Origin of the sequence: Corynebacterium tardum, from assembly GCF_046717785.1 — a bacterium.
Classification (GTDB): Bacteria; Actinomycetota; Actinomycetes; order Mycobacteriales; family Mycobacteriaceae; genus Corynebacterium.
Genome location: NZ_CP177104.1, coordinates 55,355 through 282,648 on the forward strand (window position 1 = coordinate 55,355; position 227,294 = coordinate 282,648).

A 227,294-nucleotide genomic window follows, 5' to 3' on the forward strand; every position below is an offset into this window, starting at 1 on the left:
CTTTATGACAGCTCCTGCGCACTAGCGCGCGAAGCGCTCGCCTCCGGGGACCACGATGCCTACCGCCACGTGGTCTACCCCAAGATCACCGTGCAGGTCCGCCGGTGGACTCCCATCGACCGCTCTGAGCCCTTCGGCTACGTGGACCAAGAGGGACGCTATTCCGCGGTGATCTCCAAACCCTGGCTCATCCGCAGCTACCTCACCGAGCAGCTGACCAGGCTGACCAGCAACTATCCGTGCGATATGTACGTGGGCCAGTCGGACGAGCGCATTCCCCCGGAATACATCCGGGACGCCGGGCCACTGCCGCAAGATCGGGGAGAGATCCCGCGGCCCACCCTGGACGCGGTGAACGACGGCATCGTGGACGGCGCCTGGAAGGTCTTCCACGGCAAGGAGAAGCCGCTGTTCCACTTCGGCCCGCAGCGCTTCGACATCGCCTGCGCGCGCATCGAGCACTACACCGGCATCGAGGTGGACACGGTGCAGAAATACATCCTGTTCACCAACTACGCCATGCACACCACGGAGTTCGTCAAGTTCGGCCTGCGGGAGCTGGCGCGGGAGGATTCGCGCTACACGGCGCTGGTGCTGCCCACCGGGGAGACTATTCATTCCAATGACGCGGTGCTTCTCGACGTCGACGGGCTCACCCTCACCTCCCGCTACCAAATGCCGCGCTTCGACCTCATCACCGCCGGCGGCGATGGCATCACAATGATCAACATCGGCGTCGGCCCCTCGAACGCGAAGACCATCACGGACTGTTTGGCGGTGCTGCGCCCGGAGGCGTGGATCATGATCGGGCACTGCGCGGGGCTGGACGGGCGCATGCGCATCGGGGACCTCATCCTGGGCAACGCCTACCAGCGCGGCGACCACATCCTGGACAACACGGTGGCCACCGGCAACCCGATTCCCGCCATCCCGGAGATCCAGCGCATGCTTGAGGCCGCGGTGGATGAGGTCTACGGCGAGGACAACTCCCTCATGCGCACCGGCACGGTGCTCTCCACCGATGACCGCAACTGGGAGTGGCGGACTTCCCGCGACCTGTGGGAGTGGCTGCGCCACTCCACCGCCGTGGCCGTGGACATGGAGTCCTGCACACTAGCGGCCAACGGCTACCGCTACCGCATTCCCTACGGCACGCTGCTCTCCGTCTCCGACCTGCCGCTGCATGCGGTGCCCAAGCTGCCGGCGCAGGCCCAGGCCTTCTACTCCAACTCGAAGGAGGCGCACGTCATGTGCGCGGTCCGCGCGGTCGAGGCTCTGGCGGAAAAACCGGAGCGCCTGCGCACCCGCAAGCTGCGCCGCACCGTGGCGGAGGTCCCCTTCCGCTGACGCCTGCACCCCGCCGGGGTTTGCGGCGTGCGACGTGGTGGATAGACTAGGGGAAATGACAATTCTGGCGAAGGAGACCTAGACCATGAGCACACCGGAGTGGTGGAACCCGGAACGCGAAAACCTAACGTGGGAGGTCTTCGGCGAGGCCAGCCGCTACCTGTCCCAGCAGATCGTTGAGTCCGGCTGGTTCCCGGACCTCATCGTGGGCGTGGCCCGCGGCGGCCTCATCCCCGCCGGCGCCATCGGCTACGCCATCGGCGTCAAGGAGATGGGGGCGATCAACGTGGAGTTCTACACTGACATCGGCCAGACCCTCCCAGAGCCCATCCTGCTCAACCCGCAGCTGGATACCGACTCGCTGCAGGACAAGAAGGTCCTCGTTGTCGACGATGTGGCCGATTCCGGCAAGACGCTCGACCTCGTGGTCAACCTCCTCGAGCAGACCGCCTCCGAGGTGAAGTCCGCCGTCATCTACACCAAGCCCACCACCATCTTCGAGCCGGACTTTTCCTGGAAGAAGACCGACCAGTGGATCAATTTCGCCTGGTCCGTCCTGCCGGTCATTACCCGCGATGGTTCCCATAAGGAAGGTCATTAATGCCAGAAGCCTCCGCCGGATCTTTCCGCGCGGCCTTCACCTCGCCCGCCCGCTTCCGTAAGGAAGTGTTTGGCGGGCTTGCTGTGTCCTTGGCCCTTATCCCGGAGGTCCTCAGCTTTTCCATCCTCGCCGGCCTCGACCCGAAGGTGGGCTTGTTCGCCTCCGTCATCATGGCGATGTCCATCGCGCTGACCGGCGGGCGCCCGGCGATGATCTCCGCCGCCGCCGGCTCGGTGGCCGTGGTCATCGCGCCGCTGGCGCACGAGCACGGCCTGCAGTACGTGCTGCTCACCATCTGGATGGCGGGGATTATGCAGGTGGTGATGGGCGCGGTGGGCGTCGCTAAGCTCATGCGTTTTATCCCCCGCAGCGTCATGACCGGATTCGTCAACGCCTTGGGCATCCTCATGTTTACCGCGCAGCTGCCGCACCTGCGCGACGTGCCCTGGCTGGTGTACGCGCTGGTGGCGCTGGGCCTGGCCATCATGGTGCTGTGGCCGCGGCTGACCACCGTTGTGCCCGCGCCGCTGGTGACCATCCTCGTGGTCAGCGCCCTGGTGGTGGTGTGCGGCTGGGACGTGCCGGACGTGGCGGACCAGGGCGAGCTGCCCACGTCGCTGCCCGGCTTGGTCATCCCGGACGTGCCGTGGACCATGGACACGCTCATGCTGTGTCTGCCCTACGCGCTGGGCGTGGCGCTGGTGGGCCTCATGGAGTCGCTGCTGACCGCCAAGCTTGTCGACGACATCACGGACACCCACTCCGACAAGACCCGCGAGTCAATCGGCCAGGGCATTGGCAACATCCTCGCCGCCGCGATTGGCGGCATGGGCGTGTGCGCCATGATTGGCCAGACCATGATCAACGTCAAGGATTCGCGGGCGCGCACGCGCCTGTCCACGTTCCTCGCCGGCGTCTTCCTCCTCATTCTCATCCTGGTGCTGGGGGAGACGGTGGGGCGCATCCCCATGGCCGCGCTGGTGGCGGTGATGCTCATGGTGTCCTTCCACACGGTGGACTGGCATTCGGTGCGCACGCTGCACCGCATGCCGTGGAGCGAGACCGCCGTCATGCTCGTCACCGTGGCGGGCACGCTGCTGACGAAGAACCTGGCGGTCGGCGTGGTGCTGGGCGTCGTGGTGGCGTCGGTGGCGTTCGCGCGGCGCGTGGCGCACCTGGTGTCGGTGGAGCTGGACGGCAACGTTTATACCGTCCGCGGCCAGCTCTTCTTCGCCTCTTCCAACGACTTGGTCTACGCCTTCGACTACACGCTGCCGGTGGACCAAGTCATCGTGGACTTCTCGCAGGCGGAGGTGTGGGATGCCTCGACGGTAGCGGTGCTGGACTCGGTGTCGAGCAAGTACGCCGCGCGCGGGGTGGAGGTCGAATTCCGAGGCCTGGACGGGGCGAGCTTGGAGCGCTACCGCCGGCTCAGCGGAGACCTGGGCTAAATTTCGGTATCCTGGGTGCTCTCCCGACGAGAAAGGATTCACCACCATGGACGAGAAGCTGCAAACCCTCCTCAACGCACAGGTCAACAACGAGCACGCCGCCGCGCTGGTCTACACCCAGCTGGCTTATGAGATGGAGAACCTCTCCTTCCCGGGCATGAGCGCGTGGTTCTACAAGCAGGCGGAGGAGGAGCGCGAGCACGCTAAGAAGTTCGCCGATCACCTGCTGGATCGCGGCTACCGCGTGGAGCTGGAGGACATCCAGGTGGGCGCGGTCAAGGCGGCCACCCCGCTCGATGCCTTCGAGGCTTCCCTGGCGCATGAGCAGAAGGTGTCGGAGCAGATTCGTGAGATCGTCCGCACGGCGGATGAGGTGGGGGACTTGGACTCCCGCCAGCTGCTCAACTGGTTCCTGGATGAGCAGGTGGAGGAGGAGGCGACGGTCTCCGGTGTTATCGAGCAGCTCAAGCTGGCCGGGGACAATGGCTCGGGCCTGCTGCTTGTCGACGCTTCCCTGGCCGAGCGCTAAGTCACCCGCCCATAACGCTGGGTAACGAAGCCATATAAATTGCGTTATTTCTCCCACGGCCCGAGTGGTTGGTGGGAGAATTAGTTTTATGACTAGAACACGGCTGATGCTCATTATCGGTGCCCTGGCTGGGCTGGCGATTGCACTGGTGGGCGGCATTTGGCTGGCCTCGACGAATGTGGCGTTGGGGACGTTTTTCTTTGCCCTCGCCCTGATGCTGGGCCCGTTTGCGGGCGTGGCGCTGTTGGTGTGCGCCGGGGCGGCGTCGACGGCGCTGAGCCGCTCGCTGTTTAGCGTGGGCGGCTTGCTGCTGGTGGGGGCGCTGTCCACCCTGGGCGCGCTGCCGTGGGGGCAGGCGGCGGTGGCGCTGCCGATGTTCGTCGGCGGGACGCTGACCGGGGCGGTGGCCGTGTGGCTACACTGGGCCCATGTCCACACTGCTCTTCGATCTGTACGGCGTGCTTCTGCGCTCGGCCACGCCGGCCGACCACGCTGAACTCGAACGCTATGTGTGCCCGGAGGACCCGGAGCACTTTTGGTCCGTCTATGAGGAGCTGCGGCCTGCCTACGATGCAGGCCAAGTGAGCGATTCGCAGTATTGGGGCCGCATCCGCGCTATGACGCACGTGGGGCCCTTTGAGGTCTCGCGCGCCGTGGATCTCGATACCGACCATCTTCTCTCCGCGGACCTCGTGATGGTGGACGTGGTGCTGCGCCTCATTGGGGAGGGCCACAGCGTGGGCGTGCTCTCCAACGTTCCCGCCTCCTTGGCCGCGAAGGTCCGGGCGACCCAGCCGTGGTTGGGAGAGTGCGCGGCGGTGACGCTGAGCTGCGATATCGGCGTGGCCAAGCCCGAGGAGGAGGCCTACCGGGTGGCGGTGGAGGCGCTCGGCGCCAGCGTGAAGGAGACCCATTTTTTCGACGACCGGCCCGACTTCGTGGCCGGCGCCGAGCGCGCGGGGCTGAATGCGCACCTGTTTACGGGCATTGACTCGGTGCGCTTCTAGGAAGGATCGCCGAATGGCCCGCTGACCGGGGTGTGGTTGGCGGGTTTCGTTGTTTGTAATGGGTACAGGCTGTCTAGCCTGTACCCGGTGGTTTCTCGGCGGTGAGTCTGGCGAGGGCTTGTTGGTATTCGGGTGTGGCGGTAATCGGTAGCCCCCAGGGTGGTACGTATCCGATGCCGCCTTTCAACCGGAATACGTAGCCGCGGCCTGTGGGTTTCGACGGGTCATCATCGTTGATGCCGTTGTGGTAGGCGCACAGGAAGGTCAGGTTCTTGATGTTGGTGAAACCGCCTGCCTGCCAGGGGATGATGTGGTGGACCTGGCAGTAATCCGCCGGCTTGTTACAGCCTGGTCTGGAGCAGGTTTGGGTTTCGGCGCACAGGGTGAGGCGTTGTTTCCAGTTTGCGTGGCGCTCTATCCGGTAGGAGTTGATGGGGCCTTCTACCGGGTGGGTAATGGTGGCGTAGCCTATTTCGGCGAATTTGTGGGTGAGGAATTCCGCCCCTGTCATGCGCGCACCGTTGGTGAGTTGGAGTTCGATTTCTTCGCCGTCTCCGTTGATGATGCGGTCGAATTCGTCCAGGGTGACAACGACCTGGGCGTGCACGGCAGGCTTGGCCCCGATTTCTCCGGTGAGGATGACGGTTTTGGCGGCGTCGAGCAGGTTGGTGGGGTTGACGGATTCGAGGGTGCCGCGGATATCAGCAATGACTGTTGGGGTGTCGGTGATGGTGACGGAGTTGGGGCCTTGTGTGCGGTAGGTAAACCGCACACCTGGCTTGTGTTCGCGTTTCTCCTTAAGTTCTTTAAGTCTTTTTACGGCGACGTCGCGGATTTTGTGGGCGGGTGTGGCAGCCAGGCGGGCGCGGAGGTTCCAGGCGTCGAGTTCTTTCTTTACCCGGGTGGCGTAGGACTCAATCAGGGTGAGGATGCTCAGCCCGTGGGCGTGGTCTTGGGCGGCGGTGCGGGCTTTGCGTTGTTTTCCGGTGAAGCGGGTGGGCCCGAAGTAGATGCGGTGCAGGCGGGCGAGTTCTGCGGCGTCGGCTGGGTCGGCGCCGAGCGCGCGAAGCTTGTCGGGTGAGCTGGATGCGTGTTCCACTAGCGCGATCGAGAGTGTCTGATGGTTTGTGTGTGGGTTCCCAACCTGCATGAGGAGATGGACCAGAATGACTACCGTGGCACGACGAGATCCGGCTGATAAGGCCAAGATTGATGCGATTGAAAAGAAGCTGCTTGCTAACCCTGAGATCGCGAAGCTGATTGATGACCTAGGCACGTCTACAACGGATGCCAATGACCTGGTTCGCGGCATGTTGCAGGCCTCGATTACCAGGGGGCTCAATGCTGAAATGGATGCCCATTTGGGCTACGAGTCTGGCGACAGGAGCGCTAAAGCTGCTGCCGGGACAGACAATTACCGCAACGGGTCGTATCCAAAGACCGTGGATTCTAACTACGGGCCAGTAACCGTTGATGTCCCGAGGGATCGGGCTGGAACATTCTTGCCGACTATGGTTCCTAAAGGTTCTAGGCGCTTGACTGATGTCGATGACATGATCGTCAGCTTGTACGCCGGTGGGATGACAATTAGGGACATCCAGCACCATATGGCAACGGCGATGAGGGTTGATATTTCCCATGAAACAATTTCCGCAGTCACCGATGCTGTCCTCGATGAGGTCATGGTCTGGCAAAACCGCCAGCTAGATGAGTTCTACCCGGTCATTTTCCTGGATGCGTTGCGCATTAAAGTCCGTGATGGTGGCCGAGTGGTCAACAAGTCCGCGTACATGGCAATCGGTGTGGATCTTGACGGTATCAAGCACATTTTGGGATTGTGGATTGCCAAAGAAGAAGGCGCTTCATTTTGGGCGCAGGTATGCGCCAATCTTTCTAACCGTGGGGTCAAAGACGTCTTTATCGTCTGCTGTGACGGGCTTAAAGGCCTGCCTGAAGCAGTCGAGGCAACGTGGCCGAACTCTATGGTGCAAACCTGTATCGTGCACCTGATTCGTGCCGCTAACCGGTGGGTAGCCTACGGGGATCGCCGGGGCGTATCGGCTGCGTTGAAAAAGATTTACACCGCCGCGGATGAGTCCACAGCTAAGGCTGCCTTAGACGATTTTGAAGCCTCTGAATTGGGAGAAAAGTATCCACGCTCAGTCAAGGTCTGGCGAGATGCTTGGCAGCGTTTCGTACCGTTTCTACAGTTCCCACCAGCGGCCAGAAAGGTTATCTATACGACGAACTCGATTGAATCATTCAACAATGAACTGCGTAAAGCTACCCGCAACAGGGTGCAGTTCACCAACGATGAATCAGCGCTGAAGACGCTGTGGCTGATGATCTGCAATATCGAAGACAAACGCGCTGCAAAGAGAGCGAAGCAAGGCAAACGAGTCTCAGCGACAGCCGGCAGACTCATGGAAGGAGCCCGAGTTTCCGGCTGGAAACAAGCTATAAACCAAATGGCCGTGGCCTACCCCGACCGCTTCGACAAATACCTATAAACCTAGCCCCACACACAAACAACTTGACACGCTCGCGCGATCCCCGAGTTGCGGTAGTGGAAGTAGGTTTCTAATACCCCCATGGCCACAAAGACTAAGCCAAGGGCAAAAGCCCCGCAACCGGAGAGCTAGGCCGCGTTGAGCTCGCGGCTTAGATCCAGCGGCACGCGCAGCAGCGGGTCGAGCGCCACGGCGCGGGTGCAGGCGCGGACGATCTCCGTGTGCGCAGGGATCATGCGCAGCTCCGTCGGGTGGGGGCAGGCCTGACGCACGGCGGAGGCGAAGAGCTTCGGCGCGGCGGGGTCGTCCACAAAGGCGCCGCCCGCCACGACGAGGGTGTCCGGCTGGTGCTCCGCCAGCAGCTCGGCGGCGATGGTGCCGAGGGTGCGCGCGCGATCGTCGAGAAGCGCCCGGGCGTTGGGATCCTGCACGGCATCGGCGAAGGTGGGGGCCGAGGTGGCGTCGAGAAGCGCCTGCGTGGCCAGGGACTCCGGGGCGTCGAGCGGCAGCTGCGTGATCTCATCGGTGGTAGTCAGAGCCGCGCCCACCGAATCGTCCGCGTACAGCACCATGACCGGCTTCTCGCTGCCCAGCTGCGTGGACTGCGTCTCGGAGCCGAGGATGGCGGGGACGACGGAGGAGACAACCACGGGCACGCCGAACTGGTACTGCAGGCGGCTGGTGATGTCCATGCGGTTCCAGCCCAGGTTGGGGGCGGTGACCAGGCCGGAGTCGTCGACGCTGCCGGAGGTGGTCACGCCTACCGAGACCAGGCGGCGGTCCAGGCCCGTCATCAGGCGGTTCATGTCGGCGATGATGTGCTCAATGACATCGCCCTCACTCAGCCGCGAGATGGGGGTTGCCACGTCCTCCTCACACAGGGTGCGGCCCTTGGTGTCGTAGAAGGCGATGCGGGTGAACGCGGTGCCCACCGCCACTCCGGCGAGCATCCAGTTGTTGTCCGCCACCTCCAGGGGCACGGTGGGGCGCCCGCGGCCGCGGGACTGGGTGAGGTCGGTGCGCTCCCGGATGAGACCCGCGCCGAGGAGTGCGGAGGTCGCGCGCGTGATGGTGGGTTGGGATAGCCCTGTGGCTTCGACCAGTTCGCTGCGGGTGACGATGGGGGTCAGTCGAATCAGGTGGAGGCACTTCGCCGCCGGAGTGCGGGGTCGGGTGAACACGGGGCCGGGTTTGATCATGGGTCAAGTATAAATTCAGCAGACCGCATTGTCTAATAGAAATTGTCTGTCAGTAGACATCATGGTCTAGGCGAGCGGTTGGGATACAGTTGAACGCATGGATTCTGTTGCTGTGTATTGCGGCTCCGCCGCGGGAAACTCACCGGCCTACGCGGAGGCGGCGCGCCAGTTGGGAGAAGAACTCGCGCGCCGCGGCCTGACCTTGGTATATGGCGGCGGCAACGTGGGGCTCATGGGCATCGTCGCGGATGCGTGTCTGGACGCCGGGGGAACCGTCGTCGGCGTCATCCCGGAGCAGCTGGTGGACTTAGAGCTCTCCCACCCGCGCCTAAGCACCCTCGAAGTGGTGAAGACCATGGCGCAGCGCAAGACGCGCATGGAGCAGCTCGCCGGCGCCTACGTGTGCCTGCCCGGCGGCGTGGGCACGCTGGAGGAGCTCAGTGAGGTCCTTACCCTTCAGCAGCTGGGCAATCTGGACGGACCGGTGGGCCTGGTGGACGTCGACGGCTTCTGGCAGCCCTTCGCCGGGCTGTATCACTCGATGGCGCAGGCGGGATTCCTCCAACAGCGCTTCGTGGACGCGCTGGTCATGGACCCCTCCCCGGCCGCGGTGCTCGACGCCTTCGCCGCGTGGCAGCATCCGGGCACCAAGTGGGACAACAATTAGCTAACAACCTGGTAAAAAGGCGCTGCCGGGTTGGCCCTTAAGGCGGGTCATCGTTAGACTTCGCCCTTATGAGTTTTGACCAGACCATGGAGTCGCGCCAACCTTCCTTGTTGGACGCGTCGTGTGACAACTTCGTCCACGACCTCGCGCAGCTCACGCCTACCGACGCCACCGCGTGGGGCATCCCCGGTTTCGATGGGGAGCTCGAGGACTTTTCACCGTCCTACTACGAGTCCGTGGCCGACCGCACCCGCGAGATGCTGGCGGATCTCGACGCGTTGGATGACACCACCGACGAATCCGACGACGAGGACGACTTCGACGAGGTGGACTACGTCACCGCCGCGGTGCTGCGAGACCGCCTCTGCTTGGACCTCGACCTGCACCACGCCGGCGAGGACATCCGCTGCCTCAACAACATCGCCTCCCCGGTGCAGACCATCCGCGATACGCTCATGCTTATGCCGCGGGACACCCCGGAGCAGCTCGACGTCCTGCGCTCGCGTCTGTCGAAGGTCCCGGCGTCGCTGAGCGGCTACAAGGACTCCCTGAAGGAGGCGGCGTCGCGCGGCATGGTGGCCCCGCAGCGCCAGATTTCGGAGGTCTTCGTCCAGTCGGAGCGCCTGGCCGATGCCGGATCGATGCTCGAGGACCTCGACGTGGAGGGCCCCGAGGTGGACGCGGCCAAGGAGGCCTTCGGCGAGTTCGCTGAGTGGCTGTCCAACGAGTTGCAGCCGCAGGCCCCCTCCAAGGATGCGGTGGGCCGCGACCGCTACGAGCGCTTCTCCCGGCTCTTCGTGGGCGACACCGTGGATCTGGATGAGGCCTACGAGTGGGGCCTGGACCAGGTGCGCGCCATCAAGGCGGAGCAGGAGAAGATTGCCCACAGCTTGTACGGCACGGATACCTCCGTGCGCGCGGCGATGCGCAAGCTCAACGAAGAGGAGCGCTACCAGCTCCACGGCACCGACGCGCTGGTGGAGTGGGTGCAGTCCACGGCGGACCGCGTTATCAAGGAACTCAACGGCACGGCCTTCGACATCCCGGACGAGGTCCGCGAGATCGAGTGCTGCATCGACCCGGCGGGCACTGGCGGGATCTTCTACACCGCGCCCTCGGATGACTTCTCTCGCCCGGGCCGCATGTGGTGGTCCGTGCCCGCGGGCCAGGAGCTGTTCCACACGTGGCAGGAGCTGACCACGGTGCACCACGAGGGCGCTCCGGGCCACCACCTGCAGCTGGGTTCCGCGCTGACGCAGCCGGATCTGAACTTGTGGCGCCGCGCGGTGACGTGGAACTCCGGCCACGGCGAGGGCTGGGCGTTATACGCGGAGGCGCTCATGGCGGAGCTGGGCTACATGGATGACCCGGGATTCCGCATGGGGCTTCTCGACGCGCAACGGTTCCGCGCCGCGCGCGTTGTCGTGGACATCGGACTCCACCTGGGCAAGACGCTGCCGGACTGCACGACGTCCGGCGCGTGGGACAAGTCCCACGTCAAGACGTTCATGCGGGAGAACACCGCCATGGATGACGCTAACCTCAACTTCGAGGTCACCCGCTACCTGGGCTGGCCGGGCCAGGCGCCGTCCTACGCGCTGGGCCAGCGCCTGTGGCAGGACACCCGCCGGGCCGCCACGGAGCAGGGCATGGACGTGCGCGACTTCCACTCCCAGGCCCTGGCCTTGGGCTCGGTGCCGATGTCCATCCTGCGCCACGCCATCCTGGACTAAATCCCCAGGTCAACAGCCAGACTCTTGGATTTATCCACTAGTGACTCTGTGATTTATCCATTTCTCGGGCTAAGGTACTTTGTATGTACCTGCCCCGAATCGTTGATGCAGAAGTCGAGAGAGGGCTTCGCGTTGCCGGAGCGCTCTTCCTCAAAGGCCCACGCGCGAGCGGGAAAACCTCAACGGCGCGCCAGTTTGCCAAATCTGCCATACAACTTGACCGTGATTCTCCAGAGGCAAATCTTGCACGCATGCAACCGGCATTGGGGCTTGAAGGCGCACGGCCGCGGCTTATTGATGAGTGGCAGGTTGTCCCTGCCATCTGGAATGAGGTGCGCCATGCAGTGGATGACTCCCCGGAGAAAGGGCAGTTTCTTCTTACGGGTTCCTCCACGCCCGATGATGATGCCATCCGGCATTCGGGCGCAGGGCGAATTCGTTCCATTCAACTGCGCACGTTGAGCTTGGCGGAGCGAGGAATTGCTGCTGACCGGGTATCACTGGGGTCCATCATTGCTGGCAATCAGGCCCCGACCTCTGGAACAGATGCTAGCGTGGCAGATTATGCTCGGTGGATCGTTGCAGGTGGTTTTCCGGAATTCTTTGACCTTGATCCTCTCGATGCGCAGGAAGGCATGGAATCCTATCTGACGGAAATGAGCGAGCACGATTACCCCGAACTCGGCGGACCGAGACGCGATCCGCGCCGGTTCCAATCTTTCCTTCGTGCCTATGCCGGACTAGTTGCCCAACCGGCTACCGCTGCTGCGATTCGCAAACGCATTGGTGAACTCAGCAGCGCTACCTCGACACCGGCCGCGGAGACTGTCAATGTCATTCACTATTTCGCTACGCGCCTGTTCCTCGTTGAGGACCAACCGGCTTGGTCACCACGTACTCGTTCGAAGACTTCGATGGTTCAAATGCCTAAACGCCAGCTGGCTGATCCAGGTTTGGCTGCTGCTTTGTTGGGAGCAGGGCCAGACAAACTGCTTGAGGATCTAGAGACTTTAGGCATCCTCTTCGAGGCGCAGCTTGTGCACGATTTGCGTGTTTATGCGCAAGCTCTGCGAGCGCGAGGGGCATTCCACTTGAGGGATATGAAGGGGCGCGAAGAAATTGATGCAGTAGTGGAGCTTCGAGATGGTTCGTGGGTGGGGTTTGAAGCGAAGCTTTCTCACAATGAGGTCGAAAATGCGGCGGCACACCTTAAGCACGTAGCCGCGAAACTTTCCACGCCACCTGCAGCGCTGATAGTTGTGATTCCGAGTGGTCCCGCTTTCCAGCGCCCGGATGGGGTATGGGTAGTTCCACTAGCGGCGCTTGCGGAATAGCCCCAGGATCTGGGGCAGGTAGCCGGCGATGACGAGCACGATGATGAGCCGGATGATCTGCACCGCCACCACGGCGGGCCCAGCGCCGCCTTCCGCGGAGAGCGCCAGGACGGTCTCCAGCGCGCCGGGCGAGGTGGCCAGGTAGGCCTCGAAATAGGTGATGTCTAGCCACGCGGTCAGCGGCAGCGCGGTGAGCGCGCAGACCCCGATGACCACCACGATGAACAGGATCGTGGCGGGTAGCTGCTTAGCAAAGGACTTCAGCGCCGGCACCGACAGACCGCCGCCGCAGACCCAGCCGATGGACATAAACGCCAGGATCTTGAAGACGTACAGCGGCTCCAGCGTGTGGCCGGCGGGTAGGAACTGCGCCACGACGACGGTGAGGATGAGCGGGCCCAGCACGGCGGAGGCGGGCAGGTGGGCGAGCTTGCCCAGGCGCTCGCCCAGGATGGCGATGGCGACGGTGAGCAGCACGATCCACCAGGTGACCTCGCCGTCGACGCTCATGTCGACGCCGTGGCCCGCGGGGGCGTTAAGAAACGAGACCACCAGCGGTAGCGAGACCGACACCGCCAGCAGGCGCAGGTACTGGGTCAGCGCCACGTAGCGGTAGTCCGCGCCCAGCTCGCTGGCCAAAGCCGGCATGAGGGAGGCCCCGCCGGGCAGCATGGAGAGGATGCCCGTCTCCCAGGAGATGTCCTTGGGCTGCGCGCGGTGGAGAAGCACGCCGCCGGTGACGCCGACGAGCACGGTGATAAGGGAAATCGTCACCGCCGCCGGCACGAAGCCGAGGAGCGTGGAGGCGGGTACCAGCGTGAGCGGGATACCCGCCATCATGCCGATGAAGCCGCGGGCCACGGCGTAGAAGTGGCGGTTGACGGACAGCTCCGTGCCCGTGCTGAGCGCCATCGCGCCGGCGACGACAATGGCGCCGAGGATCCACGCGGCCGGCACGTGCAGGTAGCTCAACAGCGCCCCGAGGGCCAAGGAACCTGGGGCAACGATGGCCCACCGCGCGCGTGTAGACATGCGGACGAGTTTAATGGTCCTTATGGACTTTGGATTGAGCGGCTGGGCCATTCTTACCGTGGGGGCCAGCATGGCCGGCTGGGTCGATGCAGTCATCGGCGGCGGTGGCTTGGTGCTCATCCCGCTCATCCTGGCCGTCGCGCCGCAGCTGGCACCGGCCACAGCATTGGCGACGAATAAGGTGGCGGCGGTGTCGGGCACGGCGTCGGCGGCTTATACCTTGGTCAAGAAGGTGCGTCCGCCGCAGGGCGAGCTCATCCGCATGGGGCTTACCTCGCTGGTGTGCTCCGGGCTGGGCGCGGCGGCGGCAGCGCTCATGGACAAGGACGTCATGCGGCCGGTCATCATCGTGCTCATGGTGGCCGTGGGCGTCTTCGTGGCCTTCCGCCCGGACTTCGGCAGCGCTGACGGGGAGGGTCTGCACGGCGGCTGGCGCACCTGGGCAGCGCTCGGCGCGGTGGCAGCCATCGCGTTCTACGACGGCATCTTCGGCCCCGGCACCGGCATGTTCCTCATCATGGCGTTTACCGCCATCTTCTCCCAGAACTTCCTCACCTCCGCGGCGATGGCGAAGGTGGTCAACACGTGCACCAACGTCGGCGCCCTCGTCGTGTTCATCGCCGGCGGGCACGTGGAGTGGGCGCTGGCGCTGGTGCTCGCGGTGGCCAACATCGTGGGCGCGCAGCTGGGCGCGCGGACGGTGCTGGGCGGGGGAGCGAAGTTCATCCGCTACGCGCTGCTCACCCTCGTCGTGGTGATGAGCGTGTACCTGGCCTGGCAGCAGTGGGGCTAGGCTACATCCGGTTCTTTGTCTTCGCCGTGGCCACGGCGTTCCACGGGTCTTCGGGCCACGGGTGCTTGGGGTAGCGCCCGCGCATGTCGGCGCGCACGCCAGCGTAGGGCCCGGACCAGAAGCTGGCCAGGTCATCGGTGACCGCGAGGGGCCGGCCGCAGGGGAGAGTAGGTGGAACTGCACGCGGTGCCCGCAGTAGACGGGGGATTCGGCCAGTCCGAAGCACTCCTGCAGCTTGATCGACACCACGGGGCGCTCGCCGGACCAGTCGATGCGCGCGTCGCGGCCGGAGGGCACGGGGAGGCGCTCCGGGGCGAGCTCGTTGAGGCGGCTGGCCTCCGGCCACGGCAGCAGGCGCTGGAGGGCGGGATAAATGTCGGGCTTTAGGCCAGAGGCCAACTGGTGCAGCTCCGGTTCGAGCCACTCCAGGCTGGCACTATTACTATCGACGTCTGGCCAGGGATCCCCATAGGCCGCACGCAGGTGCCGGAGCCGGTCCCGCAGGTTCTGGGCCTTCTCGCTGAAGTGGAACAAACCCAGGCCTTGGCCGGAGTTGCGCAGGGCCGCAACGGTCTCGTCGCCAGAGACCTTCACCGGGGTTTCGGAGAGCACGATGGCACCGGCCGCGCGCACCCGCACCCCGCGGACCTTGGAGCCCTCAAGAAAGGCGCGGGTCTCCTCGGTGACGCCGACGATGTCGAGGGCGGCTGATTCCTCGATGCGCACCGCGGAGCGGATGATGGGGTTGCCCGCGTTAGACAGCGACACCTCCGCGATGGCCAGCCACGGCACGCCCGCCAGCCCGGAGTTGTCGATGAGCCGCGCGCGGGTGCCGCTGGCCAGCAGGTAGTCCTCGCCCATGCGTTTGGCCACCTGCTCGGGGAAGGCGGTGGCCACGACCTCGCCCGGGTCGACGGGGCCGCGGTCTTGGACCAGACGCGCGAGGCGCGAGACCTCCTTCTGTGGCGCGCGGTGGCGGGTGAGGTCGGTGACCGTGGGGGTGTCGCCAAGCGCGGCGATTATGGGCGCGGCCTGGCTGCCGTGACGCAGCAGCGCGGCCCCGAGGCGCGGATCCGTAGGCAGCAGGGCGAGCTCCTGGGTGGCGCCGATGCGCTTGAGGGTGGCCTGCGCGGCGGCGAGGGCCGGGCCGGGCGGCGGATCCAGCAGCGGGAAGTCCGCGCCCGCGCCCCAGCAGTCCAGAAAGAGTGCTGCCTGGGTCAGATCCGCGGAGAGGATTTCCGGGGTGGTGTGCGGTGAAAAGTGCTGGTAATCGTCCTGCGAATAGCAGCGGATGACGGTGCCGGGCGCCTCACGGCCGGCGCGGCCGGCGCGCTGATCGGCGCTGCTTTTCGACGTCGACACGGTCACCAACCCACTCATCCCGCGCTGCGCATCGCGCTTGGGCACGCGCGCGAGTCCCGCGTCGATGACGGTGCGCACGCCCGGCACGGTCAGCGAGGATTCCGCGATGGAGGTCGCCACGACGATGCGCTGCGCAGTGGTATACAGCGCCGCGTCCTGCTCGTGGGTGGTCTGACGGCCGTGCAGGGGATAAGCGTTGTGGCCGGCGAGCGCCTCGCAGACGAGGTTGACCTCGCGTACGCCGGGAACAAACACGAGCGTGGACTCGTGCTGCTGGGCCGCAAGACGTGCCACACCCCGCCAAAACTCGCGGTCTCCGGACGCGCGGCCAGGCACGGGTTCATAGGAGATGTCGAGCGGGTAGGTCACAGCCTCCGTGGTGTGAATGGGTGCGCCTCCCATGAGCTGGGAGAACCGGGTGGCGTCGACAGTAGCGGACATGGCGATGACGCGAAAATCCTCGCGAAGCTGGGCCAGCTCCAGGCACATGCCGAGGACGAGGTCGGTGTCGAGCTGGCGCTCGTGGACTTCGTCGATAGCCACGGCAGCAACGCCCTCAAGCTCCGGATCGCGCAAGAGCCGCCGCAGCAGCACGCCCGGGGTGACGAACTCCACCTCGTGGCCTGTGCGGGAATCCCCGCGCACCGCGTAACCGATGCGCTGGCCAGAGAGCTCCTGGAGGCGGTTGGCTGCTGCGCGCACCGCCACGCGGCGCGGCGCGGTGACGATGACCTTGCCGCGACCCGCAGCCTGATTAGCCAGTGCCGGCGGCACCAGCGTGGTCTTACCCGTGCCGGGCGGGGCCTGGATGACGACGTGGCCCTCGGACGGAAGCGACCCGATGGTCTCCAGGACGGGCAGGCCGCGGCCGATGGCGGCGAGATCAAACATCGAGATCCTGTCGCTCCCAGGCCTCCTCGTTGTTTACGAGCGTGCGCACCACGCGCCCCGGCGAGCCGAGCACCAGTGAGTTATCCGGGACGTCCCGAGTCACCAGCGTGCCCGCGCCCACGACACAGTTCTTGCCCACGGTGATTCCGGGCAGCACCGTGACGTTGGCGCCGAACCACGTGTTCTCCCCGATGGTGATGGGTTTGGCTATCTCCCAGCCCTCTGCCCGCATTTCATGATCATTAACGGGGTGGCCTACCGTGATGAGCGAGCAGTTCGGCCCCAGCATGACGCGATCTCCCAGCGTGACCGGTGCCTGGGCCAAGATGGTGGCCCCGAAGTTGATGAACACGCCTTTACCTACGGTGACGTTGCAGCCGTACTCCAGATTCAGCGGCACATGCAGGCCGGGGACCTGGGAGTCAGGGGAGAGCAGCGCTGTGAGGATCTCTCCCGCGCGTTCATGGTCGGTGTTCTGCAACTCGTTGAGCTCCTTGACCAAGCGAAAGCCTCGCTGGTGCTCGGCGCTGACCTCCGCATTGACGCCGGGCATGTACCACTGCCCGTTGGTCATGCGCTCAAAGGAACCAGTATCAGGGTGATTCATGCTCACCATCCTATTGTTTTGCCCTACTCACGGGTGAGAACTTCAAGGGCGGCGCGGTGAATGAACACTTTCCCGCGGCCCTGTTGAATCTCTTCCACAATTCCCAGGTCGACCAAGTGGGCTAACCATGCGCTGGCGGTTTGGCGCTTGACGACGCCCATCTCCACCACGTCCGAGATACGGACGTAAGGCTTGATGAGGATTAGTTCAGCCATCTCATGTGGCTGGCTAATGACACCTGCAGCGCGTATTTCGTGCGCGGTGTTCTCCTGGATGGCACGGAGTTGGGTAATCATCGAGGAAGCGTCGTCTGCCGCAGCGTACACGCCGCGGATCATGAAAAGGAGCCAGTCCTCCCACGCTCCGTGAGCAGTCACGGCATTGAGGTAGCGATAGTACTCAGCCTTATTACCAACGATATAACCGGACAAATACAAGACTGGGAGCTCGAGGAGCTTCTCCTGGATGAGATGGAGGACATTGAGGATTCGGCCGGTGCGTCCGTTGCCATCGTAGAAGGGATGGATTGCCTCGAATTGATAGTGAAGGAGCGCCATTTTCACTAGCGAATCCACGTTATGGCTGGAATAGATATAGTCCTCCCATGCCGCGAGGTGACCTTCGATAATCTCCTTGCCTTCGGGAGGCGTGTAAAGCCGCTGCTGCGTGATGGGGTTGCCGATGAAAGTTCCCGGCAGGGAACGCACCTCGGCCTGTGTGTCCAGAAGTGTGCTGCATACGATTTTTGCCGTCTTTTCTGATAGCGGACGCTGCGATAACGAGGACAAGCCTGCATGTAACGCGGAGTTATAGCGGAGAGCCTCCTTCGTGGCAGGGGAGGGCTCGGTATCGACCTGCCACGCTGCACGAAAGAGCTCGTCGTTAGTGGTGACGATGTTTTCGATTTCGGAGGAAGCGCGCGCCTCACGCAACGGGATCGTGGAGGTGATGATCTCCGGATTCGGGATGAGCTGGCACGCGGTACGCAGTTCAGCGAGCTTTTCTTTGGCGTCGATGATGGCCTTGAGCACAGGGACAGTTTCCACGACGTCTGCAGGCGGGAGGGGCGGAAGCTCGTTGTAGGGAATTTCTGGACTGTAAGTTGCCATGGCAAAAGAATAGACATGTTTGGCGGATATGTCGATTTTTTCCGAAATTTTAAACATATCCCGGCGACGTGTCGATTGCGTCGACATATCCGCGTACCCTCGTCGCTAATAAACGTTGACGTGACCACGAGATTGTGGACACTCCCTCAAGGGCAGAAAGGCTCATCGACATGGCAAAAATCGGCATCATTCTTGGCTCTACCCGCGACGACCGCGCCGGACAGGCTATTGCCCAGTGGGTCGCTGACCTGGCCCAAGGTCGTAACGTCCGCGACGTGGAGTATGAGCTCATCGATCTCAAGGCCTTCGATGTCCCTGTTCTCACCACGTCGGTCATTCCGATGGCGGCCAACAAAAACTATGACGATGAGAAGGTCCAGGCCTGGTCTGATGCGATTGATGCCTGTGACGCATATATCTTCGTCACCCCAGAGTACAACCGTTCCGTGCCGGGCGCGTTCAAGAACGCCGTTGATTCCCTGGGCGCAGAGTGGGTGGCCAAGCCCATCGCCTACGTGGGCTACAGCTTCAGCGGCGGCATCCGCGCGGTGGAGGCTTGGCGGCTCGTCATGGCGAACTTCTCCATGACGCAGCTGCGCAGCCAGCTCGACATTTCCCTGGTCACCGACATGCAGGACGGGGTGTTTAGCCCGGCCGACTTCAAGGCGGGGATGGTGAACGACATCTGCGCGGAGCTGGAACAGGTCCTTGCCTAGGGTCCTAGCCTAAGGCGCCACATGTCTGCTTCCACACTGCTGGCGCTCATGGGGGTCTGGCTCGCGGGCTAGGTGGAGCTACTGTGCTTACCTGTTTCGCTGCAGGTGAGACGGCCCTTATAGTGGCCTGCGTTAGTGAAAACGCATACGAGTATGGGGGTGTTAGGTGGCAGTCAGTGCCCTTGCGGCCTTGATGGGAGTGTGGTTCGCGGCGATGGCCTCGCCGGGGCCCGACGTGGTGCAGATTATCCGGCTGGGCGCGCGCTCGACCCGTGCGGCGGTGTGGGCCGCCATCGGCAGCACCACCGGCCTGGTGGTGTGGACGGTGGCCTCTCTAGCGGGCTTGTCCGCGCTGATTTCGGCCACGCCGCAGATCCTTGTCGCGCTGCAGGTCTTAGGTGGTGCCTATCTGCTGTGGATGGCGTATACGTCGATAAGCTCCGGCGTGGCCGAGTGCCGCGCACCCGCCACCGTCGTGGGCACCGAGCACCGCGCGCCGCAGCCCCGCGGCTTTAGCCCGGACGGCATCATCAAGGCCGGCACCGCGTACCGCATGGGCCTGGTGTGCGACCTGTCCAACCCCAAGGTGGTCATCTTCTTCGGCGCCATCTTTGCCAACTTCATCGACCCCGGCATGGGCCTCGGCGCCAACGCTCTGGTCGGCTCGGTGCTCATCCTGGAAAGCCTCCTGATTTTCGTGGGCGTGGCGCTGAGCACCCGCGCGGTATCGAAGTGGATGGCCCGGCATTCCTCCATGGTGGACATCGTCGGTGGCGGGATCTTCCTGCTGCTCGGTGTGGTTATTCTCATCGAGGGCTTCCGCGGGGTCCTGGCGCTCTAAAGGCTGTGGCGGCTCGGTATGCTAGTCGGCATGCTAGACGTCTCAATTAGGGGAGAATCCATCAAGCTCGGCCAGTTCCTCAAGCTGGCCTCCTTGGTCGCCACCGGCGGCGAGGCGAAGGAGCTCATCGAGCAAGGCCAGGTCACGGTCAACGGTGACGTCGTCGAGCACCGCGGCGCGGCGCTGGCCGTGGGGGACGTCGTGTGTGTCGCCTCCACGTGCGCTCGTGTCGCCGATGCCGACGATGACGACGACTACTTTGACGAAGCCACAACAGACGATGACTTCGATCCGGAGAAGTGGAGGAACCTCTAGTGCCCGCATTCGAAGCCGAAGTAGGCATGCCCTACTGGATCACGCTGGCGAGCTCGGACCCCGCGGCCTCGGAGAAGTTCTACTCGGCCGTACTGGGCTGGGAGTTCGAGGACGGCATCGCCCGCCTGCAAGGCCTGCCCATCGCTGAAATCGTCCCCGGCCAAGACACCTGGGCCACCTACTTCCTCTCCCGCGACCTGGAGGCGGATTGCGCCCGCGTGGAGAAGCTGGGCGGCACGATCTTGGCGTTGGGCGCGCCCCTGGCCCTGGTGCTGGATAACGCCGGTGCCATGTTTGGGCTGGTGCAGCCGGAGCTGGACCGCTTCGTGGCTGGCGGCGAGCCGGGCACCCCGGTGTGGCACGAGCTGGCCGTCTCGGAGAACTTCCGCTCCACGCTGGACTTTTATGGCGAGCTCTTTGATTGGGAGATTCGCGGCGATGAGGAGTACGCGCTAGCGGAGGAAGAGGGCGCGGCGTTCGCCGGCTTCTGGAACGCCTCCGGACTGCCCAGCTTCTGGCAGACCTACCTGGGCGTGCGGGACGTGGACCAGGCCGCGAAGGCCACGGTGGCGGCCGGCGGTGAGGTCATCCGCGAACCCTACGAGTCACCGTTTGGCCGCCTGTGCCTCATCGCCGACTCGACGGGCGCCACGCTGACCCTGTGCGAGGTCGAGGACGCTCCCGACGAACCCATCGAACTCTAAAGAGCATGGCCACGACGGAACGCGCAGAGGCTGTCCGGGCGGTAGTGCGCAGTATTCCGCTCGGTAATGTCTCCACGTACGGCGAGATTGCGCACGTCGTCGGCGTCGGCGCGCGCTACGTGGGCTGGGTGATGTCCAAGAGTTCGGATTTAGCCTGGTGGCGGGTTGTCAACAGCACCGGCCGCGCCCACACCGCCGCGGCCCAGGCGCACTGGGACGCCGAAGGCATTCCCTACCGCGAGGACCGTGTCGTTCTCTCCGAGTGTGGGCTGGATGCGGCAGATCTGACGGCAGCTACTCGCCCGTCCCGCACGTGAAAGGACACCCGATGCGCGCCTGGACTTTTCTGGCCATCGCTATCCTCAGTGAGGTCATCGCCACCCTGTGCCTCAAGGCCGCACTGGCGCACCCGGCTGCCTACGTCGTAGTAATTGTCGGATACGTGGCGGCTTTTACCTCGCTGCATCAGGTATTGCGCAGTGGCATGCATGTGGGTGCGGCCTACGGAATATGGGGTGCGACCGGCGTGATACTCACTGCGGGTTTGTCTGCGCTCTTCTTCGGGGAGGAGCTCACGCCGCTCATGCTCGTGGGCATGGCCTGCATCATCGCGGGCGTGGGCTGCGTGGAGATGGGGGCTCGCGAGCCACACGCGGAGCTTCAGGAGGTGGATCCGTGATCTGGTTAGCACTGGCCATCCTCATCGAAGTAGCCGGCACGCTGGGCCTGCGCATGCTCGCCGTGCACGGCCAGAAGTGGTGGATTGCGTGGGTCGTGGTGGCCTATGTGTCCTCCTATGCTTTCTTGTCGCTTGCGCTGCGCGCGGGCATGCCGCTGGGCGTGGCCTACGGCATCTGGACTGCCTGTGGTGTCGCGCTCACCGCGCTGGCCTCCTTCGCGCTGTTCCGGGAGCCCTTCACGTGGCTCAAAGGGCTCGGCGTGGCGCTCATTATCGGGGGAGTACTCCTCGTGGACATGGGCTAAGACGCTGGACATAGAGTACGCTCAAAATGTGTTGACAAAAGCAGGCGCCCTAGCGCTTACCCTTACCGCCACGCTCGGTGTGGCCCCGGCCGCCCAGGCCCTGACCTTCGACCCCGGGAAGGTCCCGCCGCGCACGCAAATGACCGTGCGCTATGCCGACGGCCACGTGGTATCCACCGGCAATAGCCACGAATCCCGCCCTGCGCTCTCCCTGGTGAAGCTGTATCTGGGCATGTGGGTGCTCAAATACGGCGCGCCGGAGGACAAGGCCCGCGTGGAGAATATGGTGCGCTTCTCCGAAGACGCTACCGCGGGCGACCTGGAGCGCAGGTACCCGCAGGCAATCCCGGGGATCATCGGGGAGTACCAGCTGGGGGAGACCCACCACAACGGTTATTGGGGAAACACCACCACCTCCACGGAGGATCTCTCTCGGTTCCTCGGTGCCATTTCAACCGACCCGGTTGCTGCCCCCATCATGAAGGGCATGGCCACAGCTGCGCCGGTGGCTGCGGATGGCTACCGCCAAGACTTCGGCACGGCGAGGATCCCGGGTGTTATGGGCACGAAATTCGGGTGGTCGGACAACCACCAGGTGCACGCCAGCGCGTCCTTCGGGCCCGGCTACACCGCTGCGGCGAACACGTATGGCTCCCCGGCGGACCTCACCGCGGACGTCCTGGGCGCGGTCGAGGTAGCTACACCGCCCGCCCCGGGCGTGCCGCCGCTGCCGCAGGCCCCCGGCTTCCCACCGAACGCCCAGGACCTGCGCGATCAAGCCTGCGCGGAACTCAAGCGGATGGTGCCAAGCTCCTCCCAGGCGTGCTAGCCAGCGCGCCGGAGAAGCTTAATCCAGCCTTTGCTAATCATAAGAATCTAATATATGCTCGCCCGGGTACATCACTCCCCGGGGTGCTAGGCCCGTGTGCGGCCCGTGCCGGGGGAGAGTTTCCGCACCGACCCAGAAAGGCACCCCGGCTTTTCCCATGCGTTTCACCGTGAAGAACTCCGCTGCCACCATCACCGCCGCCACCGTGCTGTGCGGTGCTGTTGCCGCCCCGGCCGCTACCGCGGCGAGCGACCCCGTACGCTCCCTGATCTCCCCGGGCACGTGCACCAGCATCACCAACCTGGCGAACGACGGCAAGCCCGTTCCGGATCCCTCCATCCTCCACGACGGCGACTCCGTGCCCTCGTACTTCCAGGATGGCGTGCTTGACTACAAGGTGGCGGACAACTTCCCGTACCGCGAGCAGCTCGACGCCGCCGTGGCCGAGTGGAACGAGGCGTTGGACGGCAAGGCCTCACTGAAGGAAGTGCAGCCCTCCGAGGCAGACGAGGACACCGTCGCCATCCTCTACAAGCCGGAGCCGAACGGCTACGTTCAGGGAGCTGCCTACCCGGACCACAAGATGCTCTTCATCAAGACCCCGAATGCCCAGTACCCGGAGGCGCTGCAGGGCACCATCGCCCACGAGCTCGGCCACATGATGGGTGCTGGCCACTCCTGCGCCCACGCGCTCATGGCCGGCGCGAACCAGAACCCTATTTCCTACCACGTCACCCCGCTGGATGCGGTGGCTATTGTCCAGGGGCAGTTCGACTAAGACTGCCCCTAGACCAGGCTGGGCGCGCCGGGGGAGTGCGAGTAGCTGTCATCCTGCTTGGCCAGGCGGTTGCCGCGGATGATAAGCGTGATCACCAGCGGGTACATGATGGCCGCGACGAGGATGTATTGGGTAACAAGCTGCCACGTCTCGTCCCACATGTAGTTCCACGCAAAGTGCAGGCAGAAGGAGCAGAATAGCGCGCCCACGCCGACGCCTAGGCGCCACCACCAGGGGCGGTGCGCCGCGTAGATGGCCCAGCCGATGCCAAAGCCGGCGATGGCCGTAAAGGACATGTGCAGGCCAGGGCCCGCCACGAGGCGCAGGCCCCACATCTGCAGCATGCCAATCCAGTCTGAGGTGGGGTGCATGATGGCGCCCATGGAGGCGTAGAGGCTGTTTTCAAAAACCTCGAAGCCCCAGCCCACCAGTGCGCCCACGATGAGGCCGTGCCAGGGGCGGTTGAGCTGCCGGAAGCTAAGCAGCACGAAGATCACGCCCAGCGCCTTAGAGAACTCCTCCGGGTAGGCGCCGGACCAGGACATCATGGATTGCTCCCAGCCCAAGCCCACAGTGAGGCTGCTCAGCGGCATCGACGAGGCAAGCGCCAGGGTGACCGCCGCGGCAGCACCCCACAGGACGCTGGCCGCCACCCAGCCCTTAGCCGGCCGCGCCCACATGGGGCTAAACCGCCAGAGATAGATACCGAGGGCCAGCAGGACCAGGCCCAAAAGGAAACTCACCAACCCGGGCAGCGGGGCGAGGATGAAAGTCGCGGCCAGGTTGACCAGGGCCACCGGCAGGGACAGGCCGATGATGACCCACAGGGCGATGCGGAAAAGCTTGCTCACTCGAAGGCCTCCATGAAGTGTTGTGCGACCGCCTCGGTGTCGCCACCCGACAAGACGATCTGATAGTTGAGATTGTCCTTAGCCACGCTGAAGGCCGTGACCGGCCCCTGGCTCTCTTCCACCCGCAGCACGAGCAGGTTGCCGTCGTGCTCGATGGGCTCGGTGGGCAGCGAGCTATACGCCGTGGCCCGCACGACGCGGCGCAGGGCCAATTCGTCATCGTCCACCCCGTCCGTCACGTAGGCTTCCGCCAGCGTGTCCCCGCAGTCCCAGGCCTGGTTGGCCATGGACTCGTAGTTCCGGGAGCAGGAAAGGCCCTCAACGGGCTGGCGCCACTCTGGGTCATCGAGCACCACGGCCTCGGTGTCCGGTTCCTGCATCGGCAGCACCACGCTGAGGACGGCGGGCATGCCCAGCACGAGGAGCGTTGCCCCAAGCACAGCAAAGAACGGTCCCGTCATCTTCGCCGGCGGGAAACGATAAGAAGTCATGACCACCACACTAACGTGTGCTTCTGACATACAGTGGCGAGCATGAAGGATCTGTACCAATTTGTTAACGGCCCGTGGGTTGCCTCCCACGTAATCCCCGATGACCGCGGCGTGGACGGCACGTTCCACGCGCTGCGCGACGAAGCCGAGGAGCTCGTCCATGACATCGTCAAGGAGGATTCCGGCCGCCCCGGCACCCTCTACGCCGCCCACATGGATACCGAAGGCGTGAACGCCGCCGGCACGGCGCCACTCGACGCCGACTTGGATAAGCTCACCGCCGCCACGCCCGAGGAACTGGCCCACAATCTGGGCGTGCTCGAGCGCACCGGCGTCGGCGCGCCGGCTACCTTCTGGGTGGAGAAGGACTCGGGCTCTGAGGAGGCCGTGGCCTACATTATCCAGTCTGGCCTGGGCCTTCCGGATGAGGCCTACTACCGCGAGGAGGCGCATGCGGACACGCTAGCCGCCTACGAGAAGCACGTCGCCGCCATGCTCGGCTTCTTCGACCCGGCCCGCCTCTTCGGCCTCGGCGCGGAGGCCGCGGCCACCCGCATCGTGGCCCTGGAAAAGGAGATCGCGGCCGGCCACTGGGACGTGGTCTCCGCGCGCGATGCGGTGAAGACGTACAACCCGGTAGACGTCGCTAAGCTGCCCAGCATCACCCGCGCCATGCTGGCCGGCGGTGGCCTGCCGGAGCACCGCGTGGTGTCCATGATGCCGAGCTACTTTGAGCACCTGGAGGGCCTGTTCACCAGCGAGCGCATGGCGGACTGGCAGCTGTGGGCCACCTGGCACATCCTGCTCTCCCGCGCGCCGTACCTCACCGAGGAGATCGGCCGGAAGAACTTCGAGTTCTACGGCACCACGCTCTCTGGCGCGACCGAGCAGCGCGATCGCTGGAAGCGCGCCGTGGGCCTGGCGGAGACCATGGTGGGCCAGGAGATTGGCAAGGTCTTCGTGGACAAGCACTTCCCGCCGTCCTCGAAGTCCGAGATGGATGAGCTGGTGGGCTACCTCACCGCCGCCTACCGCGAGCGCATCTCCCAGCTGGAGTGGATGACCCCGGCCACGCGCGAGCGCGCGCTAGAGAAGCTCTCCCAGTTCAAGGCCAAGATTGGCTACCCGGACACCTGGCGCGACTACTCCGACCTGGAGTTCTCCCCCCAGGGCGCGGACCTGGTGGCCAACGTGCGCGCGGGCAGCGCCTGGAACCACGACTTTGAGCTGGCCAAGATTGGCAAGCCGGCGGACCGCGACGAGTGGTTCTCCACCCCGCAGACCGTCAACGCCTTCTACAACCCGGTGGTCAATGACATCACCTTCCCGGCCGCCATCCTGCGCCCGCCGTTCTACAACCCGGAGGCGGATGCGGCGGAGAACTTCGGCGCCATCGGCGCTGTCATCGGCCACGAGATCGGCCACGGCTTCGACGATCAGGGCTCGCAGTACGACGGCCAGGGCAACCTCAACTCCTGGTGGACCGAGGAGGACCGCGCGGCCTTTGAGAAGCTCACCGCCAAGCTGGTGGACCAGTACCAGGGCAAGGTGCCGAAGGTGCTGGAAGGCACCGACTCCGCCGGCGTGAACGGCAGCTTCACCTTGGGCGAAAACATTGGTGACCTGGGCGGCTTGGGTATTGCCGTGGTGGCCTACAAGAAGTACTGCGCCGATAAGGGCCTGGACATTAACGGCCAGGTAGCGCCCTTTGAGGCCGAGGGAGCCGAGCCGGAGCTGGCGCAGCACGAATACACCGGCCTGCAGCGCTTCTTCCTGGCGTGGGCGCGCGTGTGGCGCACCGCCATCCGCCCGGAGATGGCCACCCAGTACCTGGCCATCGATCCGCACTCCCCGGCGGAGTTCCGCTGCAACATCATCGCGGACAATATCGACGAGTTCTACGAGGCCTTCGACGTCGAGGGCGGCTTTGCGCCGGAGGAGCGCGTCACCATCTGGTAGTACCCTGGGGTTCCATGAGTGAGTGGAACATTGGCGGCACTGACCGCCAGCTAACGCCGGAACAACAACTGGACCAGCTCTCCTCCTACCTGGAGGTGCACTACCCGCTGCCGGACTTCCGCCCGCCCTGGGCCGGCGGCGGCTCCCCGGAGGCAGACCGCTACTGCGCGCTGCTACCGGACCGCATCGTGCAGGCCTCCATGCTGGTGCTGGGCTCCGCGGTGGACCATTCGCTGCCGGGCACGGCCTTTACCGACGGCGTGACGGAGACCGAGTCCGAGGTGGGGGCGATCTTTAGACCGTCGGAGGCGGATAACCGCCGCTGGGCGGTCTCCCTGCACTCGGGCGGCTGGTGGCGCGGCGACGGCAAGGCGCTGCAGATGCAGTGGCGCCCCGAGGTGGCCGCGGCCGCGCAGCTGTCCGGCACCACCATCATTGACGTGGACTACCCGCTCGCGCCCGAGCACACCGTGGCGGAGATGGTTCAGTCCGTCCAGGCGGCCGTGGACTATGCCCGCGCCCACGGCGCGGAGCACGTGACGGTGTGGGGCTATTCCTCCGGCGGGGCGCTGGCGGCGCTCGTGCCTGCCGAAGCTCTCCTGCTCACCTTCCCTGACTTTGGCGCGCTGGACAAGCTGCCTGAGGAGATTCGCGGGGACTACGCGCTCGACGGAGAGGCGCTGGCCGCACAGTATTCCCGCATCCTGGTCCAGACCGCCCGGCAGGACGAGATTGCGGAGAAGGTGGAGATCCCCGGGGCGGAGAACGGCGAGTACGTCGCCATGCACCGCATCTCCACCCCGGCCGTAGCGCGCCAGCGCATCCGTGACGCGGCCGAGTTCTTGAAGAACGCTGCCTAAGAGCGGCTTACTGCTCGCCCTCGCGCTTAATCTTCATCTCCGAGTCCTTCCACAGTCCGGAGCGCTGGATCACCTCGTGGTCGATCTGCGCCTCGGCCGGGGCGTTGCCCTCCGAGTCGGTGCGCAGCTCGTACTTCTCAATGGAACCCCAGTCGCGCGCCCAGTCATTGTTGAGGTAGCTGGGGATCTCGTAGGAGTAGTTGACCGCCTCCGCGGTGGCCATGGCGCCGCCGCCGGAGAAGGACTGGAAGTCCGTCAGCGAGTTTTGCGCCGCTGCGTCCGGCAGGATGCGGTACTGCGGGATTTCGGTCACGCCGGCGTAGTGGTCGAAGGTGCGCTGGCAGGGGAACTGCAGCGCCACCGACCAGTCCAGCAGCGCCGGGGTCTCGGAATCGAACTGGGAGTTGATAGAAGCCAGCTCCGGTACGCGCGGCGGAGTAAATGCCAACCAATCATTCTCATCGGTGGAATCATCCACGGCTACCAGGCGCACGACGTTGGCCTCCTCCGGCAGCTTATCGAGCGCGATGCGCAGGTTGCGCCACTTGGGGGTCGCGCCGACGTCGGAAAGCTCGGCCTCACCCTGATCGGTGACCTTGCCGTCCTTGAGCGTGCCGTACTCCAGAGTGAGCTCCGTGCCCTCCTGCTCCACGCCGTTGACGTCGTGGTGGTGGATCTTGCCCGCGGCAGACACCGAGAGGACCGGGGTGTTGTCGCCCTCCTCCGGCAGGGTGTACCACTGCGTGGTGATGGTGGCGGTGGAGCGCTGCGCATCGGAGTAGGAGCCCATGACCGGGACCTTGGTGTAATCCAGGTTGAAGGGCAGGTGCATCTCGGAGCCGTTGATGCCCAGGGTGCCGCGCACGCCGCCGGCGGAGGAATCCGTCACCTCGCTGGCCTTGGAGCTGTCCTGCGAGGAGCCCTCGGCGGCAGAGTCGGAGCCGGAGTCAGCATCCGACACAGAATCGATGGTGGCGTCGGTAGCGGTGGCGTCCTTCTGTTCGTTCGAGGACGAGGAGTCACCGCTGGAGCTGTTCGCAATCGCGCCTACCGACGCCGAGTTGAGGTTCTCCGGCTCGATGTCCTCCTTGATCATGTTGGGGCCGAAGCCATAGTGATCCTCCGAGGAATCCACCAGGGAGTCCTTGAACTCGCCCTTAACGGGGCGCAGGAAGGAATCGTTCGTGTTGGTCTCCACCATCGTGGCATCCGCCAGCGAGCAGGACTCGCCGCGCAGGGAGGCCAGGTTGCCCTTGCCCACGGAATAGGAATCCGCCTGCGCCACGTAGCCCTTGGCAAAGGACGCGCAGGAGAATCCCACGATGGCGATGCACGCCACGGCCAGCGGCGCGGACATCACACCCGCCCAGCGCGAGACCTTGGCAGCGGACTCTTCCTCAAACTGCGCGAGGGTGCCGGCCTCCTCGGCCTTCTTCTTGCGGAAGCTGTGGATGAGGGACTGGTAGATGCCGATGGCCACGACGATGAGGCCAAGTGCCAGGACCACCGTGTTGGCCTCGATGGCCTTGAACTGCACCGTGCGGTCCCACCACGGGATGCCGAAGGAGGACACGTACCACCAGGCGTTCCAGCCGGCCAGGGAGATGGCCAGGAGGAAGATGACGGAGGCGATGGAGAAGGTGCGTGCCCGCGGCGAGCGCATGGCGATCTGGGAGAGCACCACCGAGCCCAAGGCCGCGATGACACCGGCTAGGCCGGCGTAGATGCCGAAGTGGTGGGTCCACTTCGTCGGCGTGAACATGAGGAAGAACGCCGAGAGCGCCATGATGGCCAGCAGGCGTTGGGTGGGGCCGACCTCCGCGCCCACGACGCGGTGGTTCTTGATGAAGGCGTAGATGATGAGCGCCAGGCAGAAGAGCATGGTGAACATGGCGAAGCGGCGCGTGAGCGAGCCGTCCACGGAGGGCTCGAAGAGCGTGGCGTAGCGCACGAACTCCGAGTACCACGGCAGCGACGGGCCTACCGCCGAGCGCACGCGGGTGGACTCCAGGACCGTGGCCAGCGTCTGATCGCCGAACGCGGCGACCATGACCGCGGTGCCGCAGGCCAAAAATGGTGCGACGAGAGCTAGCCAGCCCACCTGCTTGGCGCGCTCACCCATGATGCGGAACAGGGTGGGCAGGCTGACCAGGAAGATGCCCACGGCGGTAAGGCCCGTCGGGCCCGCGGCCAGGGTAACGGCGGCCACAATGGTGCCCACCGCCGCCGGCAGCAGGCGACGGGTGGCGATGGAGCGCTCGAAGGACGCCCAGGTCACCATGACGCCGAGTGCCACGATGGGCTCCGGGCGGATGCCGTTGTTGTACGGCAGCCAGAAGGCCAGGAACATAAACGCGGCCGTCCAGTGCGCCAGGCGGCGGTCGTTGACCCGCGCGCCAAAGCGGGGGAGCATCTCGCGCGAAAGGATAAACCAGATGATGAGTGCCGAGATCAACGACGGCAGGCGCACGACAATGGAGGCGCTGGAGAACTGCGCCAGCCATGCCACCAAGTCGTAATAGGGCGCGCCGAAGGGGGCCTCCGGAACGCCGTACCAGCGGTAGTAGTTAGCCATGTACGTCGCGTGGTCAGAGACGCGGCCCATGGTGAGGATGAAGCCGTCATCCGACGTGTTGGAGCCAAAGATGTACCACCAGCCCAGTACGACGGCGACGACACCGTCGAGCGGGCGGATCTGCTTCCACGTGGCGGGCATAAAGCCGTAGCGCTTGCCGTCGAGGCGGTCGATGCGCCACAGGCACAACAGGCTCAGCACCACCATGGCCAGGCCCAGCCACATGGCCACGAGCTTGAGCACCGTGGGGGAAGAGGTAAACCGCGAGTTGATGTCGACGTGGATTTTCAGGTCGCTGCCCAGCGCCTGCACGTTCTCCGGGGTGTTGTCGATCTCCGTGTAGACGCCGGTGACCTGCGGGCGCATATCCTCGTCCGTGGTCTCGGAGTACTTTCCGGCGGTGACCGTGGTGCCGTCGCCCGTAGCGTCGATGGTCAGGACGGCGTCGTCCGGCAGCTTCTTCACCTCATCCGGCGTGAGGGAGAAGATCACCTCGTCCAGGCTGGTGACGGACAACCCCTGCTCGTCGGCACGGACGAACATGCCGCGGTTGGTGGCCTTCTTCGACTCCGGCGGGAGGGTGCCGTAGAGCAGGTCCTGACCCTCGCGCAGCTTATCGACGGCCGCCAGCGGGATCTCCGCCTCAATATCCTCCGGCGCCACCGCGATGAGCGGGGCGTTGACGGACTGCAAGGAGCCCTGTTGAGGCCAGTCGAAGGAGGACTGGGTTTGGTTGACCGGCAGCAATGGCGTGGCCACGAAGCACAAGAAGCCAATGAGCCCGGCGACGATAGCCGTGAGGCGAAGCGAACGCGGCGCATCCTGGCCCTTCTGGCTCGCGGACTGCTGGGCTTTGAGCGGCGTGGCGGTGGTTTTCCTATCTGACACGGCGATCAGTGTACGTCACGGCCACGCCGTAGTAAGAATGAAATCAGGCCCGCGCCGCCACCACAAAGGGACCGATCTGGGCGGTCTCCCAGCCCTTGTCAAAGACGTCCGGGTTGAAGAAAACCGCACGGTAGCGCACGTTGGGCTGGTTGGGATAGATGTCTTCGGCCAGGTGCGTCTTGTAGCCGTCCTTGGGGTGCTCCAGATCACCGCGGAAGATGAAGACGTCCGGCCCGCGCCACGTGGCGGAGTCCAGGGCCTTGGCGAACTCCCCCGGGGTCTGATCCCAGGAGCGCTCGGCCCAGGACTCGATCTGCAGGTTGCGCGTGCTGAACTCTCCCAGCGGGTTGGCGTAGTTGCTGGTGAAGGCGTTGAAGCCGAAGTACGGGTTGTAGGCCATGAACAGCTTCTCATCGGTGAGGACCACCGTCTCGTCCGCCGGATGCCCCTGGGCATCGATGAACTCGCGGATCTTCAGGTAGTTCTCAGCGGAATCGCTGGTGTAGCGGTCCGCGCGCTCGCCGTAGCCGTCGGTGTCGGTGTAGGCGTGGTCCAGGGCGGACTCGTTGGCCTCCGGGATCTGCTGGGCGTAGTAGACGCCGCCGATGCCCAGGATGAGGGCGAAGACCACGGTGACGCGCTTGCTGGTGGACTCACTAAAGCGTGCGGGGTACAGCGTGGGCAGACCCATGAGGCGAATCTCCGCGAGTGCCAGCACGCCGGCGGTGGCGAAGAGGACCACCACGACCACCTCGAGGCGGAAGCCCAGCAGCGTGGTGCCGGCCAGGGTCGTCACCATCGACGCCACCGTCCACAGGTAGGCGCCGACCAGCGCGGTGCTCATGGCGCGGATATCCGGCTCATCGACGCGGATGACCAGGTACACCAAGCCGATGATGCTGATGAGGCCGATGACGGAGAGGGAGAGGAAGGGCGCGGGGATCTGCGTGCCCTCCTCCGGGAGGTAGTGCTGGGCCGTGGACTCCAGCGGGGCGGTGGCGCGCAGCACCCCGAGGACGTAGGGGGTCCAGGCGATGGCCGCGATGGCCAGGGAGCCCACGGCGATGACGGCCAGGCGCACGGCGGGCAGCCAGGTGCGCTCGGCCACGCACGTGGTCAGTGCGATGAGGCTGACAATGGTCAGGGCTACCGCGCCGGTAAACAGCGTGTAGAAGCAGGCGGAGATGCCCAGGTAGATGGCAATTCCCGCGGTAGACAGCCAGGAGCCGCTAAACGCCCGGGAACACAAAACCGCCACGGCCGGCACGCCCATGGCGATGACCGCGGAGTACGGCTCCTCGGCGCCGATGGTGAGCGTTACGGCGGTGGTGACCAGGGCGATGGCGGTGGCCACCGGCAGCGAGCCGGACAGGCGCTGCCACACCGGAACCAGGATGCAGCCGGCCACAGCCAAGGAAATCAACGACCACGGCTGGAAGACCTCCCAGCCGGGCATGCCCAGCAGGTTGGCCAGGCGCCCGCCCAGCCAGAACCAGCCCAGCGGGTAGAAGGTGGGCAGCCCCTCGTAGTTCATGTCCGCGTAGGAGCTCATGTCGGCTGCGCGGGTGAGGAACTGGGAGCGGAAGACTTGATCCACCTGCACGCCGTCCAGCCACAGCCGCGAGGCGGAGAGCGGAAGGCCGATGGCGGTAAGGGTAAGGAGCGCGGGGGAGACGTAGCACAGGGCGGTGGTCAGCCACGCGCGCCAGCGCGGTCGGGAGCCTTTGTGCTCATCATTGATCCACCACACGCACAAGGCGCCGACGACGGCGACGGTGAGCACGGTTCCGGCCGTGCTCAAGGCGCGGGTCACCATGGAGGTGCTAAATGCCGGCAGGGACACCGTCTTGAAGGCGAAGAAGCCAAGAAGCGTGACGAGGCCGCCGCCGAGAGCGGCGGCGGCGATGCCCGCGAGGCTAGCGCGACGCGACACGCGGTCTGCGTCGTATTCCATAGCGAGAGACTCAGTCATGGTGACAGTCTCCCACATGCTGAGGAGATTGCAGGAATTAAAACAGCGAAGCTTAGAAAGGAAGCTTGCGGAAAATTGCCTGCGGAATGAACTTGAAACCCAAGGAGACGTACTCGAAGAGCGGGTGGACGAAGATGGACTGCTTGCCGTCCAGAACCGCCTTGACGGTGGCCTTGGCCACGTCGGAGACGTTGACGGTCAGCGGAGCCTCGCCGGCCTCGGCCGACATCTTGGTACGCACCTGGCCCGGGCGGACCACGAGCACCTTGGCGCCGGAGTCACGCAGGGCCTCACCGAGGTTGATGAAGAAGCCGTCCACGCCGGCCTTGGAGGCGCCGTAGACAAAGTTCGAGCGGCGCACGCGCATGCCGGCGACGGAGGACAGCGCCACGATGGTGCCGTGGCCCTGCTCCTTGAACTTCTGTCCCAGCAGCACGCCGAGGGACACCGGGGCAGTGTAGTTCGTCTCAGCGGAGGCCACGGCCTGGGCCTGGTCCTGCCACAGGACCTCCTGGTCACCGAGGGTGCCGAAGGCGACGATGGCCACGTCGACGTCGCCGCGCTCGAATGCACGGTTAACCACGTCCGGGTGGCCCTCGAAGTGGGTGGCGTCAAAGTCGAGGACCTCGACGTCAGCGCCGCGGGATTCGAGCGTGGCGCGGGCCTCCGCAATGCGCGGGGATTCCGGGCGGGCTGCCAGGGTGACCTTGGCCGGGCCGCGCTCGAGGAACTCCTCGACGATGCCCAGGCCGATCTCGGAGGTGCCGCCGAGAAGGAAGATGTGTTGTGCTTGGCCTACTGCATTGAGCATGGTGGTGGTCCTTTCTAGTGCAGCTCGAGTCGACGGGACATATCGGAGGCAAAGACGCCGGTCGGGTCAATCTCGTTGCGAGTCTTGAGCCAGCCTTCCATGCCGGGGTACATCTTGTGGAAGTTCTCCGCAGAGGTGCGGGACTCCTTGGCCAGGTAGAGGCGGCCGCCAAACTCCATGACGCGCTTGTCCAGATCGTCGAGGAAGGCGCCCAAGCCCGGCTTGATGGGGAAGTCCACGCAGACGTTCCAGCCCGGCATCGGGTAGGACAGCGGGGCCTTGTTGCCCGGGCCGAAGAGCTTGAACACGTTCAGTGCGGAGTAGTGGCCGGACTTTTGCATGTCACGGATGATGTCCTTGAAGGGCTCGACGGCGTCGGTCGGCACCACGAACTGGTACTGCAGGAAGCCGTTGGAGCCGTAGCCGCGGTTCCACTCGCCGATGAGATCCAGCGGCTGGTAGAACTGCGTGAGGTTCTTGACCTGGTTACGGGCCGGGGAGCCCATGAGGTAGTACGCCTCACCGATGGCCATGAGGGACAGCTTGTTCATGGTGAAGTTGGGGAAAATGTCCGGCACGGTCATCAGCTGCGGGGCGTTGAACTTCAGCGGATCCTTCGCCAGCTTCGGGGCGAGCTCTTCCAGCTGCTCCAGGGTGGCCAGGGAGCCGCGGGAAATGGTGGAGCGGCCCAGCTTCGGCTCCGGGGAGATGACGTCGAACCATGCGGAGGAGTAGGTGTAGTTGTGCTCCGAGCCGTCGGAGTGGAACGCGACGGTCTCCTCCAGGTTGCTCGTGCGGTCCGTATCCGCGATGAAGTAGGCGGTCTCCGTCTTGGTCATCTTGATCTGCGCGCGCAGAATGATGCCGGTCAGGCCCATGCCGCCGACGGTGGCCCAGAAGAGCTCACCTTCCGGGTCATCGGAGGAGCCTTCAGGTTCCAGGTGGAGGACGCGGCCATCGGCCACGAGCAGCTCCATGGAGACAACGTGGTTGCCAAAGGAACCTGCGGAGTGGTGGTTCTTGCCGTGGATGTCCGGGCCGATGGCACCGCCGATGGTGACCTGGCGGGTGCCCGGCAGGACTGGTACCCACAGGCCGTACGGCAGTGCGGCCTTCATCAGCTGGTCCAAGGTGACGCCGCCGTCGACGTCAACAATGGCGGACTCCGGGTCGATGGAGTGGATCTTGTTCAGGGCTTGCATGTCGATGACTAGGCCGCCGGCGTTCTGGGCCGGGTCGCCGTAGGAACGGCCCATGCCGCGGGCGATGACGCCGCGGCGCAGGTGAGCGGGCTTGTCGGAGTTGTCCTCCGCAACCTGGGCAACGGCAGATTTGATGACGTCAACGTCCGGGGTGGACAGTACGTGGGCAGTGGTCCGTGCGGTGCGGCCCCAACCGTAGAGGGACTTTTCAGTGGTATGTAGTTCCATCTCTTACTCTTTGACTCGACGTGATGTGTCGATGTCTAAGCCTACCTAGCCTGGGGCACCAGTGGCGCGAGGTAAAAACGTGAGTTTCAGAACAATGCAGAAATAACCGGGCAGGTGTACGTGACTGGTTGTGCGGGATTAGTAGAGATCCATGATGTCCCGGATCTCCTCCGGCAGCTGCTCCTGCGAGGTGATCTCGGGCCCCTCATAGGCGCGCAGGATCTCATACACCCGGGTCCGGGATGCGGAATCGAGGATGGGAAGCTCCTCCGCAATGAGCCTGGTCATGAAACCGTCGAGAGGCAGCGCGGTGTGCTCGGTGGCCAGGAAGTGGCCGTGGCGCTTATCGTCCTCAGCGCGGTCATCGTGCGCCGCGCGCTGCGCCGGGGTGAGGTGCTCTTTCTTGGAGGAGTACATGCACGGTAGCCTACCGCCCGCCTAGAGTGGGGCGGTATGACTTCTCCCAAGACTGATAATTACGCGTTGGATGACACTCTGGCTGGCCGCATCACTCAAGCTGCGGCAGTGGGAATCATGACCGCGTTTCCGGACTGGATTAAGAACAAGACCGCGCTTGTGTGCGCCTACATCTTGTCTTTCCTCGGATTCGGCGCGCTGGTGGCTATTACTAATGCAGAAAGCCACGAGGACCGACCAGAGCCGGAGCTTCCCGACGTCCCTGCGTGGTCCATCCCGGTGGCCGCCGGAATCCTGGTACTCGGTGGCTGGTTGAACATCAAGGTCCAACAGGGCATCGTGAGCTTCACCCGCCGCCGCGGCGTGTCCAAGCCGTGGACCCTGTGGGGCGCCATCGGTGCTGCTCTAACCTTCCTTTTCAGTGAGCTGGAGGCCCGCGAGAACGCCGCCCGCAGCTAAAAATGCGTATGGTGGGGCCTATGAGCTCAAAGGTCACAAATCTGGCGCAGGTACGCGCCGCACGTGACCGTGCTTCCCAGCCCCCAGCCCGCACGCTGCTGTGCCAGGTATCTAACGTCCGCGCCGAGGCGGAGGTGCACCGCCAGATCGGATTCAGCGACGCGTTGACGTTTAGTCAGCTCCACCATGTTCTCGAAGTGTGCTTCGGGCTGCCGGAGGAGTCCTCACCGTGGCACTTTTTTGAGCATCACGATGCCCGCGGTCAGCGCATCGATCCCGCCCACCCAGTGCGGGAGTTCCTTCGCCGCGAAGGCGCGCAGATTGATTATGCCTGGGGGCTGTGGGACTTCGAGGTCATCGTCGTAGAGACCTATCCGCGCGATAGCGGCACGCCCGAGGCCCTGTGTGTGGGCGGCTCTGGGTCCTTCCAGACTCCGTTCGATCTCACCGCCGTCAACGCGGAGCTCACCGGCCAAGAGACCATCGATGAGGTCCTTGACCTCATCGTTCCGCCCGTGCGCGCGCTGATTGAGCGCACGAAGCTGTATGACTTCGTCCCCCTGCTGCAGGCCCTTGACCTGCACCGCGAGGTCGCCGTAGGCGCCGATACTCTCGGCGCCCTGCGCACCCTCCCGCGGGAGGTCACCACCGAGGGGCAGGACGCCTTTTGGTCCATGGCGCTGGCCTTGTCCTGCATGGGCGGCGAAGAGCTCACGGACTCCGTGGCGGAAGCCGCCATGGCCGCGCTGGGCTGGGTGGATGATGCCGGGTCAGATAGGACCGGCGCGGACATTCGTGAGCTGTGCGGGGCGTCCCTCAGCGTGCTGGCGTCCATAGGGGCCTACGGGGCTGACGCCGCCGCGCCGGTGGACCGCTTGGACATTTACCGCGCCCTTGTGCGCAGGTAAAGTATTTCGGCGTGACTGAATCTTCCCCTGCCTCGTCCACCTTGCGGACGCAGCTCGTGCGTTTCGTGTCAGTAGGCGTATTCACCGCGGCCATTGATTATGGCCTGACCCTATTGCTCACCTACTTAGGCCTGCACCGCTCCCTGGCCAAGGCTATCGGCTGGGTCTTTGGCACCATCGCCGCGTACGTCGCCAACGCGCGCTGGACCTTCGGCGCGCAGATGTCCGGACGCACTGCTGGGGCCGTGGGCATGCTGTACCTGTCCACCTTCGCCGTCCAAAACTTCCTGTACTGGGTGCTTAACGCCCCGCTCATCCACATGGGCTTTGAGGGCGCTGTCAAGGACACCATCGCCTTTGTCATCGCGCAGGGTGTGGCCACGGTGACAAACTTTGCCATTCAGCGCGTCTTCATTTTCAAGGGAAAGTAGACTCCCCTCATGCCCAGCCGCGCTGAACGCTTGTCCCAGTCGAACTCCCTGCATGCGCAGGGGGCCAAGTTCGCGATCACGGGTGCGATCTCCGCGGTAGTGGATGTCAGCGTCACGTGGCTGTTCCAGATCGGCCTGGATCTCTTCGGCGACGTAACCTCTCGGACCATAGGTTTCGTTGCGGGTACCCTCCTGGCTTACCTGCTCAACCGCAGGTGGACCTTTAACGCGAATGCCTCGAAGCGCCGCCTAGCCGCCGTCATCGCTACCTATGCCATGACGTACGTGATCAACATCGTGCTGTACCGCTGGGCGTTCCCCTTCTTTGATCACGACCTTGACTGGCCTTCGTCGTGGGCCCTGGCGGTCGCTTTCATTATTGCGCAGGGCACGGCGGCCGTTATCAATTTCTTTGTGCAGCGCTGGGTCATCTTCCGCAGCACCCGCAAATCTTTTGAGGTGAACTAGCTTCTAGGGGCGGCGGAAGTCTTCCTTGCGCCCGCGGTTGTGCAGGCGCAGCCACTCTAGGAAGCCCTGCACGTCGTGCTGCTGGACCAGGAAGAACCAGCCGAAGCGCGCGAATTCCTGCGGCAAAAGCTTGCGCATGCCGCGCTGCCACAGCAGGTAGCCGCGATTGCGGTAGGTAAAGAAGCGCTTGAACTCGCCTTCTGGGTATTGCGTGTGCATCTTGCCGCCCAGGATCGGCTTGAATTCGTCGGAGCCGTCCGGGTGCAAGTAGCTTGTGGTCAGCGCAGTGCCGAAATTGAGCCCTGAGTTGACCAGGCGGCGGTGGTATTCCACCTCATCCCCGCGGATGAACAGGCGATAGTCCGGCACGCCGATGATCTCCATGGCCTCAGCAGAGATAAGCGCGCCGTTAAACAGGCTGGCGATTCCCGGTAGGAAGTCGCCCTCCAGCTCATCCATGCGCCTACGCCACACCAGGCCCTGGCGCAGCGGGAAGGCCAGGCGACCGGGCTCATCAATGTTGCACACGGCGGGGGAGACCTCATGCAGGCCATTGCTTTCCGCCACGCGGTAGAGCTCCTCCAACACGTGGTGGTCCGCTGGGCGGCCGTCATCATCCGCGCACCACACCGCGTCAGCGCCCAGGGCCAGTGCCGTCAGGAATCCGAGTGCGAAGCCACCAGCACCACCCAGGTTGGTCTCCGAGGGAACATAGACAGCTCGCTCGCCGGCGAGCTCCTGCAGGAGCTCTTCCACGGCCTGCTCAGCACCATTGTCCACCACGATGACCCACTGTACTGGGTGAGTCTGGTTCACCACCTGCTCCAAGGAGGCGCGCAGGAGCTCCACGCGCTGGTGGGTGACGATTACGGCGGCCGTGGTTCCGGCCGGGGACAAGGTGGCAGTCATGCGTTCCATTGTGCCACCCCGCGCGGGCGGCCTAGGGACGTGACATGAACCTGTTGCAGATTTAGGCGTTGACGCCCGGAATCTTGATAAAGCCAGAGTTCACGCCGTTGACCACAGCGGCAATGAGGCCGAGTACAACCGCAGCGATGGAAGTACCAGCGAGGATCTCAGCGGTGGTACCCACCGGGTACTCCTTTGCAGTGTCGTTCTTCAGGGAAGACATGGCGAAGTCCTTGACGGAGCCAGCAGTCTCAAGGTCCTTCTGAAAATCCTTGATGGAGCTCTTCTCCTTCTCCTGGCCTTCCTTGCTGGAGTCGCTGCTTGAGCCGCTCTTCTCGTCCTTGCTGCTGGCGACCTCGATGCCTTTCTCAATGCCGTAATCCACGGAGGAGGCGAAGCCATCGCCACCGACGGCTTCCTTGAGTCCTTGCTTCAGGATGTAGCCGAGCACCTCAGCTTCAGAGACTTCCGAAGACCCCTTCTCGGCAGCAGTAGCAGGTGCAACGGACAGGGTCAGTGCGGTAGCGGCTGCTACGGCAGCAGCGGTGAAACGCTTCATGGGAATGCTCCTTGAGAGATGAGTCAATAGTATTGAGGGTAAATCTACCGCACTGAACAGGGGCGGGAAGCAAAATGTGAATATTGCCGTGAGCGTCCTGCTCTTGCCAGCAAGCCCGAACGGCCTATTTGGTTAAGGCTGCTCAGTAACGCAAAAGCTCCAGCCCGTAATGGACTGGAGCTCAATGAGTTAAAGCTACAAGCTTTAGACGCTCAGACTAGAACGGAAGGGAAACACCCTGAATGTAGCCGTTCTGAACTGCGGCGTAAGCAGCGCCGAGAACAGCTACTGCAACGCCAGTTCCCCAAAGAATGTCGAAGGTGGTGCCTACCTTCCAGCCGTTAGCCGCGTCAGATTTGAAGGAACTGAATAGTGGGGTGCGGCTTCCGTCATCCTTGCTGTTCTCAGCGATGTTCTCTACGGAGGAAGTCATGCCGTCCTTACCAGCTGCTTCTTGTAAGATGCCTCCGAGAACGTAGCCAGTGGTGTAGGCGTCGTTGGAAGAGCCATTCTGAGCATTCGGGTCGCCGGCAGCAGAGGCAACACCGGTGGACAGGGACAGTGCGGTAGCAGCGGCAACAACGCCGGCGGCGAAACGCTTCATGAGAGAGCTCCTTAGGAGAAGTGATTAGACCTGTGTTTCAGGCTCCTAATTAGAGTAGGAAACTTCGGTGGAAAGTGGAAGTGAATCGGTATTTTTTACCCCATAAGGTGGTGCTGTGCACTGCGGATACGTCGCATTTATGTATGAATTTTAAACATAATTCGCTTCCGCACCCAGAGAAGAGGGGCAAGAGGCGCCTAACCGACGAAGATCCTGAATCCGCCGCCGTCAACAAGAAGAACTTCGTCAGTTAGGGACCCTGGAACGCACAGTATCCGTGAAAACCAGCGATTTCTCGCATCTTTTCACGGAAAGTAAGCGACGGGCCTAGGTTTCTTCCTCGTTCTCAAAGCGCTTGCGCAGGTCCTTAACGTACTCGCCCACCTCGGGTCCCTCGTACTGGCCCACGACCTCGGAGACCTCGCCCACGGAGCGAATCTGGCCGTGGTCGATCCACAGGGCGGTATCGCACAGCTGCGCTAGGAAGTCGTTGGAGTGGGAGGCAAAGACGAGGATGCCGGAGCGCTTTACCAGCTCTTGCAGGCGCACGCGGGCCTTGGCCATGAAGGCGGCGTCGACGGCGCCAATGCCTTCGTCGAGAAGCAGGATCTCCGGCTCAATGGAAGTCACCACGCCCAGTGCCAAACGCACGCGCATACCGGTGGAGTAGGTGCGCAGTGGCATGGCCAGGTAGTCGCCCAGCTCAGAGAACTCTGCAATCTCGTCCATCTTGGCCTTCATCTGCTTGATGGACTGGCCCAGGAAGAGGCCGCGGATGATGATGTTGTCATAGCCGGAGACCTCCGGGTCCATGCCCACGCCCAAGTCGAAGACCGGGGCCACGCGGCCGCGCACGTCGGAGGAGCCGCGGGTGGGCTCGTAGATGCCGGACAAGAGGCGCAGCAGCGTGGACTTGCCGGCGCCGTTGTGGCCCACCAGGCCGACGCGGTCGCCCTCTCGCAGGTGCAGGTTGATGTCCTTGAGGGCCTCAACCACCACGGTCTTATCCGCGTTCTGACCAATAGCGCCGCCGGCGGAGGAGAGCACGGCCTTCTTCAGCGAGCGGGACTTGGCATCAAAGATGGGAAAGTCCACGCAGGCGTTATACGTATCAATGGAAACCATGGACAAACCTTTCTTAGACCCAGTAGGAGACGCGGAAGCGCCACCGCTTCATGGCGAGGCCAGCGATGAGTAGACCGGCAACCGTGCAGCCGATGACGATGAACCAGTGATAGGCCGGCACGTGCACGCCGATGAGCGGGCCGCGGACAATCTCCATGTAGTGATACAGCGGATTGAGCTCTGCAATACGGGCGCGGCTGGCCACGGCCTCGCCCTGGTCCTTAAGCGTCGAGGTCATCCACACAATTGGAGTGACGTAGAACAGCAGCTGGGTGAGCGCCTCCAACAGCGGGGCAACGTCACGGAAACGGGTGGCGATGATGCCGAAGAACATGGCCACCCACACGCCGTTGACCAGCAGGAGGGCCAGTGCCGGAATGCACAGGAAGAACTCCCAGCCCAAGTTGCGCGGGAAGATAAGAATGAGCAGCAGCCAAATGATGAGGTTGTGGCCCAAGAACAGGGTCTGCCGCCACACCAGGCGGTAGACGTGCACCGAGAGCGGCGCCGGTAGCTGCTTAATCAGGCCCTCGTTATCAATGAAGACCGTCGAGCCTTCCTTGATGGCGCCGGAGATGAAGTTCCACATAATAAGGCCCACGGTCACGTGGGGCAGGAACGTTGCCACCGGGATCTGGAAGAGCATGGAGTACAGCAGGCCCAAGGCCGCAGCCATGACGCCGGTGGCGATGGTGATCCAGAACGGGCCCAGCACCGAGCGGCGGTAGCGCTGCTTGATGTCCTGGATACCCAGCTTGAACCACAGCTCGCGCTGGCGAGCGCCTTGCATCAGGTCGGCGAAGGCCGCCGACATGGTCATAGACCGCGAGGCCGGCTCCTCGCCGGGTGCAGGCGCGGTGGTCATGCGGGCGACGTCGTCACGCAGGTTTTTCTTGTCTTGCACGACAATCACCCTAGCGCCTGGGTCTGGCAAACACCTAGACACACGCCCACCACCTGCGAAAACATCGACGAGCTGGGGAAATCTTGGGTTAGGAAAGATTTACGTGGAGAGTATAGAGTAGGGAGGCGTTCACACGATTTGAGAAAGGGGTGCAGCATGACGCAGCAGTATGACGTCGCCAGCGTGCGAGGTCTCTACACTGGCCTGTCCGATGGCTGGACCTACCTCAACGCCCATTCCGCACCGCAGATTGCGGAGCGCGTGGCCTCCGGCGTGGCTCGCTCCTTCCGTACCTCCGCCACGGTGAAGCCGCAGGAGGACGCCGCGGGTGCGCACTCTGCCCGCCGCGCGCCGGGCGAGCTGTTGGCGGATGACATGTATTCTTCCGCGCGCCGCGCGGTTGCTGATCTCACGGGTGCGACGGCGGATCGCGTTATCCTCGGCCCGTCCCTGTCGGTGCTTTACCAGTCGCTGGCTGCCGCGCTGCGCCCGCTGTTGCGCCGCCAGTCCTCGGTGGTGCTCTCCCGCTTCGATCCCCCGGAGCTCTCCGGCGCGTTCGCACACCTCAACGCGGACATTCGCTGGGCGCAGCCGGATTTGGGCACGGGCGAGTTGCCGGCGTTCCAGTACGCCGAGTTGGTCGATGGTTCCACCCGTTTCGTCGCCTTCCCCGCCGCGCACGAGCTTTTGGGCACGGTCACGCCGACGGCGGACATTATTGACGCGGTGCATGAGCGCTCCCGAGCCTGGGCGCTTGTCGACGTCTCCTCGGTCGCCCCCTACCGCCGCATCGAGTTCGATTCCGTGGGCGCGGACATCCTCGGCGTGGACCTGGGCAAGCTGGGCGGGCCGCAGCTGGCGGCCCTCGTCTTCCGCGATACCGCAATGTTCCGCCGTCTCGATGACCTGGTCGTGGGCCCGGTCTCGCCGGGCCTGGCCGGCGGCGTGGGGCCGCTGGCGGATCACCTCGCTGCTTTGGCTGGCGGGGAGCGCGGTTCCCGCCGCGTGCGCCTGGGTCGCTCGCTCGACGCGCTGTCGTCCTACATGGAGGAGCTCTGCGGTGATCTCTATAGCCTGCTGGGCACCCTGCCGGCAGTCCACATCCTGGGCGTGACGGGCGAGGCGGCTGCCGATGCCTCCGATGACCGTCTCCCGCGCCTGACCTTCGCCGTGCGTGACGTACCCGCGGACGTGATTCACCGCCGCCTCTTCGACAACGGCCTGGTCACCACCACCGCGCCGCACACGCCGCTGCTCACCGAGATGGGCGTGGACGAGGTCGGTGGCGCCGTAACGGTCTCCCTGAGCCCGTTCAGCACCTACCACGACATTGAGCACTTGACTCGTGTCGTGGCCTCCCTGGCTTAAGGCTTAAGTTCTAGACCTCGAGGACCAGCTTGCCCGTGACCTCGCCGGAGTCGAGGGCCGTGTGAGCCTTGGCGGCATCGGCAAGCGGGTACGTGCCGTGCAGGTGGTGCTTGACGCTGCCGTCCTCCAGCCACGGCCACACGTTCGTGACGGTGTCCGCGACGATGGCGGCCTTGTCTTCCACCGAGCGGGAGCGCAGCGTGGTGCCTTGCAGGGTCAGGCGCTTGCTCAGCAGAATAGCCATGTTGAGCTCGGCCTTCGTGCCGCCCTGCATGCCGATGGTGACCATGTGGCCGCCCTGCGCCAGCGCGATGAGGTTCTTCTTCAAGTACTTCGCGCCCATGATGTCGAGGATGACATCGCACTGGTTCTTCAGCTCTTCGGCGAAGTCCTGTTCGTTGTAATTGATGAGGATGTCCGCGCCGAGTTCCTTGCAGGTCTCGAGCTTCTCGTCAGAGCCGGCCGTCACGGCAACGGTGGCGCCCAGCTGCTTGGCCACCTGGATGGCGAAGGTGCCGATACCGCCAGCACCTCCGTGGATGAGGATGGTCTGGCCTTGGTTCAGCCCAGCCTCCATGGCGATGTTGGACCACACGGTGCAGGCCACTTCGATGACGGAGGCAGCCTCGGCAAAGGAATAGCCGGTAGGCACCGGCAGTAGTTGGCCCTTGGGCACGGCCACGTACTCGGCATAGCCGCCGCCGGCCAGAAGTGCTCCGACCTTCGTACCAACCTCGACGTCGGTATCGCCTGCATCGACGACCTCGCCAGCGACTTCGAGGCCAATAATCTCCGACGCACCCGGCGGTGGCGGGTAGTGCCCGCGGGCCTGCAACAGATCAGCGCGGTTCACGCCGACGGCTTTGACTTTAACGAGGACTTCGCCGTCGTGGAGTTGAGGTTTGTCGGTGTCCCCCAGCGTCAGCGAGCTCGGGTCTTCCGGATTGGTTTGGATGATGGCCTTCATGCCACCACCGTACTTAAATCCAATCATCCTCGACGAGGAAAGCGTTGACCGCAATGGCCGCTGCGTTGGCCTCGCCCATCGCAACCGCCACCTGTGCCGGCGGGTTAACCACGTTGCCTACCGCCCAAACGCGCGGGTGACTGGTGGCACCGGCGAGGCCCGTTTTGATCAGGCTGCCGCCCATGCCCGACGGCGGACTGTGGCGCTCAAGGTCGAGGTCAGCGAGGAACTCATCGTGCGGGTGGGGGATAGGCATGTAGAACAACGCATCGACGGCATGGCCATCGTCTCCGACCAGGACTTTTCCGTCGTGGAAGGCGGTGACGGGGCCGTCGACAAGCGCCATGCCCCGCCGAGTGAGGCCTGAGCTCTGTTCCTCGGTGAGCTCCATGCCGTTGGTGAAGAAGGTGATGTCCCTAGACCACTGGCGCAGGATCGCCGCATGCTGCAGGGAGAATTCGCCGATGCAGAGCACGCCGAGCTTCTTGTCCGCGACTTCGTATCCGTGGCAGTAAGGACAGTGGAGGACTGTATCTCCCCAGTTTTCCTTCAGGCCCGGGATATCGAGATGCACATCGTCGACGCCGCTGGCGACGATGATAGAGCGGGCAGCGATGGTCTCACCGTTGCTCAACGTGGCGGTGAGCGTGCGGTCATTATCGGTGACGGAATCCACGGTGGCGTTCACGATCTGCGCGCCATAGCTGCGCAGCTGCTCCTTGCCGCGCTCCTGGAACTCACGCGGTGGCGTGCCCTCGAGGGCAATCACACCGTGGATTTCGTGGGCAAAGCGGTTGCGCGGGGTAGAGGAATCGACAACGAGGACGCTGCGGCGCGCGCGGACCATGACCAGGGCTGCCTGAAGGCCGGCCGCGCCACCGCCGATGATGAGGGTATCTACTGTCTGCATGGCTCCGAGTAAACCATGTGGGGAGTGTTTTTCAATGGCTTTTCTTAAGCTGGTGGATGCTTCTCACTGGCTTGCCGTGCACGGTTGGGGCGAATTCTTCTTCCCCAGGGAGGTCTAGTACTCTGAACGTGTTGCGCGCAGTGCATGCTGACGCGTGACGAGGAGGCGTGGCAGAGCGGCCGAATGCACTGGTCTTGAAAACCAGCGTGGGGAAACTCACCGCGGGTTCAAATCCCGCCGCCTCCGCCATTTGTTTTGGGGGTCATTTGTTCAGGCTTTGCTTCTTGTCCTGCGCGGCTGTAACGAAGCTCAGAACGCATCCTGCCATTAGGAATCCGCTAATTTGCAGGTGGGTGGCCCAGTTTCCGCCGCCGCCAGCGACGGCGAGGAAAATGGAAAATGCAACTGCGGCAAGACAGTGGATGACCAGGCGGCCATGCGCCCCGAGGCGACAGTTCGGCCAGACCTTCTGGATAGCCCAGTTAACCGCTGTGAGAATGACGTAAAAGGTGATCCCGGCTAAGGCTCCAGGAACAAGGTAGAGCATGGATTTACCTCCTCTGGAGGGGCGGAATGACTGGCCGGTTTAGTTTATCTGAGTGGTGTTCTTGCCTATTTCCGGTAAACGTCTCGTCGGTGAGCAACGCTTAGGACGAGCACCACGAGCTTTCCGTCTAAGATTTCATAAACCACGCGATAGTGTCCGACTCGAATTCTGTACAGTTCGTTCGAGGCTTTTAACTTCTTTACTCCATCCGGCCGTGGGGTAACGGCCAAGTCTTCGATTGCAGCAAGTAGTCGCCTTTGTGTCGGTCTGTCGAGCTTGCGTAATTCCTTGGCTGCGGATGCCTTATAGGTGATGCGATAGGTGGAGTTAGCCATAGATGGCGATTAGGTGAGGCCCAGTTCTCTTTTGAGGTCTTCGTGTGAGATTTCCGCGGACTCTCCTCGGGCAAGCTTAGCGGCCTGAACGTCCTCACGATCTTCCAGTGCTTCAACTGCGCGGGCGAAAAATGAAGGAGAGACGACAAAAGCGCGAACACGGCTTCCACGACTGGTGATGGCGACGGGTGTGTGCTGTGCCTCTTCAAGGATTCGGCTTTGGGATTGGCGAAATTGGCTGGATGCCACTGACATCGTTTCCATGCTACAAATGTACATCTTGTACATTTCGGTTGGCAAGGTTTGAAGGATAGAGGGCTGCTACTCGTCTTTGCCATCGATTCGCCCAGCCAGGATGCGAGGCAGCGCCTCCGCCGCGGTGGCGGTGACCACGACGTCCGCAAGCGGCGAGAGATCCGTGGGCTGCGGGGTGACTTCCACGATGGGGATGCCGCGCGCGTGGGCAATCTGCGGCAGGCCGGCGGCGGGGTAGACCACGCCGGAGGTTCCCACGATGAGCAGTGCGTCCGCGGTGGACATGCGGCGCTCGGCCTCGGCCCACTCGTCGTCGGGCAGAGCCTCGCCGAACCACACCACGCCCGGGCGCACGAGCCCGCCGCACACGGGGCACTCGGGTGGAGTGATGCTTTCAACTGGCTCCGACGGGAACGCGATGTCGCCGTCATACGGCGCATCGCAATCGGTGCAGCGGAAAGCGAACAAGGAGCCGTGCAGGTGAACTACGTCCTGGCTTCCGGCGCGCTCGTGCAGGTTATCGATGTTCTGCGTGGTCACCGTCATGCCGCGTGCGGCGGCAATCGCGCGGTGCCCGGCGTTGGGCTCGGCCCGCTGTGCCAGCTGTGCGCGCCACAAGTACCAGGCGAACATGGGCTCAGGCTCGCTACGCCATGCGCTTATCGACGCCATCGCGACCGGATCCACGTTCTCCCAAATTCCCGTCTGCGCATCGCGGTACGTGGCGATGCCACTATCCGCACTCATTCCCGCGCCGGTGAAAACCTCGACGTGGGCGGCATCAGACAGAATCGAGTGTGCGCGCTCAAACAGGTGATCCATATGCCTAGAGTACGGCGATGAGCTCGCAGAATGCTATGGATGCGCCAAGGGCGATGCCCATGCGCCATAGGTAGCGCCGACCAGGTTCGTGCGCGGTGTTGATCTGCAGCTTCGAAGGATTCATGGAAAAGACTGCTATGCACATCGGGTCTTTAGGTTCTTTGTAGACTCCCATGCCACCGGCAAAGCGGAGTGCTTCATTGCGAACCTGTTCATCCTGGTCAGTTGGTATGGCTTTCACGTCCTTCGCGGATGTCAGCGTCAACCGGACGCCCTGAATCATGACGAACACGGTGAAGGCTATCCATGCGGCCACGAGGAGAAAGCCCGAGAAGGGGATATCTGGCACGACGGTGCAGACGGCGGTGAGGCACAGGCAGGCCGTCATTGTGAGGACTGTTTGGGCGATGAACGTGGCGGTTTTTTCAGTGAGCAGCTCCGCGCGCTGTGCCGTGGCCTCGGAGAAAGGAAGCCCCGACTCTGCCGGAACCTGCGCTGTCTTTCGAGCCAGCGAGACCGGCGGCACGCACAGCGGCAGCGCAATTGCGAATACGATGCCGATCCACACCAGGACCGTTGCGTTGAGGAAGGACTTTGGCTCGAAGCGGTCCGGGTTGCCCGAGCCATCGAAGTGGACCGGGATGGGATCGGGCACCGAGTCCCAGCGCAGCAGCAAGTACAACAGCGTGAGAGCACACACCACAGCGGTAGCGACGTAATACTGGCGGCTTCTCATGGCAGTGAGCTTACAAAGGGGGTGGCTGGTTGGGGGCGTAGCATTAGTCGCTCCCGCACATGGTTCCAGTCATAAGGTTCGCTTGGGGGGGCAAGTAAACCATCTGCACCTAGGTAGATGGTTCGTTTGGGTGCAAACAAACCATCTGACTAGAACCTTGTGAAGGGAACCTTTTGTGAAATCGGGAGGGCGTCCGGATGCTCGGTGTCTGAATAGTCGCTGAAGGGAGCTGCAAATGGTCCCTTCAAATTGGTCTCTCTACTTTAGTCCTTTCACTGAGCAAAAGGACCATCTGGGCGCAGAAAACTGGCTGTAAAAGGTCCCTTTGCGGTGAGTAGGGACCAGAGTATGGGGACCAAACTAAAGGGACCATGTGGCCGGGGTGATGTCGAGAAGGCGGAGCCGCCGGCTGAGGGTTAGAGAATGTCGCGGCGCGCGGCCGCGGCCTCGGACTCAAGCTTGGAGATGTGCTCCTGCCAGGCGTCGATGCCGCCGCGCAGCGAGTAGACGTTGCTGAAGCCGCGGGCGAGCAGGGCGTCGACTGCTTGCGCGGAGTAGAAGACGGTGACACCTGCAGCGGTAGTGCTATGGCGCACATCGGGGCCGTTGCGTTGAGGAAAGACTTCGGATCGAAGCGGTCGGGATGGGACCTGGGACCGAGCCCCAGCGCAGCAATTTTACCCCGGCGTGAGCGCATACACAGCGGTGGCGACGTAATACTGGCGGGTCCGCATGGCAGTGAGCTTTCAAGGCGACCGGCTGAGTTTTCCGCGTTACATGGTCTGGGTGAGCAGGTAGAGTCGAGTTCAAGCTGACGAAGAACCGGAAAGGACAGTAGCCGGCAATGGAACCTTATGTTGGAATTGTCGTGATGGAGCTTGCTAAAAAGTCCAGTTCATCTGCCCAAAGCTTCTTCCGCGAGGACTTTTATATTGTGTATGCGGAGTCGGACGAGAAGGCTCGAGAACGCGTTGAAGCGATGGCGAACGAGCAGGCTGATGGTGAGGACGTGAAGGTACGGCACATCGTGGACGTCGCGCCAGCCCTCTATGGTTATGTAGATCGCGATTGTGATCTCTACTCGCGGCACTTTGCGAACCTAGAGGACTACGAGCGTTTTGAGATGAAGCTCGGCGGAACCGACCCGTTGGCTGATTAATCGTAGACTTCGCGTCGGTGACCTAAGTCAACAACGGTGACTGTGACTGTGTTTTCGTATATTGCCGCGATAACGCGGTAGTCCCCGACTCGCCAGCGCCACAGACCGGATTTATCCCCCACGAGACCCTTGCCGCGCGAGCGCGGGTCTTCGAGTTCTGCCACTTCGCGAAGAAACCTGCTGACTCTCTTCTGCGTTGGTTTGTCTAACTTTCGGAAGGCTTTCGCACCGCGCGGCGTGAAGCTAATTCTCCACGCCACATTCAGCCTCTAGGTCTTCAAGAGAAATGGTCTCTAGCTCGCCACGGCGTGCGGCCTCGGCCTCGGCCTCCAGCGCATAGACGTATTCCAACTGGTCCAAGTAAGCGTCAAGTGCCTTTCGGAGGTAAAACGCGCCAGAACGTCCAGTCTTGGACGCCAAGGAATCAAGGCGCTCCTTTTGCTCTGCGTCAATACGCAAACTGATAACTGAACTACTCATGTAAACATGATTACACGAGGTGAAGTCCCATGTCTAGACCCCATCGCGATGAGATTCTTGCCAGGCGTCGATGCCGCCGCGCAGCGAGTAGACGTTGCTGAAGCCGCGGGCGCGCAGGGCCTCGACGGCCCGGGCGGAGCGCAGGCCGCTGGCGCAGTAGAGGACGGCGAGGTCGGCGGGGTCGATGGGCGGATTGTGGCCGGCGAGGATGTCATCGAGCGGAAGATGCTGCGAGCCGGGGATAAGCGAGGTGGCGCGCTCGGGGGCGGTGCGGACGTCGATAAGCGTGGCGTCCTCAGGGATCTCGCGGACGTCGGTTGGGTTATCGGGGCGCGCCGGGTTGGCGCCGTTCGCGCGCACGGGGATGTACTCCCAGGTACCGGCGAGGGAATCGTAGTAGCCCAGCGTGCCGATGAGCGGGGAGCCGATGCCTGTGAGGAGCTTGAGAGCCTCCACCGCTAGGGCGGAGCCGGCCACGCCGACGACCGGTCCCAGCACGCCGGCCTGTGAGCAGGAGGGTACCTGTGGATCGGTAGGGAAGAGGTCCTCGTAGACAGGGCCGTGGCCGGAGTGGAAGACGGTGAGCTGCGCGTCGTAGCCCAGAAGGGAGGCCCACACGTGCGGAATGCCCAGCTCATGGGCGGCCCAGGAGGCCAGGTGGCGGGAGTAGAAGTTATCGGTGCCGTCGATGATGAGGTCAGCGCCGCGCAGTTGCGCCAGGGCGGTATCAGGCGTGAGGCGCGAGAATTGCTCGACGGTGCACTCCGGGTTGAGGGCGTTCAAGGCCGCGGCGGCGGATTCGGTTTTGGGCTGGCCCACGGTTGCTGTGGTGTGGATGACCTGGCGGTGCAGGTTGGAGAGGGAAACGGTGTCGTCATCGAAAAGCAGGATGCGTCCCACGCCAGCGCCTGCTAGGTAGAGCAGGGCAGGCGAGCCCAAGCCGCCGGCACCGATGACAGCGACGGTGGAAGAGCGAAGCCGCTGCTGGATTTCAGCTCCCCACAGGGTTTCTTGGCGTGTGTAGCGTGAACTCATTCTGAAGTGCTCCGAGTTTTCCTAAGCTTTGTCTTGGTTCCCATTTATTCCTTATGAGGCCCACTCGATCGTTGCGATTTCTACCTCCACAACATCATCCTATCTACGAGTATGAATGAGTACATTCTTGTAGGAACCGGGTTGTGTCCTTTTAGTGTGGTGTATCTGTAGCCCGCGGTAAGCCTTGTGCCGAGCTGGGGAGCGTGTCAAGTTGTTTGTGTGTGGGGCTAGGTTTACAGGTATTTGTCGAAGCGGTCGGGGTAGGCCACGGCCATTTGGTTTATAGCTTGTTTCCAGCCGGAAACTCGGGCTCCTTCCATGAGTCTGCCGGCTGTCGCTGAGACTCGTTTGCCTTGCTTCGCTCTCTTTGCAGCTCGTTTGTCTTCGATATTGCAGATCATCAGCCACAGCGTCTTCAGCGCTGATTCATCGTTGGTGAACTGCACCCTGTTGCGGGTAGCTTTACGCAGTTCATTGTTGAATGATTCAATCGAGTTCGTCGTATAGATAACCTTTCTGGCCGCTGGTGGGAACTGTAGAAACGGTACGAAACGCTGCCAAGCATCTCGCCAGACCTTGACTGAGCGTGGATACTTTTCTCCCAATTCAGAGGCTTCAAAATCGTCTAAGGCAGCCTTAGCTGTGGACTCATCCGCGGCGGTGTAAATCTTTTTCAACGCGGCCGATACGCCCCGGCGATCCCCGTAGGCTACCCACCGGTTAGCGGCACGAATCAGGTGCACGATACAGGTTTGCACCATAGAGTTCGGCCACGTTGCCTCGACTGCTTCAGGCAGGCCTTTAAGCCCGTCACAGCAGACGATAAAGACGTCTTTGACCCCACGGTTAGAAAGATTGGCGCATACCTGCGCCCAAAATGAAGCGCCTTCTTCTTTGGCAATCCACAATCCCAAAATGTGCTTGATGCCGTCGAGATCCACACCGATTGCCATGTACGCGGACTTATTGACCACTCGGCCACCATCGCGGACTTTAATGCGCAACGCATCCAGGAAAATGACCGGGTAGAACTCGTCTAGCTGGCGGTTTTGCCAGACCATGACCTCATCGAGGACAGCATCGGTGACTGCGGAAATCGTCTCATGGGAAATATCAACCCTCATCGCCGTTGCCATATGGTGCTGGATGTCCCTAATTGTCATCCCACCGGCATACAAGCTGACGATCATGTCATCGACATCAGTCAAGCGCCTAGAACCTTTAGGAACCATAGTCGGCAAGAATGTACCAGCCCGATCCCTCGGGACATCAACGGTTACTGGCCCGTAGTTAGAATCCACGGTCTTTGGATACGACCCGTTGCGGTAATTGTCTGTCCCGGCAGCAGCTTTAGCGCTCCTGTCGCCAGACTCGTAGCCCAAATGGGCATCCATTTCAGCATTGAGCCCCCTGGTAATCGAGGCCTGCAACATGCCGCGAACCAGGTCATTGGCATCCGTTGTAGACGTGCCTAGGTCATCAATCAGCTTCGCGATCTCAGGGTTAGCAAGCAGCTTCTTTTCAATCGCATCAATCTTGGCCTTATCAGCCGGATCTCGTCGTGCCACAGTAGTCATTCTGGTCCATCTCCTCATGCAGGTTAGGTACCCACACACAAACCATCAGACACTCTCGAGCTGGGCATCCGGCACAAGCGCACTCGGCCGTATCGGCCGCAGACCAACTGCAAGATCGAGCGGTTCCACCGCACTCTGGGTGATGGTTGGGCTTACGCCCGCTGCTATACGTCTGAGGCCGAACACCGAGGCGAGCTGGATGGTTGGTTGCACTACTACAACCAGCATCGGACTCACACGGACTGCGGGAACCAACCACCCTTCTCACGATTGATCAACGTCCCCGGTCAGTACAGCTAGCGCGGGGAGCACGGTGGCCCATCCGACGGGCTCTATCCATCCGGCGGCTCATTCGTCTACCCACCGGTCAGGGCTAGACGGAGCATTGAACTAACTGCGCGTGGGGGATCAACTCATTGTGGTGAGCATGGACAGGCTTGCCCGCTCGCTTATCGACCTCCACCGCCTGGTCGATGAATCCACCGAACGCGGAGTATCCGTCAAGTTCCTCAAGGAGGGACAGACCTATTCATTAGATTCCAGTCCGGTGGCCAGGCTCATGCTCGGCCTATTCGGGTCTGTGGCGGAGTTTGAACGCGCGATTATTCGCGAGCGCCAAGCCGAAGGCATCGCGAAAGCCAAAGCCCGCGGCGTCTACAAGGGACGCGCCAAAGTCCTCAACGAGGAACAAATAATGCAGGCGGGCGAGTGGGTAAGCGAGGGGATTTCGAAAGTAGAGGTTGCCCGCAGCCTCGGCATTGGGCGCACCACGCTGTATAAGTAACTCAACCGGTAAGGCCTGACGCACCCTGCTATGCCTATTGCTATAGGTATTGCTATACCACTAACTATTTGCGTTGCTACTGTTTTATCTCTACATATTCTGTAAAAACTCTGAACAGTGTGTAGCGTATCGCTATAGAAGTTTTCTCCCTTTCCCAAACTCTCTTAAGGACGTTCGATGAAAGCTCTCTCGCGAAAATTGCTGGCTTTTGCCTCAGCAAGCCTATTAATTAGCGTTGGCCCCGGTACTGCAATAGCTCAATCATTTTCTGGATTGCCAGCCAGCGATGATGCTCAAACAGCGATGGAAGAATCCGAGTCGCTTAATTCTGCAAATGATTTTGATTCCACTGTTGATGGTGGTGAAACCACACAACAAACAGTTGATAGGCCGTTTGCTCAATGGGGAATTGCAACCCCTCCGGGCGCAGAGGGTTATGAGGTGAACCAAGCCACGACCGAAGAACTTAACCCACAAGGGCTAAACGAATGGCATCCAACCCCTAATCCGAACAAAGAGATTATCCCCGGACAAATGCGCTCTGACCGGGAAGAAATCCCCGCTGACGTGGATAAATCCGAGGCGGATAAAGCAGAGATCCGTGAAGCACAGCTCGCAGATCCTGACACCCCTACTTTGAATGCTCGCCCCGGATGTGGAGTCTATTGGCCACTTGAGTTTGAAGTATGCGGATTAATCAAAGAAAAATACGACAGCATCGGTGGCCCCAAGAGTTTTCTCAACTTGCCCAAATCTAACGAACTGACCAATCCAGATGGAGTGGGAAAACGCTCCGAATTCGTTAACGGCTATATCTACTGGCACCCCAAGACAGGAGCCCACACGGTAAGCCTTCCCGTATCCCTTGTCTGGGAGCGCCATGGCTGGGAGAAAGGATTCCTCGGCTATCCCACTACCAGCGATATTCCCCAGGGGAACGCCTGGTACAAGCAAGATTTCCAAGGCGGTCACGTCTATACCCACAATTTCCTCCCCCCTTCGCAGGCCAGCATCCAAGGTGCCATCTACGACAAATGGCAATCCATGGGCGCCCAAAACGGTGAACTCGGCTACCCCATCAGCGATGAACTAACCACCCCAGACGGAATCGGACGCTACAACGTCTTCGAACACGGAATGATCTACTGGACACCACAACACGGAGCGCACCCAGTGAGCGGAACATTTTTAGTTCAATACGCCGAGAAGGGGTTCGAAAAGGGACCTTTGGGATACCCCACAGGAGATCCGGTTGCGCAAGATAGCTTCTGGAAAGAGCAAGCATTCGTAGGAGGAAAATTGACAGGAGTGACTAAAATATCCAAAGATCTCTACTGGCCAATTTCCGGACCGCCTATTGATTCTCCTGTTCTCCAGAAATCAGATTCAGAAAAAGACGAGGTGGCAGCCGAAAACTATGCGTCCCGAGTTCTTCCATGCATTAGCTACGAGCTCTCATCAAGCACGAATCTAGCCGCGTGGCGAGTTCCTGGAAAAGGGGTAGTACTCCTAGACTGCGGACGATTCCGCACGCATATGGTCCCCAATCCAGAAGCTACAGGCAAAGCGGGACATTTTAAAAATTATCCTCCAACCAGGAAAGAATGGTACGACTTCTTGGGATGCGCCTCATATACCTTCCAAGCGGAAGATTTTGATCGAGCACACTCTGGAAACTGGGGTAGACAAAGAGGAAATACTTATAGTGGCGTCTCTAGTGTCATGATTGCCCGCAATGAAACCAATGCTTTTGTTACAGGATGGGCAGGAAAAGATGAATATTCTGCAGAGTGGGCAGGGTGCGTCAAAAATCTTCCGCTTTCCTGGCAGTAGAGGTAGGGATTATGTCTCCTCAGAAAATTTTCCTTCGTCCAGAACAAGGGCATCCGAGTTCTTTGTGGCCTTCCAAAGGATTGATCACTGCTGAAGAGAACAAAAGAGCGTTCTGTCTTCCTGAGGACATAGGAATTAAACCCGTTTTAGGAGAAGAGATACTTGAATGGACAAGCGAATTTCAACAAAATTTTCTCGATAGTCCCGATAGCTTTCACCAACGTCCTCGCTGGAAAGACCAATTCAATAGGTTCCAGTGGTACGACACTGGTTGGAACATCACGTACGCATTAAGAAAATTTTTTCCATCAGTACAGATAGTCCCCCAGTTCTCCCAATTCGTTTTGTCCGTCAATGAACGAAGAGAGAATTTCGGAAAGGAACCCCTTTGCCTTCCTGGAGAAAACCTCGTAGGCCACGTAGACATAAGGAGCTTCAGTGGAAGTGTCTAAAAGGGAGCCACATATAAATAGTCCTTGCTTCGGTTGAACAAAAGTTATAAAGCATCGATTTTGTCCACCAAGGCCAAATTCAACGGTTGCTTCCGTTAGCGTGGTATACGAGTGAGTTCCTGTGATGGGCCCCGAGGACAAATAGGGCGACCATCATGGGTACCTTTCGAATCGACTTCTACCTATCCTTGACAGGACGACACCGATTATTAGGCTGTGTCAAGTTTTGTGGACGGGGAGACTCGTTAATTTAGTGTTTATGCCGCTTGGGCGGCTGGTGTTTCTGGGTTGAGGAAGCGGTTCATGGACTGGGCAGGTACCTGTCCGGTCGCGGTGTGGATCCGCTGCCGGTTGTAGTACGTCTCAATCCATTCACCGACTCGCATACGAGCTTCAAGCTTGGTGGGAAACTGCTTGATTTTGTACATCAGATGCAGCTTCAACGTCGAAAAGAATGACTCCGCCACCGCGTTATCCCAGCACACGCCGACCTCACCGACGGAGAGTCGAAGATCAATAGAAGCCGCGTACTCAGCGAATCTCGCCGTGGTGTACTGACTGCCGCGGTCCGCGTGGAAAATCGCATTACCAGCAACAAAGCCCGCGGGGACTGCTGCCGGCATAGGGGCGGCTACGGCGATGCTTCCAGGCGTAGTCGCCGGCTCGGGAGACTTCCAGAACCCTGGTCATCATCGTTACCGTGTAGCGTGGTTTAGCCGCGCCTCTTTGTCGAAATGCTCGATGACTTTAAAGATGTCGTCTTCTAGTGCTCTCTGGCGAAGAAGGCGGCCGCTTTTTTAAAAACTCGTTTTCAATCTCCAATTCGCGGACTCGTTTGGCCAGCTCATTCGGGTCTTATGAGTCGGGATCTGCTTTGCGCATGTGTGAGCCGGATCCGGTGCCTTCGGTGCCCTGGGCCGTGGTGCCCCAGCGGCCCAGAGCAGAGGCGGATACCTCGTACTCTGCAACGACTTCGGCGCGGGACTTGCCCAGCACCAGTACGGCGTCTACGCACTGCTGCCTGAACTGATCGGAATAAGCGCTAGGCATAATGACCATTCTTCATGTTGAGAGTTTCTCCATCAACAAGAATCCTGACACCTCAATCAACCCCGGACCGCACCCTAGCACCGCCCCTGACACTGTCCTCGATTCAGAAAGCACAGATACACCAATTCCGAGGACTTGACCAACCCCAAGTTATCCACAGGGGTTAACCTGCACGTTTACCTATTTTACCTGGTCGCTTGTAACTATGTCCCTGTAGATCTATACCAAGGGTGATCGGTCAAATTAAAGTTGGATACCGTCCTTACGATCGAAAGGGCTCCCGCCTCACTATCGTTCGTTGGGCTGCCCGCACATACTTAGGCAGTGCTGGTTTCCTCTTTGAGTATTTGCCCCACCCTGCCGTAGGTGATACCGAGAAGGTAGGCAATATCGCGGTAGTTGTACCCACTATCCGCTAGCCGCCGAGCATGTTGCGACATATTGGCAAGCTCGTGAGCTTCACGCTCGCGGATGGCGGCAAGTTGTTCGCGGATAGCTTGAGCTTGTTGCTCTACTTCACCAACAAGGTCAAGATGAACCATAGCTGTTTCGGGCGAATCGGTAAGCTCCGGGAAAAGGGCGAGAGCGTCACGGATTTCTTCTTGAATCTGGTCAAGACGACGCGCCTGAACGATAACGCCAGGGTCTTCAACAAGTTGGGCAACCCACCAGTTCTCGCCGCGCTCAACACAGGCAGTAAACGTATTCATGTCCTACTGTTCCATTCCGATTTGCTTGTAGATTTTACGAGCCATGAGATTGTCAATCTCCTTGTGGCGCCCCACGGTGGTGTACTTCTCGCCAACCCAGATTCGAGTATGGTTACCGCCCTCTTTTATCGTGAGCGTTTGACCTGTTCTTTTTGCAAAGTCGGCGATGTTTTTAAGAATGTCTTTCCGCTTGGTCACAACGATAGTATAGCAAACTAAACGATTTCAAGTATAGTCCTCTATACTTACTGCCGATCGGACTGACTAACTCCGGCTACTGCCGGTGGAGATAAAACAGTAGCAACGCAAATAGTTAGTGGTATAGCAATACCTATAGCAATAGGCATAGCAGGGTGCGTCAGGCCTTACCGGTTGAGTTACTTATACAGCGTGGTGCGCCCAATGCCGAGGCTGCGGGCAACCTCTACTTTCGAAATCCCCTCGCTTACCCACTCGCCCGCCTGCATTATTTGTTCCTCGTTGAGGACTTTGGCGCGTCCCTTGTAGACGCCGCGGGCTTTGGCTTTCGCGATGCCTTCGGCTTGGCGCTCGCGAATAATCGCGCGTTCAAACTCCGCCACAGACCCGAATAGGCCGAGCATGAGCCTGGCCACCGGACTGGAATCTAATGAATAGGTCTGTCCCTCCTTGAGGAACTTGACGGATACTCCGCGTTCGGTGGATTCATCGACCAGGCGGTGGGGTTGCTACCGGAACATTTGCAGAGCCTCAAGGAGAAGCTGGAGGAGTTATAGCTTATGGCCTGCATGTCAAGTGTGCGGGGACTGGATTTCTTCCTTTAAGTGCAAGGATTCGATTTCAATAAGAGCATCTTGGATTTGCCTACGAAACTGTAGATGATGAGACTCCCCCAGTACGCGGTATTGGGGGGCATTTTCATGCCAACTGCATAGTATCTCTGAGTGCTTTAGTGTCCAGAGGCTTATCTACATGTCAGAGGTTTATCTCTACGGTATAAAGGATCATTCTTGCTTCTGGGATAGGCGCTGCTGGCGGCGCACTAGGAGCTGGAGTCGGCTCATGGATAGGAGACCACGGTATCTGCGGTAATAATAGAGATCTCATTGCTCGCGTTGATAATGCTGTTTCTTGGCTCCCCTACGGCCCGACCATGAGCTCTCATCAAACGTACCGCCGCGCATAGCAGCGCATTTTAAAGTTGAGTTCCTACACCTAAAGGGAATAATCGGGGAACCCAGCTTTCGATGTGGTCGCCAATTTACCAAAACATCTATCTCAATTTCCCGCCCATACCGAATTCCGACAGTGCATACGACTGTTCATTCCAAGCCTACCCACGTGGTGGTGTCATCGGTGTGGAGTTGTTCCTTCCAGATGGGGACTTCCGCCTTGACACGGTCCGCGCAAGTTGAGGCTGCCTCGAAGGCGTCCTTGCGGTGTGCGGAGGAAGCGGCGACGATGAAGGCGGACTCGCCAATTTCTAGTGTTCCAGTCCGGTGCGCGCACCACAGGCGCACGGCGGGAAAGGCGGCGGCGACGTCAGCGGCCACTCGCTCGATCTCTTCTTGGGCGCTGGGGTGCGCGGTGTAGGTCAGGAGTTTGACCCCGCGGCCGGAGTCGTGGTTGCGCACGATGCCGTCGAATACAACGACAGCACCCGTTTCCGCGGTGGCGATGTCCGGGGCCGTGATGGGCTCAGCGCTGATGTGCGCGCCGATAAGGCCGAAATCAGTGCTCATGAATGCCTTCCAGCTGGTTGATGATGTGGTGAAGAACTGGTTCGAGGACCGTGCAGCCGTCTTTGGCAGCGCCCGTCGAGCCGGGCAGGGCCATGGCGAAAGTGGTGTTGGAGACGCCAGCAACGGTACGCGAGAGCGCCGCGGTGGGGATGGCGGCGGAGTGCGCGTAGAAGGCGTGGGCCAGGCCGGGCAGCTCGCGCTCGAGGTGTGGGGTGAGCGCTTCGACGGTGCGGTCATCCGGTGTGATGCCGGTGCCGCCGGAGGTGAGGATGACGGAGGGGGCCTCGGCGAAGGCGGTGGCCAGGGCGGAGTCGATGTCGGCGTCCGCGACGACGACCGGCTCTGGGGTAGCGAAGCCCTGCTCACGAAGAAAGTTCACCAGGATCGGGCCGGAGCGGTCCTCGTACTCGCCGGCGGCGGCGCGGGTTGAGGCAACAATAACGAGTGCAGTGCGGGTCATGACAGCGGGAACACCTCCACGAGGTCGCCGGCTGAAAGTTGCGAGCCGGCGGGGATACGAATAAGGGCTGTTGCGCCGATGGCCTGGGACATCAGGTGGGAGCTGGTGCCGCCGAGGAAGGAAGCCTGGGCGGTGCCATCGGCGATGCTGATAGTTCCGCGGCGGAACTGCTCACGGTTGTTGAGGCCATCCGCGGGCTCAGTAAGGTGCGCGTGGAAAGGAGCCGGCGTGCGGCCAAGGACGGGTGCCAAGTAGAGGCGGAAGCTCACCAGCGTGGAGATGGGGTTGCCGGGGAAGCAGACTACGGGGACGTCGCCAAGGCGGGACAGGCCCTGTGGTCCACCCGGCTGCTGAGCCACGTGGCCGAACCAGCCGTCTTCTTCGAAGGCTTGGCGGATGACCTCGAATTTTCCGTGGGAGATGCCGCCGGAAGTAACGATGACATCGGGGCGGTGGGTGATGACTGCTTCGGCGAGGTCCGCGCGCAGGGCAGCGGGATCGTCGTTCGTGCGCACGAAGCCGGCTACGTCGATGCCGTACTGCGTGGCCAGGGCGGCAAGCATGGGCGCATTGGAATCAGGGATGGTTGCCTCGCCGCCGCCGCCGATTTCAGCGCCGCCGGTGCAGATGAGGATGCGGGCGGGAGCGAAGGTGAGGACCTCGGTGAGGCCCTGGGACGCGAGGGTGGCGATGGAGGGGGCGTCGAGAAGCGCGTGCTCGTTGATGAGGGTTGTGCCGGCCTGGACGTCGGAGCCCGCCCGGCGGATGAACTGCTCACGGGCTGCCGGCACGGTGACGGTAGCGCCTTCTTTCGGGAAGTGTGGGGGCTCGCAGTGCTCGACGGGGACGATGGTGGCGGTGCCCGCGGGAACTTTGGCGCCGGTCATAATGGGCAGGGCGGTGCCGTCCGTGAGCTCACCAGGAACGTCTCCCGCCGCGATGGTGCGGCCCACGGTGAAGGTTCCGCCGTCACACGTGGGCAGCGCGTAGCCGTCCATCTGCGAGTTATCAAAGGGCGGCAGGTCCGCCTCCGCGCGGTAGGTAGCCGCAGCGCGGCGGCCGAAAGCGCTGGTCAGCGGCGTGGAGCCCGCGCGGGGCTGCGGAAGAGCCGCGCGAACGGCGGCGAGGTGTTCCTCATAGGTGCGCATCAAGTTCCTTCCAGTCACAGAGGCTGGCATAGTAGCAGCCATGGTTGATGTTCACTATTTTGCCGCAGCCCGCGCCGCCGCGGGGCGCGCGCAGGACACCGTGGAGGCGGCGACGTTGGGCGAGTTGCTGAACGTGCTGCGTGACCGCCATACAGGCAGCACCGAGGCCGGAATGAGCTTTGCGGAGGTGCTGGAACGCTGCACCTTCCTGGTGGATGGTGCGAGCGCTACGGAGGACGCCGTGCTTTCCGGCGCCTCCCGCGTCGACGTCCTCCCGCCCTTCGCCGGCGGCTAGATCCTGGCTTGGGCCTTTGGGGGCTCTGCTGCTCCGAAGGCGGCGTCCCATGCCTTGAGCAGGGTTTCAGTCTCCTCTGCCGTGGTGACGGTGACTCGCACGCCCTCGGGGAAGGCGCGGACCAGGACGTCGTGCTGCGCGAGCTTTTCGGCCACCTCCTGCGGGGAGCCCAGCTTCGCAATGGAGTCTGCAGCAAACCAGATGTGGTTGGCTTGGGACTCCGGCACACCGAAGTCCGCGAAGTGCTTGACCAGGCGATCGCGCTGCTCCACGGTCTCATCGGTGCGTTCCCGTAGCTCCTTCTGGGAGGCCAGCGAGGCCAGGGCGCCGACCTGTGCCACCGAGTTCACGGAGAAGGGGATGGCCACCTTGCTGAGAGCTGCGATGATTTCGGAGTTGCCGAAGGCGTAGCCCAGGCGGATGCCGGCCAGGCCGTAGGCCTTGGAGAAGGTGCGCAGGCCAATGACGTTGTCGTGCGTGTGGACGTAGTCCGTGGCCAGCGGGATAGCATCATTGCGGTTGTACTCAATGTAGGCCTCATCGAGGGCGACGATGATGTGCTCCGGAACCTTGGCCAGGAAGGCGTCGAACTCCTCCTTGGTGATGATGGAGCCGGTCGGGTTGTTCGGGTTGCACACGAAGATCAGGCGGGTCTTGTCCGTAATGGCTGCCGCCATGGCGTCCAAGTCCACGCGGTGGTCCGCGGTGAGCGGGACCTTGACCGGGGTGGCACCGACAACCTGGGCAAAGATGGGGTAGGCCTCGAAGGAGCGCCAGGGGAAGATGACCTCATCGCCCGGCACGGAGGTGATTTCCACCAGCTCCTGGCAGATGGCCGAGGACCCCGCACCAGTGGTGACCTGCTCCGGGCTAACACCAAGGTGTTCCGCCAGGGCCTTGCGGATCTCCACCGCGCCCATGTCCGGGTAGCGGTTGACGTGCGCAACAGCGCTCTCCATGGCCTTCAACGCGCCGGGCAGCGGCTCCTGGGTGGCCTCGTTGGAGGACAGCTTCAGGGCGGTCTCGGAATTCTTTCCGGGCACGTAGACGGGCAGGGATGAAAGATCTGAACGAATCATGGTGTCCACCTTAGGCGTTGCGCGGGCCACGCGGCCCGAAGTCGAAGTCAGCGGTCTGCGGGCCGAAGGCTTGCAGGCCCTTCGGGGCGTCGAAAGGATCGAGGCGCACCTCCAGGAAGGCGCCGCGCTCCGGGTGGGCGGCGATGTCCTCTTGAGCCTTCGCTAATTCGCCCTCGGTGGCGGCGGTGTAGGACTCCATCGTGGTGTCCTGCAGGAAGGCCTTGGGCAGCGCAGTGTAGTCCCACTGCTGAATCTCGTTGTACTCGCGCTCCATGCCTAAGATGAAGCGCTCGATGGTGTAGCCATCGTTGTTGACCAGCACAATGATGGGTTTCAAGTCCTGGCGCAGGATGGTGGAGAGCTCCTGGGCGGTGAGCTGGAAGGAGCCATCACCGATGAAGAGCACGTGGCGGCGCGCCGGGTTCGCTAGCTGCGAGCCCAGCACGCAGGGCAATGTGAAGCCGATAGAACCCCAGATCGTGGAGTTGATGTACTGCACGCCCTCCGGCATGCGCTGCTGGCCCAGGCCGATGTTGGAGGTGCCGGCTTCGGCGATGACCACGTCATCCTCCTGAATGAAACCCAGCATCTGCGGCCAGATGCGCTCCTGGGTGAGCGCGGCGTCAGGGTTCGGCTCAAAGGGCTCGGGTTCGAACGCAGTGCTTGCCGACGTCCCGGGAGTCGCCTCCGGGATGCGGTCCAGGAGGACGTCGAGAAGCTCCAGCGTCTGAATGCCCACGAAGTACTCACCGTCGGCGTTGAGGTGCTGGTCGCCGAAGTTGTAGACGTGGGCGTTCGCCAGGTTGTGGGTGAAAGAACCGGAGTTGACCTCGATGAAGCGCGGGTTCGTGGTGACCAGGAAGTCGGAGTTTTCAATGCGCTCCTGCACGCCCGGGGCGGACGCGGCGCCGTTGTAGGTGCCGATGAAGAGCGGGTGGCGCTCCGACAGGATGGCCTTGCCGGAGGAGAGCTGGGAGTAGGACAGCTGGGCCTTGTCGATGATGGCGCGGAACTTCTCCGTGAAGCCGTGGCGGTTGGTGTCCTGGTCGATGAGGATGATGGGGTCCTGGGCCTTGGCTAGGTGCTCCAGCACGTAGTCGGCGGCGGCGTTGAGGCGCTCGGGATCGGAGGGGGCTAGCTCGGTGGAGAAGGGCTCATCCGGCACCTCGACGGTGAGGTGGGTGATGTCGGAGGGAATCTGAATGTGCACCGGGCGCTTTTCGCGCAGGCAGGCGTGCAGAGCGCGGTCGAACTCCTCCACCACGTTCATGGGTGATACGCGTGTGGCCACCTCCGTGAAAGGAGCGATGGAGTCGAGCATGTTGGCAAAGTCGCCATCGGCAAGCGAGTGGTGCAGGTTCCACCGGAACTCCGTGGCGTACTGCGGTGGTGCGCCCGCCAGCGACACCAGCGGGACGTGCTCGGCGCGGGCACCGGCGATGCCGTTGAGGGCGGAGAGCTCGCCCACGCCATACGTGGTGAGCAGGCAGCCCACGCCCTTCTGGCGGGCATAGCCGTCCGCGGCATAGGCGGCGTTGAGCTCGTTGCAGGCGCCGACGAAGCGGATGCCCTCGGCGGCCTCGATCTGCTCGAGGAAGCTCAAGTTGAAGTCACCGGGCACGCCGATGATCTCCGTAATACCGATGGCCTTGAGGCGGTTCAGGATGAAATCACCGATGGTGGTCTGCATGGAGGAGTCCTTTCTATTTGTTTCGGGCGTCGTGGCGCTTCTTGCCCAGCCAGATGAGAGCCAGGGTCACAATCCACAAGGGTAGGACGATGGCGCCGGTGCGGTAGTCCGGAAGCATAAACATGAGGACAACCACGAGCGCGAAGAACGCCAGGCACAGGTAGTTCGCCACCGGGTAGAGCGGCGCGCGGAAGGCGGCATCCGGGCAGCGCTTGCGGAACTTGAGGTGCGCTACGGCGATGGCGGACCAGGAGATGAGCTCCGCGCCCACGATGATGGCCATGAGGACGATGAGGATCTTGCCCTCAAAGAGGAAGTTGAGCAGCACGGCAGAGCCCATAAGCAGGGAGTTGAAGAGCAGCGCGCGAACGGGCACGCCCTTGGCGCTGACGGAATCGAAGAAGGGCGGGGCCTGGCCGCCACGGGAGAGATCCCGCAGCATGCGTGCGCCGGAGAAGGTCATGGTGTTGAACACGGAGACGGCGGCAACGAGCACGATGAGGTTGAGTCCCGTGGCCGCGGCGGTGATTCCTAGGGTGCTCAGCGCGCGCACGAAGGGCGAGGTGGAGGTATCGAGCTCGTTCCACGGGGCGAGCAGCACGATGATGCCGATGCCGCCGACGTAGAAGATAAGGATGCGCCAGATGACGTTATTGATGGCCTTGGGAAGGGATTCGGAGGGGTCCTGCGCCTCGCCCGCGGCGGTGCCGATGGAGATGATGCCGCCGAAGGAGAAGATGACGGCGACGAGGGAGAAGAGCATGCCTGCCGAGCCGTTGGGGAAGAAGCCGCCGTGCTCGGTGATGTTGCTCAAGCCCAGGGCGGGCTCCGGGGTGAGGCCGAAAACGATGGCCGCGCCGACGACGATCATGAGGATGAGCGCGACAACCTTGATGAGGGAAAGCCAGAATTCCGCCTCCGCGAAGGCGCCGACGTGCACCAGGTTGATCGCGGTGACGATGACGAGCGCGACGAGGGCGGTGAGCCAGTGCGGGATGCCGGGGAACCAGAAATCCATGATGGTGCCGGCAGCGGTGAGTTCCACCATGCCGACGACGATGGTGGTAAACCACCAGTTCCAGCCGGTGACGAAGCCGGCGATGGGGCCGATGTACTCGCGGGCGTAGGCGCTGAAGGAGCCGGCAACGGGGTGCGCCACGGCCATCTCACCCAGCATGCGCATGATGAGGAAGATGATGAAGCCGCCGATGGCGTAGGCGGCGATGACGCCGGGACCGGCCTCCTGGATGGAGGCGCCGGAGCCCAAGAAGAGGCCCGTGCCGATGCACGAGCCGAAGGCGATCATCTGCAGGTGGCGCGACTTCATGCCGCGCTGCAGGCCGTCGTCAAGCGCGGCACTGGGGCTTGTGCCCTCCGCGCTGACGGGGGTGCTGGTGGTGGTCATGATGAGATCCTTCATCAAATAGCTGATGTGACGTGAGTCATTGTTGTGTAGGGAATTATTGCGCGTCACACTTTTGTTTGTCACTAGACAATTCGCGGAAGTATCTTTGACACATGTCGAAAGAGTCGCCTCCGCAGCTGATGAGCATCCAGAATATCGCGGACGAATGTGCGCGGATTCTGCGGCGCTCCGTGGAGGTAACCACCCCCGCCATCGCGGTGATTGCGGCGAGTGCCCAGATTGGCGCCATTGACCAGCACCGCGCCTCGTCAATTCTCCACCGCACTCCGCCGCCGGAACCCATCCCGTGGATGCTCAGCTACGGCATCCAGGACGCGGTCCTGCCGGTGCGCCTGCCGGCGAACCCTCGCTACGACATGCTGCCGCGCGTGGTCGTCCCACTGCGGCACCAGGGAAAACTCGTGGGATACCTGTGGATCATCGACGAGCCCCCGCTGGGGGATGCCCCCGTGGTCCGCCTCGGCTCCCTCCTTACGGCCCTGGCCAGGCTTATCGACGAACGCGATGCGCCCCTTGCCGCCCGCGCCCAACAGCTCGCTGAGATGACCCGCGAGGTGCTCTCCGGCGACGCGGCCGCCCTGGCGACGGCCCGCGAGCGCGATCTCCTGCCTTCGGATGGCGCGCTCACCGTGCACCGCGTGCTGATGGACGGCGACAAACGTGCGGTGGCCGTGGAGCTGGCCCGCCCACTGGCGCGCCGGCCCTTCTTGGTGGCGGACTCCCACGACTCCCTTGTGCTCATCGAATGCTCCCGGGGCGGCGAAGACACCGCCGCCGTCATGGAGGAACTGCGCAGCGCCTGTCTGGTCGCCGGCGCGCAGGTGCTTGCGCGCGGCTCGGCGCCGACGGCCCGGCAGGCGCGGCTCATGGCGGACGTGGCCACGCTCCGCGGGGTGGACTCTATGAGCTGGGAGAGTGCCGGCGCGTGGCGGCTGCTGCGCGGGTGGGAGCTGACCCCGGCCACGGTGGTGGAGATCAGCCCGGACGCCGCCGTGCTTCTCGACGACCCCCGCAACTCCTACTGGCACACCCTGCTGACCTACTTTGAGCATTCCCGCAACGTCTCTGCGACCGCCGCGGCACTCTACATTCACCGCGCCACGCTGCACTACCGTTTGGACCGCGTCCGCGAGATTCTCGGGCCTGGCGTGCTGGATGATGGCTGGCGCAGCGCGGCTCTCTACGTTGCCCTCAAATTGCATGCTGCGCTTGAGGGCCGCGGAAGCTAGACCCCCATTTTGTTCCCAGGGGAAGCGCTCAGGTAGAGTGATGGACGATTCATTGCGAATCGCTGGAGACGTGCCAGAGCGGCCGAATGGGGCTCCCTGCTAAGGAGTTGACTTACTTGCGTAGGTCCGGAGGTTCAAATCCTCTCGTCTCCGCCAACTACAGAACCCGAGTCATCGTTTCACCGGTGGCTCGGGTTCTGCGTTTTGTTGTTGGCAACGGCTTTTCCGAGGCAAGCAAGTGCATATCGATCAAATAAGCCCCGAAAATCCGTGGGCGGTTTCAAGTGGTGGATGCATCACTTGAATAGTTCTTGTATCTTCTCTTCGGGTTTATACCAGTTGAGGACCTTTCTGGGGCGCCCGTTGAGAAGGTCTTGAATGTGTTGGACATCCTTGTCGGTCAGGGTACTAAAGTCGCTTCCTTTAGGTAGGAAGTCTCTGACTAGCCCGTTAGTGTTTTCGTTGGTAGGGCGCTGCCAGGGCGAGTGCGGATCACAGAAGTAGACTGCTAGTCCACGTGCGATGCTCAGCTTGTCTACTTGGGCTAATTCAACGCCTTGGTCCCAGGTGAGAGTCTTGGTGATGTTGCGTATTTTGCCGGTGAACATCTCGATTAACTTGTCGACAGTTGTGGCGGAATCATGAACATCCAGTTTGCGGATCATGGTGTAGCGAGTACTGCGTTCCACACAGGTCACGAGTGCAGTGCTTCCTCCTTGTCCGATGATGAGATCGCCTTCCCAATGTCCTGGGACAGCGCGGTCTTCAACGCTGGCAGGGCGCTCGCTGATGCGGTAGTCCTCACCAATCCAGCTTCGATTACCGCGGGCTGGCAGGCGTGATTGTGGCTTTCGTCCGGTCCGCCCAGAACGCAGCGCTTTTTCTACTTTCAGCTCGTGGCGCAAAGCACCTTTAGCTTGGATGTAGAGAGCTTGGTAGATGGTTTCATGGCTAATTGACATATCCCCACCTTTACTGAAGCAGCGGGCAAGATAGTTCGAAATCTGCTCAGGCGACCACTTCGTGTTCAATCCCTCGATGACCAAGGCACGCAGCTGCGGGTTGGTATCGAGTTTGCGGGGTTTAGGCCTGGCTAAACGGTCCACAGCCCGCTTTTGTGCCACGAGGGCATCGTAGCCATGCTCAGTCATCCCACGGGCGATTTCCCTGCTAATCGTCGACTGGTTGCGGCCCAGTTGGGCTGCAATCTCACGGTGAGTAAGCCCCTGTTTAAGCAGGTAGCCTATCGCTATTCGGTCATGGCGGATAAGACGCTTTCCGCGTCCTACCTTCGATTCGGATTCAGTGGGATGATCATTGAGTATCAAACGCCCAGACATGCGATTATGATGCCACGCTTTAACCGTGGCATCACTGCGATCAACTACCTGACCGGCCTGTTTATAGCTTTTGCCAGCATCAACAAGCTGTAAAGCTTTAGCGATGCGATCCCGCTGGTGTTGTGCGGTTCCACCACGGTTGCCTTGGACGAGCTCAAACCCGTCCTGGGCAAGGTAGCTATAGGCCAACCGCTGAGGGAACCCGACCTCTTTAACTGCGCTGAGCACAGACCGGCCGCTTTCAACCAAAGCAACAACGTGTTGATACTGCTCGTCAACCAAACTCCGCTGGCGCCGAGCACGGCTAAGGCCCTCAGCCTGACGCCACGCCCTCGCCTGAGCTTTCGAAACCCCCAACTCCTTCAGGATCAATGGCATCGGACGCGCATCATGCAGATACGCCTCCACAAACTGCTCACGTAGCTTCTTGTCACCTGACATCTACACAACCTCCCAGCTGTATAGATGCATTCACCACCTGAGCCCGCCGTGGGATCAGGGGTCTTATTTGTAAGAAACGTACCTACCCAGCCAGCGCGGGGAAGACGCGGTCCCGCAACAGATGCGCAAGCTCGCGGTCAGGGTGCGCCGGGTTGACCCAGGCGGTGTCGCCGATTTCGGCGGCGGCGTGGGGTGCGTCGGTGGTGACGGCGCGGGCGTAGGTGAAGATGGTGCCCACGACGACCTCGCCCGGCTCGTTGGCGGCGGGGGCGTCGAAGGTGCCGAGCTCGTTGAGGCTCTCGGCGTCGAGAGTGAGTCCTACTTCTTCGGCGACTTCGCGCAGGGCGGCGTCGACAAGCGCCTCGCCCTCCTCGGGCTTGCCGCCGGGCAGCTGGTACTTGGTGGAGGACTTCTTGCGCACGGTGAGGACCTGGCCCGCGGCGTTGCGGATGACGACGGCTGCGACTTCAATCATGGCTGCCGATTGTAGGCGGCCTAGAGCAGTGGGAGGACCACGAGGGCGAGGTTGAGCGCGATGACCAGAGCGGCAAGCGTCCAGCCCACGGCCATAGACCAAGGTTTTGCGGCGAACTGACCCATGACGTCCCGGGAGCCGGCGTAGCGGAAAAGCGGGATGATGGCGAAGGGGATGCCCAGGGAAAGAAGCGCCTGGCTGACCACCAGCGCCATGGTGGGGTCGACCCCGCAGGCGATGATGACCAGCGCCGGGATGAGTGTGACCAGGCGGCGCACTAGGAGCGGGACCTTGATGTGGAGCAGACCGTCCATGATTTCGGAGCCGGCGTAGGCGCCCACCGACGTCGAGGCGAGGCCGCTGGCCAGCAGGCCGACGGCGAAGAGAACGCCGGCCAGCGGGCCGAGGTGGCTGGCAATCGCCGCGTGCGCCCCGGAGATGGTCTCCGTGCCGTCTACGCCGTAGAGGGCCGAGCCCGCCAGGACCAGCAGGCCTATGTTGACGAGCCCGGCGATGGACAGCGCCACGGCGATGTCTGCGCGGGTGCCGGCCAGCACGTGGGGGATTTCCAGGTCGGGGAAGCGCTGCTTGGTCAGGGAGGAGTGCAGGTAGATGGCGTGCGGCATGACGGTGGCACCCAGCATGGAGGCGGCCAGCAGGATGCTGTCCTTGCCCTCTAGGCGGGGGATGAGGCCCGCGGCCACGTCGGCAGGGTCGGGCGGGGCGATGGCAAGCCCGGCAAGGAAGCCGATGCAGATAACCAGGAGCAGGCCGATGACGAGCCCCTCGAACCACTGGTTCTTCTTCTGGAAGATGAGGAGAACGATGGACACCGCGCCGATGATGAGCGCGCCTACGAGCAGCGGGAGATCGAAGAGGAGTTGCAGAGCGATGGCGCCGCCGATGACTTCGGCGAGGTCGGTGGCTGCGGCGATGATCTCGGCCTGGGCCCACATGCCCAGGCGCGCGCGGCGGGGGAGGCGCTCGCCCATGATTTCCGGCAGGGAGCGGTGGGTGACCAGCCCCAGCTTGGCGGAGTGGTACTGGATGAACATGGCCATGAGGTTGGCCACGACGAGTACCCACACCAGGAGGTAGCCGTAGCGGGAGCCGGCGCTGATGTTGGCGGCCACGTTGCCGGGGTCGACGTAGGCCACCGCGGCAACGAAGGCGGGGCCGGTGAGGCTGATTAAGGTCTTGCGCATGAGCACCTTCGTATCAAAAGTTCAACTACTTGAAGTCTAGGTTCCAACCGTATCAAGTCAAGCCAGGGGTTTGATTCGGCAAACTATATTAAAGTTTAATTGTTAATCATTTAAATTACTTTATGTATTTCGGCAGGCTAGAGGCATTGGGGTGTAAAGGGTACACTCCCTTCAGTGCGCCAAAGTTGGAAAATATTTTTAAGAGATGTAGCCAGGCTTGGCCGCGTCCCCAGGGCGTGGATCATCCTCATCGGACTCGTCATTACCCCCGCGATGTACTCCTGGGTCAACATCGCGGCCTTCCGTGATCCGTACGGGAATACCGAGAACATCAAGGTTGCCGTCGTCAACGAGGACAAGGGCGCCAATAACGACCTCACCGGTCACGTCGACGTGGGTAAACAAGTCGTCGACAAGCTGCAGGATAACCACCAGCTGGGCTGGCAGTTCTTAGGTGCCGACGAGGCAGACAAAGCCCTGCATGAGGGGGACGTCTACGCCGCGGTCACTATCCCGGAGGACTTCAGCGAGAACCTCGTGAGCATGCTCGACGGCACGTTCACCAAACCGCAGCTGGTCTACCGCGTCAACGAGAAGAACAACGCCATCGCCGTGAAGATCACGGACACCGGCGCCAAGGGTCTGGATAAGCAGATCACCGCCGCGTTCAAGGAGCAGGTGGCCACGGTTGCCGCGGAGAAGGTGAAGGACTCCGGCACGGAGTTCGAAACCAAGATCACCCGCGCCATGAACAACACCAGCACCTCCTTCGGTGAAACCGCGCAGAAAATCGACGATAGCCGCCGCAAGCTGGGGGACATCCAGGCCAAGCTCGACACCGCCTCGCAGTCCATGGGCGGGGCCAAGGGTACCGTCGCGGACGTGGAGGCCGCGCTGACCGACGCCCAAGCCGCGCTCAACGAGGTCAGCTCCCTGGTCAACCAGGCCCAGGGCGGCATCGGTGACTTCACTGACCAGTCCACCTCGGCGTTCGTCAACGGCGCCACCGCTGTCGCCGACGGCACCGCGCAGGCGCAGGAATCCATCGCGGATCTCACCGCCGGCCTGGACCAGGCGGGACAGCGCTTCGACTACGCCACCCAACAGGCCAACGGTGCCGTGGACGCCAGCGCGCAGTCCATCGCCGAGCTCAAGGCGCTGCTCAACTCCGCCACGCTCTCCCCGCAGGCCACGAAGGAGCTTGACGACGCCGTCCAGCGCCTCGAGGAGGGCAACGAATCCAACCGTCGCCTCTTGGGTAACCTGGGCGCGCTGAGCAAGGACACCCAGGCCGCCGCGGATTCCGTGAAGTCCAGCTCCGACGCAATTAACCAGGCCGCGGCCGATACCAAGGCCACGTCCCAGACCCTGCGCGATACCGTGACCTCCTCCGTGCCGGAGATCAACCGCGCGATGAGCAACCTGAGCTCCACCGCGAGCGCGCTCAGCGCCACCCTGGAAGCACAGAAGGGAACCATGCGGGAGGCCGACGGCCTCCTCGACGGCGTGTCCCAACAGCTGCTCGCCACCAAGGACACGCTGGGGGACTTCGACACCAACCTGGTCGCGCTGCAGGACAGCCTGAGGAGCATCCAGGGTGATGTCCGCTCGCTCAAGGCCACGATGAACAACAAGGTGCTGCAGAACGTCACCGGGCTCGATGCGGATGAAATCGGCCAGTTCTTCGCCGAGCCCATCGAGGTCGAGTCGGTCACGGTCTACCCGGTGGACTCCTACGGCTCCGCTATGGCGGCGCTGTTTACCAACCTCTCGCTGTGGATTGGCGCCTTCGTGCTCATGGTCATCTTCAAGGTTGAGGTGGACAAGGAGGGCTTCCGCCGCGTCACCGTGGACCAGGCCTACCTGGGTCGCTTCCTGCTCATGGCCGCCATGGTGGTCATTCAGGCCGTCGTGGTGACGGCGGGCGACATCCTCATCGGTGTCCAGACCGTCAACGCGGCCGCGTTCATCGTCACCGGCGTGCTCATCGGGCTGGCGTACCTCAGTATCATCTACGCCCTATCGACCTCCCTGGGCCACCTCGGCCGCGGCCTGTGCGTGGTGCTGGCCATCATCCAGATCCCGGGCGCATCCGGCCTGTACCCGATCGAGCTGCTGCCGGGCTTCTTCCACGCCATCTACCCGCTGCTGCCGTTCACCTACGGCATCGACGCCATGCGTGAGACCATCGGCGGCTTCTACGGCGCCCACTACTTCAAGTACATGGGCGTGCTGGCCTTCATGTTCCTTCTGTTCTTCGTGTGCGGCCTCCTGCTGCGCAAGGCCCTGTCCCACTTCAACGCGCTGTTCAACAAGGAGCTCAAGGACACCGAGCTCTTCGACTACGAGAACGTGCAGGTCATGGGCAACGGCTACCGCATCGCCGACGTCATCCAGGCGCTGGACAGCCGCAGCGGCCTCAAGCAGGACCTGGACCACCGCGACCACGATTGGAGCTACTGGCTCAAGCTCGTCGCCGTCGCCGGCGTGGTGGGGGTTATCATCCTCATCTTGGTTTCCGGCCTCCTGCCTTCCCAGAAGCCGCTGCTCCTGGGCATCTGGACCGCGTGGTGCCTGCTCATTGTGGGCGCGGCCGTCACGCTCGAGTACCTGCGCATCAGCCTGAAGCAGTCCGCGGAGCTGCTCACGCTGGATGAGGATGACATCAAGCACCCGGCCCGCAACGAGGACAACGATCTGGCTGCGGTAGCACCGGCCGAGACGGAGGGAGAGAAGTAATGCGCGGAACACTGGATCTTTTCCTCGAGGACATCCGCACGGCACGCCGCAGCGTGATGAGCATCGTCATGCTCGTCGGCCTGGTGGCCATCCCCATGCTGTTCACGTGGTTCAACGTGCTGGCCAGCTGGAATCCTTTCGACAACACCAGCCAGCTCAAGGTGGCGGTGGCCAGCGAGGACACCGGCTACGAAAGCGACCTGCTGCCCATGCCCATCAACGTGGGCGACCAGGTGCTCAATCAGCTGCGCGCCAACGACCAGCTGGACTGGGTAGTCACCACCCCCGACGAGGCCGTCGAGGGCACCAAGTCCGGCGAGTACTACGCCGCCATCGTGCTGCCGGAAAACTTCAGCGATGACATGATGACCTTCTACACTGACGGCTCGGAGCCGGCGGGGCTGTCGCTGTACACCAACGAGAAGAAGAACGCGCTGGCACCGAAGATCACCGACCAGGGCGCAGAAGGCGTGTCCGCCCAGGTGGCGGAAACCTTTACCCGCACCGTGGGCCATGTGTCCTTCGACCTCGTGGCCGGCCTGTCTGATTTCATGAGCCAGGGCGATACCAAGGCGGTCCTGGACCGCATCCAGGCCCGCGCGGACGGCGTGCAGTCCCAGCTGGACATGGGCGCGCGAACCGCCCGCTCCCTGGCGGGCCTGGTGGAGACCACGGTCCCGCTCATGGAGAGCGCGGAGAACATCGTTGGCGCCGCCAACCTGGAGCTCCCGGAGGTCCAGTCCACGTCCCTCAACGTGTCCACGGATGCGCTGCAGCAGTCCCTAGACGCGACGAAGGCCAGCTACGACGTGGTGCGCCAACGCATTGACGCGCTTTTCGACGACGCCTCGGCCTCCCGCGCCGACCGCGTTGCCACCCTCAACACGTTGGCGGACCAGGTGGACGGCACGATCGCCCAGTACCAGAACCTGCACGGCCACGTGGAGGCCCTGCCGATCCCCGCGGCGGACAAGGAGAAGGCGCTCAGCCGCATCGAGGACGCCATCGCCAACGAGCGCGCCCTGCACTCCCGCCTCGAGGCCGCGGCCAACGCCCCGGAGCCCACGAAGCCGGATCTCTCCGGCATCGACGCGGCAAAGGAGTCCATCGACGGCATCTCCACCTCCGGCCTGCGGGAATCCATTTCTGCGCTGCAGGATTCCCTGGGCCGGGTGGGCCAGGACCTGGACACCATCAATGCGCCGGTAACCATTGACTCCTCTTCCTTGACCGATGCCCAGACCGCCGTGCAGAACCTGGCGGCGAGCCTGCAGAACAAGGCCAACGAGTTCGGTGACCTGAAGAAGGACATCGATTCCGCAGTGGAATCCGGTGACCTGAAAAAGCTGGCGGATCTCATCGGCTCCGACCCGGACGCCCTGGCCAGCGCCATCGCGGCCCCGGTGGATATCGACCGCGAGGCCGTGTTCCCCGTCACCAGCTTCGGTGCGGGCATGACGCCGATGTACACCGCGCTGGCCCTGTGGGTGGGCGCGCTGCTCACCGCGGTGAGCGTGCGCACCGACGTGGTCAACAAGGACAAGTACGGACCGATCCAGCGTTACTTTGGCCGCTTCGGCATCTTCGCCGCGGTGGGACTGGTGCAGTCCACCATGCTCATCCTGGGCCTGATCTTCTTCGTGCGGATCGAGCCTGCCCACCCGTTCCTCATGCTGCTGGCCGGCTGGCTCAGCTCGGTGGTGTTCATGCTCATTGCCTATACGTTTGTGGTCTCGTTTGCGAACGCCGGCAAGGCCTTGGCGGTGCTCATGTTGGTGATCCAGGTGTCGTCGGCAGGCGGCGCGTACCCGCTGCAGGTGCTGCCGCAGTGGTTCCAGAACATCAGCCCGTGGCTGCCGGCCACCTACACCATCCGGGCCTTCCGCGCGGCCATCGCCGGCACGTACCACGGTGACTTCTGGCTGTCGCTGTTCTGCCTGCTCCTGTTCGTCCTGCCCATGCTGGCCCTGGGCGTGCTGCTGCACAAGCCGCTGGAGAAGTTCACCAACGGCTGGGTGGAAACGCTGGAGAAGACCAAGCTGATGTAGCAGCTTTCCGCACTCCAGCATTCCGGCACTGCAGATCTGGAGCGCTACGACGTACTGAGAGGCCCGCTAACGCGCGGGTCTCTTTGCGTAGGCGGAGCCCTCCGGGTTGTCGATGGTGGAGTGCGTACGACTGTCGTGCAGGAAGAACATGGCCACCACGCCGAGCGCCGCCATGATGGTGACGTAGACGGGGAAGGCATCCGGGTGCCCGGCGTTCTTGAGACCCAGGGCCACGTACTCAGCCGAGCCGCCGAAGAGAGAGTTGCCCACGGCATAAGTGAAGCCGACGCCAAGGCCGCGGATGTAGGTGGGGAACATCTCGGCCTTGAGGATGCCGGAAATAGAGGTGTAGCCGCTCTCGAAGACGAAGATCAGAATGATGACGGCACCTGCTCCTAGCAAGGTGGTTTGTTGGTTGAGCAGCATGAAGGCGGGGATGGTACCCAGCGTGGAGGCAATGCCGAAGATGAGGATGGTGTTCTTACGGCCAATCTTGTCCGAGAGCAGGCCGGTGAGCGGCTGGAGCAGCATGAAAACGAAGAGGCACACCGTCATCGTGCGGGCGACGTCACCCTTGGCAAAACCGCCGGTGTTAATGAGGAACTTCTGCATGTAGGTGGTGTACGTGTAGAACGTCAGGGAACCGATGGCGGTAATTCCTAGGACTACCCAGAAGGAGCGGGGGTGCGCCATGAGCTGGCGCAGGGTGCCGGCGCCTTCCACGCTGCGCTCGCTTGTCGACGTCGTCTCTTCCAGCCCGTTGCGCAGCCACATACTCACCACGGCAGCCAGCGCGCCGATGACGAAGGGCAGGCGCCACCAGCCGTTGGTGATGGCTTCCTCACCCAAAGTGGAGGTCATGATCACCGCGAGGAGGCTTGCCAGCAGCTGGCCGCCGATGAGGGTGACGTACTGGAATGAAGAGTAGAAACCGCGGCGCCCAGAAGAGGCGATTTCAGACATATAGGTGGCGGTGGCACCGTACTCGCCGCCGACGGACAGGCCCTGGATGCAGCGCACGATGAGCATGAGCACCGGCGCCCACGCACCCACCATCGCGGCGGTGGGCAACGCCGCGAAGAGCAGGGAGCCCGCGCACATCATGATGATGGCGATAAGCATCGACTGCTTGCGGCCGTAGCGGTCCGCGATACGCCCGAAGATGTAGCCGCCGATAGGCCGCATGAGGAAGCCCACAAAGAACACGCCGGCAGACTTCATGAGCGCGCCGGTTTCACCGGTACCGCTAAAGAACTGATCGGCAAAATACACGCTAAAGAAGGCGTAAATATAGAAGTCAAACCATTCGACGAGGTTGCCGCTCGACGCCGCCAGAATTGCCTTTACCGTGCGCCATTCCACCTTGGGGGTGGGGGCAGTAGTGTCTCCATTAGTCATAGCAAGAAACTACCTCGTGGTGACGTGCCTTACATTAGCGACAATAAATATTCACAGATTACGGGGGTGTTGGGTGTGGCACGCACCCCTTGTCCCGCCTGCCCGCGCGGGTCTAGGATTTCCTCCTGTGAAACGCGGTCATTCCTCGCGGCCCCGCCTGCAAGGCCCGGCACAGCTCACAGCGGCGGGCTTCCTGCTGCTCATCCTCGTGGGCACCGGCCTGCTCATGCTTCCGATCTCCGCCCACGTGCCGCAGTGGACGCCGTTCCTGCCGGCGCTGTTCACGGCGACGTCGGCAGTCTCACTCACCGGCCTCATCGTCGAGGACACCGGCTCCTACTGGACGCCCTTCGGGCAGACGGTCATCATCGTCCTCATCCAGCTGGGCGGCTTGGGCATCATGAGCATGGCATCCCTGTCCGGCATGCTGCTGACTGGCCGCATCAGCTTCAAGGCTCGCCGCACCACCGCGGCCGAGGGGCGCCCCATTGTCTCCGGCGGTATCCGGAATACGTTGCTGTTTACCTTCGCCGTGACGCTGATCTGCGAGGCGGTGGTGGCCGCCATCATCGCCATCCGCCTCGCCACCGCCCACGGCGTTCCCGCCGGTCAAGCGGTGTGGGAGGGCGTCTTCCACGCCATCTCCGCCTTCAACAACGCGGGGTTTAGCACCTACTCCGATAACCTCGTGCCCTTCGTCGGGGACGCCTGGATCCTCCTGCCGCTGGCCGCCGCGCTCATCACTGGCGGCCTGGGCTACCCCATGCTGGCGGAGCTGGCCCGCCGGGCGCGCGGCCGCATCGCGCGCTGGCGCGGCGGCCAGCCGCGCGTCTACCACATGTCCGTCACGGCCCGGATGACGTTTGCGGCCACCGCAGTCCTGCTCCTCGGCGGCATGGCATTCTTCTTCCTGTCGGAGCGCGCCGGGGTGTTGAGTGGCATGTCGGTGGGACAGCGCCTGCTCAACGCGTTCTTCATGAGCGCCTCGCCCCGCACGGCGGGTTTTAACGCCATTGACTATGGGCAGGCGCATCCCATCACGCTCATGGTCACAGACATGCTCATGTTCGTCGGCGGCGGCTCCGCCGGTACCGCCGGTGGCATCAAGGTCACCACCGCCTGCGTCCTGGCGGCGGCGATGGCCTCGGAGTTCCTGGGCCGGGAGGATACAGCGATTGGCCACCGGCGCGTGCCGCTGTCCACGTTCCGCCAGGCCCTGGCGCTGACCGCGGCGGGAATCATCCTCGTCGCCCTGGGCGTGGCCACGCTGCGCGTGTGGGATCCGGAATTCACCGCGGACCAGGTCACCTTCGAGGTCATGTCCGCCTTCGCCACGGTGGGCCTGTCCACCGGTATTACCGCCAGCTTGTCGGCGCCCTCGCAGATTATGCTGTGCCTCATCATGTACGTCGGCCGCGTCGGCCCTACCACCTTCGTGGCCGCTTTGGCCGCGCGCACGGTGAGCCTGCGCTTCCGCTACCCCGAAGAAAGGCCGTTCATTGGCTAACCTATTTGGCGCCCTACGGCGCGAGAAGAGCTCCATCAACATCCCGCCGGTGGTCGTCGTCGGCCTCGGCCGCTTCGGCTCCTCCCTGGCCCGCGAGCTCATGGAACACGGCGTGGAAGTCCTGGGCATCGACGCGGACGAGAAGCTCGTGCGCGAGCACGCGGCCTACCTCACCGAAGCGGTCAGCGCCGATACCACCGATGCGGAGGCCCTGCGCCAGCTGGGCGTCGACGAGGTGGAACGCGTCGTCGTGGCCATCGGCTCCGACCTAGAGGACTCCATCCTTACCGCCTCCAACCTGGTGGAGCTAGGTATTAAGGACATCTGGGCCAAGGCGGATTCGGACGCGCACGCGCGCATCCTCCGGCAGCTGGGAGTCCACCACGTCATCCGCCCGGAGCGGGAGACCGGCCGCCGCGTGGCGCACCTGCTGGGCGGGCGGTTCGAGGACTTCGCGGAAATCGCCGCTGACTATGGCGTGACGGTGATGGCCCCGCCGGCGTCGATAAGCAGCCGCCCCCTCAACCTGCATCAGGTGTGGGAGCAGCACCACGTGCAGCTCATCTCGCGCCGGGAGGGGCTGGGGGAGTGGCGCCCGCTTGCCGACGCCACCGCGCTCACCCACCACGACCTCATCGTCGTCGCGGGCAGCCCCACGGACCTGGAAGCCTTCTCGCAGTCCTAACCCTGAGAAGTACTCGGCTACAGTGGCGCGTATGACGAAGGACCGCTTCCCCCGTTCGGTGTACGGCTCCGGTGAGGAGCCCGATCCGCGCTTCAGCATGGCCAACGAGCGCACGTTCCTGGCGTGGATTCGTACTTCGCTCGCGTTCATTGCCGGTGGCGTGGCCCTGGAGACCTTCGACCTGCCACTGAATACGACCCTGACCCGAGTCATCTCCGTCATCATGCTAGTGGTGGCCATTGTCCTGCCGGGCGTGGCCTGGCTGCACTGGGGCGCTGCGGAGCGCGCGATGCGGCACTCCCGGCCCCTGCCGGCTAGCCCCGCGTTGGCGCTGGTCGTGGGCGTGGTGATAATCATCGGCGTCATGATTCTGGTGGGCGAGCTGCTGGCGTGAGTGAACTCTATGACCCCGGCCTGCAGCCGGAACGCACCCGCCTAGCGTGGCAGCGCACGGGCCTCGCCGCGCTGGTGGCTGGCCTGCTCGTGGCGCGCTCGGCGGCGCTGTGGGTCACGGTCGTCGTGGGTGTTGTCACCGCCGCGGTGCTGTGGCTGGCCACGGCGAAGCTGCGGCACGCCGATAGCGCCCTCTCCCAGGCCGCGCCGCTGCCTGGCGCCTGGGCGCTCGCCGCGGTGACCGCGGGGACGATGGTGCTGGGCGCGGTGGCGTTCATAGCGGTCTGGTAGCCCCTCCCGTTCGCAGATCCCCAGACCTGGAACCCGAAAGACGCAGGTCGGCGTCGCCCAGCGCTTGCAGACGCCCCACCACCCACCAGGGAGTTTCGGGTTCCAGGTCTGGGGGTTTGGGGTTTAGCGCAGCCGGCGCGGTCCGGCGGCGAGGTGTCGCGCGATGATGTCGATGAAAGCGTCTGGGGTATCGCGAAGCTCCTGCGGGGAGAAACGCAGCACGACGAAGCCGCGATTCAGCAGAGCCTTCTGCCGTCGGTGTTCGGCGCGAATCACCTCCTCCAGCTCGTGCTTGTACTTGACGTTGCCGTCGATTTCAATGAGCAACCAGCCGTTAATAGCCAGGTCAGCGCGGTAGTTGTCCACAAAGTATTGGGTACACAGACTGCGGATGCCAGGCAGCGCGGCTTCCAGAATCAGGGCACGGGCGTAGGACTCCCACGGCGACTCAGCATCATTGACGCTGTGCTCCACCGCGCGGCGCGCGTGGCCGACCCCCTTGACCCGGCCCATCTTCCCCAGCGCCCAGTTCAGGGAGTCTTGAGACACGCGCTGCGAGCGCACGTGATCTGCGGCGACGAGCCCCTCGGAGAAGCCATCGAAGCGCGCAATGTCGATCGCCGTGCGCGCCGGCGTGGTTAACCGCACTCCATGAACCTCGGTGACCTGGCCATGGAGGTTGGTTTGTTTGTAGCGGAAGTACTGGCGCTTGGACTTCTGGGGCACGGAGTTCGAGGGCACCGTGGCGAAGTACTCCCCAGGTGTGCGGAGCACTGGGATGCCGTGGATGCGGGCTGCGGCTTTGCCCAGGAGGATGGCGCGCGGGGCTGCACGCGCGTGGGCGTAGACCTCGGCGGTGTCGCGCTCCCAGGGCTTGAGCTCCAGCCACCGGTGGAGCGGGATGGCGTAGCACCACGTGAGTGTGTGGAACTTACCTGCGTGTATCTTGCTCCATCGCGGGTCATCGTTGTTGAGTGCGCGGAGATCGATCGCATGCGCGTCGATATAGTCAAAAATCCCCCTGTTGTGCATGGTTCATTTCTAGCGGATACTGCGGCCTGGCGCGCGGCGAACGCCTCTCACGTCCAAACCCCCAGACCTGGAACCCGAAACTTGCTGGTGGGTGGTGGGGCGTCGGCAAGCGCTAGGCGACGCCGACCTGCATCTTTCGGGTTCCGGGTCTGGGGATCTGGAAAGGGGAAGTAGCTGCAGTACATAAATCCGCCCGGGTAGGGGTGAATATGGCCGCTTAGCGGGGGTAATAGCGCGGAACTGGTTGTTTGCTGTGTGTGGGGTTCGATAGTCTGAGGCTGCAAGCCTATTCGGTGACCCGTATAACTTTCAGCACCAACGTGGGTCTGGCTAACCAAGAAAAGGAGGGGCAGATGACTACCCCGCACACTCACGTCTCTACCGCGCACACGGAGGGCGAGGACGACCACGGCGTTGACCGCAAAGACTGGCGCCGCATGGCGATCGGGCTCTTCGCCGGCCTGGTGCTGGCGGCCATCGTGTGGTTCATTTTCCCCAGCAACGCCGTCGATACGGTGGCGCAGTCCCCGGGTGCGAAGGAGGGGGCGGAATACTCCGAGAGCGCACTGCGCGCGGTGGCCGCGGTGACCATCCTCATGGGCGTGTGGTGGATGACGGAGGCCATCCCGCTGGCCGCCACCGCGCTGTTGCCGCTGGTCATCTTCCCGCTGGCGGGTGTGGGCACCATCAAGGAAGTCGGCGCGCCGTATGCGTCCGCCACCATCTTCCTCTTTATGGGCGGCTTCCTGATCGCCCTGGCGCTGCAGCGCTGGAACCTGCACCGCCGCTTGGCGCTCTACGTGGTGAAGGTGATTGGCACCTCGCCCAAGCGCCTGATCCTGGGCTTCATGCTGGCTACCGGCTTCTTGTCCATGTGGGTGTCCAACACCGCTACGGCCGTGGTCATGCTGCCGATTGGTACCTCGGTACTGGCGCTTACCGCGGAGACTGTGGGCGGTTGGGATAAGCAGAAGAAGTTCGCTACTGCGCTCATGCTGGGAATTGCCTACTCGGCGTCGATTGGCTCGCTCGGCACGCTCATCGGCACCCCGCCCAATGCCTTCCTCAACGCCTACATGGCGGATACCTGGGGCGTGACCTTGGGCTTTGGCCGCTGGATGGCAGTCGGCGTGCCGCTGGCGGCGACGTTCCTGCTCATTGCCTGGTTCCTGCTGATTACTATCTTCAAGCCGGAGATGAAGGAAATCCCGGGCGGGCGCGAGCTTATCGACGATGAAATCAAGGCCCTCGGCCCCTGGACCCGCCCCCAGATCATGACGGGCATTATCTTCGTCCTCGCCGCCGCGGCCTGGGTGACCCTGCCGCTGGTGCTCAAGGAGTTTGAGAACTACGACGACGCCATCGTGGGCATCGCCGCCGGCATCCTGCTGTTCATCCTGCCGGCAGATAACAAGCGCCGCATCCGCCTGCTGGACTGGGAGACTGCCAACGAGATGCCGTGGGACGTCCTCCTGCTCTTCGGTGGCGGCCTGTCGCTGTCCTCCGTATTCAACTCCTCCGGCCTGTCCTTATGGATCGGTGAGATGGCCAAGGGGCTCAGCGTCCTGCCGGTGGTGCTCATCGTGGCCGCCGTGGCGGCCCTGGTCCTCTTCCTCACGGAAATCACCTCCAACACCGCGACGGCCGCGACCTTCATCCCGATCATGGGCGGCGTCGCCGTTGGTGTGGGCCTGACTGCCGACGGCGACATCAACGTCCTCCTGCTCACCATCCCCGTCGCGCTGGCGGCAACGTGCGCGTTCATGCTCCCGGTCGCCACCCCGCCGAACGCCATCGCGTACGGCTCCGGCTACGTCAAGATTGGGGAGATGATCAAGGGCGGTCTGGGCCTCAATATCATCGGCATCTTTCTCATCACCCTCACCGTCTACCTGCTGGCGGTGCCCATCTTCGGCCTGTCGATCTAGCCTTCATAGCTGATCTAGGGCAGTGCTGTTCAAGGTAAACGGCGGGTGATTTGCGAACCCGCCACAAAGGGCGAAAAACCTGCTGTGACGTCGCGATTTGTCAGTTTTCTAGAGCGTGGGTATAGTTATTCCTCGTTGCACGGCAGAGCGCATACGCTACAGCGTCACGCACTGCGAACCAACGGACTGCGCCCGTAGCTCAACGGATAGAGCATCTGACTACGGATCAGAAGGTTGGGGGTTCGAATCCCTCCGGGCGCACCAAATCTTAGCCCCTAGCTGGACAAACAGCTAGGGGCTTTGTGCTGTCCATATCTCCTCCCATAGCCTCGCCACCTACGCTGACGGCACGCCGCCGCGTTTTCTGACATAGTGGGGCACCTAACCGAAACCGCGAATTTCAAGGAGAGTAGAACATGGCTAGCGTTTTGTTCGTCGTCAGTGCAGCAGATGGCTGGACCCAGAAGGACGGTTCCGTTCACCCAACCGGGTACTGGGCCGAGGAGCTTGCCGTTCCGCACCAACTGTTTAGTGACGCCGGCTGGGACATCACCGTGGCAACCCCCAACGCGGTCGCGCCGACGCTGGATAAGATGAGCCTGGGTGAGGGCGCCGGTGATCCCAAGGATCTGGAGAAGATTAGCGCTTACCTCGAATCCATCAAGTCTGAGCTCGACGCCCCGAAGTCTCTGGCAGACGTCAACGAGGCCGACTACGACCTCGTCTTTTACCCGGGCGGCCACGGCCCGATGGAGGACCTGGCGGTCGACCCCGTCTCCGGCGCACTGCTTACGCAGCGCCTTGCCGCCGGCACGCCTCTGGCCCTGCTCTGCCACGCGCCGGCCGCCATCCTGGCTGCGAAGAACGATGACGGCACCAATGCCTTCGCCGGCAAGCAGGTGACCGCGTTCTCCAACACGGAGGAAGAGTCCACCGGGCTCGCGGAGAACGCGAAGTGGCTCCTAGAGAGCGAGCTGGTCAACGCCGGCGTTAAGTACGACAAAGCCGCAGAGGACTGGAGCTCCCACGTGGTGGTGGACGGCAACCTTTACACGGGCCAGAACCCGCAGTCCTCGGAGGAGCTGGCGAAGCGCATCCTCGCCGACCTGGACAAGTAATTACTGGAGGATCGCACGGTGGGTCCGCTGGTGGCGGATATAATGATGCCCATGATTCAAGCGATTCTCTCCGCTATCCTGCTTTTCATTTCCTCCCTCTTCTCGGGCGCAGGCTCCTCGGAGCTGCCGGGAAGCTCGGGCATAGCGGAAGCTGGATCCTCACAGCGCAACATCGTTACTGGCGTGCCTGCCGGCTTGGTCACCGCCAATGCGCAGCAGATGGAGTTTGTGGTGAATTCCGAGTGGGAGTCCGCGCAGCAGCCAGATTCCTTTTACGTGAGCTTTAGGGACCAGTACTTGGAGTTCTCCTGCGATAACGCCGGTTTCAGCTTTGAGAGCAACGAGGCTAGTCAGATAGAGATCACGTGGGATTTGATGTCCGATAACGTCTGCTATGGCCCGCAATCGGACGGAGCCATCATATACCTACTTTCAGGTCCCGTAACGGTGATGGTGGACCCCGCTGCATCCGCAACCCCTGAGCGCATTTACCTCGTGCGCGATGAGGAAGCCATCGCCCTTAGCCGCTAGGACGTATATCACGCAGCGCTGGGTGAAATGCAGAGCTGAAAACGCACACAAATTAAAAGACCGGCCAGAGCCCCTGGTCGGTCTTTCGACGTTTTCGACTGCAAGGAGATGAATAGGTGTCAGCGCGCGCCCGAATAGTGGGCCTCGATATTGCTCGTTCCATGGCCATCATTGGGATGATTATTCTGCACATGGCCAACCTGGTCTGGAGCACAAAAGTGGTGCTCTCCGGACTGCCGGCGGCAGGGTTTGCCATCATTGCAGGTACCACGATGATGATTCTTGCCCGCGATTACTCGCTGCGGGTGTTCATGAAGCTGGTGGCTCGAGGCTGCCTAGTCATGCTCCTCGGCGTGGCCTTGCTGCCCGTTGGCGGCGAGATTCAGGTGGTGCTCGTGGTGATGGGCGCGGCCATGGCGCTCACCGCCTGGGTGCCGCCGCTGGCCACGGCCTGGAAGGTGGTGCTCTTCGCGCTGGCTACCGCTGCGGCCACGGCGCTCTACGCGCCGTACACCCTTCCGCAGGTCTACCCCCTCGTGGCGTTCCTGGCGTATCTAGTGGCGGGGATGCTGCTTTACGACGTCTACCTCACCCGCCCCCGCCGCACCCACACCATTGTGACCGCGGTGGCGGTCGTCGTCACCGGCATTGGTCTGTGGCAACGCTTCAACCCTTCCATTCCTGGTTGGCTGCGCTTTACCGGTCACACGGGCGTGCTCGGTGAAATTCTTCTCTCTGTGGCGGTTACTGCTCTGGTGCTGCATCTCTGTCTCATCCTGGGCAGAGCTCTGCCGCGCCTGACATTCCCCTTCGCCGCTTTGGGTTCGATGTCATTGACCATCTATATCCTGCACATTCTCACGGCTCGCTATTGGCAAGCCCATGTATCCCTGCACAACACCTTCGCAGCAGTGGGCTTTGTGCTCGCATTCCTGGTGCTGAGCGCGCTATGGCGGAAGTTCTGTGGAAAGGGCCCGGCCGAGAGGGTCGTGGCTTGGGCAATTAAGGAGGTGGCCGCGTAATGACGGCACGAAAGATAACTGCTGTTTTGGCCAGCTCTGTGGTCCTGTGGATCGGCGCTGCGCCGGCCATGGCCCTGGAATTTGCCCAGCCCGCTCCGGACACTGAGGAGAGCGCGGCCGTGGCCGCGCTGCGGATGGGCACGATAGGAAACTTCGGCGATTGCACCGGCACGCTGGTGGCGAAGCAGTGGGTGCTGACCGCCCGCCACTGCTTGGAGTCTGTCAACAACGAGGGCTCGCAGGCACGCTTTGGCCAGGGCAAGGACACCCGTGTCTATGACGTGGACTCTTGGGCAGTGTCACCGACTATTGACGCTGGCCTCATGCATCTCACCGAACCCGTCGCGGGCGTCAAGCCCGCCAAGCTAGCCGATGCGGTGCCATCCGCCGGCGAGAAAGGCCACTTCTATGGCTGGAGCAGCAGCTCCCGCATGGCCCGCAAAGGCCAGCTGCCGATAGCTGAGATGGAAGTAGGCGAATTGCTATCCGGCGGCACCCCACCGGCTAGCCCAGACGAGTCTGGCGAGAAGATGACGCCGGTGGCTCCGGGTGATTCCGGGGCCATGGCTCCTGGCGATATGGCTGTGCCTGCCCCCGGCGGAAAGGTCGCTCCCGCCCCTGGTTCGTCCGACGCGCCCCAGGTGATGGAAGGCGGCGACATGCCAGAGATCGCCGTTGGACCCGACGGCGCGGAAAGTATCCCGGCCGGTGAACTCGGGGGAGTGGGCCCGATGATTGCCGCTGCCATCATGGACGTGAAGTCCCTTAATGGTGAGGGCATGCAAGGCGGCGACTCAGGCGGACCGTTCTTCGTCGACGGTCGCCTTGTGGGCGTGGCCACGGCTGGAACGTCTAATGCGGACCCAGATCTGCCTTCCCCGACTGCGGCGATTACTTCCGTGGTCGAAGTTCGCGACTGGATCGAGGACGTCACCAGCGGCCGCGCTACCGACGGCGTCCGCAACGCCGACAACTCCCCGAAACCGCCGGCCACGATGCAGGTCAGCGCGCCCGTCGCGTGGCCAGCAGGTATTGCTGCGGTAATGGGCCTCATCGCGATTGCCATCATCTCGCGGGTGATTAGTCGCAAGTCTGGTGCTGGGAGGCGGACCAACTAGGCTATTTCTCCATGAAGGAGAAACTCGTTCCGTGTCTCATCGCTGGCGCCATCCTCGGCGTGGTGTTGTGGCTGGCCTCCGGCATGCTCTGGTTGTTGCCGGTGGGCCTAGCGGCGGGCCTTGCTGGCTACCCGCTGCTTGGCATCACGCGCGATGAGTCCCAAGCCCGCAAGCGCCGCGACGACACCTTCCGCGACTAAGCGCCCCACGCCACCGCACTACGCCGCCGCGCACGCTGCTTCACAGTCGGTCGCTCGATGGCACCCCACAAACCGTCGGCAAATGGCACCCCACAAAAGGCATCCGCTAGAAGGCATCTTTGGGGGCTGAAAACGCCATGCGCACGACCTAAAAGGCTTCACTCAGAAGTCTCCAGTCAAAAGGTTCCCTTGGGGGCAAGTAAACCATCTTTAACCAGGCAGAAGGTTCGTTTGGGGGCAAAGAAACCTTTTGACTGGAACCAGGTGAGGAGAACCAGTTGAGAAACCGCCTGCTAGGGCAGAAGGTCAGGGCTGGAAGCCCTTCCGCCGCCTAGAAGATCTCGATTCGCCCGCCCAGGGACTCGGTCTGGCGCAGCTGCGCCACCCAGTTCGGGGCACCCGGGTGCAAGCGCAAGACTGGGCGGGAGGAAATCTTGATCGGGGAGACCGATTCCTTACGAGCCCCCGAGCGGGCTTCGATGCGCGTGCGGGCGCGGAAGCCAGCGTCGGCAAGCGCAGCGATGGACGGCGTATCCGAGGCCAGCGAATCGCGCGCATCCTGCAGCAACTCGAGGGCCTCATCGAGGGCTTGGACCAAGGCCGGCGCGTTGGTCTCACACATCTGGCGGACCAGATCGGGGCGCGTACCCGCCACGCGCGTACCGTCTTTGAAAGAGCCGGCTGCTAGGGACTGGGCCAGGATGCCGCCGTTATCGCCCACCACCGCGAGGGTCTCCGCCAGCACGTGCGGCAGGTGAGAAATGCGGGCCACCGCGGCATCGTGGTTGACCACGCGCACCGGGACGGCCTCCGCGTGGACCATCTGGGTCATGCGTACAACATCGGCAAACGTGGCCTCCCACTCGGCGGGCACGCGCTCCCCGCGGGCCTCGCACTCGGCCGCGAAGTCGTACGTAATAACCCAGGCGGCGCGGTCAAACAGCCCGGTCTTCGAGTTCTCCCAACCGGACTCGGCGGTACCCGCCATGGGGTGACCGCCCACGTAGCGGGCGTCCATGCCGCGCTCGGTGATGAGCTGGCGCACCTCGGTCTTGACCGAGACGACGTCGGTCAGCGGGCAGGTCGGGGCGTGCTCCTGGATGGCGTCGAGGACCTCCGCCACCGCGCTCATGGGCACGGCGATGACGATGAGCGCGTTGTCCGCTTCCGCGCGGCGCAGGATGGCGGGCAGATCGTTCGTGACGTCGTAGCCCTGTTTAATGGCGGTGCGGGCGCCGGAGGTGGAGTGGTTGTAGCCGTAGACGGGGTGCTTGCCGGCGACGAGGTCACGCAGGAGGGACCCACCAATCAGACCGAGGCCGATAATGCAGACGGGGCGTTGAACATCTTGAGAACTCACGGTGACAATTGTGGCACAACCCGACTAATCTGACGAGGTATGAGCCATGACGATCTGTCCTTTTCCGTCACCGTCGCCCGTTCCGAGGCGGGTTGGGTGATTCGCCCCTTCGAGGATGACTTCGATGATGTCCAGACCTCGATTAAGGCGGTGCGCAACCTGCGTTCCCAGGGCGCAGCCTTTGCGCTGTTGTGCGTGGAGGATGACTATTTCGTCGTGGTCCGCCCGGTGCCGGGGGATGTGCGGGTGCTGCTTTCCGACGCTACCTATGCCGCCGAAGACGACTTCGCCGCGGACTTCCTGGACCTGCGCGACATCGAAATTCCGGATTTGGACGAGGACGAGTGGGAGGACGCCGACCCGTACGGCGATGGCGACTTCGATATCTTCACCGATCTTGGCCTGGATGAGGACCAGCTGGGCTACATCATCGACAACGATGAGGACTGGCCGTCCGACATGCTGCTGCGTATCGCCGGGGACCTAGGTTTTGGCGATGAGCTGGAGGAGTTCATCGACGGCCTCGACTCGGATGACGCTTAGGCCCGCAGAGGGGCTGGTGCGCGCGGAGGCCCGTATGCACCGCGCCCTGGAGGTCGCGCGCACCACGCCGCCGGGGGATATCCCGGTGGGTGCCGTGCTGTACGACGCCGCCGGTGAAGAACTCGCCACCGGCGTTAACCGCCGCGAGCAGCTGAATGACCCCACAGTGCACGCGGAGGTGGACGCCATACGCCAGGCGGTGCAGGTGCTGGGCGACGGTTGGCGGCTGGAGGGCTGCGAGCTGGTTGTCACCTTGGAGCCGTGCGCCATGTGTGCGGGCGCGATTCAGGCTTCCCGGGTGTCCTCGGTGGTCTTTGGTGCCTTTGAACCTAAGACGGGGGCATGCGGCTCGCTTGTCGACGTCCTCCGCGCCCCCGGCGCCCTCCACGTTCCCGAGGTACGCGGCGGAGTGCTGGAGGGAGAGTGCGCGACCATGCTCACCGATTTCTTCGGTGGAATTCGCTGAGAGCGAATGCGGGCTACGAGCCCTCCAATAACCTCCGAATCGGGTGTAGGCTGGGGGCCACATCAGAAACGCTGATAGATAAAGGAGAAAACTATGGGTGACTTCGAGAACAAGAAGGACGAGTTCGTCGGCAAGGCCAAGGAAGCTGCCGGCGACGTGACTGACAACGAGAACCTGGAGAACGAGGGCAAGGCCGACCAGGTCACCTCTGAGGCCAAGCAGAAGGCTTCCGACGCCGTCGAGGGCATCAAGGATAAGGCCAACGAGGTCATCGGTAACCTCAAGGACTAATTCCTAGCCTTAAAGAGCTGAATCGCTGTCCCCGCCGCCTGGCGTGGGCAGCGATTTTGTCGCTCGGGACGACTCCCGTAATCTGGAACGCGGTGGCGTGTCCGAGCGGCCGAAGGTGATCGCCTCGAAAGCGATTGTTGGGTAACCCCCAACCGCGGGTTCAAATCCCGCCGCCACCGCCACATCCGGCACTCCAGTTTTTAGCTCTGGGGTGCCGGTTTTGTTTATGAATAAGGTGTTCGGGGTTCTTCAGTCTGAAGGGCGAGAAGTTTATTTGTCTTCTCTGCTCCTTTGACCATTGTCCATCCGCTTTGAAGCACCCGCAATGGAAAAATAGAAAGAAGGGCCACCAGCTACGTGGTGGTGTCCTGCTGGCGAGCGTGACACCGTTAGGGCTTCACAGCCCAGCTGGTTAGACTGGTGCACATTCGTGTCCACTACCAGAAGCACCGCGCAGCACAGGCGCGCATCTTAGAGGGGAAACTTTGTGGCAAAGCTGCTCTACCGCCTAGGCCGCTGGTCTTACATCAATCGATGGAAGGTCATCATCGCCTGGATCCTCATCGTGGTGGCGGCCGGCGGTGCAACGCTGGCGCTGATGAAGTCCATGACCACCGAGTACTCTATCAGCGGCACGCCCGCTATCGACGCTACCCAGCGTGCGGTGGAGCTCTTCCCGGAAAACGGCAACCCGGCGAACGCGCCGTCGGTCAACCTAGTCTTCAAGGCCCCGGAGGGGGAGAAGCTCAGCGATCCGCAGAATAAAGAAGCGGTCGAGGACGTGGTGCACCACATTGCTGAGGGTTTGGACATCCCGGAGGGCAGCCAGCAGCGCTGGGGCAACCCGTTGGAGGTCTCGCCGGCGCTGCAGCAGCAGGTCATTGACCAGTTCACGTCGATGGGCCTGCCGGAGGACACCGCGCGGGCGGATGCTGACAACCTCGCCATGGTCAATGCTGATGAAACCATCGCCTACACCACTTTTGATTTCAACGCGGAGAGTCCGTACTCGGTAGCCTCGGAGGACAAAGAGGTGGTCCATGAGGCCATGGATATCGGCCGCGACGCCGGCCTCGAGGTCGAGGCGGGCGGTGCCGGTTTCGGCGATGACATCGAGGTCAACTCCATCTCGGAGATCATCGGCCTGGCCGTGGCGTTCATTGTTCTGATCGTGACGTTCGGCTCGCTGGTCTCCGCCGGCATGCCGCTCATCTCCGCGGTCGTGGGCGTGGGTCTGGGCGCCATGGGCGTCATGATCGCCACGCACTGGATCGAGCTCAACAACCTCACCCCGGTGCTGGCAGTGATGATTGGCCTGGCGGTGGGCATCGACTATGCGCTGTTCATCATGTCGCGCTTCCGGCAGGAGCGCTCCCGCATGGACGGGCCGGATGCCGCCGGTATGGCCGTGGGCACGGCGGGCTCCTCGGTGGTCTTTGCCGGCGCGACCGTGTTCATCGCGCTCTTCGCGCTGCTGGTGGCGCGCATCGGCTTCCTGACCGCCATGGGACTGGCCGCCGCTGGCACGGTGCTCATGGCTGTCCTCGTGGCACTCACCTTGGTGCCGGCTCTGTTGGGTCTGCTCGGTGATAAGGCCTTTGCTGGGCGCATCCCCGGCGTGGCGGGCAACCCCACCAAGCGCCGCCCGCGCCGCAACCGCCCGACCATGGGCAACCGCTGGGCGCGCACGGTCCAGAAGATGCCCGGCGTCGTCATGGCCTTGGTGGTGCTGGGCCTCGGCGCGTTGACCGCCCCGGTGCTGCACATGGAGCTCGCCCTGCCGGCGGATACGACGTCCAATCCGGACACCACTCAGCGCAAGGCCGCGGACCTGCTCTCTGAGGGCTTCGGCCCGGGCATCAACGGCCCGTTCCTCGTCATCGTGGACGGCTCCACCGCCAACCCGGACTCGGCCGCGCTGCAGCCGTACGTCACCAGCCAGCAGGGCGATGACGGCCCGCAGCACAAGGCCGCGCTGGCCTCCTTCATCTACTCCGCGCAGCGCCTCAACCAGGTCGGCGGCGTCAAACACGCGCAGCTGGTGGGCGTGAACTCGGATTCCACCGCGGCGCAGATCATGATCACGCCGACTACCGCTCCGACGGATGAGAAGACCATCGGCACCGCTTCCGCCCTGCGCACCGCCAGTGCCGAGTTGGAGGACACCACGGGCGCCGAGATCGGCATGACGGGCCTGACCGCCGTGCAGCTCGATATCACCGAGCGCCTTGAGGGGGCCATGGGACCCTACCTTGCCATCGTGGTGGGCCTGGCTATCGTCCTGCTGCTGGCGGTGTTCCGTTCCATCTTGGTGCCGCTGGTGGCGGGCCTGGGCTTCCTGCTCTCCGTCGGCGGTGCTTTCGGCCTTACCATCCTGGTGTGGCAGGACGGCCTGACCGGTCTGGTGCCCGCGCCGGGCCCGCTGATTTCCTTCATGCCCATCTTCCTCATCGGCGTGACCTTCGGCCTGGCCATGGACTACCAGGTCTTCCTGGTCACGCGCATGCGCGAGCACATCTCGCGCTACCCGCAGGGAACGGGTGGGCAGTACAGCAAGTACAACGCCAACGACGAGGCCACCATTGCGGGCTTTACCGCCGGTGCCCGCGTGGTCACCGCCGCGGCGATCATCATGATTGCGGTGTTCGTGGCCTTCATTAACCAGCCGCTGCCCTTCATCCAGATCTTCGGCTTCGCGCTGGCGGCAGGCGTGCTTTTCGACGCCTTCTTGGTCCGCATGTCCTTAGTCCCCGCCACCATGTTCCTCATGGGGCACACCACGTGGTGGATGCCGAAGTGGCTGGACAAGCTCATCCCGCAGCTGGACATCGAGGGCACTGCGCTCGAGGAAGAATGGGAGCGCAAGCACGGGGCGGCGCAGCCAGTAGACTAAGGCCTTATGACTCACCCTAAGCCGCAGCTGGAGACCGACCTGTCCTTCGACGTGACGAAGGAGCTGGACTTGAGCGGCCCAGCGCAGCCGGGAAAGCACGGCCGCACCGGTGTTATCCATACCCCGCATGGCGATATCCAAACCCCGGCGTTCATTCCGGTGGCCACCAAGGCCACGGTGAAGACGCTCACCCCGGAGCAGATCCGGTTGACCGGTGCGCAGGCCATCCTGTCGAACGCGTATCACCTCTACCTGCAGCCGGGCCACGACATCGTGGACGAGGCCGGCGGCGTGGCCGCCTTCGAGAACTGGCACGGGCCCACCTATACCGACTCGGGCGGATTCCAGGTCATGTCCCTGGGGGTGGGGTTCAAGAAGGTCCTGGCCATGGACGTGGCGGACCTGACGGACTCCGATATTCGTGCGGCCAAGAAGGAGCGCATGGCCCAGGTGGATGAGGACGGCGTGGACTTCAAGTCCTTTATTGATGGCTCCACGCACCGCTTCACCCCGGAAGTCTCCATGCAGATCCAGCACGGCCTGGGCGCGGACATCATGTTCGCCTTCGACGAGCTCACCACGCTCGTGGATACCCGCACCTACCAGGAGGAATCCGTGGAGCGCACGCGCCGCTGGGCGCAGCGCTGCCTGGACGAGCACGACCGCCTGACTCTCGCCCGCGGTCCGCAGAAGCCGCGCCAGTCCCTGTGGGGCGTGGTGCAGGGCGCACAGTACGAGGACCTGCGCCGCCAGGCCGCCCGCGGGCTGGTGGAGCTCTCCGATCAGGCCGAAGCGAATGGCCGGCGCGGCTTCGGCGGCTTCGGCATCGGTGGCGCTCTGGAGAAGGAGAACCTGGGCACGATTGTGGGCTGGGTGTGCGACGAGTTGCCCGTCGGCAAGCCTCGGCACCTGCTGGGGATCTCCGAGCCGGATGACATCTTTACCGCCGTCGAGGCCGGGGCCGATACCTTCGACTGCGTCGCGCCCACCCGCCTGGCGCGCCGCGGCGGCGTCTACACCCTCGACGGCCGGCTCAACCTCACCAATGCCCGTTTCAAGCGGGACTTCGCGGGCGTGGACGAGGAGTTCGGCGGCTACGTGTCGGAGAATTACTCCCGCGCCTACATCCATCACCTGCTCAAGGCCAAGGAATTCCTGGCGGGCACGCTGTGCACCATCCACAACGTGGAGTTCATGATTCGCCTCGTGGACAACATCCGCGCCGCTATCGACGGCGGCTACTACGAGGCCTACCGCGACGAGTTCCTGGGGCGCTATTACGCCAAGTGACCGGTGACGATGACGTTGTAATCCAGGTCCGTGTAACCGTCGACGGCGCAGGCAATGAGCACGATGCGCCCGGGCACCTCGGTGTTCATCAGGTCGGCGTCGCTGCCTAGCTGGTCCTTGCCTACGAGGAAGGCGTTGTCCACGATCCACTCGCGGCCCGCCCCATCGCCCGAGGTCATGCGGACGTGGGCGCCGTTGAGGGTGGACGTCGTAAAGCGCTGCACCTGCACCCCGTCGAGGCCCTCCACCGTGGTGGGAGCGCCCAAGTCTACGTTGGCGGTAACGACCTCGGAGAACGGGTTGAACACGAGTTTCTGCTGGCCCCAGGCGTGTCCCAACACGTAGGTCGTGCCCTGTTCCGCGGTGGCGGGGGACTGGCCCCAGCCGTCCACCCAGCGCACCATCGTGGCCTGTGGGCCGGCGGGGTTCAGCGGGGTGACAAAAGGCATGGAATCGTACGTGGCGCCCGTGATGGTGGCCGGGCCGTCCATCTCAAACGTGCCGGTCAGGGCGGGTGCAGGGCCCTCATTGAGTGGGGGAGGGGTGGGCGCTGCGCTTGACGACGTCTCACTGCTCACCGTCATCGACTCCGACGCGGCCGCGTCGCTTGTCGTGTCAGACGACGGGCCTTCTTCCGTACCTGAGCACGCCACAAGGCTGAGCGCCGTGGCCAGGCTCAGGGCGGGGATGAGGGAAGTTCGCAGACGCTTAGGCATCGTAGATGTCCTTCCGGTGGCCAATAGCGAATACCTCAATCGTTACTTTCTGGTCGTGGATATACGCCAGAATGCGGTAAGAACCGACCCGATAGCGCCATTCACCTGAACGGTTTGAAGTCAATCCTTTTCCGAGAGCTCGAGGGTCTTCGCAGCCTTCGAGGTTCTTTTGGATCCAGGTCACGATGATTCGCGCATCGAATCGGTCAAACTTCTTTAGCTGTTTGCGGGCTTTCGACGTGAATTCGACGTGATATGAAGTGATTCTCTCCTGCATCTTTAGAGATCCTCGAGGACCTCATCAAGGCTAAACCGTTCGCCAGAATCTTCTGCCATTGCTGCGCGCAGTTCCTGAAGATCGTAGTAGTCTTCGGCCCGTTCTAAAAGCGCTGCTCGGGCAAAATCAGATATTGTACGGCCCTCAAAGGCAGCTAGATTCCGAACGAGTTCAGCGTCGTTATCATCCATGCGAATTGTCAAAGTCGCCATATTTCCTCCTTAACCATCGTGAATACATTGTATTCAATGGGGAGAGCAAAGGGAAGAGAGAAATAGACCCCCGCAGCACAGTGTGTGCCAAGGGGGTGAAAATTCGGGACAGGTCGCTGCTACTTAGATGGCGCTGACGCAGAGGTTTCGGCCTCGTCGATAGGCACGTAATCCTCACGGCGCTTGACCCAGGAGATAACCACGGTGGTCAGCGGCAGCATGATGACCTCGCAGGCGGTCTTCCAGAGGAAGCCCACGACGACGTAGTTGACGAAGCCGCCGAAGGAATCGATACCGATGACGGGTGCTGCGATGGCGCAGAACAGCAGGGTGTCGCCGAACTCACCGACGACGGTGGAGGCGACCAGGCGGGCGATGAGGCCCTTCTCGCCCGAGCGGGCCTTCATCTTCACCAGCGTGAAGGAGTTCAGCAGCTGGCCTACGACGTAGCCGGCCAGGGAGGCGGCGAGGATCTGCGGAACCAGGCCCAACGTGGCCTCGAAGGCCTCCTGGCCCTCGTAGAAGTCCGCGGCGGGCAGCCAGATGGCGATATAGAAGGACAGCGCCGCCAGAATGGCCATGGCGAAGCCGATGTAGACGGCGCGGCGGGTGGACTTGAAGCCGTAGCACTCGGAGAGGACATCGCCCACGATGTAGGCGAGGGGGAAGAGGAAGAAGGCGCCGTCAGTAATGAGCGGGCCGAGCTGGACGCCCTTCGTGGCGTTGATGTTCGAGATGAGGAACGTGACGACGAACACCGTGACCAGCCACGGGTACAAAGTGGAATGTACCGGGATGAATCGGATGCTCTCGCCACCGTGAGCGGTGGTTGCGGTTGCCGATTGATTTGTCATGCTCAGTATCTTTGCACGAAACTGGGGGAACTCTAAATGGGGTAGGCCCAGTATTCACGGTGGGGAGTACTCCTTGAGCCGATTTAAGGTACACATTCCGCTGTAAAACCCCGTTTTCTGCGTGGTCCTTGGGTCGGTGGGGCGAAGAGATTGCTCTACTGGGCAGAAAAAGTATCCGCTGTATGGCATTCTTTTGCTTGCAGAGTTTTCGCGTTCCCTGCGCGTTTCCTGCTCGTTGTGGCGTAGAAAAGCCAGACACTTTTCGGCAGTGTTCGAACACGTGTGGCTGTGCGCGGCGGTGAGCAGGTGCCGTGTCCGGGGGTGCGACTACCTTCACTTTCAGTACTCTCCTCTCTCTGGCTGCGACGCCGCCTTTCTGCCCCTCGGCGCAGGGAGGCGGGGGACGTGGCGAGAGGGAACACGCGTTATAGAGAAAGTCGTCGCAATGACATTTGGTTCTCCTGGCTCCTCGCCGCAGTTCGGCGGCCGCCCGCCGCAGGGCAAGCCCTCGCAGGGCCAGCCTTCCGCGGGTCAGCCTTCTGCAGGGAAGCCCGCGCAGGGCTCCGGCTTCGGTTCGCCGAGTGGCTCCGGTTTTGGTTCCCCGAGCGGATCTGGCTTTGGCTCGCCCAGCCGTCCCGCCTCCGCTCCTAAGCCTGGCTCTAATCCTGGTTCCGGCTCTAACCCTGGTTCTGGATTTGGTTCGGGTTCGGGATTCGGCTCTGGTTCCGGCTTTGGCGCGCCCAGCAGCCCCGCACCGCGCCCGGCGGGTAACTCCGGTGGAGGCTCCGGTCAGGGGTTTGGAAGTGCCCCGGCCGCACCCGCGAGCGCTGGGTCCAACTCTGGGTCTAACTCTGGGGCCAAGTCTGGTTCCGGATTCGGCTCCCCGAGCAGCCCCGGCGGCTTTAGCCAGAAGGCACCGGCGCAGGATTCACAGCGCAAGGCAGTTGCCCCGACCACCCCGACGGAAGGCCCGTGGCCGCTGCTCATCGCGGCGGGAGTCTCCGCTGTCATCGCTCTGATTCTGCTCATCGTGGCGCCGCTGGCCTCCGCTCCGACGCAGGGCCTGTACTTCGGTCTGGCCATCGGCGGCTGGCTCTTGGCGGGCATCGTGTCCTTTATCTTCTTGGGTCTGTACACACTGAAGAACACGCAGCGCCAGGCAGAGACCTTCTATATCGAAAACACCACGCAGACCTTGCTGTACCGCGTCATCATGGGCGGCAGTTTCGTCCTCGTCATCGTGGCGGCCGTGGAGATTGCGTTCTACGTAGGAAAGGCGGTCGGCGCCTAATGAAGAAGTACACTCGCGCACTCGCTGTCGCCGGCACCTTGCTGCTGGCCGGATTCGGCGGAAGCCTGGGCGCCGTGGCGCAAGACGCCCCGCCCGCGCCGCCCGCACCGGATGCCCCGGAGGATAAACCGGAAGAGAACCAGCCGCCGGCCCCGGAGCAGCAGGAAGGCATTGGCTCCGAGTCCACTCTGTCTGAGGTCTCGCAGAAGAACCTGTCCGATTTCGGCTCCTGTATTGCTAGCGAGAAGTCCGCGGACCTGCTCCTCGTGCTGGATCAGTCCGCGTCTCTCGTGGGCTACGAGGGCTCGAAGCCCACGGACGCTGACTTCTTCCGCGTCGATGCGACGTCGGACATTGTGAAGCAGCTGGCCAACTTGGGCCAGGACAATGGCGCGGACATCAACGTCAAGCTCGCCGGTTTCGGCTCCGAGTATTACAGTGACCCCGCCGAGTACGGCGACTGGACTAACGTCTCCGGCAAGGGCGATGCCCTGGACGCGGAGCTGGACAAGTTCCGCCAGGATGACCGCGTCAGCGATCTGGAGACCAACTACGGTGCCGCTTACAACGGCGCGCTCAAGGAGTTCGCCGCCCGCGAGGGCAGCAACTGCCGTTCCATCGTGTTCTTCACCGACGGCAAGTACTACACGGACGCCGAGGCCAACGACCTCAAGGGCGCCCAGGATAAGCTCTGTGAGCCGAACTCCTCGGTGACGGCGTTCCGTAACTCCAACATCCGCCTGTTCAACGTCGGACTCGTCCCAGCCGCGGAGGCCCAGGACCAGATCAGCCAGCTCACCCGCATGGCTGAGGGCGACGATTGTGGCCAGGGCGCAGCCAACGGCGCATTCTTCGACGCGGGTGAGGAACCCGCCGCGCTCTTCGCCGCCTTCCGTAACCTCATTCCGACCTCTGGTGGCGTGACCAAGGAAGGAAACCTCAAGGACAACTTCGATTTCGTCTTGGATGACTCGGTGTCCCCGGTGCGCCTGTCCGCCGTTCCGAAGAACTCGGTGGGCGAGGGAGACCTGGTGCCGACCCTGACTGGCCCGAACGGTGAAGTCGTTGAGCTCACCCCGGAGACCACGAAGGTGGCTGGCGCAAAGGTAACCGTGACGGAAAACGACAAGCTCCCGGGCATGGTTGACATCGCCATGGAAAAGGACGGCGATGACTGGGCTGGCGCCTGGAACTTCGGCTACAAGGTGGCTGAGGGCACCGAGGGCGAGTACCTTGCGTCCGTGGTCATGGTCCCGGGCCTTACCCTGGACCTCAAGCGCGAGGACGGCTCGAAGGTCGAGGGCGGCATCAACTCCGACCAGATTCTCAAGGGCCAGCTTGTCGACGGCAAAGGGGAGGCCCGCTCGCTTGATGGCGAAGGTACGCTCCACGTCGAGTTCGTCCCGGAGGACGGCTCACCCGTGACCCTGGTGGATAACGCCCCGATTACCGATGGCAACCCGGTGGACATTCCGCTGGATAAGGTGGAGGAGGCCGGCGCTGGCAAGCTGGTGACCAGTGTGAACATCACCACCAAGGGGGCAGGCGACCGCCCTGGCTCCAAGCTGGATCCCATCAACGCGGAAACCCCGCTGACGGTGACCCCGGTGAACATGCCGACTGCCGGCTCTGCCCAGACCATCACGATGACGGACAAGGAAATTACTGTCGACGTTCCCGTGACCGGCCCCGGCAAGGTCTGGATTGCGGATCAGACGGTGGACGCTGCTGACGGAATGCTCCCGTCCGGCATCCAGTCCCTCAAGGTGTCCTCCGCGAACAACTCCGAGGACTCCGCCCTCGAGTTGGCCAAGGATGAGAAGAAGACCATCCCGGTCACCCTGAGCGCCGAGGAGATGGCGGATGGCCCGCTGCGCGTGGAGCCCGCCATCACTCTGCAGTCCGCCGAGGACAACCAGCAGATTGAGCTGCCGCTGACCCTGCAGGGCTCCATGAGCGCTCCGATCAGCAAGTCGGCCTTCGGCCTGGCCTTTGTCTTGGCGGTTCTGTTGGCCCTGCTCATTCCGCTGGCCATCCTCTACATCATGAAGTGGTTCGCTGGACGCATTCCGCAGAAGCCGCGCATGTTTGCCAAGAAGATTCCGGTCAAGCGCGAGGGCTCCACCCTCATCCGCACCGACAAGGGCCGCCCGTTTGAGATCAACAAGGATGAGTTCCAGGGCGCCGTGCCGGTCAGCACCACCGCGCGCTCCGCGCAGCTGACCTCCTACGAGGCCAAGGTCAAGATGGGACTGAGCCCGTTCACCGCCGCCCACGTTGAGGTCCAGCGCGATGGCTCCATCGCTGGAACGGGCAAGAAGTCTGGCTCCCGTGCGGTTCTTCCGCTGGCTATTCAGAACACCTGGTTCCTCGTGCGCAACGAGAACGACCCGGATTCCGGCGAGATTGTCCTGACCGTGGACACGCTGGCGCAGTCCGCCAAGTACGACGAGCTGTCTTCCGACATCAGCCGTCAGGCCCTGCCGCTGTTTGACCAGGTCGAGTTCCCCGCAGAGAAGCAGCCGAAGCAGCCCAAGCAGTCCGGTCCCGCCGCGCAGCCGGGGCAGTCCGCTCCGCAGGCGCGCCCGGGCCAGCCCGGACAGCAGCCGCCGCGTGGCCCGCAGGCACCGTCCGGCCAGCCCGGTCAGCCCGGAAAGCCTGGCCCGCAACGTTCCTCGCAGCCTGGTGGCTTTGGCCAGCCCCAGCCCGGTGGTTTCGGCCAGTCGCAGCCTGGCCAGTCCAAGCCTGGTCAGTCTGGGTTCGGCGGCGGCTTCGGCCAGCCCGGTCAGGCAGGACAGTCTGGCCCGTCTGGATTCGGTCAGCCCGGCAAGCCTGGCCAGTCCGGCCCGTCCGGCTTTGGGCAGCAGGGCTTCGGCCAGCCGGGTAGCTCTGGCGGCCCTGGTAATGGCGGTGGCCAGCCTCCTTCACCCGGGTTTGGCCCGCAGAAATAATCCCGCATAAAGACACACATCAGCACACAAGCGAACCCCTTCGAAAGGTAGTTAAAGATGAAGAAGTTCCTCGTCGTCGGTTGCGGTGGCTCCGGCGCCAAGACGCTGGCGTTCATGATGGACCAGCTCAAGGCAGAGCTACGCAGCATTGACCCGAACCGGACGGAGCTGCCCAAGGCGTGGCAGTTCGTCAATATTGATGTTCCGCTCGGTGAGGAGGCTGGCCCGCAGAAGCTGCCGAACGTAACCCAGAATGGTGGCCACTACATCGGCATTGGTTCGCGCCAGAACTACAACACCTTTGATGAGGGCGTGTCCAGCAGCCTGGGTCGCGCGGGAAAGCTTGGTGAGATCGCCACCTGGGCCACCCGAAATCCGGCCTCCAACGACGTCAAGCTAGCAGACGGTGCCGGCCAGTACCGCGCCATCGGCCGCATGCTGACCCTGCCGCACCTGAAGGAAATCCGCCAGGGGCTCAAGGCAGCCGTCGATGAGATGTTTACTCAGGAGGCAATCCTGGAGCTCAACGACCTGAACTATAAGCAGACGAAGCACGAATCGAATACGGGCAATGACTCCCCGATCGTCCTGGTGGTTTCCTCCATGGCCGGCGGCGCCGGTGCCTCGATGTTCCTGGACGTCTGCCGCGTGTTGGGCACGATCCCCAACGTGGACCCGAAGGCAACGCTGATTTACATGTACACCCCGGAAATCTTCTCCGGGAACAAGTCTGACGACATGGCTGGTGCGTGGCCGAACTCCCTGGCCATGTTCGGTGAGGTAGTCGCCGCACAGATGGGCAACTCCTACGAGCATGACTGCGCAATCTTCGAGGCCTTTGATATGGGTACTCCGCCGCGGGAGCAGACCTTCGGTCGTATCTTCCCGATTGGTTCAAAGATGGGCACCACGAGCGCCCGGTTTGGCGACGGTTCGGCGATGTCCATCTACCGCGGCCTGGGCCGCGCCCTTGCGGGCCTGATGGCCTCGACGAAGGCGAGCGACAACCTCGTTTCCTACGCGCTGACCAACACTCCGGCCGGCGACGGTGGCCGCCGCTACTTCGGCTGGGATAAGTCCTCTGGCGGAACCCCGTGGGGCCGTCTGCCCTGGGGCTCAATGGGCTACGCCCAGATTTCCATGGGCCGCGACCGCTTTGCCGAGTATTCCTCTCAGCGCCTTGCACGCAGCGCCTTTGAGCGCCTGTTTAACGGCCACCTCGATCCACAAAACCCCGCGGCCGGCGAGATGCAGATCAACAAGAAGCTGGAGGAGCGCCTGCCCCAGGCTTTCGCTGACGTCACGCTGGATCCGTCCTGGGCTGCCGGCGGACAAATTGATGACAACAGCGTGTGGAACTGGCTGAACAGCATCTTCGGAGGCCAGGCCCAGCAGGCAGCGGATAATGCCGCGCGGCAGCTGCAGAACTACATTCCGGTTGGCCAGGGCCGCAACGTCAATGAATGGCGCGCGGAGTTCGAGGGCAACATGGCAGATCCGCAGAATGCACAGGCTATTTCCTCCTTGCTGGACGGCGCTGCCTACGACATTGTTTACCGTTACGTCAACTTCTTCAGTGACGGCGTTCTGGCCATGGTTGAGGCCGAGATGGCTGCGGTGGGCGTGCCCTACGTCCGCGAGGTGCTCTCCAAGATCACGGATGTGCTCACCAACTCCGACGGTCTGAAGCCGCGACTGGCGGACTACTCCGAGCGCTACCACAACAGCTACGTGCTGGCTCTCCCGGAGGGCTCTGATCCGCACCTTAGCCCGCTGACCGGTAAGGGGAAGATGACGGACCCGACCCCGACGGTCAACGCGTTGACGAACCTCTACCAGCAGCAGTTCTACTCCTACGTTCTGATGTCCATTGCGAATCAGCTCAAGGATGTTCTTCGAGACTATGCAGATGAGAACCTCTTCCATCTGAAGCGCGAGCTTGGAGACGCACACGCGGTACTGGAGAAGGCCATTAGCAAGCGTCCGGAGACTAATAGGCTGGCGGACGTGCGCACCGACGAGGTTAACGCGTGGCCGGAAGAGCACGACGAAGTCGTTGAGACGCGCTTCAAGGGCGCCGAGAACGAAATCATGCTCACGGACGTGGAAGCCTTCATCACCGACTACCGGGACCAGATGCTGCGCACCATCCAGGGACAGAAGTCGACGTCGGATGTCTCCAGCTACGAGCAGGCTTACCCCTTTGCGGTGCGTTCTGTAATCCGCGGCGAGTGGGAATCTCTGGACGCTACGAAGGCCCCGAATGACACGCTGGCGCCGCAGAAGCGCACTAACGACGCGTACTCCAACCGCGCCGGCTGGGTCTCGAAGTTCCTGTCTCGTCACCCGCAGACCGGTGAGTCCCGTGAATCCCAGCGCGCGCACTACTACGCCAAGATTCGCCCGAGCGACCTGCTGGAGCGCTCCCGACAGTGGATCAACCGCCGCGACTACGAGTTCCAGAAGTTCAACTCCGTGGACCTGCGCCGCTACCTCACGCTGACGCCGGACATCAATGAGGTCGAACACGACGAGCGCAAGCGTCGTTTCGTCGAGGCCTTCCAGCTGGCGCTGAGCAATGCTCGCCCGCTCGCTGCGGTGGACGATGACATGGTTCAGCGCATCCACGGCAAGAAGGTCCAGTACACCTACTCCTTCTCCGACATTCCGTTCGCTGAGCTTGGCTCTGAGGAAACGGGCATCGCGGCGAAGCTTGAAGCCGTCCTGAACACTCCGGAAATCGACGGTCCGTCCAGAACCGCGCTGCAGAACTCCCTCAACATGGCGGATCACGTCCGCCATATTGAGATTTTCGGTTCCTACCCGAACTACTCGCCGATCGTCTTCTCCTCCATGTTCAGCTACATTGCCAAGGACATTGAGAAGCAGGACAACTTCGACGGCTCGTGGTGGTCGGAGCGCCGTACCCGCCCGCTAGCCGCGGCTCTCCCGCTCACCGAGACCGAGCGCCAGGCAATGGTCGCCGGATGGATCATCGGTCGCATCACCGGCCGCGTGTATATCTCCAACCCGGATGCTGACAACGCCGCGGCGCACATCTTCGATGACACGCAGGGTGGCACGAACGATTGGGTAGACTTCCCGAACCCGATGCTCATCTCACCGCGCCGCATGATTAAGAAGTCCGACTGGATGACCTCGGTCCTCGAGTCCATCTTCATCGCCTACGCCAAGGTGCAGGAGTCTGGACGCTATGGTTTCGCCTCCTCCCTGTACCCGTACCAGTTGCTGCGCGGGCTTTTCGACGACGGTGAGGACTTCGCCCACTCCGGCGCCTCCACCCACCCGCTGGTTCACCGCTTGGCAGAGTTCCTGAGCACTGGCGAGATGCCTAACCGCGGCACCGTGGGCTCCTCCATCCAGGACCGCTACGAATCCTTCGTGGCGGAGCTGGATAAGTTCGTTCGCGGCGCTGACCACTTCGTCCCAGGCCACCGCAACTCGCTGCCGGGACAGGGCCGCCAGGACAAGCCCTTCGCGGAGATCCGCTCCCGCGAAATAGCCTCGATGACCCCGTACTACCGTGATCTGGCGCAGGACGTCATCGCCATGGTTCCGGTTATTCGTAACTACCTTGACCAGGCCAAGACCGCCGCGGAAAACCCAATGGCTCAGCCAGCACCGCAGATGCGTGACTCCGACAACGGGTTCTCGCAGTCCTCTGGTCCGAACTCCCTCCTCAACGATCTGGATGACACCTTCTAATGACGAACGTAATTATCTTCGGACATGGACCCACGGCGGATGACATCCGCTCGCGCCTTAGCGACCTGCGCGCTGTCGGCCTGTTGCAGGACTTCCTGTGGATCGACTACGCGCACCCCACTACTGGCGCGGTTGTTCGCTCCTTCACGGAAGCTGGCACCGCGCGGCTAACCTCTCTTGACGAGGCCCTGCGTGACATCACCGGTGATGCCCTGCTCGTCACTATCGACCCGATGGACCCGGAGCAGCCGCAGGACGTTGATCAGCTCACGGCGTGGGTTGCTGCGGTCGACCAGCGCCTGATTCAGGCTTCCAACCTGCGTGTACGCCTGCTGCTGTCGGCCCTGCCGGTAAAGCCGGTGACTGTGCCGCCGCTGCAGGGCTGGAACAATCTTGTGCTCTCCCCGGAGGAGGGCGGCACCCCGTCTTCGACTCGTATCCGTCCGATCCACCGCACCCAGGATGGTTTCGAACTCGCACAGTTCGCCGCCCCCGCCGTTGCCAGTATCTTCGGCCTGTGGCGCGGAATGCCGGAGCCGGCCGTGTTCGACCCGGACACTCACCGCCTGATTGAGACGGGCGACCGCCAGCGCTTCCGCCTGGTGCGCGCCTTCCACCGCACTATCGACGCCAGCGAGATCGAAGACAACATCCGCAAGATCGTCTTCGACCCGACCCAACGCCTGCCTCGTCCGCAGGTGACCAACAGCTCCCGCGCTGTGCATTACTCCAACCCGGAGGATTTGACAGACCAGCTGTCTCAGGTTTTCATTAGCCAGCAGATTTCTCCGCTGGTCAGTGTGGCGACGGAGTACGAGGAGCTGCAAGGCCAGAAGGTCAGCGGTTGGGCAGCGCTGAAGAACAACCTCGGCTTGTACTGGGCCAACGTCGTGGGCAAGCCGCAGGAGTGGGTAGACGGCCAGCGCGGCGCCGTAAACAAGAGCGCTGCGACCTTCCTTCAGAAGATGCTGTACGGCGAGAACTCCAGCATGGAGTTGGTGGTAAACGGCCACTCGGGCAAGTCTGGTGGTGCGACGAGCGTAGACCAGCTGCGTGAAGCAAGCGAGCAAACCCTGAGTATGGCTCGCGAACAGGGCTTTGACCTGGGGCAAGAACCGCAGCTGGCGCAAACGTGGGAGGCCTACCACGACTACGCCTTGGGCCTAGTGGACGGTTCCTGGAGCGAAAAGATCGATACCCGTGGTCTTCGCGATAACCAGAACAACATGTACATCGTCCAGTACGGCGGCCAGTCTGTGCAGGACCTTACTGCCTCATTTAAAGGCTTCCATCCGCTGATGACGAGCACGCTGGGCTACAAGCACGAGTCTCAGGCAACTGTGGCTCCCTTCGATCCCGTGGGCGCGGACCGCTTTGCTGCGGACATCGAGTACACCAGCCAGCAGACACGCAACGAGGCGGTTAACCGCAAGAAGCATGAATTCAACGTCTGGCGTGCCAAAAACAGCACGACGTTTGCTTGGAAGGTGGGCCAGGGAATCGCCGATACGCTGCGCTCCGCGCAGGACAAGTACCGCGCCGCTCACGCCAAGGCCCGCGAGCTGGAAGAGGTTGCGAAGAATTTCCAGGCGCGCGACTTCAACAAGGAAAACAAGGTACTGGCCCGCAAGCTCCGCGGTATGTGGCTGGGCCTGTTCATCGTACTAGCCCTCATGACCTACATGGTGGCTGGTTGCTACAACCCGGACCTGCCGCTGGGCGAATACTTCCAGTGGTTTGACTGGCCGTGGTACGTGGTGGGCATCATCATCGCGGTGCTGATCTTCCTGGTCTGTTCGTGGGCAGTCTTTACTAAGGCACAACGTGAAATTTTCGACTACGTGCAGAGGCGTAAGCTGCTGGAGCGTAATCAGGAAATCGCAGCTGGAAACCTGGCTGTTGCATCTGCAGAAATCGGCCGGATTTCCAACGCGTACAACCAGTTCCTGAGCTGGTCTGCGCTGCTGGGCCGCGCGATCTTTGCCCCGTTCGGCCGCAAGGAGACCTTCAGCGACCACCTGCACACTCCGCAGTCGGGACTGCCGGAGAACGCGCGTATTGCCCAGGCGGAGCTCAACCGTGACAACGCGGTGCGAATGACCGATGAAATCCGCACCTACATCTACCAGTCGGAGTGGGCGCACAAGTCACTGAAGTCCTTGCTGGATGACATGAACGAAGCGTTCGAGCGCAACCGCACCGGCCACACGGCCGTTGCGCTGCACGACATGTGGGGCATGGGCGGTTTGAGCACCGGCACGCCGCTAGACAACCTGTCCCGCAACCTGGACAGCCGCTACATGGAGGACCGCGACCTCAAGCAGCAGGCGTGGCAGAAGGTCATCACGGATCCGCGTATGACCCGCAGCCTCCAGCAGTACCTGGGCCGAGTGGTCTTCCGCGAAGAAGGCCAAAAGCGCAGCCAAAGCACCAGTGAGTTCCTGGCCGGCATGAATCAGGACAAGGGTGCCTTGCAGGCGTTCAGCTCTAATTCCCTGACGAGCGCCGGCGGTGCTGAGGGCTACACGGAGATCGATGGCGACCGCACACGAATTGTGGAAGTCGATAGCGAAACCGCGCTGACCAGCCAGCTGTCCCGCTCGGTGACGGTGGTCCAGTACGGCAAGATCACCGACTTCAAGTACCTCATCGCGGACAATTCGACGAGCGGCTACGACGTGCATGACGCCGCGGCACTGTCGCTCGATGACCTAGATGACACCGACCATATGTCCTTCAGCAGCCCGGTAAGCAATCCGCTCAACAACACTGACCAGGAATCTTCGCAGGGCCACCAGGCACCTCCCCGCCGCGGCGGCGCGCCCGATTTGTCGGACTTGGACGAGACTTTCTAAGGAACGTTGATGACACACAGCTCGAAATTCACCATCAAGGATATTCCGATGAGCCAGCTCAAGCCCCTCCATGATCTCCAGCAGGTCAGCGCTGATGATGTGCGTGCTTCGGTGTCTGCACCCTTCAGGCAATTCGCTGACCAAATCGCTGCCGCGTTCAATGGCCAGAGCGTCGATGTCCCAGATCAGCGCGCAGAGGCACTGAATGAACAAGCCGCCAAGGCTGCCCAGCAATCGGTGTCGCGCCATTCCTTGGAGGACCAGCCCTCTGCGCCGCAACATTCTGATAGCTCTGCGGGCCCTGAGGAAGCATCTTCGGAACCAGCGGCTCCAGCTCTTGACCTGGCTGCAGAATGGGAGAGGATTCGGCTGGCCAAGGCGCAGAAGACCCAGGTCAACGAAGCCGACTACATCAATATTCCTGGCTTCAAGATTGACGCAAAGTACGAATTTCGTGAGCAGCCGGGATGGGTGCCGCCGGGAATCAAGTTCGAGGTCGAGGTTCCGGCCAAGGAGGAGGCGGAGGACTCTGCCGAGGACGTTGGATACGGCGCCGAGCCGGAACCACAGCCGGAAGACAACGATCAGCGCCACCCAGTTAGGCTGTGGTGGCCGGAGCTGGAACACGCTCCCAACGAACTGGTTATTTACCGCGTGGTGGGAGCAGATTCGGTGATGAACCCGACGCCGGAGGACGGTGAAGACTTGGTCTTTACCCAGGGCACTGCCTACCGTGACCACAACCCGGGTGAGCAAGGCCTACGCCACTACGCCGTTTGGGCGTATAAGGGCAAGGGCCTAGAAGAAGTTATTAACTCTCAGCCGTACTTCATGGGAGAGACTGCGGTGGTCTTCCCACCGACGAACGTTCAGGTTTCCACCATTAAGGGAGCCATCCAGGTGTCCTGGGACTTGTTGCATGGGCACGAGAGCGCTCTTGTCTATGCGTGCAGGGACACCGAAAAGGACGTCCTTTCCCCGCGGTTTGAGCAAGCCGTGGACTCCAGCGGACTCAAGGCCACGATCCCGGTGCAGGAAGCCGGCCAGACCATGGTCATCTCCTTGCTGGGGCAGGCGCAGTTCCGCGACGCAACTGAGCAAAGCCCTGACGTCGTGGCTGTGCAGCGCACGGTCAAGATGGCCAGTGAGCTGGAAAAGATGGAGCTGACGCGCTGTGAGGGCCGCCGTGATGGCGGAGAAGACAAGATCGAGATGGATTGGTACTCGCCCAAGACAGGCGAGGTCAAAATCTACCTCACCCCGAATCCGCCGCAGGCTGAGCTGCGCACCGCCGCCGTGCCCAAGACCTACGTTGAAAGCGCACTCGCCAGCGCCATCGCGGAAAGCCGTGGCACGACGGAGCCGGGTTCCTTCCAAACAGCCAACGTGCCGTGGCCTTCGGACTGGTACGAAATCTACGTCACGCCGGTGAACTTTAATGACGCCGATGCGTGGGTGGGCGAATCCAAGGTTTTGCAGCGCGTCCAGTCCATTGAGGAGGACCAGTACCGCCTGATCGAGCGCGTGGATAGCCAGCTCATCACTTTTGACTGGCCGCAGGGCGCTATCGCGGTGGAGTACACCACCAGCGAGGGCGTCGATCAGGTTCGTGAGGAAGACTACGACCTTCAAGGCGGCATTCGCCTGCGCCTGAAGCCGCACGGAGAAACCGTCACGCTCCAGCCCTACGCTGTGTTCGAGGGTAAGCGAACCGTGGGTGACAAGCTGGAGATCACCTACGAAGGCTTCCGCCCAGTGACCTACGACATTATTCACGACTCAACACGAGGCACGGCAGACGTGTTTGTGTGGAGCTTGGGCAATGGGGACAAGCGTGAATTCACCTGCCAGATGGTCTACCGCGCCGATCGCCTGCCGCTCTACCCCGAAGACGGTCAGGTGCTCACCGGTACCAAGGACGGTGTCCAGCAGACCACGTTCACCTTCTACGAGCTGGCGGGCGAGCCCATGGCGCATGCGAAATTCACGGTGGATCTGCGGGAGCACATCAATCGCGGTGGGTACATCCGCCTGTTCGCGGTGGAAAGCGCCGATAGCGGCTACGACTCTTCCTTCACTGGATTCGGAAACGAGGATCTCTACAGCAATTTCGCTGGCGGTGAAAGCGACTCTTCCTCCAACCTCAGCGCCTTGGACAAAGCCGTCGTGGTGGAAAAAGACGTTGCGAATAAGCTGGGCTTTGCACCACAGGACTATAGCCAGAACCAGCAGTACAGCGAGCACTACGCCGAGCAGTACAACGAGCAGTATTACCAAGGAGGCCAGTAGCCATGAGCGGTGCTTTTAGTTACGCTTCCTTCTCCCGCTCGAATGGCCGCGCCGGTGGCTGGGGAGTGGGCAGCAAGGCGGGTGACATCACCCGGGAGGAGCTCTCTGAGCTGATCTCCTACGTCCCCACGACGCTCAACAACGGCAAAAACATTCCGGATTTTCCTTCGGACCAACAGCGCGCTGAGTTGGTACGCCGCACGGCGGTTTTTGCACTTACGCCTGAGGCCGACAAGTGGGTGACCATGGTGTCCGTACCAGCTGGTCTGGATGCGACTGGCCGTGGCGGCAACGTGTTTACCTACACGGCAATCACCCGCACCGGCACGCCGCCGGCGCCGTCGGCGGTGCTGTACTCCTCCGATATCCCGACGCCCTTCTCTATCTACGAAGTGGACAAGGTGCAGATTCCGGCGGAGATTAAAGCTCGCGGCCCGCTGACCTCGGACGTGTTGCTTGATGAATTCTTGGACGGCGAGTTCCGCCAACCGGATCGCCTGCCCCCGGCGTTCCGTTCCGTAACTCCCAACCCGGACTCAGCATTCAACCGCGAGCTGGTGAGTGCAATGGCCACGGTGTTGGATTCCTCCAACGGTTTCGTCATTCTGGTGGCCCCTGATAACCAGGCGGCGCTGTGGATTGCGGCCACCGCTCGTGAGGCAGGGGACGACGGCTTTGGCTTCTCCACGTTCGAGCGGGTCGCCGCAATTAACGAATTCCCGCTGAGCACCTCCACGATGATTGTGGTGCCGCCCAGCGAGAAAGGTCGCTTGGCGGACACAGCAATTTCCGGAAATCCAGTGGTCTTTGCTGTGGATGAGGCCATTCCAGACGTCAGCGGGTTCCAGCGTTCCTCTGCTGAGGAAGCGCCGGAGACCGCAGCGCAGGATGCCCAGGATGAGCACGGTGGCGAGCCCGAGCACGACAGCCACGAAAGCCACGACAGCGCTGAGAATTCCGCGGCCGCTCACAATGTGTGGGCGGAGGACGCGTCGCCCTTCGGGGCGCCGGTGTCCGGCAATTCTCCTTTTGCTGCCGCACCAGCGTCGTCCACGGAGCTCCCTACGGGTCCCACTGAGAAGGGCAATGAAAGCACGATCGGCATGCCGGTGAGTGCCGCGCACGATAATCCCTTCGCGGATCCTTCCGCGGTGCAGTCGGCAGCGGAGGAATCTCCCGCTCCGGAACCTACGGTTGCTGCTCAGGATTCGCCTTTCGCATCCTTCCCGGCCAGCGCCTCTGAGGGGGCAGATAAGGGGCCCGACAAGCACGCAGAACCCTCGGAGCAGCAGGTAGCCCCGTCTGCGGCGTGCAATGCAGTAGTCCCGGGCCTCAGCAACGATGAGTGGCAGATGCTCACAGACTTCGACCCGCACTGGTGGGCCGAGTACCTCGATACCCACCGCGGACGCTCGATTCAGCTGGCATACCTGGACAAGTCCTCCTTGGAGGGAGGGCTGGATAAGCGGCTGATGTCCGCTGTCCTTGCCTCCTGGGTCTATTACTTCCCGCCCGAGTATTCGCTGCTCGCGGCTGACGCTCTGGATCAGTGGCAGCCCGCGGATATCGAGCAAATCATTAACCTGACCGCTACCGGGTTTGCGTTGACGATCCGGAACGATCCGGGTAATCGCCACGCTGGTGAGCGGGTGGCCCGGGTGCTCGACGCCGTCGGCTACAAGCTTGATGAATTCACTCAACACCAGCAGCAACAACACATCCCGCCGCAGCCGACTGCGGGACAAACACCGCCTACGGCGCCGAACCAGTTCGCGGAGCCGGGGCGACAGCACTCCGGTTTCGGTCACTTTGGTCGCGGCAGAGGCAACGGATTCCACGGAAGGTAAGGAAGCGTTATGGCTAAATACACACTGCGGGACGGCGAGTCCCTCCGCATCGGTTCGCAGGGCAACCTCACCGTTGAAGCTTTTGAGGTCGGCGTCGGCGGCGCCGCCATGGAGCTGGTCATCTTGGGCGATGACGTGCAGGCAGCGCGTGTGCACGATCTCGCGCTTATGGTGCACTCTCTGCCGGCTAGCGCCACCATTCAGGTACAGCCTAAGAATGGCGGTACCTACTCCAAGCGCAGCGAGGTTCGCCTCCGCGTCAGCAACGGCATCGATGATATTTCCTTCCCGCGCGTGCTGATCGACGCCGCGGAGGATTCCCCCGAGCGCCTCGCCGAGGTCACCGCGGGCCCCGAGGGATTGTTCTTTAAGGCCTTCGGCAGCACCGAGGGCGCCGGCATCACCGACTCGGCGCGTGAGGTTCGCTCCAAGATGCGCCGTGCGGAGCTCGACGTGTCCGGGCTCGATGCGGTCACCGCTATCATTGACGGCTCCGCCTCCATGCAGGTCAATGCCACTCCGCGGACGATTGAGGCGGCTGCCAAGTACATTGATGCGCTGTCAGATGCCTTCAAGCAATTCCGTGCCACCGATGGTCAGGACAGCATCCAAACGCACAAGGTAGAAGAACTCACCCGCTTCATCGGCACTGTCGTTGAGAACGGCGCTGAGCGCGTGGGCCAGCGCCCCTGGGGCGGGCAGACGCTAAAGGCGACGACTTCTCTGGCTATCTACGTCACGGATTCTCCGGTGGCGTCCATGCTCAACACCGGCGTGCCTACGGTGGTCCTCATCGTGAGCACCATTGGCCGGCAGGAGCTGGAGCTGGCCCAAGCGAATGGCATCCCCTCCCAAGTGGCCTTCGCGGTTATCGATGAACAGGTAGCCAACCAGCTCGATTCTGGATCCAACGCGGAGCTGGCAGAGCTGACGGACCGCGTCACCGCCATGCTGAAGGAGGCAAAGTAAATGACAATGGCTAAATGCCCCTGGACTTTTAAGCCGCTCGAGGATGGAGCCACGGTGAGCCCGTACACGCAGCGCGAGCTGCCGGACGGGTGGACTGATTCGGTGACGCACTGCGTGGCCATGGCAGGCGCGCGTAACTCCGGAAAGTCCCTGTACACCGCCGTCATGATTAAGCAGCTCAAGCAGCTTGCGCATAAGCACGATCGTTCCGTTCAGCCGGCGGATAGGTCGACGCGGGAGCGCTACGAGGAGGTCTACGAGAAGCCGCTCTTTGAGGAGATGCGTGCCATGGACCCCACCCCGAGTGCCGTGGCTACCGACGCCTACCAGCGCGACCCTCTCATCTTCGAGCTGGGCAAGTGGCCGGACCCGCAAGGCGTCGAACGGATGAATTACCTGGTCTTCCGCGATGTGGCGGGCGAGGACCTGGAGAATCCGCCGGAGAGTGAAGCGGACCGTGAGAACCTAGCTTTCTTCACTTATGCTGACCTTGTTATTTTCCTCTTCGATCCGCTGCGCGTGAAGCAGATTCAGGACTATATTCACGGCCTGATCCCCAACATCGGTGAGCTTGGCGCGGACTCCCTCAGCGTCCTTGACAACCTGTTGGATCTGCTGGATACGGACACCCCACCGCCGCTGGCAGTGACGATTTCGAAGTTCGATACCGTCCAGAAGCTCGAGCAGGTTGATGATGCCCGCTGGAAGAAGATCATGGGCAACAAGGGCGCGGCCTTCCGCCGTGATACTGGCTGGAACTTCAGCGAGTCGGATCGTCTTATGGTCCACCAGGAGGCCGACTCCCTGCTGCGCTTCCTCGGTGCGCATGATCTCATCAACAAGCTCGGCGCGGCCGCACCAGCTGCTGGCAGCTTCTTCGTAGTCTCCGCGCTGGGTGAGGCACCGACGGGCCGTAAGCTGGCGCGCAGCGGTATCGCTCCGTACCGCGTGCTGGATCCCATCCGCTGGTTGTTGAGCCGCCATGGCGTGTTTAATCAGGAGGTCTCATGACGTTCGGAAGCCCCCAGGGGCCGGGCTCCCAGTTCGGCGGCCCGCCGCCGAATCGCCCGCAGGGTCAGCCACATCAGTCGGCAGCATCGGCGGGTAGCGCCTACGCCACCCAGGATTACCGCTACGGAAATGTGGCGGAGTCTCAACGGGAGACGCGCCGCGCAGCGGACATGAAGGCGCTGTGGGCGCCGTGGCCACTGAAGATCGTGGCAGTTATTGAGCTTTTCATCTGCGCCTACGGGGTCTACACCATCTGCCAGCTGGTGGCGCATGAAAACAGCCCGACGGCCGTGAGCCGCATGGACCGTCTCTCCACCGAGTTTGGTGTGCTCATTGGCTTGTTGGTGCTCCTCGTGTGCGTGCTCACCACTTACGTCCTGCACGCTCAGCAGGTAGCGCGCATCGCCTTGACCGCCATCAGTGCGGTGTTGGTGCTGCTCATTCCGGTGGATTCGGTGATGCCGGTATCCATTGCTTCCGCCGCAGTCATTGTGCTGCTGTGGCTGCCTGCCAACCGGCGGTGGTTTGGCGGCACGGCGTAGTGGCTACGTAGTAGATAACCAGCCTGCCAGGCACGGCAAGAAGGGGCGACCGCTTTAGCGGTAGCCCCTTTTTTCGTGCCCTCTTAGGCCTTCTTGCTCACTTTCTCCATGGCCTGGGTATTGCCTGCGGAAGCGAAAAGATTGTACGCCAGTTTATACATGTTCCGAGCACGCTGATGTGCATCGGCGGAGGTATAACGGTCACCGAGGAGCTCGGCCACCTCTGCCAGCGCACTCTGCTCGTCCGGGTGGGCAGCTTCCTCGATCGGATGCTTCTCTAGGAAGTTGAGCAAGACTTGGGTGGACTCGAACAGATTTCCAGTCTGGATCCGCAAAGACTCTGAGTAGAGCACCGTCCACCTCGCAGAAGTGGGGAGGCTGCTTAGCTTCATCGAATCCACGTAGCGTGAGGCCAGAATGTCGTAGGCTTCGTCCGGATCGCGGTGGCGTACCTCGAGCAGGATCGTCCGCAGGAGGGATTCCAGCTCGCCGTCGAGATCGCCGCTACGCGCATACTCCTTGGCGGCAGCCCTAAAGCACGCCTCGCGCTGTTTGTGATCATTCTGAGAGTTTGCCCCGGCGTCGAAGTAGAAGCGCGCCAGCATCCGTGCGGGGAGGCTCTTGTAGGCGTCCTCGCGCCGGGCCTGCGAGAGGATGTTAAAGGACTGCTTGGCCACCTTCGTGCGGTCTGCGTCCGACTCGGAGGCCCACAGTGCGCCCACGGCAGAGTTGAGGATGACGGAGAGGATGTCTTCCCGGGAGGCACCTTCGCCCTTGAAGTCTCCGGTGGTTGCAGCGTTGTTGATGGCTACAAAATCTTTGGCATGCACCTTCGGGTTCGAAGCAGTGGTTGCGCTTTCCAGCCGGGAGCGCAGCTGCGACAGCGATTCCGCGGAGGTGGAGTTTTGGGAAGAGGTGTGCGCTGCCCCGGGAGCGTGGGCGGCCTGCGCAGCTTTAGCTTCCTTGGCCGCGCGGGCCTCCTTCTCTGCCTGTGCTGCTCGTGCTGCTCGTGCTGCCTGTGCGGCCTTTTCTGCCTGCGCTGCCTTTTCGGCCTGTGCGCGCTCGCGAGCTTCCTGTTCTTCTTTTTCCTTGGCGGCAGCAAGTGCCTGCTGCACCCTGCCATCGCCGGCGTCAGCGGCCTTGGCAGCGAATTTCTCTGCCTGATTTCGGTCCCCGTTGTTCAGCCATGCGAGAGCGATGCGCGAGTAGCCGTGTCCCACCAGCTGCGGTTGGCCGGTAATGGCGCCGAGCGAGGCGATGGTCAAGGAATCATCTACGTTGTCGATGGTCCCGGCAGTCTCACGCAGGATCTCGCGAGCCTCTAGGTAGTGCGCGGCGGGGGCGGCGTCCTCGATGCTGCCGATAAAGACATCATCGTTGATCACGCGTTCAATCTGGCTATCAATGTGTGCGGACTCGGAAGTGGGAAGCGTGAGCCCTGACTCTTGAGAACGCGCATAATCCAACATGCGCTGAGCATCGGCGGGATCAAGGAGAGGAAAAGTCACGTCAGAAGCCATAACGGCGATTCTAGTAGAGGAATCAGACACTCGCGCCTTTCGTAGAATGGTCCCCATGGATTCTCTCAACCCCGCGGGGCGCTACGCCCCGAGCCCGTCTGGTGATCTGCACGTGGGTAACCTGCGCACTGCGCTTCTGGCGTGGTTGTACGCGCGCTCGAGCGGGCGGCGTTTCGTGGTGCGGGTAGAAGACATTGATACGCAGCGCTCCTCCCGGGAGTCGGCGGCCCGGCAGTTGGAAGACCTTGCGGCGCTGGGCCTGGACTGGGATGGGGAGGTCATCTACCAGCAGGATCGCTATGCCGCGTACGAGGAGGCGCTGGCGCAGTTGCCCACGTTTGAGTGCTACTGCTCCCGTAAGGACATCCAGGAGGCTTCCCGCGCGCCGCATGCCATCCCGGGGCAGTATCCGGGGACGTGCCGTGCGCTTTCTCGCGATGCCCGGGCCGCCAAACGCGCCGAACTCGCCGCTCAGAACCGCGTCCCCGCCATCCGCCTGCGGGCCGAGGCCACCGACTACACCATTCATGATGCTCTGGTGGGTGAGTACACCGGCGAGGTCGATGACTTTATCCTGCGCCGCGGCGGGCAGCGGCCCGCCGACCCCGCGCAGGGCATGGACTGGGCCTACAACCTGGCGGTGGTGGTCGATGACGCCTACCAGGGAGTCGACCAGGTCGTGCGCGGCGATGACCTGCTGTCCTCCGCGCCGCGCCAGGCCTACCTGGCGCACTTGCTGGGCTACGACGAACCCGAGTTTGTACACGTGCCGCTGGTGCTCAACCCGGCGGGAAAACGGCTCTCGAAGCGGGATGGGGCGGTGACCCTGCGCCAGCTGCTGGAAGAGCCGGGGCGGGGCCCAGGGGACGTCGTCAAGCTGCTGGCCCGATCGCTAGGCTACGAGGCCAGCACGGCCCCGGAACTCCTCGCGAAGTTCCGGCCGGAGGAACTGCCCCGTGAGCCTTACGTGTGGGACGGGACTGTGTAGCTCGTTTCTTTCGCGGTACCGGTATCCTGTGGGAGGAACCTACCACGGGGAGTGAATCGCACAATGGAAGTCTTGCTTGTTCTTATCGGCCTCATGCTCGCTACGGTGATTGTGGTGGCGGCGGGGGACAGGATAGGCCTTCCGTGGCCGGCGCTGCTCACCATCCTGACCGCCGTGGCTGTCTTCATCTACGCCACGTTCTCCAGCGGTGAGTTTGAGTTCGAGGTGCCGGCGGACCTTATCCTCCCCATCTTCCTCCCGCCGCTGCTCTGGGCGCTGGCACGCAAGACCTCGTGGGGTGTTATCCGGGAACAGTGGGTGACCATCGTGGCGCTGTCCGTGCTGCTGGTGGTGGCGACAACGCTGGCGGTGGGCTTTACCGCGCGTGCCTTCATGCCTGGCCTGAGCCTGGCGGCCGCCATCCTCATTGGTGCCGCCATCGCGCCGCCGGACCCGGTGGCCGTGGAGGCGGTAGCGGAGCCGGCAGGCATCCCGCGCCGCATCATTTCCGCCCTCCAGACTGAGGGCCTGTTTAATGACGCCGCCTCCATCGTGGCGTTCCACCTGGCATTGACGGCAGTGACCAGTTCCGGGGAGATGCACGCGGGTGAGGCTGTCGTGAGCTTCTTCTACTCCGCCATCGTGGCCACCGTGCTGGGACTCGTGGTGGGGCGCGTGTCCTCGTGGTTCGTCGGCGCGGTGCATGAGGTCGTGGCCCGCAACGCCCTGACCTGGGTGATCCCTTTCGCCGTGTACATCGCGGCGGAGGAGCTGGGCGCCTCCGGTGTTATCGCCGTGGTCATTGCCGCGGTGGAGCTGCACTCGCGCGCGCCGATTCAGGCGGAAGACCGCCTGTCCGGCCAGTCCTTCTGGGAGACGGTGGAGCTGCTGTTTACGGGCGTGGCCTTTGGCCTGATTGGCCTGACCGTGTCGAGCGCCATCGATGCGGTGGGCGCGGACCTGTGGCACGCGGTCATCGTGGGCGTCATCCTCTCCGTGGTCGCCTTCCTGGTGCGGCTGGTGTGGATGTACGCGTTCTACCTCATCAACCGCAAGCGCGGGAAGCCGCGCCTGGCGCCGCTGCGCTTGCAGGAGGTGCTGCTCATGACGTGGTCCGGCATGCGCGGGCTGGTCACCCTGGCGCTGGTTCTGTCCGTGCCCAGCGGTCTGAGCTTCTACCACGAGCTGACCGTCATCGCCTTGGTGGTGCTGCTCATCACCATGGTGATTCCGGGCCTGCTGCTGCCGTGGCTGATGCGCCAGCTGGATCTCACGGCCCCCTCGGAGGCGGCCACCGATAAGATGCGCACAGTTATCACCACTCGGGCCCGTAAGGCCGGCATCGCGGCCATTCGCGCGAAGTACGAGGAGCTGGATCCAGATACCGCCGCTAACATCTCGCAGTGGTTTGAGGACCGTCTGGGTGAGGATGAGGACGGCGATGACGCCTCCACCCGTATGCAGAAGGCCATTGCGGCCCGCGAGATGGCGCTGGCGGCCCGCCGCACCGCCCTGGCGGGCGCGCAGCAGGAGCTACTGCGCCTGCGCCGCGATAGGGACTTTAACCCGACGATTGTGGACGAGGTCTTGGCGGACGTCGACCGCATGGCCCTAGGCGCCAAGAAGCACGGATAGCACCGGCAAGAGATCGGCGAGAAAAAGGAGGAGCGCTATGGACGCTTTCGACTACGCCCAGCAGACCGAGGGCCTGGATTACCTCTATGACTTCTTCGAGGAGGACTTAGAATCCCGCGTGCGCGAAGGCCGCGAGTTCCTCCCGGCGGGCATGGAGGACATCCTGGGGGACCACACGCTGGAGGACTACGTCTGGCTGTGGATTAAAGAGCCCGGGACCAACGGCTTCCGGCAGTACCTGCGCGATGGCGGCTACAGCGAGGAGGAGGTGGCCCACGCCTTCCTGCTCGCCCGCACGGAATGGGGCATGAACACCCCGCCGCAGGTGGAGTGGCTCAAAGAGGACGGCGTGGAGCCGCCCACCTTTGATTAGTTCTCTACCTTGACTAGCTGCTCCTTTGGCGTGGAGCCGTCCGCGGGGAAGGCGAGGGTCAGCGCCTTGGAGAAGTACTCCGCGCGCTTCTCGTTTCCTTCGGTCTGGTAGTGGACATCATCGCCCGGCAGGAACCATTCCTGGTGGACGTCGGAAGCCCAGTCGTAGACCACCAAGTTGGGGTAGCGGTCACGGGCGGCAAGCAGTGCCTCATTAAACGGCGCCATGTTGGCGTTGTCGTAGGCGCCGGAATCGCGGTTGGTGGCGGCGGTGGGCCACAGGACGGGGGCATCACCCAGCAGCTCCATGATCTGGTCCACGCGCCAGTCCTCCTCGCCGGATCCGCCCACTGCTCGGTTGGCGGCGTCGTTCACGCCCGCGCCGATGATCCAGCACGCATCCTCGCCGTAGCCCTGGTCCAAGAGTCGCTGGACGGAATCCCGAATGGAGGGATCGCCCTCCAAAGATTCCACCGTGGAACGTGCACCGGTGACATCAGCCACCACTTCGTGCGCGCCGACGTTCTTGTACGTCACCTGCGCGTTGCGCTGGGGATCCGAGAGGTAGCCATCATCAAACATGCCAATCGACGTAGAGTCACCCACGTGAATGACGGTGGTGCAGCGCGTCTTGCCCGCCTGGGCGGCAGCATCCTTGCTGTCAGCGGTCTCGGCCGAGGAGGAAGGTGCCGCGCCCTCGGTTTGGTCAGATTCGCTGGCCTGGGCGGACTTACCCGGTGCCGGGGCTGGGCCGTCGCCGCCAATCTTGACTCCCATCTGCTGCGCGCCGGGCTGCTCGGCCTGGTCCAGCGAGGTATTCCAGGCTGCCGGAATGCCCATGGCCACGACCGCGGCGAGCAGGGTGGCCGGGACGGCCAGGCCCATGCGCGGCAGCGTGTGGCGCTGTGCCCACCACTGCTTCAGCGGAGTGACGACGCCGTGGCGGCGGATCGGATCCTCCACCAGCGTCCAAGAAATGTGCGCCAGCGCAATGGCCACCACGGTGACCAGCACGGGATGCGCCCACGGCAGGTTCTCCCACTGCGGGATGAAGACGATTGCGGGCAGGTGCCACAGGTAGATGCCGTAGGAGCGTTCACCAATCCAGCGCAGCGGCGTGAGGCCGAAGAACTTAGAGGTCAGCGTGCGCTTGTCCAAGGCGGCGGTGATGACCGCGACGCTGGCCGCGGAGAGGGCCAGAAGACCCCAGTTGTACAGGTTCGGCGAGTAGTCCGGCAGCAACCAGAACAGAGCACCGATGCCCAGCACGCCCAGTAGCGCGGCAGGGATGGTGAGCGCGCGCGGCGGGATGCGGTAGCCGTGCGCGTTAGTCAGCGCGATGGCCAACGCCGCGCCCAGGAGGATGCCGCCGGCGCGGGTGTCGGTGCCCTCGTAGACGCGGGTGGCGTCAGTACCGGTGTTGAACAGGAAGGCCATCCAGCCGAAGGACACCGCCGCCAGCACGAGCGTGCTGATGACCAGCGGGGCGCGCTTGCCGCGGGTGAGCTTGAGCAGGACGAACAGAATCAACGGCCAGAACAGGTAGAACTGTTCCTCCACGGACAGCGACCACATGTGATCCAGCGGCGCGTGACCGGCAAAGCGGTCAAAATAGGACTGGCCCTCTAGGATGACGTGCCAATTGTTGACGTAGAACAAGGCGCTGAGGGAGTGGCTGGCATTCTCGCCCAATTTGGGCAGGTCGAAGAACACGGTAAGCAGCAGCACCGCCACCAGCATGAGCACAACGGCGGGGACGAGGCGCCGGAAGCGGCGCAGCCAGAACGTGGGCAGGCCCAAACCCTTGCCGCGGCGGTAGCTGCGCATCAAGTTCGCGGTGATGAGGTAGCCGGACAGCGTGAAGAACATGCCGACTCCTAGATATCCTCCCGGCAACCACGACGGGTTGAGGTGGTAGATCAGAACGCCGAGCACGGCGACGGTACGAAGGCCGTCGATAGCCGGGACGTAGGAGGTGTGCGAATCAACCGGTCTTGGCATGTCCGGGGAACTCCTCGGGAAGGGTAGAGATTGAGATGGGCGTGTCTGCGCCTGAGGGACTTAACTACTCTAAACCTTGTCTCTATTAATCCCGCCCTTGGGCGAGGTTCTCTCCCCACCGCTGGGGAGCACGCCCCACGCCGCGCCGACATGCTGTGCCATCAAGGCTCCAGAATGGCCCTTGCCGGGTTAAGAGAAAACGAAAGAAGTCCCAACTCCGAAGAGCCGGGACAGTGGCGGAGAATAGGGGATTTTTTCGCACCCGGTTTGAACTGGACTTTTGTGAAGTGTTTCTAAAAAGGATCCCAGGAGGGATATTAGGCGGCTTGGTATGTCGTTTACTGGCGTCCTTCTTGTTGCTTGATTTCGGGGTATTAACGAGGCACAAAACTTTTCTGCGCCGTCGAAGTTCTATCCCGGTAGCGTTAAGAGTAGTCCACCTAACGTTGAAAGTACTAGGAGATGAGCAAGTCAAAGGATCAACGCTACGTCCACAAGCCAATTGATAAGTTCGGTTTCGTTGTAGATGTCGGCTACTACAAGCCAAATGGAGAACGGGTTCCTGCGCCTCGGATCAAGGGGTTCATGAATTACGGCGGTCTACTCTCAGGGCCTCGTTGGGGTTATGACAAGATCACCGGGATTCGTACGTATTTTGGATGAACGGTAACAACGGGGAAGAGCCAGAGTTCTTGAATGGATGGGATGGCCATGGGCACTGACGAACTGAAGCTTTCCAAGGCCGCTTCCGAATATATTGAACGGTGGGCGGCCTTTTGGCTCATGGAGAATGATCCAGAGTTTTGCCTACAAGACCTCAAAGAAGAGACGTTGAACCTTTGTCTGGAGGACCTTTACCGCGAGTGGGTAGAGCTTGCAAGACCTGCCGTCGAAACTGTTAATGAAAAGTGGGTTTCGATATTCGACTGCGAATCAATATTGACAAGATTCGTGATGACTTGGCATATCTCTCAAGCATGCACAATTAGTTTTGTAGAACCCTGAAGGATATCCCAAAGGTGATTATCGGCAAATGATCACTTTTGTCAGTTTTCCCAGACGTTTGGAGGAGCAACCGCGGTCGTACTTGTAGCGTGGCTACTCGCTGCCCCTGACTTCAGCCACTGTGCAGCACTTCCAGAGTGTGTGCTTCAAAGCGCCTTCAGAGACTGAGTTATCTCTCGACTTTTCTTGATTCTATGTTCCTGGGAGCAGATTCTTTGCCGCTGTTGTGAGAGCTTTTGGAGCGTTCTTGATAAGCGTTTTTCGGGCCTCAGGGCTTATTGCTGCTACACCGACGAATGCAGTAACCCCCAGTACAGCACCAAGCACTTCTTTGTGGGCTCTCAGAGCCTCTAGATTGAATCTCTTATTGTTAATATCATGCTCGAACAGTTTGTTGTCGTACCGTTCAAGGCGGTCGAGCGCATCCTGTTTGGCTTCCGGGCTACTTTCGGGGTCTCGGACAATCTGCGCAAGCAGTTCCTTAGTGAAAGCAATGCTTGCGTAGAGATTTCCAGAACTTTTCTCGTTACTGGTGACTGCCTGTTGTACCGAATCATCCATAGCCTGCGCGAGTTTTGCCACTGTGTCGGGCGCAACTGTTAGAAGTGCTGATAGAACTCCCGAACTAATCTGATCATTTTGAATCATTTGGACAAGATTAAGAACCTTGTCACTACTCATTTTGCGCAGGTCGTCGACTTTCAGTGCGCTTTTCAAATCGTCAATAGACTCTATTTGTCCCATTTTCGCTCCCCTTGGCAACTTGTTGAGTGAATTGTACCGTGGGCAAACTGCAGAACGGTGAAGTTACTCATTGGAGACGACCCGCTAATTTGGAGAGTTCTGGGAGGGGGTTTACTGACTTTTAGTCAACGGCGGATTCTGAAGCCCTAGATTCAATGAATTCTACATGCCATTCCGCGCGCGAGAAGTTCATCGAAAGTAATGATCTCAGGGTGAGTGATATTTCGACGGAACATTTCGAAACTATGGACGACTTTGTCGATCGATTGCTCCGCCGGTTGAACGGCGGAAAAGAAAAATCCCCTGGATAATGATATCCAGGGGATTTCCCAGTGGCGGAGGATAGGGGATTTGAACCCCTGAGGGATGTGACTCCCGCACGCGTTCCAGGCGTGTGACATAGGCCGCTAGTCGAATCCTCCGCTGGAAAACATTACATGAGGCCCCTAATGATGCAAAATCGCCAGGTCAGGGTGGAAAATGGGAAAATATGGGGTGCTGTGCGCCGGGGACGGCGGAGCAACCGCGGGGTGGGGGTCTGGTGGGTGGTGGAAGGGGCGAGCGGTTTGGCGTCGGCAAGCACGGCACGCTAGGCTAGACCGCAGGATTCCGCGTGGCGTCCATCCTCTGAACTCCCCCAGGGCAGGAATGCAGCAAGGGTCAGGAGGCTCTGGCGGGTGCGCGGGGTCCCCTTTTTTATATTCGGGCTTTCGCACGAAATGGGGGCGCTGGGGGTTAGGATAGGGGCCACATATTCGCAACACACTCCGGAAGGTAGACGGATGTCGCTTCTCAAGCTGGAAAAGTCCGAGCTGGATGACCTTGCCACCCAGGTGCGCAAGGAGTACGAGGATCTCAAGGCCAAGGGCCTCAACCTCGACCTGACCCGCGGCAAGCCCTCGAAGGTACAGCTGGATCTGTCCAATGATCTGCTGACGCTGCCGGGCCTGGGCAACTACACCGATGCTGCCGGCAATGACCTGCGCAACTACGGCAACTCGAAGGGCATCAAGGAGCTGCGCGAACTGTGGGGCAAGCTCACCAACATGGACCCGGAGCTGCTCATCGCGGCGGATTCTTCTTCCCTGAACATCATGTTCGACCTCATCTCGTGGGCCTACACCTTTGGTACCAACGACTCGGAGCGCCCCTGGGCCCAGGAAGAGACCGTGAAGTGGATTTGCCCGACCCCGGGCTACGACCGCCACTTCGCCATCACGGAGACCTTCGGCTTTGAGCTTATCCAGGTGCCCATGCTGGAGGACGGCCCGGACGTGGACGCCGTGGCGGAGCTGGTCAAGGACCCGCAGGTCAAAGGTATGTGGGTGGTGCCGATGTTTGCCAACCCCACGGGTGCTGTCATCTCGGAGGAGAAGGCCCGCCGCCTGGCCTCGATGGAGGCCGCCGCGCCTGACTTCCGCATCGTGTGGGACAACGCCTACGCCGTGCACACCCTCACCGAGGACTTCCCGGAGATTCTCCCTATCCTGGAGATTGCGAAGCAGGAGGGCCACCCCAACCGCTTCTGGGCTATGTCCTCGACGTCGAAGATCACCTTCGCCGGTGCCGGCGTGAGCTTCTTCGGCACTTCCGCCGCGAACCTGGAGTGGTACCTGCAGTACTCCGGCAAGCGCGGCATTGGCCCGAACAAGATCAACCAGCTGGCGCACTACGAGTTCTTCGGTTCCGCGGAGGGCGTGCGTGCGGTCATGCGCCGCCACTCCGCGCTCTTGGCGCCGAAGTTCAAGGCAGTCCTGCGCATCCTGGACAAGCGCCTGAGCCAGTACGACGTGGCCCAGTGGACCAAGCCGGAGGGTGGTTACTTCATCTCGCTCGACGTGGTGGATGGCACCGCTACCCGCGTGTGGGAGCTGGCGCGTGACGCCGGCATCCTGCTGACCAAGGCTGGTTCGGCCTACCCGCACGGCAAGGATGACAACGACCGCAACATCCGCCTGGCTCCCTCCCTGCCGCCGCAGGAAGAGGTGGAGGCCGCGATGGACGGCGTGGCTACCTGCGTGCTGCTCGCCGCCCTGGAGAAGTTGGGGGCATAAGGCCATCAACGTTGACGAGACGGCCTACTGGCTGGACCAAGTCATTCCGGTCGACCTCGAGTTCAAAAACGTCGAGGGGCACCGCGTGGGGTTGGCCGCGCTTGACGACGATCAATCCCTCGCCGTCACCTGTGACTTCGCCGATACCGACACCGGCTTGGCCCACGCGGACCAGGGTGTTGATGTCCGCTGCGAGCTTCTCTCTGTCGCCCGCACCGGGCAGGCGGAGGTCGCCGCAGCGGTGACGTCCGCAGCGGCGCTTATTACCAAGGCGGCGGGTGTTCTGCCGGCGCAGCCGGGCCTGCTGCTGCCTAATCTTTTCGCCGCCGAGGACGAGCGCTGTGCGCAGCTGAGTGTCCGGCACGGCGTGCTCATCGCGCCGTACCTGTGGGGTGGACAGACCCCGCAGCTGGCGGAGGAGGGGCGCCTGACGCTGGTGTGCCAGTTGCTCATGCTGACTGACGCCGAATATGCCTACGCCGTCGACGAAGGCGTGCCGGCCCTGCAGCAGGCCGTGGGGGAGCAGGGCATCGATCTGCTGGATTGGCGGCGCTCCGAGTAAAGGCTGCTGGAAAATATCGCCTGATCCGTGTGTCGGGGCGAGACGCTAGACTGACTAACCGTGGCTCTTTACCGGAAATATCGTCCAGCAACGTTCGCGGAAGTGGTAGGCCAAGAGCAGGTCACCACCCCGCTGTCCGCCGCCCTCGACGCGGGGCGCATTAACCATGCGTACCTCTTTTCCGGCCCGCGCGGCTGCGGAAAGACCTCTTCTGCGCGCATCATGGCCCGCTCGCTCAACTGCGAGCAGGGGCCGACGTCCACGCCGTGTGGCGTGTGCGATTCGTGCGTGTCGCTGGCCCCCGGCGGGCCGGGCAATCTGGACGTCACTGAGCTCGACGCGGCCTCCCACAACGGCGTGGAGGACATGCGTGAGCTGCGGGACCGCGCCTACTACGCCCCAGCGGAGTCGCGCTACCGCATCTTCATCATCGATGAGGCGCACATGATCTCCGCCTCCGGCGCCAACGCGCTGCTGAAGGTGGTGGAGGAGCCGCCGGAGCACGTCATCTTCATCTTTGCCACGACGGAGCCGGAAAAGATCATCGGCACCATTCGTTCGCGTACCCACCACTATCCCTTCCGCCTGCTGACCCCGCCGGCCATGAAGGGGCTGCTGGAGCGCACCGTGGCCTCGGAAAACGTCCACGTGGATGACACGGTCTACCCAATGGTGATTCAGGCCGGCGGTGGCTCGCCGCGTGACACCTTGTCCATCCTGGACCAGCTGCTGGCCGGTGCCGGCCCGGATGGCCTGACGTACGACGTTGCCCGTCCGCTGCTGGGCGTGACCGACCTGGGCCTGTTGGACAACACCGTGGAGGCCCTGGCGAATCAGGACAAGGCTGGTCTGTTCCGGTTGGTCGATGATGTCATTGAGGCCGGCCACGAGCCGCGCCGCTTTGCCATCGACCTGTTGGACCGCCTGCGGGATCTCATGATTATCCAGGCGGTGCCGTCTGCCCTGGAGGAGGGGCTGGTCTCTGCGCCGACTGACCGTGGGGAGATCCTCACCGCCCAAGCCCAGCGCTTCAGCGGCCCGCAGCTGGCGTACCTGGCAGAAACCGTCAACGCGCGCGTGTCTTCCCTGCGCGGTGCTACCTCGCCGCGCCTGCTCTTAGAAATCCTCTGCGCGCACCTCATCGTCGGGTCCGCGCCCGCCGCCGCGGCCGCTGGTCAGCTGCCCGCTGCCGCCCAGCCGGGCGCTGACGCTGCGCCGTCTGGCGCATCTACTGCTGCCGGCCAGCCCGGCACTCAAGGAGCGCAGGGACAACCCCCAGGTTCCGCTTCGGCCCAGCGCCCGCAGTCCGCGGTCTCCGGTGCCCAGGATCCCGCCGCCGCGGCCGCCGCCATCATTGCGCAGCGCCGCAGCCGCCAGGCCGCGAAGCAGAACGCAGCGCAGCAGCAGAACGCGCCCCAACAGTCGGAAGCACAACAACCGGAGCCGCAGCAGCCGGAAGCACAGCAGCCGGAAGCACAGCAGCCTGCGCAACAGCAGCCTGAGAAGCAGCAGCCTGAGCCGGCGCGCGAGCAGGAGTCGCCGCAGGCCGAGCCCGCTGCGGAACAGCGTGAGGAGGCCCAGGCGGAGGCACCGCGTCCGGACCAGCCGCAGACTGAGGAAACTCACGCCCAGCCCCAGGAGCGCCAGCCAGAGCAACCGCAGCAGGACCAACCTTCTGCCGACCCAGCCGCGGAGATCCGCCAGAAGTGGTCCGATCTGCGCGTGACCATCGGCCGCCGAAACAAGGTGGCGGAGATTATGCTCGCGGAAGCTCGCGTCCTTGGCGTTCGCGATAACACGCTGGTGTTGGGGCACACCACCGGCGCGCTGGCGGAGCGCATCAATGCAGACCCTAACAACTCTGCCATCGCGGGTGTGCTGAAGGACGAGCTCAACCGCGATCTGTCGGTCGAGTGCGTCATTGGCACAGACCCAAAAGCGCATGGCTTCACCGTGGAGGAGCCGGTCCAGCGCACCCAGTGGAACCCTAATCAGCCGCAGCGCGAGGCCTCCGAGCCCGAACAGGAGGCAGAGAGTCCGGCGAGTCCTGCACGTACTGAGCCAACCACCGGCGTAGACCGCGAGTCAGACGCTGCGGCCGACCCGGAGGAAACCCCTGAAGGCACCGACGCGCCGGAGCAGGGCTCCGAGCCCGCGCCGCAGGCCGAGGAACAGAGCGGGCAGAGCGCGCCTGCCAGCGACGACCCGTGGGGAGCGCCGCGCCAGATCGGCGGGCAGGCGTCGTCGTTTAAAACGACGGAGCAGGCTTCCGAACCGGCGCAGCAGTCTGCGTCGCGTGAGCCGGTTCCATCGCAGGCGCCGGAGAATGCGCCCGCGCAGAGGCGCGAGGAACCACAGCGTCAGGAAACACAGCGTCAGGAACCACCGCAACGGGGGCCGGCAGTGCCCCCAAAGAGGGAGGCCCGTGGCAGCCAGTGGCGATCACGCATTGCTCAGGCAAGCCAGGTAGCGGCGCAGCGCGACGAAGAATTTGCCAAGGTTCCCAAGTTTGGAAACGGGGTTCCGCTCCCGCCCGAGCCCGGCCCGGACGAAGGTGAATTCGAAGCACCGCCGGAGGACTACGGCCCGCCGGCGGGAACCGGTTCCCCGCACAACAGCGCAGGCCAGGGGTCACAGACGTCGCAGCAGTCGGCGCCGCAGCAGGCCCCCGCGCCCCAGCCGGCGTACTCCCGGGACGATGAGGAACGCGAGATGATGGAGGCTGCCCAAAGCGTTGGCGAGATGGACCATCGCAACGCCACGGAGGTCGCCATGGAGCTGCTCGCCCAAGAGCTCGGGGCGCGGCGACTCTAGCGCGTCATCTGTACACTTGACGGGTAGCGAAAAACTCGTACGAAAGGACTTTTAGCATGACCGAGAATGATCCGATGCAGCAGGCAAACGACATGAACGAGATCTTGGCCCAGGCTGCCCGCGTGCAGGCTGAGCTGGAGAAGGCTCAGAAGGAAATTCTGGCCACCATCGTTGAGGGCACCGCGGGCAACGGCCTGGTTAAGGTGACCATGACCGGTGGCGCTGAGCTCAAGGAGGTCAGCATCGACAAGTCCGTGGTGAACCCGGACGATATCGAGACCCTCCAGGACCTCATCGTCGGTGCCTTCAACGAGGCGCACGATGCTGCCGGCCGCCTGGCCCAGGAGAAGATCGGTCCGCTGTCCCAGGGCATGGGCCAGTCCCAGCAGGACTACGATGGTCCGTCCATCAAGGATGTCTTTGGCGGAAACCAGTAAGCCGCGCGTTAGACTGTAAGGCCGTTGTTGCCCTCCCGGTGGGAGGGCGGCGCGGCCTTTGCGTTTGTCTAGGCCACATCACTCACCGCTCGCCACGAGGCGGCGGACTTTTTACAGTAAGGGGAGCATCGCGTGTTTGAAGGACCACTGCAGGATCTCATCGATGAGTTCTCGCGCCTGCCGGGCATTGGGCCCAAGTCGGCGCAGCGCATCGCCTTCCACGTGCTGCACCAGGACCCCGAGGACATTGACCGCCTGCAGAAGGCGCTGGGCGCGGTGCGCGATGGCGTGACCTTCTGCCGCATTTGTTGCAATATCTCCCGGGAGGAGGTGTGCCGCATCTGCATCAACTCGCAACGTGACGCCTCCACCATCTGCGTGGTCGAAGAGCCGAAGGACATCCAGGTCATTGAGCGCACCGGCGAGTATGAGGGCCGCTACCACGTGCTTGGCGGGGCGCTGGACCCGCTGGCTAACGTGGGGCCGAAGGACTTAAACATTTCGCAGTTGCTGCAGCGCCTCGGCGGTGTCCTGCCGGACCGCGAGCTGGCGGATTCCACTCCGGAGGAGCCCTTGTACGACGACACCCCGGAGATCACCGAGGTCATCCTCGCAACTGATCCCAACACCGAGGGCGAGGCCACCGCGGCCTACCTCGTGCGGCTATTGCGTGACTTCCCGGGGCTGAAGATCACGCGGCTGGCCTCTGGCATGCCGCTGGGCGGCGACCTCGAGTTCGTGGACGAGCTGACGCTCTCCCGCGCGCTGAGCGGCCGCCTGACGGTCTAGCGTAGTGGCTCATAGCGGCCCCCTAGGGACCCTGGCGGCCCTGGCGGCCCTGGCCTAGCGCTGCGAGCGCGGCGGCTCGGAGGCCGCGAAGCGCTCGGTGCGCAGGCGCTCGACGGCGGGGATGTCGAGCGGCTCGAGCTCGCTCAGCGCCACGCCGGTGGCCTTCGCTAGCAGGAGGTCTGCCAGCTGCGGGTTGCGGGCCAGGACGGGGCCGTGCATGTAGGTGGCGATGACGCTGCCCTGGACCGCGCCCTCGGCGGCGCGCTGGGCGGTAGCGTCGGACAGGTCGTAGGTGGCGACCGTATCGGCGTTACCGGTGCCGCGGGTGAGCGTGCCCAGCGGCTTGGCGGCCGGGCCCAGGATGGTCGCGCCCATGTGATTCTCAAAACCGGTGAGCGGCTCGGTGAGCTCGGCGGTGATACCAGCCTGGGTGGGCGCGGACGCCACTTCGCCGATGGCGCGCTCGGCCATGGAGGCCGTGGTGGCGTCGATAAGTCCCACGCCATCCACCACGCGGCCGGACGCACGGAAGGATTCACCGAGCACCTGGAGGCCGGCGCAGATGGCCAGGACCGGGGTTCCAGCGGCGGCCGCGCGGGTCAGTCCGCCATCGGCAATGAGGTGCTCTGCGGCGAGGATCTGTGCGGTGTCCTCGCCGCCGCCGACGGTGTAGACGTCGAGGGAGTCGGGGACTGCTTCGCCCAGCTTGATGGGGACAATCTCCGCCTCGATTCCGCGCATGCGGGCGCGCTGGCGCAGGACCAGGGCGTTGCCGTCGTCGCCGTAGGTGCCCAGCACGTCCGGCAGGATGAGACCAATGTGCAGGCTAGTCATGGGAGTGCTCCTTTACTGCGGCGGTGAGCGCCTTTTTCAGATCGCGGAAGGCGGTGTAATTGGCCAGCACCTCGATGCGGCCCTCCGGACAGGACTCAATGGCGGTAAGCGGGTCCGCGATGAGCTCGTGCGAAATATCCGCGTACACCAGGCGTACTGCCAGGTCCGTGCCGCGCTCGCCGGCGGCCTTTACCGCGATGCCCTCGAAGTCCTCGAAGCGCACGTCCCACAGCCAGGACATGTCGATGCCGTCGGCCACGTGGCCGTTGACGGCGATGACCAGCCCGTCGGCGTCGCGGTCCACCATGGACAGCGCCTCCTGCCAGCCGGCCGGGTTCTTGGCCAGCAGCAGGCGGATCGTGCGGTTGCCCAGGGTGATGGTGGAGTAACGCCCAGCCACATCGTCCACGCCCTCGGCGGCAGCAATGGCCTTGTGGCGGTCCACGCCGAAGGCCTCCACCGCGGCGGCGACAGCCTGGGCAGCATTGCCGCGGTTGGCGCGTCCCGGGAGGGATAGGCGCAGCTTATCGACGCCTTCCGGGCTCACAATTCCTTCCTCCGTCACGGCCCAGGTGGGGGTGGGGCGGCGGAACTCGCGGCCATCGGCAAGCGGCTTGACCGCACGCCAGTCTTCGCCATCGCGCACGATGTGGCCGCCGGTACGCGGGCACGTCACGGACTCGCCCATCCAGCCAGCACCGGCGGAGACCCAGATGACATTCTTGGCGTCGTAGGCCACGGAGGTCATGAGCACGTCGTCGCAGTTGGCAATGACCAGCATGTCCGGGTGCGCCTCTACGGCGCCGCGCAGGGCGCGCTCGATCTTGTTGATCTCGCCTACGCGGTCCAGCTGGTCGCGGGAGAGGTTGAGCAGCACCAGCGCGGCAGGGTTGAGCTTGTCAGCCACATGCGGCACGTGGAGCTCGTCGACCTCCAGGACCAGGTGGGAGGCGTCCTTGCCCGCCAGGAGTGCGGAGATAATACCGGCGTCCATGTTGTCGCCGCCGTCGTTGGTGGCCACAGTGTGCTCCGCGCGCACGGCGGCGGCGAGCATGCGGGTGGTGGTGGACTTGCCGTTGGTGCCGGTCACGAGCACGGACGGCCGGTTCTTGGCCAGGCTTTCCATGATCGTGGGGTCAATGGCGCCGGCGATGAGGCCACCGATCATTCCGCCGGCACCGCGGCCGGTGGCGCGCGAGGCGGTGGTGGCCAGCGTCGCGGCGGACGTCGCGACCGTCGTGCGCGCTGAGCTCAGCGCGCTTCGGAGGTTAAAATTCATGCTCCCCAGGGTAGTCGTGGGGACCTACTGATCGGTGGTGCGGGAGCGGTTGTGTCCCGAATTTTGCTGGCTCGATTGATTCTGTTGATTCTGCTGGCCCTGTCCGCGACGTCCCCGGCCCCCGCGGCGCCGACGCCGCCGGCCGTTGCCGCCGCGCCCGCCATTTCGGTTGCCGCCACCGCTGGTGTTTCCGGCTCCCTGTCCGCCGTTGTTCTTCGCGGCACCGCCGTCGTTCTGCGAAGCGGTGGAACCGTTCTCTGCCTGTGCGCCGGCGGAGGCGTTCTGGCGGTTGCCAGCCTTGGTGCCGGATTTATTCCCAGATTTGCGGCGCGAGCGGCGACGGCGGCTATTGGAGGAGCGGCTGCGGTTGTTCTGGCCGCCGCCGTGATCGCCCTGCCCGGTGCGGGAACCGCCGGAGCGCTGCGCGGAGCCGCCATTGCTGGAGGAGTCCTGAGAGTCCTCCGGCTCGGTGGCGTCCTCGATGCGCTCCAGGGCCGCGAGGAACGCGGTGTCCGACATGAGCGGGATGTCCTTGCGATGGGCGTGCATGGGCTTTCCCACCAGGTCAGTGGTGATATTGCATACCACCAGGGAGGTCTCGCGCGTGAGCTTTTCGGAGTAGTTGAGCTCCTCGCGGGCGAGGGCGGCGATGATGGTGTCGGGGTCCTCGGTAATCTCCGGGGCGACGACAATCTCCATGCCGCGGATTAGTTCCTTGCCCGGCACGTATGCGCCCGGGTTGTGGTGCTGGCGCGGAGCCTCGGCCGCGTCCACGCGCACGTGGGAGCGCTGCAGGCCGAAGCGGTCACCGCGTAGGTCATCGGGTTCGGCGGTGCTGAGCGTGCCGCCGCGCTGGGCGCGGTAGAGCTCCTTGAGCAGGCGGGTGGTCTCCCGGGAGGTTTCTTTTTCGGGGAGCAGGGCGCGCTCCGTGCTGGCCTTCGGCGATGGCGCATCGAGTCCAGTCGCGGCTGCGACGGCGGCCAAGCGTACATCGGTGCCCCACACGCCCTGGCGGCGCGCGGTGGCTAGGGTATCCACGATGGTGACCGGGGTAGGCACGTGCCCGACCTTGAAGCGGCGCCGGCGTCCCTTGGAGCGGTTGCGGTTGCGTGCGCGGTTCTGGCGGGCGGCAGCGGTCATGGCGCGGCGGGCCTCGGCCACGATAAAACCCCAGGTGTAGGTGGTGTCGTGGACGATGAGCGTGCGGCCGTCGATAAGCCTGTCCAGCGGCTTCAGCAGCGCGGAGAAGGACTGCCCGGCCTTAATCTCCTCGACGCTAAGCCCGTGGAGGTGCCGCGGGCCGGGATCGCCATCGGGGTTGAACACGGCATGGAATTCCTGGCCGGTCTCGCCGGCATCGTTGAAGGTGAGAGCGTCCACGGTGAGCAACCGCCCGGTGGAGGGGTGGATGCCCGTGGTTTGAATGCTCAGCGCTACTAAGGGGAATGCAGCAAGCGCTTCGTCCCGCGCGCTGTCCTTGCGGCCATCCCCGCCCTTGGTGTGGGCGGCGTCATTCTTGCCCTTCCCAGCGGGCTTGGGCCGCGGTCCCGGCTTAGGGCCGGGGGCGGGCACCGCACCTGTCTGCTCCGCAGCATCGTTGTGCGCTGTGGAGTCGGCAGATCCGGGTCGTGTAGTCATTGTTCACAGTTTAGTACCCGAACCCCGCGGAACGGGGAAAGGGCACACGTAATCCGCTGCCAGGGGTAGGGGCTAGTCCACCTCGATGATGATCATCACGCCGCCCGGGTTGGTGGGCGCGGTCGGATCGGTGGGCTCAACTGGTACAGTGGGCTCGCTCGGCTCCACGGGTTCGACGGGCTTTACGGGCTCTGCCGGTTCGAGCGGTAGCGGCGCGATCTCGCTCGGCTCCACGGGTTCGACGGGCTCTATGGGCTCTGCCGGTTCGAGCGGTAGCGGCGCGATCTCGCTCGGCTCCACGGGTTCGACGGGCTTTACGGGCTCTGCCGGTTCGAGCGGTAGCGGCGCGATCTCGCTCGGCTCCACGGGTTCGACGGGCTTTACGGGCTCTGCCGGTTCGAGCGGTAGCGGCGCGATCTCGCTCGGCTCCACGGGTTCGACGGGCTTTACGGGCTCTGCCGGTTCGAGCGGTAGCGGCGCGATCTCGGTGGGTTCTGCAGGCTCGGTGGGCCCAGAGGTCGCAGACGGTTCCAAGGTCTCGGTCGGCGTGTCCTGCGCCGTCGTCTCAGACGACGGGGATGCAGGGGTGGCCTCGGACGTTGCCGTGACTGGCGACGTCTCCTCGGTCGCCGTCTCCTCCTCCGTCACCGTTGGCGTCGGGGTCGGCGTCGGTTCCGTAGTCGGTTGCGCCTTCGTCGTTGGATCTGCGGTTGGCTCTGTCGTTGCCTTCGTCGTGGTTGATGCCGCGGTCGTGCTGGGCTTCGTCGTTGTAGACGACGAGGAGCTAGTCGGAGTCGTGGACGTTGCAGTAGCCGTGGCCTTTGCCGTGGTTGATGTCGCGGTCGTGCTGGGCTTCGTCGTTGTAGACGACGGCGTCGTAGCGGTCGCCGTAGTGGTCGACGGTGCTGCAGTGGTCGAAGTCGTTGGCGCCGCCGACGTGGTGTCGGTGCTGGTCTCCTCTTCGCCGGACTCCTCTTCGGTCGGCTCCAGCGGCACCATGGGTACCTCCGGGCCTTCATCGTCGGGGATCTCGTGCGTGGCCGTGAGCATCACCTTGGTGGTGGTGGGAATCGTCTCCCGCGTGGACGGGGTAGCCGCTGAAGTCGGCTTGGTCGGCTTGGTGGGCTCCGAGTTTCCAGCAGAGTCCGATACCTCGGGGACCCCAGGAATCTCGGGGAACGTCGGGATGCCGACGTGCGCGCCGTGTCCACCGGAGTGGTTGCCGTTGGGGCGCGGCGTGTTCGGGCGAGCCGGCTCGGTGGCAGGACGCGGTGCCTCTGGGGCGGGCTTCGCGTGCGGGGCCGGTTCCTTCGTCGCGGCCTTCGTTGCGCGCGGGGTGGCGGCGGCAGACGGCTGCGCCTCTGCTGGTGCGGGGCTGGAACCCGCGGCGCGGGCGGTGGCGGTGGAGTCGCTGCGCGTCACCGAAGAGCCAGAGAACTCGGAAGGCTCCGACGGCTCCGATGGCTCAGCAGGTTCTGCTGCCCCATCCACGCCGGCGGAGTGCGCGCGCGTCTCCTTATCCAAGGGGCGGATTTCGGTATCGCCGCCCCACATGCGGCCGTCACCCATATCCTGCATGGCGCTGCTGGTCACGGCCGTGTCGGCAACATCGGCGCCTTGAGGGTTAAGGATCGGGTTGTTGTAGGCCTCCAGTGCGGAGCCGGTGACGTGTTCGTCGGAGGATTTGAGCGACACCAACGACGTGGCGAAGTTTGCCGTACCGCCGATGATGACCGCGATGCTGGCTGCGCAGGCCAGCTTCAGCCCGGTGCTGGTGGCCGCTAGCTGCGCTCCGGCGGCAGCAGCCGAGCCCAAAGCGCTGGACGGGGTTGCCGTCGCGGCAGCGCCACTCGTCGTTCCGCTCGCCGTGCTGGTCGTAGCACTGCTGGTTGCGGTGGACGTGGCTGGCTCGGGCACGTCGGGCGCCGGGGTGGCGGCCGATGCCTTCGCGCGTGCGGTAGCCAGCTCGGTTATGCCCACGGTGGCCGCGGTGAGTACACCCGCGCTGCCCAAAGCCAGGGTGCTGGGGGCGTTAGATTCGCTGGCGTAGATGGTCAGGGACGGAGTGCCGTCCTCCACGGCGTAGTAGGCCCGGGCGACAGCAATGAGGCCCTCGTGGTTGTACCCGGCGATGGTGTCAGCCAACCACCCTGCCTTGCTGTGAGGGATGGTCGCGACGAGGGCATTGTCCACGAAAACCTGGACGGAGCGGAGGAACAGGTGCCACCTATTTTTCAGGGTGACCAGGACGTGATCGGCATGGTCCGGCAGTTCCTTGGCCGGAATGGTGAAGTCGGTGGTGCGCAGTGCCGCGTCGCCATCAAGAAGCCCCCAGCGCTGCTCAGGCGGGTTGTTGCTGGGAACGCACAAACCTGGTGGGGGGAGCAGGACGTCGAAGTAGGGGACGGTGTCGTCCCCGTCATCAGCACAGTTGCGGCACATGCTGATGGAGGCCATGACCTGCGGGCGAAGCCCGGCAGCGATGATCCAGTCCAGCTCCGAGTAGGGGTGGGACTGGTCCACGGAAATGGTGCCGACAACAGTGTCATCGTGGCGGACGCGGAACCCTGAGCTGGAGTGCCCACACAACGTCACGGGGATGAGATGGGACGTGTCGGCCTCCTCGAACATGGAGAGGAAGACTTCTGGGTTAATGTTGTGCACAGAAAGGCGGCAGGGATCACCAAAGCCGTGGTGCGGGACCACGAAGTTGGTGTTCGTCATAGTGCTCGCCTTCGACGGGGTACGGTGCGCGTAGTACGGGATGGCGCGGTGCGCTGCATCCTGAGTAACCACCGTGAACGGTGGTAAAAATTTTGCAAAATTCTGTAATCAGTTCCCACCATAGCGCGTGCCGCCCCTGCCTACAAACCGTGCTGCCTAGTGCAATGCCTCGCATCACACCCTGACAAAAAAGATTGCATTTGGGGTGAAAGATTATATCGATCCTTATAAGGACAGGCGCGAAAGACACACGCACTAGCGGTGTGATGTAAAGCTGCGGGGAAGTGCCGAGGTAGCGACCCGCTACCCAGTCCGCCCGCGCCTTCCCGGGACCTGCCCTGGGTGGGGTGGTGCGTGGCGGGCCGGGTGAGCGCGGGCGGACTTGTGCGTACTAATAGAGACTTGTGGTCTTCCTTGTGATTGTGATTGGGCGTTGCGGTTAGGTGTAGCGGTTAGGCCGCGCGGTTGACGGCGGAGGTAATGGCGTTGATGGAGGCGCGCGTGGTGGAACCGGCGATGCCCGCGCCCCAGACCTGTGTGCCGTTGACGTCGGCGGCGATGTAGCAGGCCGCCTCGGCATCATCGCCCGCGGTACGGGACTGCTGCGAGTAGTCGATGACCTCGAAATCGATGCCCACGCCCTCCAAGGCGTTGGCATAGGCGGCGATGGGGCCATTGCCGCTGCCGGAGACGACGTGACGCTCGCCGTTGTACACCACCGTGGCGGTGACCTTAGTGTTCTCCTCGTCGGTGGTGGAATTGTCCACCTGGAAGGAGATCAGCTCCAGCGGCGCGGTGCGGTCCAAGAACTCGGCGGCGAAGATATCCCACATGTTCTTGGAGTTGACCTCGCCACCTTCGGCGTCGGTCACTGCCTGCACGGCCGAGGAAAACTCCGCCTGCATGGCACGCGGCATGTTGATGCCGTGGTCGGTCTTCATGATGTAGGCCACGCCGCCCTTGCCGGACTGCGAGTTCACGCGGATAACCGCCTGGTAGTCGCGGCCCACGTCCTTCGGGTCGATGGGCAGGTACGGCACCTCCCAGGTGGTGCTCCGCAGCTCCTCCCAGGACACGTCCGTGTTGATTGCGCCGGGGCGGACCTTATGGGCCAGCGCATCCAGACCCTTGTTGATGGCGTCCTGGTGAGAACCAGAGAAAGCAGTGAACACCAGCTCGCCGCCGTAGGGGTGGCGCTCCGGCACGCGCAGCTGGTTGCAGTACTCCACCGTCTCACGGATCTTGGGCAGATCGGAGAAATCGATCTGCGGATCCACGCCCTGGGTCAGCATGTTCAGGCCCAGCGTGACCAAATCCACGTTGCCGGTTCGCTCGCCGTTGCCAAACAAGCAGCCCTCGATGCGGTCCGCGCCGGCCAGGTAGCCTAGCTCGGCAGCGGCCACACCTTCGCCGCGGTCATTGTGCGGGTGCAAGGATAGGATGATGGAATCACGCGTGGCCAGGTTGCGGTGCATCCACTCGATCTGGTCGGCGTAGACGTTCGGGGTGATCATCTCCACCGTGGACGGCAGGTTGATGATCATCGGGTTCTCCGGGGTGGCCTCCATGGTGTCCACCACCGCGTCACAGACCTCGGCGGCGAAGCCCAGCTCGGTACCGGTGAAGGACTCCGGCGAGTACTCCCAGCGCCAGTTGGTATCCGGGTAGTCCTGGGCAATGGACTTGATGAGCTCAGCGGCGTCGGTAGCCAGCTTCTTGATGGCTGGGCGGTCCTTGCGGAATACTACGCGGCGCTGCAGCTTCGAAGTGGAGTTGTAGAAGTGCACGATGACGTTCTTTGCACCCTCGCACGCTTCAAAAGTGCGGCGAATGAGGTGTTCGCGGGCCTGCACCAGTACCTGGATGGTGACGTCATCCGGAATCTTGTCGCCCTCGATGATCTCGCGCACGAAGTCGAAGTCCGTCTGGGAGGCAGACGGGAAACCTACCTCGATCTCCTTGTAGCCCATCTTCACCAGCAGGTCGAACATGCGGTGCTTGCGCTGTGGGGACATGGGGTCAATGAGCGCCTGGTTGCCATCGCGCAGGTCCACCGGGCACCACTGCGGCGCGGCGGTAATGGTCTTGTTCGGCCACGTGCGGTCCGGCAACTCGACGGGCTCAACCTCTGTGGCAAAGCTTAAGTAGCGGTCGACCGGCATGGAGGAACCGCGCTGCTTGTTCCACGCGGGCTGGCCTTCGCGGCGGGGGCCAGAGGGGGTGGTGATGTCACGGGGAGCGGAGATAAAAGAATCAGTGGGGGACATAAGTGAACTCTTCCTTGGAGTGTGTAGGTGCCGTGTACGGCCAGCTGTGGTAAGGGCAACACCGCGCTCCGCGACGGGCCGCTGGCCGTGAGGTCACGAACCTAAATCCCGCCGCGGCTACTAAGGAGAAGGGAATGCCGCGTAATCATGTGAGCCACAATACAATCCCTCTCACTATGTGGCAACCAATTTCACACAATGAGACGCGGGTGGGGTGTGGCTAAGATGTCTTGCGTGCATACAGTGAGACCCGCAGTAAGGGCCGGCAGCTCGGCGCCCCGCGCCCCGCGCATCGCGCTAGTTTCCCTCGTTATCGCCGTGCTGGGCGCGGCCATACGCATCGCGGTGCTGGAGGTCCTGGCCGCGGCCAACGGCCAGGAGCTGTGGGACCAGCTCTTGGCCTGGGATGCTGAATATTATGTGGCGATTGCCCGCGCCGGGTACCTCGACGCCGACATTGCCTTTGACGGTCCGGTGTACGAGAAGACGATGGCCTTCTTCCCGGGCTTTCCCCTACTCCTCAAGATCGTCAGCTGGACCGGCATCAACATCGCCCTCGCCGCGCTCCTTATTAATACCCTGCTGGTGGCGGTGCTGGCAGCGGGGGTGATGGTGCTGGCGCGGCGCCTCGGCGCGGGGCAGGGCGGGCAGATCGCCTCCGCCATCGTGGTAACGAGCGCGCCGATGTCCATCGTTTTCTCCATGCCGTACAGCGAGGCGCTTTTTGGTGCTCTGGCGGTATGGGGGCTCGTGGCACTGGATGACCGCGTGTGGTGGCGCGCTGGGCTGTTCGGGTTCGGGCTCGCGCTGACCCGCCTGACCGCGGTGGACTTCCTCGTGGTCTTCGGGCTGTGGGTGCTGCTCTACGGGCGCCGTAACTGGCGCGCCTGGCTAGGCCTGTGCCTGGCTGCCATGCCGCTCCCCGCTTACCTGCTGTGGACGCAGCACTACCTGGCGGATGCCGGTGGCTACTTCGGCATCCAAGAAAAGTACTGGGACTCCGCCTTTGACGGGGGAGCGGACACGGTGTGTTTTGTGTGGAAGGCGCTCACTGAGGGTACGAATGTGGGCTACCTTCTCACGGCACTGGCCATCCTGGCCGCGCCGGTGCTGCTCGTGGTGACGTGGGGAAAGGTTCAGCCGGTGGCGTGGTGGTTCAGCGCGGTGCTCATGGCCAACGTGTTGCTCTCCAGCGGCATCCAGCACTCCCGCCCGCGCCTGCTGCTGCCTGCTGCGGTGCTTATTATCCCGTGGGCCGTGCGGGCCGTGGCTGGCCGCACGCCGCGGGCGGGGTGGGCCGGTATTGCTGCGTGGGTGCTGTGGTCGGCGTGGTTCTCCGCTTACATGCTGGTCATCTTCGAGTGGGCTATCTAGCTGCAGGAGCGTGTAGTGGAACCAGGATTAACCGGCACGCGGGAGAGCACGATGGTGCCCACGATCATCACCAGTAGGGAGCCGGCCATGACGCACCAGCCGGCGGCGCTGCTGACCTGGAATTTCTCCCCCAATACCCAGTAGCCCAGGCCAAAGGCCACGATGGGCTCCATGATGGTCATGGCCGGCAGCGAGTGGGCCAGCGCGCCGGCGTGAAAGGAATATTGCTGGATCACCGTGCCGCCCGCGGCGAGCGCGATGAGCGCGTAAAGCTCCCAGCTGCCCAGGGTGGCAACGGGGCCTTCGTGCGAGAACACATCGACCACGGCCTTGGCCACCAGCGCGACATAGCCGTAGAGAATGCCGCAGGCGGAGCCTAAAGCGAGGGCGGCTTCCGACGGGCGCTTGCGGGCCATAACGAACAGGCCGATGAGCGCGAGCGCGCCGAGCGTGAAGGCGGGCCACCACTGGGACCAGGAGGGCGTGGTGAGGCCGGCAGTGGGGCGGCCGTAGACCACTAGGATGCCGACAGCGATGGTGAGCGCGATGCACCAGATGACCTCCCGCGCCGGCATGGGGCGGCGCGAATACCAGGCAGCCAGCGGCAGCGTGAACATCAGCGAGAGCACCAGGATGGGCTGTACCACGAGCAGGGTGCCAAAGCTGAGCGCGACGAGCTGCAGGGCGTAGGCCAGTACGGCTGCCCCGGTGCCTACCCACCACAGCGGGGTGCGCAACGCGGTGCGCATGACGGTGCTGGAGCTCGCGTCAAGAACAATGCGGTGGCGTATGACTGTGCCCCAGGCCACGACTAGTGCCGAGGCCAGCGCGAATGTGACGGCAAGCAGACTTGAAAACATCGTGTCCACCCTACCCGGAATTAATAGGCAACTTGTGTTTCGGTAGGGCCGGAAGGGCGGTAGGCTAAAGAAGTTGACTGCCGCTCTATAGGTATTGGGCGGCGGACAGGTATTGGCCCTCGCGAAAACGAAAGGTGGGACCGTCAGTGGCCCTAGTCGTACAGAAATACGGGGGATCTTCCCTCGAGAGCGCAGAGCGCATTCGTGCTGTCGCGGAGCGCATCGTGGCCACCAAGAAGCAGGGGCACGACGTGGTTGTCGTGTGCTCCGCCATGGGAGACACTACCGACGAACTGCTGGATCTTGCTGCCCAGGTCAACCCGGTCCCGCCGCAGCGCGAGATGGACATGCTGCTCACCGCCGGCGAGCGCATCTCCAACGCGCTGGTGGCCATGGCCGTGGAATCCCTGGGTGCCCACGCGCAGTCCTTCACCGGCTCCCAGGCCGGCGTTCTCACCACTGAGCGCCACGGAAACGCCCGCATCGTCGACGTCACCCCGGGCCGACTCACCGAGGCTCTCGATGAAGGAAAGATTTGTATCGTCGCCGGCTTCCAGGGGGTCAACAAGGAATCCCGCGACGTCACCACCTTGGGCCGCGGCGGCTCCGATACCACCGCGGTGGCGTTGGCGGCGGCGCTCAAGGCCGATGTGTGTGAGATTTACTCCGACGTCGACGGCGTCTACACTGCCGACCCCCGCATCGTCCCCGACGCCCAGAAGCTGGAGAAGCTCTCCTTTGAGGAGATGCTGGAAATGGCCGCCGTGGGCTCCAAGATTCTCGTCCTGCGCAGCGTGGAGTACGCCCGCGCGTTCAACGTTCCCCTTCGAGTTCGCTCATCTTATTCAACCGACCCCGGCACGCTCGTTGCCGGTTCAATGGAGGATATCCCCGTGGAAGAAGCAGTACTGACTGGTATCGCAACCGACCGTTCCGAGGCCAAGGTCACCGTCCTCGGCATCCCGGACCGCCCGGGGGAGGCCGCCAAGGTCTTCCGCACCATCGCGGACGCGGAAATCAACATCGACATGGTTCTCCAGAACGTCTCCTCCCTGGAGTCCGGCACCACGGACATCACCTTTACCTGCCCGCGCGCCGACGGCCCGCGCGCCATGGAGCTGTTGGCCAAGCTCAAGCAGGAGGGCCACTGGGCCAACGTGCTTTACGACGACCAGGTGGGCAAGGTCTCCCTCGTCGGTGCCGGCATGAAGTCCCACCCGGGCGTCACCGCAGACTTCACCGAGGCACTGCGTGACGCAGGCGTCAACATGGAGCTCATCTCCTCTTCTGAAATTCGCATCTCCGTGCTAACGCGGGAGGCGGACCTGGAGAAGGCCGCGGTGGCCGTGCACGATAAGTTCCAGCTGGGTGGCGAGGAAGAGGCCACCGTCTACGCTGGTACCGGACGCTAGAGAACCCCACCAAGGATTGCACTAAGGATTAAGGAGTACACGTCATGACCACTGTTGCTGTTGTAGGCGCTACCGGGCAGGTCGGCCGCGTCATGCGGTCCATTCTTGAGGAGCGCAACTTCCCGGCTGACTCGATTCGCTTCTTCGCTTCCGCGCGCTCCGCAGGCCAGGAGTTGACCTTCCGCGACGAAAAGGTGGAGGTTGAGGACCTGGCGAAGCAGACCGCGGAGAGCCTGGCCGGCATCGATATTGCGCTGTTCTCCGCGGGTGGCTCCACCTCCAAGCAGTACGCCCCGCTGTTCGCGGAGGCCGGCGCCACCGTGGTGGATAACTCCTCCGCGTGGCGCAAGGACCCGGAGGTTCCCCTCATCGTGTCTGAGGTGAACCCGCAGGATAAGGACAAGGTGGTCAAGGGGATCATCGCGAACCCGAACTGCACCACGATGGCGATCATGCCGGTGACCAAGGCGCTGCACGACGCCGCCGGGCTGACCACGATGCGCGTGGCTTCCTACCAGGCGGTCTCCGGCTCTGGCCTGGCCGGCGTGGAGACCCTGGCCAAACAGGTGGCCTCCATCGGGGATCAGAATGTGGAGCTGACGCACGACGGCTCCGTGCTCGAGGTGGAGCAGGACGAGCTCAGCCCCTACGTCGCCCCGATTGCCTACAACGCGGTGCCGCTGGCCGGCAACCTCGTGGACGACGGCTCCGAGGAGACCGACGAAGAGCAGAAGCTGCGCAACGAGTCCCGCAAGATTCTGGGTATTCCGGAGCTCAAGGTCTCCGGCACCTGCGTGCGCATCCCGGTCTTCACCGGCCACACCATGGTGGTCCACGCCGAGTTCGAGCGCCCGATCACCCCGGAGCAGGCCCGCGAAGTTCTCTCCTCCGCCGCGGGCGTCAAGGTCGTGGACGTCCCCACGCCGCTGGCCGCCGCCGGTATCGATTTGTCCTTGGTCGGCCGCATCCGCCAGGACCAGACGATTGCGGATAACAAGGGCCTGGTCTTCGTAGTCTCCGGCGACAACCTGCGCAAGGGGGCTGCCCTCAACGCCATCCAGATCGCGGAGCTGCTGCTCTAGCGCGCGGTGGTCTAGCGCGTGGCGCGCGCCACGCGACGCTAGTACCGCACGGCTCTAGAGCGCCACGCAGTATTCGGCATCGAAAAAGTCCGCCCCAGAAAGAATTCTGGCGGCGGACTTTCGCGTGTTGTGAGAGGGGAGCGCTCTCAGCCCTGTTGTGCTCCTAGTCCTTCGGGACCTCCGGCTTGGTGTGCTGGACGTAGGTCACGGACGGATCCGGATCCTCGCGGTCGTACTCGATCTCCTCGTCGGCCTCGAGCTCCTCGTGGATCTCCTCGGCCACGGCATTGACGAACTCGTCGGTCTCCATGTTGGAGGCCGCAGCCAGCTTGCGCAGCTCGCGCTGGTTCTTCTTGGTGAATCGCTCACGCGGGTCCAGGCGGCGCTTGACCAGGATGCGGGCGCGCACGCGGCGGTCGGACTCGGAGGTGATCTTGTCGCGCTGAGTAATCCAGGAAATCACCATGACGGCGATCATGAGCAGGCCCAGGTAGCCCAGAATCGGGTACACGCTGGAGACCAGCTGCTTGAAGCCAACGAAGGAGAGGATGAAGCCTACGACGCAGGCAGTGGCGTAGACGGGGTAGAAGAGCTTCGGCTTCTTGCGGGTCAGGCGCTTGCCCATGGCGTAGAACATACCGATGGCTGTGTTGAACACCATGCCGTAGATGATGAACGTCATGAAATAGCCAAGAATGGGGTTCACGTTGTTGATGAGCGTGAGCACCGGCAGGTCCTGGCCGTTGACCTCAGGGGCCACCATGTACAGCGAGACCACAAGCAGAGCCAGCAGGATGAGGTAGACGATGCCGCCCATGAGGCCGCCGCGGCCCACGGCGCGGTTATCCAGGATGTTGCCGCCGATAACGATGGACATGGATACCGCGCACATGACGTTAAGGCCGGTGTAGTTCAGCGCAGCCAGCCACCAGCTGTGGATGGGGGTCTCGACGTTGTCTACGGCGAAGTTATTGGCCGCAGACCAGTCCACGTCCGTGGTGAGGATGGTGTAGCCGGTGGCGAAGACCACGAAGATGATGATGAAGGGCGTGATCGCGCCGATAACGGAGGTCACCTTGTCCACGTCGAGCAGGCCGACGAGCAGCACTAGCACGAGCATGACGGCACCGCCCACCCAGATCGGCATGCCCTTAAACTGCTGGCTAATGGTGGAGCCGCCGCCGGCGAACATGACGAAGCCGATGGCGAAGAGGGTGGCCAGCGTGCCGTAGTCCAGCACGCGGGAGATGATGGGGCCACTGATCTTGTCGTAGACGGCAGTGTGCTCGTCTGCCTGGAAGTAGGAGCCCAGCTGCAGGATGGCAATGCCGGTGACAATCATGAGGGCTGCGGCCAGCACCACGCCCCACAGGCCCCAGTTGCCGAAGGCCACGAAGTACTGCATAGCCTCCTGTCCGGAGGCGAAGCCGGCGCCGACGACGACGCCAATAAAGGCCATGGAAATGGCCACTGCGCGTTTCAACATAACTTTGAGAGGTCTCGCAATCTCACACGCGCCGGAGGGTCGTCACAGAAGGAGTGTGTGGTGCGCGCTGTCGGGGCGGCGCAGTCCGGGTCGACTATCGATTTATCACGTGTGCCTCGATTGAGATTAGGTGTGGTCGACAGGTATTTTCCAGCTGAAGCGACGAGTGTCCCTCTGTGTCCTACGTCTCGGACCGCCGCTGGTCCACATGTATGTGCAGGTGCTTTGTATAGAACGCCCGTTTTGTAACGGCTCGGTAACGATTGGGGTTTAAGTTCGCCCGCGCTGCTCTATGAGATCTTTGCGGGCACGCGCCACGCGCGAGCGAATGGTGCCCACGCGTACGCCTGCAATCTTGGCGGCCTCCTCATAGGTATAGCCCAGCACCTGGGTGAGGATGAGGGCCTCGCGGCGGTCGGCCGGGAGGGCGTCAATAAGCACGCGGGCGTCGATCCATTCGCTCCACGTACCGGCGTTTTCCGGGGCTGGGGCGAGTGCAGCCGCGTCCTCATATTCTGTGGCGGACTTGCGGGGCCGAGCCATGTCGTGGCGGATGTTGTCCACCCACACGCGGCGCGCCAGGGAGAGTAGCCACGTGCGGGCGGAGGAGCGGGCGGCGAAGCGGGGGAGCGCCCCGATGACGCGAAGGTAGGTTTCCTGCGTCAGATCGTCGGCCACATCGGCGCCACCCAGATGGGCGAGGAGGCGCCAGACGTCATCGTGCGTGGATTTGATGAACTCCGTGAGCGCTGCGCGGTCGCCGCGGCCTGCCCGTAGGGCGAGGTCGGTGACGCGCGCGTCATCGCGCTCGGAGTGGGGATTCACCTCCCACAACTTACCAGCAGCCCGCTGGCAAACGAGGTATTACTGGGGTCAGGCTGTGGGGGCCGCTCTAGTTCTAAAAATCTGTTGCGGAGGTCATATTGTGTAGGTAGGCTATGAAACGTCCACGATTGATAATAATCCCCAAATTATCAACACAATTAGGAGGAAGTCCATGACTAACCCCAACGAGTCCGCAGCAGACAAGGTACTGGACAAGGGCCAGCGCGCCCCGGGTGGCCCGAACACCACCCGCCCGTCCGGCCAGCCGGTCGTTACCGAAAACACCAGCGTCACCAACGGTGAGAACGGTCCGGTCGTTCTTAATGATCTGCACCTCATTGAGAAGCTGGCCCACTTCAACCGTGAGCGCGTGCCGGAGCGCACCCCGCACGCCAAGGGCCACGGCGCCTTCGGTGAGCTGCACATTACTGAAGATGTCTCTGCCTACACCAAGGCCAAGCTCTTCCAGAAGGGCACCGTTACCCCGATGATGGGCCGCTTCTCCACCGTTGCCGGTGAGCAGGGCTCCCCGGATACCTGGCGTGACGTCCACGGCTTCGCACTGCGCTTCTACACCGAAGATGGCAACTACGACATCGTGGGCAACAACACCCCGGTGTTCTTTATCCGTGATGGCATCAAGTTCCCGGACTTCATCCACTCCCAGAAGCGCCTGGGCACCAACGGCCTGCGTGATGCTGACATGCAGTGGGATTTCTGGACCCGTAACCCGGAGACCACTCACCAGGTGACCTACCTCATGGGTGACCGCGGTACCCCGAAGACCACCCGCCACCAGAACGGCTACGGTTCCCACACCTTCCAGTGGGTTAACGAGCAGGGCGAGGCATTCTGGGTGAAGTACCACTTCAAGTCCCGTCAGGGTGTGGAGAACTTCACCGATGCTGAGGCAGGCGAGATGGCCGGCCAGAACGCCGACTACCACCGCGAGGACCTCTACAACGCCATCGAAGAGGGCAACTACCCGGTATGGGACGTCAAGGTCCAGATCATGCCGGTGGCTGAGGCTGAGGGCTACCGCTTCAACCCGTTCGACCTCACCAAGGTCTGGTCCAAGAAGGACTACCCGCTGCACGATGTGGGCTACTTCGTTCTCAACCGCAACCCGCGCAACTTCTTCGCGCAGATTGAGCAGGTTGCTCTGGACCCGGGCAACATCGTCCCCGGTGTTGGCCTGTCCCCGGACAAGATGCTGCAGGCTCGTGCCTTTGCCTACGCTGACCAGCAGCGCTACCGCATCGGACCGAACTACAAGCAGCTGCCGGTGAACCAGCCGCTCAACCAGGTCAACACCTACGAGCACGAGGGCCCGATGCAGTTCCTGTTCAACGCTCCGGAGGACCCGGTCTACTCCCCGAACCGCCACGCCAAGGGCGGCGGCTACCAGGATGGTGATGAGAACCTGCGCTTCAAGGAGCAGGAGACCACCACCGCGACCGACCTCTACGTCAACCCGGACCCGGCCGGCATCGACCTGGTTCGCGCGCCGTACGTGCGCCACGCCGAGGACAACGACACCGTTCAGGCCACCGACCTGTACGAGAACGTCTACGATGACGCCGCCAAGGAGCGTATGGCGGATAACATCACCAACGCCATGGCCGGTGTCTCCCCGGAGACCGAGGAGCGCGTCTACGCTTACTGGGACGCTGTGTCTGAGAAGCTGGGCAAGCGCGTGCGTGAGCTCTTCGCTGAGAAGAAGTAGCGCGCTAGCGCGGACGCTCTAGAGCGGACGCTGCCAAGGCCCCGCTGGTACCCCAACAATTCGGTACCGGCGGGGCCTTTCCGCGCGCCTGACGGCTTGTGCCCAGCGTGGGCGATAGTTTCTATGACATGACCTCACGCCTTGCCCGTCCCGCGGCCACCGAACGCCGCTTCACCACCCGCGCACTCGTGTGGGCCTGCATCCTGCTCGTCCCCCTCGTCATTGGCGCCGTGGTGGCCACCACCGCCCACTGGCAGCCGGCCCAAACCTGGTCCCAGGAGGAGACCGGCGCACCCAGCGACGGCACCATTGACCCGGCTGAGCTGCATGACGTCGCCCGGGCGCTCTCCGAGGCCAACGCTCAGGCCGGATTCTTGGCCAACGGCGCCCAGCAGCTCGCGGACGGCACCGGTCAGCTCAAGGACGGCGCGGGCGAGCTCGGCGGCGGCGTGGATCAGCTGGCGAGCGGCTCCCAGGAGCTCTCCAACGGCCTGGTGGAACTCCAGTCCGGCACGGCCCAGCTGGGAAACGGTGCCACCGAGCTTGCCGACGGCGTGGGCGGCGCCGTCGATCAGGTCGTGGCCCTGGGCGTGGTGCGCGGCCAAATTCTGCAGGCCATCGACGGCACAACGAAGGACCTGGAAGGTAACAACTCAAAGGAGGCCAAGGAGATTCGCTCGCAGCTGGGGGACCTGCGCGCGCAGGTGGAGAACTTTAAGTTCGACCAGTCCATCCAGGACCAGCTCATCCGCCTCAAGGACGGCTCGCGCGATCTGTCCAACCAGCTGGCGGTCAGCGGCTACGCCTACCACGACGGCGTCTACGAGGCCGCCGAGGGCGCCAAGCAGCTCAACGCGGGCATAGGCGAGCTCAACACCAAGGTGGATGAGGCCCTCAAGGGCGTGGACGAGCTTGTGGCCGGCGCCGAGAAGGTCGACGGCATGGCCCAGCAGAACCGCACCAAGGTGCAAGGCGCGCAGCGCGCTATGCCGACCGTGCCCAACCCCAACGACACCCAGAACGCGACCGCACAGCTACTGAGCCCGATTGTGGCCATGCTTCTGGCAGCCCTCGCGGTCCTGGGTGGCGGCGTCCTCGGCGCGCTGCTATCCCGCGTGGAGCGCCGCCTCCTGGTGCTCGTCGGTGCGTCAGTGCTTATCGGCGCCGCCGTGAGCCTGTTGACCGCGCTTCTGGCCACCGGCGTGACGGTGGCGGCCGTGGCGTGGGCTGGGGTGGCTGCGGCGGCGGCCGCGGCGGCGTCGGCAGGCGTGCTCTATGCCCTGGTGCGCGCGCTGGGCACCCCGGGCTGGATCCTAGGCGTGGTCCTGGGGATGGCGCAGGTGGGCGTTGTGGGGTGGGTCTGGAAGTCCGCGGCCACGGGCACGGACCTTAACACCGCCATGAGCGCGCTGGTGCACCTTTTCCCCATGCACTGGGCAACCTCCGCCATCACGGTGGCGGGAAATGGGGGCAACTCCCCACAGCAGTGGGCGGCACTGGCCGTACTGGGGGTAACCGCGGTGGTGGCGATCGCCCTGTCCATGACCCCCGCCGCGAACCGTTCTGCGGCGCGCTCCTCAACCCCTTCGGGGACCCCCTCCGCGCGCGCTGAAGAGAAGGCAGGGAAGGAAAAAGCCTAGCTCACGAACGTGCGCCAACAGTGCAGGCAGGGTGGGGTGGAAAGATACTACGAAATTGCGAGTCTGGGTCTTCAGTCACGCCGAAAGAGTGCTAAAGTTAGCAGTGCTCACAAAGCCTACTTAGGGGGTAGGCAAACGGTTTCTCCAATCCGTTGTGAGTGATAGGGAATAGGGGCGACGCGGCTGCTGTAGGGGCACCGCGTCGTTTCCCGTTTTCGGGGGTAAAATCGGCGTCATCCCGCTCTTGGATTGGAGAACTATCGTGACTTCGGACCGTGATATCAAGCCGTTTGCTGCTAGCCGTGGCCCCAAGGTGACGTCCGGGGCTATCGTCGGGATGGCGTTAGCTAGTGGTCTGCTTCTCGGTGGGCTTGGCGCTGGGGCAACCCTTGCAGCGGTCGGCACTCCTGAGCGCTCCGACTACGTCATTCAGCCGGCCCAGCAGACCGTGAAGACGGACATTATGGATCCACATGACGTGCTCACTCCGGAGGAAGAAGAGCGCATGCTTCGCGATGTCTCCCGAATCGCCGCCCCCGATGTGGTTCAAAGCCTGCACTACATCGTCTTCGCTCGAAATCATGAAAACGTCAACGACACTGTGGAAGAGTACCTGCGGGACCAGCATCCAGAGCTCATTGGCAAGGACAAGTTCGCCGACGGCCACGTGTTCATCGGAGTGGGCCTCGACCCGCGTCAGTCCTTCGTCTTCGCGGGCGAGGATGTGGCTTCAGAACTGGATTTGCGTAAGGGTGACCGCCATTTGAGCCGCTCCGTCGAGGCCATCAAACCGGGCGTGCGGGATGGCAATATCCCCGCCGGGTTGTTCGCTGGCGCGTCCACCGCAATTGATGCTGAGCGTGCCGCCGATGCTCGGTTTGAAAGCGCCAAGGCGAGTCGTGTCGGCGGGGCCGTGGGACTCGGTGTGGGCGGACTTGCACTAGGAAGCGTTGCTGCAGGCACGGTTGGCGGAGTGCGCCGCAGCAAACAAAAGAAGGCACTGAAGGCGCGTGAGGATTGGGATTATGTGTCCCAGACGTACACCGATGTTGCACAGCGCCTGCAGTCCATTGATATCCGTGCCCATTCGCTGCAGTCGGGTTTGGTAGACGAGCGCATGCGTGAGGACTGGGAGGGGCTGCGCGATGACTTCCTAGCCATTGATCGTTCCGTTGGTTCCTTCATGTCAATCCCTGCCGATGCGCCGGATGAACAGTTTCGTTCGCGCGAGGAGAAAATCGCGCAGGCACGACTCATGTGTGAGCGCGTAGAAACGGCCGAGGCCAATCTGGAGAAGCTATACCGCGTTGAGAACGCCGACGTTGATGCCCGCCGCTATGAGCTCTATGAGTTGGGCAAGGATCTGGCGCAGGCGGGGTATGTGGCTTCCGATATTGATTCTGGGGCCGCGCGTCACGCTAAGGAGCTGGAAGATGCCGCCGTGGCGCTGTCCAACCAGCCGGATCATCCGCAGTTTATGGAGCGCTACCTGGAGATTCTCGACCGTTCTGCACTGTTGTCGGAGCACCTTCAGAGCCAGCTTCAGAAGCGCAACGAAGCCGACGAGCGCCCAGAGCGCACCCACATCTACGACTCCGACTTCTTTGCCGGTTCCGGCTACCACGGCTACGTGCCGTTCTACGTCGTGAGCACCTGGGATAGCGATGCCGTCGCCGTCCGCGATTCTAGCTCTGGCAGCAGCGGCGGCGGTGTCAACAGCAGCTTTAGCTCGGGCTTCTCCGGTTCGGGTGGCTCCTCCAGCTTCTAAGGAAGCAGAGGGCCAGGCCGGCAAGGTCGACTCACAATTCGGAATCCTGAACCCCCGCTCAAGAGTTGAAAAGCGGAAGCGCAAGCCCGAAAACTCAACATGAATCCTGTCCCCATAAGAAGCGCTAATCACGGCGGCCATGCTGTTACCGCTGACGCGGATGATGGGGAGCGCAACAACGATGGTGGTTTTCACCAAAAGCAAGCGTGTGTGTTGACCACGGCGATAGCTGTGGCAGAAATCATGGTAGGAAGCCCTGATGGTCGCACGACACTCACGACAACGGCGCACCCTCCGGTACAAGGGGGTCAGACTGGGGCGTTTCGGCGCACAACAAGACTAGGCTTAGCGACGTCTCTGGAGTTGAGCTTATAAACTAGGTGCATGGTGAATCCGAAAACGCAGTGCCGTCCTAGATCTCAGCGCGTTGGGATTAAGGCCCTTCTACATGGCGCTACTAGGCTTTATCAAGACATACAGAGCTTTATTAGGCGGCCTGCACTGCTCAGAAATTCAAGAGACGCCAACTCACTCCCGTGCATATTTGCACATTCTGGCGGAAACTTTACATCACAATCTACTCCCAGAGAGTTCACAGTGCTCTGGCAGCGGCTGACGTGCGTCTGACAGCTGCCGTTCACAATGGCAACACTGCAGCCTGTTCCTACACATACGCTGGAAAACATATTAAGTGCAGATAGATAAATGGTGGTAGTGTTCAGTATGCACTATAGGGCTGATCAATAGCTTAGCGTTGAAGTCGAGATTGGCTGCGGTGTGCTCAGCTTCGAAATCTGGCCTTGAACAGCAAGATCTCCGCTGAGCCAGGACATATCTTTCAAATGTGAAGAGGAATAATGAATATTTCAAGAAGTTTGCCCCGAAGGGGGTGGACGCTCTTAACCGCAATTCTTGCTACCGTTGCGGTGATAGCAGCTTTGCTGACCGTACCGTGGGGGAACGCCGGCGCTGCGGAGCCTAGCGAATTCAAGCCCAATACGACGCTAGGTAAAGAGTCCAAGAAGGAAGAAACCAACCCACAGCATTTCGCCGCGGACTATGACTGGGGCATGCTCGTTTGGGCGGGAAAGCCGGCTGGGCCCGGTTTTAACAACGGCGGATATAAAAATAATGACGTCGGCTGGGGCTGGTGTCTTAAGCCAATAGCTCACACTCCGCTTAATACGTTTGAAAAGTACGAAAAAAAGAACGCCACGAAACTTAAGTTTGACGAGGCCTACTATGACGTGGTGATTAATCTTGCGCGGAAGTTGGAAGCTGCGGCTGCTCGGGGGGACAGTGAATCGGCTGCCAAGGCTGCCAACTATTACGTTTACCTTCTGATGTTCCTCAATACCGACAGCAACTCAAAGTACTTGGCTCAGGAAACTATCAGAGGGAACAACCCGCTTGACAAGCAAGGGCAGGTAGCTTTTCCGAAATTTAGCGGAGACCTTGACGAATTTAAGAACTTAACTGGGTATAGCTTTACAGGCTCTGTGGATAATCCCCCCCAGTTCAATCCTCTGAAGTTTGTTAGGGAAACCTCGGTCGAGATTGAGAAGCAGCCTGCGGGTGCGTATATCACCGTTGTATACCCCAACAATAATCCCAATTCGAAGTCTCAACCTGTCATGACTGTGGATCAGCCGGGCCTGCCTGACGAGAACGGCGGAAGCGGTTCTAACCCGTCCACTAAGACGCCGTCGATTAGTACGAAGGTTGAGCAGCTTGGTGAGCATGAGGCTCTTAAGAAGGACACGGTTGTTACTGACCATGTTCACTATGAGGGTCTGGTTCCGGGTAAGGAATACGTTCTGAATGCGGAGCTGCGTAACAAGGCTGATGAGTCTGTTATTGGTAAGTCCAATCCTGACGAGCCGGTGAAGTTCACTCCGGAGTCTGCTTCGGGTGATGTTGATGTCAAGATCATTGTTAATGATGATGTTGAGGCTGGTTCTGTTAAGCAGGGTGTTGCCTATGAGTACTTGACGTCTACTGCGGTGGATGCGTCTGGTAAGGATTCCGAGTCTGGCGATAAGAATGACATTGCTAAGCACACGGATATCAATGACAAGGCTCAGACTGTTGATTCTCATGATGAGTTGAAGCCGTCGATTAGTACGAAGGTTGATCAGCTTGGTGAGCATGAGGCTCTGAAGTCTGGCACGGTTGTTACTGACCATGTTCACTATGAGGGTTTGGTTCCGGGTAAGGAATACGTTCTGAATGCGGAGCTGCGTAACAAGGCTGATGAGTCTGTTATTGGTAAGTCCAATCCTGACGAGCCGGTGAAGTTCACTCCGGAGTCTGCTTCGGGTGATGTTGATGTCAAGATCATTGTTAATGATGGTGTTGAGGCTGGTTCTGTTAAGCAGGGTGTTGCCTATGAGTACTTGACGTCTACTCAGGTGGATGCGTCTGGTAAGGATTCCGAGTCTGGCGATAAGAATGACATTGCTAAGCACACGGATATCAATGACAAGGCTCAGACTGTTGATTCTCATGATGAGTTGAAGCCGTCGATTAGTACGAAGGTTGATCAGCTTGGTGAGCATGAGGCTCTGAAGTCTGGCACGGTTGTTACTGACCATGTTCACTATGAGGGTTTGGTTCCGGGTAAGGAATACGTTCTGAATGCGGAGCTGCGTAACAAGGCTGATGAGTCTGTTATTGGTAAGTCCAATCCTGACGAGCCGGTGAAGTTCACTCCGGAGTCTGCTTCGGGTGATGTTGATGTCAAGATCATTGTTAATGATGGTGTTGAGGCTGGTTCTGTTAAGCAGGGTGTTGCCTATGAGTACTTGACGTCTACTCAGGTGGATGCGTCTGGTAAGGATTCCGAGTCTGGCGATAAGAATGACATTGCTAAGCACACGGATATCAATGACAAGGCTCAGACTGTTGATTCTCATGATGAGTTGAAGCCGTCGATTAGTACGAAGGTTGATCAGCTTGGTGAGCATGAGGCTCTGAAGTCTGGCACGGTTGTTACTGACCATGTTCACTATGAGGGTTTGGTTCCGGGTAAGGAATACGTTCTGAATGCGGAGCTGCGTAACAAGGCTGATGAGTCTGTTATTGGTAAGTCCAATCCTGACGAGCCGGTGAAGTTCACTCCGGAGTCTGCTTCGGGTGATGTTGATGTCAAGATCATTGTTAATGATGGTGTTGAGGCTGGTTCTGTTAAGCAGGGTGTTGCCTATGAGTACTTGACGTCTACTCAGGTGGATGCGTCTGGTAAGGATTCCGAGTCTGGCGATAAGAATGACATTGCTAAGCACACGGATATCAATGACAAGGCTCAGACTGTTGATTCTCATGATGAGTTGAAGCCGTCGATTAGTACGAAGGTTGATCAGCTTGGTGAGCATGAGGCTCTGAAGTCTGGCACGGTTGTTACTGACCATGTTCACTATGAGGGTTTGGTTCCGGGTAAGGAATACGTTCTGAATGCGGAGCTGCGTAACAAGGCTGATGAGTCTGTTATTGGTAAGTCCAATCCTGACGAGCCGGTGAAGTTCACTCCGGAGTCTGCTTCGGGTGATGTTGATGTCAAGATCATTGTTAATGATGGTGTTGAGGCTGGTTCTGTTAAGCAGGGTGTTGCCTATGAGTACTTGACGTCTACTCAGGTGGATGCGTCTGGTAAGGATTCCGAGTCTGGCGATAAGAATGACATTGCTAAGCACACGGATATCAATGACAAGGCTCAGACTGTTGATTCTCATGATGAGTTGAAGCCGTCGATTAGTACGAAGGTTGATCAGCTTGGTGAGCATGAGGCTCTGAAGTCTGGCACGGTTGTTACTGACCATGTTCACTATGAGGGTTTGGTTCCGGGTAAGGAATACGTTCTGAATGCGGAGCTGCGTAACAAGGCTGATGAGTCTGTTATTGGTAAGTCCAATCCTGACGAGCCGGTGAAGTTCACTCCGGAGTCTGCTTCGGGTGATGTTGATGTCAAGATCATTGTTAATGATGGTGTTGAGGCTGGTTCTGTTAAGCAGGGTGTTGCCTATGAGTACTTGACGTCTACTCAGGTGGATGCGTCTGGTAAGGATTCCGAGTCTGGCGATAAGAATGACATTGCTAAGCACACGGATATCAATGACAAGGCTCAGACTGTTGATTCTCATGATGAGTTGAAGCCGTCGATTAGTACGAAGGTTGATCAGCTTGGTGAGCATGAGGCTCTGAAGTCTGGCACGGTTGTTACTGACCATGTTCACTATGAGGGTTTGGTTCCGGGTAAGGAATACGTTCTGAATGCGGAGCTGCGTAACAAGGCTGATGAGTCTGTTATTGGTAAGTCCAATCCTGACGAGCCGGTGAAGTTCACTCCGGAGTCTGCTTCGGGTGATGTTGATGTCAAGATCATTGTTAATGATGGTGTTGAGGCTGGTTCTGTTAAGCAGGGTGTTGCCTATGAGTACTTGACGTCTACTCAGGTGGATGCGTCTGGTAAGGATTCCGAGTCTGGCGATAAGAATGACATTGCTAAGCACACGGATATCAATGACAAGGCTCAGACTGTTGATTCTCATGATGAGTTGAAGCCGTCGATTAGTACGAAGGTTGATCAGCTTGGTGAGCATGAGGCTCTGAAGTCTGGCACGGTTGTTACTGACCATGTTCACTATGAGGGTTTGGTTCCGGGTAAGGAATACGTTCTGAATGCGGAGCTGCGTAACAAGGCTGATGAGTCTGTTATTGGTAAGTCCAATCCTGACGAGCCGGTGAAGTTCACTCCGGAGTCTGCTTCGGGTGATGTTGATGTCAAGATCATTGTTAATGATGGTGTTGAGGCTGGTTCTGTTAAGCAGGGTGTTGCCTATGAGTACTTGACGTCTACTCAGGTGGATGCGTCTGGTAAGGATTCCGAGTCTGGCGATAAGAATGACATTGCTAAGCACACGGATATCAATGACAAGGCTCAGACTGTTGATTCTCATGATGAGTTGAAGCCGTCGATTAGTACGAAGGTTGATCAGCTTGGTGAGCATGAGGCTCTGAAGTCTGGCACGGTTGTTACTGACCATGTTCACTATGAGGGTTTGGTTCCGGGTAAGGAATACGTTCTGAATGCGGAGCTGCGTAACAAGGCTGATGAGTCTGTTATTGGTAAGTCCAATCCTGACGAGCCGGTGAAGTTCACTCCGGAGTCTGCTTCGGGTGATGTTGATGTCAAGATCATTGTTAATGATGGTGTTGAGGCTGGTTCTGTTAAGCAGGGTGTTGCCTATGAGTACTTGACGTCTACTCAGGTGGATGCGTCTGGTAAGGATTCCGAGTCTGGCGATAAGAATGACATTGCTAAGCACACGGATATCAATGACAAGGCTCAGACTGTTGATTCTCATGATGAGTTGAAGCCGTCGATTAGTACGAAGGTTGATCAGCTTGGTGAGCATGAGGCTCTGAAGTCTGGCACGGTTGTTACTGACCATGTTCACTATGAGGGTTTGGTTCCGGGTAAGGAATACGTTCTGAATGCGGAGCTGCGTAACAAGGCTGATGAGTCTGTTATTGGTAAGTCCAATCCTGACGAGCCGGTGAAGTTCACTCCGGAGTCTGCTTCGGGTGATGTTGATGTCAAGATCATTGTTAATGATGGTGTTGAGGCTGGTTCTGTTAAGCAGGGTGTTGCCTATGAGTACTTGACGTCTACTCAGGTGGATGCGTCTGGTAAGGATTCCGAGTCTGGCGATAAGAATGACATTGCTAAGCACACGGATATCAATGACAAGGCTCAGACTGTTGATTCTCATGATGAGTTGAAGCCGTCGATTAGTACGAAGGTTGATCAGCTTGGTGAGCATGAGGCTCTGAAGTCTGGCACGGTTGTTACTGACCATGTTCACTATGAGGGTTTGGTTCCGGGTAAGGAATACGTTCTGAATGCGGAGCTGCGTAACAAGGCTGATGAGTCTGTTATTGGTAAGTCCAATCCTGACGAGCCGGTGAAGTTCACTCCGGAGTCTGCTTCGGGTGATGTTGATGTCAAGATCATTGTTAATGATGGTGTTGAGGCTGGTTCTGTTAAGCAGGGTGTTGCCTATGAGTACTTGACGTCTACTCAGGTGGATGCGTCTGGTAAGGATTCCGAGTCTGGCGATAAGAATGACATTGCTAAGCACACGGATATCAATGACAAGGCTCAGACTGTTGATTCTCATGATGAGTTGAAGCCGTCGATTAGTACGAAGGTTGATCAGCTTGGTGAGCATGAGGCTCTGAAGTCTGGCACGGTTGTTACTGACCATGTTCACTATGAGGGTTTGGTTCCGGGTAAGGAATACGTTCTGAATGCGGAGCTGCGTAACAAGGCTGATGAGTCTGTTATTGGTAAGTCCAATCCTGACGAGCCGGTGAAGTTCACTCCGGAGTCTGCTTCGGGTGATGTTGATGTCAAGATCATTGTTAATGATGGTGTTGAGGCTGGTTCTGTTAAGCAGGGTGTTGCCTATGAGTACTTGACGTCTACTGCGGTGGATGCGTCTGGTAAGGATTCCGAGTCTGGCGATAAGAATGACATTGCTAAGCACACGGATATCAATGACAAGGCTCAGACTGTTGATTCTCATGATGAGTTGAAGCCGTCGATTAGTACGAAGGTTGATCAGCTTGGTGAGCATGAGGCTCTGAAGTCTGGCACGGTTGTTACTGACCATGTTCACTATGAGGGTTTGGTTCCGGGTAAGGAATACGTTCTGAATGCGGAGCTGCGTAACAAGGCTGATGAGTCTGTTATTGGTAAGTCCAATCCTGACGAGCCGGTGAAGTTCACTCCGGAGTCTGCTTCGGGTGATGTTGATGTCAAGATCATTGTTAATGATGGTGTTGAGGCTGGTTCTGTTAAGCAGGGTGTTGCCTATGAGTACTTGACGTCTACTCAGGTGGATGCGTCTGGTAAGGATTCCGAGTCTGGCGATAAGAATGACATTGCTAAGCACACGGATATCAATGACAAGGCTCAGACTGTTGATTCTCATGATGAGTTGAAGCCGTCGATTAGTACGAAGGTTGATCAGCTTGGTGAGCATGAGGCTCTGAAGTCTGGCACGGTTGTTACTGACCATGTTCACTATGAGGGTTTGGTTCCGGGTAAGGAATACGTTCTGAATGCGGAGCTGCGTAACAAGGCTGATGAGTCTGTTATTGGTAAGTCCAATCCTGACGAGCCGGTGAAGTTCACTCCGGAGTCTGCTTCGGGTGATGTTGATGTCAAGATCATTGTTAATGATGGTGTTGAGGCTGGTTCTGTTAAGCAGGGTGTTGCCTATGAGTACTTGACGTCTACTGCGGTGGATGCGTCTGGTAAGGATTCCGAGTCTGGCGATAAGAATGACATTGCTAAGCACACGGATATCAATGACAAGGCTCAGACTGTTGATTCTCATGATGAGTTGAAGCCGTCGATTAGTACGAAGGTTGATCAGCTTGGTGAGCATGAGGCTCTGAAGTCTGGCACGGTTGTTACTGACCATGTTCACTATGAGGGTTTGGTTCCGGGTAAGGAATACGTTCTGAATGCGGAGCTGCGTAACAAGGCTGATGAGTCTGTTATTGGTAAGTCCAATCCTGACGAGCCGGTGAAGTTCACTCCGGAGTCTGCTTCGGGTGATGTTGATGTCAAGATCATTGTTAATGATGGTGTTGAGGCTGGTTCTGTTAAGCAGGGTGTTGCCTATGAGTACTTGACGTCTACTCAGGTGGATGCGTCTGGTAAGGATTCCGAGTCTGGCGATAAGAATGACATTGCTAAGCACACGGATATCAATGACAAGGCTCAGACTGTTGATTCTCATGATGAGTTGAAGCCGTCGATTAGTACGAAGGTTGATCAGCTTGGTGAGCATGAGGCTCTGAAGTCTGGCACGGTTGTTACTGACCATGTTCACTATGAGGGTTTGGTTCCGGGTAAGGAATACGTTCTGAATGCGGAGCTGCGTAACAAGGCTGATGAGTCTGTTATTGGTAAGTCCAATCCTGACGAGCCGGTGAAGTTCACTCCGGAGTCTGCTTCGGGTGATGTTGATGTCAAGATCATTGTTAATGATGGTGTTGAGGCTGGTTCTGTTAAGCAGGGTGTTGCCTATGAGTACTTGACGTCTACTCAGGTGGATGCGTCTGGTAAGGATTCCGAGTCTGGCGATAAGAATGACATTGCTAAGCACACGGATATCAATGACAAGGCTCAGACTGTTGATTCTCATGATGAGTTGAAGCCGTCGATTAGTACGAAGGTTGATCAGCTTGGTGAGCATGAGGCTCTGAAGTCTGGCACGGTTGTTACTGACCATGTTCACTATGAGGGTTTGGTTCCGGGTAAGGAATACGTTCTGAATGCGGAGCTGCGTAACAAGGCTGATGAGTCTGTTATTGGTAAGTCCAATCCTGACGAGCCGGTGAAGTTCACTCCGGAGTCTGCTTCGGGTGATGTTGATGTCAAGATCATTGTTAATGATGGTGTTGAGGCTGGTTCTGTTAAGCAGGGTGTTGCCTATGAGTACTTGACGTCTACTCAGGTGGATGCGTCTGGTAAGGATTCCGAGTCTGGCGATAAGAATGACATTGCTAAGCACACGGATATCAATGACAAGGCTCAGACTGTTGATTCTCATGATGAGTTGAAGCCGTCGATTAGTACGAAGGTTGATCAGCTTGGTGAGCATGAGGCTCTGAAGTCTGGCACGGTTGTTACTGACCATGTTCACTATGAGGGTTTGGTTCCGGGTAAGGAATACGTTCTGAATGCGGAGCTGCGTAACAAGGCTGATGAGTCTGTTATTGGTAAGTCCAATCCTGACGAGCCGGTGAAGTTCACTCCGGAGTCTGCTTCGGGTGATGTTGATGTCAAGATCATTGTTAATGATGGTGTTGAGGCTGGTTCTGTTAAGCAGGGTGTTGCCTATGAGTACTTGACGTCTACTCAGGTGGATGCGTCTGGTAAGGATTCCGAGTCTGGCGATAAGAATGACATTGCTAAGCACACGGATATCAATGACAAGGCTCAGACTGTTGATTCTCATGATGAGTTGAAGCCGTCGATTAGTACGAAGGTTGATCAGCTTGGTGAGCATGAGGCTCTGAAGTCTGGCACGGTTGTTACTGACCATGTTCACTATGAGGGTTTGGTTCCGGGTAAGGAATACGTTCTGAATGCGGAGCTGCGTAACAAGGCTGATGAGTCTGTTATTGGTAAGTCCAATCCTGACGAGCCGGTGAAGTTCACTCCGGAGTCTGCTTCGGGTGATGTTGATGTCAAGATCATTGTTAATGATGGTGTTGAGGCTGGTTCTGTTAAGCAGGGTGTTGCCTATGAGTACTTGACGTCTACTCAGGTGGATGCGTCTGGTAAGGATTCCGAGTCTGGCGATAAGAATGACATTGCTAAGCACACGGATATCAATGACAAGGCTCAGACTGTTGATTCTCATGATGAGTTGAAGCCTGAGCCGAGTGAGTCTACGTCGTCGGACAAGACGCCTGAGCCGAGTGAGTCTACGTCGTCGGACAAGACGCCTGAGCCGAGTGAGTCTACGTCGTCGGACAAGACGCCTGAGCCGAGTGAGTCTACGACGACCACTAAGACGCCTGAGCCGGGTGAGTCTACGACGACCACTAAGACGCCTGAGCCGGGTGAGTCTACGACGACCACTAAGACGCCTGAGCCGGGTGAGTCTACGACGACCACTAAGACGCCTGAGCCGGGTGAGTCTACGACGACCACTAAGACGCCTGAGCCGGGTGAGTCTACGACGACCACTAAGACGCCTGAGCCGGGTGAGTCTACGACGACCACTAAGACGCCCGAGCCGGGTAAGCCTTCCGATACCCCGGACGACAGCCACGGCAATGGCGATGGCCACAACGGTTCCAGCAAGTCTGACCTGGCGTGGTGGCTGCTGCTCATCCCGGGTCTGGGTCTCGTCAAGATCATTGCCGACGGTTTCGATGGCGGCCATGATGGCGGTCATAACGCCAACGATGGCGACCACGATGGTGGCAATGACCACGGTGACGTGACCGAGGACAACGACCGTGACAACGACGTCAAGGACGAGTCTGTCGAGGACACCGGTCGCGGTGACCGTGATAAGAATGCCCTGGACGCTACTGCGCCGGAGGACGCTGGCCAGCCGCTGCCGTCCAACGCCGAGCGTGTCGAAATCAAGCACGTACCGTCTGGTGCGACCAAGCTTGAACCGGGCATGCAGAGCTACATTAAGTAGCCTGTAGCGCTAGCAGAACCTGGGTTCTGCAGGAAGCCCTCCAGTATGTGTATGCACACTGGAGGGCTTCTTCGTATATTCGTTAAACGCTTGTGCCTAGCCAGCGGTGAGCAATGCGTCGTACTGTATGCGCTTTTCGATGCCGCTAAAGCTCGCCTTGGTGGCGTCCTGCTGGACCTTGCGGGAGTGCTTGAGCTGGTCTCAGGTGTCCTCCTTGCCGAGACGCACCGCCTCCGTGAGGGTGGACAATGTTCCCCAGGCGGCGACAATCATGTGCGCGGTTTCATCGCTGTTGGCGTCAACGCGCGCCATGGAGAAGATATTGTTGACCTTTTTGACTGCTTCCTCGAATGCGGTGCGCAGCGGTGAGCGCGGCTCACCAAGAAGAACCGTGAATTCAGGCACGTTTAGTGGGCCTGCTTTACCTTCAGTGACGCTCTGGTCGTCTTCTGCGGCCCGTTTGGGGCAATGGCCACTCCCGCTAGGGTGACGCCTGTGAGGAGGTTGTCGGCGGCGTCAAGCTCAGTGATATGCAGATTCGGCGCCAGCACGCCACACAGCATGGCGCGGCGCGAAACGTCGGCGTCGTGGGGTTGCCCGTAAATCGTTGGCCTATGTAATGATCTGGGAGAGGAACTCCCAGGCATGGCGATACTTCAGCTCATGTGCCTTGAAGTCTTTGGCGCGCTCGCGGGTGTCCTTATCAGCAGAGGCTCTTTCGGCGCGCCAGCGACTTAGGAGCTTATCTGCGGCCCCACGTAGCTTCTCTGAACTCAAGCTAGCCATGTAGGCTTCAGCAACTTTATTCATCTCGTCTGGGTCATAGTAGCCCGCGGTATCGAGTTCATCTGCCAGCATGTGAAGGGATTTGGGGTCAATGTCCGTATCAATCGAAGCGCCTTGGTAGTAGCGCTTTAAACCGGCCTCAATGAGTTCTGGTTTGTTGATGGAGTCCACAGCCATCGGCGCTGGCTTGTTCGGGTAGATGTGGTTCAAGCGGGCCAAGGACTGGACCGTGGACACCCCGGAGACGTGCTTGTCCACGTACATTGCGCACAGGCACGGCTAGTTGAATCCCGTCTGGAACTTGTTGGCCACAACGAGTGTTCAGAAGATTGAAATGGTAGCGGTGTGGTGAGTATCTGGTAGCGCCTGAGTGAGTATCCGGTAGCGGTGTCTCACTCAGGCGTTGTTGGTGGTTATGCGTGGGTGGTCAGTCTCATGTTTGGTCCTTCGAGTGTGATGATCTCGGCGCCGGAGACGAGTCGGTTGAGGATTGACTCGGAGATCACGGTGTCGGGGATGGACTTGTACCACTCCTGCGGGGTGAATTGTGAGGTCACAATTGTTGACACTTTGCCTTCACGCCCGGCGAGGATGTTGAGAATTTGGTGCGCGGTTGCGGCATTAATGGGTGTGGTGAGGAAGTCATCTAGGACCAGGACGTCGACGTCGTGGAGGTGTTGGATGAACTTCAGCCGTATGGGGTCATCGGGTTGTAGGACTGCTAGTTCGGCGGCGAGCATGTCGGTGCGGTAGAACCGTGCGGAGTAGTCGTTGCGGCATGCTGCTGTGATCAGTGCTTGGGCGAGGTAGGTTTTGCCGACTGAGGATTTGCCCAGGATGACAATGTTTTGGCCCAGGTGGCACCATTGTCCGTGAGCGAGTCTGCTGACTTGCTCGGGGTTGATGTTGCGGTCAGGTGTGCAGACCACGTTTTCAAGGCAAGCATCAAGGTTTGGCGATCGGGATGCTTTCAGCAGTTTGTTGATGCGTCGTTCACACCTGGCCGCGACTTCTTTATCGAGTGCGTAAAGCACTTTTTGGGAAAACGTCCATGCGTCGAATGCGGGGTCGTTGGCGATGTCGATGACGCTTCTGCCGAAGGCAGTCATCCGCAGCGCGGTGAAGTCGGCCAGGACGGATTCATCAAGGAAGCGATCTGTTGGCGGGGTTGGTGATGACATGGGCTTTAGTTTCCTTTCTGAATGAGGTTGTCCATGCTGAACTGTTCTGCACCGCCGAGAAACGCGCCGGTGGTATCCCGGTCGGAGGGTGCTGTGCCGGTGGGCTGGTTGGTTGTGGTGCTGCGCGGGAGCTGGTCTAGACCGCGGGGCCGTGTGGCGTGTTCTTTGCGTACGACGGCCATCATGTTTTTGACCGCGGTATAGGACACCGCCCGTCGGCTGTCGTCGTTGGCGGTCAGGCGCTGGCATGCCTCTTCCAGGATTGGTTTGTTGCCGTGTTTGCCCATTGACAGAACGTTTCTGCAGGACTGGTATGCCTGGGCCGGGATGGCTTTCGCCGCGATGAGTTCTTCGATGACCTTGCGTGTTGCCGGGCCGGTTTTGCTGGCTTCACGGTAAAAGTAGTCGCTTGTCCACAGTCCACGGGTGGAGTCCATTCCAGATGGAATGTGCTCATAGTCAGTGACATAGGCCCCACGCTTTTGCGAAACCCGGTGGGTTGCCACGGTTGTTCCCTGGTCAAAGACGGTCAAGACTTGCCCGGTGATGCGTACATCGACAGTGCGGCCAACAAGCTGGTGTGGGACGGAGTAGCGCACGGTTGAAACCGTGATATGGAAATCTGGGGCCACTTTCGCGCGCTTCCACTCGGTGTGTTGCCACGGGGTTTCCGGCAGGTCAGCAAGGAGATGTTGCTCGTGTTCTTCAAAGAGATCCCTGCGGCTTGACTGCTGACTGCGAAACGGCACGGAGGTGTTGATCGCGTCGACTAAGCCCACAATCTTTCCGTTGAGCTCGTCTAAGTCAACACACTGGTGGCCATCGAGCGCGTGGATGACTTTGTGCGTGACGATCTTTACCGCAGCTTCCACATTCGCTTTATCCTTCGGCCGACGCGCACGAGTGGGAAGTGCTGCTGTGTTGTAGTGCTCCAAGAACTGCTGGTAGGTGTCGTTGACCTTCCGATTCCTATCGGCAGTGCTGATCGCGTTCGACGCCGTCGATGCGTTATCGGGTACAACAACCTGGCAGACCCCGCCGAAGTAGTCAAACGCTTGGCGGTGGGCATCAAGCCAGGACTGCTGCCGCTGGTCAACACACGCACAGGCAAACAGCATCCCTGAATACGGCAGCGAGGCGACGAAAATGCTGACTTTCTCACCCGGTGTGCCGGAAGGGGCGTACAGGCGCATTCTGGTCCCTGCCCAATCCACCTGCATCGTATGCCCTGGTGCGTGAGTGATCCGGGCGGTCAGCCCGGCCGCATCGACATGGGAGGCAACCAGCTGGCGGAACCGGTCGTAGCTGTAGTGCCGCTGGCCCGGCTGGGCGGGGGTGGTAGTGTAGCGAGTCCACAATACTTGCAGTGTCTGCTTCGCACGCCCTGTGCGTGCTTTAACGACCGCGTCAAAGTCAATCGGGACGAATTCGCCTTGCCCGCTGGTGCGTTTATCAACGAATATCTCATCCAGCTCGTCATTCGTCAACGCCGCGACCTGCTGGGCAGTGGTCAGGCCAAGGCTTCGCAGCGCTTGGTTCGCTCGGGAAATCGCGCGGTGCGAGCACCCGAGCTGGTCTTCAATCTGGCGGTAAGAACGCTTCCCTAAAAGCAGCGTCATCACCGCACGGTAATCCGTCATCAGCGGACTCCTTCCAGTACACGCCGCACCCGGATGGTGCGACTACCGGAAGTATCATCCCGAGCGCCCTGAGCTGCTACCAGATACTCACTAAAGCGCTACCAGATAGTCACGACGCTGCTACCAAATAGCCGGTCGCAACAACGAGCACGCGGTAGTGGGCCCGACCCTCGACGTGTCCACTTTCCGGGGGTCAGGTCCGTAATACCTTCAATGTGCTCCTCACCCACAGACCGAAGATAGCCCTTAACCTAGCCTTTCTTGCTTACTTGGGCGGTAGTGCAGAAAGAGGGAGCTGTCGTGGGGTGCATCACGTCGCGCAAGTCGCACGTGGGAGGTGGAGTCGAAGTAAACTCAACCTTACAGAGTAAGGCTCGTTTTGACGGTGAGGTGATCCACCCCATGTTTGGCCGAATGCTTCGCAACGATGTCCTCCGAAATCCGGTGTTGACCTTTGCGGTTGCGGCCCTCATGGCGATCTCGGTCGCGCTGGCGACAGCAAGTGCCGGCCTCATCGCGCAATTGGGCGGGGCAGCCGATGCTTTGCTCGACCAAGCGCGGGCACCACACCTCGTGCAGATGCATGCGGGGGACGTCGATAAGCACAGCATTGACAGGTTTGCCCAGGACACCCCGAATGTCACCGACCACCAGGTAGTCGAACTGCTGACGCTTAACAGCTCCGACCTTGTCTTCGCTGGTGTGGACCAACGCGATAACGTCCAACAGAACTCACTCGTTGTTCCGCCGAAGAGTGGGGACCTCTTGCTCAATGAGGACAACCAGCCCATTGACGCGGTAGAGCCCGGCACCGCCATCATGCCGATCATGTACAAAATTGAGGGCTCCCTGCAGGTAGGGGACGTTGTGGAGATCGGCACCGGGCCCAGCGCGCGGTCCTTGACGGTTGTAGGTTTCACGAGGGATTCAATCATGAATCCACCGATTGCCGGCTCCAAGCGCATCGCGGTCAACGACGCGGATTTCATGGATATCGCTCGCAACTACGGCACGCGAGAGTACCTCATCGAGTTGTGGGTCCAGGACCCGGATACCCAGATCCCAACGGTGAGCACCGCATACATGGATGCTGGATTACCGAATAATGGCCCTACGGTGGACCGTGCTACCTTCCGTATGTTCATTGCAGTGGGCGAGGGGTTTAGTGCCGGAGCGATCATCTTGGCGTCGTTGCTTCTTCTCATCGTGGGGTTGCTCGTTCTGCGCTTGTCGTTTTTGACAACGTTGCGCCACGACGCCAAGGAGATTGGCGTGCTCAGCGCTATTGGCGTACCCACAAGCAGGATTCGGCGGCTGTATTTAGTGAAATACGCTGCGCTAGCTGCTATCGCTGCCATCGTGGGGTTGGCACTTGGTCTGGGGTTGCTACCCCTAATGACGCAGCGGTTATCTGCCTACCAAGGCGTACAACATGGTGGGGCGGGCGTGGCCGGCGCGATGTGTGGCGCGCTGCTGATGTTTGTTCTTACCGTTCTGTTTGTTCTCGTCATGTTGCGCAGGGTGGGACGCAAGAGCGCCGTGGAGGCGCTCCGAACAGGAGGCACACAGGAGGTTGGCAGGGGACCGCGCCTTAGCCTCGCTACGGCGAAGCGGACACCGACAAATATTCGTCTGGGCCTTATAGCGCTGCTGCGTGGACTGAGCACGCACGTCCTTCTCTTCTGCGTACTGGTTATTTCCACCTTCATCGTCATTGTGCCCACCGCTGCGGCCAACACAGCCAATGATCCGCGGTTCAGCACCTATATGGGCATTGCGCAGGCAGACATCTACTTTGGCTGGCGTTCGGAATCGCCTGCGGATGCGGACATTGCTCACGACATTGACGCCACCCTGCACCACGCCGATTCCGTGGCTGACCACGTCCTCACCACCACGTCCCGTCACGATGTGCTTGCGGCTTCCGGAGAACGCATCAGCATGAACATTGTCAGCGGCGACCACGACACCATGTCCACCGCCTATGTCGAAGGCCGTGCACCACATAACCCTGGCGAGATCGCGCTGCCGCTGATGTCCTTGAGTTCAACGGGATACGTCGTGGGAGAGAAGATTCCCGTTGATGTGCAGGGTGAACTGAAACCCTTGACCATCGTCGGTTCATACCAGGACATCACCAACGGCGGTAAGACTGCCAAGGCGCTGCTGGATACCAAGCCGGAAGATGTCACGTGGTACACGGTGCTGGTTGACCTTCAACCTGGCGTTGAGCCTGAGGAGGTGTTGGAGGAGTGGTCTCACCGTTGGCCTAAAGCTAACCCCGTCGCTTTGGAGACCATGGCAGAGCAAACCTTCGGACCTGTCGCCCAGTCTCTGCGAACCGTGGCCCTGATTATCCTGGCCACAGCGGCACTGCTTGCGGCTCTGATCACGCTGATGTTCGTGCGTATGCTCATTGCTACCGACTCCACGCCGATTGCCATTCAGCGCGCGTTGGGCAACACGGACGACGGTATCCGTACTCAGTACCTCACTCGGACTCTCTCCGTACTCGCGTGTGCGGTTCCGATGGGAATGGTGTTGGCCCTTATCGCCGGGGAGGGCGTGTTCAACCTCGGAATGGAACTCATCTTCGGCGGGATGGAGGCGGCCGGCCAAGGTGGCAGCCAGATTCAGCTCATGGTTAATCCCTGGCTGGTGTATGGTCTTGTTCCCCTCGTTCTTTCTCTTTCGGTTGCCGCTGCCACGTGGCTAGGTAGCCGCTCCATCAGCCGTACCCATATCACGGAGGTGACCGCACAATGACAACCCTTCTGTCCGCCCGCAACGTAACCAAGGCTTTCGGCGATAACACCGTGCTTCACGGAATTAGCGTTGACATTGATGCCGGGGACATGGTGGCCATTACCGGGCCTTCTGGCTCAGGAAAGTCCACTCTGCTGTATGCGCTTAGTGGCATGGATAGCGTCACCTCTGGGCGCGTCATACTCGGCGGCGAAGACCTCACCCAGCTCAGTCAGAGGGAGCTGGCGCGACTGCGACTGACACAGATGGGCTTTGTCTTCCAACATATCCACCTGCTCACGAACCTCAACGTGCTCGACAACGTCATTTTTCCGGCCTTCCTTGCCGGCCTTGCGCCGCGGGATGAGCTTGTGGAACGCGCACACGAACTCATGCAGCACTTGGGCGTAGAATCCCTAGCGAGCCGCGACATCACCGAAGCCTCGGGCGGCCAACTCCAACGTGTCGGCATCTGCCGCGCGCTGATCAATGAACCGCGCATCATTTTCGCTGATGAGCCCACGGGTGCTCTGGACAGTGAGAATAGCCGCCAAGTGATGGACATCTTCCGTGATATCAACTCTGCGGGCACGACGATTGTCATGGTTACTCACGATGAGGACATTGCGTCCTCGAGTCCCCGCCGAGTTCACCTTGTAGACGGGCTCGTAGACTACGACACCCGGACGGACGAACAATAAAACAATGAAAGGGGGGCGCCACGATCCTTAGAATCTGGGTAAAGGGGCAAAACGACGAAAACCCGCAGTTTCCTGCGGGTTAGTGGTCGGGATAACAGGATTTGAACCTGCGACCTCTTCGTCCCGAACGAAGCGCGCTACCAAGCTGCGCCATATCCCGGTGTCCGTTCTAAGCGGTACCGGAATACTGTAACGCACGCCGGGTAGAAACAACAAAACGGCAGCGTGAGCGTGGTGTCCGTGCTGTCTAGGCGGGCTTCTCCGTGATGCGCAGCAGCGTGGCGGAGGGGCGGCAGAAGACGCGGAAGGGGACGAACTTGGAGGTGCCCAGGCCGTTGGAGACGTGCATGAACATCGGCCCGAACTTATGCAGGCCCCAAGCGCGCACGCGGTCGATGCCGCAGTTGGTCACAATGGAGCGCGAGCCGCCGACCTTGAACGGCAGGCACAACTGGCCGCCGTGGGTGTGGCCGGAGAGGGAGAGCTGGTAGCCATCGGCGGCGAACTTCTCCAGCACGCGGGGCTCCGGGGAGTGCAGGAGCGCGAGGGCTAGATCGGCGTCCTCGTTGGGGGCGCCGGCGATCTCGGAGTAGTCATCGAGGTCGTGGTGTGGATCGTCCACGCCGGCAGCGGCCAGGCGGACCCCGCCCACTTTGAACTCCACGCGCGCCTGGTTAGCGTCCTGCCAGCCGTGCTCAATAAAGGCCGCGCGCATGCCCTTCCACGGCAGGTCCACGTAGGACGGCGTGTTCTTCTTGCCCACCAGGTAGTTGAACGGGTTCGGGATGCGCGGCGCCCAGTAATCATTGGTGCCGAAGCAGAACAGGCCGGGCCGGTCCAGCAGCGGGCCCAGGGCACGGAGGACGTCGGGCACGCCGGCCTTGTCCGAGAGGTTGTCGCCCGTGTTGACCACCAGGTCTGGGTCCAGGCGGTCAAGGCTGGAGACCCAGTCAATCTTGGCCTGTTGGCCGGGGATCATGTGCAGATCGGAGACGTGCAGGATGCGGAATTCACGCGACCCGCGCAGCGTGCCGGGGGCGAGCAGCGGCAGCGTGTACTCCTTGAGCTCAAACTTGGTGAGCTCGGAATGCGCCCACGCGGCGCAGCCCAGGCCAGCGGCGGCGAGTCCGCCAATAATCGGGGAAATCTTCACCCTTCCCACCCTACCTGGCCCGCTAGCGTAGATTGAAGGGCATGAGTGAGTTGAAAGAAACCATCCGCGCAGACCTGAAGACCTCCATGAAGGCCAAGGATAAGGCCCGCACCTCCGCCATTCGCTCCCTCCTGTCCGCCATCCAGGCGGAGGAGACCTCCGGTGCACGCCACGAGCTGACTGATGAGGACGTGCTCAAGGTCATTGCTCGCGAGATTAAGAAGCGCCGCGAGTCCGCTGAGGTGTACTCGGAAAACGGCCGCCCGGAGCTGGCGGAGGCGGAGCTCGTTGACGTTCCCTTCTTCGAGGCCTACCAGCCGGAGCAGCTTGACGACGACGCCCTGAACGCCCTCGTCGCCGAATCAATCGCCGAGGTGGAAAAGGACTCCGGCGAGCCGGTCACCATCAAGCAGATGGGCAACGTCATGAAGGTGGCCAACGCCAAGGCCGCCGGCCGCGCCGACGGCAAGCGTCTGTCCACCGCCGTGAAGGCGGCGCTTAACTAGAGCTCAACTAGAGCCCGAAGAAGTCGCGCACGTCGTTGGCAAACTGATCCACGTCGCCCTGGTCAATCAGCGGTTGCTCACCCTGTTGTGCCGGGGCGTCGGTGTTTCCAGTGTCGCCCCCGGCAGGCGGCTGGTAGCCGTAGTTGCCTGATGCAGAGCTATCGCCGGTGGGGGCGGCGGCCGCGGAGCCGTCGGAAAGCTGCAGCGTGACCTCCGCGCCCTTCTTGGTGCCGGCGCTGCCGGTAATCACGCGCACCACCTTGCCGTAGCCCACGCCGGGCGCGGGTACCTGCGTGGTCTTGACGGTGAATCCGGCCTTCTCCAGGGCCTCGCGGGCCTGCTTTTCGGACTTGCCCTTCAAGCTGTCGATAAGCGGCGAAACAGTGCCCGAATCGTAGGCGCGATCGTAATCCGGAACCGTGCCCTGCGCGGCGTAGGGGAGAGTGGCCGCCATGGTAAAGAACGTCGCTGCCGGCTCCTTGCCGCCAAACAGGTTGCCGCTGGGGCACTGGCGCACCGGCGCGGTGCACAGCGGGGTGGTGGAGGTGCCGTCGTTGTAGATGTAGGGCGCGGCCGCCACGCGGGAGTTGAAGCCCAGGAAGGCCGAGGACTGGTTGGACTCGGTGGTACCCGTCTTGGCCGCCGCCTCGCCGTTAAAGCCCGCGGCCCGCGCCGACTCGGAGGCGGTGCCCTTCTGCGTATCGGCCGTCATGTTGTTCTCCAGGGCCTTGGCTACCTCCTTGTTCACGGCGCGCTCGCACGGCGGGCGCTTGAGGTAGACCTCGTTGCCGCGGGCATCCTTGACGTCCACGATGGGGCTGGGCTCGCACCACATGCCCTGGGAGGCTACCGTGGCGCCCACGTTGGACAGCTCCAGCGCGTTGACGGCGGTGGGGCCCAATGTGAAGGAGCCCAGGTTGGCGTCCTTGACGTGGTCAGCAATCGAACTGTCGCCGTCGTAGCTGCCCGGCTCCTTATAGGAGCGCAGGCCGAGCTTGACGGCCATGTCCACCACGCGGCTCACGCCCAGCTGCTCCTCCAGCTGGATAAAGGGTGTGTTGGGGGAGTAGGCCAGCGCGTCCTGCAAGGTCATGGTGGAGGCATAGTTGCCGGCGTTTTCCACGCAGTACTTGTTCGGCGGGCAATTCTGCGCGCCGCCGAAGCCTAGGCCTTCTGCCTCGTAGCGCTGCGGCACGGTCAGGCGGTCCTTGATGCCGTAGCCGGACTCGAGCGCGGCCGCGGCGGTGAAGAGCTTGAACACGGAGCCCGCGCCGTTGCCCACCAGGGAGTTGGGCTGGGGCAGGAGTGTCTCGTTGTTCTCCAGATCCAGGCCGTAGGTGCGGGAGGAGACCATGGCCAGCACCTTGCGGGAATCGGTGCCCGGCTGGACCACGTTCATGACCTCGGCCACGCCCGCCGCGTCCGGAGCGGTGTTGGCGCGCACCGCGTTGAGGGCCTGATCCTGCACGTCCGGATCCAGTGTGGTCTTGACGGTGTAGCCGCCGCGGGCGAGCTGCTCTTGGTCAATGCCCTTGTCCGCGAGGTAGCTGAGGACGTAATCACAGAAGAAGCCGCGGTCGCCGGCGCCAATGCAGCCGTTGGGCAAGGTGGCGGGGGAGTCCAGCACGCCGAGTGGCTCCTGGGCATAGCTGTCCGCGTCCTCCTGGGAGAGGGTGCCGTTGGTGACCATGGACTGGAGCACGACGTTGCGGCGCTCCAGCACGCCTTCTTCGTTGGTGTAGGGGTTGAGGTACTCCGAGGATTGCACGATGCCCGCCAGCATCGCAGCCTGCGGGACGGTGAGGTGGGCGGCATCGGTGCCGAAGTAGGTGCGCGCGGCGGCCTCCACGCCGAAGGAGTGGTTACCAAAGGACACCAGGTTGAGGTAGTTGGTGAGGATCTCGTTTTTGCTCAGCTGGGAGTCGATGTCCGTGGCCATGCGCATCTCCCGCAGCTTGCGGGCCACGGATTGCTCGGTGGCGGCTTGGCGCTCCTCGTCCGTCTTCGCGTTGACGAGGAGAAGGTAATTCTTTACGTACTGCTGATCGATGGTGGAAGCGCCCTGAGAGACGCCGCCGGCGGCCAGGTTGGTCCACAAAGCGCGGAAGTTGCCCTGGAGGTCCACGCCTTCGTGCTCGTAGAAGCGGCGGTCCTCAATGGCCACCATGGCCTGTTTCATGGCGTCCGAGATCTTGTCTGGGGTCACGGGGTGGCGGCGCTGCTCGTAGATGTAGGCCAGCGTGTTGCCCTTGGCATCCAGGATGGTGCTCACGCCGGGCGCGTCGCCGTCGGTGAGGTCCTGGAGGTCGGATTGCATCGTCTCATTGGTGCGAGCCACGGCTACACCGCCGATACCCGCAATGGGGGCTATGCCCAGAGCGATAAGGACGCCGACCAGCACGGTGGAGAGGACGAGCTTTCCCAGGGATTTGAAGACAGTCACCCTCCACACACTACGTGGTGACACCGCGATCCGGGAGACCCCCCTAAAGTGTGACGTGTTAGACAGGGTTGCACTTCTGTGAATAGACTTACCAGTGGTACATCATATTCCGTCTTGTGGAGAGTTATTCATGTTCTCTATCGGGCGGGAGCTTGGAAGGAGTTACCTAGCTATGACAGTCAGCGTGAAGGGTGCAGGACGGTCCTCGCTGGTAAAGAATGCCTCGACGACCACCGAGCGTGGTGAGTGGGTCACCCAAGCAAAGTGTCGCAACGGCGACCCCGACGCGCTCTTCGTGCGCGGCGCCGAGCAGCGCAAGGCCGCCGTCATCTGCCGCCACTGCCCGGTCCTCAATGAGTGCCGCGCCGATGCGCTGGATAACCGCGTGGAGTTCGGCGTGTGGGGTGGACTGACCGAGCGTCAGCGCCGTGCCTTGCTGCGCAAGAACCCGCACATCACCAACTGGGCGCACTACCTCGCAGAAGGTGGCGAACTCGTCGGGATTTAGTGCCCAGTCTTTAGTAGCATGGGACGCATGACTAAATGGGAATACGCCACTGCGCCGGTACTAACTCACGCGACCAAGCAAATCCTGGATTCCTGGGGTGAAGACGGCTGGGAGCTCGTCACCATCACCCCGGGCATGAACCCGGAGAACGTCGTCGCGTACTTCAAGCGTCCGTTGGAGGAGTCCTAATGGGTGCCCGGGAGCGCCTCCAGGAGCTGGGCCACGAACTGCCCTCCGTGGCCGCGCCGCTGGCCTCCTACGTTCCCGCCACCCGCGTGGGTTCGCAGGTGTGGACCTCCGGCCAGCTGCCGGTTGTCGGCGGCGAGCTGCCCGCCACCGGCAAAGTGGGCGCTGAGGTCAGCCTGGAGCAGGCCCAGGAGCTGGCCCGCACCGCGTCCCTGAACGCCCTGGCGGCCGTTGACGCCCTCGTGGGCCTGGACCAGGTCACCCGCGTGGTGAAGGTGGTGGGCTTCGTGGCTTCTGACCCCTCCTTCACCGAGCAGGCAGCGGTCATCAACGGCGCCTCTGACTTCCTGGGTGAGGTGTTCGGTGAGGCCGGCGTTCACGCCCGCTCCGCGGTGGGGGTGGCGGTGCTGCCCAAGAACTCCCCCGTGGAGATCGAAGTCATCGTAGAGATCGCTGAGTAATCGGATAGGGTTAGAACCATGGAGCATCCTGCATATAGCCAATTGCGTCCCGTAAGCCAATCCGTCGGTGTCGTGCTGTGCGATAACCCCAGTTACACCGCCCTGGAGGGTACGAATACCTGGATCGTTCGCGCCTCGGAGGACTCTCGCGCCATCGTGGTGGATCCGGGCCCGGAGGATGAGGGACACCTCAACGTGGTGACCGCGAAGGCGGGCGAGGTCGCGCTCATCCTAGTCACGCACCGCCACGATGATCACGCATCCGGCGCCCAGCGCCTGCGTCAGCTCACCGGAGCACCCATCCGCGCTTTCGACCCGAACTACTGCAACGGGGCCGATGCGCTGAGCGACGGTGAAGTGGTCACCGTCGACGGTGTCACCCCGCAGCTCGAGGTGGTCCACACCCCGGGCCACACCGCTGACTCCACCTGTTTCTTTGTGTGGTCCGCGGAGGCGAAGAACTCCACGCTGGAGGGCATCATTACCGGTGATACCATCGCCGGACGCCACACCGTGTTGCTTTCGGAAACCGACGGCGATTTGGCTGATTACCTCAAGACCCTGGACATGCTGGAGGAGCGTGGTAAGGACGTGCCGCTTCTCCCGGGCCACGGCCCGGACGCGGAGGACACCTCGGCGTTCGCGCGCAAGTACATTGACCGCCGTCACCACCGCCTGGATCAGATCAAGGAGATCCACTCCCGCCTGGGTGAGGATGTTGATCTGAGGACACTGGTGGATGAGATGTATGACGACGTCGACCCGGTCCTGCGCCACGCCGCCGAGCAGTCCACGCGCACCGCGCTGAAGTACCTCGCGGCACAGCAGTAGGTGCACCACCCTGCCTCCGGGTAACTCCCGGGCGGCACCAGGACTAGACAACAGAAAGTCCTCCGAGAATCTCGGAGGACTTTCTTGCGGTTTTAGCCCGGGTATTCCGCGGGGGCTGAGCTGCCCCCCCACGGTGCTAGCGGGCGCGGCGGGCCAGGTGCTCGGTATCGACGATGAGCACGGACTTGCCCTCCAGGCGGATCCAGCCGCGGTGGGCGAAGGTGGCCAGTGCCTTGTTGACCGTCTCGCGGGAGGCGCCGACGAGCTGGGCAATCTCTTCCTGGGTGAGGTCGTGGTTGACGCGCAGCGCGCCGCCCTCCTGCACGCCGAAGCGGTTGGCCAGCTGCAGCAGGGTCTTGGCCACGCGGCCCGGCACGTCGGTGAAGATGAGGTCCGCCAGGTTGGCGTTGGTGCGGCGCAGGCGGCGGGCCAGTACGCGCAGCAACTGCTGGGCAATGGACGGGTGGTCCGCAACCCACTGCTTGAGCATCTCCGAGTTCATGGTGGCCGCGGTGACCTCGGTGACGCACACGGCGGAGGAGGTACGCGGGCCCGGATCGAAGATGGAGAGCTCACCGAACATATCGGACGGCCCCATCACGGTGAGCAAGTTCTCGCGGCCATCGGGGGCGTGGCGGGCCAGCTTAATCTTGCCCGAGGTGATGATGTAGAGGCGGTCACCCGGCTCGCCTTCATCAAAGATGGTGGTGCCGCGCGGGAACCGTACAGTCTCCATTTGCTCGATGAGGTTCTGTACTGCGACCGGATCGACGCCCTGGAAAATGCCAGCGCGCGAGAGAATGTCCTGTACGCCTTCCACTGTTACTCCTTAAAGCCCGCGCCCAACGTGACCCGAAGTGACCTGAAGTGACTCTGTTGACACTGTGTGACACCACTGAGGTACGGCGCAAGCTGGTTTCGACTGATGTTGACGCTCCCGCATCCCGGGGCGCCACGAGACACTGCCCAACATCATACAGTGTAATTTGTCACTATTTCCAGCGGTGTGAAAAATAATCACAGGCCTCTAATGTGCGCCCTAGTTCTCGAAGGCGGTGGCCTCCAACTTTTCCATGAGCATGGCAAACAGGGCGAGGCATAGCGGTACTAACAGGACAAGCGAAATCATGTTTCTCACCCTACCTGCTGGCGCTAGGATCGCAGCTATGCAGCGTGACCGCGACTCTCTGAACCCCGACCGTGCCGACGGTGCCGTGGCGGCCGTCCGCGCCGCCCTGGCCGCCGAATACCCGGACGCGGACTGCGAGCTCAACTTCACTACGCCGCTTGAGCTCCTCGTCGCCACCGTCCTGTCCGCGCAGTGCACCGATGCCCGCGTCAACCAGGTCACGCCCACGCTCTTTGCCGCCTACCCGTCGGCGCCCGCGTACGCTGCGGCCGACCGTGCCGAGCTCGAGGAGATCCTGCGCCCGCTCGGCTTCCAGCGCGCCAAGTCCGGCCACCTCATTGGTATTGGAGAGAAGCTGGTCGCAGACTTCGACGGCCAAGTCCCGCGCGGGATTGCGGAGCTGACGTCGCTGCCCGGCGTGGGCCGCAAGACCGCGTTGGTCGTGCGCGGCAACGCCTTCGGCCTGCCCGGCATCACCGTGGACACGCACGTCACTCGGCTCAGCCACCGCTTGGGGCTCTCAGCGGCGAAGACGCCGCGGGCGATTGAGAAGGACGTCGCCGCGCTGGTGCCCTTGGAGGAGCAGACGGTCTTCTCCCACCGGCTGATCCTGCACGGCCGCCGTGTGTGCACTGCGCGGAAGCCGCAGTGCGGGGACTGCGTTCTGGCCCAGTGGTGTCCGTCGCGGGTTAAGGTGGAACAATGAGTCAGTACTCCCGATGGCCCACCTCGGTCAAGGTTAGCGTCCTCGTCGCCGGCATTATCGCCGCCTTCGCGGTGGTGGGCGTCGTTGACCTCTTGGAGGACGACACCCCGGAGGTGGCCGTGCCGCAGTCGCAGGAGCAGGAGGTGGCCGAGCGCCCCAAGTGCCCCGAGGGGCCGATTGCGGGCGTGGACCTGCCGTGCCTGGGGGCGTCGAGCAGCGCGGCGGCCAAGGATATCCAGATCGTCACCGTGTGGGCCTGGTGGTGCGAGCCGTGCCGCACGGAGCTGCCCTTCTTCCAGGACCTGGCGCGCTCCCACAACACGTGGAACGTCGTGGGCGTGCATGCGGACTCCAATGCGGCGAACGGCGCCGCGCTGCTCGGTGATTTGGGAGTGGACCTCCCCAGCTACCAGGACTCTGATGGCACCTTCGCCGGCACGCTGGGCCTGCCTGGGGTTATCCCCATCACGCTGGTGGTGCGCGACGGCGACGTGGTGGAGAAGTTTGTCAAGCCCTTCACCTCCGCCGAGGAGCTGGACAAGGCCGTTGAGGAGGCCGTGGGGTGAGCCGTCTCGAGCCGCACCGCACGCCGGCGTGGCTGCGGCCGGCGCTCGGCGTGGACACCACCGCGGTGCAAAAGCACCTGGTAACCCGCGTGCCGGCCGCCCGGCGCCGCCGCGAGTCCGCGGTCCTCGTGCTGTTTCAGGGCTCGAGCTTTGACAACGGCGAGGTCCTGCTCACGCACCGCTCGCCCTCGCTGCGCTCGCACTCCGGGCAGATCGCCTTCCCCGGCGGCCGGCGCGACGACACGGACGCCTCTCTGGTCGGCACCGCCCTGCGTGAGGCTGAGGAAGAAACCGGGCTCGACCGCGCCACGGTCACCCCGCTGGAGCAGTGGGGCGCGCTGGATATCCGCGCCACCGGCAACCTGGTCAGCCCGGTGCTGGCGTACTGGCATCAGCCCGGCGCCGTGTGGCCGGCCAGCCCCGCGGAAACGGATGACGTGTTCACCGTTCCGCTGCGGGAACTGGTGGCCCCGGCCAACCGCCTGACGGTGGGATTCGGCCCGTGGCAGGGGCCGGCGTTCCGGGCGCGCGGCTACCTGGTGTGGGGATTTACGGCGGGCGTGCTGTCAGGATTGCTGGACCACGCCGGCTGGGCCGTAGAGTGGGATAAGAATACGGTGCACGATCTGCGTGAATCCCTCACCCGCTCCCTGAATAATGAGAAGATGGTCTAGTTTCTGCCCACTTCTCCCTTGCCTTGAAAGTAACCCCGCCTTGACCTTTGCCGTTGACATCCTCATTGTCATTGCCGTCCTGCTCGCCGTGCGCGTGGGCTGGCGGCAGGGTGCCTTCACGGCCGTGCTGGCGGCGGTGGGCGTTATCGCGGGCCTGGTGCTAGGCACGGCGGTAGCGCCGCTGGTCATGCAACTCACGGAGCAGGCGGCGCTGCGCTTCCTGCTGGCCATCGGCGTGCTGATTTTGCTGGTGGGGCTGGGGCAGCTCGTGGGGGCGTCGATTGGCGCCGCGTTGCGGGACCGCATGCGCACGCGCTCCGGCCAGCGCGTGGATTCCTCCATCGGCGCGGTGTTCCAGGCGGTGGCGGCCATCGTGGTCATCTGGCTGGTGTCGCTGCCGCTGGCGTCCAACCTGGGCGGCCAGCCCGGTGAGGCCCTGCGCAGCTCGCGGATTCTGAGCGGCCTGAACTCGGCGGCGCCGTCGCAGCTGTCCGCCCTGCCCAATGGCGTGGCGGCGATGCTCAACGAGTCCGGCCTGCCGCCGTTGGTCTCGCCGTGGGAGGGCTCCGGTTCAACCGTGCAGGTGGATGCCCCCGCGCAGGACGTGGACGATCCGGAGATGGTGGAGCGCCTGCGCCCGTCTGTCATCCACGTGCTGGGGGATGCCGAGGCGTGCTCGCGCCGCCTCATGGGCTCCGGCTTCGTCACGGCGCAGGACTACGTCATCACGAACGCGCACGTGGTGGCCGGCACGGACAAGGTGCGGCTCGATACGGTGCTGGGGCTGAAAGATGCCGACGTGGTGTACTACAACCCGGACGTGGACATCGCGGTGCTGCACAGCCCGGAGCTGGGGATTGAGCCCCTGCCGTGGGCAGAGCAGCCGGCGGTCACGGGCGACGACGCCGTGGTTCTGGGCTTCCCGCAGTCCGGGCCGTTTAACGCGGGCATGGCGCGCATCCGGGACCGGCTGACGATTGCCGGCCCGGACATCTATTCCACCGGCCGTGTGGAGCGCGATGCCTACACGGTGCGCGGCTCCATCCGCCAGGGCAATTCGGGCGGCCCGATGATTAACACGGACGGCCAGGTTCTCGGCGTGGTCTTTGGCGCGTCCGTGGAGGACTCCGACACAGGCTACGCCCTCACTGCCGACGAGGTGCGCGGCCACGTGGGTGACGTGACGCAACTCGTCAACGCCACCCCTACCGGCTCCTGCGTCGGCTAGTTCTCGCGTGCGCTTTTCTTCCCCTTGGTCGGCATTAACCCCACCTGTGAGATACTTTCTCCTCTCACCTTTCTAAGCAGGGATTTTCTTCCTCCGGTTGCGGGGTGGCTGGTGCTGTTTTAGTCTCTGTGCTCATGGGGGATATCGAAACCTACCTCCGCCTACGCAACTCGGGGATTGCGCTGGTGGAACATATACCTGGCACACCCGATAAGCTCCGCGCGCTCGGCGCCGATGCCGCCGATGCCACCGAGCTTTCACACCTTAACCAGGTGTACTTCGGCCCCACCCGCTTTAGCGGCAAACCATTCGGATCATGGGTCGCAGTACGTAAGCATCATCTACAACGAACGTTTGGCCGAACATGGTATTACCGCTTCTATCGGCACCGTCGGTGACTCGTATGACAATGCCTTGGCCGAGAACGTCAACGGTTCGTACAAGAATGAGCTCATTCATAGCCGGAAATAGTCCGACGTGGTTGAGGTGGAGATCGCAACGTTTGAGTGGGTGAATTGGTGGAATGAGTCCAGACTCCACCAGTCCTTGGGGTACCGCACGCCGACGGAGGTTGAATCAGAATTTTGGAACCGACACCCGGCCCGAGAAACAATGGAAGTTAAGGCAAATGCCTAGGAAAACCCGGGGCACTTCACTCGACACCCTCATCGACTTCTACACCACCGCAGCCACCAAAAACCACGCAACCGCCATCCTCTACAACTAACGCTTCCAACACGCACAACGCGTGGTAGAAACAGACGCAGATTTTCCGCGGCATCGGCAAGCGTGTGAGTGCGGATTTTCTATGGTCTCAGCCTGGCAGGCGTACTCACTGCACTCCACGCTGATACGCCAAGCACAACCAGCGTGACCACCACGACCGGCTCGACTGCTGCAGCTTCACCAGTCACCGGGGCTACCAGTCGCCCAGGGCTCAACGGTCACGCTAACCACAACGCAACGAGTGCTGCAGCGGACTCGGCTGTTGACTTTGTCGGCACCAAGCCGGTGCGTGTAGGACGAACCGCCTACACCTATGACGATGCTGGGCGTGTGGTGCGCACCGTCACCAAGCGCCTATCCCGCAAACCCTTGGTGCACGAATTCTTCTACGCCACCAATGAACAACCCATCGGTTTTATCTCCTCCGACAACAAACACCTCGGGTGGCGCTACATCTACGACCCCTATGGACGCCGCGTCGCCAAGGAAGCCATCAACACCACCACCAACAACACCAGCGAAGCCATTGCGCATGGTGGTGGCCACCCAGAAAACAATCTCAGCGACATTGATACGGTCGACCAGGCACTGGTCGATGCCGAGTTCTCTTGTCACCGATCTGACCGGCAGCCCACAAGAACTCATCCACCCCACCACCGGGAACATCGTAGGTACAGCCCGCCATAGTCTCTACGGCACTCGCACCTGGACCGGCGACGAGACCTCGCCACTGTTGTTTGCCGGCCAATACCTGGACGACGAGTCCGGGTGGGCATACAACCGCTTCCGCTACTACCACCCGGATGCTGGCATCTACAACGCCCAAGACCCCCCTAGGTGTTGTCCCACGCACAGCCAGCGCACAAGGCTACGTCGACCACGCAGCGAACTGGCATGACTACCTGGGACTTCAATGCCACCAGGTCACGGTCAAGGAACTTCAGTCAATGCCAGAATTCCAAAAGCTCGATGCCATGCTTGCTGCCATCCACGAACAGACCGTATCCATTGCCGGCGCAGAATACGCCGAACTTGGCGTAGCAATGTCCGCCACAGATGCACTAACCAAACTCGAGCATCGTAAAGAAATCGAAGCGCAGGTACTCAAGCTGATTCAGGACATTCCGCAGACCGAGATTCTTTTATCCATGCCTGGTATCGGCCCGCGTAGCGCAGCGCAGATCCTCATGACTGTTGGCGATATGTCCGACTTCCCCGATGCAGCGCACCTAGCATCCTATGCAGGGCTATCACCGCGGACGAATCAGTCAGGAACGTCTATCATGTCGAATTCGCCTAACCGGGCTGGCAACAAAAAATTAAAGAACGCCGGCGGTTTCAAGTGGTGGATGCATCACTTGAATAGTTCTTGTATCTTCTCTTCGGGTTTATACCAGTTGAGGACCTTTCTGGGGCGCCCGTTGAGAAGGTCTTGAATGTGTTGGACATCCTTGTCGGTCAGGGTACTAAAGTCGCTTCCTTTAGGTAGGAAGTCTCTGACTAGCCCGTTAGTGTTTTCGTTGGTAGGGCGCTGCCAGGGCGAGTGCGGATCACAGAAGTAGACTGCTAGTCCACGTGCGATGCTCAGCTTGTCTACTTGGGCTAATTCAACGCCTTGGTCCCAGGTGAGAGTCTTGGTGATGTTGCGTATTTTGCCGGTGAACATCTCGATTAACTTGTCGACAGTTGTGGCGGAATCATGAACATCCAGTTTGCGGATCATGGTGTAGCGAGTACTGCGTTCCACACAGGTCACGAGTGCAGTGCTTCCTCCTTGTCCGATGATGAGATCGCCTTCCCAATGTCCTGGGACAGCGCGGTCTTCAACGCTGGCAGGGCGCTCGCTGATGCGGTAGTCCTCACCAATCCAGCTTCGATTACCGCGGGCTGGCAGGCGTGATTGTGGCTTTCGTCCGGTCCGCCCAGAACGCAGCGCTTTTTCTACTTTCAGCTCGTGGCGCAAAGCACCTTTAGCTTGGATGTAGAGAGCTTGGTAGATGGTTTCATGGCTAATTGACATATCCCCACCTTTACTGAAGCAGCGGGCAAGATAGTTCGAAATCTGCTCAGGCGACCACTTCGTGTTCAATCCCTCGATGACCAAGGCACGCAGCTGCGGGTTGGTATCGAGTTTGCGGGGTTTAGGCCTGGCTAAACGGTCCACAGCCCGCTTTTGTGCCACGAGGGCATCGTAGCCATGCTCAGTCATCCCACGGGCGATTTCCCTGCTAATCGTCGACTGGTTGCGGCCCAGTTGGGCTGCAATCTCACGGTGAGTAAGCCCCTGTTTAAGCAGGTAGCCTATCGCTATTCGGTCATGGCGGATAAGACGCTTTCCGCGTCCTACCTTCGATTCGGATTCAGTGGGATGATCATTGAGTATCAAACGCCCAGACATGCGATTATGATGCCACGCTTTAACCGTGGCATCACTGCGATCAACTACCTGACCGGCCTGTTTATAGCTTTTGCCAGCATCAACAAGCTGTAAAGCTTTAGCGATGCGATCCCGCTGGTGTTGTGCGGTTCCACCACGGTTGCCTTGGACGAGCTCAAACCCGTCCTGGGCAAGGTAGCTATAGGCCAACCGCTGAGGGAACCCGACCTCTTTAACTGCGCTGAGCACAGACCGGCCGCTTTCAACCAAAGCAACAACGTGTTGATACTGCTCGTCAACCAAACTCCGCTGGCGCCGAGCACGGCTAAGGCCCTCAGCCTGACGCCACGCCCTCGCCTGAGCTTTCGAAACCCCCAACTCCTTCAGGATCAATGGCATCGGACGCGCATCATGCAGATACGCCTCCACAAACTGCTCACGTAGCTTCTTGTCACCTGACATCTACACAACCTCCCAGCTGTATAGATGCATTCACCACCTGAGCCCGCCGCCCTATGGCAATCGTCTTTTGCATCGATCAGATTCCAGAGCGTGTCAAGTTGTTTGGGGGTTGCCCGCAAATCGTGGACACGTAGTGGAGCTACCTAGTGGTTAGGCAGCTATTTCTTTTCTACTGGTGGTTAGACCAATGTGGTTTTCGAAGTCGACGGGGCTGACCATCCCGAGTGCAGAGTGCCGGCGTCGGCGGTTGTAGACGACTTCAATCCAGTAGGCAACGGCCTTGCGTGCAGCATCACGGGTCGCCCAGCGCTGCCGGTCATAGAATTCAGTCTTTAGCGTCGACCAGAACGACTCAGCCATCGCGTTATCGAAGCACACACCAGTACGCCCCACAGACTGGGCAATGCCCAGGTTGCGGCAGACCTCCCAGAGCTTCTCACTGGTAAATTGCGTTCCGCGGTCAGCGTGAAACACCAGCCCATCAGGAACATCACCGCGTAGCGTATGCGCCATCCGCAGGGCCCGTTCAACCAGGTGTGTGTCTTGAACGCTATCCATAGCCCAGCCCAGTACCCTGCGGGAATGACCATCGCGGACCGCGCACAAGTACAACCAGCCCTCACCGGTGCGCAGGTAGGTAATATCTGACATCCACACTCGGTTGAGCTGACCAGTATCAAACATGCGCTTGACCAGGTCAGGAAGAGTTGACTTACGCTTGGCTTGAATCGTTGTCACCGGGACAAAGGCACGCGGTGAAATCCCTTCAATGCCCATCATGCGCATCCGTTTAGCCACAGTCTTGCGATTCAAGGTGATCTGGTAGCGCTCGGCAAGCTCTGCGGTGATCCGCGGAGCACCATAAACCTCATCGGAGTCTTTCCAAATCTGATGAATCTTTCGGTCAACATCATCGTAAAATGCTGCCCGATCATCGTCGCCGGATAGTCGTTTCTGCTGCGCATGGGCCCATTTGTAGTATCCAGACCGAGATACTTTTAATAGTCGTGCCATGCGCTTGATGCTGTAGTTCGCCTTGCTCTGGCTGCATCAATTCGAACTTTTCTGCTCGCGTTGCTTCGCGGCGAAGAAGGCTGTCGCTTTTGACAAAAACTCGTTATCCATCTTGGCTTCTGCCAGCTCCCGGCGCAGACGAGCATTCTCAGCTCGGAGGTCAGCCTCGCTCATCCCATCGGAGGATCCTCGGCGTTCACGTTCGAGTTTGACCCACCGGCCCAAAAGCCCGGCGGAAACACCGATTTCCTTAGCCACATGAGCGATCGGTCGCTCTGACTCGATTACCAGGTTCGCGGCTTCACGCCGGTACTCCGGCGTGTACTTCTTGCGCTGTTGACTCACAATGAACATCCTCTCTTACGGACACAAGATCCGTACAAATAGGGTGTCCACTAAACGAGGGTAACCTCATGTTTGTGTGTGGGGGTTAGGTTTATAGGTATTTGTCGAAGCGGTCGGGGTAGGCCACGGCCATTTGGTTGATGGCTTGTTTCCAGCCGGAAACTCGGGCTCCTTCCATGAGTCTGCCGGCTGTCGCTGAGACTCGTTTGCCCTGCTTCGCTCTCTTTGCAGCTCGTTTGTCCTCGATATTGCAGATCATCAGCCATAGTGTCTTGAGCGCTGATTCATCGTTGGTGAATTGCACCCTGTTGCGGGTAGCTTTACGCAGTTCATTGTTGAATGATTCAATCGAATTCGTCGTATAGATAACCTTTCTGGCTGCTGGTGGGAACTGTAGAAACGGTACGAAACGCTGCCAAGCATCTCGCCAGACCTTGACTGAGCGTGGATACTTTTCTCCCAATTCAGAGGCTTCAAAGTCGTCTAAGGCAGCCTTAGCTGTGGGTTCATCCGCTGCGGTGTAAATCTTTTTCAACGCGGCCGATACGCCCCGGCGATCCCCGTAGGCTACCCACCGGTTAGCGGCACGAATCAGGTGCACGATACAGGTTTGCACCATAGAGTTCGGCCACGTTGCCTCGACTGCTTCAGGCAGGCCTTTAAGCCCGTCACAGCAGACGATAAAGACGTCTTTGACCCCACGGTTAGAAAGATTGGCGCATACCTGCGCCCAAAATGAAGCGCCTTCTTCTTTGGCAATCCACAATCCCAAAATGTGTTTGATACCGTCAAGATCCACACCGATTGCCATGTACGCGGACTTGTTGACCACTCGGCCACCGTCGCGGACTTTAATGCGCAGCGCATCTAGAAAAACCACGGGGTAGAACTCGTCTAGCTGGCGGTTTTGCCAGACCATGACCTCATCGAGGACGGCATCGGTGACTGCGGAAATCGTCTCATGGGAAATATCAACCCTCATCGCCGTTGCCATATGGTGCTGGATGTCCCTAATTGTCATCCCACCGGCGTACAAGCTGACGATCATGTCATCGACATCAGTCAAGCGCCTAGAACCTTTAGGGACCATAGTCGGCAAGAATGTTCCAGCCCGATCCCTCGGGACATCAACGGTTACTGGCCCGTAGTTAGAATCCACGGTCTTTGGATACGACCCGTTGCGGTAATTATCTGTCCCGGCAGCAGCTTTAGCGCTCCTGTCGCCAGACTCGTAGCCCAAATGGGCATCCATTTCAGCATTGAGTCCCCGGGTAATCGAGGCCTGCAACATGCCGCGAACCAGGTCATTGGCATCCGTTGTGGATGTGCCTAGGTCATCAATCAGCTTCGCGATTTCAGGGTTAGCAAGCAGTTTCTTTTCAATCGCATCAATCTTGGCCTTATCAGCCGGATCTCGTCGTGCCACAGTAGTCATTCTGGTCCATCTCCTCATGCAGGTTAGGTACCCACACACAAACCATCAGACACTCTCAGATTCCACGAGCGTTCCCGGCAATTCTATGAACGAAAACGCAAAGAAGGCAAAAGACACAACGCCGCAGTCGTCGCACTCGCACGCCGGCGCCTCAACGTTCTCTTCGCCATGATGCGAAACGGCGAGCTCTACCGAGACATCTCCACAGTCCAGGAGGCCGCAGCAGCCTAGAACCAACAGACCCTCACCTCAAGCCGATTGCACAGCAAGCCCAATCGGCTCCTCACCGTGCCCGAAAACAACATCCACAAGGAAAAGCAGAAACCCTTCACACCCCCCAACAAACTCACCCACGGAATTGACAAACTATATAGGAACACCTCCCTGGGCGATGGTGCAGGCGCGGAGAGCGCCGCTGTTGCCGATGCCGCGCCCAACACCGCGACGGTAGTAGAGTACCCGCTGCCGGTGCAGGAGTTTGCGGTGACCCGCTACGATTTGCCCGCCGGCACCACGGTTTCCACGCAGCTTCCCGGACCGGCCATCGCCCTGGCTACTTCTGGTGTGGTCACGGTAAACGACCTGGAGCTAGCCCCGGGCGAGGCCGCCTGGTTGCCGGTAACCGGCGGCGACACTACCCGCCTTAGCGCGGCCGCGGGTAAAGATTCGCAGCTCTTTATCGCGGCGGCGCGCCCTGCGCGGCAAGTAGCGCTACCGCGCCGCTGGGGACGCCGCCGCGCGACAAGTAGCACTGTCGCGCTAACCGGCGCTATTTACGACATGGTGGGGCGGCGGAACGCAGCTGCGGCGGCTAGCAGCACTACGGTGAGTGCTACCATCCAGGCCACGAAAGCCCAGACTGCGGTGCCGGGCTGGCCGGTGGCAAGGATTTCGGCGCTTGGCGTGCCGTCGATGGCGGCGCCGGCGCGGGCGGCGAAGGTAAGCGGATTCCACCGGGCGATGGGTTGAACCACACCAGCGAATTGCTCCACGGGCACGAGGCCGCCGTTAAGTGCCATGGCCGCCATGATGATGGGGGCCGGGCCAATGGCGGCCTCCGGGGTGGCGCACATCGCGCCCACCATGGCCGATAGCGAGGCGGCCACCACCGCGCCGAAGATGATGACTAACAGCACCCAGCCAAACCCGGCCAGCGTGTGAATACGCAGGCCAGAAGCCACGGAAGCCAGCAGCACCGCGCAGCCGGAGATAAGGCTGCGTAAGGAATCGAAACACCAGCGGCCGAAGATCTCCGGGCTGGTGCCGTAGCGCGTGGTCGCGATGCGGGTGGTGATACCGCGTTGGCGTTCCTTAATTATCTGCGCGGCGGCGGAGGTGCCATTCATCAGTTCGCTGGAAAGGATGAGCGCGATGGTAAGCGGTAACGCGTCGAGCGTGGCAGAGCCTTGCGAGGCCGCCATGAGGTCGCCAAACAGCCACCGCATGACCAGGAACATCAAAACGGGACCAGCCACGGTATTGGTAATTACCGCGCTATCGCGGCGGGCGGCGCGCAGGTGCCTTCCAAAATGCGTGGCGACAGTGGACAGCCAGGTGGTGTCGTGCGACACGGTGGCGGTGGTGTGGTTAGTCATGTTTCCTCCCCTGGAAAGCGGTGATAAAGCCCCATACGCCAACGACGGTCATGGCGATGAGCCAGCACAGTGCTTCGACTCCGCGCGCCCCCAGGGCAGCGCCACCTAGTAGGTTGCGGGCGGTGTCCAAGATGGGAGATAGCGGTACGTGCCGGATGATGGGGCCAATGCCGCCGGGCAGCGCATCCGCAGGCACGAATGCGGTGGAGAACATCACCATGACCAGCACGAGGTTTTGGAAGAGCAAGGACGCCGAGGTGGGCTTGGGGGCCAACAGGCAGGAGCCATCGATAAACGCGGAGAGGATGATGGTGAGGGCGGCGAAAAGGGCGATGGTAAGGATAATACGACCCGGTCCGGCAGCGTAGCGGGCACCGAGCAGGATCGTGGTGAGGACGACGATGCTGCACGACCACGCGGCGCGGGTGAGATCTGCCAGCAGCCGGCCGACGACCGTGGCCCAGGCGGGCGTCCCGGTGGCGCGGATGCGGTCGTGGATGCCGTTTTCGGCGTCACGCGTAATCGCCAAGGAGGAGCCCCCGGCGGCGAACACAATCGCCTGAATAACGCCGGCGGGCAGGAGGAAGGCGGCGTAATCGATGCCGAGTTCCGTCGAAGCCTTGGCGAAGGTGGCGTAAAAGATGACCATGAACAGGCTGGGTATTGCCACGGCGGAAACCATTACGGCCTTGTTGCGGACGGTGCGCAGGACATTGCGGTGCCACGAGGCAGCGACTGCTCCGAGCGCGTTCACTGGGAGCCTCCACCGGTGTGGGGAGCCTGCTGCGCGATGTCGCCGGACCCGGCGATAGCGAAGTAGACATCGTCCAAGGAGGGCGGAACCAAGGAGACGTCCGCGACCGAGGTGTCGTCGCCATCCCACAAGGCCAGCGCCCGGACTAGGGTGCGGTGGCCATCGGGCGCATCGACGCGCAATACGGTGTCCTCTTGGCGGCAGTCGATGCGGTGTTCTTGCAAGGTGTGGGTGAGGCGTGCGGCATCGTCCGGGCTAGACATCGTGATGAGGCACACCGTGGTGCCATAGCGGTCCTTGAGCTCGGCGGGGGTGCCTTCGTCGAGCACCTTGCCTCCGGCGAGCACGGCGACGCGGTCTGCGAGCTGGTCAGCTTCTTCCAGGTATTGGGTAGTAAGCAGGATCGAGGTGCCGTCGGCCGCCAGCCCGCGGACGGTATCCCACACGGAGCTGCGCGCGGCGGGGTCGAGGCCCGTGGTCGGCTCGTCGAGGAACAGCAGCGCGGGCGGGACAGTGAGGGAGGCGGCGATATCTAACCGCCGGCGCATGCCGCCCGAGTATGCCGAAACCAGGCGGTCGGCGGCGCCAACCAGATCGAAGCGCTCAAGAAGTTCCGCGGCGCGGGCCTTCGCATCGCTAGCTTTAAGCCCTGCCAGGCGGCCAAAGAAGATGAGGTTTTCCTTGCCGGTAAGCTCCTCATCCACTGCGGCGTATTGCCCGGTCAGCGCGATGGAAGCGCGCACCTTGGAAGGATCCGTGGCTAAGTTGTGGCCATCGATGATGGCGGTTCCGCCCGTGGCGGGCAGCAGCGTGGAAAGGACATTGACCAAGGTTGTCTTGCCGGCACCATTGGCGCCTAGGACGGCGAGGATGCCCCCGCGCGGAATGGCGAGGGTCACACCGCGCAGGATTTCCGTTCGCTTCTTGACTTTTCCCAGGCTACATCGCAGATCTTGGACATCAAGCACCAGGTCGCGGCCTTTTGCGTGGGCGCTGGTTGAGGGGACTGCGGTGGCGCTGGGGTCACCGCTAGCGGTTGCCGTGGTGGGGTTTTCTTTCATGATTCATCCCTGGATATACGTCAACGGTCTATTAGACGGCGCACCGATTCTCCTACCGCAGAAGGAAAACCGATTATTGCCCGCGAACGATGGATTGTGGTCCACGGAGCAAGCGCCTGGGGTAGTGCCAACTAATCCTTAGAAAATGATGTATGTCTAGCGGCACCGGGTCGTGCACAGCGCCCCGCAGGAGAGGGCTGCACAGGTCGGCTGATCGGCGGCGACGCTGCAGGTTGCTGCAAAGTTGAGCATACCATAATTAGGCATGGCATGCTTGACAATTAAGTCGAAGGCCTGTAAGCTACCAAGTGTGAGCTAAGAATCTGGGTATTCCGACTAGTCAGGGTCAAACCGCGTGGCTGACCGTAATTCGTATTGTGGCTCGCGCCTCTCAAGCACAAAGGAGTATCCATGGATTCTCGAGAGCAAATCGAAGATAAGATTCTCTGCGGTCAGCCCTTCCGCCCTATTGAGGACCCGGATCTCTATTACGAGATGATGGAGGCGGCGGAGAAGTGTCACGATCTCAACCAGCTTCGTCCACTTCAAACAGCGGAGAAGCAGGCAGTGATGGCAGACCTGCTTGGTGAACTGGGGGAGCGCTTAATGGTTTTCCTGCCATTTCATGTCCAATATGGCTCGAAAATCAAGGTCGGAGATGGCGTGACCTTCAATCGAGGAACGACGGTACTTGATATGGCCCCGGTGACATTTGGCAATGAGGTCATGGTTGGTCCATGGTGTTCCTTCTTTGCTGGCAATCACGCCTTAGACCCCGTAGAGCGGCAATACATGGTGTGTACCGGGGGTGCGATCACCATACAAGACCATGTGTGGCTTGGTGGCAATTGCACGGTAACTGCGGGTGTCACGATTGGGCATGGTGCAGTAATTGGTGCTGGCAGTGTTGTGACAAGAGATATTCCGCCCATGGTACTCGCAGCCGGTAATCCGTGCCGAGTCATTCGTGATATTGGCCCGGAAGATAAGCTCATGGGGGAGTCTTGGGTTCCTGAGTGGCCTAGTTGGATTACGGATTGAGACGGCTGTGAAAGTTCTCGCGGTCGTCCTGGGTTCTGAGGGTGATATGCTGCCATTTGCGCACCTTGGTGTCGCACTTCGAGATCGTGGCCACCAGTTTGTTTTGGCTGGGTTTAGCGAATTCGGCGGGAGTTTTCGTGCAAACGGGGTGGACTACATCGAGTTACCCGGTGATTACCGGGCGTTAATGAAGCGCCTTTTGGGCGATAGTAAAGGCATGATGGACACTGTCTTAGGTATCCGTGAGATGATATCTGACGCCCACGTTTTCGATGTGTTAGAGCATGCCATGGATGGCGTTGACGTGGTCATGTACACCCAATTCAGTGAAGTTGCTCGGTTGTTAGGGGCTGCACGCGGAGTCCCCAGCGTTCGGGTGCAGGTTTTCCCTACCGAACCCTGCCTCCGTTACAGCCTCGTGGATCCGCGAAAACTGGACGGCTCTGTCGGAGCTCTGGTCACCCACTGGATGTCCAATACTCTGATGGCTTGGGCGATGCGCCCAGTGATAGCGGCATGGCGCCGTAGGTTGGGGCTGCGTCAGCGAGCGCTCTCCTCTCCACCAACCACGATCTACCAATTCAGTCCCGCGTTGAGTCCGCCGGCGCCGGAATGGAAAAACCACATTCACGTCACTGGCGAGTGGCTTGACCCGCACCACAGTGAACTCGCCCTAGACCCAGCAGTCGAGGAGTTTGTGGCTGCCGGCTCGGCCCCGGTTCTGGCAAGCTTTGGGAGTATGGTCTCAGATCGCGTTTATGACCTTCAACGATGGACTCGAGACGCGTGCATCGAGCATGGTCTGCGGGCGATAATCGTCGATCCCGATCATGAGCCTGGTGTGAGAGAAGGAATCCTCACCGTCGCCCGGGTCCCGTTCGCGACTGTGCTTCCGTGGTGCCGTGCAGGCATCTGCCACGGCTCACTGGGCACCACCGGGGCGATCCTGCGCGCCGGCAAGCCGTGCCTTGCGGTTGCATTCGGTGGTGACCAACACTTCCATGCCAACGCAGTTTGTCGAAACGGTGCCGGGCCGAACTATATTGACGCCCAGCGAGGCGAACTGAGTGCCCAGTCCCTGGCCGCCGGAATTGCCGATTTGGTAAGTGGAGCATACGACTCCGCAGCCCGCAGGATGCCCGCGTTGCTTGCCACAGACCCGGGTACCGTCGCAGCAGTAGAAATCGTGCTTAATCAGTCCGACCTAGCGAAAGGCGAAAAATGACAGAAATCAGCTGCGAGGGAGTCTTTCCGTTTGTGGCCGGACATCGCACTGGAACCCTCTTGTTTTGCTTCCATCACGCAGGAGGCAGCGCTTCCGTCTATCGTGGATGGGTGGGGGTCAACCCAAGCATTGACGTGGTGCCGGTGGAGCTTCCCGGAAAGGCAACCCGTCGCCGAGAGAAATGGGTAAGCGACTTTGACAAGCTCGCCGATATGTGCGCAACCGAGATAGTAGATCTGGCGGCGGGCGCGCCGATTGCGTTGTACGGCCACTCCATGGGGGCAGCGCTGGCCTACCAGGTTGCTGCCTGCCTGCAGCAGATGCATCGGCCCACTATACCGGAAGCCGTGGTGGTGGCCGCACGGCAGGCGCCCGGAGAAACCGTGCCTGGGGAATACCACTCGTCAATGGGGTTCGGTGCGCTGCGCAGGGAGTTTGAGAAGGTAGGTGGCACACCACCTGAGATCCTTGCCAATGATGATGTGATGAAGCTGCTGCTCGCTGACATTCGTCGCGATTATGTGTTACACGAGGGCTTTCACCATGCAACCACGGTGCTTCGCTCTCCTGTGCTGGCATTGGCGGGGGATAGCGACCCAGCTGTCAGCCCAGAGATGCTTTCCCGGTGGGAAAATTTTACCAGCGGTAGTTTTGAACTGAAGGTCCTGCCGGGTGGGCATTTCTTCCCGCTCGATACTGGAACCGAGTTCCTCGACCTGCTTGCCGGTTTTCTAGCGGGAATTACTGGGAACACTGCCTGGTTAGCGCGGAACAATGCGTGATTGTGACTGTTAAGTAAAGAGGCCCCGATGACCGAACAAAAACCACCCATTACATTTAGGCAAATATCTCAACCTGCCCACCGGCAGATCACGGTGTCGCTGCTATTGGCGGTGCTGGCGGCGGTTTTGTCGCTGGTGCCGGTAATCGTGCTGGTTGAGCTGGTGCGCACCGTAATGCTGTCCTTCCAGGGAGAGCCGATAGATGCGTCAAAGCTGTGGCTGCTAGTCGCGGCGCTCATGGTGGCCACCGTCCTACATGGACAGGCAACCGTGAAGAGCCTCCAGGTAAGCCACCAGGCCGACGGCCTTTTGGGCGAGCACTTACGCCAGCAGCAGATTACCAAGCTGGGTAGGCTCCCGCTGTCTTGGTTTACGCGGACACCTTCGGGGACTGTGAAAACCTACATCGAAGACGACGTCACCAAGATCCACCAGCTCATCGCCCACGCGCCGCACGATTATTCGGCCGGTGTACTCGTACCGCTATTGAGCCTGGGATACATGTTCGTGGTGGACTGGCGGATAGGCCTGCTGGGCCTGGTACCACTGCTGTTGGCAGTGGCCACCATGCCGTTTATGATGCGCGAGTTTCAAGAAAAGGCGGAGAAATTTAAGTCCAGCCAGAAGCAGCTAGACGCCGCCGTCGTAGAGTTGGTGCGCGGCATCCCGGTTATCAAGGTGTTTGTTCCGGAAGGCTACGACGAGAGCATTTTCCTTAGTCGTTCCCGGAGTTTTGGTGGGTTCTATCGCGAGTGGTTGCACGCCACCGTACACCCCACCGCTTTGATGAAGATCTTCACCTCCACCGGGTTTGGCCTGCTGGTGGTAGCCGCGGCCAGCCCGTGGCTCATCACGTCTGCGGGCGTACCAGTGGCCGATGTGCTGGCAGCGTTTTTGTTCATCAACAACATCGCCGCGCCTCTGCTTATGCTTTCGCGCACTAACATCATGTTTTCGGAGGCGAAGGCTGCCGCGGCGGATCTCACCGAGTTCTTCAACATCCCGGTATTGCCGCCCGCTGCTGGCGGCAGGGAGCCTGCAAACGCCGGAATTGAGTTGAAAGATTTAAGCTTCTCCTACGTGCCGGACACCCCGGTGCTTTCCGGCATTAACCAAAAACTTACCGCCGGCAGCATCACTGCGGTGGTGGGACCTTCCGGCTCGGGGAAGTCCACGTTAGCCGCGCTCATCCCCCGGCTATTAGACCCCACGGAGGGGTCGGTGCGCATTGGTGGCGTCCCTAGTACTGATCTCCGATCTGACCAGCTCTACCGTAGGGTAGGGTTCGTCTTCCAGGACCCTTACCTTATGCGGATGAGCGTGCGGGATAACATTCGCCTCGCTCACCCGGAGGCCACCGACGCAGACGTGATTCGCGCCGCCCGCGCCGCCCAGATTCATGAGCGCATTACCCATCTGCCGCGCGGCTACGACTCGGTGGTGGGAGAGGACGCGCAGCTTTCCGGTGGCGAGCAGCAGCGGCTGGCTATTGCCCGGTCCATCTTGCTCGACGCGCCGATCCTCGTGTTGGATGAGGCCACCGCTTTTGCGGATCCGGACTCCGAGGCCGCGATCCAGCGGGCCATTACCGAGCTGGTGGCCGGGCGCACGCTAGTAGTTATCGCACACCGGCTCCACACGATCACCGGCGCTGACCGGATCCTCATGCTGGAAAACGGTGAGGTCACCGAAGCAGGCACTCACGAAGAGTTAGTGGCGGCAGGCAAGGGCTACGCCACGATGTGGGCACGCTACCAAACCGCGCAGGCGGGCATCCAAGGGGAGGAAAAATAATGATCCGCACGCTCTATTCACTGGGCAGTCCGGCTGATCGTCGCCGTCTGGTGCTGGTCCTTACGCTAATTGGGATTTCCGCGGTGGCGTTGGCCATTGGCCTTATCCTCATTGCACTGTTTTTGGACACGCTGTTTAGCGAAGATCCCGCGCAGGCCGCAGCATGGTTGCCCTGGATCATTATCTCCGTCCTCGTCTACGCCGCCGCAGACTGGCCCACTGAGGTTATTGCCCAGGACCTGGGGCATGATTACGTGCTGCGCATCCACCGGCTTATCGCCGATCGCACGGCACAGCTACCCCTGGGCTATTTTGAAGAAGATCGCGCCGGCCAGATCGGTGTTGTAGCCACCAGCGGTGCGCTGTTTGCCGCTAACGCGCCGGCAATGATGCTGCGGCCCATGCTGCACGGTGCTGCCTCGGCCGGTTTGGCTTGCGTGTTTCTCATCGCCGTGGACTGGCGGCTGGGGCTGGTTACCGTTGCAGTGGCTGCCGTGGTGTGGTTCGCCTATAACCGCCTAATGCGGCAGTACCGCGTGGCAGAGCGCCAGAAGGGCGAGCGCAACGAGCACGGCGCCGCGGAGGTGCTGGAGTTCGCCCAGGTGCAGCCGGTGCTGCGCATGGCTGGGCCGGATTCGCTGGGGGAGCGCGCCGTGCGCGCCTCGATTCGAGAGCAGCTTAGCGCCCAGCAGCACACCCAGAAGACAGGTGAGATGATCATGGGTCGTCTGGCTTTAATCATCATGGTCGGTACCGTGGTCATTGATGCCCTGGCCACCGTGCTACTTCTCAACCACTGGCTAGAAGCAGGCACCTACATTGGCGTCATTGTGTTGGTGTTCATCCTGGCTCGCGTTGCTATGTCGGGCATACCCTACGGCGAGGGCTTGGAATCCGCGCGCAATACCTTAGATGAGATCCAAAAGATCCTCGATGCGCGGGTGTTGCCGGAGCCTGCGGTTCCGGCGGCGCCACGCGACTATGGCATCGAGTTCGATGGGGTGGGCTTTGGCTACGAACCCAACACCCCAGTGGTCCGCGACGTGAGTTTCCGCGTGGCGCCCGGAACTACTACTGCGTTGGTGGGTCCCAGCGGCTGCGGCAAGAGCACCTTGCTAAAACTTGCGGCACGCTTCTATGACGTTGACCAGGGGACCATCCGTATCGGTGGTGTGGATATTCGCGATCTTGGCTCCCGGTCGGTGTTGGATTCGCTGGCTATGGTGTTCCAATACGTGTACCTCTTCGAGGACACACTGTATGAAAACATCCGCCTGGGCTGCCACAATGCAACGCGGGAGGAGGTGCTCCGCGCAGCGGAGTTGGCCGGTGTCACCGAGATTGCCCGGCAGCTGCCGCAGGGGTTTGACACCCTGATTAGCGAGGGCGGGCAGAATCTCTCCGGTGGTGAGCGTCAGCGTGTCTCCATCGCTCGTGCGCTACTGAAGGACGCGCGGATCGTGCTGCTTGATGAGGCGACTAGCTCTCTAGACGTGCAGAATGAGCACCTTGTGATGCGCGGTATGAAAACGCTTTCTGCCGAGCGCACCATCGTCGTCATTGCGCACCGGCTGCACACCATCCGCGACGCGGACCAGATTGTGATGATGAGTCCCTCCGGCACCGTGGAGTCTATCGGCAACCACGAGGAACTCATGGAGAGTTCCCCACGCTACCGCAGCTTCTGGGGTGAAAAGAGCGACGCCACCAGCTGGAAGCTGTAGGGACTAGCTGTCGCGGCCGCGTAGATACCGCACCGTGCGCGCCAGTGCGAGATCATCGCACGGTTCGCAGGCGGTAAGGCGGCCTTTTTCCACGCGCAGGAGAAGATCGCAGCACCGCGCCACCAGCTCCATGTCATGGGTTACTACCAAAACGGTCTTGCCCTGCCGGGCTAGGGCGTCTAGCAGGTGGGCCACCCGGTGCATGCGGCACAGGTCCAGCCCGCTGGTGGGTTCATCGAAGACGATTACCTCGCGCTCACTTAGGACTGCTGAGGCGATGGCCACGCGCTGGCGTTCGCCGCCCGAAAGCGACATCGGGTGCCGGGCCCGCTTGTCCGCGAGATCAAGTGCACCAAGCACCTCGGTAAGGCGCGCTTCGTTTTTCCCATCCGGTCCACTGGTGCCGATGATTACGTCGGACTCCACGCTCTCCCCGAAAAGCTGGTGGTTTACGTCCTGCATTACTAAATAGGACTGGCGCAGGCGCTGCCGGGGACCCGAGAGCGAGCGGTTATTGATGTCCACCACGCCGGTGGCCTTAGATTCCAGGCCAGTCAGAACGCGCACAAAGGTAGATTTTCCGGCCCCGTTGCGTCCTACCACGCCGATGACTTGTCCTTGCGGCAACTCCGTGTGGCTGATGCTCAGGGATGGCTCTGTAGCCTTGGGGTAGGTGAACTGTAGCTTTTTGAGCACCATCGTGCCACTTGAAGGGCGTGGCTCGCGGGTCACCTCGGGGACCTGCTGCGCTGAGCGCAAGCCCATGCGGTACAGTTCGGCCTTGTCTAGGGTGCGAAACTCCGAGCCGCTGAGATCATGAGCGATCTGCCCGTCCTGCATAACCAGCACTCGGTCCACGATGTCAACTAGGTAGGAAAGCCGATGCTCAGCGATCAGGACGGTGCGGCCCTGTGTCTTCCACTGCGCGACGATGCGGCGCAGCTCATCGACGGCGGCGAGGTCGAGATTTGATGATGGTTCGTCTAGTAGTAGTACCTGTGGGTGCATCGCGGCCACTGAAGCGCATGCTATTTTTTGTTTCTGGCCGCCGGAAAGTGTGAACAGGTGCCGGTCGAGGAGATGAACCATGCCGAAATCTGCGGAAAGTTCCCCAATACGCTGTCGAATCTCGTTGGGCGCCACGCCGAGGTTTTCGCAGCCAAAGGCGAGTTCGCTGGCTACTTCCAGCGTGAAAAATTGCGACTTGGGGTTTTGGAACACTGAGCCTACGCGTTCGGCGATGTCGTGTGGGTGGGCATGAGTGATGTCTTCGTCGTCCAGCAGCACCTCCCCCGAAATCTGGGCGTCGCAGAACGTGTGCGCCACGCCGTTTATCAGGCGTAGCAGGCTGGACTTACCGCAGCCTGATTCGCCACACACTAGAACTAGTTCGCCCTTCGCCACGGTGAGATTTACGTGGTGCAGCACCGGCTCCGCTGTGTTTTGACCATAGGATAGTGACACATCGTGCAGCTTTATCACGGCAGCATCACTATATTTACCAGTAGTAGGATCAGGGACACGACGAGCACGCTTATGACTATTGCGTCGCCTACGCGGAAGCCTATCTCGCACAGCGTGGTTCGTCGGCGAGGCGAGCCCAATCCGCGGGTCACTGCAGACATAGCCAGCTCGTTGCCGATGCTCACAACGGACGCCAACAGTGGCACAAAGCGGTATTCGAGCATAGCGATCGGGTTGCGCAGGCCCGAGATGCCACGCATCTGCATGGCGGTGCGGATATCGCGGTATTCCTCGAGAATCGTCGGGAAGAACCGAAACATGATGGACGTGGGGATGGTCAGGGCGTCGGGGCTCCGCATGCGCTGCATCGCGGCCATGAATTCGCTGGCCGAGACGGTGCGTAGTAGGTACCAGCAGCACGTGATGCCAGGGAGGATGAGCGAAAGCCCTGCGAACCACGTAGCGCACACGTCCACGATGATGTGGCGCTCGGGCAGGGCCTGTACCACCACCGCAGGAAAGCCGGCGAGCACCGCGAAGGTGAGTGCGTATCGCAGTGCAGCGGCCACCATGCCGGAGGCGAGGAAAAGTGCCCCGGGAACGGCAATGAGCATCCACCGGGCGGTGCTGCCCAGCGCCCCACTGGACCCGGCCGGTGAGATGAGCACCGAGGACACCACGAGGATGACCAGCACCGTGGTGCGTGGGTCCAGATGGAGTCCCGCTGTGTGCGTGCCTGATCCGGGCAAAGTGGGCGACATCAGGCGATTCCTGCTCGCTGGAAGTGCTTGGTGAAGATGCGCCGGCCGAGGATCCCGCCGAGGATCCCGCAGACGAAGGTTACTATCACAATGATGAGGAATAGCCAAGTCATCTGGCCAATAGAGGTGAGGCCATCCGCGAAACTAGCACCATATTTGGTCTGCATGCCGCTGCTCTCTATGTAGCGCCGAGTGGTGAAGAAAAGCGGAATATATGATGCGGTGGGTGACACTGCTATAAAGGCATAGGCGATCACACTGTGTATTGCGCTCGTATACTTGCCGGCGCGCAAAATTAACTCGGCAAACACGGCCATGACCAAGCTGAGCAGCAGTGGCCATATGCCTAAACCAAGCAGCAGGCTGGCGAGGCCGCTGAGAAGAAGGAATATGAAGACCATGCCGGGCTTGTGCACCTTGGCCAAGAACAGCATCATCGGGATGCCCAGGATGAGGGCCTGAACGCTGGTGATCATCACGTAGGTGATGGGGGTGATGCCGATGAAGGCGATGACCACGCCGGCTACCAAGTTGATGACGAAGAAGATGCCGATGTTCATCAGGTCGGTGATGTTCAGCCGTCCTGCTTTTGCATCTTTCGGGGTGGTGTGGGGAGTACTGGGCATGATGTTTCCTTTCAGATTAGGCTGCTTGTGCGTAGCACTGGGTTGGGGGCAAGTGGCTTGTCAGGTGAGTGAAACAGGTGTGGCATGAACTCTAAATTTCGCCTTCTTCTACGTCGCTGCCGACGATGTCGGCGATCAGGTCGGACAATTCTCGGACCGTTGGATGGTTGAATACGTCACGTATGGAGATCTCTACTGACATTTCTCGACGAATCGAGTTAGTAAGCCGCACGGCCGTGAGCGAGTCGGCACCGATGGTGAAGAAGTCATCGTCGATGCTGATCTCCTTGGGCCCGAGGAGATCTTGCAAGATGGTAATGATACCCGAATCTCGGTGATACGTACCCCACGTTGGGCGACTTCTTTCCGATTGCGTACATCGACGGCGACGACTACGCCGTCCTGCAGCGCACCGCCGACGGAGTCTTGTGCGGCCGCTACGACGCACTCGACAACGAATGGTGGGAGCAGCCCGCACAATCGTTCACCGAATGGTTCTATGCGATGGCTGCCCCACGCCAGAACAACGCACAGCCCGTGCATCCGCGCTTGCCCAACACCACAGCCTCGGCACCCTCACACTGATTGAAACCTACACATCCAAGGTGAAAAAGACCCTGGATGCCTGGAACCTCAGAATCACACTCACCGCCACACCCGCACACCGCATCCCACACGTTGCCGCCACGCGCCTGAAAGAACTCCGTGCTAAAAGAACCGCCAAACCAGGAGTGCGCATCACCTACAGAGCCAAAGGCCCCAACACACTCTCCATTACCGATGACGCGACCACGATTGCCAACATGCGCGCAGTACTCGAATCCACCAACACCACCGACCTACTCCAAGCCGCCAACGACATCTTCTTCAAAGAAGGCACTGGTTCCACACCCGCAGTGCGCACCCAAGTCATCATCACATTGAATGAGTTGGACCAGATCATTAACGGCGACGGGGACGAAATAGAACTCAACCTCACCAACGGTGCGCGCATGACAGGCGCGGAATTCCTCACCCACAAGTTTGCCGAAATTGGCTATGCCACCATCGTCCACCCCATTGAAGGACCCATCAACACTTGGCGGCTATCGCGTGGGGCAAACCTCAATCCTTCAAACAACACCACCCACAAACCACAACAAGGTACGCGGGGATTTCGGGGATCCCTGACCACGGTTAATGTGCCACAACATGCTGCGGGGTGTACCGGGACTCTTAAGCTCTTAAAGAACGAGACCCGCCAACCGGAGGACGGTTGACGGGTCAGTCGGCGTGGGTGGTGCGTGAGCTAGTGGCCGGTACCGATTTCTAGGTGCATGCCCGGAACCGAGTTGATGAGGTTGCGGGTGTACTCCTGCTGGGCGTTTTCGAAGATATCGTCGGCGGTGCCCTGTTCGACGGCCTGTCCCTTCTTCATGACCACTACGTCGTCGGCGGTCTGGCGGACCACCGCGAGGTCGTGGGTAATGAAGAGGTAGGACAGGCTGAGCTCTGACTGCAGCTCCGCGAGGAGCTGGATGATCTGGTTCTGCACCAGCACGTCGAGGGCGGAGACGGCCTCATCGAGGACGATGACCTCCGGGCGCAGCGCCAGCGCACGTGCAATGGCGATACGCTGGCGCTGGCCGCCGGAAAGCTCGTTGGGGTAGCGGCGCATGGCGGAGCGGGGCATGGAGACCATGTCGAGAAGCTCGGCCACGCGAGCCTCGCGCTCCTTGCGCGAGCCCACCTTGTGCAGCGCCATGGGTTCCTCGATGCACTTGTAAATCGAATACATCGGATCCAGCGAGCCATAGGGGTTCTGGAAGACCACCTGCATCTTGCGGCGGAGCTTGAACAGTTCCTGCTTCGATAGCGTCGAAGTATCGTGGCCTTCGAACTCGATGGTGCCGGAGGTTGGCTCCAGCAAGCCCAATACCATGTTGGCCACCGTGGACTTACCGGAACCGGACTCGCCCACCAACGCCAGGGTGGTGCCGCGGCGGATGTCGAAGGAGACATCGTCGACAGCCTTGAGCAGCTTCTTTCCACCGCGCTGGCCGCGGATATCGAATTCCTTGGTGAGGTTGCGGACCGAAATCACCGGAGCCTGCGCGGAAGCAGAGTCCGCGGTTGCGGTGCCCTGCTTGACGGCGGCACCGATCGCCCCACCCGACTTCAGCTCCTTGGCCTCCACACCAGCTTCCTTGGCCGCGCGGATGCGGGAGGAGGCGAGGGAGGGGGCGGCGTCGACAAGCCGGCGCGTGTAGGGGTGCTGCGGGGAGCGCAGAATCTCTCGCGAGGGGCCCGACTCGACGATACGGCCGCGGTGCATCACGATGAGGTGCTCCGCGCGCTCGGCCGCCAGACCGAGGTCGTGGGTAATGAAGAGCACCGCGTTACCCAGCTCCTCAGTGAGGTGCTGTAGGTGATCCAGGATGGTTTTCTGCACCGTCACGTCGAGGGCGGAGGTGGGCTCATCGGCGATGAGCAACTTCGGGCGTGCGGCCAGGCCAATCGCGATGAGCGCGCGCTGGCGCATTCCACCAGAGAACTCGTGGGGGTACTGCTTGGCGCGGCGTTCGGCGTCGGGAAGCCCGGCTTCCTCCAGAAGCTCCACCACGCGTTCGTGGCGCTTGGAGCCCTCCACCACGTGGTTGGCGTTGAGAGACTCCTCAACTTGCGTACCGATGCTCCACACTGGGTTGAGGTTGGACATCGGATCCTGCGGGACCAGGCCAATCTTGTCGCCGCGCAGCGATTCGAATTGCTTGTTGTTGTAGTGAGTGATGTCCTCGCCCTCAAAAAGGATCTGGCCGCCAGTGACCTTGCCGGTGCCCGGCAGCAGGCCCAGGATGGACATCGCCGTGGTGGACTTACCGGAGCCGGATTCACCCACGATGGCCACGGACTGGCCCGGGTAGATGGACATGTTGACGCCACGCACGGCCTCCACTACTCCGGTGGAAGAGGTGAAGGAGATGCGGACGTCCTTCATTTCAAGAAGTGGGTTAGTCATTAGCGCTTCCTCGCCTTCGGATCGAGCGCGTCGCGGACGACGTCACCCATCATGATGAAGCTCAACACGGTCAGGCCCAAAGCACCCGCCGGGTAGAACAGGACTGCCGGGGCGACGCGGAGGGAGGCCTGCGCGTCGGAGATGTCTCCGCCCCAGGATACGAACGTCGGCGGCAGGCCGATGCCCAGGAAGGACAGGGTGGCTTCCGCCACGATGTAGGTGCCCAGCGCCACGGTGGCGTAGGAAATGATGGGGGCGGCGGCGTTCGGCAGGATGTGGCTGAACAGGATATGCCCGTTGGAGGCACCGATGGAGCGCGCCGACTGGACGAACTCCTCGTTCTTGATGGAGACCACCGCGCCGCGCGTGATGCGGGCGATGGACACCCAGCCGAACAGGCCGAGGACCAGGACGACCGTGATGATGGTGCGGTGCTCCTTGAACATCTGCATGACCACGATGGCGGCCAGCACCAGCGGGATGGCGAAGAAGATGTCCGTGATGCGGGAGAGCACCGAGTCGATCCAGCCGCCGAAGAAGCCGGCAACGGCGCCGATGAGGGAGCCCAGGACCACCACGAGGAGGGTGGTGAGCACGCCTACGGCTACCGACGCCCGCGCGCCGTAGATGACGCGGGAGTAGATGTCGCAGCCCTGGCGGTTAAAGCCGAACGGGTGGCCGGGCTCCGCGGGGGCGAGGGACTTGGACAGCTCGCACAGGCGTGGATCCGTGTTAGTGAACAGGCCGGGGACGACGGCCATGAGGATGGCCACGAGGATCATCACGGCGGCGATCCAGAACAGCGGGCGGCGGCGCAGGTAGCGCCAGGCCTCGCCCCACTGGGAGGAGGGCGCGGATTCGTCCTTGACGGCGTCGACGGCGCCGAGGCCGGTCTCGTCGGTCTGGGAGACGAAGTGCTCTTGGCCCGGAAGGTGGGTGGTTTTCTCGAAGTTAGGCATAGCGGATCCTCGGATCAAGAACGGCGTACAGGAGGTCAACCAGCAGGTTGGCGATGATGTAGATGATCACCAGCACGGTGGTGAAGGAGACGATGGTGGTCGGCTCACCGCGCAGGATGGCCTGGTACATCGTGCCGCCAACACCGTTGATGCCGAAGATGCCCTCGGTGACGATAGCGCCGGTCATCAGTGCACCGATGTCCGCACCAATGAAAGTGGCCACCGGGATGAGCGAGTTGCGCAGCACGTGGCGCAGGGTGACCGCGCTGCCGGACAGGCCCTTGGCGCGGGCGGTGCGCACGTAGTCAGCGCGCAGGTTCTCCGACACGGACTGGCGGGTCAGGCGGATGACGTAAGCCAGCGAGAGCGCACCGAGAACCATGGCGGGCATGAGTAGCGACTTTACCGAGGCGTTCGCGCCGACGGTGACGGGCAGGATGCCCCACTTGATGCCCACGATGTACTGGAAGACAAAGCCGATGACGAAGGACGGCACCGCGATGACGAGCAGGGAGATGACCAGCACGGTGGAGTCGAAGAAGCCGCCGCGGCGCATGCCGGCGATGACGCCGAAGAAGATGCCGAAGACGGCCTCGAAGATGATGGCCATGAGCGTGAGCTTCACGGTGACGGGGAAGGCGTTGGCCATGACCTGGGTGACGGGCACGCCGGAGAAGGTCGTGCCGAAGTCCAGCATGAAGATGCCCTTGATGTAGAGCAGGTATTGGATGATGAACGGCTTGTCCAGGTTGTATTCCGCCTCGATGCGGGCGCGGGCAGCCTCGGTGAGGCCGCGGTCGCCGCCGAGGGCCTCAACCGGGTCGCCGGGCATCAAGAAGACGAGGGCGTAGATGAGCAGGGTGGCTCCGAAGAACACCGGGATCATCTGCAGCACTCGGCGCCCGATATAGCGCAGCATAGTGTGGTCCTTTACTCGTGAGGGTGCAGTGCTTGACGACGCCTCCCCGCAGGGCACGTCATCTAGCTCATAAAGATTTTAGTGTGTGATCCAGACCGATTTAAAATCTATAGGGCGTTTCAGATCACGTTTATGGGGGTAGGTGCGCTTGCGCGCAGGCGCAAAACGCGGGGAGACCCCCGTCGTGGCGTGTGCGGGGGTCTTGCCTGGTGCGGGCCTACTTCCGGGTGATGTTGTAGTACACCGGCTGGGACTTCCAGGAGAAGACGACGTTGTCGACGTTCTCGGAGTAGCCGCCGGTGGAGTTGGAGTACCACAGCGGGATGGACGGCAGATCCTTAAACAGGACGGCCTGGGCCTCGTTGTACTTCTTGGTGGCTTCCTCGTCGGAGTGGGCGGTCAGCGCTTCATCGAGCAGCTTGTCGAACTCCGGGTTGGAGTAGTCGCCATCGTTGGAAGAGCCGCCAGTCTTGTAGAGCGGGGCAAGGAAGTTGCCCTGGCTCGGGAAGTCTGCCTGCCAGCCGGTACGGAAGGCGGTCTTGATGGTGCGGTTGGTCACCTCGTCACGCAGGGACTTGAAGTCCGGGTACGGTGCGCCGACGGCCTCGATGCCGAGGGTGTTCTTGATGGAGTTGGCGGTAGCATCCACCCAGCTCTTGTGGCCACCGTCGGAGTTGTAGGCGATCTCCAGGGACGGGTTATCCCACTTCTTGATCTTGTCCGCTTCGGCCCAGAGCTTCTTGGCCTTTTCCGGGTCGTACTTGAGGACCTCGTTGCCCTCAATGTCCTCGGAGTAGCCCGGCAGAACCGGGGAGGTGAAGTCCTTGGCGGGGGTGCGGGTGCCCTTGAAGATGGTCTCGGTGATCTCGTCGCGGTCGATGGCCAGGGAGATGGCCTGGCGGCGCAGAGCGCCCTCCTCGCCGGAGTAGTGCTCCAGGTTCTCGCCCAAGGTGAAGGACTGGAAGACGGCGGTGGGCTGGTTGACGGCGCGCTCGCCCAAGTCGGCCTCGTAGACGTCGAAGGCGGAGTCCGGCACGGCGTCCAGCACGTCGAGGTTGCCGGAGAGCAGATCGGCGTAGGCGGCGTCCTGGGAGGCGTAGAAGACGAACTTGAGGCCGTCGTTCTGCGGGGCGCGCTCACCCTTGTACTGGTCGTTGGGGACGACGGTGGCGTCCTGGTTGTGGTTCCACTCGGATAGCTTGTACGGGCCATTGGTGATGGGGTTCTGGCCGTAGGCGTCCATGTCCTCGTATGCGGACTCGTGGAGCGGGTAGAAGGCGGAGTAGCCCAGCTGGCCCGGGAAGTCCTGCTCCGGGCTGTTCAGGGCGATGGTGAAGGTGTGGTCGTCCACGACCTTGAGGCCCTCGAGCTCCTTGACGCCCTCCTTGAAGCCCTTGATGTTGGAGAAGAAAGAGGCGGCCAGCTGGTCGTTGGCCACGGCGTAGTTCCACGCGTCGACGAAGTTCTTGGAGGTGACCGGGGAACCGTCGGAGAAGGTGGACTCCTTGAGCTTGACGGTGAACTCCGTGTTGTCGTCGTTCGGCTCGATGGACTCAGCCAGCTCGTTGTGTGCCTTGCCGTCGCCGTCGTAGTACACGAGGCCGGAGTAGAGAGACTCGACAATGCGTCCGCCGCCGACCTCGTTGGTGTTGGCCGGGATGAGCGGGTTCTGCGGCTCGGAACCATTGACGATGATGACCCCGTCGCCGGAGCCGGAGCCGGATGCGGAATTCGAGTTGTCACCACCGCAGGCCGTGAGAGTCAGCGGCAAGGATGCGGTGGACAGGACGGCGAGCGTCTTCTTGATCGACATGTGGGTCGGGGACCTCCGTGGTGCGAAAGATGTAGAAAACCTGTGGTTTCGGTTTGATCTGAAGCTACCGTGTGCCGCGACTTACATACAAGAAAATGAAAAATATGCCCTGAAATGAAAGCTATAGACCGTTAGAAATGTGTCAGTAACCTGCGGTTTTGTTGTTGAATCTAAAAAGACCCTACCCCCTGTGTGGGGTAGGGCACTGAAATCGTGTGTATGTTACTTAGTTCTCATGGTTTTCCTGCGCGTGCGAGCGCATCCACTGGGCGAGGATCTGCGCGAAACCGGTGGGGTTCTCAAGATAGGGGAGGTTCTTCGCGTTCGGGACGGTGGTGGCCGTGAAGTCCTTCTCGCAGCGGCGGGCCGCCCGGCGGGCGACTGGCCGCCACAGCAGCTGATCTGCGTGGATGAACAGCACGGGGCTAAAGACCTTGAGCTCCAGCCAGCTCAGCGGTACCACGGCGGTGCGCAGCCGGTGGTTCCACAGCGTGCCGCGGCGCACGTTGCCGATCTGGGACGCCCTAATGCGCAGGCTCAGCGCCTGCTCCTTCTCGTCCTTCCCAAAGGAGCCCAGGGTGTCCAGATCCATCTCGCGGCGGTAGGCGTCTTCCTTGAGCAGGGGGTTGGTGGTGCCCAGCCAGCCCAGCCAGGTTAGGCGGCACAGCGCCGCGCGCAGCAGGATCCAGCCGAAGTCCCAGGGGCGTGCGGCCACCGCGCGGCGCAGATCCGCCGGGTGTGCTGCGGATACTGACACCAAGCCCCGCACGCGCTCCGGGCGCTCGGCCGCCAGCGCCCACGCCACCGCGCCGCCAGTATCGGCGCCGACCACAAAGGCGTCGTCGTGGCCCAGGGCCTGGATCGCGCCGCTGATGTCACCCACCACTACGCGGATGTCCTGGCCTACTTCCAGGGGAGGTTTGTCGGACATGCCGAAGCCGCGCATGTCGAGCGCAGCGACGTGGAAGCCGGCGCCGGCAAGCTCTGCCAGAACATCCTTGTAGTCGAACCAGCCGCCGAAGGAGCCATGCAGCAGCACCACCAAGGGGTGGTCCGGGTTGCCCGCGGTGGCGGCGTGGAGGCGGATGCCACGCGTGTGCAGAAACTCGTGCTCGAAGGGTCCATCGAGCTCAACCACGGAGGGGGAAAGCGGCTGGTTCATAGTGGGCCTTTCTAGCGGGGCTACATAGACGAATCCGCCCTGAGCGCCGTGCTCGGGGCGGGGAAGTGAGAGAGAAAGAACCCTGCTGGTTTAGGTGTACAGGCCGCGCTCGATGGACTTCTCAGCCTTGCCCGGCACCAGCTTCTTGAGCTCCTTCGTGGACTCAATGGTCTTCTCCGGCGCCTTGACCTGCTTGACCTGCTTGAAGCCGATGAAGGCCACCACGGCGGCGATGACCACCATGAGCAGGAAGACAATCAGGAACGCGGCCCAGCGGTCGAGCCACTTAGCCAGCAGCTCCGCGAGGAAGAAGAAAAAGAAGAAGGAGCTGTACAGCGCCACGGTGCCGGCCACGCCGAACATGCCCGCGCCGATGCCGCCCTTCTTGGCGGAGGCAGCGAGCTCGGTCTTAGCCAGCTCGACCTCGGAGCGCACCAACTGGGACATCTGCTCAGTAGCGTTGGAGACCAGCTGGCCGATGGACGCTTCGCCGCGGCGGGAGGTGTCAGCATCGCTCAGGGGGATGCTGTCTACCTTCGGGGCGAACTTGTTGGACCCGTCAGTGAATAGTCCGTCGTTGCTCACGGTTAAAAACTCCTACTGTTTTGTCGCAATCTATATTGGCCATAGTAATGAACTTTTCAGAGTTCATGTGGTGCGGCCCGCATTTTGGGTACGGCGTTATTGTAATGGGTATGCCTAGTTCTGACCCGTTGACCCCGCTGATGGCCCTATCCGGGGTGGAGGACAACGCCGCGGCGGCAGTCAGTGCCATCGCCCGCGTGCACCGTCGGCCCGCGGGATTGCGCAAGTTCGACGTGATTTCCTCCGAGTCCCTGCTGCGCGGGGCGCGGGCGTGCGCAGCCCTCGACGGCACCCCGCTGGCGGGCGCGGAGGTACCGCCCACGGTCAGTGCATATTCCCTGCTCGCACCCGAGGTTCAGGCGGCCACGGTGCGCACTTTTGCGCGGTCCCCACTGCAGGTGCTGGCGCGCATCGACGTCTCACTGGGCGGCCCCGGCCAGCCCGCCCGCGCGCCCGAAGTGGCCCAGGCGCTGGCGCGTCTTATCACCGGCGGGGCTGGGGTGAACTTCGACCGGTTGCTGCCGGTGGTCCTCCACGCGGAGATCGCGGCGCGCGAGTTATTCGCTGAGCGCTCTGGCGCGGCGGCGTGCGTGGCGGCACGGGCGGCGGCCATTCACACCGGCTTCGATCCACGCGGTTTTGCGGTGCCAGAAACCTACCTCAACCGCCACCGCGCCGACTATCGCGCCGCGCTCGCCGCCTACGACGCGGAACCCGCCGAGCTGCTCACTCTGCTGCTGAAGGCGTGGACGGCCGGCGCCACCGAGGCCGACGGCATCGCTCGCGCGGCTTAAGCGTCCTTAGTGTCCTTGGCCCGTGCCTGTGCCACCCACACCCCGGCGAGGACGAGTGCTGCCAGCCCGGCCACGACCGCCGAGCCAATGCCGACCTCCCGGGCGCTGGGCGCGCTAAAAAGCGGCACGGGGTCCTTGAACGTGCGCACCTCCCAGCCCTGCTCAGCCGCGTACTTCTTCAGGCGGCGGTCCGGGTTGACCGCCACGGGGTGTCCCACCTGCTCCAGCATCGGGATGTCCGTGGCGGAATCGGAGTAGGCGAAGGACGCGCCTGGGTCCACGCCCAGCTTGCGGGCCATCTCCGCTAGGGCTTCCGCCTTGGCCGGGCCTTTGCAGTAGTGGAGGATTTCCCCGGTAAACCGGCCGTCCTCTTCGGCTAGCTCCGTGGCCACGACGTGCTCAATGCCCAGCGCTTCGGCGATGGGGCGCACGAGCACGCTGGCCGACGCCGAAATGATCACCACCGCATGGCCCGCTTCGCGGTGGGCGGCGATAAGCTCCCGCGCCTCCGCGTACACCGCCGGGGTGACCACGGTGTGCATGGTCTCCACCGCGATATCGTGCACCTCCTGCACAGACCAGCCGGCCACCATGGCGGCGAGTTGGTCGCGCGCGGCATCCATGTGCTCGCTGCTGTGCCCGGCCAGCATGTAGCTGGCCTTGGCTAGGGAGAGCTGCAGGGCCTCAGTGTGGGTGATGAGGCCGTTATTCATGAACTCGCGGCCGAAGGCGTACGCCGAGGAGGTGGCGATGATGGTCTTATCCAAGTCGAAGAAAGCGGCCACGCGCGGTGTGCTTGGGGGCGTGACGGGGTGTTCGGTCATGGAGAAAAGCCTGCCGGGTCGGTGCTATTTACCCTGTTCATCGTAGCGTTTGTTGGGAATCTCGGGTACTGCGAGGAAGAATTTTGCTCTACCTGTTGTCATCCGTGTCAACCCGTGTCATAATGACTACTGCAAGGCCCCGATATACAGTGCGGCCTGCCCCGGCGCACCCCCCGATGCCGGGTTACAGATGGCCCGCGCACACCCCCCCGAGGCGCGGGTCATCACCTATTTCTGCTGCTTCACACCGTAACTCGCATTTGCTTTGTTGGCCAGCCTCAAACTCATAGTTCAAAGCTTGAAACTGCTAATCGTTTCACACTGTAATTCTCACTTTGAATTTTAAACTGTGAATAGGCAGGCAGCGAAAGTGTGAAGTGTCATCTACACTGATTATCATGAGCTGGAATGCCGAACGACTGGCGGAAATGATCAGGGAGCTCCGTGCCTTCGGAGACGACACGACTCTTGTTGAATGTAAAACCGCGGCTGGAGGTGTCCCGGAGAACATCGGCGAGACGCTATGTGCATTCGCTAATATGCCGCAGGCTGGCGCGATCATTCTCGGGGTAAGCGAGCGAAAAAGTTTTGAAGTCACCGGTATTGAAAATCCAGCGGAGATGCAGAAGGCCATCGTCTCAGTTAACCGTTCTGCAGTAGAGCCAGCCCCGCAGCTCGAGTTCTTTCACCACATGATTGACGGAAAGCACGTTGTGGTCGTGGAAGTCACTCCGTTGATGCCGACAGAGAAGCCGGCAAGGTTCAAGAACAAGGCTTACCTGCGTCAGGCTGACGGCGATTACCAAATGAACTCCAACGATCTGAAGATGTTGGAGCTCTCCGCACTAACAGCTAGCCAGCAAACGCACTTCGATTTTCAGATTGTCCAGGGGACCGATACCAGTGTGCTCGACGGCGCGGTGCTGAGGGATTTCATCGAGTCGGCGCGTCGGTTCAGAACCCGGCTATCCAAGATTGAAGATGACTCACAGCTACTCCAAATTGCCAACGTAACCGACAATCAGGGCAACCTTCGTTTGGGAGGCCTATATGCGCTTGGTTACCTGCCTCAGTCAGTTGAACCTGCTCTCGGTGCAACAGTCGCGGTGAGATTGGCTCGAGGTGACGGAATGGGCCGTCATAAGAATCTCACGGAGATTGAGGGGCCCCTGCCGGTCATGCTTGTAGAAACCATGAACTGGATCAGGCAAAACTCGGACACGGTAAGCAGGTATACGGAGAGTGGCCATCTTGTCGACGAACCTGAGTTTCCGCCCTCGGCTATCCGAGAGGTACTGGCGAATGCGCTGGTCCACCGGGATCTGGGACCTTCTGTAGAAGTGGGCAAGAAAGTGGAGGTCCGAATCACCGAAAAGATGCTTGTTGTGGTTAGCCCGGGTGGTTTGCGTGGATTATCCGTGTCCCAGCTGGAAAGCCCGGAGTTGACCAAAGCCCCTGTGAACAAGCGGCTTTACGAGATTGCACGGTATCTGAGGACACCGGATGGCGAGCGCGTCACCGAGGGCGAGGGTGGCGGAATTCAGGAGATACTCACGGCTATGAGGGAGGCCCGTTTACCCAAGCCGCAGTTTATCGATAACGGTGTCACGTTGAAAGTGCTTTTCCCACGCGGTTCACGTTTCAGTGAGATCGATAATCAATGGCTCGAGGAACTACAACGACAACGTAAGCGGCGTCTCGTTCCGATTGAGGAAGATCTACTGGTGAACCTACGTAGCCAAGGTGGAGCGACGCTGGAGCGCATCGTGCAGATGTATGCGCCGCTGGGTGAGAGAGCATGTAGACGCATGCTTGATCAGCTCTCTGAATATGAATTTTTGGATTATGAAGACGGCGTCTACTACGCGGTCGGAGAGAAGATTCGATCTGATGATAAAGCACGTCGGAAGAGTACCGACGAACAGATTCTACGGTCCTTGGGGAAAAACGTTCCTATAATTTATGAAGCCATTGGATCGTACGGGTCAGTGACGATGAAGGAGTTGCAGGATAGAACGAGCTTGTCGCCTGCGCAGGTCCGTTACGCACTCGATCCGCTCCTTACAGGGGGCTACGTGGTCATGGTCGGGGGACAGGGACGAAAAGCCACGGTCTACAGCCGCGCTTAGCGGTTGGAGTCTACGAGTAGATGAAACTATGAAACGACTGGCCGAAAGTCGCACTTTCATTCACAGTTTGACACTTTGATTCCCAGTTTGCTGCAAAGTAGGAAGCCCAGAGTGCATCCGGGTAGCGCGCCAGGCCCGTAATGCGGCATACGCAATGGGTGGTTCCGCCCCCGATATCCTCCGCATTCGTTGGTTCGAAGGCGAAAATGAGCAAGAGCGATTCCTATCTCTCTTTATGCACCGTCTGTGCCAAGCCGATGACAGGCTATGGGCCCCCGTGGGGTGACACAGTAGGCCGTGTTCGATAGATGATTTGTTGAAGAGTCAACTAAATCGGCAAGAAGATACCGACCGGGCATGAGTTATCCACAGGCAGCGAAGTGCCCCTAGCGCTGGGGTGGCTGACTCCCGCATCCTTCAGGCATGAACGAATTTCACCTTCTTCTCGCCGTGGGGGACTCGGGCTTAAGGGCGGAAGCCGCCTCCACCGCGGCGGCCAGCACAGCTGAGATCCTCAGCGTGGAAGACCCCCGGGACTTTCCTCGCTACCTGCACAAAGTCGATGCTGTCCTGGCGGATGCGCTCACCGCCGGGCTCGTCGCCGGGCATCCGCGCGTCTACTTTGTGGCGCCCGACCCTGGCCCGATTGACTACGAGGCGGCGTTGCGCTGCCACGCCACTGAAGCCTTCATCCTGCCCGCACAGTCCAAGAAACTGTTGGCGGCGCTGGCGGCCGAAACGCACCCAGCGGCGCAAACCACCACCGGCACCACCGTAGCGGTGACCGGCTCCGCAGGCGGGGTGGGGGTGTCCACGCTGGCGGTGGCGCTGGCCCGGGAGGCGAATGCAGCGCTGCTGGTCGACGCTTCACCGTACTCCGGCGGGCTCGACCTCCTCGCCGGCATCGAAGCCGCCCCCGGCGCGCGGTGGCCGGATCTGGCGACCGGTACGGGCGCAGTGGACCCGGTAGAACTAGTTCGCGCCTTGCCCACGACTTCGGAGGGGATAGCGGTGCTTTCGGCCGCGCGAACCGCTACGGCGGGCGCTACCACGATGAGCCCGACCCGGCGCGCGGCAATCCTGCAGGCGGCGTGCCTGCACCCGGACACGGTGGTAGTGGATTGCCTACCGAGTGATATTCCGGACGCGGTGGACCACGTCGTCGTGGTGACCGCGGCCGAGGTACGCCCGGCCGCGGCGTGCGCGGAGCTCGTCGCGCAGCTGCGGGCGCGCTCCCTGGAGTGCTCAGTGGTGGTGCGCCACCGCCAGTGGTCCGGGCTGGATAGCGGCGAGGTTGCGGCGCTGGTGCACGCGGATCCCGTGGCTGAGCTGCCGACGGTACGTGGGCTGACCAAGTTGATCGAGACCGGAGGTCTGCCCCGGCGCCTGCCGCGCGGGCTTGCGTCGGTGGCGCGCCGGGTGTGGGAATCCGCCGGTGCCCCGGCTGCGAGGAGGGCGGCATGAGTTTGCTGGACACCATGCGCACCGTCGTGGCCACGGAGCCACAGCTAGCCCATGATGCCCCGGCGTTGGCGCGGCGCATCCGGGAAGAGGCCGGGGTGATTAGTGATGTGGACGTGTTCGACCTGTTGCAGCGCCTGCGCCACGACTCGCTCGGGCTGGGGCGATTGGAGCCGGTGCTCTCGCTGCCGGGTCTGACTGATGTCGTGGTCAACGGGCCCGACGCGTGCTTCGTGGACTGCGGCCGCGGGCTGGTGCCCAAGGAGGTGGGCTTTGCCGACGATGCTGAGGTGCGCCAGCTGGCCACCCGGTTGGCGGCTTTGGCGGGGGTGCGGCTCGATGACGCGCAGCCCTTCGCGGACGGCCGGCTTACCCGCCCCGACGGAACCCGGATTCGCTTGCATGCGCTGCTTGCGCCGCCGTCTGCCAGTGGCACCTGCATCAGCTTGCGTGTGCTGCGCCAGGCGCAGACCAGCCTGGCGGATCTCGTGGCCAACGGCAGCATTGATCCGTCGCTGGAGGGGGTGCTGCGGGCGGTCGTCGCCAAGCGTGCGTCCTTCCTGGTCACCGGCGGTACCGGCTCGGGCAAGACCACTCTGCTGGCCGCGCTGCTCGGCTGCGTTCCGGAGACCGAGCGGCTGCTCATCATCGAGGACACCCCGGAGCTGGCCCCGGAGCACCCGCACGTGGTGACGCTGGTGTCGCGCCGGGCGAACGCGGAGGGCCGCGGCGAGATTTCCATGTCGCTGCTGTTGCGCCAAGCCCTGCGCATGCGGCCTGACCGCATCGTGGTGGGAGAGATTCGCGGCGCGGAGGTCGTGGAGCTGCTGGCTGCGCTCAATACCGGGCACGACGGCGGCGCCGGTACGGTGCACGCCAATTCCGTGGACGAGGTGCCCGCCCGCATGGAGGCCCTGGCAGCCCTCGGCGGACTGGACCGCGTGGCGCTGCACTCGCAGCTCGCGGCGGCAGTGCACGTGGTGCTGGGCATGGAGCGCACCCCGGCTGGCCGGCGCCTAGCGCACGTCGGTGTGCTGGAGGGCAACCCGGTCACACCCCGGCTGGTGTGGACGGCCGAGGACGGGCCGCGCGCCGGTTTCGATGCCCTGTGCGCGCGCCTGGGGGTGGGGCAATGATGTGGGTCTACCTCGCCGCCGCGTGCCTGTGCACCCCGCCGGGTACTCTCGCGCGCCTGCGCCCGCCCACGCCCCGCTCTTGGGCGCCGGCGGCCGTGTTCCTCGCGGTCGGGTGCTGCGTTTTCTTCGGCCGGCCCACCGTGGTGGTGGCAGCAGGCTGCATCCTGGCCTGCGCCCTGTGGTTCGCCACCGACCTCGCGGCCGCGCGCCGGGAGCGCCGCGGGGCTGAGGCCCTGGCGTCCTACTTCGGCACCGTGGCCGGGGAGCTGCGCGCGGGCTCTACCACGGCCGCGGCCCTGCGCCGCGGGGTGGAGGCCCTGCCGGAGACCTCCCCGGAACAGCTGCGCGGCGCGCTTGAGACTGCGGCGGGCTTGGCGGCGCAGGGCGCGCAGCCCGCCGTGGCACTTACTGCGCCCGAGCTCGCCCGCTTCGCCGCGCTGCTGACGGTGTCCGGGCGCCACGGCGTGGCCCTGGCCGGCCTGGTGGAACAGGCGCAAAGCCAGCTGGACACCGCCCGGCGCCACGGGCGGGAGACCGCCGCCGCGCTGCAGGGCCCGCAGGCCACCGCGCTGGTCCTGGCGTGCCTGCCGGTGGCCGGAATCCTCATGGGCGGGGCAATGGGCGCGGACTCCCTGGGCTTCCTCCTCGGCGGTGGTCTGGGTGGCGTGCTTCTCGATGTCGGCGTGGTCCTCGTCTGCGCCGGATTTACCTGGTCTCGCCTCATCCTGCGAAAGGCGGCCCGCTAATGCCTGCACTCGTCGTTGCCTCTGCTTTTCTCGCTGGTGCACTGGTCGTCGGCGGAGTCCCGCCGGGCGGGCGGGTGCGCCCCGAGGAGGCCGGGAGAAACCAGAAGCCACGGGCCCTGCGTCCGCGTCCACCGCGTCCGAAAACCCCGCGCGACGGGCCATATAGCCGGGACTACGATCCGCTCGATGCCGCGAGCGACCTGGAGCTCTTCGCCGCGTGCGTGGAATCAGGTCTTTCCCCGCGCACCGCAGTGGCAGCTGTGGCCGAAGCCTCGCCCGCCTGGGCCGATGCCGCAGCGCTGCTGGGAGTCGGGGTTCCGCTCGAGACCGCCTGGTCGGCCCTGTCAGCCCAACCTCACCTGGAGGAGCTGGCGCGGCTGGCGCGGCTCAGCGGCGAATCGGGCGCGGCCATGGCAACTGGGTGCCACCGACTGGTGGCGCAGCTGCGCGCCGAAGCATCGGCGCAGGCTACCGCCAAGGCCGAGCGTGCCGGCGTGTTCATCGCCGCACCGCTAGCGGTCTGCTTCTTACCCGCCTTCCTGGTCCTGGGCCTGGTGCCCGTCATCATCAGCCTGGGCCAGCAACTTCTCTAAACCACTACCCACACCTCACCGAAAGAAAGATAGGAACAATCATGCAGAAAATCCGCACTATCCAGGCACAACTTGCCAACGAGGACGGAATGTCAACAATTGAGTACGCCATGGGGTCGTTGGCCGCAGCGGCCCTGGCGGCGGTGCTCTACGCCGTGGTCAACGGCGGCGAAGTTACGAGCGCTATGACGTCCATCATCTCCGACGCCCTGTCCAACACCCCGGGCTAATGCGCGCGCTGGACGACGCCGGATCGGTCACCATCGAGGCCGCCCTCTCGCTGGCCTCGCTGGTCATCGTGGCCGCGGGAATCGTGGGCGGAATTGCCACGCTCTCCGCCCACCTGGCGGCCATCGATGCCGCGGGCGCGGCTGCCCGCGCCACCGCCATTGGGGTGGACTACCAGCGCGAGGGCATCGACATCACAGTGAGCGAAGGGGCCGGACTCATCACCGCCGAGGCCGCCGTCCCGGCGCCCCTGGGCACCATGCGCGCCCAGGCGGTCTTCCCCGCGGAGATCGGCGCCGCAGCGGCGGGGGAGGGGCCGTGAGGCGTCGTCGGCGCGGCTGGCCGCAGTTCCTGGCAGGCGAGGACGGCTATGCCACCGTCGTCGCCGCCGGGATCATCGCCGCAGTGGCCTCGCTGCTCTTGGCGGTCGCGGCGGCCGGCTCGGCCGTGGCCGCGCGCCACTCGGCGCAGGTGGCGGCGGACCTCGCCGCGGTGGCCGGAGCGTGGGAGTTGGCCCAGGGCAGGGACGCCTGCTCGAAGGCCGAGGACGTTGCGCGCCGCAACGGCGCGCGGCTTACTGGCTGCACGGTGGATGGCCGCGATGTCGAGGCCACCGCCACGGTCCGCGGCCGCAGCGCCGTCGCCCGCGCCGGCCCAGCGTAGGTCACGAGGACGTCATAGTGACCAGCGCACCGAGCAGAGCCACAGCACCTGCCTTGTCCAGCGGGTTATTGCCGTTGCCGCACTTTGGCGACTGCACACACGAGGGGCAGCCGGACTCGCACGGACAGGAACGCACGGCCTCGAAGGTGGCCTCGATCCACTCCGGGAAGCGGCGGAAGCCCTCCTCGGCGAAGCCGGCCCCGCCCGGGTGGCCGTCGTAGACGAAGACCGTGGGCAGGCCCGTGTCTGCGTGCTGGGCGGTGGAGACCCCACCGATGTCCCAGCGGTCGCACGTGGCAATGAGCGGCAGCAGGCCAATCGCGGCGTGCTCTGCCGCATGCAAGGTGCCGGGTGTTTGCCCCGCGGTGACCCCCATCGCTGCCAGTGCCAGCGGATCGATGGTGTAGGCCACCGCGCGGGTCACCAGGCGCTGCTCCGGCAGATCAAGCGGTATGTCCTCGCCCACGGAGCCATCCGGAAGCTTGACCTGATAGCCGGTGACCTTGTCGGTGACCTCCACCTTAAGGCTCGCCACCCACAGTCCCGGCGCGTAGTTGACCAGCTCGTCGGCCTCGCTAAGGATCCGGATATCCGTCGTGGACTTGGGTTGGGTGGTGTAGTCCGGGGTCTTCGGCACGGCCAGGGCCACGCCCGGCTCCGCGTCCTGACTTAGCTGCAGGTCCTCGATGACATAGCTCTCCCCGCGGTGCAGGTACACCGCGCCGGGATGCACCTGGCTTACCGCGCGGGCGGCGTCGATGGTGCCCAGCAGCCTTCCATCGGAGGCGTCAACGATCATGACCTCCTCGCCGGATCCGCCGCGCAGCGATACCGCCGCGTGGGCGGTCTCCGGGGTGAGCGCGGCCGAGCCGGCGGGCAGCGGAGCGGCGAACCAGCCCTGCGGGCGGCGGCGCAGGAAACCCTGCTCAGCCAAGTCCGCCACGACGGATTCGGCGCGGAAGGCGGCGACGTCCGCCTCCGTGAGCGGCTTTTCCACCGCCGCGCAATAGACGTGCCCGCCCAGGATGTAGGGGTTGGCCGGGTTAAACACGCTGGCCTCCACCGGCCTGCCCAGCAGCGCGTCCGGGTGGTGGACCAGGTAGGTATCCATCGGCTCATCGCGCGCTACGAGCACGACCAGCGAGCCCTGCCCGCGCCGCCCCGCGCGGCCGGCCTGCTGCCAGAAGCTGGCGACGGTGCCCGGGAATCCCGCGGTCACCACCGCGTCCAAGCCGCCGACGTCGATGCCCAGCTCCAACGCGGAGGTGGTGGCCACACCCAGCAGTGAGCCATCATCCAGCGCCTGTTCGAGTGCCCGCCGGTCCTCTGCCAGGTAGCCGGCGCGGTAGGCCGCGATGCGCCGCGCGAAGTCGGGGCGGCCGAGCTTGCCGGATAGCTCCTCCGACGCGCGCAGCGCGGTGGTCTCCGCGGCCCGCCGCGAGCGCACGAACGTCAAGGTGCGCGCGCCGTCGGCCACGAGCGCGGCCATCATCCACGCGGCCTCTGTTGTCGCCGCGCGGCGCACCGGGGCGCCGTTCTGGCCCTCGATTCCTTCCATGAATCCGGGCTCCCACAAGGCCACGGTGCGCGCGCCCGTCGGCGCGCCGTCCTCGGTGACCGCGAGCATGTCCCGGCCCGTCAGCCGCAGTGCGTGTGCGGCCGGATCGCGCATGGTGGCCGAGGCCGCCACGACCACCGGACGCGAACCGTAGTGCGCGCACAGGCGCAGCAGCCGGCGCACGACCAGCGCCACGTTGGCCCCGAACACCCCGCGGTAGGCGTGCGCCTCATCGATAACGATGAAACGCAGGTGGCGCAGCACCCGGGCCCAGCGCTGGTGCGCGCCCAGCAGGGAGGAATGAATCATGTCCGGGTTGGAGAAGATGAAGCGCGCATGATCGCGGATGCCGGCGCGGGCCTCGGTGGGGGTATCGCCGTCGTAAGGCGCAGGCTGCACGTTCTTGAGCTGCGGGATCTCCCGTGCCAGCTCTAGCACGGCGCGCAGCTGATCCGATCCCAGCGCCTTCGTTGGCGTGATGTAGAGCGCGCAGGCGGTGTCGTCCTGCGCCAGGCGGGACAAGATGGGCAGTTGATAGCCCAGGGACTTGCCGGAGCTCGTGCCCGTGGAGACCACCACGTCACGCCCCTCCCACGCGGCGTTCGCCACCGCCGCCTGGTGGGCGTAGAGCTTTTCCACGCCGCGGGCTGCCAGGACCTCCCGTAGGCCGGGCAGGACCCAGTCCGGCCACTCGGCATAACGCGCCGGGCGGGCAGGAAGAGTGGTGGAATAGGTCAGTTCGGATTCGGGAAAACGCGCGACGAGGTGCTCAACTAGTTCATCGCCCAGCGGGTTATCGCTCACCGTTGCCTCCCACATTCATGCATTTGCCGCCATCGGTGCGGGAAACGTGGCACACTGGGGCATCGCGGCTTGATTTGGGCCGTGCAGCATTTCCCGCAAAGGACAACACATCATGGCATACGGTACCGTCAAATTCTTCAACGCCGAAAAGGGCTACGGCTTCATCGAGCAGGAAGACGGCTCGGGCGATATCTTCGTCCACTACACCGAGATCCAGGGAACCGGCTTCCGCACCCTCGAGGACAACCAGCGCGTCTCCTTCGAGGTGGGTGAAGGCCCCAAGGGCCAGCAGGCCCTCAACGTCGAAACCGTCTAGGGCGATTCGGCGTAGCCGCGGCGCGTATCCCACCACTCCGTGACGGCGTTCTGCGCCTTCTGCAGGGCGAAGCCGATGATGACCGCGGCGATGATGGAAATCAGCATGGCGATGGCCGGCGAGCCGGAGAAGAGCTTGCCGCCGGCGTAGCCGATGAGCAGCGCCTGGACCACCCACAACATGACGCCGATGGTGTCGAAGAAGAAAAACAGCGCCCACGGGTAGCGCATGGAGCCCAGCAGAATCGTCATGAACAGGCGCGCGGAGGGGATAAAGCGCGCGATGATGATCGCGGCACCGCCGCTGCGCCGGATGTTGCGCTTGACCCACGCCAGGGCGTCGTAGGCCTTCGTGCCCTTCTGCGCGCGGTTAATCAGGCTGATGAGCCGCGTGCCCAGGAGGAAGCAGAGGTTATCGCCCAGAATAGCGGCCACCATGGCCACGAAGAACATCGTGGGCATGTGCGGGAAGCCCTGCGCGCCGGACCAGGCGCCCACCATGTTCAGTGGCACCTCGGAGGGCAGGACGGGGAAGAAACAGTCCAGGAAAATGAGCGAGCCCACCAGCGGGTAAATCCACTGGGTGGCCATGACGACCTCAAACCACGCGGTGATTGAAGCTATCACTAATTCTCCCTACTTGCGGTTGCTGGGTGGGCTGGCGTAGAAATTTAGCTCACTAAGGCGCCCAGTATAGACCCCTTATTTGTGGGCGCGCAGCCGCCCTATTAACTACAGTAAGCCTCTATCTGTGTACGCTAGGGGCAATTGCCCAGCGAAGGGGCCAGCCATCGGAAGGGATGATGTCGAAGTGGCAGAAGCTACCGGCCAGGGGAAGACCCTGGTCATCGTCGAGTCAGCAACCAAGGCAAAGAAGATTCAGCCTTATCTCGGCGATAAGTACATCGTTGAGGCTTCCGTCGGCCACATCCGGGACCTGCCCCGCGGCGCGGCCGACGTCCCCGCCAAGTACAAGAAGGAATCCTGGGCGCGCCTCGGCGTGAACCCAGAGGACAACTTTACCCCGCTCTACGTCATCAGCCAGGACAAAAAGAAGAAGGTCGCTGACCTTAAGTCCAAGCTGAAACAGTGCGATCAGCTCTACCTCGCCACAGACCCGGACCGCGAGGGCGAAGCCATTGCCTGGCACCTGCTCGAGGTGCTTAAGCCCAAGGTGCCGGTGCGCCGCATGGTCTTCAACGAGATCACCAAGTCCGCCATCCTGGAGGCCGCAGAAAACACCCGTGAGCTCGATGAGAACCTCATCGATGCCCAGGAGACCCGCCGCATCCTGGACCGCCTCTACGGCTACGAGGTCTCCCCGGTGCTGTGGAAGAAGGTCATGCCGCGCCTGTCGGCTGGCCGCGTGCAGTCGGTGGCTACCCGCGTCATTGTGGAGCGCGAGCGTGAGCGCATGGCGTTCATCCCCGCGGAGTACTGGGATCTCACGGCAACGCTGCAGTCCACCCCGGACTTCGACGCACGCCTGAGTGCGTTGGACGGCAAGCGCGTGGCCGCGGGCCGTGACTTCAACGATAAGGGCCAGCTTAAGGGTGACGAGGTAGTCGTCGTCAAGCAGGCAGAAGCAGAGCAGCTGGCCAGCGCCCTGAAGGGCGCCACCATGACCGTGGCCAGCGTCGAGCACAAGCCGTACTCGCGCAAACCCGCCGCCCCGTTCATGACGTCGACGCTGCAGCAGGAGGCCGGCCGCCGCCTGCACTACACCTCGGAGCGCACCATGCGCATTGCGCAGCGCCTCTACGAGAACGGCCACATTACTTATATGCGTACCGACTCGACCTCCCTGTCCAAGCAGGGCCTCGACGCCGCACGTGGGGCCGCCACCTCGATCTTCGGCGCGGAGTTCGTCTCCGACGGGCCGCGTACCTATGACCGCAAGGTGAAAAACTCCCAGGAGGCCCACGAGGCCATCCGTCCCGCCGGCGAGCGTTTCGCCACCCCGGGCCAGCTGGCAGGGCAGCTCGACGCCGAGGAGTACAAGCTCTACGAGCTCATTTGGAAGCGCACCGTGGCCTGCCAGATGGCGGACGCGAAGGGTACGTCCATGAAGGTGACCGTGCAGGCCACCGCGGACGGCCGCGACGCGGACTTCTCCGCCACCGGCCGCACCATCACGTTCCCGGGCTTCCTCAAGGCCTACGAGGACGTGGCCGCCAAGGGCTCCGGCGAGGATTCCCGCCTGCCGCACCTGGAGGAGGGCGACACGCTGACGGCGTCCGCGGTGAGCGCGGACGGCCACTCCACCAACCCGCCGGCGCGCTATACCGAGGCCAGCCTGGTCAAGAAGATGGAAGACCTGGGCATCGGCCGCCCGTCGACGTATGCGTCCATCATCAAGACCATCCAGGACCGCGGCTACGTGCTCTCCCGTGGCAACGCGCTGGTGCCCTCCTGGGTTGCCTTCGCGGTGGTGGGCCTGTTGGAGAACAACTTCACCGAGCTGGTGGATTACGACTTCACCTCCTCCATGGAGGATGAGCTGGACTCCATTGCCGCCGGCCGCGAGAACGGCACGGAGTGGCTGACCAGCTTCTACTTCGGCAACGCCGAGGTGGGCAACCAGAAGGCCGCATCCGTGGCGCGCCACGGTGGCCTGAAGTCCCTGGTGGATATCAACTTGGAGGCTATCGACGCGCGCAAGGTCAACTCCCTGCGCCTCTACACCGACGCCGAAGGTCGCGACGTGTTCGTGCGCGTGGGCCGCTACGGCCCCTACATCGAGCGCGCCGTGGGCACCAATGAGGACGGCACGGTGGAGTACCAGCGCGCCAACCTCTCCGAAACGGTCACGCCGGACGAGCTCAACGAGGCCCTGGCAGAGAAGCTCTTTGCCACCCCGCAGGGCGGGCGCGAGCTGGGCCAGAACCCGAAGAACGGCCGCACCGTCGTGGCCAAGGAGGGCCGCTTCGGCCCGTACGTGACCGAGCAGGTGCGTGACGACGAGCGCGAGAAGGCCGAGGCGGAAGCCGAAGAGGTGGTCAAGCGCGAGCGCGCGGCCGAGGACGCCGAGCGTGCCGCCGAGGGCAAGCGCGCCAAGAACTGGGAGACCAAGACGGCGGCGAAGCAGAAGGAAAAGCGCATCGCCGAATACGTCGACGAGAAGCTCAAGCCGGGCACGGCCTCCCTCTTCGCGTCGATGGAGCCCGCCAGCGTCACCCTGGAGGAAGCACTCAAGCTGCTGAGCCTGCCGCGTGAGGTGGGCACCGACCCGGTTGATGGCGAGGTCATCACTGCGCAGAACGGCCGCTACGGCCCGTACCTGAAGAAGGGTAAGGACTCGCGCTCCCTGGCCAACGAGGAGCAGATCTTTAGCATCACGCTGGATGAGGCGCGCCGCATCTACGCGGAGCCGAAGCGCCGTGGCCGTGCGGCCGCGCAGCCGCCGCTCAAGCAGCTGGGTGACAACGACGTCTCCGGCAAGCCCATGACGGTCAAGGACGGCCGCTTTGGCCCGTACGTCACCGACGGCACCACCAATGCCTCGCTTCGCCGTGGTGACGATCCGGAGCAGCTTACCGACGCCCGCGCGAACGAACTCCTCTCCGAGCGTCGCGCCAAGGAAGCCGCCAACGGCGGGACGAAGAAGTCGACGAAGAAGTCCGGCAAGAAGAGCACCAAGAGGTCGAGCAAGAAGAGCACGAAGAAATCGAGCAAGAAGGCCACGAAGAAGCCCTCGCCCGGCACGAAGCGCGTAGTCAAGGCCGGCTCGCGCAAGAAGTAGCCGGACATGCAGACCAGCTTCGCCCGCGACATGCTCACGCGCACCAAGGAGGGTGCCGCGGCACTCGTGCGCGCGGTGCGCCCGGCCGTGACCGCCCGCGATTACCCCACCTTGGGCGCGCTCGCGGCGGGGGAATGTGCCGCGTGGTCGGGTCTGTTCACCTGGCGCAGACTCGGCAGCGCCGCGACTGTGACTGCGCCCGTACTGCTGGCCCTGCGCCCCGACTGCTCCCCGGCGACCCGCGTGGGGCTCATCGCCGCCGCTGTGGGCCAGGCCGCAAAGTACGGCGCGGGCTTATCTCCCGCTCAGCCCACCGCGCTCGGCGTGGCGAGTGTGAGCGCCCAGTACGCGGCCTTCGCGTGGCAGCTGCGCGAATCACGCAATGACGCCACCGGCTGGGCCCTGCGCGCCGGTGCGTGGGCTGCAGGTGTTGGGCTCGCCCGCACCCGCAGTGAGCGCCTGGCCGCGGCTATTGCTGGTGTTCCCGCCGCGGCACTCTCCGCGCTTGCCGGCGACCCGGCGCTGCGCGCGACCGACGCTACGCAGGGCCTGAGCCACGGCGCCAATCTTCTTCTGGCCTCTGAGGCTGCGACGGTGGCCCGAACGCGTGCGGCGCAGCTTCCTGCTGTGGGAAGGCTCCTGGCTGCGGGCCAGTCGGCGGCCCAGACGGTAGGCCTGGTGCTGCTGGTGGATGGGCTGGCGCGGCAGGGGCGCTGCTAAGCGCAGGCCCCATCTCTGGGCGCATGGTCTTGCCGTAGGACAGGCGGCGGTGCACCCACTCAAAGGGGCCGGGCTTGCCCGCGGCCTCGAGCGCGCAGGCGATGACAAGCGTGGCCAGCCACACGCCGGCAGCTAGTGCTGCCTGCCCAGCGGCGCTAAAGTCCGGGCCGATGTTGAGCGTGAAGGGGTAGACCAGTGCCAGGAAGAACACGGACTGGAGCACGTAGCCGGTCATGGAACGCTTGCCCAAAGCAACAAGCGGCCACAGGAACCACGGGCGTGCCCCACGGTGCTGCAGGGGCTCTAGGGCTAGCGTGGCTGCTGCCACAATGCCCGGGCCGGTGAGCATGCCGATGCAGCTATTGGCCGCGTTGAGTGCCCCGCCCAGGGACGGATCGAGGAACCCGGCGGCGCTCAGGCCCCACGGCAGGCCGATGCCGAGGATGATGGCCGCGGTAATGAGTGCCCACACCCACAGCTCCTTACGGTGACCGCCGGCCAGCGTTCCGCGGCGCGCCCACACAAACCCGACGAGCATGGCGGGCAGGACCGCGAGGCCGGTAAAGGGGATGGACGCTACCTGCGCGAGAAGCCCCAGGGCTTGCTCACCCACCAGCCACAGGTAGCTTTCCGCAGGGGAGGTGCTGCCTAGGTCGAGTCCGGAGGTATCGACGAACACAGCTGCCACGCCGAGGCCAATCCCGCTCACTACCTGGAGCCCAAAGAGCACGTAGGCCACGCGCAGGAGAACTTTGTCTGTCAGCGAGAGCAGCAGCCCGATGAGAATCCCCATGGTGCCGTAGAGCAACATGATGTCCCCCATGAACAAAAAGAGGCAGTGCAGAGCTCCGAAGAGGGCCAAGAATCCGTAGCGTTTGACTATCACGGCACGGGCGCGTGGAAGAGGGAAGCCTCGGCGCCACAGGCTCATCGCGATAAGCCCCACACCGAAGCCCAGCAACGTGGAGAACATCGGCAGGCCGCGCACGTGGACGAACATGGCGGCGAAGATGACGTAGACCTGGTCCGCGAGCGTGTCGACGCCGCCGAAGTGGGCGTCGGGCCCGGAACGGTCGGTGAGGATCCACCCGGTGGTGACATTGGCCAGTGCAATGCCCAGTAGGGCCATCCCGCGGGCGACGTCGGGGACAAGGAGGCGCGGTCTCGGAGTCTGGCGTGGCGGTTGAGGCTGGTAGGGCTGGTGGGGCGAGGTGGACATGGTCCCGAAGCTACCAGAACCAACAAACGCTGATTTATCCTTGCGGGCCCTGCACTCGTGCCTCGGCGCTGCTATCCCTGCGCGCGCTCGGCCAACGTGGGGCGGATGGGGCGCGCCAGCTGCGTCATGCGGCGCCGCCCACGCAGCTCAATGGACTTCATGAGCGTCCAGCGCGCCTGCTCCGCCTCGTTGGCGCCGCGCAGGGTGGAGGAGTTGGTGAGCACCTGGCCCGGGGTGTCCTTGGCCAGTTCGGTCAGGCGCGCGGCCTCATTGACGGCGTCACCAATCACGGTGTATTCGAAGCGGTCCGCACCGCCAATGTGGCCGGCCACCACGTGACCTGCGGCCACGCCGATGCCCGCCTGCAGCTGCAGTCCGCGCAGCTCCTGGCGCAGCTCGCGCGCAGCCTGGAGCGCCATGGAATTGGCGTCATAGACCGTGAGTGGCGCGCCAAAGACGGCTAGGGCGGCATCACCCTGGAACTTGTTAATGATGCCCTTGTTGCGGTGCACCACCTCCACGACGTGCTCGAAGAACTTGTTGAGCTCTTCGACGACTTCCTCCGGAGTGTGGTTGACGGCGAAGGTGGTGGAACCGATGACGTCGATAAACAGCACAGCCACTTTGCGGTCCTCGCCACCCAGCTCTGGGCGCTCCTCCAGGGCGCGCTGCGCTACCTCCGCGCCGACGTAGCGGCCGAAGATATCGCGCACGCGCTGGCGCTCGCGCAGGCCGCGCATCATCTCGTTGAAGCCGGCCTGCAGCACGCCGAGCTCGGAGCCGTCGTAGATATCCACCTGCACGTCGGACTCGCCGCGGCGCACGCGGTTGATGGCGTCCTGCAGCTCCTGGATGGGGTCCACCACGCTCATGATGGCGAACAGGGTGCCCATCAGCCCGGTGCCCACCGCGGTGACGGCGAGAGCGATCATGGCCGGCATGATATCGGCCGTATCCGGGCTAAACAGCCCCTCCTGCTGGCCCAGCAGGACCAGCACGATGCCCACCAATGGAATGCCGGAGGTCATCACCCACGTGTAGAGCAGGCGGTACTTAATCGGCGGCTCCAGGGTGGAATCCTCGAAGCGGCGCGCCACCGCCTCCGCGGCCACGGGGCGCACGAGGCGCTCAGCCTGCAGGTAGGTCAGCAGCACCACCAGCGCGCCGGCCAGCGTGGAGGACACACCCACCACGATTCCCAGGCATGCCGACTGTTGGCTGGCGAGGACTACGGCCAAGAGGATGCCGAGCAACCACACCAGAGCGGCCACCCCAGCCTGGTAAATGGGGATGCGCAGCACGAGGTTGCGCACCATGTTGGGGTCGTGGGCCGTGGGGTTGCGCTGCCAATCCAATACCGGCCGGAAGATGCGCAGCGTCACCGCAATGCCGATAATGACGGCGAAGAGGACGAAAAGTGAACCGTAGGTCCATAGGTGCGGGGTATCGGAGATGAACTCCGAAATCTCCGGCATAGGGAGGAAGAAGACCACGAAGGTCATAATCGCGATGGCGCCGATGATGTTGGCGCCCAAGACGAGCGCGGCGTACATCGGCCATTGGGTGCTCCACAACCAGCGGGCGCCACGCATCAGTCTGTTCATGATTAACAACTCTAGTTATCCCAGTAGGCTAGAGCGAGTGAATACCTCCAGCGTTGCCGACAGGCTTGCCAGCGCCCCCTCGGTCGCCCACACCATCCTCAGCGCCGCCCGCGCGGCGCGGGGTGAGGGGGACCCGCGCGCCATGAGCCATTCCTGGCTGTTTACCGGCCCTCCCGGCGCCGGGCGCTCCCTGGCGGCGCAGTGTTTCGCGGCCGCCCTCATGTGCACCTCCGCTGACGAGAACGGTGATCCGGGCTGCGGGCGCTGCCCGTCGTGCCGCAGCGTGCTGGAGAACCAGGAGCATACCGACCTGGTGTACGTGGACCCGCAGGAGCAGTTCATCACCGTCGGCGAGGCGCGCGAGGTCATCGGGCGCGCGGCCAGCCTGCCCAGCGTGGCTCCGTGGCGCGTGGTCATCTTCAACAAGGCGGACCGCCTTCGTAACGAGGCTGCCAACGCGCTGTTGAAAACCGTGGAGGAGCCGCCGGAGCGCACAGTCATCGTCATGGTCGCCCCCTCGGAGGACCCGGAGGATTTCTCCGCCACCCTGCGCTCGCGCTGCCGCCACCTTTATATCCCGGCGCCGAGCGTGGAGGGCGTGGTCCAGCAACTCGTCGCCGAAGGCGCTAACGAAGCCGACGCCCACCTGGCTGCGGTGAGCACCTTGCAGCACGTGGGCCGCGCGCGGCATTTGGTCCAGGACCAGGGTGCGCAGAAGCGCCGTGCTATGGCCATCAACTTGGCCGAGGACGTCTTTCACGGTTCCCAGGCCTTCCAGTCCGTCACCGCGCTGCTGAAGTTCATTGAGAAGGAAGCCAAGGATTCCCACGCCGCATCCGAAGAAGCGGAGCGCACCAAGATTGAGCAATCCTTCGGCGTCGGGGCCAAGGGCAAGGGCGCGACGAAGGCACAGCGTGACGCCCGCAGTGCCCTGAAGGACATGGAGGACCTCCACAAGAAGCGCGCTAAGCGACGCATCGCCGACGGCCTCGACATCGCCCTCGTGGATCTTGCCGGCATCTATCGCGATGCCCTCATGCTCAAAGTTGGCGCCGAGGTGGAGATGACCCATCCGGACTTCGCGGGCCTGGCCGGCGAACTTGCCCAGCGGGTCAGCGAGGACGGCCTGCTCGCCGCGCAGTCCGCTATCCGCACCTGCCGCGAGCAGCTGCCACAGAACGTCACCCCGCAGGTGGCTTTCGACGGGATGGTGGGCCGCCTACGTCTTGCGTGCGGTGCGCGCTAACCAGCGCGAGTACCGCTCGTGTACTGCGCGAGTGCTGCAGAGGGTAGCCCGATTTCTTTCTTGCCCCAGGGCTAGGCTAAACTTTTACGCGGTGCATATACACACTGCACCGTGCCGCCTTAGCTCAGTCGGTAGAGCATCTCACTCGTAATGAGAAGGTCGCGAGTTCGATTCTCGCAGGCGGCTCCACCTTAACCCCCGGCTACCTGCACTAACGGTTAGCCGGGGGTTACGTGTACCCATGCCGGAGTGCTAATAAGATCCAAATTCGATCCACATGGGCTAAAAACAGCCCGCGCGAAGTATCGTGATCTAGCACCGGACGGTGGCTAAACGGTGCTACGGCGAATGGACTATAACGGGTGCCGGAACACCAGTTGGAACGCTGCTTGGAACACCGGGTGGAATACTGCTTGGAACACCAGTCGGAACGCTGCATGGAACACCGGGTGGAACATGAGTCTCGTGCAGTCCATGCACAATGTGAAGTGAAGTCACGTGTGTGCCCTATAGGCGCGTGAGCATGGGAAATAGGCTGTTTAGTGGTGCTGTTGGGGTGCGGTGTGCAGCGGGTGCACTGGTGTGGAGAGGCGGGGTGAGGTTATAGCTGTGGCCGGGTGTTTGGCCCGTCTTCGGAGGGGTTGTGTGCTTTGCGTGTGGTGTAGTGCGCTACATAATTGACTGAAAGATCTCGCTGTTGTGCCGCCTGTGTGGCCGGTAGTGGTCCTAGCGTGGGAGTGATGGGGTAACGGGGCTCGGCGAATAAGCAGCGTGACGGTAATCGGTACTGTGATCGGCCTGCGTATCAAAGTCGCTGTGATGGTGTGCCGGGGGTAGTGGTGAGACCTCGGCCGTATGTGTCTTTAGGTCCTGGGGCTGGGTCCTAAGGTTGCGTTTCGGTGTCGTGTGCTGGGCCTCGGCTTTGTTCTTTTTGAGCTTGGCATCGCGACAAGGAACATAATTTAAGTGCCCGACTGAAAGGCTTAGGGTGAGGTGCAAAGAAGAAGATTTTGGTTCGGAACTTTAGAAGAACACCCGTCATTTGGTTGTGTGTAATGGACCGGAAAACTATCCGTTAGCCATTAGTCTTGAAAGAGTCTCCGACGAACGAAAGAGAAAGTTTAACCTACATGACAACTCCAGATGTTGCTAAGCCCTTGACCCATTGAGGGAGATCCCCGCGTCGTTGAGCGCTGCCCGCCCGGCGGGAGTGAGACGCACGGCCCGGGTACGACCCCTGCGGGAAAGCCATTCCTTATCCAGCAGAGTCTTGCAGATTCCCGTGCCGAGAGGGCCGGCGAGGTGGAAGCGGCGTTCGGTGGAGTCCATGCACGACCTGCCCGTGTCGAGCATCTTCGGGGGCACACCCCACTGTATGAACAAGCGATGACCTTGATTAGTGACCTGACAGTGCGAGTCGATGAACTCGTGCTCTTCCAGTTGTTCAGCCAGGCGCACCCCGAGCTTACCGGCGAGGTGCTGATAACAGGTGCGGCCTTCACGTAGGTTCGCATTCGCCCGTGACGCGCTGAGGCTGTGAGGAGTGGGCAGGGGCGAGCGGGCGACCACGCCAAGGCTCTCGACCACTCGTGCGATGTCTTCCCCGGCCAGGCGAATGTAGCGGTGCCGGCCCTGCCGAATGTCGTGGACGAGACCGTGGGTGACGAGCACGTCAACATGCTCGCTCGCCGTCGACCGGGCCAGGCCCGCGTACCTCCCCAGTTCACCAACCGTCCAGGCCCGCCCGTCCATGAGCGCAGCACACATGGCCGCCCGCGACGAGTCAGCCAGAGCCGACGCGACTGTCGAGATATCCGGGACCGCTTCAGGAAACACGCGCGCAACCATGCCTCCAGTATGTACCCGGAACTGTTCGGTGACGACCGAACAATCGCAGACGTAGTCTGAACTCACCAGATTCATTGCATCAGGAGACGAAGGGAGCGATCGCGATGAACGGGGACCGCCAACGGCTACGCGGGCACTACGATGAGGACTTCTACTGGGAACGCGTTGACCGCAACCTGGGTTGGCTCGGCGACACCACCGAGGAACAGCGTGAACGCCAAGCACGGTTGCGCGATGCCGTGATCGGCATCGTCGGCACCGGGGACATCGGCGGTGCCGCAGCCGCCCGCCTGGTGCGCATGGGCGCACTCAACCTGAAACTGGCCGATCCCGACCACTTCGACCTGACTAACGTGCAACGCCAGTACGGCGCCGGGCGAGACACGATCGGCCGCAACAAGGCCGAAGTCGTCGCCCAGCAACTCCTCGCGCTCACCGGGGGAGAGACGGCCAGGGAGATCCGGGACATGCACTTCGCCGCGTCCTGGCGCCTGTTCGATCTGGTGCTGCCGACACTGCTGGACCGGTCCTACCGGACCTGGGATCAAGACCTGAGCAAGCGCACCTACTTCGGCCACCCGCCCGCCGAGGCTTCGCTGGAGTCTCGCGTATGACCGCGCATCGGCGCACGGCGCTGGTCGCGACCCTCCTCGGTTTCTTCATCGTCATGCTCGATACGACCATCGTCAATGTCGCCCTCGCCGAGATCGGCACTGACCTCGACACGACGGTGGGCTCACTGCAGTGGGTCGTCGACGCTTACACCCTCGTGTTCGCCGCGTTCCTTCTCACAGCTGGGGCCGCATGCGACCGTCTCGGGGCCCGCAGGGTCTACCTCGCTGGCCTGGTGGTCTTTGCTGTGCTCTCGGCCGTGTGCGCCCTCGCTCCCACAGGCGGGTTCCTCGTCGCTGGTCGCGCCGTCCAGGGCGTGGGCGCGGCAGCGATCGTGCCGGGCTCTCTGGCATTGCTGTCGGCTGTGTACGACGATCCGAAGGAACGAGCACGCGCCATCGGGCTGTGGGGCGGCGCAGGAGGTGTTGCCGCCGCGATCGGACCGGTCCTGGGCGGAGCGCTGGTGTCGACGATCGGGTGGCGGGCGGTGTTCTGGGTCAACCTCCCCATCGTCGCTATCGGCTGTCTGCTCACCTTGTGGGCAATTCCCGCGCTCACGGGCAGTCACGCGAGACGGGTGGACCTACCCGGACAGGTGCTCTCCGCGCTCACGCTGGTGGCAGTAACCTATGCAGTCATCACCGCAGGCGAACACGGATGGTCACCCTGGCAGGTAGCCGTGCTGATCGCCGGGGGCGTCTTCCTCGCCCTGTTCATCATCGCAGAGCGACGACACCCGGACCCGATGCTGCCGATGGCCTTGTTCACTCGTGCCCGGTTCTCCGTGGCCGCAATGGTAGGGCTCGCGCTCAACATCAGCTTCTTCGGACAACTCTTCGTGCTTTCCCTCTTCTTCCAGCAGTACCTGGGATACGAGCCGTGGCTGGCAGGCCTCGCGCTGGCACCACAGGCGTGCAGCGCCGTGATCGCGTCACCGCTGGGCGGCCGTGCCGTCGCCCGGTGGGGCGCGTTCCCCACCATGCTCACCGGCCTGGTAGTCGGCACGATCGGCTTCAGCAGCCTCGTGCTGCTCACCGCAGAAACCCCTTACGTGGTGGTCGCGGTGTTGACCTTCACGGCTGGATTCGGGATGGCCTTCGCGATGCCGGCCGCGACCTCGGCCGCAGTGGCCTCGGCCCCGCCGGAACATGTCGGCATTGCAGGAGGAGTCATCAATGCCGCCCGCCAGACCGGCAGCGTCGTCGGCGTCGCAGTCCTCGGCGAAATGGTCGCCAGTGGAGCGTTCCTCACAGGTTTCCACACAGCCGTCGCGGTCGCCGGTGGAGTCTTCGGTGCCGCAGCGCTCGTAGTTGCTGCCACCATCATCAGTCACCTACAGGAGCCAGTTACACCTGAAGTTTAGAATCATTGTGTGATGAAGCACATCGGAGGAGGTCGAAGAAGCCGCCAGTCGAACGCGTACTGTGCTCCGAAACTGGTAAACGCGAATACGAGCACTATAATGACGCCGTGCATGTAGCACTGAAACGGTCGCGACGGGCAGGGCCGCTGCGGATCTACGAATGCCCTCGTGCGGGTCGTGGCACCTAACCAAGCGCCCTGACTGGGGCAAACCACCGGCGAACTAATGACTACGGGTCTGTCTCGGCGAGGAACGCTCCGGAGAGCGTCTTTCCTGGACGCTCCAGGAGTTTCGTTCTCATGCATAGGCAGCCGAGGCGCGCTGCAAGGCTTGTAGCCCTGAGGCCAGTCGCCTAGGGCTTTGTACAACGTGAGGGCCAAGGCTGTGCGGTCTCTCGCATCGAGTTTCCGCAGGAGGGCCGAAACAAGGTTCTTGACGGTTCCTTTGTTGTTCGTCGGCATCAACCCGAGCCTGTGGACCGCCGCTACCGGCGCGCACTTCGCCCGCCCGGGTAACCGCTTCTATCCGGCCCTTTTCCGAGCTGGGTTGACTGCCCACCAGTTCGATGCCTCGGGCGGCTACGCGGACGCCGACTTTGACGAGCTGCAAGAACGTGGCATCGGCGTGTCCAACCTCGTTCCGCGCGCCACCGCCCGCGCCGATGAGC

Annotated in this window: 199 protein-coding genes, 7 tRNA genes, 1 other RNA gene and 6 pseudogenes (2 of these 213 running past the window's edge); 120 read left to right on the plus strand and 93 right to left on the minus strand. The window is 62.3% G+C overall.

Annotation, left to right across the window (positions count from 1 at the left end; translation table 11 throughout):
* From amn to ACLI1P_RS00315, 6 genes are all read left to right on the plus strand, one after another.
* Window positions 1-1,347 carry the 3' portion of an AMP nucleosidase gene (amn, locus tag ACLI1P_RS00290; RefSeq protein WP_411709117.1) on the plus strand. 57 nt of this gene lie to the left of the window's left edge, so the window shows 1,347 of its 1,404 coding nt (coding positions 58-1,404); its start codon lies off the left edge, out of view; it ends in the stop codon at window positions 1,345-1,347.
* A gap of 85 nt (window positions 1,348-1,432) precedes the next feature.
* The gene (locus ACLI1P_RS00295) at window positions 1,433-1,948 is read left to right on the plus strand and encodes a phosphoribosyltransferase (RefSeq protein WP_411709118.1); all 516 of its coding nucleotides are present in this window, start codon (window positions 1,433-1,435) and stop codon (window positions 1,946-1,948) included.
* Entirely contained in the window at window positions 1,948-3,399 is a 1,452-nt protein-coding gene (locus tag ACLI1P_RS00300; RefSeq protein ID WP_411709119.1) for a SulP family inorganic anion transporter, read from the plus strand. The genes ACLI1P_RS00295 and ACLI1P_RS00300 overlap by 1 nt, the downstream gene beginning before the upstream one ends.
* A 46-nt stretch (window positions 3,400-3,445) precedes the next feature.
* Entirely contained in the window at window positions 3,446-3,928 is a 483-nt protein-coding gene (locus ACLI1P_RS00305) for a ferritin (RefSeq protein WP_296135159.1), read from the plus strand.
* 88 nt (window positions 3,929-4,016) lie between these two features.
* Complete coding sequence (locus ACLI1P_RS00310; protein ID WP_296135157.1) at window positions 4,017-4,424, plus strand: hypothetical protein; 408 nt, start codon at window positions 4,017-4,019, stop codon at window positions 4,422-4,424.
* A complete protein-coding gene (locus tag ACLI1P_RS00315) occupies window positions 4,357-4,935 on the plus strand; it encodes an HAD-IA family hydrolase (protein WP_411709120.1) in 579 nt (192 codons plus the stop codon). Before ACLI1P_RS00310 ends, ACLI1P_RS00315 begins: the two co-directional genes overlap by 68 nt.
* A gap of 73 nt (window positions 4,936-5,008) precedes the next feature.
* On the opposite strand, the gene ACLI1P_RS00320 is transcribed toward ACLI1P_RS00315, so the two are convergent.
* Complete coding sequence (locus tag ACLI1P_RS00320) at window positions 5,009-6,034, minus strand: HNH endonuclease signature motif containing protein (RefSeq protein ID WP_411709121.1); 1,026 nt, start codon at window positions 6,032-6,034, stop codon at window positions 5,009-5,011.
* 67 nt (window positions 6,035-6,101) lie between these two features.
* On the opposite strand from ACLI1P_RS00320, the gene ACLI1P_RS00325 reads away from it, so the two are divergent.
* Window positions 6,102-7,445, plus strand: coding sequence for an IS256 family transposase (locus ACLI1P_RS00325; protein ID WP_411709053.1), 1,344 nt, complete (start codon window positions 6,102-6,104; stop codon window positions 7,443-7,445).
* 128 nt (window positions 7,446-7,573) lie between these two features.
* Here ACLI1P_RS00325 and ACLI1P_RS00330 read toward each other — a convergent pair whose 3' ends face one another.
* Window positions 7,574-8,644 carry an ROK family protein gene (locus ACLI1P_RS00330; protein ID WP_411709122.1) on the minus strand — a complete coding sequence of 357 codons (1,071 nt, stop codon included), beginning with the start codon at window positions 8,642-8,644 and terminating at the stop codon, window positions 7,574-7,576.
* A gap of 97 nt (window positions 8,645-8,741) precedes the next feature.
* Between ACLI1P_RS00330 and ACLI1P_RS00335 the strand changes: the two genes are divergently transcribed.
* The 3 genes from ACLI1P_RS00335 (at window position 8,742) to ACLI1P_RS00345 (ending at window position 12,378) form a co-directional block, all read left to right on the plus strand.
* Window positions 8,742-9,311: a TIGR00730 family Rossman fold protein gene (locus ACLI1P_RS00335; protein ID WP_408932248.1), complete on the plus strand. Its 570-nt coding sequence runs from the start codon at window positions 8,742-8,744 to the stop codon at window positions 9,309-9,311.
* A gap of 68 nt (window positions 9,312-9,379) precedes the next feature.
* Window positions 9,380-11,044, plus strand: coding sequence for a DUF885 domain-containing protein (locus ACLI1P_RS00340; RefSeq protein WP_411709123.1), 1,665 nt, complete (start codon window positions 9,380-9,382; stop codon window positions 11,042-11,044).
* An 83-nt stretch (window positions 11,045-11,127) separates the two neighbouring features.
* Complete coding sequence (locus tag ACLI1P_RS00345; RefSeq protein WP_306507736.1) at window positions 11,128-12,378, plus strand: ATP-binding protein; 1,251 nt, start codon at window positions 11,128-11,130, stop codon at window positions 12,376-12,378.
* On the opposite strand, the gene ACLI1P_RS00350 is transcribed toward ACLI1P_RS00345, so the two are convergent.
* Window positions 12,358-13,410 carry an AbrB family transcriptional regulator gene (locus ACLI1P_RS00350; RefSeq protein ID WP_306507737.1) on the minus strand — a complete coding sequence of 351 codons (1,053 nt, stop codon included), beginning with the start codon at window positions 13,408-13,410 and terminating at the stop codon, window positions 12,358-12,360. The two genes, ACLI1P_RS00345 and ACLI1P_RS00350, sit on opposite strands and share 21 nt — an antisense overlap.
* A 22-nt stretch (window positions 13,411-13,432) precedes the next feature.
* Between ACLI1P_RS00350 and ACLI1P_RS00355 the strand changes: the two genes are divergently transcribed.
* Window positions 13,433-14,203 carry a TSUP family transporter gene (locus ACLI1P_RS00355; protein WP_411709124.1) on the plus strand — a complete coding sequence of 257 codons (771 nt, stop codon included), beginning with the start codon at window positions 13,433-13,435 and terminating at the stop codon, window positions 14,201-14,203.
* A gap of 1 nt (window position 14,204) precedes the next feature.
* Here ACLI1P_RS00355 and hrpB read toward each other — a convergent pair.
* The 3 genes and pseudogenes from hrpB to ACLI1P_RS00370 form a co-directional block, all read right to left on the minus strand.
* Window positions 14,205-16,456: pseudogene (gene hrpB / locus ACLI1P_RS00360) on the minus strand (ATP-dependent helicase HrpB).
* Window positions 16,449-17,063: a sugar O-acetyltransferase gene (locus ACLI1P_RS00365; RefSeq protein WP_411709125.1), complete on the minus strand. Its 615-nt coding sequence runs from the start codon at window positions 17,061-17,063 to the stop codon at window positions 16,449-16,451. Before ACLI1P_RS00365 ends, hrpB begins: the two are co-directional and overlap by 8 nt.
* A gap of 23 nt (window positions 17,064-17,086) precedes the next feature.
* The gene (locus ACLI1P_RS00370; RefSeq protein WP_411709126.1) at window positions 17,087-18,172 is read right to left on the minus strand and encodes a Fic family protein; all 1,086 of its coding nucleotides are present in this window, start codon (window positions 18,170-18,172) and stop codon (window positions 17,087-17,089) included.
* A gap of 170 nt (window positions 18,173-18,342) precedes the next feature.
* Between ACLI1P_RS00370 and ACLI1P_RS00375 the strand changes: the two genes are divergently transcribed.
* From ACLI1P_RS00375 to ACLI1P_RS00415, 9 genes are all read left to right on the plus strand, one after another.
* Complete coding sequence (locus ACLI1P_RS00375) at window positions 18,343-18,888, plus strand: NADPH-dependent FMN reductase (RefSeq protein ID WP_411709127.1); 546 nt, start codon at window positions 18,343-18,345, stop codon at window positions 18,886-18,888.
* A 166-nt stretch (window positions 18,889-19,054) separates the two neighbouring features.
* Window positions 19,055-19,729, plus strand: coding sequence for a LysE family translocator (locus tag ACLI1P_RS00380; protein ID WP_411709128.1), 675 nt, complete (start codon window positions 19,055-19,057; stop codon window positions 19,727-19,729).
* Between the two features lie 30 nt (window positions 19,730-19,759).
* Window positions 19,760-20,044 (plus strand): RNA-binding S4 domain-containing protein, encoded by a 285-nt coding sequence (locus ACLI1P_RS00385; RefSeq protein ID WP_411709129.1) that lies wholly within the window; start codon window positions 19,760-19,762, stop codon window positions 20,042-20,044.
* Entirely contained in the window at window positions 20,044-20,748 is a 705-nt protein-coding gene (locus tag ACLI1P_RS00390) for a VOC family protein (RefSeq protein WP_296133138.1), read from the plus strand. The genes ACLI1P_RS00385 and ACLI1P_RS00390 overlap by 1 nt, the downstream gene beginning before the upstream one ends.
* Before the next feature lie 5 nt (window positions 20,749-20,753).
* The gene (locus ACLI1P_RS00395) at window positions 20,754-21,065 is read left to right on the plus strand and encodes an MGMT family protein (RefSeq protein ID WP_411709130.1); all 312 of its coding nucleotides are present in this window, start codon (window positions 20,754-20,756) and stop codon (window positions 21,063-21,065) included.
* A gap of 11 nt (window positions 21,066-21,076) precedes the next feature.
* Window positions 21,077-21,427: a DMT family transporter gene (locus ACLI1P_RS00400; RefSeq protein ID WP_411709131.1), complete on the plus strand. Its 351-nt coding sequence runs from the start codon at window positions 21,077-21,079 to the stop codon at window positions 21,425-21,427.
* Window positions 21,424-21,732 carry a DMT family transporter gene (locus ACLI1P_RS00405; protein ID WP_296133143.1) on the plus strand — a complete coding sequence of 103 codons (309 nt, stop codon included), beginning with the start codon at window positions 21,424-21,426 and terminating at the stop codon, window positions 21,730-21,732. The genes ACLI1P_RS00400 and ACLI1P_RS00405 overlap by 4 nt, the downstream gene beginning before the upstream one ends.
* A gap of 28 nt (window positions 21,733-21,760) precedes the next feature.
* Window positions 21,761-22,561 carry a hypothetical protein gene (locus ACLI1P_RS00410; RefSeq protein WP_411709132.1) on the plus strand — a complete coding sequence of 267 codons (801 nt, stop codon included), beginning with the start codon at window positions 21,761-21,763 and terminating at the stop codon, window positions 22,559-22,561.
* Between the two features lie 157 nt (window positions 22,562-22,718).
* Window positions 22,719-23,339, plus strand: a complete 621-nt coding sequence (locus ACLI1P_RS00415) for a M48 family metalloprotease (RefSeq protein WP_306507751.1) — start codon at window positions 22,719-22,721, stop codon at window positions 23,337-23,339.
* An 8-nt stretch (window positions 23,340-23,347) separates the two neighbouring features.
* Here the strand turns inward: ACLI1P_RS00415 and ACLI1P_RS00420 are convergent, their stop codons facing one another.
* Together ACLI1P_RS00420 and ACLI1P_RS00425 are read right to left on the minus strand one after the other, a co-directional pair.
* Window positions 23,348-24,190, minus strand: a complete 843-nt coding sequence (locus ACLI1P_RS00420; protein WP_411709133.1) for a PrsW family intramembrane metalloprotease — start codon at window positions 24,188-24,190, stop codon at window positions 23,348-23,350.
* Entirely contained in the window at window positions 24,187-24,681 is a 495-nt protein-coding gene (locus tag ACLI1P_RS00425; protein WP_408929883.1) for a hypothetical protein, read from the minus strand. Before ACLI1P_RS00425 ends, ACLI1P_RS00420 begins: the two co-directional genes overlap by 4 nt.
* A gap of 42 nt (window positions 24,682-24,723) precedes the next feature.
* Here ACLI1P_RS00425 and ACLI1P_RS00430 point away from each other — a divergent pair, with 42 nt between their 5' ends.
* A complete protein-coding gene (locus ACLI1P_RS00430) occupies window positions 24,724-26,640 on the plus strand; it encodes a M13 family metallopeptidase (RefSeq protein ID WP_411709134.1) in 1,917 nt (638 codons plus the stop codon).
* 14 nt (window positions 26,641-26,654) lie between these two features.
* Window positions 26,655-27,500, plus strand: coding sequence for an alpha/beta hydrolase (locus tag ACLI1P_RS00435; protein ID WP_411709135.1), 846 nt, complete (start codon window positions 26,655-26,657; stop codon window positions 27,498-27,500).
* A 7-nt stretch (window positions 27,501-27,507) separates the two neighbouring features.
* Here the strand turns inward: ACLI1P_RS00435 and ACLI1P_RS00440 are convergent, their stop codons facing one another.
* The 5 genes from ACLI1P_RS00440 to ACLI1P_RS00460 all read right to left on the minus strand — a co-directional run bounded on the left by ACLI1P_RS00440 (window position 27,508) and on the right by ACLI1P_RS00460 (window position 35,593).
* Window positions 27,508-30,963, minus strand: a complete 3,456-nt coding sequence (locus ACLI1P_RS00440) for an arabinosyltransferase domain-containing protein (protein WP_411709136.1) — start codon at window positions 30,961-30,963, stop codon at window positions 27,508-27,510.
* Window positions 30,964-31,006: 43 nt separating this feature from the next.
* Window positions 31,007-32,953 (minus strand): galactan 5-O-arabinofuranosyltransferase, encoded by a 1,947-nt coding sequence (locus ACLI1P_RS00445; protein ID WP_408932232.1) that lies wholly within the window; start codon window positions 32,951-32,953, stop codon window positions 31,007-31,009.
* A gap of 34 nt (window positions 32,954-32,987) precedes the next feature.
* A complete protein-coding gene (locus ACLI1P_RS00450) occupies window positions 32,988-33,746 on the minus strand; it encodes a decaprenylphospho-beta-D-erythro-pentofuranosid-2-ulose 2-reductase (protein ID WP_411709137.1) in 759 nt (252 codons plus the stop codon).
* A 14-nt stretch (window positions 33,747-33,760) separates the two neighbouring features.
* Entirely contained in the window at window positions 33,761-35,176 is a 1,416-nt protein-coding gene (locus tag ACLI1P_RS00455; RefSeq protein ID WP_411709138.1) for an FAD-binding protein, read from the minus strand.
* 138 nt (window positions 35,177-35,314) lie between these two features.
* Complete coding sequence (locus ACLI1P_RS00460) at window positions 35,315-35,593, minus strand: hypothetical protein (RefSeq protein WP_306507759.1); 279 nt, start codon at window positions 35,591-35,593, stop codon at window positions 35,315-35,317.
* A gap of 36 nt (window positions 35,594-35,629) precedes the next feature.
* Between ACLI1P_RS00460 and ACLI1P_RS00465 the strand changes: the two genes are divergently transcribed.
* Genes ACLI1P_RS00465 through ACLI1P_RS00480 form a run of 4 tightly spaced genes read left to right on the plus strand, consistent with a single transcriptional unit; the run spans window position 35,630 to window position 37,859 of the window.
* Window positions 35,630-36,052, plus strand: a complete 423-nt coding sequence (locus tag ACLI1P_RS00465) for a hypothetical protein (protein ID WP_306507760.1) — start codon at window positions 35,630-35,632, stop codon at window positions 36,050-36,052.
* A gap of 20 nt (window positions 36,053-36,072) precedes the next feature.
* Window positions 36,073-36,960: a hypothetical protein gene (locus ACLI1P_RS00470; RefSeq protein WP_306507761.1), complete on the plus strand. Its 888-nt coding sequence runs from the start codon at window positions 36,073-36,075 to the stop codon at window positions 36,958-36,960.
* Between the two features lie 41 nt (window positions 36,961-37,001).
* Entirely contained in the window at window positions 37,002-37,391 is a 390-nt protein-coding gene (locus tag ACLI1P_RS00475; RefSeq protein ID WP_306507777.1) for a GtrA family protein, read from the plus strand.
* 9 nt (window positions 37,392-37,400) lie between these two features.
* Window positions 37,401-37,859, plus strand: a complete 459-nt coding sequence (locus tag ACLI1P_RS00480; RefSeq protein ID WP_306507762.1) for a GtrA family protein — start codon at window positions 37,401-37,403, stop codon at window positions 37,857-37,859.
* 3 nt (window positions 37,860-37,862) lie between these two features.
* Here the strand turns inward: ACLI1P_RS00480 and ACLI1P_RS00485 are convergent, their stop codons facing one another.
* From ACLI1P_RS00485 to ACLI1P_RS00505, 5 genes are all read right to left on the minus strand, one after another.
* Complete coding sequence (locus tag ACLI1P_RS00485) at window positions 37,863-38,777, minus strand: glycosyltransferase (RefSeq protein WP_306507763.1); 915 nt, start codon at window positions 38,775-38,777, stop codon at window positions 37,863-37,865.
* A 52-nt stretch (window positions 38,778-38,829) separates the two neighbouring features.
* The gene (locus ACLI1P_RS00490; protein ID WP_411709139.1) at window positions 38,830-39,327 is read right to left on the minus strand and encodes a hypothetical protein; all 498 of its coding nucleotides are present in this window, start codon (window positions 39,325-39,327) and stop codon (window positions 38,830-38,832) included.
* 217 nt (window positions 39,328-39,544) lie between these two features.
* On the minus strand, window positions 39,545-39,931 hold the full coding sequence (locus tag ACLI1P_RS00495; protein ID WP_411709140.1) for a hypothetical protein: 387 nt from the start codon (window positions 39,929-39,931) through the stop codon (window positions 39,545-39,547).
* 327 nt (window positions 39,932-40,258) lie between these two features.
* Window positions 40,259-41,056 (minus strand): ABC transporter ATP-binding protein, encoded by a 798-nt coding sequence (locus ACLI1P_RS00500; protein ID WP_411709141.1) that lies wholly within the window; start codon window positions 41,054-41,056, stop codon window positions 40,259-40,261.
* A 13-nt stretch (window positions 41,057-41,069) separates the two neighbouring features.
* The gene (locus ACLI1P_RS00505; RefSeq protein ID WP_408932699.1) at window positions 41,070-41,921 is read right to left on the minus strand and encodes an ABC transporter permease; all 852 of its coding nucleotides are present in this window, start codon (window positions 41,919-41,921) and stop codon (window positions 41,070-41,072) included.
* Window positions 41,922-42,116: 195 nt separating this feature from the next.
* On the opposite strand from ACLI1P_RS00505, the gene ACLI1P_RS00510 reads away from it, so the two are divergent.
* Complete coding sequence (locus tag ACLI1P_RS00510; protein ID WP_411709142.1) at window positions 42,117-43,328, plus strand: aminotransferase class V-fold PLP-dependent enzyme; 1,212 nt, start codon at window positions 42,117-42,119, stop codon at window positions 43,326-43,328.
* 10 nt (window positions 43,329-43,338) lie between these two features.
* On the opposite strand, the gene ACLI1P_RS00515 is transcribed toward ACLI1P_RS00510, so the two are convergent.
* Together ACLI1P_RS00515 and ACLI1P_RS00520 are read right to left on the minus strand one after the other, a co-directional pair.
* Window positions 43,339-44,295, minus strand: a complete 957-nt coding sequence (locus ACLI1P_RS00515) for an NAD(P)H-quinone oxidoreductase (protein ID WP_411709143.1) — start codon at window positions 44,293-44,295, stop codon at window positions 43,339-43,341.
* A 13-nt stretch (window positions 44,296-44,308) separates the two neighbouring features.
* The gene (locus ACLI1P_RS00520; RefSeq protein ID WP_411709144.1) at window positions 44,309-45,205 is read right to left on the minus strand and encodes an NAD(P)/FAD-dependent oxidoreductase; all 897 of its coding nucleotides are present in this window, start codon (window positions 45,203-45,205) and stop codon (window positions 44,309-44,311) included.
* A gap of 161 nt (window positions 45,206-45,366) precedes the next feature.
* On the opposite strand from ACLI1P_RS00520, the gene ACLI1P_RS00525 reads away from it, so the two are divergent.
* A tRNA-Ser gene (locus ACLI1P_RS00525) sits at window positions 45,367-45,454 on the plus strand.
* 13 nt (window positions 45,455-45,467) lie between these two features.
* Here the strand turns inward: ACLI1P_RS00525 and ACLI1P_RS00530 are convergent.
* From ACLI1P_RS00530 to ACLI1P_RS00555, 6 genes are all read right to left on the minus strand, one after another.
* Window positions 45,468-45,752, minus strand: coding sequence for a hypothetical protein (locus tag ACLI1P_RS00530; RefSeq protein WP_411709145.1), 285 nt, complete (start codon window positions 45,750-45,752; stop codon window positions 45,468-45,470).
* Between the two features lie 65 nt (window positions 45,753-45,817).
* The gene (locus ACLI1P_RS00535) at window positions 45,818-46,087 is read right to left on the minus strand and encodes a type II toxin-antitoxin system RelE family toxin (protein WP_411709146.1); all 270 of its coding nucleotides are present in this window, start codon (window positions 46,085-46,087) and stop codon (window positions 45,818-45,820) included.
* Window positions 46,088-46,096: 9 nt separating this feature from the next.
* Window positions 46,097-46,342: a type II toxin-antitoxin system Phd/YefM family antitoxin gene (locus ACLI1P_RS00540; RefSeq protein ID WP_411709147.1), complete on the minus strand. Its 246-nt coding sequence runs from the start codon at window positions 46,340-46,342 to the stop codon at window positions 46,097-46,099.
* A gap of 66 nt (window positions 46,343-46,408) precedes the next feature.
* Window positions 46,409-47,164, minus strand: coding sequence for an NAD-dependent deacylase (locus ACLI1P_RS00545; protein WP_411709148.1), 756 nt, complete (start codon window positions 47,162-47,164; stop codon window positions 46,409-46,411).
* A 4-nt stretch (window positions 47,165-47,168) separates the two neighbouring features.
* Complete coding sequence (locus ACLI1P_RS00550) at window positions 47,169-47,900, minus strand: DUF1648 domain-containing protein (RefSeq protein ID WP_411709149.1); 732 nt, start codon at window positions 47,898-47,900, stop codon at window positions 47,169-47,171.
* Window positions 47,901-48,316: 416 nt separating this feature from the next.
* Window positions 48,317-48,496 carry a hypothetical protein gene (locus ACLI1P_RS00555; protein WP_411709150.1) on the minus strand — a complete coding sequence of 60 codons (180 nt, stop codon included), beginning with the start codon at window positions 48,494-48,496 and terminating at the stop codon, window positions 48,317-48,319.
* A 248-nt stretch (window positions 48,497-48,744) separates the two neighbouring features.
* Between ACLI1P_RS00555 and ACLI1P_RS00560 the strand changes: the two genes are divergently transcribed.
* Window positions 48,745-49,059 (plus strand): DUF4288 domain-containing protein, encoded by a 315-nt coding sequence (locus ACLI1P_RS00560; protein ID WP_042528787.1) that lies wholly within the window; start codon window positions 48,745-48,747, stop codon window positions 49,057-49,059.
* On the opposite strand, the gene ACLI1P_RS00565 is transcribed toward ACLI1P_RS00560, so the two are convergent.
* From ACLI1P_RS00565 to ACLI1P_RS00580, 4 genes are all read right to left on the minus strand, one after another.
* The gene (locus ACLI1P_RS00565) at window positions 49,056-49,319 is read right to left on the minus strand and encodes a type II toxin-antitoxin system RelE family toxin (RefSeq protein ID WP_083311434.1); all 264 of its coding nucleotides are present in this window, start codon (window positions 49,317-49,319) and stop codon (window positions 49,056-49,058) included. The genes ACLI1P_RS00560 and ACLI1P_RS00565 overlap by 4 nt on opposite strands.
* Complete coding sequence (locus ACLI1P_RS00570) at window positions 49,303-49,539, minus strand: ribbon-helix-helix protein, CopG family (RefSeq protein WP_042528789.1); 237 nt, start codon at window positions 49,537-49,539, stop codon at window positions 49,303-49,305. The genes ACLI1P_RS00565 and ACLI1P_RS00570 overlap by 17 nt, the downstream gene beginning before the upstream one ends.
* A gap of 33 nt (window positions 49,540-49,572) precedes the next feature.
* Complete coding sequence (locus ACLI1P_RS00575) at window positions 49,573-50,574, minus strand: ThiF family adenylyltransferase (RefSeq protein WP_411709151.1); 1,002 nt, start codon at window positions 50,572-50,574, stop codon at window positions 49,573-49,575.
* A 233-nt stretch (window positions 50,575-50,807) separates the two neighbouring features.
* Window positions 50,808-52,151: an IS256 family transposase gene (locus ACLI1P_RS00580; RefSeq protein WP_411709053.1), complete on the minus strand. Its 1,344-nt coding sequence runs from the start codon at window positions 52,149-52,151 to the stop codon at window positions 50,808-50,810.
* A gap of 63 nt (window positions 52,152-52,214) precedes the next feature.
* On the opposite strand from ACLI1P_RS00580, the pseudogene ACLI1P_RS00585 reads away from it, so the two are divergent.
* The 3 genes and pseudogenes from ACLI1P_RS00585 to ACLI1P_RS00595 all read left to right on the plus strand — a co-directional run.
* Window positions 52,215-52,451, plus strand: a pseudogene (locus ACLI1P_RS00585) (integrase core domain-containing protein); the annotation flags it as partial.
* A gap of 100 nt (window positions 52,452-52,551) precedes the next feature.
* Complete coding sequence (locus ACLI1P_RS00590; protein ID WP_408929899.1) at window positions 52,552-52,935, plus strand: recombinase family protein; 384 nt, start codon at window positions 52,552-52,554, stop codon at window positions 52,933-52,935.
* Window positions 52,936-53,112: 177 nt separating this feature from the next.
* Complete coding sequence (locus ACLI1P_RS00595) at window positions 53,113-54,768, plus strand: LGFP repeat-containing protein (protein ID WP_411709152.1); 1,656 nt, start codon at window positions 53,113-53,115, stop codon at window positions 54,766-54,768.
* 709 nt (window positions 54,769-55,477) lie between these two features.
* Here ACLI1P_RS00595 and ACLI1P_RS00600 read toward each other — a convergent pair.
* The 8 genes from ACLI1P_RS00600 to ACLI1P_RS00635 all read right to left on the minus strand — a co-directional run bounded on the left by ACLI1P_RS00600 (window position 55,478) and on the right by ACLI1P_RS00635 (window position 60,309).
* Window positions 55,478-55,843, minus strand: coding sequence for an integrase core domain-containing protein (locus tag ACLI1P_RS00600; protein ID WP_408932216.1), 366 nt, complete (start codon window positions 55,841-55,843; stop codon window positions 55,478-55,480).
* 232 nt (window positions 55,844-56,075) lie between these two features.
* The gene (locus ACLI1P_RS00605) at window positions 56,076-56,270 is read right to left on the minus strand and encodes a transposase (protein ID WP_408929902.1); all 195 of its coding nucleotides are present in this window, start codon (window positions 56,268-56,270) and stop codon (window positions 56,076-56,078) included.
* Between the two features lie 317 nt (window positions 56,271-56,587).
* On the minus strand, window positions 56,588-56,980 hold the full coding sequence (locus tag ACLI1P_RS00610) for a hypothetical protein (RefSeq protein WP_408932215.1): 393 nt from the start codon (window positions 56,978-56,980) through the stop codon (window positions 56,588-56,590).
* A gap of 3 nt (window positions 56,981-56,983) precedes the next feature.
* Window positions 56,984-57,178 carry a toxin HicA gene (locus tag ACLI1P_RS00615; protein ID WP_066492808.1) on the minus strand — a complete coding sequence of 65 codons (195 nt, stop codon included), beginning with the start codon at window positions 57,176-57,178 and terminating at the stop codon, window positions 56,984-56,986.
* Window positions 57,179-57,357: 179 nt separating this feature from the next.
* Complete coding sequence (locus ACLI1P_RS00620) at window positions 57,358-57,675, minus strand: recombinase family protein (RefSeq protein ID WP_408931011.1); 318 nt, start codon at window positions 57,673-57,675, stop codon at window positions 57,358-57,360.
* A 606-nt stretch (window positions 57,676-58,281) separates the two neighbouring features.
* Entirely contained in the window at window positions 58,282-58,701 is a 420-nt protein-coding gene (locus ACLI1P_RS00625; protein WP_411709153.1) for a molybdenum cofactor biosynthesis protein MoaE, read from the minus strand.
* Window positions 58,691-59,161: a MogA/MoaB family molybdenum cofactor biosynthesis protein gene (locus ACLI1P_RS00630; protein WP_411709154.1), complete on the minus strand. Its 471-nt coding sequence runs from the start codon at window positions 59,159-59,161 to the stop codon at window positions 58,691-58,693. Before ACLI1P_RS00630 ends, ACLI1P_RS00625 begins: the two co-directional genes overlap by 11 nt.
* The gene (locus ACLI1P_RS00635; RefSeq protein ID WP_411709730.1) at window positions 59,158-60,309 is read right to left on the minus strand and encodes a molybdopterin molybdotransferase MoeA; all 1,152 of its coding nucleotides are present in this window, start codon (window positions 60,307-60,309) and stop codon (window positions 59,158-59,160) included. The genes ACLI1P_RS00630 and ACLI1P_RS00635 overlap by 4 nt, the downstream gene beginning before the upstream one ends.
* Window positions 60,310-60,349: 40 nt before the next feature.
* Here ACLI1P_RS00635 and ACLI1P_RS00640 point away from each other — a divergent pair, with 40 nt between their 5' ends.
* Window positions 60,350-60,604, plus strand: a complete 255-nt coding sequence (locus ACLI1P_RS00640) for a MoaD/ThiS family protein (RefSeq protein WP_411709155.1) — start codon at window positions 60,350-60,352, stop codon at window positions 60,602-60,604.
* Here ACLI1P_RS00640 and hisC read toward each other — a convergent pair.
* From hisC to ACLI1P_RS00655, 3 genes are read right to left on the minus strand one after another with little or no spacing between them, the layout of a single operon-like run.
* On the minus strand, window positions 60,601-61,683 hold the full coding sequence (hisC, locus tag ACLI1P_RS00645) for a histidinol-phosphate transaminase (RefSeq protein WP_411709156.1): 1,083 nt from the start codon (window positions 61,681-61,683) through the stop codon (window positions 60,601-60,603). The two genes, ACLI1P_RS00640 and hisC, sit on opposite strands and share 4 nt — an antisense overlap.
* A gap of 10 nt (window positions 61,684-61,693) precedes the next feature.
* A complete protein-coding gene (locus tag ACLI1P_RS00650; protein ID WP_411709157.1) occupies window positions 61,694-63,373 on the minus strand; it encodes an alpha-keto acid decarboxylase family protein in 1,680 nt (559 codons plus the stop codon).
* Window positions 63,374-63,386: 13 nt separating this feature from the next.
* Window positions 63,387-64,778 carry an amino acid permease gene (locus ACLI1P_RS00655; RefSeq protein WP_411709158.1) on the minus strand — a complete coding sequence of 464 codons (1,392 nt, stop codon included), beginning with the start codon at window positions 64,776-64,778 and terminating at the stop codon, window positions 63,387-63,389.
* A 113-nt stretch (window positions 64,779-64,891) separates the two neighbouring features.
* Between ACLI1P_RS00655 and ACLI1P_RS00660 the strand changes: the two genes are divergently transcribed.
* Entirely contained in the window at window positions 64,892-66,028 is a 1,137-nt protein-coding gene (locus ACLI1P_RS00660) for a PucR family transcriptional regulator (RefSeq protein WP_411709159.1), read from the plus strand.
* Between the two features lie 64 nt (window positions 66,029-66,092).
* Window positions 66,093-66,184: transfer RNA gene (locus tag ACLI1P_RS00665), tRNA-Ser, on the plus strand.
* Between the two features lie 140 nt (window positions 66,185-66,324).
* On the opposite strand, the gene ACLI1P_RS00670 is transcribed toward ACLI1P_RS00665, so the two are convergent.
* From ACLI1P_RS00670 to ACLI1P_RS00680, 3 genes are all read right to left on the minus strand, one after another.
* Window positions 66,325-67,809, minus strand: coding sequence for an IS30 family transposase (locus ACLI1P_RS00670; RefSeq protein ID WP_411709160.1), 1,485 nt, complete (start codon window positions 67,807-67,809; stop codon window positions 66,325-66,327).
* Window positions 67,810-67,891: 82 nt separating this feature from the next.
* Window positions 67,892-68,284 carry an NUDIX hydrolase gene (locus ACLI1P_RS00675; protein WP_042528828.1) on the minus strand — a complete coding sequence of 131 codons (393 nt, stop codon included), beginning with the start codon at window positions 68,282-68,284 and terminating at the stop codon, window positions 67,892-67,894.
* Between the two features lie 20 nt (window positions 68,285-68,304).
* Window positions 68,305-69,489: an Nramp family divalent metal transporter gene (locus tag ACLI1P_RS00680; RefSeq protein WP_042528830.1), complete on the minus strand. Its 1,185-nt coding sequence runs from the start codon at window positions 69,487-69,489 to the stop codon at window positions 68,305-68,307.
* Window positions 69,490-69,663: 174 nt separating this feature from the next.
* Here ACLI1P_RS00680 and ACLI1P_RS00685 point away from each other — a divergent pair, with 174 nt between their 5' ends.
* Window positions 69,664-72,228 carry a YhgE/Pip domain-containing protein gene (locus tag ACLI1P_RS00685; protein ID WP_042528832.1) on the plus strand — a complete coding sequence of 855 codons (2,565 nt, stop codon included), beginning with the start codon at window positions 69,664-69,666 and terminating at the stop codon, window positions 72,226-72,228.
* Complete coding sequence (locus tag ACLI1P_RS00690; RefSeq protein WP_411709161.1) at window positions 72,228-74,276, plus strand: YhgE/Pip family protein; 2,049 nt, start codon at window positions 72,228-72,230, stop codon at window positions 74,274-74,276. The genes ACLI1P_RS00685 and ACLI1P_RS00690 overlap by 1 nt, the downstream gene beginning before the upstream one ends.
* Window positions 74,277-74,342: 66 nt before the next feature.
* Here ACLI1P_RS00690 and ACLI1P_RS00695 read toward each other — a convergent pair whose 3' ends face one another.
* A complete protein-coding gene (locus tag ACLI1P_RS00695; protein WP_411709162.1) occupies window positions 74,343-75,674 on the minus strand; it encodes an MFS transporter in 1,332 nt (443 codons plus the stop codon).
* 127 nt (window positions 75,675-75,801) lie between these two features.
* Between ACLI1P_RS00695 and ACLI1P_RS00700 the strand changes: the two genes are divergently transcribed.
* The 4 genes from ACLI1P_RS00700 to ACLI1P_RS00715 are packed head-to-tail and all read left to right on the plus strand — an operon-like array spanning window position 75,802 to window position 78,550.
* Complete coding sequence (locus ACLI1P_RS00700) at window positions 75,802-77,181, plus strand: TrkH family potassium uptake protein (RefSeq protein WP_411709163.1); 1,380 nt, start codon at window positions 75,802-75,804, stop codon at window positions 77,179-77,181.
* Window positions 77,174-77,866: a potassium channel family protein gene (locus tag ACLI1P_RS00705; protein WP_411709164.1), complete on the plus strand. Its 693-nt coding sequence runs from the start codon at window positions 77,174-77,176 to the stop codon at window positions 77,864-77,866. Before ACLI1P_RS00700 ends, ACLI1P_RS00705 begins: the two co-directional genes overlap by 8 nt.
* 31 nt (window positions 77,867-77,897) lie before the next feature.
* Window positions 77,898-78,260, plus strand: a complete 363-nt coding sequence (locus ACLI1P_RS00710; RefSeq protein ID WP_306508181.1) for a YidH family protein — start codon at window positions 77,898-77,900, stop codon at window positions 78,258-78,260.
* Window positions 78,257-78,550 (plus strand): DUF202 domain-containing protein, encoded by a 294-nt coding sequence (locus ACLI1P_RS00715; RefSeq protein WP_411709165.1) that lies wholly within the window; start codon window positions 78,257-78,259, stop codon window positions 78,548-78,550. The genes ACLI1P_RS00710 and ACLI1P_RS00715 overlap by 4 nt, the downstream gene beginning before the upstream one ends.
* Window positions 78,551-78,673: 123 nt before the next feature.
* On the opposite strand, the gene ACLI1P_RS00720 is transcribed toward ACLI1P_RS00715, so the two are convergent.
* On the minus strand, window positions 78,674-79,582 hold the full coding sequence (locus ACLI1P_RS00720) for a DUF559 domain-containing protein (RefSeq protein WP_296134895.1): 909 nt from the start codon (window positions 79,580-79,582) through the stop codon (window positions 78,674-78,676).
* 353 nt (window positions 79,583-79,935) lie between these two features.
* On the opposite strand from ACLI1P_RS00720, the gene ACLI1P_RS00725 reads away from it, so the two are divergent.
* From ACLI1P_RS00725 to ACLI1P_RS00755, 7 genes are all read left to right on the plus strand, one after another.
* A complete protein-coding gene (locus ACLI1P_RS00725; protein WP_411709166.1) occupies window positions 79,936-81,510 on the plus strand; it encodes an SLC13 family permease in 1,575 nt (524 codons plus the stop codon).
* Window positions 81,511-81,698: 188 nt separating this feature from the next.
* Window positions 81,699-81,774, plus strand: a tRNA-Arg gene (locus ACLI1P_RS00730).
* Between the two features lie 152 nt (window positions 81,775-81,926).
* On the plus strand, window positions 81,927-82,628 hold the full coding sequence (locus ACLI1P_RS00735) for a type 1 glutamine amidotransferase domain-containing protein (protein ID WP_411709167.1): 702 nt from the start codon (window positions 81,927-81,929) through the stop codon (window positions 82,626-82,628).
* A 51-nt stretch (window positions 82,629-82,679) separates the two neighbouring features.
* Window positions 82,680-83,159, plus strand: a complete 480-nt coding sequence (locus tag ACLI1P_RS00740; protein ID WP_411709168.1) for a hypothetical protein — start codon at window positions 82,680-82,682, stop codon at window positions 83,157-83,159.
* Between the two features lie 116 nt (window positions 83,160-83,275).
* Entirely contained in the window at window positions 83,276-84,181 is a 906-nt protein-coding gene (locus ACLI1P_RS00745) for a DUF418 domain-containing protein (RefSeq protein WP_411709169.1), read from the plus strand.
* Window positions 84,181-85,299, plus strand: a complete 1,119-nt coding sequence (locus ACLI1P_RS00750) for a trypsin-like serine protease (RefSeq protein ID WP_411709170.1) — start codon at window positions 84,181-84,183, stop codon at window positions 85,297-85,299. Before ACLI1P_RS00745 ends, ACLI1P_RS00750 begins: the two co-directional genes overlap by 1 nt.
* An 11-nt stretch (window positions 85,300-85,310) precedes the next feature.
* Window positions 85,311-85,499 (plus strand): hypothetical protein, encoded by a 189-nt coding sequence (locus ACLI1P_RS00755; protein WP_070444283.1) that lies wholly within the window; start codon window positions 85,311-85,313, stop codon window positions 85,497-85,499.
* Between the two features lie 331 nt (window positions 85,500-85,830).
* Here ACLI1P_RS00755 and ACLI1P_RS00760 read toward each other — a convergent pair whose 3' ends face one another.
* Window positions 85,831-86,859, minus strand: a complete 1,029-nt coding sequence (locus tag ACLI1P_RS00760; protein ID WP_411709171.1) for a prephenate dehydrogenase — start codon at window positions 86,857-86,859, stop codon at window positions 85,831-85,833.
* Between the two features lie 39 nt (window positions 86,860-86,898).
* Here ACLI1P_RS00760 and ACLI1P_RS00765 point away from each other — a divergent pair, with 39 nt between their 5' ends.
* The 6 genes from ACLI1P_RS00765 to tgt all read left to right on the plus strand — a co-directional run bounded on the left by ACLI1P_RS00765 (window position 86,899) and on the right by tgt (window position 92,342).
* Window positions 86,899-87,402, plus strand: coding sequence for a tRNA adenosine deaminase-associated protein (locus ACLI1P_RS00765; protein WP_411709172.1), 504 nt, complete (start codon window positions 86,899-86,901; stop codon window positions 87,400-87,402).
* A 34-nt stretch (window positions 87,403-87,436) separates the two neighbouring features.
* Window positions 87,437-87,868, plus strand: coding sequence for a nucleoside deaminase (locus ACLI1P_RS00770; protein WP_411709731.1), 432 nt, complete (start codon window positions 87,437-87,439; stop codon window positions 87,866-87,868).
* Between the two features lie 93 nt (window positions 87,869-87,961).
* A complete protein-coding gene (locus ACLI1P_RS00775) occupies window positions 87,962-88,159 on the plus strand; it encodes a CsbD family protein (RefSeq protein WP_296135082.1) in 198 nt (65 codons plus the stop codon).
* Between the two features lie 91 nt (window positions 88,160-88,250).
* A tRNA-Ser gene (locus ACLI1P_RS00780) sits at window positions 88,251-88,341 on the plus strand.
* A 305-nt stretch (window positions 88,342-88,646) separates the two neighbouring features.
* Complete coding sequence (locus tag ACLI1P_RS00785; protein WP_411709173.1) at window positions 88,647-91,052, plus strand: MMPL family transporter; 2,406 nt, start codon at window positions 88,647-88,649, stop codon at window positions 91,050-91,052.
* A gap of 6 nt (window positions 91,053-91,058) precedes the next feature.
* Window positions 91,059-92,342 carry a tRNA guanosine(34) transglycosylase Tgt gene (gene tgt, locus ACLI1P_RS00790; protein WP_411709174.1) on the plus strand — a complete coding sequence of 428 codons (1,284 nt, stop codon included), beginning with the start codon at window positions 91,059-91,061 and terminating at the stop codon, window positions 92,340-92,342.
* Here the strand turns inward: tgt and ACLI1P_RS00795 are convergent.
* The 4 genes from ACLI1P_RS00795 to ACLI1P_RS00810 all read right to left on the minus strand — a co-directional run bounded on the left by ACLI1P_RS00795 (window position 92,330) and on the right by ACLI1P_RS00810 (window position 94,401).
* On the minus strand, window positions 92,330-93,058 hold the full coding sequence (locus ACLI1P_RS00795; RefSeq protein WP_411709175.1) for a sortase: 729 nt from the start codon (window positions 93,056-93,058) through the stop codon (window positions 92,330-92,332). The two genes, tgt and ACLI1P_RS00795, sit on opposite strands and share 13 nt — an antisense overlap.
* Window positions 93,051-93,335, minus strand: a complete 285-nt coding sequence (locus tag ACLI1P_RS00800) for a type II toxin-antitoxin system RelE family toxin (RefSeq protein ID WP_296132986.1) — start codon at window positions 93,333-93,335, stop codon at window positions 93,051-93,053. Before ACLI1P_RS00800 ends, ACLI1P_RS00795 begins: the two co-directional genes overlap by 8 nt.
* Window positions 93,336-93,337: 2 nt before the next feature.
* Window positions 93,338-93,547 carry a type II toxin-antitoxin system RelB family antitoxin gene (relB, locus tag ACLI1P_RS00805; RefSeq protein WP_296132987.1) on the minus strand — a complete coding sequence of 70 codons (210 nt, stop codon included), beginning with the start codon at window positions 93,545-93,547 and terminating at the stop codon, window positions 93,338-93,340.
* A gap of 119 nt (window positions 93,548-93,666) precedes the next feature.
* On the minus strand, window positions 93,667-94,401 hold the full coding sequence (locus ACLI1P_RS00810; RefSeq protein ID WP_408929927.1) for a queuosine precursor transporter: 735 nt from the start codon (window positions 94,399-94,401) through the stop codon (window positions 93,667-93,669).
* A gap of 445 nt (window positions 94,402-94,846) precedes the next feature.
* On the opposite strand from ACLI1P_RS00810, the gene ACLI1P_RS00815 reads away from it, so the two are divergent.
* The 9 genes from ACLI1P_RS00815 to ACLI1P_RS00855 are packed head-to-tail and all read left to right on the plus strand — an operon-like array spanning window position 94,847 to window position 111,882.
* Window positions 94,847-95,692, plus strand: coding sequence for a hypothetical protein (locus tag ACLI1P_RS00815; RefSeq protein ID WP_411709176.1), 846 nt, complete (start codon window positions 94,847-94,849; stop codon window positions 95,690-95,692).
* Entirely contained in the window at window positions 95,692-98,643 is a 2,952-nt protein-coding gene (locus tag ACLI1P_RS00820; protein WP_411709177.1) for a VWA domain-containing protein, read from the plus strand. Before ACLI1P_RS00815 ends, ACLI1P_RS00820 begins: the two co-directional genes overlap by 1 nt.
* Before the next feature lie 57 nt (window positions 98,644-98,700).
* Window positions 98,701-102,369 carry a tubulin-like doman-containing protein gene (locus ACLI1P_RS00825; protein WP_411709178.1) on the plus strand — a complete coding sequence of 1,223 codons (3,669 nt, stop codon included), beginning with the start codon at window positions 98,701-98,703 and terminating at the stop codon, window positions 102,367-102,369.
* A complete protein-coding gene (locus tag ACLI1P_RS00830; protein ID WP_411709179.1) occupies window positions 102,369-105,224 on the plus strand; it encodes a hypothetical protein in 2,856 nt (951 codons plus the stop codon). The genes ACLI1P_RS00825 and ACLI1P_RS00830 overlap by 1 nt, the downstream gene beginning before the upstream one ends.
* 48 nt (window positions 105,225-105,272) lie before the next feature.
* A complete protein-coding gene (locus ACLI1P_RS00835; protein ID WP_411709180.1) occupies window positions 105,273-107,513 on the plus strand; it encodes a hypothetical protein in 2,241 nt (746 codons plus the stop codon).
* A 2-nt stretch (window positions 107,514-107,515) separates the two neighbouring features.
* Window positions 107,516-109,360 (plus strand): hypothetical protein, encoded by a 1,845-nt coding sequence (locus ACLI1P_RS00840; RefSeq protein ID WP_411709181.1) that lies wholly within the window; start codon window positions 107,516-107,518, stop codon window positions 109,358-109,360.
* A 9-nt stretch (window positions 109,361-109,369) separates the two neighbouring features.
* A complete protein-coding gene (locus ACLI1P_RS00845) occupies window positions 109,370-110,329 on the plus strand; it encodes a hypothetical protein (protein WP_411709182.1) in 960 nt (319 codons plus the stop codon).
* Complete coding sequence (locus ACLI1P_RS00850; protein ID WP_411709183.1) at window positions 110,330-111,340, plus strand: TRAFAC clade GTPase domain-containing protein; 1,011 nt, start codon at window positions 110,330-110,332, stop codon at window positions 111,338-111,340. It begins immediately after the preceding gene.
* Window positions 111,337-111,882, plus strand: coding sequence for a hypothetical protein (locus ACLI1P_RS00855; protein ID WP_411709184.1), 546 nt, complete (start codon window positions 111,337-111,339; stop codon window positions 111,880-111,882). Before ACLI1P_RS00850 ends, ACLI1P_RS00855 begins: the two co-directional genes overlap by 4 nt.
* An 83-nt stretch (window positions 111,883-111,965) precedes the next feature.
* On the opposite strand, the gene ACLI1P_RS00860 is transcribed toward ACLI1P_RS00855, so the two are convergent.
* A complete protein-coding gene (locus tag ACLI1P_RS00860; protein WP_411709185.1) occupies window positions 111,966-113,402 on the minus strand; it encodes a hypothetical protein in 1,437 nt (478 codons plus the stop codon).
* Window positions 113,403-113,457: 55 nt separating this feature from the next.
* On the opposite strand from ACLI1P_RS00860, the gene gluQRS reads away from it, so the two are divergent.
* From gluQRS to ACLI1P_RS00875, 3 genes are all read left to right on the plus strand, one after another.
* The gene (gene gluQRS / locus ACLI1P_RS00865; RefSeq protein WP_411709186.1) at window positions 113,458-114,390 is read left to right on the plus strand and encodes a tRNA glutamyl-Q(34) synthetase GluQRS; all 933 of its coding nucleotides are present in this window, start codon (window positions 113,458-113,460) and stop codon (window positions 114,388-114,390) included.
* 63 nt (window positions 114,391-114,453) lie between these two features.
* Window positions 114,454-116,025 (plus strand): cation:proton antiporter, encoded by a 1,572-nt coding sequence (locus ACLI1P_RS00870; protein WP_411709187.1) that lies wholly within the window; start codon window positions 114,454-114,456, stop codon window positions 116,023-116,025.
* 37 nt (window positions 116,026-116,062) lie between these two features.
* Window positions 116,063-116,398 (plus strand): hypothetical protein, encoded by a 336-nt coding sequence (locus ACLI1P_RS00875; RefSeq protein ID WP_296133001.1) that lies wholly within the window; start codon window positions 116,063-116,065, stop codon window positions 116,396-116,398.
* Here ACLI1P_RS00875 and ACLI1P_RS00880 read toward each other — a convergent pair.
* Window positions 116,395-118,398, minus strand: coding sequence for an acyltransferase family protein (locus tag ACLI1P_RS00880; protein ID WP_411709188.1), 2,004 nt, complete (start codon window positions 118,396-118,398; stop codon window positions 116,395-116,397). The genes ACLI1P_RS00875 and ACLI1P_RS00880 overlap by 4 nt on opposite strands.
* A 711-nt stretch (window positions 118,399-119,109) precedes the next feature.
* Here ACLI1P_RS00880 and ACLI1P_RS00885 point away from each other — a divergent pair.
* Entirely contained in the window at window positions 119,110-119,403 is a 294-nt protein-coding gene (locus tag ACLI1P_RS00885) for a hypothetical protein (protein WP_411709189.1), read from the plus strand.
* A 192-nt stretch (window positions 119,404-119,595) separates the two neighbouring features.
* Here ACLI1P_RS00885 and ACLI1P_RS00890 read toward each other — a convergent pair whose 3' ends face one another.
* Both ACLI1P_RS00890 and ACLI1P_RS00895 read right to left on the minus strand, forming a co-directional pair.
* On the minus strand, window positions 119,596-120,147 hold the full coding sequence (locus ACLI1P_RS00890) for a hypothetical protein (RefSeq protein ID WP_411709190.1): 552 nt from the start codon (window positions 120,145-120,147) through the stop codon (window positions 119,596-119,598).
* Window positions 120,148-120,480: 333 nt separating this feature from the next.
* Window positions 120,481-120,569, minus strand: a tRNA-Ser gene (locus ACLI1P_RS00895).
* Between the two features lie 178 nt (window positions 120,570-120,747).
* On the opposite strand from ACLI1P_RS00895, the gene ffs reads away from it, so the two are divergent.
* From ffs to recR, 6 genes are all read left to right on the plus strand, one after another.
* Window positions 120,748-120,846: signal recognition particle sRNA small type (ffs, locus tag ACLI1P_RS00900), an RNA gene on the plus strand.
* 83 nt (window positions 120,847-120,929) lie between these two features.
* Window positions 120,930-122,201, plus strand: coding sequence for an aminotransferase class I/II-fold pyridoxal phosphate-dependent enzyme (locus tag ACLI1P_RS00905; RefSeq protein WP_411709191.1), 1,272 nt, complete (start codon window positions 120,930-120,932; stop codon window positions 122,199-122,201).
* Between the two features lie 85 nt (window positions 122,202-122,286).
* Window positions 122,287-122,763 (plus strand): hypothetical protein, encoded by a 477-nt coding sequence (locus ACLI1P_RS00910; protein WP_408932183.1) that lies wholly within the window; start codon window positions 122,287-122,289, stop codon window positions 122,761-122,763.
* Window positions 122,764-122,823: 60 nt separating this feature from the next.
* Complete coding sequence (locus ACLI1P_RS00915; protein ID WP_411709192.1) at window positions 122,824-125,577, plus strand: DNA polymerase III subunit gamma and tau; 2,754 nt, start codon at window positions 122,824-122,826, stop codon at window positions 125,575-125,577.
* Window positions 125,578-125,633: 56 nt separating this feature from the next.
* Window positions 125,634-126,014 (plus strand): YbaB/EbfC family nucleoid-associated protein, encoded by a 381-nt coding sequence (locus ACLI1P_RS00920; RefSeq protein ID WP_411709193.1) that lies wholly within the window; start codon window positions 125,634-125,636, stop codon window positions 126,012-126,014.
* 132 nt (window positions 126,015-126,146) lie between these two features.
* A complete protein-coding gene (gene recR / locus ACLI1P_RS00925; RefSeq protein ID WP_039673215.1) occupies window positions 126,147-126,803 on the plus strand; it encodes a recombination mediator RecR in 657 nt (218 codons plus the stop codon).
* 54 nt (window positions 126,804-126,857) lie between these two features.
* On the opposite strand, the gene ACLI1P_RS00930 is transcribed toward recR, so the two are convergent.
* From ACLI1P_RS00930 to leuA, 5 genes are all read right to left on the minus strand, one after another.
* On the minus strand, window positions 126,858-127,637 hold the full coding sequence (locus ACLI1P_RS00930; RefSeq protein ID WP_411709194.1) for a type 1 glutamine amidotransferase: 780 nt from the start codon (window positions 127,635-127,637) through the stop codon (window positions 126,858-126,860).
* Window positions 127,630-128,916, minus strand: a complete 1,287-nt coding sequence (locus ACLI1P_RS00935) for a MurT ligase domain-containing protein (RefSeq protein ID WP_411709195.1) — start codon at window positions 128,914-128,916, stop codon at window positions 127,630-127,632. The genes ACLI1P_RS00930 and ACLI1P_RS00935 overlap by 8 nt, the downstream gene beginning before the upstream one ends.
* Window positions 128,917-128,940: 24 nt before the next feature.
* Complete coding sequence (locus ACLI1P_RS00940) at window positions 128,941-130,554, minus strand: DNA polymerase III subunit epsilon (protein WP_411709196.1); 1,614 nt, start codon at window positions 130,552-130,554, stop codon at window positions 128,941-128,943.
* Window positions 130,555-130,626: 72 nt separating this feature from the next.
* Window positions 130,627-133,278, minus strand: coding sequence for a hypothetical protein (locus ACLI1P_RS00945; RefSeq protein WP_411709197.1), 2,652 nt, complete (start codon window positions 133,276-133,278; stop codon window positions 130,627-130,629).
* 452 nt (window positions 133,279-133,730) lie between these two features.
* Entirely contained in the window at window positions 133,731-135,545 is a 1,815-nt protein-coding gene (gene leuA, locus ACLI1P_RS00950) for a 2-isopropylmalate synthase (RefSeq protein WP_411709198.1), read from the minus strand.
* Window positions 135,546-135,770: 225 nt separating this feature from the next.
* On the opposite strand from leuA, the gene ACLI1P_RS00955 reads away from it, so the two are divergent.
* Window positions 135,771-136,919 carry a mannosyltransferase family protein gene (locus ACLI1P_RS00955; protein WP_408932176.1) on the plus strand — a complete coding sequence of 383 codons (1,149 nt, stop codon included), beginning with the start codon at window positions 135,771-135,773 and terminating at the stop codon, window positions 136,917-136,919.
* On the opposite strand, the gene ACLI1P_RS00960 is transcribed toward ACLI1P_RS00955, so the two are convergent.
* Window positions 136,916-137,779, minus strand: coding sequence for a DMT family transporter (locus tag ACLI1P_RS00960; protein ID WP_408932175.1), 864 nt, complete (start codon window positions 137,777-137,779; stop codon window positions 136,916-136,918). The genes ACLI1P_RS00955 and ACLI1P_RS00960 overlap by 4 nt on opposite strands.
* Before the next feature lie 146 nt (window positions 137,780-137,925).
* Between ACLI1P_RS00960 and ACLI1P_RS00965 the strand changes: the two genes are divergently transcribed.
* Window positions 137,926-139,191: an aspartate kinase gene (locus ACLI1P_RS00965; protein ID WP_296135089.1), complete on the plus strand. Its 1,266-nt coding sequence runs from the start codon at window positions 137,926-137,928 to the stop codon at window positions 139,189-139,191.
* A gap of 44 nt (window positions 139,192-139,235) precedes the next feature.
* The gene (locus tag ACLI1P_RS00970) at window positions 139,236-140,273 is read left to right on the plus strand and encodes an aspartate-semialdehyde dehydrogenase (RefSeq protein WP_411709199.1); all 1,038 of its coding nucleotides are present in this window, start codon (window positions 139,236-139,238) and stop codon (window positions 140,271-140,273) included.
* A gap of 163 nt (window positions 140,274-140,436) precedes the next feature.
* Here the strand turns inward: ACLI1P_RS00970 and ACLI1P_RS00975 are convergent, their stop codons facing one another.
* Both ACLI1P_RS00975 and ACLI1P_RS00980 read right to left on the minus strand, forming a co-directional pair.
* Window positions 140,437-141,759: a hypothetical protein gene (locus ACLI1P_RS00975; protein WP_408932173.1), complete on the minus strand. Its 1,323-nt coding sequence runs from the start codon at window positions 141,757-141,759 to the stop codon at window positions 140,437-140,439.
* Window positions 141,760-142,029: 270 nt separating this feature from the next.
* The gene (locus tag ACLI1P_RS00980; RefSeq protein WP_411709200.1) at window positions 142,030-142,584 is read right to left on the minus strand and encodes an RNA polymerase sigma factor; all 555 of its coding nucleotides are present in this window, start codon (window positions 142,582-142,584) and stop codon (window positions 142,030-142,032) included.
* Between the two features lie 172 nt (window positions 142,585-142,756).
* Here ACLI1P_RS00980 and ACLI1P_RS00985 point away from each other — a divergent pair, with 172 nt between their 5' ends.
* The 4 genes from ACLI1P_RS00985 (at window position 142,757) to ACLI1P_RS01000 (ending at window position 157,956) form a co-directional block, all read left to right on the plus strand.
* Window positions 142,757-144,310 carry a catalase gene (locus ACLI1P_RS00985; protein ID WP_296135058.1) on the plus strand — a complete coding sequence of 518 codons (1,554 nt, stop codon included), beginning with the start codon at window positions 142,757-142,759 and terminating at the stop codon, window positions 144,308-144,310.
* Between the two features lie 128 nt (window positions 144,311-144,438).
* The gene (locus ACLI1P_RS00990) at window positions 144,439-145,950 is read left to right on the plus strand and encodes a hypothetical protein (protein ID WP_411709201.1); all 1,512 of its coding nucleotides are present in this window, start codon (window positions 144,439-144,441) and stop codon (window positions 145,948-145,950) included.
* A gap of 262 nt (window positions 145,951-146,212) precedes the next feature.
* Window positions 146,213-147,718, plus strand: a complete 1,506-nt coding sequence (locus ACLI1P_RS00995; RefSeq protein ID WP_411709202.1) for a DUF5129 domain-containing protein — start codon at window positions 146,213-146,215, stop codon at window positions 147,716-147,718.
* 1,499 nt (window positions 147,719-149,217) lie between these two features.
* Window positions 149,218-157,956, plus strand: a complete 8,739-nt coding sequence (locus ACLI1P_RS01000) for a VaFE repeat-containing surface-anchored protein (RefSeq protein WP_411709203.1) — start codon at window positions 149,218-149,220, stop codon at window positions 157,954-157,956.
* Window positions 157,957-158,157: 201 nt separating this feature from the next.
* On the opposite strand, the gene ACLI1P_RS01005 is transcribed toward ACLI1P_RS01000, so the two are convergent.
* From ACLI1P_RS01005 to istA, 4 genes are all read right to left on the minus strand, one after another.
* The gene (locus ACLI1P_RS01005) at window positions 158,158-158,361 is read right to left on the minus strand and encodes a hypothetical protein (RefSeq protein WP_411709204.1); all 204 of its coding nucleotides are present in this window, start codon (window positions 158,359-158,361) and stop codon (window positions 158,158-158,160) included.
* A gap of 207 nt (window positions 158,362-158,568) precedes the next feature.
* Window positions 158,569-159,006, minus strand: a complete 438-nt coding sequence (locus ACLI1P_RS01010) for a hypothetical protein (RefSeq protein WP_411709205.1) — start codon at window positions 159,004-159,006, stop codon at window positions 158,569-158,571.
* Window positions 159,007-159,155: 149 nt separating this feature from the next.
* Window positions 159,156-159,923 (minus strand): ATP-binding protein, encoded by a 768-nt coding sequence (locus tag ACLI1P_RS01015; RefSeq protein ID WP_411708720.1) that lies wholly within the window; start codon window positions 159,921-159,923, stop codon window positions 159,156-159,158.
* 5 nt (window positions 159,924-159,928) lie between these two features.
* On the minus strand, window positions 159,929-161,563 hold the full coding sequence (gene istA, locus ACLI1P_RS01020) for an IS21 family transposase (RefSeq protein ID WP_411709206.1): 1,635 nt from the start codon (window positions 161,561-161,563) through the stop codon (window positions 159,929-159,931).
* 414 nt (window positions 161,564-161,977) lie between these two features.
* On the opposite strand from istA, the gene ACLI1P_RS01025 reads away from it, so the two are divergent.
* Together ACLI1P_RS01025 and ACLI1P_RS01030 are read left to right on the plus strand one after the other, a co-directional pair.
* Window positions 161,978-164,329 (plus strand): FtsX-like permease family protein, encoded by a 2,352-nt coding sequence (locus ACLI1P_RS01025; protein WP_411709207.1) that lies wholly within the window; start codon window positions 161,978-161,980, stop codon window positions 164,327-164,329.
* Window positions 164,326-165,009 carry an ABC transporter ATP-binding protein gene (locus ACLI1P_RS01030; protein WP_296135196.1) on the plus strand — a complete coding sequence of 228 codons (684 nt, stop codon included), beginning with the start codon at window positions 164,326-164,328 and terminating at the stop codon, window positions 165,007-165,009. The genes ACLI1P_RS01025 and ACLI1P_RS01030 overlap by 4 nt, the downstream gene beginning before the upstream one ends.
* 83 nt (window positions 165,010-165,092) lie before the next feature.
* On the opposite strand, the gene ACLI1P_RS01035 is transcribed toward ACLI1P_RS01030, so the two are convergent.
* Window positions 165,093-165,169, minus strand: a tRNA-Pro gene (locus ACLI1P_RS01035).
* 87 nt (window positions 165,170-165,256) lie between these two features.
* Window positions 165,257-166,162 carry a metallophosphoesterase gene (locus tag ACLI1P_RS01040; RefSeq protein ID WP_411709208.1) on the minus strand — a complete coding sequence of 302 codons (906 nt, stop codon included), beginning with the start codon at window positions 166,160-166,162 and terminating at the stop codon, window positions 165,257-165,259.
* A gap of 41 nt (window positions 166,163-166,203) precedes the next feature.
* Here ACLI1P_RS01040 and ACLI1P_RS01045 point away from each other — a divergent pair, with 41 nt between their 5' ends.
* Window positions 166,204-166,668 carry a GatB/YqeY domain-containing protein gene (locus ACLI1P_RS01045; RefSeq protein WP_296133431.1) on the plus strand — a complete coding sequence of 155 codons (465 nt, stop codon included), beginning with the start codon at window positions 166,204-166,206 and terminating at the stop codon, window positions 166,666-166,668.
* 7 nt (window positions 166,669-166,675) lie between these two features.
* On the opposite strand, the gene ACLI1P_RS01050 is transcribed toward ACLI1P_RS01045, so the two are convergent.
* Entirely contained in the window at window positions 166,676-169,111 is a 2,436-nt protein-coding gene (locus ACLI1P_RS01050; protein WP_411709209.1) for a transglycosylase domain-containing protein, read from the minus strand.
* Window positions 169,112-169,283: 172 nt separating this feature from the next.
* Here ACLI1P_RS01050 and ACLI1P_RS01055 point away from each other — a divergent pair, with 172 nt between their 5' ends.
* From ACLI1P_RS01055 to ACLI1P_RS01070, 4 genes are read left to right on the plus strand one after another with little or no spacing between them, the layout of a single operon-like run.
* Window positions 169,284-169,619, plus strand: a complete 336-nt coding sequence (locus tag ACLI1P_RS01055) for a WhiB family transcriptional regulator (protein WP_296133427.1) — start codon at window positions 169,284-169,286, stop codon at window positions 169,617-169,619.
* 27 nt (window positions 169,620-169,646) lie between these two features.
* Window positions 169,647-169,808 carry a DUF4177 domain-containing protein gene (locus ACLI1P_RS01060; protein ID WP_010189965.1) on the plus strand — a complete coding sequence of 54 codons (162 nt, stop codon included), beginning with the start codon at window positions 169,647-169,649 and terminating at the stop codon, window positions 169,806-169,808.
* Window positions 169,808-170,266 carry a RidA family protein gene (locus ACLI1P_RS01065; RefSeq protein WP_296133425.1) on the plus strand — a complete coding sequence of 153 codons (459 nt, stop codon included), beginning with the start codon at window positions 169,808-169,810 and terminating at the stop codon, window positions 170,264-170,266. The genes ACLI1P_RS01060 and ACLI1P_RS01065 overlap by 1 nt, the downstream gene beginning before the upstream one ends.
* An 18-nt stretch (window positions 170,267-170,284) precedes the next feature.
* Entirely contained in the window at window positions 170,285-171,097 is an 813-nt protein-coding gene (locus ACLI1P_RS01070; protein ID WP_296133423.1) for an MBL fold metallo-hydrolase, read from the plus strand.
* 136 nt (window positions 171,098-171,233) lie between these two features.
* Here ACLI1P_RS01070 and glxR read toward each other — a convergent pair whose 3' ends face one another.
* Window positions 171,234-171,917, minus strand: a complete 684-nt coding sequence (gene glxR / locus ACLI1P_RS01075; protein WP_296133421.1) for a CRP-like cAMP-activated global transcriptional regulator GlxR — start codon at window positions 171,915-171,917, stop codon at window positions 171,234-171,236.
* Window positions 171,918-172,263: 346 nt separating this feature from the next.
* Between glxR and nth the strand changes: the two genes are divergently transcribed.
* From nth to ACLI1P_RS01120, 9 genes and pseudogenes are all read left to right on the plus strand, one after another.
* Entirely contained in the window at window positions 172,264-172,932 is a 669-nt protein-coding gene (gene nth, locus ACLI1P_RS01080; protein WP_411709210.1) for an endonuclease III, read from the plus strand.
* Complete coding sequence (locus ACLI1P_RS01085; protein WP_408929960.1) at window positions 172,929-173,498, plus strand: TlpA family protein disulfide reductase; 570 nt, start codon at window positions 172,929-172,931, stop codon at window positions 173,496-173,498. The genes nth and ACLI1P_RS01085 overlap by 4 nt, the downstream gene beginning before the upstream one ends.
* Window positions 173,495-174,172 carry an NUDIX hydrolase gene (locus ACLI1P_RS01090; protein ID WP_408929961.1) on the plus strand — a complete coding sequence of 226 codons (678 nt, stop codon included), beginning with the start codon at window positions 173,495-173,497 and terminating at the stop codon, window positions 174,170-174,172. Before ACLI1P_RS01085 ends, ACLI1P_RS01090 begins: the two co-directional genes overlap by 4 nt.
* Window positions 174,156-175,400: a MarP family serine protease gene (locus tag ACLI1P_RS01095; protein WP_411709211.1), complete on the plus strand. Its 1,245-nt coding sequence runs from the start codon at window positions 174,156-174,158 to the stop codon at window positions 175,398-175,400. The genes ACLI1P_RS01090 and ACLI1P_RS01095 overlap by 17 nt, the downstream gene beginning before the upstream one ends.
* Before the next feature lie 134 nt (window positions 175,401-175,534).
* Window positions 175,535-175,798 carry a hypothetical protein gene (locus tag ACLI1P_RS01100; RefSeq protein WP_236684082.1) on the plus strand — a complete coding sequence of 88 codons (264 nt, stop codon included), beginning with the start codon at window positions 175,535-175,537 and terminating at the stop codon, window positions 175,796-175,798.
* Window positions 175,704-176,036: pseudogene (locus ACLI1P_RS01105) on the plus strand (integrase core domain-containing protein); the annotation flags it as partial. The gene ACLI1P_RS01100 and the pseudogene ACLI1P_RS01105, both read left to right, overlap by 95 nt.
* A gap of 234 nt (window positions 176,037-176,270) precedes the next feature.
* On the plus strand, window positions 176,271-176,813 hold the full coding sequence (locus tag ACLI1P_RS01110; RefSeq protein ID WP_158407792.1) for a hypothetical protein: 543 nt from the start codon (window positions 176,271-176,273) through the stop codon (window positions 176,811-176,813).
* Window positions 176,722-177,024 (plus strand): RHS repeat-associated core domain-containing protein, encoded by a 303-nt coding sequence (locus ACLI1P_RS01115; RefSeq protein WP_158014665.1) that lies wholly within the window; start codon window positions 176,722-176,724, stop codon window positions 177,022-177,024. Before ACLI1P_RS01110 ends, ACLI1P_RS01115 begins: the two co-directional genes overlap by 92 nt.
* Before the next feature lie 241 nt (window positions 177,025-177,265).
* A pseudogene (locus ACLI1P_RS01120) lies at window positions 177,266-177,562 on the plus strand (IS110 family transposase); the annotation flags it as partial.
* Here ACLI1P_RS01120 and ACLI1P_RS01125 read toward each other — a convergent pair.
* The 3 genes and pseudogenes from ACLI1P_RS01125 to ACLI1P_RS01135 all read right to left on the minus strand — a co-directional run bounded on the left by ACLI1P_RS01125 (window position 177,481) and on the right by ACLI1P_RS01135 (window position 181,759).
* On the minus strand, window positions 177,481-178,965 hold the full coding sequence (locus ACLI1P_RS01125; RefSeq protein WP_411709160.1) for an IS30 family transposase: 1,485 nt from the start codon (window positions 178,963-178,965) through the stop codon (window positions 177,481-177,483). The pseudogene ACLI1P_RS01120 and the gene ACLI1P_RS01125 overlap by 82 nt on opposite strands.
* A gap of 150 nt (window positions 178,966-179,115) precedes the next feature.
* Window positions 179,116-180,333 (minus strand): annotated as a pseudogene (locus ACLI1P_RS01130) (IS3 family transposase).
* An 82-nt stretch (window positions 180,334-180,415) separates the two neighbouring features.
* Window positions 180,416-181,759 carry an IS256 family transposase gene (locus ACLI1P_RS01135; protein ID WP_147722669.1) on the minus strand — a complete coding sequence of 448 codons (1,344 nt, stop codon included), beginning with the start codon at window positions 181,757-181,759 and terminating at the stop codon, window positions 180,416-180,418.
* Window positions 181,760-181,831: 72 nt separating this feature from the next.
* Between ACLI1P_RS01135 and ACLI1P_RS01140 the strand changes: the two are divergent.
* Window positions 181,832-181,990, plus strand: a pseudogene (locus tag ACLI1P_RS01140) (IS110 family transposase); the annotation flags it as partial.
* A 542-nt stretch (window positions 181,991-182,532) separates the two neighbouring features.
* Here ACLI1P_RS01140 and ACLI1P_RS01145 read toward each other — a convergent pair.
* The 3 genes from ACLI1P_RS01145 to ACLI1P_RS01155 are packed head-to-tail and all read right to left on the minus strand — an operon-like array spanning window position 182,533 to window position 185,169.
* Window positions 182,533-183,354, minus strand: a complete 822-nt coding sequence (locus ACLI1P_RS01145; RefSeq protein WP_014303356.1) for an ABC transporter permease — start codon at window positions 183,352-183,354, stop codon at window positions 182,533-182,535.
* Window positions 183,347-184,108, minus strand: coding sequence for an ABC transporter permease (locus ACLI1P_RS01150; protein ID WP_014303357.1), 762 nt, complete (start codon window positions 184,106-184,108; stop codon window positions 183,347-183,349). The genes ACLI1P_RS01145 and ACLI1P_RS01150 overlap by 8 nt, the downstream gene beginning before the upstream one ends.
* The gene (locus tag ACLI1P_RS01155) at window positions 184,105-185,169 is read right to left on the minus strand and encodes an ATP-binding cassette domain-containing protein (protein WP_014303358.1); all 1,065 of its coding nucleotides are present in this window, start codon (window positions 185,167-185,169) and stop codon (window positions 184,105-184,107) included. The genes ACLI1P_RS01150 and ACLI1P_RS01155 overlap by 4 nt, the downstream gene beginning before the upstream one ends.
* A 411-nt stretch (window positions 185,170-185,580) precedes the next feature.
* Here ACLI1P_RS01155 and ACLI1P_RS01160 point away from each other — a divergent pair, with 411 nt between their 5' ends.
* The 5 genes from ACLI1P_RS01160 to ACLI1P_RS01180 all read left to right on the plus strand — a co-directional run bounded on the left by ACLI1P_RS01160 (window position 185,581) and on the right by ACLI1P_RS01180 (window position 191,735).
* Complete coding sequence (locus tag ACLI1P_RS01160) at window positions 185,581-186,210, plus strand: sugar O-acetyltransferase (RefSeq protein ID WP_014303359.1); 630 nt, start codon at window positions 185,581-185,583, stop codon at window positions 186,208-186,210.
* Window positions 186,211-186,256: 46 nt separating this feature from the next.
* Complete coding sequence (locus ACLI1P_RS01165) at window positions 186,257-187,435, plus strand: glycosyltransferase (protein ID WP_411709212.1); 1,179 nt, start codon at window positions 186,257-186,259, stop codon at window positions 187,433-187,435.
* Entirely contained in the window at window positions 187,432-188,217 is a 786-nt protein-coding gene (locus ACLI1P_RS01170) for a thioesterase II family protein (protein WP_023018093.1), read from the plus strand. Before ACLI1P_RS01165 ends, ACLI1P_RS01170 begins: the two co-directional genes overlap by 4 nt.
* 93 nt (window positions 188,218-188,310) lie before the next feature.
* Entirely contained in the window at window positions 188,311-190,011 is a 1,701-nt protein-coding gene (locus ACLI1P_RS01175; protein ID WP_411709213.1) for an ABC transporter ATP-binding protein, read from the plus strand.
* Window positions 190,011-191,735: an ABC transporter ATP-binding protein gene (locus tag ACLI1P_RS01180; protein WP_042528963.1), complete on the plus strand. Its 1,725-nt coding sequence runs from the start codon at window positions 190,011-190,013 to the stop codon at window positions 191,733-191,735. Before ACLI1P_RS01175 ends, ACLI1P_RS01180 begins: the two co-directional genes overlap by 1 nt.
* 3 nt (window positions 191,736-191,738) lie before the next feature.
* On the opposite strand, the gene ACLI1P_RS01185 is transcribed toward ACLI1P_RS01180, so the two are convergent.
* The 4 genes from ACLI1P_RS01185 to ACLI1P_RS01200 form a co-directional block, all read right to left on the minus strand.
* The gene (locus ACLI1P_RS01185; RefSeq protein WP_014303364.1) at window positions 191,739-193,217 is read right to left on the minus strand and encodes an ABC transporter ATP-binding protein; all 1,479 of its coding nucleotides are present in this window, start codon (window positions 193,215-193,217) and stop codon (window positions 191,739-191,741) included.
* Complete coding sequence (locus ACLI1P_RS01190; protein ID WP_014303365.1) at window positions 193,214-193,960, minus strand: energy-coupling factor transporter transmembrane component T; 747 nt, start codon at window positions 193,958-193,960, stop codon at window positions 193,214-193,216. The genes ACLI1P_RS01185 and ACLI1P_RS01190 overlap by 4 nt, the downstream gene beginning before the upstream one ends.
* On the minus strand, window positions 193,960-194,586 hold the full coding sequence (locus ACLI1P_RS01195; RefSeq protein WP_014307391.1) for an MptD family putative ECF transporter S component: 627 nt from the start codon (window positions 194,584-194,586) through the stop codon (window positions 193,960-193,962). Before ACLI1P_RS01195 ends, ACLI1P_RS01190 begins: the two co-directional genes overlap by 1 nt.
* A gap of 91 nt (window positions 194,587-194,677) precedes the next feature.
* The gene (locus ACLI1P_RS01200; protein WP_411709214.1) at window positions 194,678-194,896 is read right to left on the minus strand and encodes an acyl carrier protein; all 219 of its coding nucleotides are present in this window, start codon (window positions 194,894-194,896) and stop codon (window positions 194,678-194,680) included.
* Between the two features lie 41 nt (window positions 194,897-194,937).
* Between ACLI1P_RS01200 and ACLI1P_RS01205 the strand changes: the two genes are divergently transcribed.
* Entirely contained in the window at window positions 194,938-195,171 is a 234-nt protein-coding gene (locus ACLI1P_RS01205; protein WP_411709215.1) for a hypothetical protein, read from the plus strand.
* 20 nt (window positions 195,172-195,191) lie between these two features.
* Window positions 195,192-195,845 carry a hypothetical protein gene (locus tag ACLI1P_RS01210; RefSeq protein ID WP_369816007.1) on the plus strand — a complete coding sequence of 218 codons (654 nt, stop codon included), beginning with the start codon at window positions 195,192-195,194 and terminating at the stop codon, window positions 195,843-195,845.
* A 29-nt stretch (window positions 195,846-195,874) separates the two neighbouring features.
* On the opposite strand, the gene ACLI1P_RS01215 is transcribed toward ACLI1P_RS01210, so the two are convergent.
* The 6 genes from ACLI1P_RS01215 to ACLI1P_RS01240 form a co-directional block, all read right to left on the minus strand.
* Complete coding sequence (locus ACLI1P_RS01215) at window positions 195,875-197,584, minus strand: dipeptide ABC transporter ATP-binding protein (RefSeq protein WP_411709216.1); 1,710 nt, start codon at window positions 197,582-197,584, stop codon at window positions 195,875-195,877.
* Window positions 197,584-198,543, minus strand: coding sequence for an ABC transporter permease (locus ACLI1P_RS01220; protein ID WP_296133408.1), 960 nt, complete (start codon window positions 198,541-198,543; stop codon window positions 197,584-197,586). The genes ACLI1P_RS01215 and ACLI1P_RS01220 overlap by 1 nt, the downstream gene beginning before the upstream one ends.
* Window positions 198,536-199,462, minus strand: a complete 927-nt coding sequence (locus tag ACLI1P_RS01225) for an ABC transporter permease (protein ID WP_411709217.1) — start codon at window positions 199,460-199,462, stop codon at window positions 198,536-198,538. Before ACLI1P_RS01225 ends, ACLI1P_RS01220 begins: the two co-directional genes overlap by 8 nt.
* A gap of 217 nt (window positions 199,463-199,679) precedes the next feature.
* A complete protein-coding gene (locus ACLI1P_RS01230; protein WP_411709218.1) occupies window positions 199,680-201,275 on the minus strand; it encodes an ABC transporter substrate-binding protein in 1,596 nt (531 codons plus the stop codon).
* A gap of 226 nt (window positions 201,276-201,501) precedes the next feature.
* Window positions 201,502-202,437 carry an alpha/beta fold hydrolase gene (locus ACLI1P_RS01235; protein WP_411709219.1) on the minus strand — a complete coding sequence of 312 codons (936 nt, stop codon included), beginning with the start codon at window positions 202,435-202,437 and terminating at the stop codon, window positions 201,502-201,504.
* Between the two features lie 90 nt (window positions 202,438-202,527).
* Window positions 202,528-203,022 carry a phage holin family protein gene (locus tag ACLI1P_RS01240; protein WP_296133400.1) on the minus strand — a complete coding sequence of 165 codons (495 nt, stop codon included), beginning with the start codon at window positions 203,020-203,022 and terminating at the stop codon, window positions 202,528-202,530.
* Between the two features lie 104 nt (window positions 203,023-203,126).
* On the opposite strand from ACLI1P_RS01240, the gene ACLI1P_RS01245 reads away from it, so the two are divergent.
* On the plus strand, window positions 203,127-203,816 hold the full coding sequence (locus ACLI1P_RS01245) for an oxidoreductase (RefSeq protein ID WP_296133399.1): 690 nt from the start codon (window positions 203,127-203,129) through the stop codon (window positions 203,814-203,816).
* Here ACLI1P_RS01245 and ACLI1P_RS01250 read toward each other — a convergent pair.
* Complete coding sequence (locus ACLI1P_RS01250; RefSeq protein WP_411709220.1) at window positions 203,813-204,640, minus strand: HAD family hydrolase; 828 nt, start codon at window positions 204,638-204,640, stop codon at window positions 203,813-203,815. The genes ACLI1P_RS01245 and ACLI1P_RS01250 overlap by 4 nt on opposite strands.
* A gap of 398 nt (window positions 204,641-205,038) precedes the next feature.
* On the opposite strand from ACLI1P_RS01250, the gene ACLI1P_RS01255 reads away from it, so the two are divergent.
* From ACLI1P_RS01255 to ACLI1P_RS01290, 8 genes are all read left to right on the plus strand, one after another.
* Window positions 205,039-206,769 (plus strand): RNA-binding domain-containing protein, encoded by a 1,731-nt coding sequence (locus ACLI1P_RS01255; protein WP_411709221.1) that lies wholly within the window; start codon window positions 205,039-205,041, stop codon window positions 206,767-206,769.
* Between the two features lie 423 nt (window positions 206,770-207,192).
* Window positions 207,193-208,233, plus strand: a complete 1,041-nt coding sequence (gene ssd / locus ACLI1P_RS01260) for a septum site-determining protein Ssd (RefSeq protein WP_411709222.1) — start codon at window positions 207,193-207,195, stop codon at window positions 208,231-208,233.
* Entirely contained in the window at window positions 208,230-209,366 is a 1,137-nt protein-coding gene (locus ACLI1P_RS01265; RefSeq protein ID WP_411709223.1) for a TadA family conjugal transfer-associated ATPase, read from the plus strand. The genes ssd and ACLI1P_RS01265 overlap by 4 nt, the downstream gene beginning before the upstream one ends.
* Window positions 209,363-210,112: a type II secretion system F family protein gene (locus ACLI1P_RS01270; RefSeq protein ID WP_296133392.1), complete on the plus strand. Its 750-nt coding sequence runs from the start codon at window positions 209,363-209,365 to the stop codon at window positions 210,110-210,112. Before ACLI1P_RS01265 ends, ACLI1P_RS01270 begins: the two co-directional genes overlap by 4 nt.
* A complete protein-coding gene (locus ACLI1P_RS01275; protein ID WP_296133391.1) occupies window positions 210,112-210,705 on the plus strand; it encodes a type II secretion system F family protein in 594 nt (197 codons plus the stop codon). Before ACLI1P_RS01270 ends, ACLI1P_RS01275 begins: the two co-directional genes overlap by 1 nt.
* A gap of 41 nt (window positions 210,706-210,746) precedes the next feature.
* Window positions 210,747-210,935 (plus strand): DUF4244 domain-containing protein, encoded by a 189-nt coding sequence (locus ACLI1P_RS01280; protein ID WP_296133389.1) that lies wholly within the window; start codon window positions 210,747-210,749, stop codon window positions 210,933-210,935.
* Window positions 210,935-211,255 (plus strand): hypothetical protein, encoded by a 321-nt coding sequence (locus tag ACLI1P_RS01285; protein WP_296133386.1) that lies wholly within the window; start codon window positions 210,935-210,937, stop codon window positions 211,253-211,255. The genes ACLI1P_RS01280 and ACLI1P_RS01285 overlap by 1 nt, the downstream gene beginning before the upstream one ends.
* Window positions 211,252-211,596 carry an Rv3654c family TadE-like protein gene (locus ACLI1P_RS01290; RefSeq protein ID WP_296133385.1) on the plus strand — a complete coding sequence of 115 codons (345 nt, stop codon included), beginning with the start codon at window positions 211,252-211,254 and terminating at the stop codon, window positions 211,594-211,596. Before ACLI1P_RS01285 ends, ACLI1P_RS01290 begins: the two co-directional genes overlap by 4 nt.
* Before the next feature lies 1 nt (window position 211,597).
* Here the strand turns inward: ACLI1P_RS01290 and ACLI1P_RS01295 are convergent, their stop codons facing one another.
* Window positions 211,598-213,973, minus strand: coding sequence for a DEAD/DEAH box helicase (locus tag ACLI1P_RS01295; RefSeq protein ID WP_411709224.1), 2,376 nt, complete (start codon window positions 213,971-213,973; stop codon window positions 211,598-211,600).
* Window positions 213,974-214,070: 97 nt separating this feature from the next.
* On the opposite strand from ACLI1P_RS01295, the gene ACLI1P_RS01300 reads away from it, so the two are divergent.
* The gene (locus tag ACLI1P_RS01300) at window positions 214,071-214,274 is read left to right on the plus strand and encodes a cold-shock protein (RefSeq protein WP_296133381.1); all 204 of its coding nucleotides are present in this window, start codon (window positions 214,071-214,073) and stop codon (window positions 214,272-214,274) included.
* On the opposite strand, the gene ACLI1P_RS01305 is transcribed toward ACLI1P_RS01300, so the two are convergent.
* Window positions 214,271-214,864 (minus strand): DedA family protein, encoded by a 594-nt coding sequence (locus ACLI1P_RS01305; protein WP_411709678.1) that lies wholly within the window; start codon window positions 214,862-214,864, stop codon window positions 214,271-214,273. The two genes, ACLI1P_RS01300 and ACLI1P_RS01305, sit on opposite strands and share 4 nt — an antisense overlap.
* Before the next feature lie 220 nt (window positions 214,865-215,084).
* On the opposite strand from ACLI1P_RS01305, the gene topA reads away from it, so the two are divergent.
* Window positions 215,085-218,015 carry a type I DNA topoisomerase gene (gene topA, locus ACLI1P_RS01310; RefSeq protein ID WP_411709225.1) on the plus strand — a complete coding sequence of 977 codons (2,931 nt, stop codon included), beginning with the start codon at window positions 215,085-215,087 and terminating at the stop codon, window positions 218,013-218,015.
* 538 nt (window positions 218,016-218,553) lie between these two features.
* On the opposite strand, the gene ACLI1P_RS01315 is transcribed toward topA, so the two are convergent.
* Together ACLI1P_RS01315 and ACLI1P_RS01320 are read right to left on the minus strand one after the other, a co-directional pair.
* Complete coding sequence (locus ACLI1P_RS01315; protein ID WP_411709226.1) at window positions 218,554-219,954, minus strand: DUF418 domain-containing protein; 1,401 nt, start codon at window positions 219,952-219,954, stop codon at window positions 218,554-218,556.
* A gap of 71 nt (window positions 219,955-220,025) precedes the next feature.
* Complete coding sequence (locus tag ACLI1P_RS01320) at window positions 220,026-221,558, minus strand: adenylate/guanylate cyclase domain-containing protein (RefSeq protein WP_411709227.1); 1,533 nt, start codon at window positions 221,556-221,558, stop codon at window positions 220,026-220,028.
* Between ACLI1P_RS01320 and ACLI1P_RS01325 the strand changes: the two genes are divergently transcribed.
* Both ACLI1P_RS01325 and ACLI1P_RS01330 read left to right on the plus strand, forming a co-directional pair.
* Entirely contained in the window at window positions 221,557-222,804 is a 1,248-nt protein-coding gene (locus ACLI1P_RS01325) for a DNA polymerase III subunit delta' (protein ID WP_411709228.1), read from the plus strand. The two genes, ACLI1P_RS01320 and ACLI1P_RS01325, sit on opposite strands and share 2 nt — an antisense overlap.
* A 113-nt stretch (window positions 222,805-222,917) precedes the next feature.
* Window positions 222,918-222,993: transfer RNA gene (locus ACLI1P_RS01330), tRNA-Thr, on the plus strand.
* A gap of 960 nt (window positions 222,994-223,953) precedes the next feature.
* Here ACLI1P_RS01330 and ACLI1P_RS01335 read toward each other — a convergent pair.
* The gene (locus ACLI1P_RS01335) at window positions 223,954-224,727 is read right to left on the minus strand and encodes an ArsR/SmtB family transcription factor (protein ID WP_411709229.1); all 774 of its coding nucleotides are present in this window, start codon (window positions 224,725-224,727) and stop codon (window positions 223,954-223,956) included.
* A 29-nt stretch (window positions 224,728-224,756) separates the two neighbouring features.
* Between ACLI1P_RS01335 and ACLI1P_RS01340 the strand changes: the two genes are divergently transcribed.
* The 3 genes from ACLI1P_RS01340 to ACLI1P_RS01350 form a co-directional block, all read left to right on the plus strand.
* Entirely contained in the window at window positions 224,757-225,266 is a 510-nt protein-coding gene (locus ACLI1P_RS01340; RefSeq protein ID WP_411709230.1) for a HesA/MoeB/ThiF family protein, read from the plus strand.
* Complete coding sequence (locus ACLI1P_RS01345) at window positions 225,263-226,627, plus strand: MFS transporter (RefSeq protein ID WP_411709231.1); 1,365 nt, start codon at window positions 225,263-225,265, stop codon at window positions 226,625-226,627. The genes ACLI1P_RS01340 and ACLI1P_RS01345 overlap by 4 nt, the downstream gene beginning before the upstream one ends.
* A 432-nt stretch (window positions 226,628-227,059) precedes the next feature.
* Window positions 227,060-227,294: the 5' portion of a mismatch-specific DNA-glycosylase gene (locus tag ACLI1P_RS01350; protein WP_257157845.1), read on the plus strand. 269 nt of this gene lie beyond the right edge of the window; 235 of the gene's 504 nt are visible here — the first part of the coding sequence; it begins with the start codon at window positions 227,060-227,062; its stop codon lies off the right edge, out of view.

Coding starts and splice junctions, on each gene's coding strand:
- ACLI1P_RS00635 (WP_411709730.1), bottom strand. CDS start 60,309: ATGCGCACCTATGAGGAACACCTCGCCGCCGTTCGCGCGGCTCTTCCG.
- ACLI1P_RS00355 (WP_411709124.1), top strand. CDS start 13,433: ATGGACTTTGGATTGAGCGGCTGGGCCATTCTTACCGTGGGGGCCAGC.
- ACLI1P_RS00795 (WP_411709175.1), bottom strand. CDS start 93,058: ATGCCTAAGCGTCTGCGAACTTCCCTCATCCCCGCCCTGAGCCTGGCC.
- ACLI1P_RS00345 (WP_306507736.1), top strand. CDS start 11,128: ATGTACCTGCCCCGAATCGTTGATGCAGAAGTCGAGAGAGGGCTTCGC.
- ACLI1P_RS00300 (WP_411709119.1), top strand. CDS start 1,948: ATGCCAGAAGCCTCCGCCGGATCTTTCCGCGCGGCCTTCACCTCGCCC.
- ACLI1P_RS00800 (WP_296132986.1), bottom strand. CDS start 93,335: ATGCAGGAGAGAATCACTTCATATCACGTCGAATTCACGTCGAAAGCC.
- ACLI1P_RS00875 (WP_296133001.1), top strand. CDS start 116,063: ATGGACGCTTTCGACTACGCCCAGCAGACCGAGGGCCTGGATTACCTC.
- ACLI1P_RS00815 (WP_411709176.1), top strand. CDS start 94,847: ATGACATTTGGTTCTCCTGGCTCCTCGCCGCAGTTCGGCGGCCGCCCG.
- ACLI1P_RS00530 (WP_411709145.1), bottom strand. CDS start 45,752: ATGCTCTACCTTGTTCCTGGAGCCTTAGCCGGGATCACCTTTTACGTC.
- ACLI1P_RS01280 (WP_296133389.1), top strand. CDS start 210,747: ATGCAGAAAATCCGCACTATCCAGGCACAACTTGCCAACGAGGACGGA.
- ACLI1P_RS00550 (WP_411709149.1), bottom strand. CDS start 47,900: ATGAGAAGCCGCCAGTATTACGTCGCTACCGCTGTGGTGTGTGCTCTC.
- ACLI1P_RS00435 (WP_411709135.1), top strand. CDS start 26,655: ATGAGTGAGTGGAACATTGGCGGCACTGACCGCCAGCTAACGCCGGAA.
- ACLI1P_RS01065 (WP_296133425.1), top strand. CDS start 169,808: ATGGGTGCCCGGGAGCGCCTCCAGGAGCTGGGCCACGAACTGCCCTCC.
- ACLI1P_RS00605 (WP_408929902.1), bottom strand. CDS start 56,270: ATGCCTAGCGCTTATTCCGATCAGTTCAGGCAGCAGTGCGTAGACGCC.
- ACLI1P_RS01320 (WP_411709227.1), bottom strand. CDS start 221,558: ATGAACAGACTGATGCGTGGCGCCCGCTGGTTGTGGAGCACCCAATGG.
- ACLI1P_RS01235 (WP_411709219.1), bottom strand. CDS start 202,437: ATGAACCAGCCGCTTTCCCCCTCCGTGGTTGAGCTCGATGGACCCTTC.
- ACLI1P_RS00560 (WP_042528787.1), top strand. CDS start 48,745: ATGGAACCTTATGTTGGAATTGTCGTGATGGAGCTTGCTAAAAAGTCC.
- ACLI1P_RS00445 (WP_408932232.1), bottom strand. CDS start 32,953: ATGTGGGAGACTGTCACCATGACTGAGTCTCTCGCTATGGAATACGAC.
- ACLI1P_RS00850 (WP_411709183.1), top strand. CDS start 110,330: ATGACAATGGCTAAATGCCCCTGGACTTTTAAGCCGCTCGAGGATGGA.
- istA (WP_411709206.1), bottom strand. CDS start 161,563: ATGACGGATTACCGTGCGGTGATGACGCTGCTTTTAGGGAAGCGTTCT.
- ACLI1P_RS00810 (WP_408929927.1), bottom strand. CDS start 94,401: ATGACAAATCAATCGGCAACCGCAACCACCGCTCACGGTGGCGAGAGC.
- ACLI1P_RS01230 (WP_411709218.1), bottom strand. CDS start 201,275: ATGTCGATCAAGAAGACGCTCGCCGTCCTGTCCACCGCATCCTTGCCG.
- ACLI1P_RS00735 (WP_411709167.1), top strand. CDS start 81,927: ATGGCTAGCGTTTTGTTCGTCGTCAGTGCAGCAGATGGCTGGACCCAG.
- ACLI1P_RS01340 (WP_411709230.1), top strand. CDS start 224,757: ATGAACGGGGACCGCCAACGGCTACGCGGGCACTACGATGAGGACTTC.
- ACLI1P_RS00675 (WP_042528828.1), bottom strand. CDS start 68,284: ATGATTGAAGTCGCAGCCGTCGTCATCCGCAACGCCGCGGGCCAGGTC.
- ACLI1P_RS00455 (WP_411709138.1), bottom strand. CDS start 35,176: ATGGAACTACATACCACTGAAAAGTCCCTCTACGGTTGGGGCCGCACC.
- ACLI1P_RS00625 (WP_411709153.1), bottom strand. CDS start 58,701: ATGAGCACTGATTTCGGCCTTATCGGCGCGCACATCAGCGCTGAGCCC.
- ACLI1P_RS00960 (WP_408932175.1), bottom strand. CDS start 137,779: ATGTTTTCAAGTCTGCTTGCCGTCACATTCGCGCTGGCCTCGGCACTA.
- ACLI1P_RS00845 (WP_411709182.1), top strand. CDS start 109,370: ATGGCTAAATACACACTGCGGGACGGCGAGTCCCTCCGCATCGGTTCG.
- ACLI1P_RS00860 (WP_411709185.1), bottom strand. CDS start 113,402: ATGGCTTCTGACGTGACTTTTCCTCTCCTTGATCCCGCCGATGCTCAG.
- ACLI1P_RS00335 (WP_408932248.1), top strand. CDS start 8,742: ATGGATTCTGTTGCTGTGTATTGCGGCTCCGCCGCGGGAAACTCACCG.
- ACLI1P_RS00975 (WP_408932173.1), bottom strand. CDS start 141,759: ATGTTGAAACGCGCAGTGGCCATTTCCATGGCCTTTATTGGCGTCGTC.
- ACLI1P_RS00725 (WP_411709166.1), top strand. CDS start 79,936: ATGACTACCCCGCACACTCACGTCTCTACCGCGCACACGGAGGGCGAG.
- ACLI1P_RS00660 (WP_411709159.1), top strand. CDS start 64,892: ATGTCGAAAGAGTCGCCTCCGCAGCTGATGAGCATCCAGAATATCGCG.
- ACLI1P_RS00655 (WP_411709158.1), bottom strand. CDS start 64,778: ATGACCACCACCAGCACCCCCGTCAGCGCGGAGGGCACAAGCCCCAGT.
- ACLI1P_RS00515 (WP_411709143.1), bottom strand. CDS start 44,295: ATGAAGGCCATCATCCAAACCAATCCGGAAGACCCGAGCTCGCTGACG.
- relB (WP_296132987.1), bottom strand. CDS start 93,547: ATGGCGACTTTGACAATTCGCATGGATGATAACGACGCTGAACTCGTT.
- ssd (WP_411709222.1), top strand. CDS start 207,193: ATGAACGAATTTCACCTTCTTCTCGCCGTGGGGGACTCGGGCTTAAGG.
- ACLI1P_RS00365 (WP_411709125.1), bottom strand. CDS start 17,063: ATGAATCACCCTGATACTGGTTCCTTTGAGCGCATGACCAACGGGCAG.
- ACLI1P_RS01100 (WP_236684082.1), top strand. CDS start 175,535: ATGGGGGATATCGAAACCTACCTCCGCCTACGCAACTCGGGGATTGCG.
- leuA (WP_411709198.1), bottom strand. CDS start 135,545: ATGTCCCCCACTGATTCTTTTATCTCCGCTCCCCGTGACATCACCACC.
- ACLI1P_RS01275 (WP_296133391.1), top strand. CDS start 210,112: ATGCCTGCACTCGTCGTTGCCTCTGCTTTTCTCGCTGGTGCACTGGTC.
- ACLI1P_RS01095 (WP_411709211.1), top strand. CDS start 174,156: ATGAGAAGATGGTCTAGTTTCTGCCCACTTCTCCCTTGCCTTGAAAGT.
- ACLI1P_RS00985 (WP_296135058.1), top strand. CDS start 142,757: ATGACTAACCCCAACGAGTCCGCAGCAGACAAGGTACTGGACAAGGGC.
- ACLI1P_RS01225 (WP_411709217.1), bottom strand. CDS start 199,462: ATGCTGCGCTATATCGGGCGCCGAGTGCTGCAGATGATCCCGGTGTTC.
- ACLI1P_RS00485 (WP_306507763.1), bottom strand. CDS start 38,777: ATGGAACGCATGACTGCCACCTTGTCCCCGGCCGGAACCACGGCCGCC.
- ACLI1P_RS00720 (WP_296134895.1), bottom strand. CDS start 79,582: ATGCACAACAGGGGGATTTTTGACTATATCGACGCGCATGCGATCGAT.
- tgt (WP_411709174.1), top strand. CDS start 91,059: ATGACTCACCCTAAGCCGCAGCTGGAGACCGACCTGTCCTTCGACGTG.
- ACLI1P_RS00545 (WP_411709148.1), bottom strand. CDS start 47,164: ATGGATCACCTGTTTGAGCGCGCACACTCGATTCTGTCTGATGCCGCC.
- ACLI1P_RS00330 (WP_411709122.1), bottom strand. CDS start 8,644: ATGATCAAACCCGGCCCCGTGTTCACCCGACCCCGCACTCCGGCGGCG.
- ACLI1P_RS00640 (WP_411709155.1), top strand. CDS start 60,350: ATGGTTGATGTTCACTATTTTGCCGCAGCCCGCGCCGCCGCGGGGCGC.
- ACLI1P_RS00570 (WP_042528789.1), bottom strand. CDS start 49,539: ATGAGTAGTTCAGTTATCAGTTTGCGTATTGACGCAGAGCAAAAGGAG.
- ACLI1P_RS00955 (WP_408932176.1), top strand. CDS start 135,771: ATGTCTTGCGTGCATACAGTGAGACCCGCAGTAAGGGCCGGCAGCTCG.
- ACLI1P_RS00920 (WP_411709193.1), top strand. CDS start 125,634: ATGACCGAGAATGATCCGATGCAGCAGGCAAACGACATGAACGAGATC.
- ACLI1P_RS01300 (WP_296133381.1), top strand. CDS start 214,071: ATGGCATACGGTACCGTCAAATTCTTCAACGCCGAAAAGGGCTACGGC.
- ACLI1P_RS01125 (WP_411709160.1), bottom strand. CDS start 178,965: ATGTCAGGTGACAAGAAGCTACGTGAGCAGTTTGTGGAGGCGTATCTG.
- ACLI1P_RS00905 (WP_411709191.1), top strand. CDS start 120,930: ATGTCGCTTCTCAAGCTGGAAAAGTCCGAGCTGGATGACCTTGCCACC.
- ACLI1P_RS00460 (WP_306507759.1), bottom strand. CDS start 35,593: ATGTACTCCTCCAAGAAAGAGCACCTCACCCCGGCGCAGCGCGCGGCG.
- ACLI1P_RS00470 (WP_306507761.1), top strand. CDS start 36,073: ATGAGCTCAAAGGTCACAAATCTGGCGCAGGTACGCGCCGCACGTGAC.
- ACLI1P_RS01045 (WP_296133431.1), top strand. CDS start 166,204: ATGAGTGAGTTGAAAGAAACCATCCGCGCAGACCTGAAGACCTCCATG.
- ACLI1P_RS01215 (WP_411709216.1), bottom strand. CDS start 197,584: ATGACTAACCCACTTCTTGAAATGAAGGACGTCCGCATCTCCTTCACC.
- ACLI1P_RS00775 (WP_296135082.1), top strand. CDS start 87,962: ATGGGTGACTTCGAGAACAAGAAGGACGAGTTCGTCGGCAAGGCCAAG.
- ACLI1P_RS00350 (WP_306507737.1), bottom strand. CDS start 13,410: ATGTCTACACGCGCGCGGTGGGCCATCGTTGCCCCAGGTTCCTTGGCC.
- ACLI1P_RS01335 (WP_411709229.1), bottom strand. CDS start 224,727: ATGAATCTGGTGAGTTCAGACTACGTCTGCGATTGTTCGGTCGTCACC.
- ACLI1P_RS00305 (WP_296135159.1), top strand. CDS start 3,446: ATGGACGAGAAGCTGCAAACCCTCCTCAACGCACAGGTCAACAACGAG.
- ACLI1P_RS00690 (WP_411709161.1), top strand. CDS start 72,228: ATGCGCGGAACACTGGATCTTTTCCTCGAGGACATCCGCACGGCACGC.
- hisC (WP_411709156.1), bottom strand. CDS start 61,683: ATGATTCGTTCAGATCTTTCATCCCTGCCCGTCTACGTGCCCGGAAAG.
- ACLI1P_RS00415 (WP_306507751.1), top strand. CDS start 22,719: ATGCGTTTCACCGTGAAGAACTCCGCTGCCACCATCACCGCCGCCACC.
- ACLI1P_RS00610 (WP_408932215.1), bottom strand. CDS start 56,980: ATGAATACGTTTACTGCCTGTGTTGAGCGCGGCGAGAACTGGTGGGTT.
- ACLI1P_RS00695 (WP_411709162.1), bottom strand. CDS start 75,674: ATGACTAATGGAGACACTACTGCCCCCACCCCCAAGGTGGAATGGCGC.
- ACLI1P_RS01195 (WP_014307391.1), bottom strand. CDS start 194,586: ATGCCCAGTACTCCCCACACCACCCCGAAAGATGCAAAAGCAGGACGG.
- ACLI1P_RS01295 (WP_411709224.1), bottom strand. CDS start 213,973: ATGTGGGAGGCAACGGTGAGCGATAACCCGCTGGGCGATGAACTAGTT.
- ACLI1P_RS00840 (WP_411709181.1), top strand. CDS start 107,516: ATGAGCGGTGCTTTTAGTTACGCTTCCTTCTCCCGCTCGAATGGCCGC.
- ACLI1P_RS01085 (WP_408929960.1), top strand. CDS start 172,929: ATGAGTCAGTACTCCCGATGGCCCACCTCGGTCAAGGTTAGCGTCCTC.
- ACLI1P_RS01190 (WP_014303365.1), bottom strand. CDS start 193,960: ATGTCGCCCACTTTGCCCGGATCAGGCACGCACACAGCGGGACTCCAT.
- ACLI1P_RS00480 (WP_306507762.1), top strand. CDS start 37,401: ATGCCCAGCCGCGCTGAACGCTTGTCCCAGTCGAACTCCCTGCATGCG.
- ACLI1P_RS00370 (WP_411709126.1), bottom strand. CDS start 18,172: ATGGCAACTTACAGTCCAGAAATTCCCTACAACGAGCTTCCGCCCCTC.
- ACLI1P_RS00385 (WP_411709129.1), top strand. CDS start 19,760: ATGCTAGACGTCTCAATTAGGGGAGAATCCATCAAGCTCGGCCAGTTC.
- ACLI1P_RS01145 (WP_014303356.1), bottom strand. CDS start 183,354: ATGACTAACCACACCACCGCCACCGTGTCGCACGACACCACCTGGCTG.
- ACLI1P_RS00510 (WP_411709142.1), top strand. CDS start 42,117: ATGACGCAGCAGTATGACGTCGCCAGCGTGCGAGGTCTCTACACTGGC.
- ACLI1P_RS01170 (WP_023018093.1), top strand. CDS start 187,432: ATGACAGAAATCAGCTGCGAGGGAGTCTTTCCGTTTGTGGCCGGACAT.
- ACLI1P_RS00505 (WP_408932699.1), bottom strand. CDS start 41,921: ATGACCACCGCGCCTGCACCCGGCGAGGAGCCGGCCTCGCGGTCTATG.
- ACLI1P_RS01030 (WP_296135196.1), top strand. CDS start 164,326: ATGACAACCCTTCTGTCCGCCCGCAACGTAACCAAGGCTTTCGGCGAT.
- ACLI1P_RS00340 (WP_411709123.1), top strand. CDS start 9,380: ATGAGTTTTGACCAGACCATGGAGTCGCGCCAACCTTCCTTGTTGGAC.
- nth (WP_411709210.1), top strand. CDS start 172,264: ATGCAGCGTGACCGCGACTCTCTGAACCCCGACCGTGCCGACGGTGCC.
- ACLI1P_RS00885 (WP_411709189.1), top strand. CDS start 119,110: ATGGGCACTGACGAACTGAAGCTTTCCAAGGCCGCTTCCGAATATATT.
- ACLI1P_RS00855 (WP_411709184.1), top strand. CDS start 111,337: ATGACGTTCGGAAGCCCCCAGGGGCCGGGCTCCCAGTTCGGCGGCCCG.
- ACLI1P_RS00870 (WP_411709187.1), top strand. CDS start 114,454: ATGGAAGTCTTGCTTGTTCTTATCGGCCTCATGCTCGCTACGGTGATT.
- ACLI1P_RS01010 (WP_411709205.1), bottom strand. CDS start 159,006: ATGTACGTGGACAAGCACGTCTCCGGGGTGTCCACGGTCCAGTCCTTG.
- ACLI1P_RS00295 (WP_411709118.1), top strand. CDS start 1,433: ATGAGCACACCGGAGTGGTGGAACCCGGAACGCGAAAACCTAACGTGG.
- ACLI1P_RS01135 (WP_147722669.1), bottom strand. CDS start 181,759: ATGACTACTGTGGCACGACGAGATCCGGCTGATAAGGCCAAGATTGAT.
- ACLI1P_RS00650 (WP_411709157.1), bottom strand. CDS start 63,373: ATGCAGACCACCATCGGTGATTTCATCCTGAACCGCCTCAAGGCCATC.
- ACLI1P_RS00400 (WP_411709131.1), top strand. CDS start 21,077: ATGCGCGCCTGGACTTTTCTGGCCATCGCTATCCTCAGTGAGGTCATC.
- ACLI1P_RS00680 (WP_042528830.1), bottom strand. CDS start 69,489: ATGCGCAAGACCTTAATCAGCCTCACCGGCCCCGCCTTCGTTGCCGCG.
- ACLI1P_RS00465 (WP_306507760.1), top strand. CDS start 35,630: ATGACTTCTCCCAAGACTGATAATTACGCGTTGGATGACACTCTGGCT.
- ACLI1P_RS00990 (WP_411709201.1), top strand. CDS start 144,439: ATGACCTCACGCCTTGCCCGTCCCGCGGCCACCGAACGCCGCTTCACC.
- ACLI1P_RS00430 (WP_411709134.1), top strand. CDS start 24,724: ATGAAGGATCTGTACCAATTTGTTAACGGCCCGTGGGTTGCCTCCCAC.
- ACLI1P_RS01285 (WP_296133386.1), top strand. CDS start 210,935: ATGCGCGCGCTGGACGACGCCGGATCGGTCACCATCGAGGCCGCCCTC.
- ACLI1P_RS01165 (WP_411709212.1), top strand. CDS start 186,257: ATGCTGCCATTTGCGCACCTTGGTGTCGCACTTCGAGATCGTGGCCAC.
- ACLI1P_RS00490 (WP_411709139.1), bottom strand. CDS start 39,327: ATGAAGCGTTTCACCGCTGCTGCCGTAGCAGCCGCTACCGCACTGACC.
- ACLI1P_RS00670 (WP_411709160.1), bottom strand. CDS start 67,809: ATGTCAGGTGACAAGAAGCTACGTGAGCAGTTTGTGGAGGCGTATCTG.
- ACLI1P_RS00580 (WP_411709053.1), bottom strand. CDS start 52,151: ATGACTACTGTGGCACGACGAGATCCGGCTGATAAGGCCAAGATTGAT.
- ACLI1P_RS00970 (WP_411709199.1), top strand. CDS start 139,236: ATGACCACTGTTGCTGTTGTAGGCGCTACCGGGCAGGTCGGCCGCGTC.
- ACLI1P_RS01180 (WP_042528963.1), top strand. CDS start 190,011: ATGATCCGCACGCTCTATTCACTGGGCAGTCCGGCTGATCGTCGCCGT.
- ACLI1P_RS00935 (WP_411709195.1), bottom strand. CDS start 128,916: ATGAATTTTAACCTCCGAAGCGCGCTGAGCTCAGCGCGCACGACGGTC.
- ACLI1P_RS00375 (WP_411709127.1), top strand. CDS start 18,343: ATGGCAAAAATCGGCATCATTCTTGGCTCTACCCGCGACGACCGCGCC.
- ACLI1P_RS01070 (WP_296133423.1), top strand. CDS start 170,285: ATGGAGCATCCTGCATATAGCCAATTGCGTCCCGTAAGCCAATCCGTC.
- ACLI1P_RS00325 (WP_411709053.1), top strand. CDS start 6,102: ATGACTACCGTGGCACGACGAGATCCGGCTGATAAGGCCAAGATTGAT.
- ACLI1P_RS00755 (WP_070444283.1), top strand. CDS start 85,311: ATGAAGGAGAAACTCGTTCCGTGTCTCATCGCTGGCGCCATCCTCGGC.
- ACLI1P_RS00940 (WP_411709196.1), bottom strand. CDS start 130,554: ATGACTACACGACCCGGATCTGCCGACTCCACAGCGCACAACGATGCT.
- ACLI1P_RS01345 (WP_411709231.1), top strand. CDS start 225,263: ATGACCGCGCATCGGCGCACGGCGCTGGTCGCGACCCTCCTCGGTTTC.
- ACLI1P_RS00395 (WP_411709130.1), top strand. CDS start 20,754: ATGGCCACGACGGAACGCGCAGAGGCTGTCCGGGCGGTAGTGCGCAGT.
- ACLI1P_RS01015 (WP_411708720.1), bottom strand. CDS start 159,923: ATGTCATCACCAACCCCGCCAACAGATCGCTTCCTTGATGAATCCGTC.
- ACLI1P_RS00500 (WP_411709141.1), bottom strand. CDS start 41,056: ATGGTTTCCATTGATACGTATAACGCCTGCGTGGACTTTCCCATCTTT.
- ACLI1P_RS00425 (WP_408929883.1), bottom strand. CDS start 24,681: ATGACTTCTTATCGTTTCCCGCCGGCGAAGATGACGGGACCGTTCTTT.
- ACLI1P_RS00765 (WP_411709172.1), top strand. CDS start 86,899: ATGAGCCATGACGATCTGTCCTTTTCCGTCACCGTCGCCCGTTCCGAG.
- ACLI1P_RS01115 (WP_158014665.1), top strand. CDS start 176,722: ATGCCGAGTTCTCTTGTCACCGATCTGACCGGCAGCCCACAAGAACTC.
- ACLI1P_RS01315 (WP_411709226.1), bottom strand. CDS start 219,954: ATGTCCACCTCGCCCCACCAGCCCTACCAGCCTCAACCGCCACGCCAG.
- ACLI1P_RS00540 (WP_411709147.1), bottom strand. CDS start 46,342: ATGTCAGTGGCATCCAGCCAATTTCGCCAATCCCAAAGCCGAATCCTT.
- ACLI1P_RS00600 (WP_408932216.1), bottom strand. CDS start 55,843: ATGCCGGCAGCAGTCCCCGCGGGCTTTGTTGCTGGTAATGCGATTTTC.
- ACLI1P_RS01055 (WP_296133427.1), top strand. CDS start 169,284: ATGACAGTCAGCGTGAAGGGTGCAGGACGGTCCTCGCTGGTAAAGAAT.
- ACLI1P_RS01160 (WP_014303359.1), top strand. CDS start 185,581: ATGGATTCTCGAGAGCAAATCGAAGATAAGATTCTCTGCGGTCAGCCC.
- ACLI1P_RS00945 (WP_411709197.1), bottom strand. CDS start 133,278: ATGACGAACACCAACTTCGTGGTCCCGCACCACGGCTTTGGTGATCCC.
- gluQRS (WP_411709186.1), top strand. CDS start 113,458: ATGGATTCTCTCAACCCCGCGGGGCGCTACGCCCCGAGCCCGTCTGGT.
- ACLI1P_RS00495 (WP_411709140.1), bottom strand. CDS start 39,931: ATGAAGCGTTTCGCCGCCGGCGTTGTTGCCGCTGCTACCGCACTGTCC.
- ACLI1P_RS01060 (WP_010189965.1), top strand. CDS start 169,647: ATGACTAAATGGGAATACGCCACTGCGCCGGTACTAACTCACGCGACC.
- ACLI1P_RS00520 (WP_411709144.1), bottom strand. CDS start 45,205: ATGCAGACAGTAGATACCCTCATCATCGGCGGTGGCGCGGCCGGCCTT.
- ACLI1P_RS01270 (WP_296133392.1), top strand. CDS start 209,363: ATGATGTGGGTCTACCTCGCCGCCGCGTGCCTGTGCACCCCGCCGGGT.
- ACLI1P_RS00710 (WP_306508181.1), top strand. CDS start 77,898: ATGACGAAGGACCGCTTCCCCCGTTCGGTGTACGGCTCCGGTGAGGAG.
- ACLI1P_RS00315 (WP_411709120.1), top strand. CDS start 4,357: ATGTCCACACTGCTCTTCGATCTGTACGGCGTGCTTCTGCGCTCGGCC.
- ACLI1P_RS00880 (WP_411709188.1), bottom strand. CDS start 118,398: ATGCCAAGACCGGTTGATTCGCACACCTCCTACGTCCCGGCTATCGAC.
- ACLI1P_RS00740 (WP_411709168.1), top strand. CDS start 82,680: ATGATTCAAGCGATTCTCTCCGCTATCCTGCTTTTCATTTCCTCCCTC.
- ACLI1P_RS01025 (WP_411709207.1), top strand. CDS start 161,978: ATGCTTCGCAACGATGTCCTCCGAAATCCGGTGTTGACCTTTGCGGTT.
- ACLI1P_RS00450 (WP_411709137.1), bottom strand. CDS start 33,746: ATGCTCAATGCAGTAGGCCAAGCACAACACATCTTCCTTCTCGGCGGC.
- ACLI1P_RS01245 (WP_296133399.1), top strand. CDS start 203,127: ATGGGTATGCCTAGTTCTGACCCGTTGACCCCGCTGATGGCCCTATCC.
- ACLI1P_RS01250 (WP_411709220.1), bottom strand. CDS start 204,640: ATGACCGAACACCCCGTCACGCCCCCAAGCACACCGCGCGTGGCCGCT.
- ACLI1P_RS00630 (WP_411709154.1), bottom strand. CDS start 59,161: ATGACCCGCACTGCACTCGTTATTGTTGCCTCAACCCGCGCCGCCGCC.
- ACLI1P_RS00310 (WP_296135157.1), top strand. CDS start 4,017: ATGACTAGAACACGGCTGATGCTCATTATCGGTGCCCTGGCTGGGCTG.
- ACLI1P_RS00930 (WP_411709194.1), bottom strand. CDS start 127,637: ATGACTAGCCTGCACATTGGTCTCATCCTGCCGGACGTGCTGGGCACC.
- ACLI1P_RS01305 (WP_411709678.1), bottom strand. CDS start 214,864: ATGGCCACCCAGTGGATTTACCCGCTGGTGGGCTCGCTCATTTTCCTG.
- ACLI1P_RS00830 (WP_411709179.1), top strand. CDS start 102,369: ATGACGAACGTAATTATCTTCGGACATGGACCCACGGCGGATGACATC.
- ACLI1P_RS00575 (WP_411709151.1), bottom strand. CDS start 50,574: ATGAGTTCACGCTACACACGCCAAGAAACCCTGTGGGGAGCTGAAATC.
- ACLI1P_RS00835 (WP_411709180.1), top strand. CDS start 105,273: ATGAGCCAGCTCAAGCCCCTCCATGATCTCCAGCAGGTCAGCGCTGAT.
- ACLI1P_RS01325 (WP_411709228.1), top strand. CDS start 221,557: ATGATTAACAACTCTAGTTATCCCAGTAGGCTAGAGCGAGTGAATACC.
- ACLI1P_RS01155 (WP_014303358.1), bottom strand. CDS start 185,169: ATGAAAGAAAACCCCACCACGGCAACCGCTAGCGGTGACCCCAGCGCC.
- ACLI1P_RS00770 (WP_411709731.1), top strand. CDS start 87,437: ATGCACCGCGCCCTGGAGGTCGCGCGCACCACGCCGCCGGGGGATATC.
- ACLI1P_RS01255 (WP_411709221.1), top strand. CDS start 205,039: ATGAGCTGGAATGCCGAACGACTGGCGGAAATGATCAGGGAGCTCCGT.
- ACLI1P_RS00825 (WP_411709178.1), top strand. CDS start 98,701: ATGAAGAAGTTCCTCGTCGTCGGTTGCGGTGGCTCCGGCGCCAAGACG.
- ACLI1P_RS01265 (WP_411709223.1), top strand. CDS start 208,230: ATGAGTTTGCTGGACACCATGCGCACCGTCGTGGCCACGGAGCCACAG.
- ACLI1P_RS01220 (WP_296133408.1), bottom strand. CDS start 198,543: ATGCCTAACTTCGAGAAAACCACCCACCTTCCGGGCCAAGAGCACTTC.
- ACLI1P_RS00820 (WP_411709177.1), top strand. CDS start 95,692: ATGAAGAAGTACACTCGCGCACTCGCTGTCGCCGGCACCTTGCTGCTG.
- ACLI1P_RS00595 (WP_411709152.1), top strand. CDS start 53,113: ATGAAAGCTCTCTCGCGAAAATTGCTGGCTTTTGCCTCAGCAAGCCTA.
- ACLI1P_RS00535 (WP_411709146.1), bottom strand. CDS start 46,087: ATGGCTAACTCCACCTATCGCATCACCTATAAGGCATCCGCAGCCAAG.
- ACLI1P_RS00750 (WP_411709170.1), top strand. CDS start 84,181: ATGACGGCACGAAAGATAACTGCTGTTTTGGCCAGCTCTGTGGTCCTG.
- ACLI1P_RS00890 (WP_411709190.1), bottom strand. CDS start 120,147: ATGGGACAAATAGAGTCTATTGACGATTTGAAAAGCGCACTGAAAGTC.